Below are 230,686 nucleotides of genomic sequence, written 5' to 3'. Positions count from 1 at the left end.
AAACAAACTATTATCTTTGCAGCGTTCCGTCTTCTATTAAAACGCGCGATTGGCTTATCTATTTAGCAAGCCGCGGTGTGGTAGCTCGGCATACCGAAAACTTCCCATTTTTAAATGGACGCTATATCCGTTTGGCTGTGAAAACGAAAGAAGAAAATGACTATTTACTTAACGTAATCAAACAAGGACTCGATGAAATATGATCATCTTTATTAGCGGAGGGGTTCGAAGCGGCAAATCACGTGCAGCGGAGAATATGGTTCAAACTTTTTGTACAAAGCGCGCTGTTTATATTGCCACAAGCCGGCAAACAGATAGTGAAATGCAAAAACGTATCCAGCTTCATCAAACAGAACGTCAAGCGGCGAACACGCCTTGGGCAACGATCGAGCAGTCTGTAGATTTACAACAAATTCTTCCAAACCTTCGAAGTGATGATACTATACTCTTGGACTGTGTCACAAACTGGCTTGCCAATGAGCTTTTTTTAACCGAAAAAAGGTGGCAAACAAAAGAAGGTAAACAAGAGGTTTTTCGTCAGATGATAGAAGCGCTCGATAAGCTGTTTGCGCAGTCTCAGACGGTCGTGCTAGTATCTAATGAACTGTTTGAAGCGGGCGTGTTAGAGGAGCCGACATATAGCTATATGCATATGTTAGGGAAATTACATCAGTATATTGTAGAAAAAGCAGATGTGGCTATTTGTGTAGAAGCGGGACTTTCCCGTTTTAAAAAAGGAAAGGAATGTGTAAGCAAATGAAAGAATGGATAGCCATACTACGAATCTCTCTTCAGTTTTTTACGATCTTACCACTGGCTAAAACCGTTCAATGGACTGAAAAAAGAACGGCACGCTCACTTTTTGTCCTGCCTTGGATTGGCATATTACTAGGTTTAATGTTTTATAGCTTTTTACAGCTGCTTCACTATTCACCTATCACTGCTATTGTTAGCAGTATTTTAGTTTTGCTTTTGCCGCTTGTTTTAACGGGTGGTCTTCATGTAGACGGGTGGATGGATGTAAGTGATGCGTATTTTTCCCATCAGTCAAAGGAAAAGAAACTGCAGATTTTAAGCGATCCGCACGTTGGGTCTTTTGCTATTCTTTCTCTTATTGTTCTGCTTCTGCTGCGCTTTAGTGCAATCTATGAATTAACGTCTCTTTCTTCTTTATCGGTTTGGGCATGTATAACCGTCTTTACACTTCCAAGAATCGGAGCCGCTTTCTTAGTCATGAGAGATAAGCCCGCTAAAGATACGGGGCTTGCTGCTTATTTTCAAAAAGGAGTCACCAAATGGTCTATTTATGCATTTATCGTCATGAGCCTATTCTTAGTTGCTATTTTCATTGTTTTTATAGACAATAAATTCATTATCTTTTTCTTTGCCGGTTTTTTATGGCTCTGGATACGGTTTTATCGTTCGCAGTTTGGTGGCGTAACAGGAGATGTTATAGGTGCAACCATTGAAGGAGGAGAAACGTTTTTATGGATAATCCTTTGGTTATCACATGTATTCGCCATGGCATGACGCTTGAAAATCAACAAAAAAAATATATAGGGTGGAGTGATCCGCCTTTAAGTATAGAAGGGAAAAATGAATTAAAAGAGCTTTCTCTAGAGCCGGAGCTCGTTATTTCCAGTGACTTAAAAAGAGCGCTAGAAACAAGTTCAATTGTTTTTCCTAAATCTCAGGTGATTAAAAGGGAAAGTTGGCGTGAGCTGCATTTTGGAGATTGGGAAGAGAAGACGTATGAAGATTTAAAAAACATACGGGCATATAGAAATTGGATCGATCACTGGGCAGAACATACGCCTCCGAATGGTGAAAGCTTCTCAGGATTTTCAAACCGAGTTTGGGAAGCTTGGGAAGAAGCGGTCGATTTGGCGGCTAGTCAGCAATTGCGTCACATTGCTATTGTTTCACACGGCGGACCACTGCGTTTACTTGCGTCCCATTTTAAACAGACAGCGTCGCTTTGGGATGTTTCTTTTTCTTATGGAGAAGGTTTTTCAGTAACGTGCACATACAAACAGGCAAAGGAGAGAAGAGCATGCATTTCGTATTCGGCGGTGCATTTACCGGCAAAAGAAAATGGGTGAAGCAGCAGTATGCCAGTGAGTCGATAAAATGGCATTGTTTGTATGAAGACCCCGTTTTACCGGCCATTGAGTTTGAAGAAAGTTACATTGTGCTAGAAGGATTTGAGCACTATGTTAAGGAATTAATACATAGCGAGCTGGAGGCTCCGCATCTTGTTGTTAAAAAGGTCATACAGAAGTGGAGAGACAGCGGTGTATGGGAACAGTTAATAGTGATTGGAACTGAAGTCGGCAAAGGCATTGTTCCTTTAGATCCAATAGAGCGGCAGTGGAGAGATGAATGCGGGTATGCGTATCAGCATTTGGCGGCACATGCCCAGAAAGTAGATCACATTTGGTACGGAATTGCTAATCGATTGAAGGAGGAAATACAATGAACATTTACACAAAAACAGGGGACAAAGGGCAGACAAGCTTAATTGGAGGAAGAGTAAATAAAGATGATATTCGAGTGGAAGCATACGGGACGATTGATGAGCTAAATGGCTTTGTAGGTCAAGCGATTTATCAGCTGGATGAAACAACATTAAAAGATGTAAAAGAAGAGCTAATTACGATTCAGCATGAGCTTTTTGACTGTGGAAGTGATTTAGCATTTGCAAAAGATGATCATCCGTACAAAGTAACGAATGACATGATAGCAGTACTTGAAAAGCGCATTGATGTCTATATGTCAGAAGCGCCGGCCATTGAGCGTTTTATTTTACCTGGAGGCACACCTGCAGCGACAACGCTTCATATTTGTCGGACGATTACACGCCGCGCAGAACGGCTTGTTGTTGGCGTGCAGCGTGAGCATAAAATTAATGTGGCGGTGCTTCAGTATTTAAATCGTTTATCCGATTATTTCTTTGCTGCGGCTCGAATCGCTAACGCGCGAGAAAATGTACAAGACGTAGAGTATATTCGCAGTGCCAAAGTATTTAAACAACCTAAAAAATAATGTATAAAAAACGGTCGAGCTAAAAGCGATCGTTTTTTTTTTTTTTTTTGAGCTATTTCGATAGGCAAAATAAAGCTATAAAAAAGAGGTAAATGCATCTATAATGATAAGAGACAGAGAGATAAAGAAAAGAGGTTGAGAAATGAATCAAGATTCTAAACGAGCAGGTATTGTTTATACAGCCAGCGCTTACGTTATGTGGGGGCTTTTTCCGCTTTACTGGAAGCTTCTTGGCGAGGTGAATGCGAATGAAATACTCGCTCACCGCGTTATATGGTCATTTGTTTTTATGCTTTTACTTTTGCTTGTGACAAAGCAAATGAGTTCTTTAAAGAAGACGCTTGGTTTATTATTTCGTAATACGAAACAAGCGGCCATTTTATTTGTGGCTTCAGTGCTGATCAGCATCAACTGGTTCGTTTACATTTGGGCGGTTAACCATAATCATATTATTGAAACAAGTTTAGGTTACTACATCAATCCGCTCGTTAGTATTTTGCTTGGCATAGTCGTTTTAAAAGAGAAGCTTAATTTTTGGCAAGGTGCTTCGGTTGGATTGGCTGCTATAGGTGTTATCGTTATGACAGTTACATACGGACATATCCCATGGGTATCATTAAGCTTAGCGTTTAGCTTTGGTTTGTACGGTCTTGTAAAAAAGACTATTCAGTTAGAAGCAAAAGTAGGATTAACGATTGAAACAATGATGGTTGCACCTATTGCAGTTATTTATTTTATTTTTCTTTTAGTGAAAGGATCTTCAAGTTTTTCCCTTCAGTCGCTTGATGTGAGTGCTCTTTTAATTGGAGGCGGTGTTGCTACAGCTATGCCACTATTGTATTTCGCTAAAGGGGCCCCGCTTATTCCGCTATCGATGGTCGGTTTTTTGCAGTACATTGCTCCTACCATGACGCTTTTATTAGGGGTATTCGTGTATCACGAACCGTTTTCTAGCGTGGAAATGATTGCCTTTTTGTTCATTTGGGGCGGGTCGGTGATGTTCATTTTATCTAAAACTAAGTTCATGAGCTCTCATCAGCCGAAATTCTTTAAAGGGCGTTCAGCTTAACGGACAAAAAAGCGGATATCTTTAGATATGCGCTTTTTTGTCTGCTGTAAAGAAATAAAAACGGAGACGGAAAAGTCACCGTATGTATACTTTATAGCTTCCGCTTGAAATGAGCGTTCAACTGACCTTGAAGCATTTGGTTTTTTACTTCTTTCATTTTTCTCGCTTCATCTTTTTTAGCCAGTTCTGTGCGTATTTCACTCGTTTGAACTCCTTCTTCTATACGATCGGCAATATCCATTAATCGTTCGACGTCTGAAAACGAATATTTCCGGATACCCGTATTGGTTCGGTCCGGAAAGAGCAGGCTTCTTTTCTCATAGTAGCGAATTTGTCTTTCTGATAAACCGGTTAATTCTTTTACAATCCCAATAGACATGACTTTTTTATCTCGATATGACGCTTCATTCGTAGACAATCTCCCTCACCCCTGAGTACGTAGTAGTATGTTATTATAAAGGAAAAAAATACAAAAAATTATAACATGTAATACATTCTAACATATATATGTTATATTTTTGAATTACTATGTGAGAAAAAGTGACATAAATAATGAAATAGGGAAAAGAGTCCTATAAACTAATGATTAACTCGATCCCAAGTGGTTAACCATACAGGATAAAGCCTTGTGGTTAATCACTTGCTTTCAAAATGATGAATAGAAAATAAATGTGAGAATATACATAAATTCTAAAAGGGAAGGGCGTTTTACATGGCTGTGCAACAATTGAAAAAAGAAGAGATTATTGAGCTGGCAAAAGAAATTATTGAACTCGATTTGAAAAGAGATGAAAAATTTGAAGAATTGACAGAGTTAGCCGGAAATCGTGCATATGAAATTTTGCGCAGAGTACAAAATGCCTGTTTATAAGTAATAAAAAAATCCCGCCTAGAGCGGGATTTTTAATGAGATTGTTGTTCAAGATTAAATAATTCTTGTTTCATCTTAGCGTGATCGAGGTTTTCACCTATAAAGACAAGAGTGGTGGGCAGCTTCATCATTTCTTTCATATATAGAGGCATGCCGTATGAATATTGAAACGAATACGTATCATTCGAATGAGTGAAGCGCATATAGCCTTTAATGCGATAAATGGTATCTGGCATTTGGCGCAGCCAATTTTCAAATAATTCAAGATCCACTTTTTTTGTAAACTCATATACAAATGTTTTCAAATGAAGATGATCTTCAACATGAGCCTTATGGTGCGGCTGTTTTTGAGACAGCTGAGCTTTTTGAATCACATCAAGCTTCACGCGGGAAAATGTCGTTAATAATGTCCTTGCACTAGCGTTAATGGATTGAATCTCAAAAAGCAGGGAAGACTTTTCTGACTCAGACAGCATGTCCGTTTTATTTAATAAAATTACATCCCCATGTTTTACTTGTTCTTGAAGAAGTTTTTGAAGTTGAATGCTTAAGGAACCACGTTCTTTCCATCTTGTCGCATCCAGTGTGGTGATAATACTTTTAATCGTAACTTGATGCGCAAAAAGAGGAGACATACAAGCATCTAATACTTCAATGGGATGGGCAACTCCCGTTGTTTCTATATAGATAGCATCCAATGTGTTCTCCTGTAAAAGTGAATGAAGCTGCGTTTCAAATTGACCTTGAATCGTACAGCACACGCAGCCATTTAGCAATTCTTTTAACGGCGTGTCTTCTTCTACTTCATTTGAGTCAATCGAAACTTGGCCAAGCTCATTCATCACAACAGCAATATTGCGATTACGATCTTTTTCTTGCTGAAGCAGCTGTTTAAGCAACGTTGTTTTTCCGCTGCCTAAAAATCCAGATAAAATGTAGATTTCTGTTTTCATTTCAGTCTCTCCTATGTAAATAACATTATTTAAATCGGAATTTTTCCGATTACGGGTTGGTAAATCGTATATCCAAGAGGGGATAAATGTCTAAACGTAAATTTTTATGCTTTTTTGTATTCATTATAACAACTTTAAAAGCGCTATGGCTATCTTTTGTAGAAAACTCAAAATACAATGAAATAAGAATATTATAAAATTTCAAACTAGCTGTGCTACAATAAAAGAAAAAGAAAAGGGGAGCAAAAGTTATGCGAATATTAGTTTTAGGCGCAGGCGGCGTTGGCGGTTATTTTGGAGGCAGGCTTGTGGAAAAAGGAGAAGATGTTACTTTCCTTGTCAGAGAACGCAGAAAAAAAGAGCTGGAACAAAACGGACTTGTGATTAAAAGTGCACACGGTGACTTCACTTCACCTGTACAAGCTATTATAAAATCTGAGGTAAAAGGACCTTATGATGTTATTTTGTTCACAACGAAGGCTTATCATCTTACACAAGCAATTGAAGATGTCCGTCCTTTTGTAGGGAATCAGACCGTTGTAATACCTTTGTTAAACGGTATGGCTCATGTCGCTCCATTGCAGGAAGCTTTTGGGGAAGAGAAAGTCATTGGAGGGCTGTGCTTTATTGAAACTACTTTAAACCAAGATGGAGAGGTCGTCCAGACGAGTCCTGCTCACAGACTTGTATTTGGTGAATTTAAGCAGAAGGACACAGAACGATTACAACTGATTGAGCAAGCGTTCAGTGGTACAAAAGCTTCGTTTGTGAAAAGTTCATATATTGAACAGGATATGTGGCATAAGTATTTGTTTATTACGGTTATGTCAGGCATGACTACTCTTATGCGCGCACCTGTTGGACCAGTTTTAGCAGCAAAAGGCGGGCGTCAATTTGTGCAAGAACTTTTTAAAGAAGTGGAAAATATTATGATGGCCTACGATGCACCATTAGCCGAAGGAATCATTGAACAGCATATGAATACGATGGACAAAATGACGTATGACATGAAGTCATCGATGCAGCGCGACATGGAAAAAAGCTCTCAAATTGAAGGAGACCACCTTCAAGGATATTTGCTGAAGTTAGCTGAAAAATCGTCTATACACGTACCGCTTCTTCAAACTGTACATACGCATCTAAAAGTATATGAAGAAATGTTAAAAGGTTATCAAAAATAATGACAGCAAAAATTGATTTAGCAGTCATGCAAGTATTGCAAAAGCTGCTAAGTACAGCAGAAATGGGACAATTGCCTTCCGCTCCTGGCATTTATTTTTTCTTCGATGAACCCGGCCGGCTTTTGTATATCGGAACCACGACGGGCTCTCTATCAGAAAGAGTAAGAGCTCACGTTGCAGGAAAAGGTGTTAGCAATACAAAAAAATTCCACAAAGAAATTCATGCGGTTGGATATATTGAAGTTCATGGATTAAAAAAAGAATTAGATATGTTGAGAACGATGCTTGTGAATGGTTATTTTCCAAAATACAATAAACAAGATGTAAAAAGAGAAAATGAATACGACATTTACACCGTTCACGGCAGAGTCCTTAGGGATACAGGAGTTAACAAGAAAAAAGTCTCTAAGCGAAAAACGGTGCTAAAGCCAACGTTAAAAGAGATAGAGATTCGTCAAGAAAACAGCGATATTACATATGCACGAGTCGCAAATATGAATGCTGAAGATCGAGTGAAAAAATTGTGGTCTTGTCAAGAAGCAGGAGCGCAGCTACATCTTCCGGAGTCGAAAGTGTTAGCAATAAGTGACCGGCTCTTAAAAGAACAGTATACATTTCAGCGAGATATGAAAAAGAATATGATGTTTACGATGCGGGATTTAGTTGTTATTCAAGTGTTGTTAAATTTAAATCCGACTCATGATTTGAAAAAGAGAGAAATAAAGGAAGCCATCAGTTTAGTGCGTAAATTTGGCATAGAAGAAGCTCTTCGCATCTCTGAAAAATTACTCAAAACGTAATAAAATCCATGATCATTGTGATCATGGATTTTATCATTTATCATTCGCGCTTAAGCTAATTCGTCAATAACTTTTGGTAGAGCCATAATGGAAATAACGCAAAGTGAACTGACAACTTGATGCATTTCAAAAATGGCAATGATGAATAACATCAGTGATATATATAATTGAAGGCCTTTTAATCCCCACGGCTTGCGATCGAAAAAAAAGTCGCTAAGTACAAATACAAAGAAAATGAGCGAACTGAACAAAATAATCATGGATGTAGACATGGAACGATCATAAGCAATGATAAATAACAAAGCGAGAAGCGACACAACAGATATAACTTTTAATGTTTTAATCATCGTGTTTTTATTCACTTTTTTCACCTTCATTTGTAGGATTGATCTTTCATCCTCATTTTATAGGATAGTCAAAAGTTCTAAAAGTCAAACGAATAAATCATAACAACAATTTAACATCTTTATACTACATTTACATTGAGAGAAAAAAATGGGCGGGTTTTGAGCTTTGTGTACTTCATTGACGCGTGCAAAGAACAAGTGCTATAGTATGTTTGCTCTAAAAGCTAAAGGAGCAAAGTTTTCAAAGGACGTGACTATGTGAACGAAACACTATTAGTAATTGATGGATTTAATTTATTAAGCCGCTGTTATTTTGCTACTTCTTATGGAAGAGATGAAGCAGCGTTGACAAGAAACAGTAAGGGCCAATTTACGAATGCCCTGAGAGTAACGATTCAAAAAATGCATACATTGATTCACCAATATGAGCCAAGCCATATTTTCGTCGCTTGGGATGTTAAACGCGAGGATACAAAACGTAAAGATACATACGCTTTATATAAGCAAACAAGAGCAGAGCTGCCTGATCCGCTGATTCAGCAGTACGAAACGTTAAAGCAATTTTTTGATACAGTAGGCATTTATCAAATGTCATTGTCTTCTTATGAAGCAGATGATTTAATTGGAGCACTTGCAAGCAAGTGGAGTAAGGAAAAGCAAAGTCCAGGGTACATCTATAGCAACGACCGAGACTTGCTTCAGCTCCTAGATCAACATATTTCGCAAATTATTGCTAAGAAGCAGGTTGGCGATCTTGTTTATGGCTTTAAGCACTTTCAAGAAGAATATAATATTGATCCTCGTCAATGGGTGGACGTAAAAGCATTGCTTGGTGACAAATCTGATAATATTCCGGGCGTTCCAGGTGTAGGAGAAAAAGCCGCACTGCCTCTTATTCAACAATATGGCTCTATCCATGAAATTTATGCACAAATTGAACAATTAGATCCAGCTTTTAATCGTTACAAAAAAAAGCTAGCAGAAGGAAAAGAACTAGGTATGCTTAGCCGTGAACTCGCTGAGATTATTATAGACATTCAAGAAATCAGTATGTTGAATTGGGAAGAATTAACATTTATGTATGATTATGAACGATGGAATAAAGAAATTCAAAGTCTAGAACTAAACATTAGGATTCGCTCCTGATTTTTAGTACAATACAATTTATGAACATGAGAAAGGAGTAACAAGCGTGCAACCAATTCATAAAGAAACAGTTCAAAAAAAAATACAAACATTTTTAAATAAAGACGTATATGTACACCTTGAAACGACAAACGGTGCATATGCTTCACACGTAAATGAAAAAGTAATGACAGTTGGGGCTTTTATTCGCAATGGTAAAGTCACTATTTCAAACGGAAAGATAACTGGAGAAGGTCCTTATCGTGTAGGTCTTCAAATTGATTTAGGATGGATTTATGCAGAGGGATTAACAGATTGGGAAATTGATGAAGAAGGCAGACTTCTTTTAGCAGGGCATGACTTTGAAGGTCGTTTAGCAGTTGCCCTTCAATTAAGTGAACATCCGTTTTCATAACAGAAAAGAGAGGAGAATAGAACATGGAAGAAAGATTATTAATTGTATTTCCGCATCCTGACGATGAAGCATATGGAGCAGCAGGAATGATCACGCAAGCTAGACAAAAAGGAACGCCCGTTACATATGCTTGTGTTACGCTAGGTGAAATGGGACGAAACATGGGTAGACCGCTGTTTGCTAACCGTGAAACTCTACCTCAAATCCGAGAAAAAGAACTTTTAGATTTAGCAAACGTTTTAGACATTCAAGACTTGCGTATGCTAGGGCTTCGTGATAAAACGCTAGAATTTCTTGATATTGATGTTTTTGCAGATAAAATTGAAGAAATTATTAACGATGTAAAGCCGACTCACATTTTAACGCATTACCCTGGCTTTGCAGTACACCCTGATCACAATGCCACGGGAGCAGCTACGATCCAAGCGGTAAAACGTATGCCAAAAGAAAAGCGGCCGGTTGTTTGGTGTCATGCGTTTTCAAAAGATCGTATTGAACATATTGGAGAACCAGATGTTATTTTTGATGTAACAGCGATGAAAGATAAAAAAATTGAAGCGTTAAAAGCCCATCGTTCTCAAACAGAAGGAATGATGAACGCAATTGACTTCGATCGCTTATCTGACTATCCGCAAATGGAACGTCTATTAACAAGAGAAGAATTCTGGACATATAACTGGGAGTAACAGATGAAAAAACAGCGAATTTTATTTATTGGAGCAGGACGAATGGCTGAAGCCGTAGCGGCTGGCTTGGTTACGAGCAGCGCTGATAGTATTGAGGCAGTGGTGATGTCAAACAACGGAGATATCGGTCGGTTACAGCGAGTTGAAAAAACGTACGGCGTACAAACGACGCAAAATTGGCGCCAGGAAGTTGACAATTCGGACGTTATTATTTTAGCGATGCCTCCCGAGGCGCATCCTTCCGTTCTCAAGGAACTTTCGACTCATTTAAATCAGCAATTTGTTGTAACGTTAGCTGCAGGAATTGGTCCGAGTTATTTAGAAAACCACCTTCCTCAGGAAACGCCTGTCGCTTGGATTATGCCAAATACAGCTGCTATGATTGGGCAATCGATGTCCCTGTATACACTTGGAACTTCTGCAACAAAAGAGCATAAAGAAGTGCTTCAAATGATTTTAAAAGGAATTGGTGAAGCGCATGAGTGTTCAGAAAAAGAAGTACATGAGCTAACGGCTGTAACTGGCAGTGCACCTGCGTTTTTATATTATTTTGCAGAATCGTTAATTGATGCAACGACTGCTTACGGTGTGGACGAAAAAACAGCCAAAGATTTAGTTATTCAAATGATGTATGGCTCTGTACAAATGCTACATGAAACCAAAGATCCTGCGTCTTTAAGAGAGCAAGTAACAACTCCAGGCGGCGCTACTGCCGAAGGATTAAAAGTGATGAAAGAACAAGACTTTTTCTTAACAATGAAGCAGGCAATTGAAGCAACGAATAAAAAAGCAATGGGTGGAAGCTAAAAAAGCTCACACAATCATATGTTAGATAAAAAATCCGAACTATAGTTCAGCATTCTTTCATTAGAATGTTGAATCAGTTCGGATTTTTTTATGAATAGACTTTCTTAACATAAAAATATGCCTCTTTGGAATCGTTTTTTCTCTATGTGCCGAGCTTTTTTAGTCATCGACAAATCGCTTTTTTGTATCAGAAGTTGGGAGCATGCAGTGCTGCTGTTTGCCAAACCACTTATATCGGTTGCGAGCGATCCAGTTGTATACGATATCTCGAATAGGCGCAGGAATGATAATAAGTGCATATAAAAATTTAACGGGTCCATCTAAGCGCTTGGCGATTTTTAAAGCAGCCGTTGATTTTATATATCTTTGTTTTCCATGGATATATACAATGCTGTCTAATTGCTCAGGAAGTAAGCCGTGAGAGGCGAGCTGCTGCTTTCCGAAATCTGATTGAAGAGAGGCGAAAGAAAACAAAGCTTGTTCATCATGTTTAATAATAAATTGAACACTGCTGTTACATAAATTACATATGCCATCAAAAAGAATCAAATGTTTCATTGGACAATTTCGCTCCTATTCCATAAAAAAAGTATAATTACTTGTTATTTTTGAAAAATAAAGGTACGTTTAAAAGATGTGAAAGTGATCCAAATGCAAAGGTAATTCGATTATATAATAAGGACTCATAAGAGTTAAAGGAGAAGGGTATGAAAGAGCAAAACGACGTTGTCTTATACAATAGAATAAAAGAACAAGACAAAAAAGCCCTTGAACTGCTGTATGACAAGTACGAGCGAATTCTTTATTCGTTTGTATACCGGTTAACAAATAGCTCTGATATTGCTGAAGAAGCTGTTCAAGAAGTATTTATTAAGCTGTGGAGAGGAAAGGGAGTTTACAGCGATGAAAAAGGGAAGTTTTCATCATGGCTGTTTACGATTACAAGAAACACCGCGATTGATATGGTGAGAAAAAGAAAAAACGATCCTATTTTCTCAGAAGAAATTTTTGATTTTATTGAAGATGATCATCCTCAGATTGACGAGCACCTTCAGTGGAAAGAAGAACAGCAGAGAGTACGGCACGCTGTATCAAAATTGTCTGAAGACCAAAAAAAGATTATTCAATCCGTTTATTTTAAGGGATTAACGCAGCAAAAAGTAGCAGAAGAGCAGCAAATCCCATTAGGAACAGTAAAGGGTAGGGTGCGATTAGCGTTGCGGAAATTAAAAACATATTTAGGTACCGATGCAGAAGGGAGAGCTGATTCATGAGTATGTGCGATAAACTAATTGATTACTATAATGATCAGTTGACTTCCCATGAGAAAAAAGAGTTTGAAATGCACTTAAAAAACTGTCAAAGCTGTCAGGATGAACTAAAAGAACTGGAGGAAGTTCTTGGAGATCTAACGTATTTGACACCAGAGCAATCTCCTCCTCCAGAAATGAAACAGCGAATACTTGCAAATGTATTCGAAGAAGATCAAGGTGAGACAAAGAGAGAATCAATAGCTTTAAAAAATGAAAAACAATATGCTGCGTCTAAGAAATCAAATAAAAAATCCGTCATTATTGGATTAGCTGCGGCACTTATTTTATCCCTTGTAGGAAACAGCTACTTTCTGTTGAAAGATGGAGACAAAGGCAAACAAGAACCAAATGTTTCGGTTGCTCCTCAAAATGAACCTCTTACATCTGAGAAAACGATGAAGCTGCAGGCAGAGCCGAATGTTTCTGGTGAAGCAACAGCATCTCTGACGAAAAAAGGTGGAAATTTAAATGTGGTCATTCAAGCGAATAACTTGAAAAATGTAAAAGGGAATGAAGTCTATCAGGTATGGCTCATAAAAGGTGATAAGCCTCACCCGGCAGGTGCTTTTGTAACAGATAAAAATGGAAATGGGACAGTGGTCTATACGATGAGCCAAAAAGAACAGAGTGAAAAGTGGGATGTTATGGCTATTACTTTAGAACCGAACGCGAATAATAAGACGCCAAAAGGAAACGTTGTGTTAAGTTCAGCGCTCTAACAAAAACCCTTCTGCTAGCAGAAGGGTTTTTGTTACGTGCAGTTAATCATCTTCAAACTGTATAGCAATGGTTTGATCATTTTCTATCTTATTCAGTCGAATTTCCAATAAACCATTTTTGTACTTAGCGCGAACTGGTTCGTCCGTGTAGTGAAAAGGAAGTTTGACCGTGCGAGAAAATACGCCTGTATGGCGTTCGTTCAGTTTTAGCTTTTGTTTAGATGCTTCATAAGCATAAGGAACGTTCCCTTCAACGGTTAATATATTTGCGTCCAACTTAATTTGAATGTCGTTAGTGGAATGTAGTCCAGGAACTTCAACGACGATAATGCCTTCTTTATCGGTTTCATATAAATCGACGTTTGGAAATCGCTTTGGCAAGATGTGATTTAAATCGCTCCAAAAGTGATTTCCAAGCATATCTTCTACCTTATGCTGAATTGAACCCCAATCAATCTCTTCATATTTTTTACTCAAAGGAACCCCTCCTTATATTCACGTAAATTCCTTCTATATATATGAAAAAAAGAAAATTCAATGCCTGCTTACAAAGAATGAGAAAAATGCGTAAATAAGTGAAAAAATGTGAGGAAAAAAAGAGATTTTGAATGAAAAAGAAGGATTATGTAGAATAAAAAAAGTATAATTACGTATAGAGCTTTCTATTATTCTAAATGAAAGCAAGTATGTGAAGGGGGAAGTTGAGATGAGAGAAAAGCGTACATCCAGTGGTTTTCTATTAAAACAACGTGCTTTCTTAAAATTATATATGATTACAATGACGGAGCAAGAGCGTCTGTATGGCCTTCGGTTATTAGATGTGTTGAGAGATGAATTTCGACCTTTTGGATTCAAACCTAATCATTCTGAGGTATACAAAGCTCTTCATGACTTGATTGAAGACGGTGTCCTCAAACAGGTGAAGCGTAAAAAAGAAGGAATGAAGCTTCAAGAAGTGGTTTATTATACATTTACAAATGAGGGAGAAGAGAAAGCTAAATTATATAAAAAACAATTAAAAGTAGAGCTGGAGCGGTGTGAAGCTATGATTCAAAAAGCTATTCGTGACAACTTCGGGTCCAAATGAACGTGTCTTTAGTTAGAAAAGACACGTTTTTTCTATAGCTGATTTTGTCGTCTTATGTCGGAATAAAAGTTATAAAATGGGTACAAAGTAGTGTAAAAGATGGATATATAGTTATATTATGGATAAAATACACACTTTTAACATATATGGATGAATTCGATTTTAAAGATTATGCACTATTCATAAATAGTGTACGAATTGATATGATACAAAGTGTATATAAATCTATTTAATACGTTATTTGCCATATTTTAAGAACTTATAAACCGTTATCAGACCATCATTCAAGCATTTTGGTTTTAGCAACTCTGACGAATTTGACTAGATTTGTATCGAGAAGATATTATTTGTTTACTATGAAAGGAATGGATTTTATGAAGTCTACAGGAATTGTAAGAAAAGTAGATGAATTGGGTCGCGTAGTAATTCCTATTGAATTGCGCCGTATTTTAAATATCAACACAGGTGATCCAGTAGAAATATATGTTGATGAAGATATTATTATTTTACAAAAGTATAGCCCGTATGGTGCTTGCTTAGTAACTGGGGAAATTACGCGTGAAAACTTAACCTTTGGTAATGGAAACGTTGTGTTAAGTAAAAAAGGTGCGGAACAGCTTTTACAAGAGTTAGAGCGTACCTTAAATAAATAAGAAGTTTTAGGTCTTAGTATAAGGAAGAATATCCATCCATCTTTAAACCAAAAAAGAACGTTCTTTTGAGAACGTTCTTTTTTGGTTTAAGCCGTTCGAGAAGATTTATCCTCCTCTAGCAGCTGCTTTTTTTGTATTTTTATCAAACGATACGCAAGTCCTGTTGCTCCTGCAGCGAGCCCAGCAATTAGTCCAACCCAATAGCCAAACGCCTGCAAATCGGTGTATTTTGCTAACACAATGCCTAAAGGTAGACCAATTACCCAATAAGATACCAAGGACATTAAAAAGGTTACATTTACATCCTTATATCCTCGCAGCGCACCTTGAATAGGAGCTTGAAGAGCATCAGAAAGCTGAAAGAAAATTGCATAAATCAAAAAGTGAGAAGTTAATGCGAGCACCTCTGCATCTTTTGTATATAAAGATGCTACGGATTCTCGAAGAGTAAATAAAAGACCTGCGCAAACAAAAGCCATGCCAACAGCAATTGTTATACCAATTCTGCTATAGCTTCGTGCATCCTGATTCCGTTTAGCACCCGCTTCAAATCCTACAACGATTGTTAAAGCCATCGAAATACTCAGTGGAATCATATAGAGAAATGAGGCAAAATTAATAGCTGCTTGGTGAGAAGCGATTGTAATGGTATTATATGAGCTCATAAACAGCGTGACAGCTGAAAAAATACTTGTTTCGAAAAATACGGAAAAACCGATAGGTAAACCAATTTTTAATATTTCTTTCCAGGCAGAAAATGAGATACGGTGAAATTTTTTAAATAAACCGAAGCTAGAAAAAGGCTCTTTTTTATGAATAATTAAAATCGATATGACAAGTATACACCAATATGTGATGGCCGTTGCATAACCAGAGCCTACGCCACCCAAGTGAGGGAAGCCCAGCTTACCGAAGATTAATACATAGTTTAAAGCCACATTAATCGGAAGCCCTAAAATGGTGACCAGCATAGACGTACGAGTTTGCCCTAAAGCATCAATAAAGTTTCGTAAAACCGTATAAATAAAAAGCGGAATAATACCAAAAGATAAAGCGATTAAATACTGTTTGGCAATGCGCATCACGTTTGCTTCTAAATTCATTCCTTTTAAGATAGGACTAACAACAAAAAAGCCGATTAAAATGATAACAGCGGCCATTAAAATGGAGACATAAAGCCCTTGAATGACAGAGAACGGAACTTTTTTCTTTTGATTAGCTCCCACCAGCTGTGCAACAATTGGCGTAATAGACATTAAAATTCCGCTTAGCCCTGTAAAAACAGGCACCCATAAGCTCGAACCAATTGCTACCCCTGCCAAGTCATCTGCACTAACTCTTCCTGACATCATCGTATCAAAGAAAGTCATTGAAAACATTCCAAACTGGGTGACCAATATCGGAAATAAAATAAAAACGAACTGCTTAACTTTTTGAGACGTTGAAAACGTTTGTTGCATTAAAAAACCCCCAATTTGAAAACATTTACACCAAAAAGCATTATATCACGCAAAGGCTTGTTTTTGCTAAGAGTTCTGACAATAAATTCAAAGAATGTATCCATAAAGAACACACTTTGAAAGGAAGTAAAAGGTAAAGTAGTATATGATTTTAATTTTGAGACGCGGTGGGATATGATAGAAAGTATAGTAGTTATCATTTAACGTGGAGGGATACGTGTGGATTTACAGTTGCAAAGTAAAAATGTACTCATTACCGGTGGATCAAAAGGGATTGGGAAAGCTATAGCTGCTTTGTTTATTCAAGAAGGAGCAAACGTTGGAATTGCTGCAAGAGGAGAGGAAGCATTACAGCATGCACAGTCAGAATTAGAAAACGTACGTACATATACAGCAGATCTAACAAACGAAGCGGATAGAGTTGCGTTAATTAAGAAATTCATTAACGACTTTGGGAGTATTGATATTTTAATTAATAACGCTGGAGGAAGTAATGGAAGCACGGCAATGGAAACAGATTTATCTCTTTTTCAGGAAGCAATGGAGCTAAACTACTTTTCAGCTGTCCACTTGAGCAAGCTAGCAGCAGCTCGTATGACAAAAGATGCGGCAATCGTTAATGTTACGTCTATTTTTGGGAGAGAAAGTGGAGGGAAAGTTACGTACAATAATGCAAAAGCAGCGCTTATCAGCTTTACAAAGTCATTTGCAGATGAAATGATTTCTAAAGGAATTCGTGTAAACGGTGTTGCTCCGGGAAGCATTTTGCACGAGACGGGTAATTGGAAAAAGAGAATGGAGGAAAATCCGGAAAAGATCAAGCAGTTTGTTGAAAATGAAATACCAGCGGGCCGCTTTGGAGAGCCAGAAGAAGTGGCAAACGCCGTTGTTTTTTTAGCATCTTCTCAAGCTTCATGGATAGTAGGTGCGACGTTAAACGTAGATGGTGGACAGTCAAAAATGAACTTTTAAAAAAAGTGCAGGAATTTCCTGCACTTTTTCATTATCCAATATCTTTTTGCATACGAGGAATCTGAAAATCTTCATTAATTGCGTCCGCTGTAAGCTGACCTGATAATGTCACCATTGGCACGCCGCCTCCAGGGTGTGTAGAGCCTCCTACAAAATAAAGGTTAGAAAGAAGCTGACTTCTTGCCGGAATTTTAAACCCTCCATTTTTCTTACGGTCAGTTGCTACGCCATAAATGGACCCGCCGTTAGCGCCGTAAAGCTCTTGGATATCGTTAGGAGTAAACGTATATTCAAACTCAATGCTGGAACGTAAGTCTTCTAATCCCATTGCCTCAAGCTTTTTTAGTACGACATCACGGTAGCGGTCTTTTAATGCAGCCCAGTCGTCGCCTTCTTTTAAAGGAGGTACATGAGTAAGAACGAACAGGTTTTCTTTTCCTTCAGGAGCTTGCGTAGGATCTGATTTAGATGATACGCCAATGTAAATTGTCGGATCCATCGCTATTTTCCCTTTGTTAAAGATTGTATCAAACTCTTCTTTCTGATCCTTTGAGAAGAAGAAATTATGATGTTGAAGCTGTTTGTACTGTTTGTTAACCCCTAATAAAAGAACAAGGCCAGAAACAGTAGGTTCAAATTTTGCAAGCTGCTGAGTTTGCTTAGCTGCTTGCGCATGATTTTTTAATAAATAGCGGTAAGTTGGAATGGCTTCTAGATTAGATACCACAACATCTGCTGATAGGCTTTCACCGTTTTTTAGTGTAATTCCAGTTGCCTTTGCTCCGCTTGTTGTGATTTCTTTTACCGGCGTATTTAGATGCACAGTGACGCCAAGTTCTTGAAGGAGCTTATCCATCGCTTCAGCAATTTTGTACATTCCGCCTTTTACGTAATAAATACCTAATCCTAGCTGAACGTGAGCAAGCTGTGTTAATACAGCCGGTGCATGATAAGGAGAAGAGCCGATGTACATAATTAAAAAATTAAACAATTGACGCAAATGTTTGTTTGAAAAATATTTGCGTGTAGTAGCATCCATAGATCTCATTGGATCCATTTGAAGCAGTTCTTTTACCGTGTGCATCGTTCGTAAATCGTGCAGTCCAGATAAACTTTTTTTATAAAAACTTTTTAAGTTCGATTCGTACATTTTATTTGCATAAGATAAATAGTCAAAAAAACCTTCAATGTCTTTTGGAGCAAGTTCTTGAAGCTGCTGAAGCATGCGAGGAAGGTCACTGGTCAAATCAATTTGTGTACCATCTTGGAAAAAAGTTCTCCACTGAGGCTCAATTCGTTCTATTGTCAAGTAGTCGTGGATATTGCGGCCTGCACTGTCAAACAGCTGCTCTAGCACCCACGGCATTGTTAAAATAGAAGGTCCCGTATCGAAAGAAAACCCTTTGCCGCTGCGAATATTTAACTTACCGCCAATTCGCTCGCTTTTTTCAACGACTGTTACATCATATCCATCAGCTGACAGACGAATAGCAGCTGACAGACCACCTAAACCTGCGCCTACAACAATTACTTTCTTTTTCATCTTTTTCCTCCTTATAAAACAAAAGCGAGTTGTCAACAATGTGTATAAAATGACTTCACGCAAAATAAAAATAGGTCTACAACTTTTTATTTTATCCAGTTCGCTAATTTTCATACGTGAAGGAAAGGAGAAAGAGATGTCTTTTTTACTGGTTGCTCTTGTCTTGACAGGTACGCTTGTCATCACTATCCCTACATTTAAACGTGTAAAAATAGTAAGAAACGATATGTCATGTTTGTCCATTATTATTCCAGCTAGAAATGAAGAAAAAAACCTTACCTTTTTATTGCAGTCACTCCAGTTACAGAACGCTGACTTTGAAGTGATTGTTGTAGATGACAACTCAACAGATCATACTGAGCGGGTAGCCAAAGCATTTGGCGTGAAAGTAGTGCACCCGGGGACACTTCCAGCTGGATGGTTAGGAAAGTCATGGGCATGCTGGAATGGAGCAAGAGAAGCAAAAGGCTCGTTGCTTTTGTTTTTAGATGCTGATCTTACAGTAGAGAAAGACGGAATTGAAAAAGTATTTTTCTACTATCAACAGCAAGGGGGGGTGCTGTCGGTTCATCCTTATCATCTTGTTAAGAGGCCTTATGAAATGTTTTCTGCTTTATTTCACTATGTTACGTTTGCATCGATTGGCGCTTTTCACCCCTTTAAAAATTGGAAAAGTCCTTCCGTCGGTTTCGGGCAGTGCTTGCTTTGCAGCGCAGCCTCCTACTTTCAAAGCGGAGGCCACGAAGGGATAAAAAAAGAAGTGGTTGAAAATATGGCACTGGTTGAGAAAATGAGCAAACAAGGTGAATTTATTACGTGTATGAGTGGACAAGGAGCTCTTTCCATGCGCATGTATCCAGATGGTATGAAAAGCCTGATAAGAGGGTGGAGTAAGAGCTTTGCTTCAGGTGCGGGGAAAACGGAAGCCATTTATTTATTTCTAGTAAGTTTATGGCTTACTAGCATGATTAATTATGTTCTTTTTTTACCTACTCTATGGAATCAACATGCAGGCTTGGCAATTAGCAGTTATGTTTGCTATGTCAGTCTCTTATTTAATAGCTTAAGAAAAATAGGTTCGTTTACTTTTTTTTCTTTGTGCTTATTTCCTATTCACGTCCTGTTTTTTCTGGGCCTATTCGTATGGTCTTTCATCCAAACAGCGGTGAGAAAGCAAGTTAAATGGAAAGAACGCAGCATATCTATAGAAGAAGAAAAAAAGAAGAAAGTGATAAAATGACAGGTGCTCAGCTCTTAATTAATATCATGGCATGGTTTGTGATTCACATGTTCATCGCCTACAGGTGCACAAAAATTTCTGCCTTTTATTTAAAAAAAGACCTTGCGCTGTTTAAGGTTCACAGCTGGGAAACAGTTGGAATATATAAAAAATTCGGGGTGCACCGATGGAAAACGTGGCTTCCTGATGCAGGAAAGCTATTTAAACGAGGGTTTTATAAAAAGAAATGGGAGAGTAGAACGAAGGAATATGCACAGCTTTTTTTAATGGAAACAAATCGAGCAGAGTTAACTCACTGGATCAGCATACTTCCTTCTATTCTTTTTTTTATATGGAACTCTCCTTCTATAGGTGTTTGGATGGTTATTTATGCGATTATTGCAAACGTACCGTTTATTTTGGTTCAACGATATAATCGAATACGGATTCATCAAGTCGTTTTAAAACTCAAACGAAATTAATTAACATGCCTTTGGCTCCGAGTAGGGGCCTCGGTTTTTATCTTTTTCTCCTTATTTGAAGACAATAATTTCTTGGATAAAAGAAAAAAAGAAGCAAAGGCGATATAAATACTAAAAAACACTAAAAATCCCCATAAGCCTGCTATGGCATCATCAAATTCCATGTTGCCTCGAGTGGTAATTCCTTGCTGAATTTCAATAGCAAAAACTAAGACAAGCATAACGGTAAGAGTATAGATAAAAGAAATAGCTGTAATACTAAATTTCCATTTTGACAATAATTTAAAGATCATATAAACGCTTAAAAACGTGAGCAGTCCAATAATGCCAATAATCCAGAAGTGAAGTTCTTTATCTGAAAGAGAAAATCCTAGTAAATAAAAAATATAAATTAATCCATCGTGCAATACATTAATAATATTTGTAATGAAAACAATACATTCTTTCATTTTTTCTCCTTTATAAAAATGTAAGACGTTTAAACTTCTAGGTATACAAGTATACGTAGCCCGTACTCATTCCAATTTTATATAAAAAATGCACTTTCTAGATCAAATATTAAAGAGATCTGAAATTTCAAATAATATTTATAATTTATATTATAAACAAAAAGGTAAAAAAATAAAAATTTTCGATGCAAACTGACACATTTTTTTCATATTTAAAGAAAGAAATAACTCAGAATATGTGGTTTACTGTAGAAAGAAAAGAAAATAAGAGGCATTGATATAACAAATATTCACAAGTGCTTTTATGCATTCTCTTGTAAAGCAGAAGGAAAACTAAGGCAAGTGTTAAATTTATATGTATAGTGGACAAAATAAAAAATAAATATAAAATAGTGAAACCTAAAGAGAAGCTGTCCGTATTAAATAGTGAGAAGAAAAAAGCGCAGGATATATTTGTGTTTGAAAGCCGATAGAGCTGGGAATAAGAAAGTAGTTATTTTCTCACGTTTGGTGAAAATTATACGTAGCGGTGTTGACAATTTTTTTTAAAGAGTTAAAATGTGAAAGAACAGATTAGCTCTCTTACATTTTTTGTAAGGGAGATTTCTTTTTACATTTACTATAAAAATAAAAGTGAGCTTAAATTTCAATAGAGACAGAGGTGGGAATATGAAACAGCTCATGACAAACGGTAAAAATATTTTTTCGAAACAGCTGCCGTTATTTCTAATTGCAGTTTTGTTGTTTTGGATTAAAACGTATACCGTTTATCGTATCGAATTTAACTTAGGGCTAGATAATTTTATGCAAAAGTTCTTACTTTTCATAAACCCAATTGGTTCGGCAATTTTCTTTTTTGCCATTGCATTACTATTTAAAGGGCGCGGAAAAGTACGAGCACTGCTTGGAATGAATTTTTTACTTTCATTCATCCTGTACGCAAATGTAGTATACTATCGCTTCTTTAATGATTTTATTACTGTTCCTGTATTGACTCAGTCAAACAACTTTGGTCAATTAGGCGGCAGTGCTATGGCTTTAATTAGCCCAACTGATATTTTATACTTCACAGATTTCTTTATTCTTTTAGTTTTAGTATTATGGAAAAAAGTTGACTTACCAGCAACAATTAGTCGACGTACTGTGACAGGTGTATTTTTATCAGGGATTTTATTCTTAAGTGCCAACATCGCACTAGCGGAAATGGATCGTCCTCAACTATTAACAAGAACATTTGACCGCAACTATTTAGTAAAATATTTAGGAACGTATAACTATACGATCTATGACATCATCCAGAGCTCGAAATCTTCAGCACAGCGCGCGCTAGCAGATAGCAGTGATGTGGCTGAGGTAGAGAACTATGCAAAAGCAACGTATGCTGAACCGAACAAAGAATATTTCGGTCAAGCAAAAGGCAAAAACGTTATCTATATTTCATTAGAATCACTTCAGTCATTTATGATTGGTTATAAGTTAAATGGTGAAGAAGTAACGCCATTCTTAAATTCACTATTAAAAGATCAGAACACAATGTATTTCGATAACTTCTTCCATCAAACAGGGCAAGGTAAAACGTCAGATGCTGAATTCATGATGGAGAACTCATTATTCGGCTTACCTCAAGGTTCTGTATTTACAACAAAAGCAAATAACACCTATCAGTCGCTATCTGGTATTCTAGATCAGCAAGGCTATACAACATCTGTGTTCCACGGAAATGGAAAATCGTTCTGGAACCGTGATGAGATGTATAAATCAATGGGTGTAGAAAAATTCTTTGATTCAGCTTATTACAATATGTCAGACGAAGATACGCTGAACTATGGTTTAAAAGATAAACCTTTCTTTAAAGAATCAATGCCGTACCTAAAAGGCTTAAAGCAGCCATTTAGCGCGAAGTTCATTACGTTATCAAACCACTTCCCTTATCCATTAGATAAGGAAGACCAAACGATTGGACCTCATAATACGGGAGATAAGTCAGTTGACCAATACTTCCAAACGGCTCGTTATTTAGATGAATCAATTAAGCAATTCTTTGAGGACTTACAGGCCTCTGGCTTAGCAGACAATACGATGGTTGTGATGTACGGTGACCACTATGGTATTTCTGAAAACCATAAGCGTGCAATGGGCAAAGTAATGGGTAAAAACATCAATGATTTTGAACAAGCTCAACTGCAGCGCGTACCATTATTTATTACTTCACCAGGCCTTAAAGGCGGCGTAAATCATACGTATGGTGGAGATGTAGATGTTCGTCCAACAGTGATGCATTTATTAGGTCTTGATACAAAAGACTATATTGACTTTGGTACAGACTTATTATCAAAAGAACATCAGCAAGTTGTACCTTTCCGTAACGGTGACTTTGTTACACCGAAGGTAACAAAAGTTGATCAGAAAGTGTATGACAACGCAACGGGCAAGCAGCTTTCAGATAAGGAAGCGAAACAGTATGATAAGTATGATGAACTAGTTAAGAAAAAGCTAGAACTATCAGATAAACTTGTTTACGGAGACTTACTCCGCTTTCATACACCAGAAGGGTTCAAACCAATTGAACGTTCGAAGTATGATTACAACAAGCGCGAAGATCAATAAAAAACAGGCAGCTATAAAAGCTGCCTGTTTTTTTGTTTTGTGAAACTTTTAAGGGATTTATCCGTATATAAATTATAACAGTAATCGTTTTAAGAGATGGGAAGACAATGGTATAATATGTATACGTTTAAAAGTTCGGTCACATTTAAGATAGGAGTGAAAGCGATGAAAGTCGTTCGAATCATAAAAAAGATTCTTGCCATTTGGGTAACAGGAGCAGTAGCCGTTCCGGTCAGCTATTTTGGATTCAGTACCACGATGATTCAATCCGTTGGCATTAGTATAGGAGTAATGGTCGTGATGAGCCTGTTTTTTATTATGAGCAGTGCTCGACGTCATTATCAAAATCCATATAGAGAAGAAATTGCATATGTGCGTCATCAAGTAAAAGAGGCAAGAAAGCAATTAAGAACCATTGGAAGCTATCGTTTTAAAATTCGGTCTGTTCATATGTGGACAGAACTTTCTAAACTATACAAAGTAGGCAAAAGCATCATTGAAATGGTAGAAAAAGAGCCCGCACGATATAAAGATGTTCAGCCCTTTTTTACGAACTACTTACAATCAACGGTTACCGTCATTGAAAGGTATATGTTTTTATTATCAAAACCAACGAAAAGCATAGAAGTAAAAGAAAGTCTTCATGAAGCGGAAGACATGCTGCGCGGGTTATCAGGGAAGTATGAGCATTTATTAACAAATGCTCTTTCACAAGATAAGCTGACATTAGATGTAGAGCTTAAAGTGCTAAAGCAAGCATTTGAAGAAGAGCAGCCATATATACCGACAGCTACTAATCGCACAAAGTAATGTAAATGCAAAGGATGGGATTTTATGATGAAAGAATATGATCAAAATAAATCGTTAGATGCGCTGCTTGATGATCCTTTTGCTTCGCCTACCCCGCAGTTACAATCGGATGCTCGCGCTGCAAAAAGAAGCACATACGATGATTTGACACCGGAATATCAGGAAAAAGCACAGAAAATCGCAAATCAAATTGATTATAAAAATCAGCAGGCTATCTTACAGTACGGGGTAGCAGCTCAGTCAGAACTATCTCAGTTTTCTCAATCTGTACTACAGCATGTTCAAACGAAAGATACAGGACCAGTAGGAGACGTTATAGGAGATTTGATGAGTAAGATTCGCCAAGTAAATCCCGATGACTTTTCTTCAAAGAAAAAAGGAGTCATCGGTCGATTGTTTTCAGGAGTCTCTAGGCCTATTCAAAATTTATTAACAAAATATCAAAGCATTAATGTGGAAATTGATAAAATTGCAGATAAGTTAGAGCGCTCAAAACAAATGCTGTATCGAGACATTACAATGTTAGATAGCTTATATGATAAAAATAAACAGTTTTATGAGGCGCTTAACGTTTACATTGCAGCGGCAGAATACAAGTTAGTGGGGCTGCAGAATGAAACGCTGCCCCAGCTGCAGCAAACAGCCTCTCAAAAAAATGACTACTTAATGGCTCAGGAGGTCAATGATTTAAATCAATTTATCAATAGGCTAGAAAAACGAGTGCACGATTTAAAGCTGAGCCGTCAAATTGCCATTCAAAGTGCACCGCAGATTCGATTAATTCAAGAAGTCAATCAGACCCTTGTGGAAAAAATTCAAAGCTCTATTTTAACAGCTATTCCACTTTGGAAAAATCAAGTAGTCATCGCAACCACTTTATTGCGCCAAAAGAAAGCAATGGAAGCCCAAAAACAAGTATCTAAGACAACAAACGACTTGCTTACTAAAAATTCAGAGCTGCTCAAGCAGAATACAATTGAAGTAGCTCGTGAAAACGAGGCGGGGATTGTCGATATCGAAACATTGAAAAAAACGCAGTCCGACTTGATTACTACGTTAGAAGAAGTATTAAAGATACAAGAAGAAGGGCGTACGAAGCGTACCGAGGCAGAATCAGAGCTGTATCAAATGGAAAACGATTTAAAAACTAAACTGTTAGATATGAAATAAAGAAAAAGTCGGTTTACACACTTTGTAAACCGACTTTTTTTCTGTTTTATGCATTTTGAAGTGTTTTCGCCATTTCCAAAAACGGAGTTAAATCCCTTTCGGATTTAGGAGCAAAGATCGTTAATCGGAAAGTAGGGTGTTGATTTTGCTTTCGAACAAGAAAGCCGTATGCATTACTTTTATCATCGGACGCTTTGTACGCAGCTTCTATCTCTAAGCTAGATTGAATGAGGTGCGTGTCAAGGGAAGCCACTTCCGAAAAGCCAGCTCTTAAAATTTCTTTTGTTTCTTTCTTCAGCTCCTCTACACTTTTATTTGAGGGAAACACTTCAATCCGCATCCACAAAGCATCATTTTTTTTATTGTAAATGACATCTTTTCGGGGCTCTTCTTCTGTAAACTCGTATCCTTCTAGTACGTAAAGCGTATAGTTTTGATTACTGCTTCTTTTAAGATAACCTACATCTGTTCTGCTGCTTCCTTTGTAAGGATAGGTGAAGTTTAGCTGTGGCAAGCGTTCTCTTGGAATTTCTTTTTGTGTGTTGATAAGCTCTTCGCGAAAAGCAGTTGAACAGCCACTCATCAAACATATAAAACAAACAAGAAATATCTTTTTTTTCATAGCTGGCTTCCTTATCTATTTTCATTCATGCGTTTTTACTGAGTTAACAATTGAAATTAACTTTTTTTCATCATCGGAATTTTTAGCCGTAACCATCGTGATTTTTAAAGCAGGGTGCCCCTTTGTTTCTCTTAATACATATAGTTTTGCCGTTTCTTTTTTACTCCCAGACATAGATGCAAACACAACGGGTTGAATAAATGGGGATGTAGAAGAAATTTTTAACGATTTTCCAAACTGGTCATCAAACAATTCTTTTGAACGATCTAGATATGGTGTGCTTGTACTTTCTTTCCCGGAAAGGACTTCAATTCGCATCCACGTATAGGGAGTCTTGGTTGAAAAAAGAATATCTTTTCCATCTTCTTCTTTTTGAAGCGTATATTCACCGGGCAATGAAAGAGAATATCCTTGTTCGCTTACGGTGAGCTGCTGATGTTTCTCGTTGCTTTCACTGATTGCTTTAACAGAAGGCAGTATAACCATGGTTCCGCTTATCATTAACAGAAGCGCTAAATAAAATTTTCGCATGTATATATCTCCTATTCAAAACGCTAGACAGCGTGTAATTACTATATAAAAATGTTTTCGCCATGTGAGAACCCGTAGGTTTATTTTTGACTTTTTGGTAAAGCTAAAAACACAATCAATTAGTAATGGAGAGAAGACTATGAAAAACCGTAAATCAACTTCTGCAGCTAATCGCCGTCAACGGCGCGTGTGTTTGGGTGATGAACGATTATTTGCAGTTGGTATTAAAGCGTTTATTGACAATACGCATGAATCACACCTAGACAAAAAAGGAGGTCATTGAGTGAAATGGTGCTTGTCAATTATTATTATTGTTTCCATTAATTTCTACGGTATTCAGGTGGATGCTGCAAAGAAGAGCAGATTTTATTATGAAAGAAAAGGAGATATCGTGTGGGAAGTTCCCATGAAAGATGAGAAGTTAATTGCGCTTACATTTGATGATGGACCAGATCCTAAATATACGCCGACTATTTTAAATTTATTGCAAAAATACGGTGCCAAAGCAACTTTTTTTGTAGTCGGCGATCGAATAACGTCATTTCCCAAGCTTGCTCAAAGAGAAGTTCGTGAAGGTCATGAACTTGCTAATCATACATATAGCCATTTGAAAGTAAGGGGCCAGGAAGTAGAGAGAATTGAACAAGAAATTGAAAAAGCGGATGAACGTATACAAGCTATTACAGGAATAAAACCTTACCTGTTTCGTCCACCTACTGGTTATTATGACGATCGGGTAGTAAAAGCTGCTAAAAATCAGCAGTATACGATTATTCTTTGGTCTTGGCATCAAGATACATTTGATTGGAGAAATCCAGGCGTCGGTAAAATTGTAAGTCAAGTGCTTAACCATGCCAGATCAGGAGATATTGTATTGTTTCATGATATGGGAGGAGATCGAACCCAAACCATTGAAGCATTAAAACAAATTTTACCGAAGTTAAAGGAAGAGGGGTATAAATTTGTAACGGTCTCAGAACTTTTAAAACATCATCCCAATTATAAATCTCTTTATTTGATGCAACAGCAAAAACAGCACTCCGTTCAATAAGCGGGTGCTGTTTTTCTAGTAAAAGCTTTAGCTAATCTTTTAACTGGTTTTTCCTTCTCTTTCGTCCCCATCAGACGTATTTTTTTGGAAAAATGCTTTTACTTTATCTCGTTTTTTCTTCGAAATAAGAATATATAATGTATCACCTGCAAAAATTTGTGTATTTCCTCTAGGTGTAAGTAATTTATCATCTCGAATAACAGCAGTCACTAAAATGTCTTCAGGGAGGTGAAGTTCTTCAAGCGATTTACCTGATATATCTGCATGTTCCACGAGCTTCAACTCAATCATTTCATTTTTGGTTTTGCCCATCGAAACAAGCTCGAGACTGTGAGGAACCGTCTCTTTTTCACCTTGAGAAAGGTTTAGAAATTTGGCTAAAGGAGCGATTGTTGCTCCTTGAAGAAGAGCGGAAGTTAAGACCACAAAGAAAACGACGTTAAAAATGAGCGTGCTGTTCTCCAAACCTGCCATCATAGGATAAGTAGCCAATACAATTGGAACAGCTCCTTTTAAACCGGCCCAAGAAATAAACAGTTTTTCTTTGGATGAGTATTTAGCAAACATCATCGAAAGAAATACGCCGAGTGGACGAGCGACAAACATAAGTAAAAGAGATAACAGTATACCCTGCCAAATGATATCTAGCAGTTGATTAGGAAAGACAAGAAGGCCGAGTAAAATAAACATTAAAATTTGCATCATCCATGCAAAACCTTCGTTAAAGCGGACAATTGTGTGACGATAAGTTAGATCTGCATTTCCTACTACCACTGCCATTACGTATACAGCAAGTAGACCGCTTGCCTCTACAAATGTGGAAATTCCATAGGTTAAGGCGGCCAATGACAATGTGAGCACAGGGTAAAGCCCAGAAGAATCTAAATTAATTCGATTAATAATCCAAACGGATGCTTTTCCAAGTACTAAACCAAGTACCAGCCCGATTCCCATTTGCCAAAAGAAATTAAAGATTAATGAGAGGATAGGAGAGTCTGGATGCTGAATTAATTCAATAATAGAAACGGTTAAGAAAATGGCCATCGGATCGTTGGAACCAGATTCTGCTTCTAGCGTGGAGTTTAGTTTTTGGCGGATGTTCTGTGTCCCTAGTACAGAGAACACGGCTGCAGCATCTGTAGAGCCAACGATTGCCCCAAATAAAAAGCCTTCAAGCCAAGTAACGCCCAAAATATATTTGGCAAGTACACCCGTTAAAACTGTCGTAATGAGGACTCCGAAAGTAGCTAATGAAACGGAAGGGCGAACAACGCGTTTAACATCTTTCCATTTGGTCTGCACGCCTCCATCAAAAAGAATAATGATAAGCGCTAATATTCCGAATCCTTGTGTTAAAAGAGCATTGTCAAAGTAGATGTAGTGGCTAACAACCATTCCTACAATAATAAAGAGTACAAGCGAAGGGACCCCAAGGCGAGTAGAGAACTTTGCAGTAAGTACCCCTATGACAAGGAGAATGGATAATAAGAGAATTGAATGGTCTACCGTAAAATCCAAAAAATACACCTCTTTTGTTTAAAATTTTTATGTAAGCAATAAGTGAGGTTCCTCTATAATAATTGTAGCATAATGGATTTAAAACCTTGAGAAATCTGCTTATCAAAAAAAGAGATGCATAAACATCTCTTTTTTGGTCATGTATGAATAACAGGGATAGATTCTTATTTAACATCTTGCTCGTGATAAAGATGAGGAGCTTTAAATGTTGCTTTCTTTTTAACGGAAGAACCTTGTTGGTCTGGACGGGAACGATCGTAAATAGCTGTTCCAACAATCTCAGCCACATCTTGAAGTTTTTCTTTGCTTATTTTATCAAGGGTATCTTCAGGCGTATGATACCAAGGTTCAGACGGACTGTGAATAAATAGAGCAGCCGGTATTCCTGCCTCTGCAAAAGGAACGTGATCACTGCGGCCGCCAGCTTGGAATGGCGTAGGTGATCCATTTAATCTTGTACTTGAAGCTTGAGCTAATTCTGTGACAAGATTTGGTGTTCCATCAGCTGTATTCATCACCAAATCTCCCGCATCTCGACTTCCTACCATGTCTAAATTAAACATTCCAACAATACGATTTTTCTCATTTTCAGATAGCTCACTAACATAATGCTCGGATCCTAGTAAGCCTACTTCTTCAGCTCCGAATGTAACAAATCGCAGTTCTGTATCGGTAGGAAGAGTTTTAAATACGCGAGCTAATTCAAGCACCATTGCTGTTCCAGAAGCATCGTCATTTGCCCCAGGTGCTCCGGCCACAGAATCATGATGAGCACCTACTACAATAATATCATTTGTTCCTTTTTTCTTAAAAGTAGAAGGTTTAGCAGCGGTTACATTATAAGATGTTCGCTCACTTACGACAGCTCCTTCAATTTTTACTGTACCTGAAGGCTTTTCGCCTTTTTGAATAGAAGTAAGAATCTTTTCACCTTCTTCTTTGGTAACAGCAAGAGACGGAATGTAGTTATCATTAGCGCCGCCAAGCGTTCCGTTTAGCTCACCGTCTGTATTATTAAAAATAATGACGGCTGCAGCCCCTTTTTCAGCAGCATTTAATACTTTTTCACCAAAAGTAATACTGCCTCGCTGAACTAATACAATTTTACCTGTCACATCTTTGTTTGCTAAATTATCTTTTGTACCCAGCCCTCCATCGACAATTTCAGCTGTGACATTTCCATTGGTGCTATAAGTAAAAGTTGTTGGAGAGTAGCCGGTACCGTTTACGCTTAGTGAAAAACTAGCTGCTGGTGTGTAACCGGTAAAGGTAAAAGGTTCCACTTCGCTCTCATAGCCTAGTTTAGACAAACGCTTTTGAACAAATGTAGCAGCTTCGCGTTCAGCTTCAGTTCCTGCCACACGAGGTTTTTTTGAGAGATACGAAATGTCTTGATAAATTTTCTCAGCATTGATTTTTTTTAATACTTTTTGTTCAGAACTTTGATGGTGAGAAGCATTTGCAGAAGTAGAAGCTTGTACACTTGTAAAAGATAAAGTCAAACTTGTGGCTACAGCCAAAGAAATCACGGTTTTTTTCATTAAAATCCCCCTAAATTTATCGATGTAGTTGGTACTATTCGAATTTACAATATTAAGAAAATACAAAAAAGAGTATTATTACCTAAATGTTCCAGGATATTCCGTATCTAAATTCCTATTTTAATAGAGAAAATAATTCAAATAAAATGAAAATGCGGAAACAAATAAAGAGGATAAAAGAAACTGTGTCAAAAGTAATAAGAAAAGGTATTAGATAAGAATAAAAAAATAAGGTAAACTAGTTTAAAAGTAAGAAGAATATTCAGAACTTAATTGATGAAACATAGAGAGTATTCACATAAAAAACAAAGGCTGGTGGGAAATATTGATAAAAAATAGGGAGGGTGTACGAAAAGCAGCGGCGGTAACGGGTCTTCTGCTTTTAGGGGTGTACACCGTCTTTCAAACAATGGCATTTTTTAAAGGAGCATATGCTCTTAGCAGTTTGATAAAAGATAGTTTACTAGTGGGCATAACGGCTGGCACGTTTTATTTACTTCATAAGCGTTCGGTTTATACCCAGGTGTCTGATGAACAGTATCAGCTTGCTACATTAATAAACTCAATGCCAGATTTTATTTGTTTTAAAGATGGAGCTGGCAAATGGGTGGCGGTGAACGATTTTGGAAGAGAACTTTATCATTTAAAGGGTATTGATTACAGGGGTAAAACCGATGCAGAGCTTGGGGAGCTTGTGCCTTTCTTTCAAGCGGCTTTCTTACACTGTATTTCATCGGATGAAGAAGCTTGGAGAAAAAAGGAAAAGGTACGCATGGAAGAAGCATTTGAAATACCAAACGGCGAGGTCAAAACATTTGACGTCATTAAAGTACCTGTGTTTTTTGATGATGGCTCAAGAAAAGCTCTTATTACGATTGGACGAGATATCACTCAGCAAAAGCTTGCAGAAGCACTTCTGATAAAAAAGGAAAAGCTTTCTGTAGTAGGCGAATTAGCTGCTGGAATTGCCCATGAAATTAGAAATCCGCTTACGAGTATTAAAGGGTTTGTTCAGCTCATGAAAGAAACAGACCGATCCGCGGTAGGGTATGCTAATATCATGCTTGATGAGCTGGAACGAATTAATGGTATTGTTAGTGAAATGCTCCTGTTGTCAAAACCTGAAAGTGAACATTTTCGCGTGTTTTCTCTTACAGAAGCGGTTAAGTATGTAATGAGTCTAACTTCCCATGAAGCTTTATTGAAAAATATTGACTTCTTATACGATGAACAAACAAATAACGCTAGTGTATATGGAAATAAAAATCACCTTATCCAAGTATTACTTAATGTTTTTAAAAACGGAATTGAAGCCATGGATAAGCCTGGAAATATTTATATCACAATCAAAACAGCGCAGGATGACCATATTTTTATAGAAGTTAGAGATGAAGGAGTAGGAATTTCTAAAGACCGTCTAGAACATATAGGAGAACCGTTTTTTACTTTAAAAGAAAAAGGAATGGGGCTTGGATTAACAATCAGCTCTAAAATTATTCATGATCATCACGGTACCCTGCAGATTGAGAGTGAACAGAAAAAAGGGACGATTGTTAAAATCCGACTGCCTCTGTATGTCGAAGATACGGCGGTTTTTGCAAGCAAATGAAATGTTGTAAACGAAAAGTAATGAAAACGTCATCCATTTCTTATTGCTAAACGCAGCTGTACATGATGTAATAAAAGAAACGAACATGTCAGGAAGGTAGCAAAATGAGACGTGCAGATCAAAAAATTATATTACCGTATACACCGGAAAATTTAAGAATGCTATTGCTTCAAGTATGTGACGGAGAAAATCCGTTTTCCCATCAAGACCTTGCGTATTGGTGTGATAAATATACTCTCCATTATTATGAGTATGAAGCGGATGAAACGCAGTGGATGAATGATATGCAGCAGACAGATAATAGACAAGATCTAGCTAAATCCTATGCCATTGCTAAAGATATTGGCTGGCAGTGGTACTTTTATATGGCTAGAGGAACGACGCTATCTGATATTCAATATGTCGAGCTTTACGAACTAGAATTACCCAGACATTTGTTTGTAAAATGGCTAAATGAATTATATGAAATGTAATCCTATATATGAATTGTAGTACATCCGGTCTGATGAAAGAAAGGCCATCTCTGGCAACGGAGCAAAAGACCACTGAAGTACATACAAGCGTAAAATAGAAAGCTAAGGAAAATCCTTAGCTTTTTTGTTTTGTCAAAATTATTCAAAAAAACTGTCTTTAGGAAAAAACATAAAACCTAGTTGACTTATTGGTATTGTTGTATTATAAGTAATAGAGACATAAATTATGGAAAAATTACAGGGGGAACATCTATGAATAACTTATTAGTCATTCTAAACATCCTTATTATGCTGGCACTGCTTGCGGGGCTGTTTATGATGCAAAAAAAACATGTATCATTTTCAAAGCGTGTGTTCACGGCGCTTGGCCTAGGGATTATTTTTGGCTTTGCTCTTCAGTGGGTGTATGGTCCGACTCATGAAGTAACGATAGCGACCGCCGATTGGTTTAGCATTGTAGGAAGCGGATATGTGAAGTTTCTTCAAATGATTGTCATGCCGCTTGTATTTGTATCGATTGTAGCGGCATTCACTCGTTTGAAATTGACGAGCAATATTGGAAAGATTAGTAGTTTAATTATTGGGATTTTGCTTGTCACAACAGCGATAGCAGCTGCAATTGGTATTTTTACAACAACGAGCTTTAATTTAGAATCTGTCCAAATCACAAAAGGGGAAGCGGAACTTCAGCGCGGAGAGGACTTGGAAAACAATTTATCTAGTTTAGAAGCAAAAACAATTCCGCAGCAAGTAGTAGAATTATTACCTGCTAATCCGTTTCTTGATTTAACAGGCGCACGATCAACTTCCACGATTGGCGTTGTCATCTTTGCCGCATTTGTTGGAATTGCGTATTTAGGCGTGAAGCGTAAAAAAGCTGAGGAAGCGGCGTTATTTTCAAAAATTATTGATACGCTTTATGCAATTGTCATGCGTGTAGTGACGCTAATTCTTCGTTTAACTCCTTATGGGGTACTTGCAATTATGACCAAAACAGTAGCAACGAGTGATATTGATGCAATTGTTAAACTTGGAAAATTTGTTGTAGCATCATATGTCGCATTGGCAGCTATGTTTATCGTTCACTTAGTTATTCTAACAATCATCGGTGTAAATCCGATCACATATGTTAAGAAAGTATTTCCTGTATTGGCGTTTGCCTTTACTTCTCGTACGAGTGCTGGAGCATTGCCTTTGAATGTTAACACACAAACAAGACAGTTAGGGGTTCCAGAAGGAATTGCGAATTTTGCAGGTTCATTTGGTCTTACAATCGGTCAAAACGGATGCGCTGGAATATATCCAGCTATGTTAGCCGTTATGATTGCACCAACGGTAGGTATTGATCCTTTAACGCCTTCATTTATTTTCACGTTGATTGCCATTGTAGCAATTAGTTCGTTTGGCGTAGCAGGGGTTGGCGGAGGAGCGACATTTGCGGCTTTACTTGTATTATCTTCTATGAATTTGCCCGTAGCGCTAGCAGGCTTATTAATTTCAGTAGAGCCATTGATTGATATGGGGCGTACGGCGCTTAATGTAAGTGGAAGCATGACAGCCGGAGTCGTCACTAGTAAATTAACAAAAGAGCTAGATACAAACGTATACAACGATCAAACCATCTCACCTGAAACAGCAGAAGTGTAAAAGAGATACGTCATCCGTAGTTAACATTGTTAACTATGGATTTTTTTTCTTTATCCACATAAAATAGGAAAAAATACTTATGATAACGCTTTCAAAAAAGGTTATAGTGAAAAATGTGTACGTACTTTATTTTATGGGAGGGTTTTCATTGAAACGTAGTTGGACTAAATATGCAATGGTACTGACGGCTTTACTCTTACTAGTAAGCTCTTTTTTTAGCCCATTTATGCAATCGTTTGCATCTGCAGCGGATACCACAAAACTCACGATTCACTATCAGCCTGCTTCAAACGATACAAAAGAATGGGGATTATGGGTTTTTCCTGAAGGAGGAGAAGGGAAGCCTTACGCATTTACAGGGGAAGATCAATTTGGAAAAGTAGCGGAAGTTGAACTACCCGGTACTTATGACAAAGTAGGTTTTATTGTACGAACAGAATCGTGGGAAAAAGATGGAGGAGACCGCTTCGTTTCAGTGGAGAACGGTGAAGGAGAAGTATGGGTAAAAAGTGGAGATGAACATACATATACGTCTCCTCCTGACGGTGAATACCGAGATTTACCGGAATTTGATAAAGTAAACGTTACCTTAAACTATCATCGGTACGATGGAGATTACAGCGGGTGGAACATTTGGACATGGCCAGGTGATGAAAAAGAAGGCAAGCAAATCGAATTTACGGAAGACACGAATTTTGGGAAGAAAGCAACTTACACAATTAACAGTGGAAGTGGTAATTTATTTGACAAAATTGGTTTTATTGTACGCCATTCTACTAGTGACAGCGATTGGGAAAATAAAGACGGAGGAAACCGCTTTATTACCAAGGTTGGTAAAGATGGGAATGTAGAAGTATGGATTGTTCAAGGGCAAAATCGAATTTATTACGATAGAGCTGGAGTAGATCTCACTCGGAAAATCATGAAGGCGACGATGGATACATTTAATCAAATCACCTTAGAAACAAACGTGCCGTTTGACTCTTCTAAGAGTTTAGGAGACATTGAAATTGACGGAGCTCAAATTGAGAAAGTGACACCTTATAAAGAGGGAGGAGACGCTGTTACTACTAAAATTAAAATCATAACAAAACGGCCTTTGGACGTTACACAAACGTATAGAGTTAAGCAAAAAGGATACGGATCAGCTGATGTAGTCAATGGAAATGTCGTGCGTACGAAAGAATTTGACGAAAAGTATGCATATAGCGGAAACGATTTAGGAAACACATATTCTAAGAAACAAACAAATTTTCGCGTATGGGCTCCAACTGCAAGCGAAGCCAAGCTAGTGACTTATTCGTCATGGAACTCGAAAGCTTTAAAAGAAATTTCTATGACTAAAAGTGAAAAAGGAACGTGGAAAGCGGAGTTAAAAGGAAATCAAGATGAACTAATTTATACGTACAAAGTAAAAATTGGGAACGTCTGGAATGAAGCGGTTGATCCATATGTACGAGCAACAACGGTCAATGGAGATCGCGGAGTCGTCGTAGATTTGGCTAAAACAAATCCGAAAAAGTGGAGTACAAATAAGCCGAAATTTAAAAATCCAGAAGATGCCATTATCTATGAACTGCACGTACGAGATTTATCGTCTCAAAAAGAGAGCGGTATCAAAAACAAAGGAAAATATTTAGGCGTAGCGGAGTGGAATACGAAAGGACCAAATGGAGTAAAAACAGGACTCAGTCATATTAAAGATTTAGGTGTAACGCACGTCCAGTTCCTGCCTATTTACGATTATCGTACGGTGGATGAAACGAAATTAAACGAGCCGCAGTTTAACTGGGGATATGATCCGAAAAATTATAACGTCCCAGAAGGCTCCTATTCAACAAACCCATATAATCCTAAGACTAGAATTATTGAGCTTAAACAAATGATTCAAACGCTTCATGACAAGCAGCTTCGCATGGTAATGGACGTTGTTTATAATCACGTGTATGCAGTGAGTGAGCATAGCTTTGATAAACTAGTTCCAGGCTACTACTTCCGTTATAAAGAAGATGGAACTCTATCCAACGGAACAGGTGTTGGAAACGACACGGCGTCTGAACGGAAAATGGTTCGGAAGTTTATCGTAGATTCTGTTGCGTATTGGGCAAAAGAGTACCACATTGACGGGTTTCGGTTTGATTTAATGGGGATTCACGATACAAAGACAATGAATGAAGTGAGAAAGAAATTAGATGAACTTGATCCTTCCATTATCGTCTTAGGAGAGGGCTGGGATCTAGGAACCGAGCTTGACGCTAAGCTCAAAGCTAACCAGAAAAACGCTCAGGATATGAAGCGCATCGCTCACTTTAATGACGGTATGCGGGATGGTCTTAAAGGCAGCGTATTTTTTGATCGTGAAAACGGATTTGTGAATGGAAAACAGGGTCAAGAAAAGCTCATACAGCAAAGTATAGCAGCTGGAATAGATTATGATCATTCAACTGCCACGTATGAAGACCCGGATCAAGTTGTGACGTATGTAGAAGCCCACGATAACCATACGTTATGGGATAAGCTTCAGCTGACGAACCCTGCTGACACCGAGCAAACGAAAAAGCAAATGCATAAGCTTGCTTCTTCTATTATTTTAACATCTCAAGGAATGAACTTTATACATGCAGGTCAAGAGTTTATGAGAACAAAAGGCGGAGACCATAATAGCTATCAGTCACCCGATTCTGTCAATCAGCTAGATTGGAAGCGCCGAGCAGCTTTCAGCCAAGAAGTAAATTACATGAAGGGACTTATTGCGCTTCGAAAGCAATATTCGTCATTTAGAATGACGAGTGCACAGGCTATTCATCAAAATTTACGCTTTGTTGATGCACCAGCAAACGTAGTAGGTTATACGTTAAATGCTAAAGCTAATAAAGATAAAGCAAACGAAATAATGGTGATTCATAATGCAAATAAACAAGCTCAAACGGTTCATTTGCCTTCTAACAGAACGTGGAGATTACTTGTTGACGGCGAGCAGGCAGGAACAAAAACGCTCCGTACGGTGAAAGGAAATACAATAAACGTTTCGCCTCTTTCGACATTTGTACTAGTAAGATAAGTTTTAGATAGCTAGAATGCATGTAGAAAAATTCAGAATATTGTATGCAAAATTGTTGATTTTACTAGATAACGTGGTAAAATATTCATTGTTAGCGTTTTCAAAATTCGTGGGGAGGTATGTATTTGATGCAAAATCTTGGAGCGAAAAAAGTTGAAATGAGTCCGAAAGTAGTGGAGTTTTTAAAAGGAGTTAAACAGCTATACATTAATGGCGAATGGGTAGACTCTGTTTCAGGAAAAACGTTTGAAACAGTAAATCCAGCAACGGGTGAAAAGTTGGCAGATGTAGCTGAAGCAAATCCAGAGGATATTGATCGCGCCGTCAGAGCGGCTAGAGAAGCCTTTGATCATGGACCTTGGACAAAGATGTCAGCAGCTGAAAGAAGTCGACTTATTTATAAATTAGCTGATTTAATGGAAACACATCAATTGGAACTTGCGCAGCTTGAAACGCTTGATAACGGAAAACCAATTCGTGAAACATCAAATGCAGACATTCCATTAGCCATCGAACATTTCCGCTACTTTGCAGGGTGGTCAACTAAAATGGTTGGACAAACTATTCCTGTGCAAGGAGCGTATTTTAACTATACGAGATATGAACCAGTAGGAGTTGTTGGCCAAATTATTCCGTGGAACTTCCCGCTTTTAATGGCCGCTTGGAAGCTCGGAGCCGCTTTAGCAACTGGATGTACAATTGTGCTCAAGCCAGCCGAGCAAACGCCTCTTTCTGCACTTTACTTAGCTCGACTAGCCGATGAAGCAGGATTCCCAAAAGGCGTGCTAAACATTGTGCCAGGCTACGGGAAAACAGCAGGTGAACCGCTCGTTCATCATGATCTTGTCGATAAAATTGCTTTTACAGGATCTACTGCTGTCGGAAAAGCAATTATGAAGCAAGCTAGTGACTCCTTAAAGCGTGTGACGTTAGAGCTTGGAGGTAAATCACCAAACATTATCCTGCCGGATGCAGACTTAACAAAAGCGGTTCCTGGTGCACTTTCAGGTATTATGTTTAATCAAGGACAAGTATGTTGTGCTGGAAGTCGTCTGTATGTTCAAAAAAGCTTATATGATAATGTCGTAGCTGATTTAGTTTCTCAAACGAAATCTATTAAACAAGGAAATGGATTAGCAGATGAGACAACAATGGGGCCGCTTGTATCTGCGCAGCAGCAAAAACGAGTGAAAACCTATATTGATAAAGGAATAGAAGAAGGAGCGGAAGTACTCGCAGGAGGAAACATTCCATTTGATCAAGGCTATTTCGTAGAACCAACTATCTTTGCAGATGTCGATCATTCAATGACGATTGCTCGTGAAGAAATCTTCGGTCCGGTTGTAGCTGCTATGCCGTTTGACGATCTTGATGATTTGATTGCCAAAGCAAATGATACAGCATATGGTCTAGCAGCGGGCGTCTGGACACAGGATTTAAAGAAAGCACACTATATTGCTCATGGTATTAAAGCAGGTACAGTTTGGGTGAACTGTTACAACGTATTTGATGCAGCAAGCCCGTTTGGAGGCTATAAACAGTCGGGAATTGGTCGTGAAATGGGAAGCTATGCGCTTGATAACTACACCGAAGTGAAAAGCGTATGGATCAATATGGAATAATTAGTAAGAATTTTTGTGAAAATCAATAGCATATCTTTGTGTGAAAAAGAGTAGTCTTTAGTGGACTACTCTTTTATTTGTTTAAGTCCCGCATTTTTAGAAAAGGAGTGATAACATTGCCGGTTATACAGGGCCCCTCGTCGTATAAGCTTACCGGTCACCTGCAAAAGTTTAGAGAGAACCCCCTGGGTTTTTTGGAAAACTTGACTCAGTATGGAGAAATTGCAACATTTAGAGTTGCGCACAAACGCTTTTATGTAACGAGAGACCCTCAACTTATTAAAGATGTAGTCATTACAAACAGCAAGGCGTTTCAAAAAATTAAACTAACGCACATGTTTAAAACGCTGCTAGGCGAAGAAATGTTATGGACAGATGAAGCATTATACATGAGCCCCATTCAACCCTCACAACTAAAACAACATCTAACTTATAATAAGGAAGCAATCGCAAAAATAATTGAAAAGCATACGGAAACGTGGGAAGAAGGGCAGCTTCGAACGATAGTAAAAGACATAAGACAGATAGTCGTAGCTGTACTCCTTCAACTTGTATTTGGCATTTCGATTGAGGATAAAGACAAAATTCACTATGTTCAAGCACTTATGAGAAAAAAAGAAAAGTTAGGCAAAATTTATATTCGTCTACCCTTGCACCAGCCTGACTCAGATGAGCAGCTAGAACAACTCCTTTTTGAACGCGTTCAAATGCGTGTTCAAAACAAAACCGAAGGAAATGACTTACTGCAGTGTGTATTAAATTCTCACGGGGAAGACATCCATGAAAGAGAAATATACGAACAGCTAAATTCTATATTCCTTTCGATGTATGAAATGATTACGCACGTATGCAGCTGGTCTATTCATTTACTGTCTCAAAATATTAGGGAGCACCTTCAGCTGCATAAAGAAATTCAAGCCTATGCTAGCGGTGAATCGCTTTCAACCAAAAATTTGACATATATGCGCAAAATAATTGCTGAAAGCATGAGGCTGTATCCGCCTCTTTGGCTATTTGGGCGTCAAGCACGTGAAGATATACAAATAGATGGTTACAGCATTAAAAAAGGGGAGATTATGTTAATTAGCCCTTATATGATGCATCGCCATGAAGATTATTTTTTAGAGCCAAGTGAATTTTTACCTGACCGTTTTGAAAAAGGAGGATCCATTGATGTCCCAAGCTATATGTATATGCCGCTTGGGATTGAGCATCAAGCGGAAAGAGGCATGGACTATATCACTGAAATAGTAACTATTTTTCTGTCAGAAATGACAAAGCGCTTTTTATTTCAACTGACTAAGCCCGAGCCTATTGCTCCGATGGCGGGCGTTATGCTGAATATGAAAGAAGAACTGGATGTGAATGTTCACAAAGTTCACACGCAGTCTTGAATGAACGGGAATCCTTTCCCTCTTTATATCAGGCTGTCAATTTATTGACACATCCTGCATTGAGATTTATCATAGGATAATATTTGATAGAGATTACTGAAGGATTTTTAGAGGGGACTATGGATAAAACAATTAAACAGTTAGTGTCGCTAGTTGAAACATCATTACTAACGCAAGTTAAGATTCAAAGTGAAAGTGACTATGATCCAGTTGAAGTTACGAACAAAACAAAAGAGTGGGTACTTATTGGTAAAGGAAACTATGCCGGTGTGTTTACGCACGAGAATTATCCTGAATTTGTCGTAAAAGTATACGGAAGAGACGTTTATGGTGTAAAAAAAGAAGCGCAAGTGTATAGAAAGCTGGGCGTTCACCCAGCTTATTCTCAACTTTTTCATGAGGGAAAGACGTACTTGATTTTAAAAAGACTTACAGGTGTTACTTTGTATGATGCTGTACAGCGGGGAATAAAGATTCCCGAACAAGTCATAAAAGATGTGAACAAAGCTTTGGACTATGCAAGAAGCCAGGGGTTAAACCCGTATGATGTGCATGGTAAAAATGTCATGATGAAAGATGGAAGAGGGTATGTGGTGGATATTTCTGACTTTTATAAGGAAGGTATTGATAAAAAATGGACAGACCTTGTAAAAGCTTATTACACCTTTTATCCATTTATTGATAAGTACCATATCCGCTTGCCATACCCGTTGTTAAACGTGATCAGAAAAGCATATCGTCTATATCGTAGAATCAAATCAAAAAGGAGTTTCCGCTAAAGGAAACTCCTTTTTAAGATGAAATACAGCGCAATACATGCTGCTGCTCAAAAGTTGGTTTTAATTTGAATAGAAGGGTTTGTAGTATTTCAGATTGATAGACAAATTTTAGCGTATGTTTAAGGGAAAGAGGGTGTAAGAAAGAACGTATTCTTTTTTCAGCATAACGTATCACCTGTTCTTCATAAAATAAAGTACGTGCGGAGATTTTAGCGTGAATATCTTTTGTTAGTTCAATTGTAAACTGGATAATCATTAAATCAGTGTCTTTACAGTATTTTTCTAGTAGCATAATATCACCTCCATTTTGTCAACTTATTTACATAATCTTAATATAAAATTTACAAATGTCAATAAAACACGGAAAAATAAATGGTAAGACTGCTCTTTTTATATGTTGAATAAACAACAACGTGATAGAGGTGAGTAAAGTTGAATATTAACGTCGGGTTTGCAATTTTAGCTGATATTGATAATAAGATGACGGCTGCTATTTATGTGGAAAATCAAATTGTAGCGATTATAGCTGGACCTTCAGATATTCTGTATGAAAAGTTAAAAAAAGTGTTTTTATAATAGAGAAAAGCTGTAATTGTAAATATGATTCATAAAAAGCTTAAAAATTCTATGAAATAGTCGAAATAAAAGATGAGGATAAAATACACAAAAAGAAAGAACAGGAAGTTAAGGATAGGAGAATTACATATGGATAAAACATCTTTTATTGGACTGATTTTAGGAATAGCCTCTCTTATTGTAGGCATGTTTTTCAAAGGGGTTAATCCATCTGTGTTAGGAAATCCGGCTGCTATTTTAATTATTATTGTCGGAACCGTCGGAGCAGTAGTGATTGCATTTCCTTCAAATGAAATCAAAAGAGTCCCAAAACTGTTTGGTGTCCTGTTTAAAGAACAAAAAATGCTGCAGCCCGTTGATTTAGTATCCATGTTTTCTGAATGGGGACAAGTTGTTCGAAAAGAAGGGTTACTATCACTTGAAGCCCAAATTATTGATGTAGATGACCCTTTCTTAAAAAATGGTTTGAATTTAGCTATTGATGGTCAAAGTGCGGATTATATACGAGACGTGTTGTCTGAAGAAATTGATGCGATGGAAGAAAGACATCAAACGGGTGCAAGTATTTTCGCTTTAGCAGGTACATATGCTCCAACTCTCGGTGTACTTGGAGCTGTTATAGGGTTAATTGCTGCGCTTGGGAACATGGAAGATACAGATACGCTAGGACATGCGATCAGCGCGGCGTTTGTTGCTACGCTTCTTGGTATTTTTACTGGGTATGTACTATGGCATCCGTTTGCAAATAAACTAAAGCGTAAATCGAAACATGAAGTAAAGGTAAAGTATATGATGATCGAAGGAGTGCTTTCACTTCTAGAAGGAGAAACACCGAAAGTAATTGAGCAAAAGCTGGCTTCCTATTTGCCAACAGCGGAACGTAAAAAGCTTCTTCAAGAAAGCGAAGTGGGCACAAATGAGTAGACGCAGAAAACGAAAGCATGAAGAGGACCATGTTGACGAAAGCTGGCTGCTTCCTTACTCAGATTTGCTTACACTTTTACTTGCTTTATTCATTGTATTGTTTGCAATGAGCTCAGTGGATGCGCAAAAATTTAAGAACCTTTCCCGCGCATTTAATGAAGCGTTCGTTGGAGGAACGGGCGTGATGGAATTTCAATCTCTGCAGGAATCTGAAGAAGCGGTTCAGCCTTCAAATACTCCTGCAGCTAAAAGTACGGAAAAAACAAATGAAGTAGAGACAGCTCCTAATCAGTCTCCTGCTTCTTCACAATCGTTAACGAGCGAACAAAAGGAGCAAACCATTCGAGAAGCTGATCAAGAAGAGCTTCAGCAAATTCAATCTAAAATTAATGCGTATATTCAAAAGAAAAACTTAACAAATCAATTACAGACTTCGCTAACCGAGGAAGGTCTCTTAATTTCCATTCGAGACAATGTATTGTTTGATTCGGGAAGAGCACAAGTGCGGAGTGAAGATACAAAAATCGCAAATGATATTTCAGAGCTTTTGGTGATTGATCCTCCTCGTAATATTATTATTAGCGGCCACACCGATAACGTACCTATTCGCAACGCTGGTTTTGAATCCAACTGGGAGTTAAGCGTGATGAGAGCAGTTAACTTTATGAAAGTTATCTTAAAAAACGATAAGCTTAATCCAAGCATGTTCAGTGCAAAAGGATTTGGAGAGTTCAAACCGGTGACATCTAACAATACAGCAGAGGGGCAAGCGAAAAATAGAAGGGTTGAAATATTGATTACTCCTCGTACAATTAAACAGCCGTAAAAGCAGTCCTGCTTTTACGGCTGTTTTTCTATGTGTTATAAAGCTAAGAGTCTTCTCTTTTCAAAGTTTCCTCGTACTAACTTGAGGTCCATTCCATCTAAAATCAAATCAATGAGAGCGCCTTTAAAGACATCTGCTGTTTTTTTCTTATCATTGGACTGCAAATATTGCACGCGATACCACTTGCCTTCAACTTGAAAGTACATAAAACGTCCGTGCGTAAAGTCAATCCAAAACTTGGTAGGTTGTCCATTGAGATTTTTATAAACATATCCCCAGCTTCGTCCTTGGTGAGCGTCCTTCATTTTAGGGCGAGCTGTATTAAATACTTCGTAATATACTTTATGCTTAATATCATAGAGCATCATGTGACAGTCCTCCTATTTATAGACGTGCTAGCAGGTAAAGATATATTTGTATACGACAAGTATACTCAGATGAAAGGAATCGTAGACTATTTTTTTGAGACAAGCAGGAGCAAAGGTAAATGAAAAAGACAGTTTAAATTAGCTCAATCATTCCGCTTTTTTTATACTGTAAATAAATGCGTTAAATAAGGAGGAAAAAATGAGACGAGTAGGCATAGTAGGTGCTGGAATGACGGGCCTTACAGCAGCGGCTGAATTGCAAAAAGAGGGAATAGAGGTCTTTCTTCTTGATAAGGGCAAAAGTGTAGGGGGACGAATGGCTACCCGACGAGTAGGGGATGGAAAAGCAGATCACGGAGCTCAATTTTTTACAGTGAGATCCGATGAATTTCAACAAGACGTAAATAAATGGATAGGTGATAGAAAGGTTAAGAAGTGGTTTGGTGACCATCACCCTCGGTATCAAAGTCCGAATGGCATGAATGCGCTAGCTAAATATTTAGCTGAAAATCTACGCGTATATGTAAATCGAAAAGTTCAAGCCATTGATTTTCAAAACGGAAGGTATCAGTTATATACAGAAGAAAATGAGATTTTTGAAGCGACTGATATCATTCTTACACCTCCGTCTCCTCAGGTTATTGAGATGCTTAATAACAGCAGGTTACAGGTGGACCAATCTATTCTTAAAACACTGAAATTCAGTCCTTGCTTGGTTGCTATCGTGGAGCTTTACACAGAGACGCTGTTTGGTGATCGTGGTCAACTCACGAATCCATCTGGCACAATCCAAAGAATCATTAATCATGAGCAAAAAGGAATATCAAAGACTCCCGTTCTTAGCATATATATGAATAAAGACTGGTCAGAAAAACATGTTGATGAACATGAACGTGAGTTGCTGCCGATGATAAAAAATGAAATAAAAGAATGGATAGGTGCAAATCATATTAAAAGCATCCAGATAAAGAAATGGCGCTATGCAGAGGTTGAACAAGTTCTTCATCAGCCCTTTGCTAAAATTATGCCGTCGCTACTGGTGGCAGGAGATGCTTTTTTAAGAAGGGAAGACGAGACGAATCACTCACGGTTAGAGAGCGCATATTTGTCAGGCAAATCGGCAGCCGCTGAATTAATGGAAAAGAACATCTAGAAAAAGGAGGGACCAAGAAGTGAAAAATAATTGGATAATGAAACAAACGTGGAAAGATTTACTGTTTATTCATTGGCCTGTAGATCCGGCATTTTTGGCTTCTTTATTGCCGAGTCAGTTAGAGCCTGACACCTATAATGGTCAAGCGTGGATTGCGCTTGTGCCTTTTACGATGACAGACATTCGATTCAAAGGAACGCCTGCCGTGCCCATCTTTTCACGGCTATATGAGCTAAATGTGCGTACCTATGTTACATATAAAGGGGAAAAAGGCGTTTATTTTTTTAGTTTAGACGCAAGCAATCCACTAGGAGTATGGATTGCTCGTCAGTTTTTTCACTTGCCTTATTACCACGCTGCTATGACATTCAACAAAACTCAGAACTATATTTCTTTTCAGTCAGTTCGAACGCACAGAGACTCAAAAAAAGAGCGAGTAAAGCTTACATATAGAGGTACTTCTCCGTCCTATCACAGTAAAAAAGGAGAATTAGCTCATTGGCTTACAGAGCGCTATTGCTTATTTACCACTCATCAAGGAAATGTCTACAGAGGAGACCTTTATCATGATCCTTGGGAGCTGCAAAAAGGAGAGTGTGAAATAAGAGATGATTCTATCACTCAGCCTTTTTTGCGTCCCGCGGACTATCATAATTTAACTGTACACTACGCAAAGAAAGTAACTGCTTATTTTTACCCGTTTAAGAAAGTATAGGCATCAAAACAAAATTAAAAAATCTTCATAGCCTTCTTCTTTAAGCTTCTCTTTTGGAATAAAGCGAAGAGCCGCAGAATTTACTTGATAGTATTCGCTGTTTTCTTCTGTTAAAAGTAAACCAAGATAGTTATCTCCTTCTTTGCTTTTTAGCGCTGTTGAATGCTGAGCCGGCACTTTTTTTATGTTTCCGTATAAGATAGGACGCTTAAAAATGGGCCAGCCTGTATGAGAAGGAAGCTGATCTGACGTTTTGAACAGTGCTTCTCCAGTTAGAAGGTCAACGTAAATTCCTTTTTTTTTGTTATTCCAATATAAATTTGTAAAAGGGGGTTCGGTTCCGTTTTCCTGCGTAACAAAATATTGCATAGGCGTTAGGAACTTTTTAAGGTAAGAGCGGTCCTTGGGCCAATGCTGCGTCAGAAAATCAGTTCGCCCCGAGCCTTCTTTGTATAATTTATAGTGAAATGCATTTTTTCGATAATAATCCTGCTGCTGTTCTTCTGCTTCGTAAAAAGAAGAAAAAGGTAAAATAGGTGTGACGATAGGGTTCTTAAAACGTCTGCTTTGGGCGAGCTTTCTTTTAGAATCGAGAGCCACTTCTTTTTGCTTTTCGTTATGATAAAAAATAATGGCTCGATACGATGGTCCGCGGTCTGAAAACTGTCCGGCGGAATCCGTAGGGTCAATTTGCTGCCAATACAGGTTAAGCAGCTCTTCAAACGTAATTTGAGAAGGATCCCATACAATTTGCACGGCCTCTACGTACTCGCTTTCCTGTTTAGCTTCAGAAGCGATTTGTTCATCTCTAGCGTAGCCCGAGCGGATACTAATGATTCCTGTAAGCTGATCAAAAGGAGCGACCATGCACCAAAAGCATCCTCCTGCAAACGTTGCATATTCTTTCATGTTACTTTCCTCTTTTCGTTGAATAAAATAAATGAAAATATATTTATATATTAAAATGTATAAACAAACAGAAAGCGCTTTATAACGAGTCTTGTAAGAAAGCACACTCTTATGGTATTATGACCACTGGATAAAAGAAAGATGGCTTATTGTTTACGCGAGTATCCTTATTTTATGTTCTTAAAAAGATGCAGTTTATTGTTTAAGTACTCATAGAAATACATACGTTGGAGCAGTAAGAGGAACAATTAAAAAATAAGGACGTTTTGCTCTTAAACGATACCACATTCCAGAATCTACATACCAGTTTAGGAGGAGCTAGTTTGAACACAACCCGTTTACCATCTATGTGGGAAATAATGATTGTGCTTGCTTTATTTTTAGCTGTTGTTATTTCGTTTGCAACTGTTTTTGATTTACCTATTCAGCTCGCTTTATTTATTTCATGGTTTATTGTTATGGCGCTAGGAGTACGACTTGGATATACGTATAATCAGCTGCAAGGGGCCATTACAAGAGGAATATCAAACGGCTTAGAAGCTATTTTAATTTTATTAGCCGTCGGTACGTTAATTGGAACATGGATTGCCGGAGGAGTTGTTCCTTCTCTCATTTATTTTGGATTAGAGTTTATTAATCCAACATTCTTTTTACTTGCTACACTTATCATTTGCTCTATTACCTCGATTTCAACAGGAACATCTTGGGGAACGGTTGGTACAGCCGGAATCGCGATGATGGGAATCGGACAAGGCTTAGGTATGCCGCTTCCTTTAGTAGCTGGAGCCGTGATTTCAGGAGCTTATTTTGGAGACAAGCTTTCTCCTCTTTCTGATAGTACCATTTTATCTGCGTCAATGGCCCGAGTGAACGTTATCGATCACGTAAAAGCAATGTTAGTATTGGATATTCCTGCTTATCTCATTACGGCAGTATTATTTACGGTAACAGGGTTTATGTATGGGGGAAAAGATTTTGATGCTGGACGGGTAGAAGAATTAAAATCTTCGCTGTTGGATACATTTCACATCAGCGGGTGGATGCTGATTCCGGCTTTGGCTGTCATTGTCCTTTTAGCATTAAAGAAACCTTCTCTTCCAGCAATTGCGGTTGGTTCATTATTAGGAATTATATGGGCAGTTGTCTTTCAACATATGGATGTGGCGAGCGCATTTAATACGGCTTATGAAGGATTTAAAATTAATACCGACAACACATTTTTAAGTGAGCTATTAAATCGTGGCGGAATTTTAAGCATGGTCGGTTCTATTATTGTCATTATTTTTGGACTAGGATTTGGCGGGTTATTAGATGAGCTCGGCGTCTTAGAAGTCCTGCTATCTAAATTTGAAAAAATTCTTGTCAATTCAGGAAACGTTACGGCTTCTACTATTTTCGTTGGATTATTAGGAAATATATTTGGTTGTGCGATGTATGTTTCATTAATTTTAACACCGAAAATTATGGAGAAAAGTTACGATAAGTTAAGAATACAGCGTCTAGTGCTTGCCCGTAACTCAGAAGTAGGGGGAACCTTAACTTCTGGAATGGTTCCGTGGACGGATAACGGTGTATTTCTAGCTACAACGCTTGGGATCTCTACATTCGCTTATCTGCCGTTTATGTGGCTCAGTTTTGTCTCTATTATTTTGGCGATTGTTTACGGATATACAGGGAAATTCATTTGGTACGTAAAAGAAGAAAAACAGCGTTCTGCTATAGCAAAATAAAAGAGGCTGGGACAAAAGAGTTTTAGTTGAAGAAAAATCCGAACGATGAATTGAGATTCTTAATGAAGAATCAACTTCGTTCGGATTTTTTCATTGGTATGATAAACGTAGGTTTCATGTATTTCGTTTCTTCTAGCTGTTGATCGAATTGATTTAGTTATGTCTCGAGTTCTTTTTGATCAAATCATTTCTGGGTATTCGATTTTCCAGTGAACATTTTGAAGATAAAGCTGAACATCGGCCTTTTTTTTCTGCTGCAGAAGTTTTAGAATATGGCGGTGATGTTCATTCATTACGCGTAAAATGGCGTATAGCTCTTTGGTGTCATCGCTAAAGTACGTTTGTCTGATGAATCCGTCTTGTAAAGACATAAGCTGTTCTTTTAAGGTCACATTATCGCATCGGTTCAAATATACTCGATGAAAATACGTTTGATATTTTTGATAATCCTGATAATTTTCTGATTCAATCGAAACATCGATTTTTTTAATAAGCTCATCCATCTTCGTAAAATCTTCTTCAGTTAAGTGATCAATCGACAAGGCAGCTGCCAGACCATCTAAAGCACCGACGATTTCAAATACTTCTAGTTTTTTTTGTGTATCAATTTCCTTTACAGTAAACCCTCTGCGCGGTCTGTATTCTAATAGGTTGTCTGAAGCTAATTTAATAAGCGCTTCTCTTACAGGCGTTCGGCTGACATTCAGCTGAGAACAAATACTGGCTTCATTTATTTTGTCGTTAGGCAGCAGTGTACCTTCTTGAATTTGACTTGCTATGTAGTTATATACATGATCTTTTAATGAATGATAAATCATAGGCCCCTTGTTCATTGTTTCCCCCTAAAATAAATATCGCATCAGCTGTTCTTTCTCTTCATGTCATGGTGATGAAAGAGTATAAAAATAGCAAGAAAGAACGTACAGGTGTAAAAATAATCATATCATATCACTTCATTTAATCTTAGTTAGAATATAAAAAAATAGAATTATTGAAATATTTTTTACTATTCATTGTTGTAAAAAATCTGAAAAATGATATAATCGTAAAAAGATTTAAGAAGTGTATATTGTATACAATATACAAAATTCGTACATATCGAAGAAATAGAGCCTATTCCTGAAGAGAAGAGACTATAGAGAATATGTAAAAAAACCAAGTTTTTGGATGGGTTTACTATAAAAAAGGAGGTACATAATGGGTGAGAATACAACATCTATGAATCAGTTACAAAGAAAAATGAAAAGCCGTCATTTATTTATGATTTCCCTTGGCGGTGTTATCGGTACGGGGTTGTTTCTTAATTCTGGCTATACAATTAATGCAGCAGGTCCTGGGGGAACGCTCCTTGCTTATTTAATCGGTGGATTAATTATGTATTTAGTCATGATATGTCTAGGGGAACTAAGCGTAGCAATGCCTGTGTCAGGATCATTTCAAGTATACGCTACAAAGTTTATAGGGCCGGGAACTGGTTTTGCGGTGGGCTGGCTCTACTGGCTGACTTGGGTAGTATCTGTCGGTTCGGAGTTTACAGCGTCTGGGCTGCTTATGCAAAGATGGTTTCCTGACGTTTCGGTTTGGATATGGAGCGCGCTGTTTGCTCTTTTATTATTTGGTTTAAATGCAACATCTGTACGTTTTTTCGGCGAAACAGAATTTTGGTTTTCAAGTATTAAAGTATTAACGATTATTGTATTTATTATTTTAGGCGCAGCAGCGATGTTTGGATTCATTCCACTTAGCGGTCATGAAAAAGCGCCGATGCTTTCTCATTTTACAGGAGAGGGCGGTTTATTTCCAAATGGACTTATGCCTGTATTAATTACGATGGTTTCCGTGAGTTTTGCTTTTTCAGGAACAGAATTAATTGGTATTACGGCGGGAGAAACAGAAGATCCAGAAAAGAACATACCTCGAGCCATTAAAAATATCATTTGGCGTACATTCTTCTTCTTTATTGGCGCCATGTTTGTACTATCTGGGTTGATCTCATGGAAACAAGCAGGAGTGTTAGAAAGTCCTTTTGTGACGGTGTTTGATCAAATAGGTATTCCTTATGCAGCAGATATTATGAACTTGGTTATTTTAACAGCTTTACTATCAAACGCTAATGCAGGCTTATATGCATGCTCGAGAATGCTCTGGTCATTATCCGATCAAAAAATGGTTAGCAGCTGGTTAGGGAAAGTAACGTCTAAAGGAGTTCCATTTAATTCGTTGCTTATCAGCATGGGAGTGGCTTGTCTGTCCTTGCTGTCAAGCGTGGTTGCACCAACTACTGTTTACTTAGTATTAGTTTCTATTTCTGGATTTGCGGTGGTAGCTGTATGGATGGCTATTGCAGCTTCTCATTTTATGTTCAGAAGACGCTATATTAAAGAAGGAAATGATGTATCAAAGCTTGTTTACAAAGCTCCTTTATATCCTCTCGTTCCTATCTTAGCATTCGTTTTATGCTTTGCTGCTTGTGTAGGACTTGCTTTTGATAAGAGTCAGCGTATCGCATTATACTGCGGTATCCCGTTTGTCCTTTTTTGTTATCTGTTTTATTATTTAAAAAGTAAAAAAGAAAACGGAAAAGATGACAGTCAGCCTATAGCAAAATAAAAAGCAGAAGACCTAGGTCTTCTGCTTTTTTTTGCAATACAAAAACACCCTATCCATCCGTACTGGTTAAGTGTCCCGCAACAAGCGAAATTGAATTGGATAGGGTGCGTATCTATATAGTAGAGAAAGAGGCGCCATTTGTCAAACTTATTTAGCGGCGCCTTATTTAAAAATAGAAAAAAGAAAAGTTTTCACTGTTTTTTCATTTTCACTATGTATAGTAAGGGATGTAAAGAAAAGATATTCGCAGCAGCACGTCGTACAAATCCATAGAACGTAAAAGAAAGGAGGAAGTCAAATGGCTAAGCGGGATGCGTATTTTGATAACGTGAAATTTATCTTAATTGTACTGGTAGTGTTTGGCCATTTGTTAACTCCCTTCATTAATGATGAACAGTGGTTACGAACACTCTACATATTTATTTATACTTTTCATATGCCAGCGTTTATTTTAATAAGTGGATATTTTGCAAAGGGATACCGAAAGAAAGGATATATGTGGAAGATGGCGAAGAAAGTATTACTTCCTTATATTATCTTTCAACTTATCTATGCGGTATATGATTATAAACTGTATGATGAATCGTCATTTGAAGTTTCAGTATTTCAGCCAGCTTGGTCACTGTGGTTTTTACTAAGTTTGTTTTGTTGGAATGCGATGCTGTTCATTTTTACAAAGATCAAATATCCTTTAGCCGTCGCGGCAGTTTTAGGAATTATGATTGGCTTATGTGAACCGCTAGAAACAACGTTAAGTCTTTCTAGAACATTTGTATTCTTCCCCTTCTTCTTAGCAGGGTTTTATATGAAAAAAGAACATTTTAAAAAGTTGACGTCTGTTTCTTGTAAGAAAATAGCTGGAGGCACATTGCTCATTATTGCTCTGTGGATCCAGTACGTAGCACCGGATTTTGAGAAAGAGTGGCTATTTGGTTCAAAATCTTATGCCTCCTTAGGTGTAAATCAAGTAGAGGGAATGATCATTCGTACACTATTTTATAGCATCAGCTTAGCGATGACGGTTTCCTTTTTAGCTTTGATCCCTACACAGACGATGTCTTTTACATCTCGAGGTGCTCAAACCTTTTATGTGTATTTGCTACATGGATTTCTGATTAAATATATTCGCTTATCTTCTTTTGGAGACTGGATAGAAAGTGTACAAGGATACAGCATTCTTTTGATTGGAGCTTGTGGAGTGGCGTGGCTGTTGTCGAGTAAATACGTATCTACGATTGCAAGGCCTTTAATTGAGCTTAAACCGTTACCAACGCGCAAAAGTTTAAGTTTAGGTAAGTAATGAGAAATGGAAAAGGAGTTTAATGATGTCTAAAAACAAAATAATTATGATTATCGCAGCCGTTGTCATTATTGCTGCAGTAGCTATTGGTGCCGTAGCAATGAATAAATCAAAGGTAGTTGCTACCGTTGGTGATGAAAAAATCACAAAAGATCAGCTGTATGATGCTCTTCTTGCTCAAGGAGGATCAAGCGTCCTTGATTCACTAATCGAACAAAAAGTCATTTCAAAAGAAGCAGCTAAACAAAATATTAAAGTAACCGATAAAGAAATTAATGCTGAATTAGAAAACCTTAAAAGTCAGTACGGTGGAGAAGATGCACTAAATCAAGCATTAGCATCTAGCGGTGTAAAATTGTCAGAGCTGAAAAAAGATTTAAAGACGAATATTGAAGCAAAAAAAATGGTCGAGTCGACTATTAATATTAAAGATAGTGAAATGAAATCGTACTTTAATCAAAATAAAAATTCACTAGCTACAGAAGCACAGGTAAAAGCTAGTCATATCTTAGTAGCAGACGAAAAAACAGCAAAAGAAGTAAAGGAAAAGCTTGATAAAGGAGAAGATTTTGCAAAGCTAGCAAAAGAATATTCAACGGATACAGCTTCTAAATCAGATGGCGGAAACCTTGGATACTTCAAAAAAGGCGATATGGTCGAAGCTTTTGCCAACAAAGCATTTTCAATGAAGGTAAATGAAGTAAGTGATCCTGTTAAAACAGAATACGGTTACCATATTATTAAAGTAACAGGCAAAAAAGAAGCGCAAAAAGCAACATATGAAAACAGCAAAGCAAAAATCAAGCAAACGCTGCTTGATCAAAAATACCAAACAGAGTATCCAACATGGTTACAAAAGCTAAAGAAAAAGTATGATATTACAAACAAACTTGATTCATAAATAATACCTTAACGAAATGAGGGGATGGATATGAAACAAACAGCGTCTTATAGCAAATTAGAAAAAATCGTCGAACAATTGAAGCACAGAGGTGTACGAGCTGAAATATGCCGGCGTGTTGTAAAGGTCACAGAAACTGTTAATGGATCAAATCCTTCATATTCAAATCAAATCGTTAGTCATTCATAAAAGTACAAAAGACGCGAACGGCTGAACAGCAGTTTGCTCTCGTTCTTAATACAGGTAGGGAAAATTAAAATGAAAAGAGATCAGTAGAGGCAGCTTGTTTCTGCTGATTCTTTTTGTATAATAAAGTAAACAAAAGGATGCAGGGAAATGTATCAAACGAAGGAAGGAGTTACGCAGAATGAACGTACTGCTAGCAGAAGATGATTTGCAGCTAGGTGAATTAGTTAGTTATATGCTGAAGAAAAAAGGAGGCTATAACGTCGAATGGGTGACGGAAGGGAATGATGCATATGACTATGCATCTGAAGCACATTATGATGTGTTAATTCTTGACTGGATGATGCCCAATGGAGACGGAATCGATGTATGTAAACGTCTAAGAAAAGAAGGATACGCCGGGGCCATTCTTATGTTAACAGCAAAAGATGCGGTTCAAGATCGTATACAAGGCTTAGATGCGGGAGCGGATGATTACGTTATTAAGCCATTTGAAATTGATGAGCTGCTTGCAAGGCTTCGCGCTTTGGCTCGTCGTAATTATGCACCAATTTTAGAAGAAGAAGTAGAGATTGCCAGCATGATATTAAAAAGAGCAAGTCAAACCGTGCAGTTTGACGAGGAGTTTATTCAATTAAGTCCTCGTGAATTTCAACTGCTAGATTTTTTAGTAAAAAACAAAGGACAAGTTCTTTCTCGAGATATTATTTTAGACCGGGTATGGGGATATGAATCAGATGTTTCCATTAAAACGATTGATGCGACGGTTAAACTTTTGCGGAAAAAACTAGAGAAATTCAACAAACAGGATCTTATTCAAAGCATTCGCGGAGTAGGCTACAAAATTGAAAGCTAAACTCCTTACAAGAGCTAAACAGAAAGTAAAACAAAAAGTAAAGCAAGATTTATTCAGCCAGACGCAAAATCGTTTAACATTCCGATACAGCGCATTGCTAATGCTGTTTCTGCTTTTATTCGTATTTATTGTTTATGCATTGGTGTATGTGGTTGTATCCAATAGTCAGCAGCAAAACTTAAATAGCATGTTAAAACAAGAGTCTCGAATTGTCCAAAGCATCTTAATTAAACAAGCGATAAACAGCTCGAATCAGCAGTCAAAAGAAGAGTACAAAAACATTGTCGTAGCCGGTGAAGATCAGTTTTTTTATTATGTCATCAGTCCTGAAGGGGATCTTATTATGGGAAACGAAGCGAGTGAGCGGCTTCGCTCTAACTTGTTAGATTTAATTGATGGGTGGATCCCTATTGAAAATGAAGTGAGGAAAGAACGAATAAAAGCTCCCCGTCCTAGTTTTGAACACATTGAAGGAGTAAAAGGGCAAAACGGGGAAGGCAGAATAGATATTGATTTGATGATGGCGGGTGAACCTATTTTTTATAAAGGTCAATTTTTAGGGATGCTTTATATTGGAAAAGACGTTTCATTTCTTTATCAGCTGTTAAAGTGGCTCCTTATTATTATGTTAAGCCTTACCGTCCTGTTTGTAGGAGTAGCCATTTATATCAGCCGCTTAATGTCAAAACGTGCCATGGTCCCAATTGAAACAGCTTTCCAAAAGCAAAAAGAGTTTGTGGCGGATGCATCCCATGAGTTAAGAACGCCGCTTAGCGTTATGCTTTCTTCTATCAACGCTTTAGAAATGCAGGAGGAAGTAACAGAAGATCCTTTTTCTAAAAAATTAATCAATAATATGAAAGCTGAAGTGAAGCGCATGACGAGTCTCGTCAGTGATTTGCTTACGCTTGCACGCTCAGACTCTAATAAAGTAGAAAAAGCAATGATGCCCTTTGATATTACAGACGCGGTGCAAAAGGTAATGGAATCCGTTGAAACCCTAGCGGTTTCTAAACATATTGATTTGCAGCTGGATACACCGGAAAAATTAGTGGTAACTGGAGATCAAGAGCGTCTAACTCAGCTGATTTACATTTTGTTAGATAATGCGATTAAATATACGACTCCTCATGGCAGTGTAAACATTCAAGTAGTTCAGCACGGGAGTGAATGTATATTAAAAGTACGTGATACGGGCGTTGGGATCCATCCAGATGAAAAGGATCGAATCTTTGACCGCTTTTATCGTGCTGACAAATCGCGTTCCCGTCAAATGGGAGGTCACGGGCTAGGCCTAGCAATCGCTAAATGGATCGTAGAAACACATAAAGGCAAAATTGATGTAGAAAGTGAACAAGAAAAAGGAAGTACATTTACAGTAAGGTTGCCAATGTCACAAAAAGTAAAAAAGAGTTAAAAGAGACTGTGACAAAATTAGTTGAAGGAAGATCCGAACAAGTTTGATTCTTGATGGAGAATCAAACTCGTTCGGATTTTTTTATGGTTAGAGTGGAGGTAGGTTTCATTTATCCAATTTGTTCGTCCGTTGATTTAGTTATGTCTCCATCTCTTTTCAGTTAGTGAAAGTGACCAAATGAAAAAGAAAAGTTTAGACAAAATGGCGAATGAAAAAATCGGATAATTCAGTTATATTAACTGACGTAATAATCAGTCTGTGTGTCAGGGTTCTTTACAATGATAAAGACTTTTTAAAGGAAACAGTGCATGATAGAACAATAGCAGACTACTTCGTTTAACAAAAAGATGAAGTAAGTAAAGGGGAGTTTGATAATATGTACGATTTAATTATTCGGGATGGTTCGGTCGTATTAGAAGACGAAATAGTAAAAGCGGACATAGGTGTTAAAAAAGGAAAGATTGCAGAAATAGCGCAAGGTGTTAGCATACCAGCAAAAAAATACGTAGATGCTAAAGGCAAATATGTTCTGCCTGGAATGATTGATATTCATGTGCATTTTGATGAACCGAGCCGAGACCATTGGGAAGGGTTTGACTACGGTTCAGCATCTATGGCCGCAGGAGGCTGCACTACATATTTTGATATGCCTTTAAACGGCGTTCCTCCTACCGTAACAGAAGCAGCGCTGTGGGAAAAGAAAAAGCTGGCTGATCAAAAGTCAGTAGTAGATTACGGTCTATGGGGAGGGTTGGTTCCTGGTAATAAAGAAGAATTAGCCAAAATGGCTCATTCGGGTGTAATAGGTTTTAAAGCATTTATGTCAGAAGCAGGTTCTGAATTTGATTTCTCAGATGACCTCACATTATACGAAGGAATGAAAGAGATTGCAAAACTAAATAAAGTGCTTGCCCTGCATGCTGAAAGAAATGACTTAATACAAAAGCTTGAACAGGCTAAACAGAAGCAAAAGCAAACGGCTATTAAAGATTATTTAGAAACGAGACCGGTTGTAGCAGAAGTAAACGCAGTAAAGCAAGCGCTTGAGTACGGTGAAGAAACGGGATGTCCGCTTCACTTTGTACACATTAGCAGCTATGAAGCAGTGCAGCTTATTACGGAAGCAAAGAAGAATGGAATGAACGTTACGCTGGAAACTTGTCCGCATTATTTACTTTTTACAGAGGAAGACTTTGAAGAAATTGGCGTAACGGCTAAGTGTGCACCTCCTCTTCGCAGCAGGAGTCAAAAAGAAAAATTATGGGCATGTATTCAATCAGAAGAAGTAGATATGATTTCTTCGGATCATTCTCCTTGCCCGATTGAGTTAAAAACAGCTCATCAGAATGATTTATTTAAAGTTTGGGGTGGAATATCAGGCGGTCAGTACTCTTTGCAAGCAATGATTAGTGAAGGAGCGATCACTAGAGGGATTTCTCTTTCTCACATTTCAAAGCTTGTATCAACCAATCCAGCTAAACGATTCGGCTTATATCCCAAAAAAGGAAGCATTTTGCTAGGAGCCGATGCGGATTTGGTTATCGTTGATCTGGATCAAACTGAAAAAGTGACAAAAGAAGGAATGGTTTTCAAACATAAGCACAGTATATATGAAGGAACGGTATTTAATAGCGTTATTTTAACTACCATTAATAGAGGAACGATTGTATACACTAAAGAAGAAGGTGTGTTTCCTCTTCACAAAGGACAAATGGTAAATGGTGAATACGTAAAATTGTAGGCACAGTAAAAAAGAGATGAAAAATAAACCTTTTATCTCTTTTTTTACATAAAAAAATGAGGATGACTTATATTAAAAGTATTACATAGGTGAAAAAAGAGTATCTACTATAACAAAAGAGACATTTTTAAAGAAGGTTTTATTATTTTAAAAAAGTATATTTTTGATTGAGGGAAGCATAATTTAAAAAGAATAAAGCTTCTTTTTAAATATAAAGAAAAATTTCCCAAAAAGAAAAATATTATCTGGTTGTATGAAAAGTAGATAATCAGATGCTTTATAATCAAGGGTTTTGTATAAAAAAATTTTCAAAAAGATATTTTAAGAAAGGAAATCTTGATTTAAAGCTTTTTATAGGTGCAATTTTATAATGAAAAACCGTATATTATGCACTCATTGTAAAATTCTGATATTGACAGAATCATTTTATAAGAATAAAATTTTCTTGTTTCTATTTTTTTATATCATCATAATTTTTTGACAGTTTTGTCTATGGTGGTTTACGGTTGAAAGAGAGGTTAAGGAATATGTCGGTAGAGAGAGAAAAAGTGTATGAAACAGTTCCTCAAAAAGGATTCTTCGGACATCCTAAAGGTTTATTTACCTTGTTCTTTACAGAATTCTGGGAGCGTTTTTCATACTATGGAATGCGTGCGCTACTTGTATTGTACATGTACGATACAATTGCAAACGGTGGATTAGGAATGGAACAAGGAACCGCTTTAGCGATCTTTTCTATTTATGGTTCTCTTGTTTATATGTCTGGAATTATTGGCGGTTGGATTGCAGACCGCATTTTAGGTACGTCTAATACGGTGTTTTACGGCGGTATATTTATTATGCTCGGACATCTAGTGCTTGCATTGCCAGCAGGTGTAACAGCGCTGTTTATTTCAATGTTCTTGATTATCATTGGAACAGGTTTATTAAAACCAAACGTTTCAAGCGTTGTGGGCGATATGTATAGCCCGACTGATAACCGTCGAGATGCTGGATTTAGTATCTTCTACATGGGTGTAAATGCAGGGGCATTTATCGCACCGCTAGTTGTTTCAACAGTAGGTGAAAAATATAATTATCACTTAGGTTTTGGAATCGCAGCAGTAGGAATGCTTTTAGGTCTAATTGTATTTATGGCTACACGAGGTAAAACCTTAGGTCGTGCAGGCAGACAAGTTCCAAACCCTTTAAAACCAGAAGAACGCAAAAAAGTTTTTGGTACTATTGCACTTGCTGTAGTTGTACTTGCTATCTTTATTGTACTGACTTCTTTAGCAGGTATTTTAACAGTTGAAGGCGTTATTTTATTTGTAAGTATTTTAGCGATTGTTATTCCTATTATTTACTTTGTGGTTATGTATAAGAGTCCCAAGACAACAGCTGATGAGCGTTCACGCGTATTAGCTTATATCCCTCTTTTTGTTTCTGGAGTAATGTTCTGGGCAATTCAAGAGCAGGGGTCAACAATTTTAGCAACGTATGCAAAAGATCATACACAGCTAACGTATGGCGGCTTTAAAATTCCAGTTGGCTGGTTCCAATCGTTAAATCCGTTATTCATTATTATATTTGCTCCAGTTTTTGCAGCAATTTGGGTGAAATTAGGAAACAGACAGCCTTCTACACCAAAGAAATTTTCATTAGGACTTTTATTTGCAGGGCTTTCTTTCCTTGTCATGGTTATCCCGGCTAGTATTCATGGAAATGAAACGTTAGCGAGCCCGCTATGGCTAGTGTTAAGCTTCTTCTTAGTTGTAGTTGGAGAGCTTTGTTTATCACCAGTAGGATTATCAACTACAACAAAACTAGCACCTGCAGCGTTTTCGGCTCAGACAATGAGTTTATGGTTCTTAACAAGCGCAGCGGCGCAGGCAATCAATGCTCAGCTTGTTCAATACTATGAAAACATTTCGCAAGTTGTTTATTTTGCTGCACTGGGCGGAGTATCGGTCATTTTAGGTGTAATTGTACTAATGATTTCGCCAAAAATTCAGCGTTTAATGAAAGGTGTTCAATAAAAAAAACCGTCCTTAAGGGCGGTTTTTTTTATGATTTATTTGAAAAAATATTCATGAAGGAGGCGTATGTCTGATCGTCCTCACCCTCATAGAACGCAAGATTTAAAAGTCTGTTAAGTTCGTTTGTTGATTTTTCAGTTTCTGCAATAATTTGATGCATATGAGCAATCTTAGACATGGATCCGTTGCCATAAGCATTTTTAATTTGATTTAATGTTAAATGGAGCGATAAGACCTCTCGGCGAAGAGCTTGTCTTAATTCAGAGGAAGCAGGGATAAAAAAGCGTTTATAAAAATAACTGGCTTCTTCAAACACCAATTCTCCATTCTCTAGCTCTTTAGACGCAATTTCTTTAATCTCTTGATCGTCTAATCGACTGGCCGCTTCTTCGATAAGAAATCCAAAAATAATAGCTGTATCTGGTTTTAACATATAATAACCTCCATTATTATAAAAAAGAACTATGTAGTTTATATGTATAGATAGAAAGGAAAGAATATTCATAGTAATTCACTAATCAGCATAGACAAAAAAATAAAAAATATTCTTTTATAGGCAAACTAAAATTATTTCAAAATAAATTTTTTATAATTAAACATTTTTTCCATATTAAAGGATTGTTTTGACTTTCCAAAAGAGATGAATAGAATAAAGAAGGTTCTTAGTACCTATATAAAAAGAAAATTGATAAAAGATATTAAATTCAGAAATTTCTACCTCTTTATAACTAAAAAATTGCTCTACTAAAATAGTTGACAGCAGAAATAGATAGGCATAAAATATACTATTGTCAAATGAATTAGCAATCTATTCATAAAAAGTTAACGGACATTTGAATAATATGAGTAATATCCATATAAGGTATCAATTACTTAAATCTAACCAACTTGTATGCTTGTCATACAAGTCTACAGAAAGGAAGATAGTCGTATGCGCAACGTATTTTTTACAGATAATGAAACAATTGAAACGACTTTACGTGGGAAAGAAATTTTAGGAGCTCCAATGTTAAACAAAGGAGTAGCTTTTACAAAAGAAGAGCGTAAAACGTTAGGATTAGAAGGTTTACTTCCTCCAATGACTTTAAGTTTAGATGAGCAGGCAAAACGTGCATATGAGCAATTTTTAGCTCAGGCAGATAACCTTGGTAAGAATGTGTATTTAAACGATTTACAGAACCGTAATGCTGTATTATTTTATCGTTTATTGCAAGATCACTTAAAAGAAATGCTTCCGGTTGTTTATACACCAACAGTTGGACAAGCAATCCAAGAATACAGCCACGAATATCGCCGTCCGGGTGGCGTATACTTGTCAATCGATAATGTAGAAGGCATTGAAGAAGCTCTTAAAAATATCGATGCAAATAGTGAAGACATTGATTTAATGGTTATTACAGATTCAGAAAGTATTTTAGGAATTGGTGACTGGGGCGTTGGTGGTATTAATATTGCTATCGGTAAATTAGCCGTGTACACAGCTGCAGCAGGAATCGATCCAAGCAGAGTACTTCCAGTTGTTCTTGATGTAGGAACAAACAATGAAAAATTATTAAATGATCCTTTATATATCGGAAACCGCCATGAACGTATCCGCGGTGAGCGCTATGATCATTTCGTAGATCAATTTATTTCAAAATCTCTTGAAATATTCCCTAATGCACTGTTACACTGGGAAGATTTCGGTAATGTAAATGCTCGTAATATTATTAACAAGTACGGAAAAGAAATTCTAACGTTTAATGATGATATTCAAGGCACAGGTGCCGTAACGCTTGCCGCTATTTTCTCAGCAGTTCAAGTGTCTAAAATGCCACTTCGTGACCACCGTGTTTTAATCTTTGGACCAGGTACAGCAGGTATCGGTATTGCAGATCAAGTACGTGATGCAATGGTATTAGACGGGATCACAGAAGATGAAGCATACAAAAACTTCTGGGCAGTCGATTTCCGAGGCCTTTTAACAGATGACATGGACGACTTATTAGGTTTCCAAACGCCTTATGCACGAAAAGCAGAAGAAGTGAAGGACTGGAACCGTGAAGAAGACAAAATTTCTCTTTTAGAAGTTGTCAGACAAGTTAAGCCAACAATCTTAATTGGTACGTCTGGTGTAGCAGGCGCATTCTCAGAAGAAATCGTAAAAGAAATGGCGAAGCATGTAGAACGCCCAGCTATTTTACCAATGTCAAATCCAACTCCGCTTGCGGAAGCTACTCCTGAAAACCTATTAAATTGGACAGAAGGAAAAGCACTTGTAGCGACTGGAAGTCCGTTTGAACCAGTTAACTACGACGGTGTGGAATATGAAATTGGTCAATCTAATAATGCTTTTGTTTTCCCTGGTCTTGGTCTTGGATCAATCGTGGTAAAAGCAGAAGTTATTACAGACAGCATGTTCGCAGCATGTGCACACGCTGTAGCTCAAATGGTAGACAGCAGCAAACCAGGAGCTTCATTACTACCACGCGTAGAAGAATTACGTGAAGTATCATATAACGTTGCTTTAGCGGTTGCTAACGCAGCAATTAAAGATGGCGTTGCAAAAGAAGTTCCAACAGATGTAAAAGCGGCAGTAAAAGCAGCAATGTGGGAACCAACATACAAAGAAATTAAAGCTTTAGAAACAGTAAATGCTTAATTTTTAGATAGAAAAAGCACAGCTTCTGAAAAAAGAAGCTGTGCTTTTTTTAGTTACAAAAATAATTCTTAAGTTACATAACGTATATAGTTTTTTTAAACTTGTGTATGATTCTCTATATTAGAACTACAGGGGGTTATGAGATGAATACAGCACGTAAATTGGAAACGTTTACTCAAGATTCACAGCCTGAAAATAAGGGTTTTTGGAACCGAATCAACAATATTAAAGTAGGAGTTATTCCTCTACCGCTATACGTTTTACTTGCATTAATTGTATATGGCGCGGCCGTTTACAACGAACTTCCTCCAGATATGATTGGCGGATTTGCGATTATTATGGTAATGGGAATGCTGCTTGGTGATTTAGGATTAAAAATTCCGATTTTAAAAGATATTGGCGGACCAGCTATTTTATCACTGCTTGTACCTTCCGTATTAGTTTTTTATAATGTTTTAAATCCCGCGTCTATGGAAGCGGTAACAACTTTGATGAAAACATCAAACTTTTTATACCTTTATATTTCTTGTTTAGTAGCCGGAAGTATTCTGGGCATGAACCGTAAAGTTTTAATTCAAGGCTTTACACGTATGTTCGTACCGCTTGTGTTAGGTACGCTAGCCGCTGTAGCTGCAGGCGTAGCCGTTGGGATGTTATTTGGTTACGGAGCAAAACATACATTTTTCTATATTGTTGTACCAATCATTGGAGGAGGAATTGGTGAAGGTATTTTACCGCTTTCACTTGCTTATTCTCAAATTTTAGGTAGTTCAGCAGAATCTTTTGTGTCGCAAATGATTCCAGCTGCTGTTATTGGAAACATCGTTGCTATTGTATGTGCTGGCTTAATGAAACGTCTAGGAGAGAAAAAGCCTGAATTAACAGGTAATGGAGTTCTTGTGAAGACAAAAGGCGGAGATGGCATCTCAGAAGATACAAATATCAAGAAACCAGTAGATTTTTCGTTAATGGGCGCAGGTCTTTTAATTGCATGTAGTTTCTTTATTTTCGGAGGCTTAGCACATAAGTTTTTAGGAATTCCAGGTCCAGTTTTAATGATCGTAGCGGCAACGCTAGTCAAATGTTTACAAGTAATGCCTGCTAAGATGGAGCAAGGTGCTTACCATATGTACAAATTCATTTCTACGAGCTTGACATGGCCGTTAATGGTAGGCCTAGGAATTTTGTATATTCCTCTTGAAGATGTAGTGAAAATTGTGACACCAGGTTATGTAGTCGTATGTGCAGCAGTTGTTATGGCTATGGTAGCAACCGGTTATTTTGTAGGTAAAATGATGAAAATGCATCCGGTGGATGCAGCAATTGTAACCGGCTGTCACAGCGGTTTAGGAGGTACGGGAGACGTAGCGATTTTATCAGCTTCCAACCGTATGTCACTTATGCCATTTGCTCAAGTAGCAACAAGACTTGGAGGCGCTTCCACTGTTATTTTAGCTACGCTTCTTATGAAACTTTTAGGAGTATAAAATCAAAACAAAAAAGCAGCTCGGTTCGTACGAGCTGCTTTTTTTGTCTTATGAAACACTAACAGGTTTTAAGATGAATTCTTCCACAACTTTTGCCACACCGCCGTTCATGTTTGTATCTGTTACGTGGTTGGCTTTTTCTTTAATATCTTCAGGAGCATTTCCCATTGCTACGCCAAGTCCAGCAAATTCAATCATGGCAAGATCATTATAACTGTCGCCAATAGCAATCACTTCATCGCGTGTAATGCCAAGCTGCTGAATTAATAAATGTAAGCTTGTCCCTTTTGTGACACCTTCTTCTGTGAATTCAAGGAAGTATGGTTTAGAGCGCATTACGCTTAGCTCTCCTTGAAGTTGCTTTTGAAGTTTCTTTTCAACGTGAACCAGCATTTCCGGTTCTGCCAGCATGAGTACTTTTACAACAGGTTCTGTAACGGCATCAGTAAAAGATGAAACAACACGGATCGGCAGACCTGTAATGTCACTTTCAATATCCGTAAACTTATTTTCTACTTCTGTTATAATTTCATCTCCAACGTACGTATGAATTAAAACTCCTTCTTCGCGGCTAATATCGTCGAGACGTGCAACGGTTCTCGGAGATAATGTGCTGCTAAATAGCTCTTCATTTGTTAAGCAATTAATAATTTTCGCCCCGTTAAACGATAAAATAAAGCTTCCGTACTTTTCTAACTCCAGTTCTTTGGCGATGTGAACCATTCCGTAAGTTGGTCGGCCGGAAGCAAGTACAACTTTTACTCCCGATTCTTGCGCCTTCATTAATGCTTCTTTCGTGCGCGGAGAAATAGTGTGATCATCGCATAATAGTGTATCATCCAAATCTAAAACAATCATTTTGTAAGGCATAATTTTAAATTCCCTTCTTCTACTAGACTCATATCTTCATATGGTACTATAAAAAAACGTTTGATTCAATTTAATGATTTTTTGAAAACAAGAAGCATGCGTATACTTTGTTTGAACGCCTCGTAAGTAGATGAAACAAAGAACTTGAGACATAGCTAAAACAGCCCAATCAATAGCTAAAAGCAATTAAACACATGAAAGCTACGTTTACCATGACAACGAAAAAATACGAAGTAATAATCAATCATTTTGATTATTACTTCGTATTTTACTTCGACTAAAATTCTTTTATTTCAGCCTCTTGATTAGTAAGCTGCTAGAGTTTGATTCGTTTTCTGAGCATCTCCTTCACTGAAAGCTTCTTTTAAGAGCGTATAAGACCGCTTTTTTTGTTCAAAATCTTGAAGAGCAGTAAGAATAATAAATTCATCAATAGAAAATGCCTGTTTCAAAGCTTGGAGCTTTTGACGAACGGTTTCTTTTGTACCGTGTATGACGTTTGCTTCTTTTTCTTCAATTCGATAGCTTTCTTTAGACTGCTGACCAAATTCTTCCGCTTTTTCTTTGGAGCCTAATGTAGCGGATTTCCCATTTTGTAAGTATACTTTAAATATTTTTGTGCTGGATGCTAATGCTTTTGCTTCTTCTACGGTATCCGCTACGATGACGGAAAGGGCAACGACAAGCGAGCGTGCATGGGATGAAACGTGCTGATTATAGACGGAAATCGCTTCTTCTAGCACTTTTTGATCACCATTAATGAATTGAGCAAATACATAAGGAAGATTTAGAGATGCCGCTAGCTCTGCGCTTGAAGCACTTGCTCCCAGTAAAAACATATCTGCTGCTTTTTGGGGCCTTGGATAGGCTTTTAAACCGTAAAGAGGGTGATCTTCCGGCAGCGTATCGTTTAGGTATTGTTTAAGTTCTATCAGTTTGTCTGTTAAGGACTTAGTGGGCTGAGAGTTTTGTTGCAAGGCTTGAGTAGAATGAGGTAGTCCTCCTGGTGCTCTGCCGATTCCAAGATCGATGCGATTTGGAGATAATGAGGCTAAAACGTTAAAATTTTCTGCTACTTTATAAGGGCTGTAGTGTTGAAGCATAACACCGCCTGAGCCGATACGGATATGATGTGTTTTGGCGAGCAGGTGAGAAATTAACACTTCGGGTGATGATCCTACAACATGTTCAGAGTCATGATGCTCCGCTACCCAAAAACGGTGGTAGCCAAGTTCTTCTGCTAGCTGAGCTAATTGAATGGTATGCTGAAATGCATCTTCAGCACGCTCACCTTCATAACGCGGGCTTTGATCTAAAATACTTAATTTCACTGAAAACACTCCTTAAAGTTGATAAAAAAGGTAAGAATAATTGGGATTAATTTTAGCAAAGGATTTTCCAGATGAAAAGAGTTTTTTTAAAGAAAAATATTTTTTGAAAAATAAGTTGACTTTGCCATTTTGAGGCTATATAGTTGAATCATCAAATAGAAAAGCCGATAAAACAACTTGGATAAATAAGAATTGAGTGAGTATGTTTCAAAGACACTTCACTTCATTCTCCGGTTTTATCAAAAAAACAGTTAAAGCTGATTGGTCTACCAAAGGCTCCTGAGGAAACTCTAGGAGCCTTTTTGCTGTAAAAAGGAGGGGGAAAAGGTGAGCGATGTATGTATTTTATATAACGGAAGCTCTCATAATTATCAACAAATAGCCTCAGTGAAAGATGAGCTAGAAGCTTGCTTAACCTCAAAAGGAGTGCACGCCGAAGCTATCTCGTATCATGATGTACACGCTTTGAAGCAGGAAGCGCAGAAAGAAGTAAAGGCATTTATTTCGAAAATGAACCAAGCTAAAAGCATTGTCGTTCTGTTATCGGGAGTAAATGAAACATACGTAGAATCTTTTGAACGGCTAACAAAAATATTGCCAGAAGATTTATTGTATAAAAAAATACTTCTGCCAATTCTTATTGGTGAAAATGTGAATTCTTTACTAAAAGCTAAGTATGATTTAAAACTTTTAGCGTCTTTTTTAGGTAGACCTTACTGGCTCAGCAGTCTTTTTCTACTGCATGAATACGTCTCTTTTACAGGTATTAACAATGCGAATGCCAAAAGTCGTTTAAAGGAAGCGGTGGATGAGCTGATTTACAAAGGTAATCTATCCCTTCAAACATTTATAAAATGAGGTGAAGAAAATGAGTGAATTATTTCGATTAGCTACCGTAGAAGATGCTGAAGAACTGTTGGATTTAACGCTTCGAGCATATGAGCCGATTCGAAAGCTAGGAATTAAATTTCCTGCTGCGACGGCAACGATTCAACTTGTAAAAGAAAACATTCAAAACAGCCGCTGCTACGTGCTGGAAAGTGATGGAAAAATAGTAGCTACGATTACAGCAAGAACGTATAAAGAAATAACGAACTGGCCTTTCTTATGGTGGTTTGCGGTAGATCCTTTGCTTAAAAAGAAAGGAGTAGGTTCTAAACTCTTAACGTGGGTTGAAGAAACGGTTATTCGAGATCACATGGGGGCTCCTGCTGTTACATTAGCTACTTCTGATCGACACCCATGGCTGATTCCTATGTATGAAAGAAAAGGGTATGAACGCTTTTTTGAAGTCGATCAAGGAGAAGAAGGAAAAGGCGTATTCTTAAGGAAGATCTTACATCCCGAAAGATATGAGTTAGAAAAACACAAGGAGTTACAACAAGCTAATTAATCATTTAAAAGAAAAGAGGAGAAACCATGTCAGTAAAAATTTTATTATGGAATCGAAAAGGTTGTCATCATTGCGAAGAACTAAAAGCATATTTTCATGAAAAGGGCCATCAATATGAAAGTATCGATGTAGAAGGAAAAGATTATTTGCGAGATTTACTTGAAATTAAATACGGTATTCGTCATGTACCGGTCGTTGAAATTGGAGATAAGGGGCAGTTTAAAGGAGTTATTGAAAAAGATTATGAACAAATAGAAAAGTTGATTGAAGACTATTCACCAATCGTTAAATAGCTGCAACATCCATTTTATTAACTCGTTAAAACAATAAATTATTTTGAGACATAGTGAGGGACCAAACACATGAAAAAACTACAGCTGACAGCTATCTTTTTATCACTTCTTTTATTATTAGCCGCTTGCGGAACACCCAATAAAGAAACAGCAGCTAACGCAAGCAAAGACAAAGTGCAAAAAATTATTGTGGGAACGGGTACGCAATTTCCCAACATTTGCTTTCTTGACAATAAAGGAAATCTAACGGGGTATGACGTAGAGCTTGTTAAAGAAATAGACAAACGTCTTCCAAACTATAAGTTTGAATTCAAAACGATGGATTTTTCTAATTTACTTTTGAGCTTGGAATCCAACAAAATTGATTTAGTCGCCCATCAGATGGAAGTGAATGAAGAAAGAAAACAAAAGTTCCTGTTTAATAAAGAACCTTATAATATCTTTCCGCTACATGTAGTTGTAAATGAAAAAAATACGTCAATTAAATCAATTAAAGATTTGAGCGGTAAAAAGGTAATTGTAGGAGCAACGAGTAACTCTGCTAACTTAATCGATAAGTATAACAAAGAACATGGAAATAAAATTGATATCGTTTATTCAGGTCAAGGATCTGATGATACAAAAACGCAGCTAAAAACAGGACGTGCGGACGCTACAATTAGTACGCCGTTTGCAGTTGACTTTGTCAATAAGCAAGCGGACGCAGAGCAAAAAGTTGTGGGACCTGCTATTTCAAATTCAAAAGTATATTTTATGCTTCGAAAAAATGAAACAGGTTTACAAAAAGATGTTGATAAAGCGCTAAAAGAAATAAAAGAAGACGGAACATTGACAAAATTAAGCAAAAAATGGCTAGGAGAAGATTATACAAAAGCAGCTGGAAATAACTAAATCACTTACTGTGACCCAAGCCTTGAACTTGGGTCCTTTCGCTACCTGTAGAGGGAAACAAAGGAGAGAAAAAGATGGGAAAAGCATTTGATATAGAGCTGATTTTCACCTCTATTCCTCAATTATTATCTTATTTGCATATTACAATTTGGATTTTGGTTGCTTCACTTTTGATTGGCAGTACCTTGGGATTGTTTATTGCCCTGCCTCGTATTTATAAAGTACCGGTGTTAAGTCAATTAGCAGCAGTTTATATTTCTTTTATGAGGGGGACGCCTATTTTAATTCAATTATTTTTAGTTTTTTACGGGGTACCTGCCCTCTTACAATTGATTCATATTGACGTTTCTAGAATGGCTCCGCTCGTATTTGTGATTATCACATATTCACTGAGCACGGCGGCGTCTTTTTCTGAAATGATGCGCGGTGCCATTAATAGTGTAGATAAAGGGCAAACTGAAGCAGCGTATAGTGTAGGAATGACCGGAAAACAAACGTTCACTCGAATTGTGCTGCCGCAAGCTCTCGTTGTAGCATTTCCTAACTTTGGAAACCTTGTGATTGGTTCCTTAAAAGATACGTCTTTAGCCTTTACCATTGGTGTCATGGATATGATGGGAAGAGGAGATACCATTATCGCAGCAACGGCTCATGCAGTTGAAGTATATATTGCACTTGCCATTATTTATTATTTGGTAGCCATTATATTAGAGAAATTTTTTATGAAATCCGAACAGAAGCTGCAAAAACACGATCAGCCTGTTCATGTATAAAACGAGCTTACTAAAAGAGGTGTAAACATGATTATTGACGTACCGTTTATATGGACAGCATTTGTAGAAATTTTGAAGGCATTACCTTTAACACTCCTTATTACCATCGGTCCATTACTAGGCGGATTGCTTATTGGTATTGCTGTTGCGGCTGTGAGAATTAATTCAGTAAAAATAATAACGCCTATTGCCAACGTATACGTATCATTTTTTCGAGGAACGCCTGCCATTCTTCATATTATGGTTATTTACCTAGGGTTCCCGCTATTGATTAATAAACTATCAAGCTACTATGGATGGGGCTTCAATGCAAACAGCATTCCTATTGTCGTATTTGTATTAATCGCTTTGTCTTTTACAGCGGGGGCTTATATGTCAGAGATCATTCGCTCTGGTTTGTTAGCGGTAGAAAAAGGACAAATTGAGGCTGCGTATTCCATTGGAATGAATCGTTTTCAATCGATGAAACGAATTGTTTTCCCTCAGGCGTTTGCTTTATCTTTACCAAATTTATGCAATATCTTCATCGGTTTTTTGCATACGTCTTCTATCGCATTCATCGTCTCACAAAAAGAGTTAAACGGTGCAGCTAATATCGTAGCTTCAAATAATCTTAAGTTTTTAGAAGCCTATATTGCTGCTGCCCTTATTTATTGGATGCTGACGATGTTAATAGAAGGAATAACAGCGCTGCTTGAACGAAAATTAACGGTTTATAATCGAGGAGGGGTTGTATGATTACATTAACAAATATTAAAAAAACATTTGGTCAACATACAGTATTGGACGGTATTGATTTAATTGTTAAAAAAGGGGATGTTGTGACCATTTTAGGGCCGAGTGGCTCTGGAAAGACTACGTTTTTACGCTGCATTAATTTCTTAGAAAAAGCAGATGAAGGAGAAGTTTCGATCGATCAATTTACGGTTCAGTGCCAAAAGCCAAACCGCAAAGATATTTTAACTCTTCGACAAAAAACAACGATGGTTTTTCAGCAATACAATTTGTTTAAACACAAAACCGTTATTGAAAATATTATGGAGGGGCTAGTTATTGTTCAAAAGCTGCCAAAGGAAGAAGCAAAACAACGAAGTTTAGACGTCCTTGAAAAAGTTGGGCTTGCTGAAAAAGCAAATGCGTATCCAAGTCAGTTATCAGGAGGTCAACAGCAGCGAGTGGGTATCGCTAGAGCGCTTGCTTTAAATCCTGAAGTCATTTTATTTGATGAGCCAACGTCTGCTTTGGACCCTGAACTGGTGGGTGAAGTACTGTCTGTTATTCGTAAAATTGCTGAAGAAGGAATTACGATGATTATTGTTACGCACGAAATGAGTTTTGCCCGTGAAGTCTCTAATCACGTGGTGTTTATGGACGGAGGAAAGATTGTCGAACAAGGTCATCCTGAAGAAATATTTTTAAATCCAAAAGAAGATCGAACAAAGCAATTTTTCAAGCGTATTAACCCAACGCATTCGCCTTACTCTTATGTTTATGAAAAAACAATCTAATATTTTAATTTAAAACCCACTTGACTCATAGGAATAATAAGTATATGATAAAATCATCAAATTAAACAAACCGACTAGATCACTAGAGGTTCTTTGCACAATGTCACGCATTGTGCAAAGAACCTTTTATTTTTTACTAGACTTAAGGGAAGAAGGGTGAACGTAGTGAATCGAGGAGCATTAAAAGCTAAAACAAGCAAAAAACTTATTATAAAAGGCCAGGTTGTACCTGGAAGGCAGCAAGGAAGACATTTGGGTTTTCCGACAGCTAATATAGATACTCAGCATGAGGAATTAAAAAATGGCGTGTATGGTGTCCTCGTTCATCTGCGGGGACTTGAACATATAGGAGTTATGAATGTAGGCGTTAAGCCGACATTTGGATCGGAACTATCTAAAACATTTGAGGTTCATATTTTGGATTTTAACGACGTTATTTATGGAGAGACAGTTCAATGCGACGTTATCTTTCGGGTGCGAGGTGAGAAAAAGTTCCCTTCCATTGAGTTTTTAAAACATCAAATTAAAGCCGATACACTACAAGTTAAGCAAAGATTTCAACATATGGGCTATGTATCTAGTGAACATACAGCTTCCAAGCTAGGGCAAGCGAGATATTTAAATCTGCCTGATCTACAGTTTTTTAATTGGTGCCACAGCCAATTCAGAGTCAATAAAGGGATTTACAATACAATTGATCAATGGTTTTATGACGAAGGAATTGAAAATATTCACCCTAGAAGAGTTCACGTTATCGCTTTTTTGCAATTTGCACAGGAAGGAAATGAAAGAAAGACAGAAAAAGAAGGAGTCCTTCGCTTTGGAGCAGGCGGTTTGACCAATCAACTACGAGAATTTATGAATGGATATGAAAAAGGAGAATGGTAATATGACAATAAAAAGACAATTAAAGCTAGGGGCTATTATTCATGGAGTGGGAGGAAACATGGGGGCATGGAGACACCCTGAAATTTTGTCAGATGCCAGCGTTAATTTCGGTTTTTACAAGCAGCAGGCTCAAAAAGCGGAAGAAGGAAAATTTGATTTAGTGTTCATTGCCGATGGGTTATATATTAATGAAAAATCGCTTCCGCATTTTTTGAATCGTTTTGAACCTCTCACTATTCTATCAGCACTTGCTTCTGTCACTTCTCATATTGGTTTAGTTGGCACTCTATCGACTTCGTATAGCGAGCCGTTTACGGTGGCTAGACAATTTGCTTCACTTGATCATATTAGCAGCGGCCGAGCGGGATGGAATGTTGTAACATCTCCATTGGAAGGATCTGCGCTTAACTATGGAAAAGAGCACCCCACTCATGATAAACGCTATAGAATAGCTGAAGAGTTTCTAGAAGTAACGAAGGGATTATGGGATTCTTGGGAAGATGATGCATTTATTCGAAATAAAGAAACCGGACAATTTTTTGAAGAGAAAAAGTTGCATCGCTTGCACCACAAAGGGGAATTTTTTTCTGTAGAAGGTCCGTTAAATATTGGCCGCTCAGCTCAGGGGCAGCCCGTAGTGTTTCAAGCAGGCTCCTCTGAAAGCGGAAAAGATTTAGCAGCGAAAACGGCTGACGCAGTGTTTACGGGACAAGATAATTTAGAAGAAGCGAAAGCTTTTTACCAAGATGTAAAATCAAGAGCCGTAGCGCAAGGACGCAATGAAAACGAACTTTTAATTTTCCCGGGAATAGGTCCTATCATTGGCAGTACAACCGAAGAAGCCGAAAGAAAATATGAAGAACTTGCTCAATTGGTAACAATTGAACATGCGCTCAACTATTTAGGACGTTTTTTCGATCATTTTGATTTTTCACAGTTTCCATTAGATGAGGCGTTTCCTGATTTAGGGGATATCGGAAGTAATAGTTTCCGCAGTACAACTGATAAAATCAAAGAAAACGCTAAAAAACATAAGTGGACACTGCGAGAAGTGGCGCTGCGAATTGCTACACCTAAAACACAATTTATTGGGACGCCAGAGCATATCGCTAATTTGATGCAACAGTGGTTTGAAGAAAAAGGAGCTGACGGCTTTATTATTCATTCAAGCGTTCCGCATGGCTTAGATGACTTTGTTGAACACGTCGTACCGATACTGCAAGAAAGAGGCCTGTATCGTACAGAATACGAAGGGAGTACGTTAAGAAGTAACTTGCAATTGAATGTTCCTAAAAATCGTTACACACAGGTGAAAGTTAACTGAAGTGGATTAAAAGAGACTCGAAGGAGTCTCTTTTTTAATATTTTTAATATTAAAAATATGGTAAAATTATTTTTGTAGGTTATTCGTTTCAGTTCATAAGGCCTAAAGGGTTTTGAATACCCGGAAAGGAGTCAAATGGAAAAAAGACATAAAAGTAAGAAGAAGCGTATGATTATGTGGATATCTTTATCCGTTCTTTTAGTCGGGGGAGGAGCGACAGGATGGATATTGTACCAAAACGGAAAAATTCCTTTTTTATCACAGCAAAGTATAAAGGCAAGTGCCCTTAAAGTGAATCAACAAAAAGTTGATAAGCTGGAAAGCAACGATCAGCAGGCAAAAGATTTTATAGCTGAACATCATGACGTACTAAATGATTTGACGGGGTGGAGTGCCATTGAGCACCCAGACTGGCCTGCCGTACAAGAAGAAGCGGCAGCCATTAAAAATACCATTGGCACGATTGAAGTAAAAGATTCTGTTTTAAAGAAAGACTTTCAGCATATGGAAAAGCTTGCTGGACAGCTAGAGCAGAGGAAAGATCAAGCACTGTTAAAAGAACTTCATCGTTATTTTCATGACTTAGATGTTGTGATCAATGAAGACGATGGATCAAATACATATTTTAATGTTACCAGCTATGGTAAATCAGTTGTAAAGACTTCTAAATGAGCTATAGCAAAAAGCTTTATACATAAAAGTAGTTTTGTATAACAAACGTCTTCGCTTATTCATGCATATGCTACGGATAAGGAGGAGACAGGTTATATGAAAAAAATTTATTTAGATGCAGGTCACGGAGGGGCAGATCTAGGAGCTGTAGCCAGCGGGTTATATGAAAAAGACGTAGTGTTAGCTGTTCAGCAGTACATCATCTCTTTTCTTTCTACTCACTATCAAGGATTTTCTCTTTGCACAACGCGTACAACCGATGTGTTTTTGTCATTAAATGAACGGGTCAACAAAGCCAATGTGTGGGGGGCTGATGTATACTTATCTATTCATATAAGTTCAGGTGGCGAAACGGGATATGAAGATTTTATTTATAGCAAAAATATAAATAACCAAACCATTGTGTTACGAAACGATATTCACGATCAGGTGAAATTTGTTCTCGCTAAATACAATCACTCTAACCGAGGCAGGAAATTAGCTAATTATAGTGTGTTAAGGCGTTCATATATGCCGTCTGTATTAACTGAAATTGGGTTTATTGATACAGAACACGATGCAAAGCTCTTAAAAAATCCTCAATTTCTAAAAGATATGGGGGTGGCATATGCAAAAGGGATTGCGCAGTTTTTAAACTTGGAGCCTAAATCTACAAATTCTGTGGGAGATCCTGACGAAGAAGGGTTTCTAAAGCCTACTTTTTTATATAAACCTTTATGGATAAAAACAACCGAGGATAAGGAGACGTATAAGTATACCAATATGTCAGAGAGAACAGGTTATTTAAAAAAGAATACCCTCTTTCAAGTTTATAGTGAAACGCATGCAGCCTGGATAATTGATGGAGATCATTTTGTTGAAAAAAAAGATACAATCATTGAAGGAGAAACTATCACAACTGCGGAATTAACAAAAGAGAATATGGAAACATTAAAAGTGTTTGTGACGAAAGAAAAGTTAGAAACAGCGGTAACCTTTTCTAAAGAAGGAGCTGCGGTAGCCATCTTTACACTTCACGATAAAAAAATATTGAATGTAAAAGCATTTTTAGATAGAGAAAAATGGTGGTACAAAGCTGAACGGATAAAAACATCGTGAAAAAACCTGCTTGTTTTTTTGAAGCTTTCACCCTAGTAATTTTACTTATTTTTGATAGAATATAAAGAGCTGAATCGTAAAGATGCATAAAGGTGTGATGGAAATGGAAGAGCAACAAGAAGCGATTGATTTAACAAAAGTATATGTATATGAGGAGTTTCCGGATAAAGTTGCAGGCAGATGCGATAACTGTGGACATGTGAAATTTAAAAGCTTAGTAAAAGACTTTATTTTTATCCGTACATGCGCAAAGTGCGGCATGAAAAAAAGTATTTAAATCCCTACTTCTTTATAAAAAACGCTCTTTTCTAAAATGAAAAGAGCGTTTTTTCTCTATTTAACGTATAAATGATCGCTAAGCTGCTCTGAAATAGTTTCTACATCTTCTTGCACATGTTTTTGTTTTTTCATCATTTCTAACAGGATTTGTTCAAGGTTCTGTGAATGATTTTGCTTATCTTTTGGTTTATGTAAATACTTTGCGATTTGATGCATATTATTGCTTAGCCGGCTTAGCTCAGACTCAATTTTTCGCAGGTTAACTAATAGTTCCACACCTGCTTCTTTGCCGATTAAAGGCGGCTTAACTTTTCCGTCCATAATAAATTTTCGAATGAGAGACGTTCGTTTTAAATTATAGTGTTCAATAAGTTCCTCTAATTTTTCTTTTTCTTCTTCATTCAACTTAATTGCTGGAATGCTGTGTCCTCTCATAAGGTATCTCCTTTCAAGAGCAGTTCTTGCTGCGTTCAATCATATGTAAACATTCTCTTGTCTTTAATAATAGCAACCTTTTCCATGGTTAACTATGGTGAAAAGTTACTAAAATGTCGAACGTACAGTCTGTTAAAAAACTGGTAAATTAAGAAATTTGGTTTAGTAATAGTTGAATTATAGAAATAATGTCATTATCTACAATATTGCTGCTTTATTAAAAAGGCAGCCAAAGGGATGAATATACCGCCTTTGTACTCACCATTTTTGAAAGCGCAGCTTTAAAGAAGAGGGATGGTTTTTATCATTTTTTCCTCCTACCACATCTTTCCTCCTAGTAACTCTGTCGAATCTTCTAGACTATTGTCTCAAGGGAATAGAACGAAAGAAGACGAAATGGTTGAGAACGAGGTAAAGTCATATTATGTCTTTATTTACATCATTTACATCATTTACATACTTTACGGGGGAGGAATACGTTTGAAACTAAAAAAACGATTAAAACTAAACAAGATAGGGGCAGCCATGCTTGCGGCTGGGGTTATATGTACAGGTTATACGCCTATTCATATGCTACAAGCGCCTCTAGTCGCTCAGGCTGCAGAGAATCAGTCGGACTCTTTGGAGTTAGCATTTGCACAAGCATCTAAAGAATTTGGTGTGCCAGCTTCGCTTTTAAAAGCAATTTCCTACAACAAGTCGCGCTGGGAAAGTCATAATGGGAAACCTAGCGCAGCCGGGGGATACGGCCTCATGCATTTAACAGACATCCCTTTTTTAGAAGATGGAAAAGGAAACGGAACTGCGTCTTCACAACCAGCATATGACAAACAGCAAACGCTCTCCTTAGCTGCTAAGCTGCTTAAGTCAGATAAAGAAAGATTAAAAAATGACCCTGTGCAAAATATTCGTGGTGGCGCTGCTGTACTAGCTTTTATTGCAAAAGACAAAAATGGAAACGTACCGTCTACTGATCAGAAATGGTACGACGCAGTCGCCGCTTACAGTTCTTCTCAAGATAAAGAAAACGCTCAAGTATTTGCCGATGATGTATATGAAACGCTGGAAAAAGGGGCAGAGCGTACAACATCGGATGGACAGCATCTTAAAATTTCTCCTCAACATATAGATATGTCGATTCCTCGTGCTGAAAATTCCAATACGAATAAAGCGGATTGTCCGGCATCTTTAAAATGTGAATACATTCCTGCTTTTTACGGGAAATTCAGCGAAAGTCCTTCAGATTACGGAAACTATGATATTGCAAATCGTCAAAAATCAGATGTTCGCTATATTGTTATTCACGATACAGAAGTAAGTTATGACGGAACCATTGATTTGTTTGCTAACCCTAACAGAGCAGCTGCAAACTATGTCATACGTTCAAGTGATGGCCACATTGCACAGATGATTGATAACAAAGATGTAGCATGGCATGCAGGAAACTGGTATTTTAATACGCACAGTATTGGAATCGAACATGAAGGGTTCGCCCTTGAAGGATCCACGTGGTTTACAGAAGAAATGTACCGTTCTTCAGCAAGACTCGTCCGCCACCTTGCCAAAGAATATCATATTCCATTAGACCGAGCTCATATTATCGGTCATGACGAGGTACCGGGTTTGTCTCCTAAGGCTCAATCAGGTATGCATTCGGATCCCGGGCCGTTTTGGGATTGGGGGCACTATATGGATTTAGTAGGAAGCCCAGTCGAGCGCCAGCATACAAGCAAACTAGCCGTTACAATTAATCCCGTCTTTGAAAACAATCAGCCAGAGGTATCAGATGCACCAAAGCAGCCGGCCAACTTTGTGTATTTGCATCAAGCTCCTAGCAATGATTCACCGCTACTGAATGAGCCTGCCGCTTCAGGGCCAGGAACGAAACAAACGTTAGACTGGGGAAGCAAAGCTGTAACGGGCCAAACGTACGCAGTCGCTGACACAAAAGGAGAATGGACAGCGATTTGGTACGGAGGACAAAAAGCGTGGTTTTATAATCCACATAATCAAAATACGAGTAAAGGTACGGGCATATTATTAACGCCAAAAGCAGGAAAAGAAAGCATTCAAGTGTACGGAGGAGCTTTCCCGGAAGCTTCAGCCTATCCTTCTGATATCCCGGTTAAAGACATGGTCCCACTTCAGTATACAATCTCTCCGGATCAGGTGTACGTAGGGGTAGAAAAAGTAAAGAGTGACTATTACTATGCACCCACTTTTACAACAAATCCAAACGATCACAAAATGATTGTGGGAAAAGATGAATATTATCAAATTCATTTTAATCACCGCTATGCGTTTGTGAAAGCTTCGGATGTAGAGATTAAAAAACAATAGAATAGAGTTTTAAAAGAAAGGAAGAGACAGGGTGTATAAAGGGTTTGTCTCTTCCTTTTAATAAAATGTTATGAAAAATTCAGAATTTTATTGACAGTATTGCCTTATAGTGATTTAATAAGATTATTCAACTGGTAATTACATCATTATGAGTTGTAAGTGTAAATAAAATTTATTTTTTAATTCATTTGTCTTACAATGGAGAAAAGAAATAAATTTTAGAAGAGGTGCATTGTGATAGACAATACAAATAAAATAGTGGTAGAAAAAAATAGACCTTTGCCTCTATACTTTCAGCTGAAAGAAGTACTTAAAGAAAAAATTGAAAAAGGAATTTATAAGCCGGATGAATTGATTCCTTCTGAACGAGAACTAATTGATACTTATGGGATAAGTAGAACACCTGTAAGGCAGGCTTTAAATGAACTAGTGGCTGAAGGTTTTTTGAGAAGAGAGCACGGTAGAGGAACCTTCGTTGCACCAAAGAAGATTGACCAAATGTTTTTGGAAAGTTTGAGTAGTTTTGGAGATGAAATGGAGCGTAAAGGACTTTCCTTTGAAACAAAAGTGTTAAATAAAGAGATTGTTGAAAAAACGTCCACTCTTCAAGAGATCTTTGGAGATAAATATCAGTTTTTTTACCGAATTGATCGACTAAGGTATATTGAGGAAGATCCATACGTCCTTGTAACGACCTATATTCCAGCATCTCTTGCATCGGGTCTGCTTGATGAAGATTTAGAGGTTCAGTCTTTGTACAAGACGCTTGAATTAAAATATGGATTTCATATCAGTCATGCTAAGCGTGTAATAGAGGCTGTTAATGCTACGAGTGAGGACGCTGGCGCTTTAAATATTCCTCCGATGTCTGCTGTTCAAATTACAAAAACAACGGCTTTTCAAAAAGATTCTCAGCCTTTTGAGTATTCTATAGGGCGTTACCGTGGAGATTTAAACAAGTTTACAGTAGAGGTAAAATACGAAAGAATATAAGAAAGCTGAACGAGTTTTTTAACTTGTTCATTTCTCTGCACTAACTGGTAATTACGTCATTACAAGATGAAAGATTTAGTCTATGAGCTATTGAAGGAGGGATGGGTATGAGTAATGGGTATATTATTGCTCATGATATCGGAACAACGGGAAATAAAGCAACTTTATACAAGGCTGACGGAACGTTGGTTAATAGTACGCTCTATAAATATAAAACCTTCTATCCTAAAGCTGGATGGGCTGAACAAAATCCATCAGACTGGTGGGAAGCCGTTTGTGAAACAACAAAAATTTTGCTTGAGCAAAGTGGAGTGAAACGCGAAGAAATTTCTGCTGTGAGTTTCAGCGGGCAAATGCTCGGCTGCTTGCTTGTAGATCGAGATGGAACTCCTCTTGGTAATTCCATTATATGGGCAGATATGCGGGCGGCCGATCAGGCTCGGCGGTTTGAGAATGAAATAGGTATGAAAAATGTTTATGAAATCACAGGACACCGCATTAGCTCATCATATTCTGGAGCAAAGATTAAATGGGTCAAGGAAAATGAGCCGGAACGCTTTAAAAAAGCATATAAAATCTTACAAGCGAAAGATTACCTTGTGTATAAACTAACAGGTATATTTGCAACCGATTATTCAGATGCATGCGGAACTAACTGTTTTGATTTAGTAAATAAAGTATGGTCTCGTGACATTTTAAATACATGGAGAATTGAGCCGGAGCTTTTTCCAGATTTGTATGCTTCTACTGATGTAGTAGGATCAGTAACAGCTAAGGCATCAGACGAAACAGGCTTACTTCAAGGAACTCCTGTGGTAATAGGGGGAGGTGATGGAGTGTGTGCAGCTGCCGGCGTGGGCGTTATGGATGAAGGAGAAGCTTTTAATTACATTGGCTCTTCTTCATGGATTGCAACGGCATCAAACAAGCCTATTTTTGATCCTGAAATGAAAACGTATACATGGGTTCACCTTGATTCTACTAAATATTCCCCTAATGGAACAATGCAGTGCGGTGGGGGATCTATGCAATGGATCACAGAGTTACTTTATCAAAATTCCAACAAAAGCTATGAACTTATGAATAGTGAAGCCGAGCAATCGCCCCCTACGTCAAAAGGGCTAATTTATTTACCTTACTTAATGGGAGAACGCTCACCCAGATGGAATCCGGATGCTAGGGGAGCTTTTGCTGGTTTGTCCATTACTCACACAAGAGGAGACATTGCTCGTTCCGTCATGGAAGGAGTGGCATATAACTTGAAAATTGTACTTGATACTTTTCAAAAAGAAGGAGCACCAATTGACCGGATGTGGGTATTAGGCGGCGGAGCAAAAAGCACTTTATGGCGTCAAATTCTAGCAGATATTTACGGGCTTGATGTGTATGTGCCTAACTATTTAGATGAAGCAACATCTATGGGGGCAGCGATGGCTGGAGCCGTTGGAGTAGGGATAGTAGATAATTTTAAAGAGGCTAAAAAATGGGTGAAGAGAGTAGGTATTCACCATCCTCAGCCAGATATTCAAGAACAGTATCAAGAGTTTTTTTCGGTATTTAATGAAACGTATGAACAGCTAAAACCAGTTTACCAAAAGTTAAAAGTTTTTAATTAAAAATAGAGGAGATGCATGATAAATGAGTACATTATTTCAACCTTTTGCTACACAATTAGATTTTGAAACAGGTAAATTAAATCCAGAAGGAAAAGTCATTATTCGACATTTATCGGATATGGAAGGCATGTACTTAGACGAGGGAGAATTTGAAAATCAACTTAAGAACAACCCGCTTATTTACGAGGTTTATAACGTAGTAGTTCCAGAGACAATGCCTCACATTCAGCATTGCGTAACTATTTTGCATCCAGGAAAAGTAGGAAAAGAGTATTTTATGACCAAGGGACATTATCACGAAGTATTAGATAGAGCTGAAATTTATTTTTGCCTTAAAGGAAAAGGTGAGCTGCTAATGCAAACAAAAGACGGAGAGTTTTCTATCCTAGAAATGGTGCCGGGAACAGTGGCATATGTGGCACCAGAATGGGCTCATCGCACTGTTAATACGGGGGAAGAACCTTTTGTGTTTTTTGCAGCTTACCCGGGAGATGCAGGCCATGATTACGGAGGTATTGAAACAGAAGGATTTGTAAAGGCGTTAGTTGAACAAAATGACAAGCCAACATATATTGAAAACCCTCGCTATATACAAGCGGTAAAATAACAAAAAAGGAGAAAACCACATGCTTAAAGTATTAATTACCCCTCGGTCATATGGGATGTTTACAGAAGACATTATGAATAAATGGCGCGAAGAGGGGTTTGAGGTGATAAGAGAGGTCGGCCCTATTTCTGAGTCCAGGTTTATAGAGCTCATACAAAATGTACAAGCCTTAATCATAGGAACTGACCATCTTAGCAAAGAAGTTTTAAACCACGCTTCGGAGCTTAAAATTATAGCAAAATATGGAGCAGGTACTGATAATATTCCTAAAGAATATGCAACCCAAAAAGGAATTGTGGTCGTGAATACTCCCGGTGTGAATCATGAAGCTGTTGCAGACTACGCGTTTGGTTTAATGCTGTCTGTAGCCAGACAAATTTCACTATCTTCTCAAAGGCTCAGAAAAGGGCAGTGGACAAAAAACGTAGGTGTTGAACTTTATGGGAAAACGCTAGGGATTCTAGGGTTCGGTGCAATAGGAAAAGCTGTTGCCCGCCGTGCTAAAGGATTTCAAATGAACGTCCTCGTTTATGACGTTTTTCAAGATGAGCTGGCAGCTGCTGAATATGGTGCAACCTACGTCCACATAAATGAATTGTTAACAAAAAGCGATGTTGTATCTGTTCATATGCCTCTTGTGCCTGAAACAACAAACCTTCTAAACTATCAAATGATGAAGAAGATGAAGAAAGAGGCAATTCTCATTAATACCGCAAGAGGCGGAATCATAAATGAAACCGATCTTTTTCATATTTTAAAAGAAGAAAAAATACTAGGAGCGGGAATTGATGTATTTTCCGTTGAGCCGCCTACAGATTCTCCTTTGCTAGAGTTAGATAATGCTGTTTTAACCCCTCATAATGCAGCGGCCAGTAAAGAGGCAATCGAGCGTATGACATTACAGTCAACGCATAGCGTCATTAAATTTTTTCAGCAAGGAATTTCAAAAGGGCAAGGAGGGAACCAGCATGTCACGCAAACGTGAAGTTATGAATGGTATTTGTAAAAGTAGTGTTGTGGCAGTTTTACGAGGTACAGAAGCGGAAGTGTTAACGACAGCTAGAGCTGCAATTGATGGCGGAATACAGGCAATCGAACTAACGATGACGGTTCCAAATGCAATTGACATATTACGTCAATTAAAAAGTGAATGTGCCTCTCAGTCCGTTTACATAGGAATGGGTACCGTCATGGACGTTCATTCGGCGGTTAGTGCCCTTCAAGCAGGAGCAGATTTTGTTGTGACTCCTCACTTGGACATGGACATTATTGCGGTAAGCCATCAATATCAAGCTCTTGTTATGCCCGGAACTTTTACAATGACAGAAATGGTTACTGCGCTTAAAGCAGGGTGCGAAATTCTTAAATTATTCCCAGCAGACTTAGCAGGAACGGCTCATATTAAAAATGTAAAAGGGCCTTTGCCTCAAGCTAATATTATGCCTACTGGAGGCGTCAATGAAACAAATATTGAGCACTGGATTCAAGCAGGAGCAATCGCTGTAGGGGTAGGGTCTAATTTAACAAAAGCAGGTGGGGAATCGCTTGACTCCCAAAAAATTCGTGAATATGCCTCTTTGTTGATACGTAAAGCGCAGCAGGCTAAATTGACGCTTAGCGGTATTAGATAATGAAAAATTCAAGTCGTATACAAACTGTTTTAGGCCTTGTGGATTCAAACGAAATCGTACATGTTCAGCCGCATGAGCACCTTATGCTTGAAAAAGGTCATGCAGCGAGTACTAATTCAGATTTATGCATTGATAATGTCGATGTTACAGTAAGTGAAGTAAAGAAACTGTCTGCGCGCTCTCTTGTAGTGGACGCACAGCCGATCGGCGCGGGGCGCATGGCAATGGACTTGATACGAGTCTCCAAGCGAACAGATGTTCATATTGTTGCTTCAACAGGGTTCCATAAATCCATGTTCTATTGGCGAGATCATTGGATCCATAATGAATCAGCAGAGGTCCTTACAGCGCTTTTTGTTTCTGAAATTCAAAAAGGAATGTATGTAGGTAATGGAATAGAGAGGCCCACTAAAAAAGTTAATGCAAAGGCAGGGCTAATTAAAACAGCCGTCGATAAAAAGGGGTTAACTCCCTATTATCAAATGAAGTTTGAGGCAGCTGCCGAAGCGTCGCTTTTAACAAACGTCCCTATTATGGTTCATATTGAAAAAGAATCCGATCCGTTTGAAATTATTCAATTTTTGACGGATAAACAGGTAGCAGCTAAAAAAATAATTCTTTGTCATCTCGATCGTACTCATCATGACTACGGATTGCATAAAGAAGTAGCGGCAACGGGTGTCTACCTTGAGTACGATACGATTGGACGGTTTAAATATCACAGCGATGATAAAGAAATTGAGTTAATTCACCACATGTTGAATAGCGGCTTTCAAGAATCTCTTTTAATTAGCCTGGATACAACTAGAGCGAGGCTGCAAGCATATGGGGGAGAAATAGGAATTGATTACTTAACTAAAACCTTTATTCCAAAGTTGAAAATAAGTGGGATTTCAGATAAAACCATTAGTACCTTAGTTCTGGATAATCCGCTCGCAGCTTTAAGCGTTTAGAAAAATCAAGGAGGACACTATGTTAAATCTAGTAAATGCAACCAAACCAACCTTTTATTTTATTGGCGTTACAACAGGACAATCCTCTATCATGAAGCTATTTCCTTTATGGGCTAAATCTCTTTGTATCGATGCGGAGATTAAAGGAATTGATATTGATATTCATGCAAGCCGTGAAGTGTACCGTGAAGTGGTAACTTTTTTAAAGAATGATCCTCTGTCGCTGGGGGCATTGGTCACAACACACAAAATTGATCTATATCATGCGGCAAAAGACTTGTTCGATGAGCTTGATCCTTATGCGCTGTTATTTGGAGAGTTATCAAGTATTTCCAAAAGAGACGGAAAGCTGATTGGACATGCTAAGGATCATATCTCTAGCGGATTAGCCATGGAGGGTTTCCTTCCAAAAGGTTATTGGAACAAACATAAGGGGGATGTCCTTATTATGGGAGCTGGCGGAAGTGCCATTGCCATTGCTTCAAACTTGATCCACGATGCAAAACGTAATGGCATGCCATCTGCTATCTATGTGACAAACCGAAGTCAACCGAGGTTAGATTCAATGCAGAAAATTATCTCGGAAATGTCTACGGATGTACCTATTCAGTATCTTACAGTAGACGAGCCATCTAAAAATGATAAAGTGTTATCTAAACTCAAGCCTTATTCTCTAGTTATTAATGCAACGGGGCTTGGAAAAGATCGACCAGGCTCTCCGCTAAGCAACGAGGCGCTATTTCCTCACAATAGTCTTGTGTGGGAACTGAATTATCGAGGGGATTTGTTGTTTATGCACCAAGCGCTGTCGCAAAAAGAGACGCAGTCATTATATGTTGAAGACGGATGGATTTATTTCATACATGGGTGGACTCAGGTAATTTCAGAAGTGTTCCAAATCCAACTAAGCAATGAGCAATTTACTGAAATTGAAAGAATTTCAAGTGAGTTTAATCAATCAAAAGTAAGTGGGAAATAAGGGAGTGAGGAGAAAATGTTTCTCCTCTTCACTTACATAAAACAGAGATAACTAAAAGTGAAAGCGTCAACAAAAAAGACTACAAAAAGGTGAAGGATGTGCCTCTTATGAAGATTATAAGCACAGAAAATTATGAGGAAATGAGTTACATGGCAGCTGTTGAAACGGCTAAATGTATAAAGGAGAATCCAGAGTTAGTATTGGGTCTTTCGACCGGAGGAACGCCTCTAGGTACGTATAAAAATTTAATTCAGTTATACGAGGAAGGAAAAGTAGATTTTTCAAATGTAACAACATTCAATTTAGATGAATACATCGGTTTGGAGCCAGAGCATTTCCAAAGTTACGCGTACTATACATGGGAAAATTTTTTAAAATACGTAAATATCAAAGAAGAGCAGGTGCATATTCCTTTAGGTATATTTGAGAACGAAGATCAAGCAGTGAAAGAATACAATGAGAAATTAATGAAAGCCAACGGAATTGACGTACAGATATTGGGAGTTGGAAGGAATGGTCACATTGGTTTCAACGAGCCTCAAGATTACTTGCATGGGGCTACGCATATTGCTAAGTTAACCAAAGAAACGATACGAGACAACGCTAGGTTTTTTTTAAATATAGAAGATGTCCCTGAAAAAGCAATAGCAATGGGAGTAGGAGACATTTTAAAAGCAAGACACATTATCTTTATCGCCAGTGGTAATGAAAAAGCAGAGGCTGTTTATCAAACGTTACATGGACATATTACAACAAGATGTCCCTCTTCTCTTCTTCAGTTACATCCTAACGTCACAGTTATTGTAGACAAAGAAGCAGCCTCGTTACTTTAGATGTCAAGGAGTATTTTAACAGCATAGGTGAACACGGAAGCAAGTGGATTTGTAAAGAAATGATGAGTGATAATAGGGAGGCTTTACAATGAAACATAAAAATTTAGTTCAAATGCCTAATGGGTATCTTAATCGAACGCCTATCTTTCAATTTATTTTACTTTCTATTCTTTTCCCACTTTGGGGAGCAGCCGCGAGTTTAAATGATATTTTAATTGCTCAGTTTAAAAGTGTATTTACTCTTAGCGACTTTGCAACGGCTTTTGTGCAAAGTGCTTTCTACGGGGGATACTTTTTAATTGCTATTCCAGCTTCGTTAATTATTAAAAAAACAAATTATAAGCTTGCTGTTATTACGGGACTAATCTTCTATATTATAGGTTGTTCACTGTTTTTTCCTGCTTCTCATATGGCTACCTATTCTATGTTTTTATGCGCAATTTTTGCAATCGCCATTGGTTTAGGTTTTCTTGAAACATCAGCTAATACGTATAGCTCCATGATGGGACCTAGGGAATCCGCAGTGCTACGCCTTAATATCAGTCAGACGTTTACACCTATCGGATCTCTTTTAGGAATTGTACTTGGTAAGTATTTAATCTTCCAAGAAGGGGAAAGCCTTGATAATCAGCTTGCTAAAATGAGCTCGGAAGAAGCACATATTTTTGGCCTTAAAATGTTACAGCATACGCTGCAGCCTTATAAATATATGATTTTAGTTCTTATTGCCGTACTGGTACTTTTTCTTATAACGAAATATCCTTCATGTAAAGCTCAAATAGAGAAGCACGAGGTAGGGCAAAAAAGCGAATTAATAAAAACGCTAAAGTATTTAGGGGGGAATTCGTGTTTTCGTAAAGGTATCATAGCCCAATTTCTATACGTAGGGATGCAGGTAGCTGTATGGTCATTTACCATCAGATTGGCCTTAGATCTTAATTCTGAAATTAATGAGCGAAGCGCATCAAATTTCATGATTTATAGTTTTATTGCTTTTTTTGTTGGGAAATTTGTAGCTAATCTATTGATGACACGTTTTTCAGCCAAAAAAGTGTTAGTTATCTATTCAATTATTGGTACGCTTTTACTTGCGTATACGTCGTTTGCATCCAGTACGATGGCTGTATATGCAGCTGTTGCTGTAAGCATGCTTTTTGGTCCATGTTGGGCAACAATCTATAGTGAAACGTTAGAAATAGTAGAAGAAAAACAGCATACGGAAGTCGCGGGAGCTATTCTAGTTATGGCTATTGTAGGAGGAGCTGTTATTCCCGCCGTTCAAGGACTTGTATCAGACTTAACAGGGTCGCTTCAACTCGCTTTTTTAGTTCCGACGGCATGTTTTATCTATGTAGGATACTATTTTTATAGTGGTGTAAACAAACGTGAAAAAGTAAAAAAACTAATGAATGAAGACCAAGTTAATTCAGCTAAATAGAAATTGATTTTATAAACAAGGAATTTTAAGTTTTTCATCGAATACAATGTAAATTGCCTTAAGTTAAAAAGAAAACTGCTTTGGAAGCAGTTTTCTTTTTTTTACTTTAATTATTTATTATTATCTTTTTAAAAAAGGAAGGAATGTCCTGTGATTATAATTAAGCCTTTAAGTCAGTGTTCTTTTTCTGATGCGCTAGAAGCATTTAATAAGGGTTTTGAAGATTATTACATTCCGGTTGAGATGTCACTAGATCAATTCATTTGTAGGTTTGGTGTGGATCGTTTATCTGTCGAGCATTCTTTTGTCGCTTTTTATAATGACACACCAGCTGGAATTATGTTAAATGGAATAAAAAGAGTCAAAGGAAAGAAACATGCTTGGAGTGGAGGTACAAGTGTAGCATTCCTTTACCGAAAAATGGGAATTGGTGAAGCCTTACTAAAAGCTACACTTGAGAAATATCAGCAGCAAGGAGTAGTGGAAGCCAGTCTGGAAGCATTTACAGTCAATAAAAAAGCTATTCACCTTTATGAGAAATATGGATATGAAATTGTAGATACGCTTTTCTTTCTAAAGCATAGAGGTAGTTTTCCCGCTTCTTTACTTAAAAAGAAGAATCAGCTTGCATATTCGTTAAAGCGAAGGCTTGCAAAAGATATTCAAAACCTACCCTTTTATACATACGACGTTCCGTGGAAAAATCAATTTGACTGTATTTGTGATGGAGAATCGTTTATTGCGTTGAATGAAAGAAACGAAGAAGTTGGCTATCTATTATTTCAAAAGAATTTTTCTTCCATAGGCATCGTGAATTCCGTTACTTTTTATCAAGGAAGCGTTAAGGAACATATCTCAAATTCAGAGGACGTTCTGGCCTTTTTATTAGCAACCATTTTTAATATGCATGGACCAATTGCTTACAATACACATAATGTACCTGAAAAAGGAAATAGCTTACTCGTGAAAATGTTAAAATCATTTGGTTTTCAAGATTTATATACAGATGAAGGAATCAAACTTGAGCAGGTGTTTATGAAAAAACAACTTTAAAAAGCGGCAATGGGCCGCTTTTACTGCATTTCCGTAATTGGATGTGCATCATAAAATTCCTCGATTTTTTCTTGCTGCCCTTCGTATTTTGCTTTCCATGCTTGAGTCCCGTCCTTATAATTGCGCAGATCTGTTCCGTAGAAGTCGGTTAACTCTTTTCGAGTAATCGTGATTGTCTGAGGAACAGTCGTGTTAATAGTAAAGTGAACGCTGTCAACATTTTGTACGGCAGAAAGTAAAATGGTTGCGTTATGTAAAAGTGTACGTTTAGTTTTAACAGACGTCCAGCTTTTTTCAAACGCATGCTGATTATCTGTTGCAGCGTAGTTAATTGCTAAGTAGTAAGGTTTTTGCGCATTTTGAAAAGTTATACCTTTTAAATAAACGTGTCCTGGAAGTTTATTTGTTATTTCTTCTATTGAAGTATCACGTTTTAAAGAAGAAGTATGATGAATAGAAGAAGCAGAGACTCTTTCAGCAGACAGATTATTATGAGGTGCATAGGCACACCCTGATAGGCAAGTGAGCACTATACAAAGTGTAAGAGAAGCATCTATTTTTTTCATAATGGTAACTCCTTTTGTTTATATCTACTTGTAAAGACGAAAGACCTACACTTTTTGTTTCATACAAAATATAAGTTTATTCATTAAAAAGACAGATAATCCAAAATAATAGAAGTTAATAACCCTAATGAAGCAATAAAACCAATAATAGGACCACCTTCTTCAAAAGCTTCCGGCAACATCGTAGAAGCAACCATGGCCACAATTCCACCACCGGCAAATGAGGCAATAAAGCCCATCATGTTTGGGGTAGCGTCTTGAAGAAATAGATATCCAATCCAAGAACAAAGAGCTGATATAAAGAAGACCGAAAGCCATAATGAAAAAATTTTCTTTCGCTTATATTGGCTTTTTAGTAGTCCGCTTGTCCCGGAGATTCCTTCCGGTATATTGCTGATAAAAATAGAAACAACAAGCAGCCAGCTAACATGGTGCTGTTCAATCAAACTTGCGCCAATCATCAGTGATTCAGGTATAGCATCCATAATGGTACCAATAAAAATGGCTAGTCCTGAGCTAGCTGGGACAAGGTGGTTTGAACGTTTTCTTTTGTGAGCACCTTTTTTAGCTAAAGACATATCAAGAAGAGTAAAAAGTGCTGCGCCTGTTAAGAAGCCTAAAGAAGAAGCAATAATTCCCGCTTCTTTTACCGAATCTTGAATGAGCTCGTAAGCAGCAGCTCCTAACAAAACGCCCGTGCCAAAAGCCATAATATAAGCAGTCAACTGTTTTTTTAAAGGTACAAAAATAGCTATAATAGCTCCAATTAATACAGCTGAGCCTGAGACACCACCCCACATAAGGGCATCTATCACATGAGATCCCTACTTTCTTGCGTACTTATTTGTAGTGTAACCATCTATGTGATTATTATGAAACAAGATAAAAGAACTAAAAAAATGGAAAAGAATCACTGATTTAGACCTTAAATAAAATAAGTCTTCTGTATAATTGACAAAATTTTCTGATTATGTCCGTTGAAAGTGAAAAAACCTTGTGATAGTCTGATCAAAAGATATAAAGATGGAAAAAAATTCTTTCATCTGTAGAAGGTCAAAAAACTTAATGAGGTCACTTTTAAACGAAAGAAGGAAGACGAGATGAATCCAAAAGCAGTGAAAAGAGAAAATCGTTATGCTAACTTAATTCCTATGCAAGAAATTAAATCCGTTGAACAGCAGCTTTACCCATTTGATATTTATAACAGTCTGCGTCAAGAAGCACCTATTCGTTACGATGAAAGCCGAAACTGCTGGGATGTATTTGATTACGAAACAGTAAAGTATATTTTAAAAAACCCGTCGCTTTTTTCATCCAAACGAGCAATGGAAGAACGCCAAGAAAGTATCTTAATGATGGATCCTCCAAAACACACAAAATTACGAAACTTAGTGAATAAAGCTTTTACACCAAGAGCTATTCAGCACTTGGAGGGTCATATTGAAGAGATTGCAGATTATTTATTAGATGAAGTAAGCAGCAAAAAAAAGTTTGATATAGTAGAAGATTTTGCTGGACCACTGCCGATTATTGTAATAGCTGAGCTGCTAGGAGTACCTATACAAGATCGAGCACTGTTTAAAAAGTACTCCGATGACTTAGTGAGCGGTGCTGAAAATAATTCAGACGAAGCTTTTGCGAAAATGATGCACAAGCGTAATGAAGGGGTGCTTTTTTTACAAGGGTATTTTAAAGAAATTATCGCTGAGCGTCAGAGAAAGAAACAAGAAGATCTGATTTCGCTGCTTTTAGAAGCAGAAATTGACGGCGAACATTTAACAGAAGAGGAAGTACTAGGGTTTTGTATTCTATTGCTAGTAGCAGGCAATGAAACAACAACAAACTTAATTACGAACGGAGTCCGGTATATGACAGAAGACATAGACATACAGAATGAAGTTCGTCAAGACATATCCCTAGTTCCGAATCTCGTGGAAGAAACGCTCCGCTATTATCCTCCTATTCAAGCGATTGGACGCATAGCCGCTGAAGATGTAGAACTTGGAGAGTGTAAAATTAAAAAAGGGCAGCAGGTAATTAGCTGGGCAGCAAGTGCAAATAGAGATTCAGCTAAGTTTGAACGGTCTAACACTTTTGTCGTGCGTCGTAAAACGAATCCTCACGTAAGCTTTGGTTTTGGCATCCATTTTTGCTTAGGAGCACCGTTAGCAAGAATGGAAGGGAAAATTGCCTTTGCTAAATTACTAAAAAAAGGGGAATTTTCCAAAGTTGAGAATCAGTCTTTAAAGCCAATAGATAGCCCTTTTGTTTTTGGGGTAAAAAAATATGAAATTACTTTTGATAACGCCTGAAAAGCGAGCGCAAATGATGCGCTTGCTTTTTAGCGTTCAGTCTTCCATTTTTGGTCCTCTGAAGGAGACGTATAGGTGTCCATTGAAGAGATAAGCTGTTCGGGAGTATCAGAAATATTGATGAGACGAATAGCAGAATCCGTAGAAAATCCTTCATCTACTGCATGCTGAACCATTTGCATAAGCGGGTTGTAGTAGCCGTTTACATTTAATAACCCCACTGGTTTTTTATGTATGCCAATTTGAGCCCAGCAAAGAGCTTCAAACAGCTCTTCAAATGTCCCGAAACCTCCAGGAAGGGCAATATAAGCATCTGCTAACTCGTGCATAGTTGCTTTTCGCTCGTGCATGCTCTCTACTTCGATGAGTTCTGTCAGCGCGGTATGAACAATTTCACCGCTAAACAAACCGCGGGGCATAATACCAATGACTTCGCCCCCATGTTCAAGCATTTCATTTGCGACTTCTCCCATCAGGCCCATTCGTGAGCCTCCGTAAATCAGCCGGTAGTTTTCTTGGGCCATGTAGCGTCCTAGCGAGACGGCGGCCTCTTTATATTCTGTTTTTATTCCTGCGCTTGATCCTGCAAACACACAAATTGATTTCAATTTCTTCACTCCTTTGTTTCTTCTCTATATAAGTCTTTTCTGTTTATGAACAACAAAATCCTTCTTAATAATTTATGAATTTTCACAATGTCATCGCTTGATTATTCTAAAAACTTTGCTTATAATCAAAGCGAAACATCTGTTTGAAAGCGTTATCTATTTCTTTTCTTTTGATGAAAAAGAGAGTACGCATAGATCTACTTGTAAGATAAGTAGATAATATGAACTTATGGGAAATTGGACCGTTTTAAACGCTTCATTAGTAAGTATACGTACTTGCAGGATTAGGACAAGGGGGATATGGGGATATGATGAATAATTTAATACGCACATTAATGGTACAAACACCGACTGTACCCGGAAACTTAGGAAGAGTAGCAACAGCCATTGGAAATGTAGGAGGAGACATTGGCGAGGTTGAAACCGTTAAAGTAGGACATAACTACACGATGAGAAGTATTACGGTTCAAGTAGAAAGTGAAGACCAGCTTGAGGAATTGCTTGAAGCGGTTCGCAGTTTAGAAGGCATTACTTTACATACAGTATCAGATGAAGTTCTTCATGCACATGAAGGCGGTAAAATTCAAATGAAAAGCAAAATGAAAATTGAGTCGATCGCTGACTTAAGAAGAGTATATACACCAGGTGTAGCAAACGTTTGCCGTGCTATTCAAGAACAGCCCGACAAAGCTAAAATTTATACGAGCATTGGAAACACGGTTGCGATTGTAACGGATGGTACCGCTATACTAGGACTAGGGAATATTGGTCCAGTTGCAGGAATGCCTGTTATGGAAGGAAAAGCTGCGTTATTTGATCAGCTTGCCAGTGTAAACGCTATCCCTATTTTGTTGAATGTAAATGAGCCGGAAGAAATCATTCAAACGGTTAAAAATATTTCACCAGGATTTGGCGGTATTTTACTAGAAGATATAGGGTCGCCTCACTGCTTTGAAATTGAAGAACGTTTAAAAGAAGAGCTAGATATTCCAGTTATGCATGATGATCAACACGGAACAGCAGTTGTGACGCTAGCAGCAGCTATCTCAGCTTGTCGCAGCACAGGTGTGAATTTGAAAGAAGCAAAAGTAGGGCAGATTGGTTTAGGAGCTGCTGGTATCGCTACTTGCAGAATGTTCATGGCTTACGGTGTCAAACAGGTGATAGGAGCTGATAAGTCTCCTGAAGCGAATGAGCGCTTGGTCAGCTACGGTGGAAAAGTAGCTGATTCATTAGAAGAGCTTATGGAGAACTGTGATATTGTTATTGCGACAACAGGTGTACCTGGCTTAATACAGAAAGAATGGATTCGAAAAGGGCAAATCATTTTAGCACTTTCTAATCCAAAACCAGAAATTGAACCTGAAGATGCTCTTGAAGCAGGAGCTATTTATGCTACTGACGGAAGGTCAGTGAATAATGTGCTTGGCTTCCCAGGTATTTTCAGAGGAGTATTAAATGCGGGAGTGCGTGATATTACGCATACGATGCTTGTAGCTGCAGCTGAAGCCATTGCAAATTCAACGCGTCCAGGCGATTTAGTTCCTCACCCTCTTAATCTAGCTGTACACGAAGCAGTATCTGAAGCAGTTGAAAGAGCGGCTGTTGCACACGGAGAGAAAGACGGCGTTTATCGATAACAAACAAGGCTGCCTCGAAATAGGCAGCCTTGTTTGTTTTTTATCAAAAAATAATAAGAAAATAGTAAACGATGAAACTTTTTTCCTTTTTTAACGTAATATAGTAATAGTAATAGTAAAAAAGGTAGAGAAAGGAGTTTCTATGGAGTTTGAACATTTAAAGGGCAAATTGCCCCTCGAGGCTAAAAAAGCGATGCGCTGGCAATCCATTTTTACGCATAGCCTGTGGCTTCTGGCAACAGCGGGTTATTTTCTACTCGTTCATTTTTTTGATTGGTGGTCAATTATTGGATGGATATCAGCTGGACTATTAGTCGTGAGCTTTATCATATATACAATTATAGCTCCAAATGTATATATGAATGTATATTCATATGAAGTAACAGATACTCAAATTGATGTGCAAAGAGGGCTCTTCATCTGGTATCATACGAAAATTCCCCTTGTGAAAGTACAGCACGTTGAAACGTTGACAGGGCCGATTTTTCGAAAATTCGACTTGGCATCTGTTAAAATCATCACAGCAGCTGGAAGCGTCGAAATTCCTGCACTCGTACAAAGAGATGCTGAAGCACTGCGAGAGTATATTGCTAGACTAGCAGAGGTAGATGATGAAGATGAGTAAGCGGCTGCATCCGCTATATATTGCAATAGCATTTATTGAACATATAAAAAATAATATCCTGCCTTTTGTGTTTGTATTTATCGTCAATCGGCACCTGTTGTTTACATATTGGTGGGCAACGCTATTAGCGGGAGGCGTAGTCGCTTTATTTGCTTTTTTTACCTGGAGGGAATTTCGTTATGAAGTAACGGAAACGGAAGTGCGTCTGTATAAAGGGATTTTTAAAAAAGAAAAACGATTTATTCAACGAAATCGCATTCAATCGATTCAGTTAGATCAGCCGTTTGTCTTTAGAATTCTTCGCTTAGCCCGGCTTCGTATTGACACGGCCAGCAGCGGTACGGATGCTGAAATTGATTTATCTGGTATTTCACTAAAAGAAGCGCACCATCTTAAAGATACGTTAAAGCTGTCAGGGAGTCAGCCGGAAATAACAGAAAAAAGTCCTGAACGTATGATGAAAGTGTCGGTGAAACAGCTGGCGTTAGCTGCTGCGTTTTCCGGGAATTTTGGCTATATATTTGCTGCTCTTGGTTTTCTCTATCAGTATATTGATACGTATATCAACCGCTGGGTGAAGACAGCTTACGAAGAAGTGATTCATCAATCGATGCTTGGTTTATTTGTATTAGTGGCTGCAATTGTGGTGCTTGCTTATTTGTTGTCTATCGTTTTATATGTGATACGATTTGGCGGTTTCACAGTGGAACGCTACGATCATTATCTACATATTAAATACGGACTATTAAATAAGAAATCCCTTACGATTCCTTTTCATAAAATACAGGCTGTTACGATAGAGGAAGGGTTGGTTCGACGCTTATTTGGATGGTCTTCCGTTTCGTTAAATGTCGTAACCTCTGATTTAAAAGAAAAGGTCTATTTACACCCGTTTATCCAGCAAAAAGAGATTTCAGCGTTAATGAACGTATATGTCCCGCACTACGAATATATAAAGTGTCCAAGAAATACAGCTATTCAATATGCATGGTACCCATTACTATTACCGCTCTTGTTATTTGTAGCGGCAGGGATTGGCATCAGCTTTTGGAAATCAATGTTCGTGTGGGTTATTGCTGTGCTATGCCTTGCATATGTACTTATTCACTGGTTGGGCTATCGCCAAGGCGGCTTAATGATGAACGAGGTATTTGTCGCTATTCGCTCACAGTTTTTAACACGAAAAACAACGATTATTAGAAGGAAGAAAGTGGAGCAAATTGAGGTGTTTGCAGGCACCTTTTTATGGAAAAAAGGATACAGGAAAATAAAAATTTCAACTATGGGTACAAGCGGCAGCTATAAATCGGGATATTTTCCATTTGAAATTTGGCATCCTATCTTTCTGCAAGCTACTTCTTCTAAAAAGGCATGAAGAATATCATTGTTCTTCATGCCTTTTGACGTTATCTATTCATTAACTTTTTTCCTTGCTCGTAATAGCTATTCATCACGTCAGCGGGCACCATACTGCCTCCAGTTGACCATACAAGGTGAGTAGCTTTTGACATATCGTTTTCTAGTGCTTGCGCTTGTATATAGGAAGACCCGCTTTCCATCAGGTGAAGAGGCCCTTGTAAACCAGCCGCTGCTGAAGGTTCTATATACATATTTTCACGATTGGCTAGCTCATAAATAAATCGGAAAAGCTGATCATCTTCTACAGTATAAATTCCGCTAATAAGCGATTTTATCGTTTCGCCTACAAAGCTAGATGGCCTTCCTACAGCTAGTCCATCGGCAGCTGTTATGTTATCAAGTCCAATATCGGTAACGGAAATGCCATCATGCAGCTCGGTCATTAATCCAAGCAGCATGCAAGGAGAGTGAGTAGGTTCAGCAAAAAAGCAGTGAACATGATCACCGTATATTGCTTTTAATCCAAACGTAATACCGCCAGGACCTCCGCCTACTCCGCAAGGTAAATAGACAAATAAAGGATGTTCGGCGTCTACTTGAATTTGCAGCTCGGCTAGCTGCTTTTCCAAGCGTAAGGCAGCGACGGAATAACCAAGAAATAAATCTCTAGACTGCTCATCGTCAATAAAATGACAGGCGGGGTCTGCTTCGGCTTGCTTTCGTCCTTCTTCCACGGCTTTTCCGTAGTCAGACTGATATTCAATAACGGTTACGCCTTTCGAACGAAGCAGATCTTTTTTCCATTTCTTCGCATCGGCTGACATATGGACGGTGACGTTAAAGCCGAGAGCGGCGCTTATAATACCAATGCTTAAACCTAAATTACCGGTAGATCCTACTGCAATAGAATAAGAAGAAAATAACTTTTTACATCGTTCTTCAGCTAGAAGAGCATAGCTGTCTTCTTCAGTAAGCAGCCCTTCTTTGATAGCAAGACTTTCAGCAAATTTTAATACTTCATAAATGCCGCCTCTTGCTTTAATAGAACCTGATATAGGAAGGTCGTGATCGCATTTCATCAATAATTTTCCTTGCAGCTCGTTATTCATTTGTTGATTTAAATAGTCTTTCATGTATGCAATTTCTTGAAGAGGTGATTCAATGATTCCTTTTGATGCTTTTAGCTCCGGAAAAGCGATTTGAAGAAAAGAAGAAAAGCGAGAAAGTCGCTCTTTTGCATCTTTTATATCTTTGGTATGTAAAGAAAGAGACGAAAGTGCTTCTTGAGCAGGTTTTAAATAAGGATTTATCCAAAGTATTTCCTGTTTATTGATTAAAGGTGTTAATAAAGGATATTCACGCATCCATGTAGCAAGGGGTTTTTGGTGAAATAAATGTGTAGTCATAAAGGCTCCTTTCTCAATATGTTATTTCCTTTATATAGTATCAAGAATAGAAGAAGTTGAAAACGAAAATATCAAAAAGCAGAAAGCGCATTTTAACTGCCTCTTGTATACTAATAAAGATAACTTATACAACTGCATAGAAAAAAGGAGAGGAATTTATGGCATTTTCAGGCGATGATAGCAGATGTCCTATCTGCGGAGAGAAAAATAACTGTGCTTCTGTACAAGGCAGAGAAATAGAAAAGTGTTGGTGCATGCAGAAAGTTTTTACTCCTGATCTGTTTAAACAAATTCCTTTAGAAAGCAGAGGGAAAGCGTGTGTATGCGTCAAATGCGTTGCGAGACAGAAGGAAGAAGGTGGGGATTAACGTGAAAAAAGGAATTATTTCATACGGTGAGGCATTTATTGATTTTATCGCCAAAAATGAATCTAACACTGACTTTGACCCTTTTTTAGGAGGCACAACCGTTAATGTAGCAGTTGGAGTTCAGAAGTTAGGAGCAAAAGCATCTTATATCTGCAAGTTAGGGAGTGATGAAACAAGTGATTTTGTAAGAAAGAAGCTTTTAATTGAAGGAGTAAACCAAAGCGGCTGTGTAACTTCGGTGACGAAAAAAGTTTGTGAAGTGTATGTACATAAAAGTAAAGAAGGAGATCGTTACTTTCATTCCTACATAGATTCTACCCCTCATGAGCAAGTGTATAAATATGAGCTGCAGGAAGCTCTATTTGAGAAGGCAGCGATTTTTTATTTTGGATCAGGCACTTTGTTTCATCCGATTTCCCAGGAAACTACAAGAGAAGCTGTGAGGCTCGCAAAAAAATATCGTATGCTTGTAGCGTTTGATCCGAATATTCGAATGAAAAGATGGGAAAGTGAAGCAGCATGTAGAAATATCGTAACATCGTTTTTGTACGAAACAGATATTTTGAAAATTTCTCAAGATGAGCTCCTATTTTTGATGAATTCAACAGATCTGGCAGAAAGCCTAGAGAAACTGAGAGCGTATCATATTCCGTTCGTATGGGTCACTCAAGGAGAAAATGGCGCAGTAGCCGTTACTGCAAATCAAACGCTTCATGTGAGTGTAAAAAAAGTACAGGCGATAGACACAACGGGAGCGGGGGATGCATTTATGGCAGGAATTCTCTGGTGTATTCATGAAAAAGGTTTGCCTGAACGTGAGGAGTCATGTAAGCAGTACACAATGTTTGCCAACGCGTTAGGTGGAGCAGTTTCGGCGAGATACGGAGGAATAATTTCACTGAAAGCAAAAGAAGTATCTAATATAAAAGCAGGTAGCTAATAGCTACCTGCTTTTGAACGTTTATTATTTAAAAAATGACAGTATAATCATAAGGGCAAAAATAATCGTAAGGTGGTTCAATGAGAACACAAACATTAAAGTAGCCCATTTTGTATCTTCTAATTTTTTAAATCCAACAATCCCAAGAAGCATCCACACGAGTGTTAAACCGAACATTGTAAATGCGATAATTTTACTAAACGATAAAAATAAGAACGATGCCGCTAGCAAAATAACTAGGTATACAAGCGTTTGGACTTTGGAACGACGGATACCTTTTACTACAGGAAGCATTGGTACACCTGCGGCTTTATATTCCTCAAGTCTTCTAATCGCAATAGCGTAGAAGTGAGGAGGCTGCCATAAAAACATAAATACAAACAATCCAATTGCTACTGGATGGAATAAGTCTGGTGAAATAGCGGCCCATCCAATGATTGGAGGCATAGCTCCAGAAATACTTCCGACTTCGGTATTATAAATGGTTGTACGTTTTGTAAGCATAGTATAAGGCACTACATAAAAGAAAAATCCTAAAATACCCATAATGGCGGCCATGTTAGAAACTAAAAATAAAATACCTACACCAATAACAAATAAAGCCAGTCCTAACCATAGAGCAAATTTAGGGTTGACCGCTCCTGTTACCGTCGGTCTGTCTTTTGTACGTTTCATGATCGCATCGATATCACGGTCATAGAAGTTATTAACTGCCCCAGCTCCTCCTACGACAAAGGATGTCCCAATTAAAGCCAAAATAATGATAGGAATTTGTGTCACAAAGCTTAAGTCATTAACAGCAATTGCGAGACAAAGCCCAGCAACCATTCCTAGTGAGTTCGATTTAATAATCCCAGTTTTTATAATAGCACTGATTACTTCCCGGGAAAAATACTGATTGATAGGAAGTGATTCCTTTGTGATAACTTCGGTATTTTTCACAGCAATTCTCCTTTTTGAGCTTATTCTTACACGAATAAACCTAATCTTTATTAATCAACTAAACTATTTTAACAAAAAAATATCGTAATTACATCAAGGTTGCTCGTAAAAATTGTTAACATTCCTTGAACTTTTTTAAAAAACAAAGAAAAATGTCGAATTTCCGACTGAAAATAAGTACATCCTTTATTATAAGATAAAAATGGAATGCTTAAAAACGAAAATTTTGACTATCTGGTGAACTTTTAACGAGCAAGAAACTCGAACTTAATCGTACCATATTTATTGGTAATTGCAATCACATAGTATGTGATGAAAGAAAAGATGTGGTACATTAAAGAAAGAACTAATAAGTTTATTTACTATGTCTCATTCACAAGGAGGATATATGATGCCAGATAAATATGCTAGCTTCTCTGAACTTGCCTCTTATGAAGTATACAACCAAGACTACAAAATTCAATTTGAAATCAGACCTTCTAACATTATTATGCTCGCGATACACGGCGGAGGTATCGAAACTGGAACATCCGAACTTGCTGTTGGCCTAGCGGGCAACGAATACTCGTACTATATATTTGAAGGGTTAAAGAAATCAGGAAATGCCGATCTTCATATCACATCCACTCATTTTGATGAACCTCATGCGTTAACGATTATATCAAAAGAAGACTATGCAGTATCTTTTCATGGATACAACGACAAAAGTGAAAAGCATACTAAAATCGGCGGTGCTGACAAAGCGTTAAGGTCCAAAGTACATGAAGCGCTTGTTTCTAAAGGCTTTAGTACAGAAATTTTATCAGATCAAGATCCTGTTTCCGGTACCAGCCCTAGAAATATAACCAATAAAACAGCTAGGCGGATGGGTGTGCAAATTGAGATAAGTAAAGCGCAAAGAGAAGCTTTTTTTTCAACTAACACGAGAAATGAACGTAAAAATTCGAAAACCCAGGAATTTTTTGAGTATATATCAGCTATTAGAAGTGCATTTCCTCTTAGATAAATCAGATACGTTTAGTATTTATTAAACAGGTTAGATTTATTACGGACATGTTTGTGGTATACATATAGTAACTACATAAACTGGAGGAGATAATCATGAAAAAGTTTGACCAAGAAGATACCCTAGAACGACTTAAAGCCTCTTATCGATATTTAAAAAGCATAGACATACCAGAAATCAGCACATTAGATGATCAAAAACGAGCGGAAGCTGTGCAGTTAATCGAAGAGATTGGTCTTAAAATATCAGAAATGCGCGTAAAAGTAGAGTGAGTAAAAAGGGAAAGAAGGACATCTGTCCTTCTTTCTCTTTTTCGACAACTATAAACAGGAGATTGGCCATGAATGAACAATATTATGACGCTTTATTAAATATAAAAACAACGGGAGAACAAAAGGGATTTAATGATTCATTTCATTACCATCGTTATGAACCCACGCCTTATAGTGCATTAGAAGCACTTTTCAGTCAATATGATCTAACAAGCAGCGATAGAATTGTCGACTTCGGGTGTGGGAAAGGAAGGCTGAATTTTTATGTGAACTACCTATGTAATGCCACCGCTGTAGGGATAGAAATGAATGAGCACTTCTATGAGCAGGCCATAGATAATCAGAGGCGCTATTTAAAAAAAGCCAAGGGCCGAAAAAGTCATATTTATTTTCAGTGTTGTTTAGCCCAGGAATATAAGATTCACCCACTAGACAACTGCTTTTATTTTTTTAATCCTTTTTCAGTTCAAATTTTTATCCAAGTAGTGAACAATATTTTGCGTTCGTGGGAAGAGAATAAGCGCGAGATTGATTTAATTTTGTATTATAGTTCAGAGGATTATCTTCATCATCTCGAAAAACACCCTTCTTTCATTTTAAAAGAAGAGGTAATGCTGCCAGAGTTGAATCGTAAAAATCCATATGAACGGTTTTTGATTTATAAAGTAGCTTATTAAGACGACTTATTTACTATTTCATAAAGGTGTATCGTCGCTCGTTCTATTTAACAAATCAGCAGGGGCTAGAAAAAGGCCTGCTGATTTTATTTATAACTTTTTAGAAATTAAAGCATAACACTTTATTATGTAAGCGCTTTCTGTTATAATGAAACTAGGTTGGATAGCATGCGTGGCTATCGGTGTACTCAGCGCAGGCGGGGCTAGTACAGAAAGAGAAGGCTACATACAAGTTAATAAACATTTAGTCGATAGAAATAAGAAGTCTCAAAAACAAATTTATTAATTTGTATGCTAAATCGTAAATTAACAGAAACGGCATTTATGATAAGGTTTTAGAGAAAAGAACCCAGCATATACTGTATAAGCAATTTTTTTACTCTAAAAAAGGGTGAAGAAATTGCTTATTTATTTTTAAATAAGTGCACAGCTGTTCAGATTTGTTTTGAGATATCTAGCGTTAGTGTATAATAGTAAAAAGTACGAAAAGTTGACATTGTTAATTGATTAAAGGGGATTTAAAAATGAGTGAACTAAAAATAGATGATGTAGCGAAGCAAAGCGGTTTAACAAAACGTACGATTCGTTATTATGAACAAATTGGACTGATGCCAGCACCTCCAAGAAGTGAAGGTGGATTTCGTCTGTACACGGAAGAACACGTAGAATTCTTAAAGAAAATTACGAATGCCAAAGAAGTCATGGGTTTTTCACTTCAAGAATTACAGGAATTTCTTGCTTTAAGTGATACTCTTGAAATACAAAAGATGGATTATAGGCAAGTGAAAGGAACAAGTCAACAAAAAGAAAAGTTAGAGCAAGTGTTACATACGGTAGAAGAGCAGCTCAAGCTGATTGAACAGAAAAAGAAAAACATCTTAAAAGTAGAGTCTGACCTTCTGTCACTGAGAGATCGTGCTAAGGCTGCAATTATAAAATTCGAGCAGGAAGAATCATAAAAAGCAGGCGCATTCACCAGAAGAGTGCGTCTGCTTTTATGTGTTTTATAGGGAATTTATTTATGATTGTGAAGAGTTTTCTTCTAGCTGTACCCCTAAAAGAAGTAGAATAGCCTGTATCCCGTCGGCTTTTCCGCTGTGAAAGCTTCTTGTTTCAGCATCCAAAGCTTCATTTACAGATTCCATCATATTTGATTCGTATAAGTCTAAAATCAATTGTTTTCCTTCTGGACTCAAATGCAGCTGCCCGCGTTCCTTCATTTTAAACTTCAACTTCTTCAACTCCCTTTCCCATAATACTATCAGTATACAAAAATAATAACATTTACGTAAACGTTAATTTTTGTATGTGGACAGAAGAACGTATTAAGTATAGGTACTAAGTGAGGGGAGAGATACTGGTTATCCTTTGCTTGTTTTAATGTTTGTCAGCTTATAGCCGCAAGCTGAGCATATATAGATAACGTTTTGATTGGACTGAGCAGTTAAAACGGTAGCGAGCTCTTTTTGAGAATGACAGTTAGGACAAATAACAACAGGGGATTTCATGTGATTTTCTCCTTTTCTTTTTTATAGTCGAATTTTATTTTATGTAAAGTTTAATCAAATATCCTTCGTGCTATCAAAAACGACGGAAGATATGTAAAAAAGCATTCTCGCTCAAAAGAAACGGGAATGCTTAAGGTAAGTTTAAAATCCGTCCTGGCTTGCTGTAAATGGAATGTTAAGTCTTCTTTCTACATTGCGTAAGCGCTGATTTAATCTGTTTATACGGTCAGTATGTCGCTCCACAACTCGATTTAAGCGAGTAATTTCTCTGACTTGCTCCTCATTTTGTCTCTCAAGAGCACGAATTCTTCGTTCAAATCCTCCAAGATTTTGAAGCTGCTGTCTTTCATCGTATTCTTCATGCTGTGGTACGTAAGGGGGATAGTATTGTTGAACTGAGTAATCAACTTGCTGAGGAATATATCCGGGGTTGAAATAATAAGGGTTCATTAGGGCACCGCTCCTTTTAAATAGTAACTTCAAATCAAACACGATATAACGTATGCGAAGATAAGAAAAATGCTATAGGCATATACCTAAAGACATTCTGTATTTTAAAAAAGGAAAGTATTTTTAAGAGGAAAAAGGAGATAGCAAACCCTTTCTTGAATATGCAAAATAGAAAAGCTTCTTTTTTAGACACTTTATTTAAGAAAGAGGGAAAGTGACCGATGGCTCAAGGGAAACAAAAACCAGCACCTAAAATAGAAGAATCAAAAGCTCCGCCTGCAAAGAAACCAAAGCCGAAGAGCCGCAGCACCAAAAAAGCTCCGCCTCCTACATCGCCCTGGGTAAAAGCTGCTTCCATTTTATCTAACATTGATTTCATTCGTTTGTTTCGCGTGCTGTTTCTTGCTTTGGCGGTTGGTTTTATTGTGTATCAATATATTTTACTTACAAAAGGGGTCTTCATCAAAACATACGTAGACCTTTGGCATCATCACAAAATGATCTTGCTAGCTGGAGCTGCATTTATTATCTATACTTCTTTCATCTTTTACCTTGGCTACCGCACCGCTAAAAAGCGCTAGAACGATTCTAAACGGCGAATATCATCCATTCTTTAAGCAAACCTTATATGTATATCAGCATAGAGGGGGGAAGAAACGTGGACAAGCAGCGAGCAAAACAAATTGCTGATTCACCCGTTATGGCTAACGTTACGTATAACGATACGGCCGTTTATATTCAACATGTAAGCGAAGAAAATGATACGGCAAGAATTTATCCGCTAGGTCAGCCGGAAAATGAACAAGATGTTGCGGTGAGTCAATTAGTAGAGAATTAAGGTGGATAAATAGAGCTACTAGTTCAGTTAAATAAAAGGAAGAGAGCAAATACACAGCTCTCTTCCTTTTATTTATTCTTCCCATTTCTTACTGTTGATTTTCTCAATAATCCCGTGCAAATCACCTGGCTTATGAAACTCAATCGGAGACGCGCCTTTTTCAAACAGAATCGATTCCGCTTCAATTAACGCCACGTAGCGTCCGTTCACTTTTGCTAAATGAATATTTTCACCAAAATCAGCTAGCAGCCCTTTAATCTCTGTTTCGCCAAGCTTCATTTTAAGCTCTGCATCAGGGGTATGCTCGACGATATGAGCAGCGGCTTCCATGACTTGATGGGTATCTAAACGTTCTTGAAGCTCACGCTTTTCACTTGTTGCCCACAGTTCCATGTCTGATTCAAACTGTTCAAGCTCTACGCTTTCTGCTTCAAACGTTTCGCTGACGTGTTCACGCACCATATCCATCACTTGTGTTTTCATAATCTCAGGCATCGGCTCGTTGTAATCAATGAATTTCAAAAAGTCTTCAAAATAACGGGCGTGAGACGCTTGGTGGATAACGAGTTCGCTTTCTTCCACCATGCCTTCTTCAGGCATGTATGGGTATTGAATGGATTTCATGTTTTTAGTAGTAATCGCCATTTCTACGTGACGAATAAGGGTTGATTCATCTGAAATTGAAGCCACTTTTGGTTCGAAGTCACATTTTAAAATAAACACAAAAGCATGATCAAAATATTTTCTTGGAACAGCAGATACCACTAAAAATGCTCCTCCTCGAACGGCTGCAGTATCAAGGTATGCATTGATAAACTGTTCGCTGTTTTCTTCAAATTCTTCTTTGGTTGTGGCAAAACGAGTGCGGTGAAATAAATTATAATTAGGGTTTGAGTCGAGAGCGTGTCCCGGTTCAACTATAAAATACCCGAGCTTTGTAGGCACTTGTTCTGCTTTGGGGTGTCGCTCTACTTTGCGCTTTACAATTTTTTTAAATTCACCGTCTAAAAAATCTTTAATGGAACTTTCTTCATATTCTTCCGTATCAAGCGTTTGAAAATGCTTATATTGTTTAGAGGCCTGTTCTTCTTTTCCTTCTACTTGTATTACGTAAAATGATAAAAAATTAATTTTAAAATCCATAGCAGTCACCTTGTTTCTTTTTAGTCAGTTACTTCAGTATAAGAAAGAGTCCGGTAAGCGTCAATGCCTGTTAGCTTTAGGGGAAAAAGATCTATTTATACAATTGATCAGCTGAGGAATAGTGTATAAAGCAAAGAATAGGAGAGGCAGGGGGCCTCTCTTATTTATACTGTTCCAAACGTTCGAAAAAGGTTTTGACAAACTTATAAAAAATTTTATCAGAAGGTGCTAAATCACGATTTCTAGGAATAATCATTCCGACTGTCCGCTGAAGCTGCGGCGTATGAATAGGAAGTTTAGTCGTAAAACGAGGAGTCGTTTCAGACACTGTACTTTCAGGAAGAAGCGTCACGCCAATTCCTGCGGATACAAGACCTTTAATCGCATCTAAATCTTCTCCTTCAGATGAAATATTGGGCATGAATCCTGCTTGTTTGCAAGCGTCAAAGGCCATTTTATGTAAAATGAATCCTTTTGGAAATAGCACAAAATCTTCATTTCTTAAATCCCGCAGCCGAATGTTATCCCGTTCAGCGAGCGGGTGATGAGAGGGAACAAGGGCTAAAAGATTTTCAGTGAATAGAATATGCCCTTCAATACTTTGATCTTCTACAGGTACAGGGCCTAAAAAAGCGATATTAATATCTCTTTTTTTAACCGATTCAATTAAAAATTTGTACGAACCTTGTCTAAGATGAAAAGCAACATTTGGGTGTTCTTCTTTAAAGGCTGATATAATAGTAGGAAGAAGGTGACTAGCAAGGCTTGTTGGAAATCCGATTTTAATCGTTCCTCTTTCGGGATCCAAGTATTCATCAATTTGTTCTTTCGCATAGTCAATAGCTTTCATGGCCGTCTCCGTATGCTCAAGAAAGACTTTTCCTATTGCTGTTAACTTGACATTTCTTCCTTCACGTTTGAATAAACTAACACCTAGCTCAGATTCCAGGTTCGCGATTTGACGGCTGATTGCTGATTGAGCTACATGCAGATATTCTGCGGCCTCAGATACGTGTTCTCTTTTTGCAACTTCCATAAAATAGCGTAATTGACGCAGTTCCATAAGCATCCTCCATCTATATATATCAAAATTAGATTAGTTTTATCTAAATTATATATTGTTTATATTGATTTGAAAACTTACAATGTAAACAGGTGATCTTAAAAAGATAAAGAAAACGAACGGGGGAGAAGAAGATGACATACAATCAAATGCCAAAAGCTCAAGGTCTCTACCGTCCTGAATTTGAGCACGATGCATGTGGAATCGGACTATACGCTCAATTGAAAGGCGTAGCGTCACATGATATCGTTAAAAAAGGACTAAACATGCTTTGCCAGCTTGACCATCGAGGCGGACAGGGAAGTGATCCGCTAACAGGAGATGGAGCTGGATTAATGGTACAAATTCCACACGCGTTCTTTAAAAAGACATGCGTTGAACTGAACTTGCCAGAAAACGGTCGTTATGGAGTTGGAATGATCTTTTTCTCAAATAATGAAGACGAGCGTCGAGAAATTGAAGCTTATATTAATAAATTAATTGAAGAAGAGGGACAAACGTTATTAGGTTGGAGAACTGTGCCTGTAAATGTCGGAAAAATCGGAAAAGTTGCAAAAGAAAGCTGTCCATACGTACGACAAGTATTTATTGGGGCAAATGACAGTATTCAAGATGACTTAGCGTTTGAGCGCAAGCTATATGTTATTCGTAAGCAAGCGGAAAATTGGGCGCAGGCACGTCAAAACCGTTTTTATTTTACAAGTCTTTCAAGCAGAACAATTGTGTACAAAGGGTTGTTAACACCTGAACAAGTGGATGCTTTTTATCTTGACCTACAAGATGAAGACTTTACTTCAGCGTTTGCTTTAGTGCATTCTCGCTTTAGCACAAACACGTTCCCAAGCTGGGAAAGAGCACATCCAAACCGTTATTTAATTCACAACGGTGAAATCAATACGCTTCGCGGTAATCAAAACTGGATGAGAGCGCGTGAACAGCAGTTTGTTTCGGACGCATTTGGTAAGGATTTGCCGAAGGTTCTTCCAATTTTAGATGCTGAAGGAAGCGACTCATCCATGTTAGATAATGCGCTAGAGTTTTTTGTATTGGCCGGCCGCAAGCCAGCCCATGCAGCGATGATGCTTATTCCAGAGCCTTGGTCTGAGAATCCGCACATGTCAAAAGAAAAACGTGCTTTCTATGAGTATCATAGCGCATTAATGGAGCCATGGGATGGTCCGACTGCTATTTCGTTTACGGATGGAAAGCAAATCGGTGCTATTTTAGACCGTAACGGTTTACGTCCAGCTCGCTATTATGTTACAAAAGATGATTACATCATACTTTCATCAGAAGTAGGCGTCATTGATGTTGAAGATGAAAATGTGTTATATAAAGATCGTTTAAGCCCAGGTAAAATGCTTCTAATCGATTTAGAAGAAGGCCGAATTATTTCAGATGAAGAAATTAAATCTGAAATGGCACAGGCTGAGCCTTATCAAGAATGGTTAGATGAACAGCTGGTAACGTTGCCAGAAGTGCAGGGAGAAAAATCTGAATACTTCGATGATTTGGTCATTCGCCAGAAGTCATTTGGCTACACGTATGAAGATATTCATAAATATTTAGTTCCAGTTATTACAGAAGGAAAAGATCCGCTTGGTTCAATGGGTAATGATACTCCATTAGCCGTGTTGTCTGATCGTCCTCAATCGCTGTTCAATTACTTTAAGCAGCTGTTTGCTCAAGTAACGAACCCACCGATTGACGCTATTCGTGAACAGTTGGTTACATCAACAATGACGTTGCTTGGTGCAGAAGGGAATTTACTGCATCCAACCAAAGAAAACATTCATCGAATTCAGCTTGAGACGCCGGTTTTAACAAACGATCAAACTCATCAGCTGAAGTCTGCCATTCATCCAGATTTCAAAAGTGCTGTTATTTCTGCGGTGTTCACAAATGATTTAAAAGCAGATCTTGATCGCGTATTTGCTGAAGCTGAAGCGGCAATTAACGCAGGCGCTAGCATTCTTGTTCTGACAGACCGTGAAGCGGGAGCTCACTCTGTAGCCATTCCAGCTTTATTAGCGGTCAGCGGGCTGCACCAGCACCTAGTGCGAAAAGGAAACCGTACAAAGGCGAGCATTGTAGTGGAAACAGGAGAAGCGCGCGAAGTGCACCATTTTGCAGCACTGATTGGTTACGGAGCAGACGCAATTAATCCATATCTTACTTTTGCAACATATCAAAATGAAATTAACGCAGGTACGTTGAACGTATCGTATGACTATGCTGTTGAGAAATATGTAAAAGCCGTTACTGAAGGTGTTGTAAAAGTAATGTCTAAAATGGGCATTTCAACGGTGCAAAGTTATCGGGGCGCACAAATTTTTGAAGCAGTTGGAATCAGTGCAGAGGTTATCGAGCAATATTTTACAGGTACTGCCTCGCAACTTGGCGGTATCGGTTTAGATGTTATTGCAAAAGAAGCGAAAACGCGTCACGACAATGCTTATGTTGAAACAATTGAGCAAACGTTAGAGTCAGGAAGCGACTTCCAGTGGAGACACACGGGCGAGCATCATGCGTTTAATCCAAAAACAATTCACACGCTGCAGTGGGCTTGCCGTAAGGGAGATTACAGCTTATTTAAAAAATTCTCTGAATCGGCTAATGAAGAACGCATCGGTTTCTTGCGCAACCTATTCTCGTTTAATGGAACGCGTTCATCTATCTCCATTGATGAAGTGGAATCAGTTGATTCGATTGTAAAACGTTTTAAATCAGGTGCTATGTCGTTTGGATCTTTAAGTCAAGAAGCTCATGAAACATTAGCGATTGCGATGAACCGTTTAGGCGCACGCAGTAACAGTGGAGAAGGTGGCGAACACCCTAGCCGCTACACTGTGGATGAAAATGGAGATAATCGCCGCAGTGCGATTAAACAGATTGCTTCTGGCCGTTTTGGAGTGAAAAGTCATTACCTTGTGAATGCGGATGAGCTTCAAATTAAAATGGCACAAGGTGCAAAACCCGGAGAAGGCGGTCAGCTTCCAGGAAACAAAGTATATCCATGGGTAGCAGATGTGCGTGGATCAACGCCAGGAGTAGGCTTAATTTCACCTCCTCCACACCACGATATTTACTCGATTGAAGATTTAGCACAGCTTATTCATGACTTAAAAAATATAAACCGTGATGCACGAATCAGCGTCAAACTCGTTTCAAAAGCAGGAGTAGGAACGATTGCTGCCGGAGTAGCAAAAGGAGTAGCGGACGTTATCGTTATTAGCGGCTACGACGGAGGTACGGGAGCATCTCCAAAAACAAGTATTAAACATACGGGACTACCGTGGGAACTGGGCTTAGCGGAAGCTCATCAAACGCTTATGTTAAACGGTCTTCGCGAAAAGGTAGTGCTTGAAACAGACGGGAAATTAATGACGGGTAAAGATGTAGTCATGGCAGCACTTTTAGGAGCAGAAGAGTTTGGTTTTGCTACGGCGCCTTTAATTGTTTTAGGCTGTATCATGATGCGTGCGTGTCACTTAGATACATGTCCAGTTGGAGTGGCGACGCAAAACCCAGAGCTTCGTAAAAAGTTCCTAGGAGAAGCGGATCACATCGTTAACTATATGAAATTTGTTGCACAAGAAGTACGCGAAATTATGGCTGAACTTGGATTTAAAACAGTAGATGAAATGGTTGGACGTACAGACGTATTAAGCGTTAGCGAACGTGCAAAAAATCACTGGAAGGCGCAGCACTTAGACTTAACAACTCTTTTATATCAAGCTGAAGGTGTACGTACTTTTAAAACACCTCAAAACCATAAAATTGACGAATCTCTTGATATGCAAAAAATCTTGCCAGCGGTACAGCAAGCAATCGAGCATAAGTATCAAGTCGAGTTAGAACTGCCAATTTCTAATATTAACCGTGTAGCTGGAACAATTGTAGGAAGTGAAGTTACAAAACGTTACGGTGAGAAAGGTCTGCCAGAAGATACGATTACTCTTCGATTCACTGGCTCTGCAGGACAAAGTTTTGGTGCATTTGTTCCAAAAGGAATGTCTATGTATCTAACTGGAGATGCAAATGATTATATCGGAAAAGGGTTATCAGGAGGTAAAATCATCGTTGCTCCACCTAAGGAAACAACAGCTGTGTCAGGTGAAAATGTTATCGTCGGGAACGTGGCATTTTACGGTGCAACAAGCGGTGAAGCTTATGTTAGCGGGCTAGCAGGAGAACGTTTTGCGGTTCGTAACAGCGGTGTGAACGTAGTGGTTGAAGGAATTGGGGATCATGGCTGTGAATATATGACTGGCGGACGCGTTGTCGTATTAGGTGATGTAGGTAAAAACTTCGGTGCGGGAATGTCTGGCGGTATTGCTTACGTATTTGCTGATGATCAAGAAGCATTCAAAAACCTTTGTAATAAAGACATGATTGGGTTTGAGAGCTTAAAAGGAGAAGAAGCAGAAGAAGTAAAAGAGATGATTGCAAATCACCTAAAATATACTGACAGTCATAAAGCAGCATTTGTATTAGAAAATTGGGAAGAATCGCTTTCGAAATTTGTAAAAGTGATTCCGAATGATTATAAACGCATGATGAATCGCATTGAAGAGCAAAAAGCAGCTGGGTTAACGGAAGAAGAAGCAGCTATGAGTGCGTTTGAGGAAAATGCAAAACAAGAAAAGAAAGCATCGGCAAAACAACAAGAAGCGGTAGCTCAGTAAGAAAGGGGAGAGTACGATGGGAAAACCAACAGGATTTATGGAAATCAAACGTGAAAAAGGGAAGGAACGTGACCCGTTAAAACGTTTAGGTGATTGGAAAGAGTATGCTGCTCCTTTATCTGATGAAGCGCTAAGCCGTCAAGGAGCACGATGTATGGATTGTGGCACACCTTTTTGCCACATGGGAATGGATATTAATGCTTTTACTTCTGGATGTCCAATCTATAACTTAATTCCAGAGTGGAATGATTTAGTTTATAAAGGACGCTGGAAAGAAGCTTTAGAGCGTTTAATGAAAACCAACAACTTCCCGGAGTTTACAGGACGCGTTTGTCCTGCTCCGTGTGAAGGTTCCTGTACGCTTGCTATTTCAGATCCAGCGGTTTCGATCAAGAATATCGAACGCGCTATTATTGATAAAGGCTTTGAGAATGGGTGGATTATTCCACGTATTCCGGAGAAAAGAACAGGCAAAAAAATTGCTGTTATTGGCTCTGGACCAGCAGGCTTAGCGAGCGCAGATCAGCTGAATCAAGCGGGTCATTCAGTAACGGTATATGAAAGAGCAGATCGTGCCGGTGGTTTATTAACATATGGAATTCCAAATATGAAGCTAGATAAAAAAGTAGTGGAAAGACGTGTTCGCTTATTGACACAAGAAGGTATTGATTTTGTAACGAATACGGAAGTTGGAAAAGACATTACTGCTGAAGAGTTAAAAGAACAATATGATGCTGTCATTTTGTGTACAGGAGCTCAGAAGCAAAGAGATCTAGTATTAGAAGGTCGTGAAGCAAAAGGAGTTCACTTTGCAATGGGCTACTTAACAACTTCAACAAAAAGCCTTTTAGATTCTAACTTCAAAGATGGTCAATTTATTGATGCTGAAGGAAAAGACGTTATTGTTATTGGAGGCGGAGATACGGGAGCTGACTGTGTAGCTACTGCTCTTCGTCAAAAATGCCGCAGCGTTGTTCAGTTTGGTAAACATCCTCAGCTTCCTGCTGAGCGTACGGCAGATAATATGTGGCCTGAATATCCACATGTATTTAATCTTGAATATGCTTATGAAGAAGCACAGGCGAAATTTGGGGACGATCCACGTGAATATTCAATTCAAACGAAAAAAATCGTGGCAGATGAGCAAGGTAATCTAAAAGAACTTCATACGGTTCAAATGGAAAAAGTAAAAGGTGAAAATGGACAGTACATCTTTACCGAAATTCCAGGAACAGAAAAAGTATGGCCAGCTCAGCTTGTCTTTATTGCGATTGGGTTTGAAGGTCCAGAGCATCCGGTTCTATCAGCGTTTGGTGTTGAAACGAAAAATCGTCGCGTAGATGCAGCGTATGGAAATTACAAAACAAATGTTGAAGGTGTTTTTGCTGCTGGTGATGCTCGTCGTGGGCAAAGTTTAATCGTATGGGCTATTCATGAAGGTCGTGAAGTAGCTAAACAAGTTGATAGCCATCTAATGGGAGCAACTGTATTACCATAACAAAAAACCGTCACAATTGTGGCGGTTTTTTGTTTATCTAGGATTTGGCACTTCATTTCCTCTACGTAAATTTTCAAATGAAACGGTTAAAATCGTGTTAGTAATTCGAACTTGTGAAACAGGGGAAACGCTGTATAAGTTAAAAAGTTCAAATATCCAGGGATCACGTTTTTTCAGCTGTCGCGCGGCTTTTTCGACGCGTTCGTTAATAGATCCGCTGTAATTGTTATAGTTATCATCAACAAATCTTACAATGGAACGAAATAAGTATTCTGTTAGTTTGCTATCCATCCCGCCTCGTTGAGCATCTCTGTAGATGGACTGATACTGGCGTTTTAAAATTTTCATCACTCTGTCTACATCGCGTGTAGATCTAACTTCCTCTTCTTCATGCAGGATATAAGAAAATAAGTCTTCATTGTATCTATAAGGTTCTAAATAATTTTCATTCGTAGTAGGAACCACTGGATGGTAGTAGCGCGGCATATAGGGGTAAACCCATTGACTGTACATGAGACATTCACACCTTCCTCGTTCATTTTCCATTAGTTTATGCACTAGCGTGCTAGCTGCTGCATGTTTGTTTTAAATAAAATTTAGGGGTTTGATAATAGGACCACCCTCTAAATTCTTGATAAGTCGATACAAAATAAATGTAAATCGGTGTATTTAGCAAGTCTGGATAATGTTGAAAAAACGCTTGGTCTCCGTAAAATATTGCTTCTAAAGCAAGCGGAAGCTCCCGGCGGAAAATGTGATAACGAAGCTGTGCTTGCTCGCGGCTGAACTCACCTCCGCTAACAAAAACTTCGCCTTGAATAACTGCTTGTCGGTCTGTTACGTGAAGAGCAGCTAGTACTTCATCACGCATATTTTTATCTATCGCCTTGTTGTTATATGAGCATCCGATGCTTAAAAAAAGCTGACCGGTTGTATCAGAATGAGTAAAAGTATATTTTCTTCCAGAAACCGGATAGGAGGAAGTAGCAGGGGGAATGAGAGTCGTAGAGAGTTTTGAAGAATTAAACGAACTCATAGTCATTGACACTCCTTTTTTTGAATAAATTTCAATATTATACGGCGCTATGGGCTCAGATGTGATAAATGTCTACTTTCTTTCTGCAACAAAGGCGTTTTGATGTACTTTTTGAGAAATGAATGGTAATATTTAACTAAAATTATGCGTGTACAGTCCCCGAAGATTGTCTTCAAAAGCAAATGTGAATGGAGGTTATCACTTGAATATCACAACGTTTGACGGTAAGTATGGAAACTGGTTAACGACTAAAAACCCTCTTCAATTTCAAGCAGCGACTGCCTATGGGAACATTGGGCTGGCTCCTATCTATTGGGGAACAAAAGAAGAAAAAAATGGATGGTATTACATGTATCAGCCTGAAGAAATAACGGGCGTTCAAGTAGAAGGTGAAGTTGATGGTGGTAAATTTCTCATTCGAATTCCTGATGACTGGAATGGAAAGTTAGTTATGTCGGGAGTTCCAGCTACCAGAGATGAGAAATCAACGGATTTACTGTTCAGCGACTATGTGTTGGCAAAAGGGTTTGCGTTTGCTGCTTCTGATAAAGGGACACAGGGAGAAGAAGTGAGAGATGATCCATTTGCTAAAGCAAAAAACGCTCTAGTCAAAGAAGAAGACTCCATTAGAAAATGGCATATTCAATACCGAGAAGTGACAAAAATTGCTCAGAGATTTTTGTTTGAAAATTATCGTCACAAACTCCAGAAAGAAGTGACAGAATATTTTGATATAAAAACGTATGCTTTAGGTATTTCTAATGGGGGTTATGTTGTTCGCTATGCTTTAGAAAACGATGGGAAAAATGGAGAGCCTCAGCTTTTTAATGGAGGGGTTGAATGGGAAGGGGTTATGTGGCGAGCTGATCACGATAACTTGATCACTTCCCTAACACCTGTTGTAAATCATGCCGAAGAAGCACTGTATACGGTAGGTGAATCGCAAAAAGAAGCTTTGCACCGGTTGTATCAAGCAGGGTTGCCAAAAGGATCTGAGTTTTTATGGCCATATCATGACCAGTATTATTGGTTTTTAACGCTTAATATATATAGAGATGAGTTTGACAGTCAAGCACCTGGAAGCATTCCGTGGCAAAAATACTTGACGCTTTTTGAAAACGGAGTTAGAGATCGTTCGTTAGATTCTATTTTTAAAAAGTATGATTATCAAGAAAGACCACAAGATGTTAAGCAAAAAGTTCGTGAAATTGAAAATACAGGTGATATTTCCGTTCCGTTGATAAGCATTACAGGGTCGTTAGATGCTCTTATTTTTCCGGATATTCATGCTTATCCTTATGAACAACTGGTAAAAGATTCTGGTAAGCAGCACCTTCATCGTCACTACGTAATTGAAAATGGAAACCATATTGATAGCTTAGTATGGAATCATCAAATTGATCCAGATCGAAAGCTTCAGCCTCTCCTTCCTTATGTGTATCAAGGATTTGAACTGCTATGTGATTGGGTGGAGAATTTTGAAGAACCTCCGAAAAATAAGAAAATAAGTGTGCCTCTCAAGGAAATGCATGTAAAGGATCTAAAAACAGAGGAAGACGTGCTGCCGTTGACTACAAAGAAAAGCATATCAACAAAAAAATAAATCGTCGAAAACCGTGCCGAAGGCGCGGTTTTTAATTTAGAAAAGCAACATTTGAATAAAAACAGCTTCTATGAATACAAAATATTATAGTGCGATAAGAATGGAATATACGTTATTTGTTATTTATTTTTATCTATTTAAAATAAAAATAATAAAAACATTGAACAAAACCGAACTTTTGTGTTAGATTAATAACTATAATTCGTACATTTATTAAATGGCTACAGTTGAAAGGAGCAAAAAACATCATGACAGCGAAAGTAATTAAAGGAAAAGAAGTAGCGCAAGAACTGCGCGCCGCATTAAAAGAAGAGGTAGCTCAATTAAAAACAAAAGGTATCGTTCCTGGTTTAACCGTAATTTTAGTAGGAGAAAACCCTGCTTCCCAATCATATGTAAAAGCAAAAGCAAAGGCTTGTGAAGAAATCGGTGTTGCGTCTGAAATTATCAAACGTGATGTAACGATTACGGAAGAAGAGCTTTTAAACGAAATCCATCACTTGAATGGAAATCCATCTGTTCATGGTATTCTTATTCAACTTCCATTACCAAAACATATTGATGAAAAAGCAGTATTAAATGCTGTATCTCCTAAAAAAGATGTAGATGGCTTCCACCCAGTAAGCGTAGGGAATATGGTCATTGGCGATGAGTGCTATTTACCATGTACACCACACGGTATCGTTGAGTTAATTAAACGTTCAGGTGAAGAAATTTCAGGTAAACATGCGGTAGTAATTGGACGAAGCAATATTGTTGGTAAACCAGTATCCATGCTGTTACTTCAAGAAAGTGCAACGGTAACAATTGCTCACTCTCGCACAAAAGATTTATCTGCTTTAACAAAACAAGCTGATATTCTTGTGTCAGCTGTAGGACAACCTAGACTTATCAAAGCAGATGATATTAAGCCGGGTGCCATTGTAATTGATGTAGGTAACACAATGGAAAATGGTAAACTCGTTGGTGATGTTGATTACGAAGCGGCTTTAGAAGTTGCAGGTTATATCACACCAGTACCAGGCGGCGTTGGTCCGATGACCATCACAATGCTATTAAAAAATACGGTAGACGCTGCTAAAACAATTAACAACGTAAAATAATAGAAAGTTAAAAATCCCGTGCGTATATGCACGGGATTTTTTTGCTTCAGTAATGGAATGAAAGCTAAAAGAATAGAATGTAACATTCTGTATAGAAAGAGGAGGAAGCGATGGTTACGTTACCTGCAACGGTATATTCTCAACAAATAGTGAAGAAAAAGTTAAACGTTTACTATCCAGCTGTTCATTTGACTAATCCAGCTGTTCAGCACAGCATTAACAGTAAGATCTTGCAGCGTACGAATGAATTAATTCGTCAGCAGGGATATGGAGAAAATCCGGATACAGAAGAAACGGGTTATTATGAGTTGAAAACAAACGAGCGAAATGTGCTCAGCTTAACGCTTGTCAATTTTGCTTATTCCGGGGGAGCGCACGGATTGACCGTGGTAGTTCCGTTAACGTTTAATGTGCTGACTGGAAAAACGTATCAACTAAAAGATTTGTTTAAAAAAGACAGTAATTACGTAAGTGTTCTTTCTAAAATAGTAGGAGCGCAAATAAAAGAGCGCGATATTATGGTTCTTGGAGAATATAAAGGAATTAAACCAAATCAGGATTTTTATATCGCCGATAAATCACTTGTACTATTTTATCAGCTGTATGACCTGGCTCCTTACGCATATGGAATTCCTTACTTTCCAATTTCTATCTATGCTATTCAAGATATTATTACAGATGAAAGTCCACTTGGACAAATGTTTGGATAAAGTTATAAAAAATTGCGGTGCGGCCGTACGTATCTTTTTAATTCGGCCGCTAACTGCTGACGAAGCGAACGAACGCCAATCGCTTCAGCAATATCTTTTGCTACAGGAAACACCCCGATTTTAGTGATATGAACACGAAGATAACCCTCGTACAAGCATCCTCGCTCCGCATGCTTGATTTTGGTGCGTACAACAGCTTCTATTTTATCGTTTTCATTTTGCAAAGGGTAAGAATCTGTAATATGAAAACGAAAAGAATATTCCTCCATCACCATCATCCTTTTTTCTATGATATGTACTAGCATACTATACAAATAGTGAATCAGAAAAAATAAATGTGTCAAAAGAACAAAGCGCAAAGTAATCAAGGAAGCAGTTTCTTGCATGTAATGATCATTATTTGTGAACGATAACAGAAAAAGACAAAAAGCTGGAGTTGCGATGATAAAAATAGCATTCAAAGGATTACTTATTATTTTATCTTTATATATTCTGTATGTGGTTATAACGGCGGTGGTTCTCTTTTATGTACCTTTAAAAATAGGAGAGGAAACGACCTCAATTAAACCGGCTAGCTTTTTTGGTCACAGTGAGTCTACGGACCGAGTGAGACTTCTTGAAGATGGTTATGAGGCAGGAAGAGTTCGTATTCAAATGATTCAACAAGCTGAGAAATCGATTGATATTGCTTATTACTCAATAGGAAAAGGAGAGTCAACTGATTTAATTATGGCCGCCCTTTTTAAAGCAGCTGATCGAGGCGTCCATACTCGCGTTCTTTTGGATGGGATAGCTAACGGCTTACGGGGAAACCGAAGGGGCGTGCTCTATGCATTAGCTTCACATCCTAATATTGAAGTGAAGTATTACGAACCGTTTCAATTGTTTAAACCTTGGGCGTGGCAAAATCGTATGCATGACAAAATAATGGTTGTAGACGGACAGCTAGGCATAATAGGGGGACGGAATATAGGGGACAAATATTTGGCTAAAAAGCCTCCTCCAGACTTCGTCTATGATCGTGATGTCTTTATTACAAACAGTAAACATAAACAAGATAGCGTCATCACTCAAATGCAAAATTATATAAATGAATTATGGGCTCATCCCTACACTAAAAAAGCTTTTCATCATCTCACACAGTACCAGGTTGATCAGGGGAAGAGGATGAAAGCTTTGCTGCTGCAGCAATATGATAAAGCTAAGCAAGTAGGAGAAACGTTTGCGACCCCCAAGATTAATTGGAATGCTTCCACCGTTTCTACAAAGCGTGTTTCTTTTATTCATAATCCAATTGAACGCTTTAATAAACGACCTTTTATGTGGAAAACGTTTATTAACCTAGCAGAAGAAGCTAACCGCTCTGTTCTTATTCAAAGTCCTTATGTGGTGCCCACCAATGCGATGAGAAAGTATACAGCCATGAAAAAGAAGCCAGACGTTCAATGGACGCTACTCACAAATTCAGTTACATCTACGCCCAATGTGTTGGCTTTTTCCGGATATATTAGTATGCGTGATACGATTATGAAGACAGGTGTAAAGCTTTACGAATACCAAGGACCTTATTCGATCCATGCAAAGTCTGTGATTTATGATCAAAGACTCAGCGCCGTAGGCTCTTTTAATTTGGATTCCCGTTCTACATTTTTGAATAACGAATCAATGATCATTATCGATAGTCAAGAATTTGCAAAAAAGCTGACGATGGCGATGGAAAACAAAATGGATAAAAGTATCCTTATTGCCAATCACAAGCGCTGGGTTAAACCTCCTGAAATCCAAAAGAAAGAAGAGCCTGTTATGAAGCGTACCTTACTGTATACCCTTGCAAAAGTAACGAGGTTTTTTAAGGAGTTTATTTAAACAACCGGCAGTAGAAAAAAGTACTCAATGAACATTCATTGAGTACTTTTTGTTACATACTTTATAAATAAGCTCATACAACGATCACATCACGTAAATTATCCTCTTTTATTTATTGGGAGAATTAGGTAGTATAAACATAATAAACAAAAAGGAGGAAGGTACGTGGAAACCGCTGTTTTAATTAAACCAGATGCAGCTTATAAAAAGGCTTATATGAGCTTTTATCATGAATGGAAAGCAAGCGGAGAAAAAATGATTCCGTGGGTCATTGCTAAAGATCCTGCTTACTTTGAAAAAATGGTTCAAGAGTTATTAGATGCAGAAAAAGGGATCGGATTAAAAAAAGGATTTGTACTCGATTCCACATACTGGCTAATGCATCACGAAAGAGTAATAGGCGTAGTTAATATCCGCCATGAGCTAAGTGAAATACTTCGAAACAGCGGAGGACATATAGGGTATGGTATCCGGCCAAGTGAAAGACAAAAAGGATATGCCAAGCTGCTACTGAGGTTATCTCTTCAAGAAATTAAAAAGCTGGGAGTTCAACGGGCATTAGTTGTGTGTGATGATTGGAACACTGCTTCTCGTCGAACTATTCTGGCAAACGGTGGTATACAGGACGAGGATTATATAGAAGAGGACGGGGCTATTGTTCAACGCTTTTGGATTCATACGGATAAAATGGCATAAAAAAGAGATGAATTTTTTAATTCACCTCTTTTCTGCTTAGTCATATTGTTTTAAAGCTAACTTCAGCCGCATATAGGTATACATAGCGTATGCCTGTCTTCCTTTTAAACTGTAAGGATTTGCTTTGGAGCAAAGACACTCAAGAAATTGCTCATCACATGAGCGGCATGATCCGTAATCTTCATAGCATAAATCATGGTATTTACAGCAGCAGTCTACATCATTTACAGGACATCCCGGACCACTGCATCCGGGGCCACACCATTTATAGCCGGGGAAGAGGCAGGGCGTGGCTTTCCGTTTATTCGGAACAGACATAATCATACATCCTTTTCAATAGTCTCTTTACATTAAATGCAAAAAAGAGAAAAGAGAAAGGGACAAACACCTTGCAGCAGTAGCCTAATTTTCATGAATTTCTATTTAATCGATAAATGCGTCATTCATCCGCATTAATAGTTTGCCAAATAGCTCCTTTTCTTCACTTGACCATTTTTTTAACATACTATGATAGCGTTCAAGGCGCATTTGCTTATCAGTTTGCAGCATTTGTTTCCCGTGTGTTGTGATGTCAAATAGGCTGACTCGTCCATCCGAAGGATCAGAGGAGCGAGAAATAAGCTTTTTATTTTCTAAAGCAGCAGCCTGTCTAGAAAGAGTTGAAATGTCGAGTTTAAATGCTTCTGCCAGTTCTTTTACACGAGCTGGTCCAAATTCATCTAATTGCCGCAGCAATAAATAAGCTGATCTTTCTAGGTTTCCTATTTTATTTTCGGAATTATCAAGATAGACCGCTCGTCTAATAAAGGTAGTAAGTTCATATTCAATCAATTCAATTGAATTCTTTTCTTGCATTATAATCGCCCCTTACAAAATCATTCATTGACAAAGAAATATATACTTGTATAATACAAATGTATATATAGTTGTATAGTACAAGTAAAAGTAGGTAAAGTAAAGGTGTTTATATAGTTAAATGTTAGACAACATGACAAAATAAAGAGAGGAGGGCAGCTGTTCTTTATTTATAGGACAGTGACCTATAATGAAAGTGATACGAATCATTTTACAAATTGCGATTCTTTATGCTTTTTCTATGATTGGCGAAGCCGTTCACCATATGCTTCATCTACCTATTCCAGGCAGTATTATAGGCTTAATTTTAATGCTCATTTGCTTAACGTGCAAAGTTGTTCCCATCAAAATAATTGAAGACGGAGCAAGTTTCTTGTTATCTTTTTTACCGCTATTATTCATACCAGCTATGGCAGGTGTGATGAATTATCCTTCGCTTCTTTCAAGCAGCGGAGCGGTTTTATTTTTAATTATTGTGCTTAGTACGATTGTTACGATGGCCGCTGCAGGGACTGCTAGCCAACTTTTGGAAAAGAAAGCGAACAAACGAAAGGAGAAACAACAGTGCAAGAATTCTTTATCGCGGTCTTTATAATCGTAGCTACAGTTGCTTTGTATCTAGTCATGGCAAAAGTATACGTGCGGTTCTCCTATCCAATTCTTATTCCTGTTTTAACTACAACCATATTCGTTATTCTTCTTTTGCTTGCTTTTCATGTTTCCTATGATGAGTATATGATTGGAGGCAAATGGATTAATTCACTTCTAGGACCAGCGGTTGTTGCATTAGCGTATCCACTCTATAAACAGCGTGAGATGCTAGTAAAATACAGCGTTCCTATTATTGGAGGGGTATTTGTAGGATTATTCGCAGGCATGATCAGCGGACTTGTGTTTGCTGAAGTATTTGGCGTTGATCGAAGCCTGATTTTATCCATCATTCCTAAGTCTATTACTACTCCGGTAGCGATTCAGATCGCCACAGGGCTAGGGGGCGTTCCATCGATGACCGTGGTATTTGTTATGATCGCAGGTTTTTCTGGAGTAATCCTTGGACCGCTACTTTTAAAATGGATTCGGATTAAGAGTTCTTTAGGAAAAGGAATTGCATTAGGCAGTGCTTCTCATGCGCTAGGAACTTCTAAAGCATTTGAATACGGTGAGCTAACGGTATCGATGAGTTCAGTATCAATGACGTTAAGCGCTGTATTAGGATCCGTTTTTGGGCCAATTGTTGTCTGGCTATTCCAAGTGTAAGGCGAGATAAAAGAAAGTGAATATAAAAAACGAGGCTGAGACAAAAGTATGTTAGTTAAAGTTGAACACGAACAATCTATTGAAAGGTGATGGATAGTTCGTGTTTTTTTATGCTCATCGTAAACGTAGATTTAATGTATGTACTGGCTTCTAACTGTTGATTTCGTTATGCCCCCATCTCGCTTTTTATATAAAAGTATAAATTTTTTTCGAAGCAAATTTTAAGTTGTGCGGCTCTTGCTCTGGTACTATAATGAAAAGAAAGAAAATTCATAAAATAACCGCTTTTTTGTTATTTTTAGGAAGGCTAGTCAATTTTCGGATGGATAAGTAGGCTTAGTCAAGGTTATATACGCAGTAAAAATAGCAGAAAAGAGGAGCTGAACGTATTTTATGAAAGAGGAGCTCGTGTATATAGGAAAAAAGATTCTTGAACATAAATATAGCTTGTCAGAAAAATTAGCCGAACGTTTAGATGCTACACATACGCTAAGTCTAGAGGAATTGAAAGAAAAGAAAATTCTGAAGTGGCGAGTGTCAATTATGGAATACTTTGGGAGAGCTCTATTTGAAGAACAGGAGGCTGTACTTAAACTTGTTAAAGAATGGGCACTTGATACGGGTAAATATGCAGTGGAAAAAAATATTCCTTTAGAAAAAGCACTCGGTATCCTTCCAATCTATCGCAGCGTTATTTGGGATGTATTTACAAGAGAACTAGAGGAGCATCAGTTTGCTGCAATTACCATGCTGCATGTCAGTGAACGAATTGATCCACTTTTAGATACGGTAACATGTGTTTTTGGTCAAATTTATGACGAGCATAATCGATATATGATGAATTTAGCTTATACGTCACTAGAAGAACTTTCAGTTCCGCTCGTACCTGTCACAAAAGGGATTGCTATTATGCCGATTATTGGAGAAATTGATACCCACCGCTCGCAAGTTATTATGGAAACCTGCTTGAAAAAAGGGACAAGCCTTCAATTATCTTATCTTATTTTAGATATTTCAGGTGTCGTGATTATTGATACAATGGTAGCAGACAATCTTTTTAAAATTCATCGATCGCTTAAATTGGTGGGAGTGGAAGCTATTATAACGGGGATACGACCGGAAATTGCCCAAACGGTAGTGAAACTAGGAATTGATTTTAATCAAATTAAAACAGAAGCAAATTTAGAAGCGGCGCTTTTAAAAATTGGGTTTACACGTCCTGAAGAGCATAGCCGCACGCATGTGTCATCGCGGCGCATAAAATGACCGGCCATAAATATGGATTTCAGCATGTAGAAAGTAAGTGCATAGTAAAAAAGCGGATGTTAATCAACATCCGCTTTTTTACTTAATAAATGCGATATGCCATGGCAGCACAAAAGCATAAACGAGGAAGTATACCGCTATTGAATAGATAAAAAACCAGCCGTTTAAATAAAACAAGGGCAAGAATAAATAAGCATAAACTAACAGTAATCGGAAACCACAAACCGTGTGCAGATAAGTCTAAATGCTGAATTGCTTGCTCCAACATTGTTCACCTCAAAAGGAAGAGTTAGTGTTGAAGTTAGCCTGTGTTATGGAAAGTATTTTATACATTTTCTACGCGTTGCGCGTGTATTCTTCTCGCAAGATTGAATATAACTTTAAGTCTTGATGAGCTCCTTTAATAAACATGGCTTTTCGAATTGTTCCTTCATAAGACATACCGATTTTTTTCATCACTTTCTCAGAAGCGGCATTTTCAACAAAGCACCTGGCCTGAATGCGCACTAAATCCATTTCTTCAAATCCAAACGCAATTACTTTTTCAGCTGCTTCCGTAACAAATCCCTTATTCCAATATGCTTCAGAAATCGCATAGCCAATTTCCGCAATGCGATGAGTAGGGTTCCAAGTGACAAAGTCAATGGTGCCAATACATTTTTTCAGGGCTTTGATTTCCATAGCCCAAGGAGAAATGGATTGGTTGCTGTACTGCTTTAAAACGAAGGAAACAAATTCTTTTGTATCTTGAAGCTTTCGGTGCTTTTCCCAATTTACATATCTGCTTACCTTTTCATTTGAGGCATATTCAAACATGTCACGCACATCTTTTTTGGTAACTTTCCGCAAGCGGAGTCTTTCTGTTTCTAGTGTGGGTAAATTTCCGTATATATCTTTTACTTGAATCATAAAGTTGTCTCCTTTCTCAGCAAGAAGTGGATGAAGTGTTGATAAGAATGTTTCATAGAAGCTGCATCCAAGAAAGATCCTTTTCATTTCATGTACTTGATTCTTTAATTGTAAAATATTTCATTGCTGAGCGTAAGAGGTCAAATAGCTTTTTAAAAAATAAAAACATTATTTTCACTGTTCATAATCAGTTCACATAAGCTTGTTAGACTAAAGTCAGAAATTACGAAGGAGTGAAATGAAACACATGAACAGTGAAGTGAAAGAAGAACGGACTTCAAACAAAAAAAGAATAGACTTATTTTTAGTTCCAATTGTTTTAATTGCAGCGTTTTTGAACTTATTTAAAATTTGGACAGATGAATACGCCAACGCTTATTACACGGCAGCTGTCAAAAGTATGCTTCAAAGTTTTCATAATTTCTTTTACGCATCTTTTGATCCAGGAGGCTATGTAACAATTGATAAGCCGCCGGTTGTGTTTTGGATTCAGACAATTAGCGCCAAAGTATTTGGATTTCACGGGTGGAGCGTCATTTTACCGCAAGCATTAGCAGGCATCGGTTCAGTTCTTTTACTATACGTACTCGTAAAACGTACGTTTGGCGTATGGGCTGGGAGGTTTGCTGCTCTTGCGATGGCTCTGACGCCAATTGTACCCGCGGTAAGCCGAACAAATAATATTGATAGTATGCTTGTGTTTACATTATTAGTAGCAACGTGGATGTTGTTTCGTGCTGTGCGTACAGCTAAATTTGGCTGGGTGTTAGCGGCTTTTGCGATGATTGGTGTTGCATTTAACATGAAAATGCTTCAAGCATACATGGTTTTACCAGCATTCTATGTTTTCTATGTAGTGGCAACCAAAATTACGTGGAAAAAGAAAATTGCTTTTTTAACAACAGCAACTGCACTGATGCTTGCTGTTTCTGTCTCATGGGCAGTTGTAGTAGATTCAACTTCGGCTGATAAGCGTCCTTATATGGGAAGCAGTCAAACAAATTCAGTTCTAGAGCTTGCTTTTGGATATAACGGTATCAATCGTTTAACTGGAAATACAAGCGTGACGGGAAGCAGTCATAAACAGCCTGCTCAAGCTCAGCAGCAAACAGCAAGCAGTGAAACAAAACAAACGAGTAATTCAAATGCTGAGTCTTCACAAAGCTCAAATCAAAGCAAGAGCAGCTCTTCTCAAAAGATGCAGGCTCCAGATGGAGGAAATCAAAACGGAATGTTCAACACGGGGAACCCTGGTCCATTCCGACTGTTCCAAAAAGGGTTATCAGATCAAATCAGCTGGTTATTACCATTTGTAATCTTTTCAATCGTGGGTCTATTTGCTGGAGTGAAATTTAAAGGGCCTTACACGGCAAAACAAAAAGAAAGTTTATTTTGGTTAGCTTGGCTGCTGCCGGTAGCTGTTTTCTTTAGTATCGCAGGATTTTTCCATCAGTATTATTTAATTATGCTGGCACCTCCAATCGCAGCATTTGCAGGAGCGGGAGCAGTAGCTTTATGGAGTATGTACAAACAGCATAATGGCTGGAAATCATGGCTGCTGCCGAGTGGTATTTTAACAACAGCAGCGCTTCAAGTATATATCATGTCTCCTTATTTCAGCTCAATCGGCGTAGCGCCAATTGCAGGTGTAGGGGCACTGGGCGTCATTTTAGCTCTTGTTTTAGCTATTCGTAAAGAGCGTAAAAATTCTGTAACGAATTATTTAGGAGTAGCAGCAATGGTTGTCTTGCTTGCAATGCCGGCATACTGGGCGATGACACCAATTATTTATGGTGGAAATAGCATGCTTCCAGCAGCAGGTCCTGATTCTTCAAGCGGTATGGGAGGACCTCCAAGCACAGCTACAAATAGCAAACAGTCTGGCTTTAACGGCATGCAGCCTCCAGGAAGCTCTGGCAGCAATTCATCTTCAAACAATCAAATGCAGCCGCCAAGCGGTTCATCGAACGGCGGTCAAATGCAAATGCCGGGCGGTTCGTCCAATAATGGTCAAATGCAGCCGCCAAGCGGATCGTCAAACAGCGGTCAAATGCCAGGAGGCTCGTCCGAAAATAATGGTCAAATGCAAATGCCAAGTAGCTCTTCAAGCAAATTATCATCTTCAAAACGAAAAAGTGGAGGGATGAACGCAGAAGTAAACACAAAGCTACTAAACTATTTAACAAAAAATAATACAGACGAAAAATATTTATTTGCCACAACGGATTCAACTTCAGCTGCGCCTTACATTATCAAAACGGGCAAGCCAGTCATGGCAATGGGAGGATTTAGCGGTTCAGATCCAATTCTAACGGTGAGTAAATTAAAATCTATGATTAAAAAAGGTGAAGTGAAATATTTCTACCTGTCTGGAATGGGTAAGGGAGGCCAATCTGACGTTATCACGTGGATTAAAGAAAATAGTAAGGAGATCCCTTCTTCCAAATGGCAGTCTACTTCATCAAGTTCTCAGCAAGGACCATCTGGAAACGGAACATTATACGAAATAACGCTTAAATAAGGAGGACATGAACATGAGTTCAATTATTAAATATTCTATTGTTGTTCCTGTCTACAACGAAGAAGAAGTGATTCATGAAACCTATCGCCGTCTAACAGAAGTGATGCGTTCAACGAAAGAAGCTTACGAGCTTCTTTTCGTGAACGACGGCAGTAGAGACCGAACGGCAGAAATTATTAAAGAGTACAGTGAGCAAGACCCAGCGGTTGTTTTATTAGATTTTGCCCGTAACTTTGGTCATCAAATTGCTATTACAGCTGGTATGGATTATGCACGAGGAGAGGCGGTCGTTGTGATTGATGCTGATTTGCAAGACCCGCCCGAATTAATTTTAGAGATGATTGAAAAATGGAAGCAAGGATTTGACGTTGTATACGCTAAGCGTACAAAGCGAAAAGGAGAAACATATTTTAAAAAGCAAACAGCGGCTATGTTTTATCGTTTCTTACGTGCGATGACCGATATTGATATTCCGCTCGATACAGGGGATTTTCGTTTGCTAGATCGTAAAGTGTGCAATCAAATGAATAGCATTCAAGAAAAAAATCGCTTTGTTCGCGGATTAGTAAGCTGGGTTGGCTTTAAGCAAATAGCAGTAGAATATGAGCGAGACGAGCGTTTGGCCGGGGAGTCAAAATATCCTTTGAAAAAGATGCTGAAGCTTTCAATGGATGGCATTACGTCTTTCTCCTATAAACCGCTGAAGCTAGCTAGCTATGCTGGTGTAACGCTATCAGGTGTTGGTTTTATTTATCTTTTAGTGGTGCTGTATTTGAAGTTATTTACAGACAGCACCATCACAGGGTGGTCGTCATTAATTGTCATTCAGCTATTCTTTAGCGGCATCATTTTAATCATTCTTGGTATGATTGGAGAATATATTGGCCGCATCTACGATGAAACAAAAAATCGTCCACTCTATATCGTCCGTGAAAAGTATCAGCTTGAAACACGCAAGGAAGTATCACTTCGTGACTAACAAATGGATACCCTTGATTAAATTTGCGTTAGTAGGAGTTGTAAATACACTGATTGATTTTGCAGTATACGCACTTTTAACAACAATCGGTGTGAACTACATACTAGCGCAGTGGATTTCATACAGTGCGGGCATTTTAAACAGTTATGTCATGAATCGTAAATGGACGTTTGAGAAAAAAGAAAAAAGCAGTAAGCGTGAAGTGATTTCATTCGTGATCGTGAATTTAATCACTTTATCCCTAACATCTTTTCTGTTGACTGTTCTATATAATAAATGGGGTATACCACTGCTAATCAGTAAACTTTTAATTACAACCGTAAGTGTCGGTATCAATTTTATTGGCACCAAATTATTTGTATTCACTACTAAAAAAGAAAGAGGGATTCATATATGACGATAAAAAAAGCAGTTATTCCAGTAGGCGGTTTAGGAACTCGATTTTTGCCAGCGACAAAAGCGCAGCCCAAAGAAATGCTGCCAATTGTCGATAAGCCTGCTGTACAATACATTGTAGAAGAAGCTGTGAAATCAGGTATTGAAAGTATTATTTTTATTACAGGTCGAAATAAAAAATCAATTGAAGACCATTTTGACAAATCAATTGAACTAGAGCAAATGCTTGAAGAAAAGCACAAGTTCGAAATGTTAAAAGAAGTACAAACGATTTCATCAATGGCCAGTATTCACTATATTCGTCAAAAAGAGCCGTTAGGACTTGGTCATGCTATTCTTTGTGCTGAGCAATTTATTGGAGATGAGCCGTTTGCCGTTCTTCTTGGAGACGATATTATGACTTCTGAAGAACCTGCGCTCAAACAGATGCTTCAAGCGTATGAAACGACTAATCAATCAGTTATTGGAGTTCAAAAAGTGGGTGTGGAAGAAGTATCAAAATACGGCATTATTCAGCCGAGAAATAAATCTGGCAGCCTTCATGAAGTGAATGACTTGATTGAAAAACCATCAATAGAACAAGCTCCGTCAACGATTGCCGTTATGGGCCGCTATATTTTAAACCCTTCTATTTTTTCTTATCTAAAAACGATTGAAAGAGGGGTAGGAAATGAATTACAATTAACAGATGCACTGCGCGTGGTATGTGAAAAAGAGCGATTGTTTGCTGTTGAACTTGAAGGGCAGCGCTTTGACATTGGAGATAAGGTAGGCTATATGAAAGCAATGGTAGAAGTGGGGTTAAAGCGTAAAGATTTACGTCAAACGTTTTTATCGTATTTGGAAGGAATTGTAGAAAAAGAACGAGCAAACAACTTCAGCTAATAAGAGTTAATCAGTTTGTTCATATTCAGTTCATATTTGAAGTATAAAATCATTGTATGTTCTTATGTGGCTCTCTGTTTGGTATAAACAGAGAGCTTACTGTGCGTAAAAGCTGGACAAACTTAGGAATAGGGAGAGACATGTATGATTCAAATATTAGTTGCAGATGATGATCAACACATTCGAGAGCTGATATCATTATATTTAGAAAATCAAGGATTTAAAATTATAAAAGCAGCAGATGGTGAAGAAGCGTGGGCGAAAATGGAAGAGTTTCGAATTGATCTAGCGGTCGTTGATATCATGATGCCATTTAAAGACGGATGGGAACTAACAAAGGAAATTAAGGAGTATTTTGATATACCGGTTTTGATGGTAACAGCTAGAGGCGAATCGCATGATAAACTAAAAGGATTTGATATCGGAACAGACGACTATGTCGTGAAGCCTTTTGATCCTCAGGAAATGGTTGCTCGTGTAAAGGCCCTTTTACGCAGGTACCGAGTAGAAGCTAACAATGTAATTTATATGGGGAATATAAAATTGGATCGTACCAAATTAGAGATGAGTGCAGGAGAAACAAGCGAACAGCTACCGTTAAAAGAGTTTGAATTACTGTTCACATTAGTTAGTTCTCCAGGAAAGATTTTTACTCGTGATCAGCTTATTCAATTAATTTGGGGATATGATTATGAAGGTGATGAGCGCACGGTAGACGTTCACATAAAACGTCTGCGAGAGAGGCTTAATCATATGAAAAACGTCGGTATGGAAATCAAAACAATTCGCGGACTAGGCTATAGAGCAGAAGGGTGTTAACGTGAAATCAATTTATGTAAAGCTGGTTCTGTCGTTCATCATTACAATTTTATTGAGCGTTGTGATTACCGTTGTCGTCACGACATTTCTTAGCAAGCAGAAGCTCGAAATGCGATTAGGTCAGGATATGGTGAAGATGGGAGAAGATTTTATCGATTTGTACGGAGCAGAAGACTCCGATAAAGCTGCAAGGTTTTTATCTAATTCATCATTCATTCATTTTTCGTTTATTATTATTGATGATCAGCATAAAGAGAAAGTATTAGGACAGCCGGGACCGCCTATTCCAATTACACCGAAAGAAGTAGATCAAGTATTAGACGGGAAGCGTTATTCTAATTTAAACGAGGAAAAAGGTGATCGTCCACAGCCAAACGTAGTGGGTCTTCCTTTTAAAGAAAATGGACGGTCGTATGCTCTATTTATTCAGTCTCATCCACAGCGGCAATTTTCAGTTATTCAAGATGTTCAAAATATCCAGCTTATTACGATTTTATTAGTAGGTATTGTATTGTTTGCATATGTTTCAACGATTATTATTAAACCGATTAAGCGTCTCAGTACAGCGATGAAAGTTGTCGGACAAGGCGAATACAGTGTGCAAGTCGAACACGCAGCGAATGATGAAATTGGTCTGTTAACTAAAAACTTTAATCAAATGACTAAAGAATTAAACAAAATAGAAACGATGAGGCAAGAGTTTATTGCTAGCGTTTCGCATGAAATTCAATCACCGCTGACCTCTATTCGCGGTTTTTCAGCGGCACTTAAAGATGATATCATCAGTGAAGATAAAAAGATACAATATTTAACGATTATCGAAAAAGAAAGTACAAGACTATCTCAGCTTAGTTCCAATTTGCTAAAGCTTGCTTCTCTTGACTCTGAACATCAAACGCTAATGCTGCAGCAATACCGGTTAGATGAACAAATCAGGCATGTGGTCATGGCTTTAGAACCTCAGTGGATAAAAAAGAACATAGAAATTGACCTTGATTTATCCAATGTTCAAATAGAAGCAGATAAAGATTTGTTAGAGCAAGTTTGGCTAAATTTAGTAACAAATGCTGTTAAATATACGCCTGAAAATAGATTTGTAAAAATATCCATTCATCAAAAAAACGAAGAAATAGACGTGAAAATAAAGGATAATGGAATTGGTATTATCGAAGAAGATCAAAAATATATTTTTGAAAGCTTTTATAAAGTAGATAAGTCCAGAACGTTAAAAGGAAGCGGCCTCGGTCTAGCTATTACAAAAAAAATTGTGCGACTGCATGAGGGCGCAATACGTGTTGAAAGCAAAAAAGAACAAGGAAGCATCTTTACGGTAACTTTGCCTATCCAAAAAAATAGGAATAAAAAAGACTCGTCTGTGTAAGTTCATGCAGATGAGTCTTTTTTTTATTAGGTCAAAGATATAAAAAAAATTAATAATATCTATTTATTTTTTTAATCCCTACTTGACATATAGGTAAAGTGTAAATAATATAGATAGTATAAATCTTTTGAAAAAATTGGGATGCTAAAGAAGCTGATCGGTCAACTGAAGGCTCATACTTGTTCGCTACTGGTGTGGGCCTTTTCTGTACATTGGTTGTGGTCATTAAAATCTCAATCTTCAACTGAACATATGGGGAGGATTACGATGTATTTATCTTCTGCACATTATACAAGTACTTATAGATGTTGTTCGCTTTGTTTATTCAACTGCAACTAAAATATAAATTTATCTATGAATAGGAGAATGATAAAATGGCTTCAATTACACAAGAAAAATTAGATTATATTGTTAAATTACTAACTGAAATCAACTATGGATCTGTACTAATTACTCTTCACGACGGACAAATTACTCAAGTGGACAGCACGGAAAAAAACCGCTTTTTAGCTAAAAGCAAAGTAGCAAGCCACAAATAAGCCTATTTCAATACGTATTTAGAGAAACTGAAGGGCCTGTCTATATAGCGAACGTTTGACGGCGGGGCAAGCAAGTACTGTATTAAATATAGAAAACGTGCGCATTCGAAGAAGAATTGACTTTCTTTTCGGTCGAAGATTTAGAATTTTTAGAATTAAAATTGAGTTATAGGTTGTATGAGTATGACGATGAAAAGTGTAAAGCTGCTAAAGCAGCAGCTTTATACGTTTTAAAATTATGAAGATCTGACAGTTTCATTCCTGTGCTGATCGGATTACCGAAGGCTTCTGACCTGTGTTAGGAGTCTTTTTTTATTCTTAAATTAATATAATAGGAGGAGAAAAGATGGAAAATTTATTACGAGCAGCGGTGCGCCAAAGAAAACAATACCTCATTGAAGAGTTACTGAAAAAAGGGATTTATAAAAAAGAAAATCATCATCTTTTTGAACTCACACTCTCTGACTTAGAAAAAGAGTATCAGGCACGCAGTAAGTAAGGAAAATACGTAAAAAGAACTAAAATAAGTGTAAAAAAGATTCAAAACCTAGTTGACTAATGGGTAAAGTGTGTTTATTATAAAAACAAGAATAAATTGTCTTTTCAGAAAGTATCTTCTTTTTATTCTTACGAATAAATTTAATAAGAATAATTTAAGAGCACATACGCTGATCAGACTAACTGAAGGCTGCTTCTCTTTTTTAAGAGATAGCGGCCTTTTTGTATTTTTTTATAAAAAGGGGAGTAAAACATGAAGAAAAAAGCAGTTCAGTTTTTAATGGTGCTGACAGCACTGCTCGTGGTGCTAGCAGGTTGCGGCAATGGAAAATCTACTGAAACAGCAGGGAAAGATAGTTCTGCGAGTAAAAACGATTCAAAAAAACCAGTAGAACTTTTAAACGTTTCATATGATCCTACACGTGAGCTTTATCAGGAGTTCAATAAGAGCTTTGCGTCTTATTGGAAAGATAAAACAGGGCAAGACGTCACTATTCAGCAATCACACGGTGGCTCTGGTAAGCAAGGCCGAGCAGTTATTGACGGTTTAGAAGCGGATGTAGTAACGCTGGCGCTTGCTTACGATATTGATGAAATCGCTCAAACTCGTCAATTATTAAACAAAGACTGGGAAAAAGAATTGGCTCATAATTCTACACCATACACATCAACGATTGTTTTTTTAGTTCGTAAAGGAAATCCAAAAGGAATTAAAGATTGGGATGATTTAACGAAAAAAGGTACATCTGTTATTACGCCAAATCCAAAAACTTCTGGAGGCGCGCGCTGGAATTATTTAGCTGCATGGGCATATGCGAAGGATAAATATAACGGCGATAACAAAAAGATTGAAGACTTCATGAGTAAGCTTTATGGAAATGTCGAAGTGTTAGACTCAGGCGCACGCGGAGCTACCACTACCTTTGTAGAGCGAGGCATTGGAGACGTGTTAATTGCATGGGAAAACGAAGCTTACTTATCGTTAAATGAGCTAGGAAAAGATAAATTTGAAATTGTAACACCGTCATTAAGCATTTTAGCGGAGCCACCTGTTGCTGTAGTAGATAAAGTAGCTGAAAAGAAAGGCACGACAAAGGTAGCAAAAGCATACTTAAAATACCTATATACAGAAAAAGGTCAGGAAATCGCAGCGGAAAACTACTATCGTCCTCGAAATAAAAAAGTATTAGAGAAACACAAAGATCAATTCCCTTCGCTTAACCTAGTCACTATTAAAGATTTTGGCGGCTGGAAAAAAGCTCAAGAAACGCATTTTAATGATGGGGGAACATTCGATCAGATTTATCAGCCAAAGTAATATGATTCATTAAAAAAGTAGAACGAGGAAGATACGAATGGTGATTCGTATCTTCTGTGTACATGTATCTTGAAAGCAGAGAGAGGTGTAAGACGTGAGCGTGTTACAACGACAGAAAAAAAAGAAAAGCATCTTACCTGGATTTGGGCTTTCTTTAGGTTTTACGATGTTTTATGCAAGTATCCTTGTGCTTTTTCCGTTAGCTATGATTTTTTTAAATACGGCATCTATGGGATGGAGCGACTTTATTAAAACTGTTACAGAACCTAGAGTAGTAGCGTCGTATAAATTAAGTTTTGGAGCAGCATTTGCAGCCGGCATCATTAATGTTATTTTTGGAACCATTATTGCGTGGGTATTAGTGAGGTATCATTTTCCTGGAAAGAGGTTTATTGACGGACTTGTGGATTTGCCGTTTGCCTTGCCAACGGCTGTTGCTGGCATTGCCTTGACCACTCTTTACGTTCCGAAAGGATGGATTGGTCAATTATTTACGTTTAAAATCGCATTTACGCCTATCGGAATTATTATCGCTCTTACGTTTATCGGTCTGCCGTTTGTCGTCCGAATGGTGCAGCCGGTATTGCAAAACTTTAATGCAGAGATTGAAGAAGCATCTGCTAGTTTAGGAGCCAGCCGAATGCAAACGTTCAGAAAAGTTATTTTTCCGGAGCTGGTGCCGGCTGTTTTAACAGGTTTTTCTCTTTCATTCGCAAGAGCGCTTGGAGAATATGGATCCGTTGTTTTTATTGCTGGAAATATGCCGATGAAAACTGAAATTACGCCGCTTATTATTATGACAAAACTCGAGCAGTACGATTATGCGGGAGCTACTGCTATTGCATCAGTCATGCTCGTTGTATCATTTTTTCTGTTATTACTTATTAATATTATTCAATGGTGGACAAATCGTAAATTTATACATAGTTAAGGAGGGATGACATTGGCAGGACATGTTCCAATGCAGCACGCAAAAACGACTGTTGAAATCACTCATTCTAGTTTAAAAGAGCCCAAAGTCGTCCGGTGGCTGCTTACATTTATTGCACTGGCTTTTTTAGCTCTATTCTTAGTGCTTCCGCTTATCACGATTTTTATAACAGCCTTTCAAAAAGGGTGGGAAACATATCTCGCTGCGATTACAAATCCAGATGCCCTGGCTGCTATTAAACTAACGTTAATCGTCGTGCTGATTACCGTTCCGTTAAATGCCGTTTTTGGCGTGGTAGCTGCATGGTTAATTACGAAGTTTGATTTTAAAGGAAAGAATATTTTAATTACGCTTATTGATTTACCATTTGCCGTTTCGCCTGTTATTGCTGGATTGATTTTTATTTTATTATTTGGTGCACAAGGGTTGTTCGGAGAATGGCTGTTTAATCACGACATCAAAATTGTCTTTGCTATTCCCGGTATTATATTAGCTACCCTTTTTGTAACGCTTCCGTTTGTTGCCAAAGAATTGATTCCACTCATGCAAGCTCAAGGGTCAGCCGAAGAAGAGGCATCGTTAACGTTAGGAGCCAGCGGTTTCAAAACTTTTTTTCTAGTGACATTACCTAATATTAAATGGGGCTTATTATATGGAATCATTTTATGTAATGCGAGGGCGATTGGAGAGTTTGGAGCTGTTTCCGTTGTGTCGGGGCACATTCGAGGAATGACAAATACGGTGCCTCTTCATATTGAAATTCTCTACAATGAATATCAATTTGCAGCAGCGTTTGCGGTAGCATCTTTAATGTCAGTTTTAGCTATATTTACATTAATTATAAAAAACATTATTGAGTGGAAAGCCAAACATATTTAAAAAGGAAGGAGCTTATGAGATGAGTATCCATATTAAGCACGTATCAAAGAACTTTGGTGATTTTAAAGCGCTGGATTCTATTAACATTGATATTCAAACGGGTGAATTAGTAGCTTTACTTGGTCCGTCCGGTTCTGGAAAAACATCTTTGCTTCGCATCATTGCCGGTCTTGAACATCTTGACCAAGGAGCTATTTTATTTGATGGAAAGGAAATTACGCACGTAAATCCAAAAGAGCGGAATGTAGGGTTTGTTTTTCAACACTATGCTTTGTTCAGGCATATGACTGTGTTTGATAACATTGCGTATGGTTTAAAAGTACGACCTAAAAAAACAAGACCTTCTAAAATGGACATTAACAAGAAAGTAACCGAGCTGCTGCAGCTTGTGAAACTAGAGCCGCTTGCAAATCGCTATCCTTCTCAATTATCGGGAGGACAGCGCCAGCGAGTAGCGCTTGCTCGAGCGTTAGCAGTGGAACCGAAAGTACTGCTATTAGATGAACCTTTTGGCGCTTTGGATGCGAAAGTTCGTAAAGATTTACGCAGATGGCTGCGTAAATTGCATAATGACTTTCATATTACGAGTATATTCGTTACGCATGATCAAGAAGAAGCTTTAGATGTAGCTGATCGTATTGTTGTAATGAACAACGGGAAAATTGAGCAGATTGGAAGTCCTGAGGAAGTATATGATCATCCTAACAGTCCATTTGTGTACGATTTTTTAGGAAACGTCAATTTATTTAAGGGTCGCATTCATAAAGGCAGGCTAAAACAAGGAAGCTTTGAAATGGATGTTCCAGAATTTAGCGGAAGAAATGAAGAAGCAGCTGTTGGATATGTGCGACCTCATGATATTCACCTTGAAAAAGTAAAAACAAGCGCAGATGCCGTTTCTGCAACCGTTAGCCATATTCATGTGATAGGACCTATCGTGCAAATTGAATTAAAAAGAGAAGATGCAGAAAAATTTTTAGAAGCTGAATTAAGCAAAGAGCATTATAAAACACTCAGCCTTCAAGTAGGAGAGCAGGTGTATGTAAAGCCTAAGCAGCTAAAAGTATTTATTCCAGAAGATTATTCTATTTAATAAAAAGCGTGAAGGGTATACCTTTGCGCTTTTTATCTATTAATAAATTAGTACCAGATATTAAAAGTAGATGTTATAATTAAGTATCAACTGATTTGAGGTGGAGAAATGATGCAATCAAAAGCTAGAATCACAGGAATGGGGATATATACACCAAAACAAAAATTAACGAACGACCATTTAAAAGAAATGGTTGATACAAGTGACGAATGGATTGTACAGCGCACGGGAATGAAAGAACGGCGAATTGCTGGTGAAGGCGAATACACGTCTACGCTTGGCATTCGAGCAGTTGAAAATTTGCTCAACCGATATGATGTAGAAATAGAAGATGTAGATGCAATTATTGTTTCGACAACAACGCCGGATCATTTTTTTCCTAGCGTAGCATGTCAGGTTCAAGATTACTTTCATATTAATCAAGCTGCTGCATTTGACTTAAGTGCCGCATGCGCCGGTTTTACATATGGACTTCACGTGGCGAACGGCTTAGTAACGTCCGGATTGCATAAAAAGATTTTAGTTATTGGTGCCGAAGTCATGTCGAAAATTACAGATTATACGGACCGGGCCACCTGCGTGCTGTTCGGTGACGGAGCGGGAGCGATGCTTGTAGAGTACGACGAGTGTAATCCAAGTTTCTTAGGATGTCACTACGGAACGGATGGGAGCGGAGGTATAAATTTATACCGTTCTAATTTATCTGATACTCTTTCAGGAAAAGAAATTAACTCCAGTGGAAATTTAGTTCAAAATGGGCGTGAAGTATACCGCTTTGCTGTCCGAACGATTCCAAAAGGAGTAGAAGCATTATTAAAGAATACTTCTATTTCTCTTTCTGATGTAAATTGGTTTATTCCGCACAGTGCAAACCTTCGGATGATTGAAGCTATTTGTGCTAAAACAGGTGTTTCAATGGATAAAACGTTAACGAGTGTACAATACTGCGGAAATACATCTTCAGCTTCTATTCCACTTGCCTTGAACGAAGGAATAATGACAGGAAAAGTACGGGATAATGACCTTCTTATTCTCTATGGGTTTGGAGGAGGATTAACGCATTGCGGTTTGTTAATTAAATGGACGTGTAAAGAAAAAAGCTAAAAGGCGTCGCCTTTTAGCTTTTTAGGCTTTTATCGTTAACAATAATTCGATAAAATGGAAAAAGAAGTAAAGGGGGTGTGCGCATGAATCACGTTTTATACATTGAAGACAATGAAGAAATTGGATTAATGATTCAAAATGAGCTTAAAAAGCAAAACTATGAAGTTACTTGGTTACAATCAGGAGATATCGCCAGTCAGTTTATTAAACAAACGGATATTGTCATTCTAGATGTAATGCTGCCTGGGTTAGATGGATTTACAGTGGGAAAAAAGCTTAAAAAACTAGCACCTGATGTCCCGATTTTAATGCTTTCAGCTCGTACAGCCCTAGAAGATAAGATCATGGGGCTAGAGTTTGCCGATGACTATGTCACAAAGCCGTTTCATCCAGAAGAGCTGCTTGCAAGGCTCGAAGTATTGTTAAGGAGATTTTCAAGAAAGAAAGAAGAGCTTATTGTAAAACATTTGCATATTTCGATGATAGACTATCGCGTGATGAACAGAGAGACAAGTGAAGAAATTAGTTTAACAGGTAAGCAATTTCATATTTTTACTTATTTCCTTCAGCATTTAAATCAAATTTTAACAAAAGAACAAATTTATGAAGGAGTATGGAAAGAGCGTTATATAGAAGGAGATAAAACATTAATGGTACATATTCGCTATTTACGAGAAAAATTGGAGAAAAATGCAGCTAAGCCTGAAATTATTGAAACAATACGAGGGATTGGGTACAGGGTAAAGCAATGAACGTTACACAGTCTCTTATCACGAAGTATATCTTAATTATGCTGTCAGCTGTACTAATTATACCGGTATCATTTTTTGCAGGCTCATGGCTGATCACCGTCCCTTTTATGCACATTCAAGGATTATTAAATGAAGAGTATAAAGGAAAAAGCTACTACGAACAAATGTGGAATGAAGAAGCCCGAAAGCTAGAAGGAGCAAATGAGAAAACAATTAATCAAAAGCTAAAATTATTAAAAGAAAAATACCCTGAAGCTTCAATGTTCTGGGTAAACGAAGATGGACAAACACAGCTTCCGCTTCCTTATCATGCAGCCCTTCCGAAGCAATGGTCATCGTCTTATACGGCTGAATTTATAAAAAAACGATACGGAAACAATCCGTATACGGTTATTACCTTTATTGGAACAGATAAAAAGCAAGGTTTTATGGTCATTGAAGTGCCAGAAAAAGCCGTTGAGCCTCCTATTCAAAGGCTAGACCCAGCCTACTATAATATTTATTTAGGATTTGTTTTTATTATTGTGCTTTCTTTTATTGTACTTTCTCTGTTCTTTTTTCTTCGAATTCGAAAAAGGCTGCGAATGTTACAAGCTGCTATGAACAACAAAGGCGAGCGAGGAATTCCTTTACCTGTTGTATCTGAGTCCACGGATGAAATTGGTCAGCTAGAACAATCCTTTAATCAAATGGTTAAACAGCTTCATGAAAGCCGGTATCGAGAGAAGCAAGAAGAACAGCTGCGGCAAGACTTAATTATGAGTCTATCGCATGACTTACGAACACCGCTCACGACTGTTCGAACGCATATTTATCAGCTGAAAAACGAAGAAATGGCCTTGAACATTCAACAATCTCTTGAGGTAATTGATACAAAAGTAGAATTTGTTAGTGATTTAATAGATAATTTATTTTCCTATACGCTGCTGTTAAATGGAAAATATCCATATCGGGAAGAGGAAGTTGATATGGCTCGATTTCTTAGAAAAAGCATTGCGCAATGGTATCCATTATTTGAAGAAGAGAATATGGAAGTAGATATTCAACTGCCTTCTCAGTCCATATATTGGCGCGGAGATGTTCAGTGGTTAGAAAGAATAATAGATAATTTATGTCAAAATGTCATTCGTCATGCCAGAGAAGGTAACTTTATTAGCTTTCGTCTTGTTCAAGAGCATGATTTATCTTCTCTCACCATTTCTGATAAAGGGTCAGGCTTTAAAAAGAATAGCCATACGAAGCAAAACGGTGTAGGTCTAGCGATTGTGGATGCGATGATTAAAGAAATGGAGTTAACGTGGTCAATTCATTCTACAAAACATGGAACGGATATTCAAATTGTGTACAAAGCGAGTGATTAATTCACTCGCTTTTTTAAACGAATTTTAACCTTTCTTTTCCGTCCTCTTAACTTTGGCTGTTTATAGTAAAGGAGAGGTGATAAAAGTGGAAATTGTTAAAACGACTCAGCTGATAAAAGTATTTAAAGGAGCAGAAGCTGTAGATGAAGTGAATTTATCCATTAAAGAAGGAGAAATCTACGGGTTTTTAGGGCCTAATGGAGCAGGGAAGACGACAACGATCCGAATGTTGCTCGGGCTAATGAAGCCAACGAGCGGGGAAATTGAGCTGTTTGGAGAAAGAATAAAAAATCACAGGCAGCATATTCAAGCCTTAAAAAAGATAGGTTCACTTGTAGAGAGCCCTTCCTATTATGCGCATTTAACTGCAAGAGAAAATTTAGAGGTACTTCGTAAAATACTAGGTGTATCTAAAAACAGAGTGGATGAAGTACTAAATATTGTAAAATTAACAAAAGAAGCAAATCGCCTAGTCAAAGGCTTTTCTCTTGGAATGAAACAGCGGCTTGGTATTGCTTCTGCACTCCTTGGAAATCCTCGTTTATTAATCTTAGACGAACCAACCAACGGACTGGATCCTGCAGGAATTCAAGAAATTCGTTCATTAATTAAAGAAATGCCAGGGGAAAACGGAGTTACCGTATTGATTTCAAGTCATTTACTCTATGAAATCGACCATTTAGCGACTCAAGTAGGTATTATTACAAAAGGAAAGATGCTATTTAATGGCTCGATTGAATCGCTTCGCAAAAAAGCTAAGCATCAAGTGGCATTTACAACAGGAGAGATAGAAAAGGCTAAAACAATACTATTAGCAAACGGGTTTGTACCTACTATCGATAAACATAGTCTTCTTTTAGATTATATTGATCATGAGCAAGTGGCACATCTTGTTTATCAGCTTGTGCAAGAAAATGTCTCAATCTACCGAGTTGAAGAAAAATCGAAATCATTAGAAGATATCTTTTTAAAGCTGACAAGCGAGGAGAATAGATATGTTCACAAAAATACTGCAGGCTGAGTGTATAAAGTTAAAAAGAAAATGGCTCTGGTTTTTACTATTTTTAGGTCCAGCGGGTGTAATTGGCTTAACTCTAGTTGATTATAGCGTTCGATATGAATATTTAATTCAGCAAAATCCGAATGTGTGGGAAGGTCTTTTACATGAACTAAACATCACGCTTCCAATAGCTTTTTTACTGGGAGGAACGATTCTTGCTTCAAATGTAGCACATATTGAATATCATAGAAGCTCATGGAAGCAGCTGCTGAGCTTACCTGTGAGCAGACTGAGTGTTTATACAGCAAAATTTGTAGTAGTTATGTTTATGCTACTTATCGCTTCTGCTGTTCTATTAATCGGTATAATTGGGTTAGGCTGGTGGTTAGGATTTGGTTTTCCGTCTTCTTGGAAAAATCTTTTCGTGTATACCTTTTATCCGTTTTTTTCTGCCATTCCATTTGTAGCTATTCAAATATGGTTATCTATGCTTTTTAAAAATCAAGGCCGCTCTCTTGCACTAGGTATTGTGATGAGTGTGACGATGAGTGGTATGAGAGAATTGCCGAGCTGGTTTTTCTGGCAATGGCCAATGCTAGCGTTTTCTGACTATCGGAATATGTACATAATAGCAGGTGTAATTATCGGTATTTTCCTATATGCTGCAGGCGCCTTGCACTTTATCAAAAAGGATGTGGCCTAAATGTTTTTGCAATTATGTAGGATAGAATCGTTTAAATTGTTTAAAACAAAAGCCTGGACGTACCTTTTTGTGAGTCCTATTCTAATCGCTATTATCCTTTTTGTAGGTGATCAGGCAATGCCAAGCGGGAGAATGAAATGGGCAATGGCAGATGCCTTGATTGCCAATGTTCACGGATTGCTGTTTTATCCGTTAATTGGCGGATTAGTAACATCCTTCATCTGTCGGTATGAACACGAAGCGGGAGGATGGAAGCAATTATTATATCTTCCTGTGACAAGGACATCGGTATACGGAGCAAAATTGATTACAGCAGCAGCTTTCATGGGGATTCTTCAAGTGCTTGTATTGGTTGTTTTATTAGGAGTTAGCATGTTAAAAGACTATCCGAGCGCTGTGCCATTAAAGATGATAGCTGGAAATATGCTAGGCGGATGGGTTGCGGTGTTGCCCATTCTTGCGTTTATGCTAGCTGTGTCAATGGCATGTTCTAGCTTTGGAGCATCTTTGACAGTCAACGTCATCTTAACACTACCGAATTTATTAGTTGCTAATTCTGAACGATTTGGCCCCTGGTACCCATGGACTCAGCCAATGTATGGAATGTTAGGTGTAACTGGAAAAGCATCATGGGGGTTGATGCTGACTACACAGAATTTCTTAGTGGTTGTTATAAGCAGCTTTCTGCTTTTTGGAGTAGCAGGTTTACTGTATTTTCAGCGCAAACATATATAATAGAAAAAACCCGCTTTTTTACAGCGGGTTTTTAGCTGGCTTTTGGAATAGTAAAACCTACTCCAAAGACGTCTCGCACATCGTGGACAACCACAAAAGCCTGTTCATCGACTTTATGAATAATGCGCTTTAACTCTAATAGTTCTTGTTTGTTCACAACTACGTACAATACGTCTTTTGCTTCTTTTGTATAGCTTCCATGAGCAGAAAAGACAGTGACGCCTCGCTGCATCTTTTTGTTAACTTGTTCGGCTACTTCAGCTGAACGGTGTGAAATAATAGTGATTGCTTTGCGGGGGTTGAGTCCTTCAATAATATAATCAAGCACCTTTGTTCCGATATAAAGAGAAATAACCGTGTACATCGTCTTTTCTCCACCGATGACAAAATAGGCGCTTGCTACAACTAATAAATCAATTGCTAGCATCGTTTTGCTAATATTCCAGTCTAGATATTGATTAGCTAAGCGGGCGATAACTGCCGAGCCTCCGGAAGTTCCGCCACCTCTAAACACAAGCCCGAGTCCTACACCGGCTAAAATACCAGCAAAAATAGCCCCCAGTAGCGTATCGTCAAGAGGATTTCCCAGTCCTTCAGTTATATGTAGGAATAGAGATGTGAAAATAATACATATAATTGTGTAAGCAATCACACGTTTGTGAAGCAATTTGTATCCGATCAGTACCAGCAAACCGTTTAATATAAAGTTTGTGATACCAGGAGACCAGCCTAGTATATAATAGGTAATCATTGTTACACCGGTTACGCCGCCTTCTGCTAATTCATTTGGAATAGCAAAATAATTAATGGCCAGTGCGAAAATGAGGCTTCCTAGAATAATGAGGATAATTTCTTTTATTTTATTGATCATGAACGTTACCTCCAATCATCAAAAACTCCGAAAACACAGTCATGACAATGTATTATACCAACTCTAGAGGCTGAATTAAAGATGGGATATTATTATTTTTTAAAAAATCAATTTCTGCTATCAACATAAAATCTTTTGACAGTTTTTATGGAGTATGAAAAAATGAATTGTTTGCTTTTATTTTGATTAAAAAGTTTTGCAATGAGAATGTTCGTTCGGTAAAATAGAAGCAAGAGTCAAGGGGGAGAATGAACGTGTATCAAGATGAATTAAAACAGTATGCGAAGTTAGTAATGCCTGAGCATTTAGAGAAAATGAAGAAAATGTACAGTCCCGAGGCGCATAAGCAGTCTTTAGGGTTGAAAAAAGAAAAGATTGAGCATATTGAAAATGTCATTATGAACAGTTACTCGGAGCATCATCCAGTAACCCTTCACGTCTATGAAGCAGGACATATTCAAAGATATGAACGAGTGACAATCGATAAAGTTTCTCTGCAGTCGAATACGCTGATGGTGACAGGGCCTTGTTATACATATTCGATTCGAGCGGATGCAGTAATTGAAGCAGATGTATGGAAAGATGAAAGCTACTCTAGCTAAGAGTAGCTTTTTTGTTGAATTTGTATCTTTTTTTTAACGCTTGCATACAATACATAAAAGCATATTCTGCGAGTAGTCACTTTTAGCTACTAGGAAATTTTGATTAAAGAAGGGATATTGTATGCAAAATGAAAAAACTCAAGTAAGAGAAATTGAATTAACGCAGTTCATTAAGAAAAGACTCGTTCGGTTTATCTCAAGTTTGGCTATTTCTTCTGCCCTTGCTTCTATATTATATATGCTTCTGTTTTTATTTAAATGATGGGTCACTTTGAGTTGTCCAAAAAGGTGGACAACTTTTTTGATGTATAGGCTCTCATTAAAACAGGACAAGCTAAACATAATTCAGTCAAGAGAAATTAAATCGGTCAAGAAATAGTCAAAAACAGTCAAAGCTAATTAGTTGCAAGAAAACCTTTACATATAATGAGAAAAGTAGACAAATTATTGAATTACCAGCTTATTTCCTTTTGTATAAACTATTATCAAAACAAATGCAAATCTAATTGTTCGTTCAAAAAACTTTATTTTGTAATTAAAAAAATGAATGTTTTTGATTTTTTATGATTGATTTTGAATGTAAACCGTGATAAAGTAAGTACATGAAATAAATGAAAACGCTTTTTTGAAAAAGGAGCTAGAACATGTTAACGCCGGAGAGACATCAACTAATCTTAAAACTTTTAAAAGAGAAAGAACTTGTAAAAGTGCAAGAGTTTATCGAAGTTACAGGCGCTTCGGAATCCACAATTAGAAGAGACTTAAGTCAACTAGAAGAAGAGCAAATGCTCAAACGTGTTCACGGTGGCGCTTCGCTTATTCGCAGTAAACGAATCGAACTGAGCGTTATCGAAAAATCTGCTAAAAATATTCAAGATAAACGAAACATTGCAGAGTATGCGGCTTCCATTATAAATGAAGGTGACTGTATTTTTTTAGATGCAGGAACTACAACGTATGAAATGATTCCTTTTTTGAAGCAAAAAGATGTAGTTGTCGTGACAAATGGTTTAATGCATTTAAACCCGATGCTAGAACAAGGTATCACCCTCTATTTAATTGGAGGATCTGTTAAACATAAAACGGGCGCTTTAATCGGCAATGGAGCTCTTTTAAGTCTTGAGCAGTATCGTTTTGATAAGTGCTTTATGGGAGCGAATGGGATTCATCATCAATATGGATATACAACTCCTGATCCAGAAGAAGCATTGATTAAGCAAACGGCAATGAAGCTTTCTAGAGAATCTTATATTTTATCAGATTCTACTAAGTTTTTTGAAACAAGTTTTGCGAAAATAGCCGATTTACATGAAGCAAAAATTATAACAAATGACGTACCTAGTGATGTACTTATACAGTATGCAAACAAAACAGACATAAAGGTTGTGAAATCATGATTTATACATGTACGTTGAACCCATCCGTTGATTACGTAGTACATGTTTCAGCATTCGAAGAAGGCGGACTTAACCGCACAACGAATGAAGCCAAGTTTCCAGGAGGGAAAGGCATTAACGTCTCTCGCGTTTTAAAGCGATTAGATGTTGATAATAAAGCTCTCGGTTTTGTAGCCGGCTTTACAGGAACCTATATCGAAGACTACTTAAAAGCGGAGAATATTGAAACAGCTTTTACAAGAGTTGATGGAGATACCCGCATTAACGTAAAGTTAAAAACGGAAAAAGAAACAGAAATTAACGGTCAGGGACCTGCTATTACAGACGAAGCGCTTCAGTCTTTATTGACTCAAGTAAAGCAAATGACTGAAGGCGATATCTTCGTATTGGCAGGAAGTATACCGAAAACGCTTCCAAGTTCTGTGTATGAAACGTTAACGGAACTAGCAGCAGCGAACGGAGTAAAAGTAGTAGTAGATGCAAGTGGAAAAACCTTGCTAGACGTCGTGTCTCACAAGCCGTTTTTTATCAAACCAAATCATCATGAACTTGCAGAATTGTTTGATGTAGAAGTAAACAGTGCAGAAGATGCGCTAGTATACGGTAAAAAACTTGTGGAACAAGGAGCGCAAAACGTCGTTGTATCCATGGCAGGCGATGGAGCACTTCTTATTAACGAAAGCGGTGTCTACAGTGCCACAGTCCCTAAAGGAACAGTGAAGAATTCTGTTGGAGCTGGCGATTCACTTGTAGCTGGATTTATTGCTTCTTATGTAAAGCAAGGGGATTTATTAGAAGCCTTTCAAACAGGAGTTGCTTCAGGAAGTGCCACAGCATTCTCACTTGAATTATGTACAGCAGAAGATGTAAAGACGCTTCGTGAACAAGTGTCAATCACAAAGGTAGAGTAGGGGGAACCGAGAATGAGAATTACAGAACTATTAAAAAAAGATACAATCATTCTTGATTTAAAAAGCACGTCAAAAGCTGATGTTATTGATGAGTTAGTTGGAAAATTAGACGAAGCTGGTCGCTTAAGCGACCGAGCTGGCTATAAAGAGGCAATTTTAAATCGTGAATCTCAAAGTACAACGGGAATTGGGGAAGGCATTGCCATTCCGCATGCAAAAACAAGCTCCGTAAAAACACCGGCCATTGCATTTGGACGCTCAACAGAAGGTATTGATTATGAATCATTAGACGGACAGCCTGCACATTTATTCTTCATGATTGCAGCGAGTGAAGGCGCGAATAATGCTCACTTAGAAACATTATCTCGTTTGTCTACGTTATTAATGGACGAATCGTTCCGAAAAACGTTGCTAACAGCATCATCAATTGATGAAGTCATTAAAGCAATTGATGATAAAGAAACTGAAAATGAAGCGCCGGAAGAAGAAGTGGATACAGCTTCAGATCAATTAGTGCTTGCTGTAACGGCTTGTCCAACGGGAATTGCCCACACGTATATGGCAGCGGATAGCCTAAAAGCAAAAGCGAAAGACATGAACGTGACGCTCAAAGTTGAAACAAATGGTTCCAGCGGTGTTAAAAACGCGTTGACGAAGGAAGAAATTGAAAACGCTACCGCTATTATTGTTGCAGCGGACAAGCAAGTAGAAATGGAACGTTTTGCAGGTAAAAAAGTTATTCAAGTTCCAGTAGCTGAAGGAATTCGTAAGCCCGAAGAATTAATTAACCGCGCGTTAAAGGGAGACGCTCCTGTATACAGCGGCGGCGGTGGCAGCAAAGAAGGCGGAGAAAGTAAAGGATCAGAGCGTACAGGGTTTTACAAACACCTAATGAGCGGTGTATCAGCAATGCTTCCGTTTGTTGTAGGGGGCGGGATCTTAATCGCCATTTCATTTATGTTTGGTATTCACTCAGCAGAACCGAAAGATCCAACGTACAATGCGTTTGCAGCGGCGCTAAAAACAATTGGCGGAGATAATGCATTCTTTTTACTAGTACCGGTACTAGCAGGGTTCATTGCAATGAGTATTGCTGATCGTCCTGGTTTAGCTCCTGGTATGGTTGCAGGTCTTTTAGCAGCTTCTGGCGGAGGCGGTTTCTTAGGTGGTTTAATCGCTGGTTTCTTAGCGGGTTATGTAGTAGTGGGATTAAAGAAATTGTTCAGCGTCCTGCCGCAAGCTCTTGATGGAATTAAGCCAGTTCTTCTTTATCCGCTATTTGGGATTTTTATCTCAGGATTGATTATGCTTTATGTTGTAAATGAGCCAGTTAGTGCAATTAACAAAGGGTTAACGCACTGGTTAAGTGGATTTGGCACGGGTAACTTAGTATTATTAGGTATTATCTTAGGCGGTATGATGGCTATTGATATGGGTGGTCCTATTAATAAGGCAGCCTTTACATTTGGTATCGCAATGATTGATGCTGGAAACTATGCTCCACACGCAGCGATTATGGCAGGCGGTATGGTTCCGCCACTAGGTATGGCTATTGCGACAACTTTGTTCAAAAACAAATTTACTCGCCAAGAGCGTGAAACAGGTAAAACGTGTTATGTAATGGGTCTTTCATTTATCACAGAAGGTGCGATTCCATTCGCAGCAGCTGACCCAGGCCGTGTTATTCCCGCATCGGTTATCGGTGCTGCAGTAGCAGGTGCTTTAACAATGATGTTCCACATCGGTTTACCAGCACCACACGGCGGTGTATTCGTTATCGGAATTGTACAAGGAAATCCTCTTTTATATGCACTAGCAATTTTAATTGGTGCCATTGTGACAGCGGTCCTTGTAGGTGTATTAAAAAAACCAAAAGCGGAATAACAAATAAAGACTGATTTTACATCATGTAAAATCAGTCTTTTGTGTTTTTGTGGTAGACATTTGTTCTTTATGAGAGTACAATTACGGTAGTATTCCTTTAATTTTTAGAAAAGTTAGATAGATAAGCTTTTCTACTTGATAAAATATGGTACAATAATCGAATATTAAAAACAAAGTAAGGAAGTGTCTCAAACATGAAGGTTGCGAAGTTTGGCGGGAGTTCAGTTGCAAGCGCAGAGAAATTTAAACAGGTTGCGCATATTGTAACGTCTGATAAAGAGAGAAAGCTGGTAGTTGTATCAGCTCCGGGCAAGCGATACGGAGAAGATACAAAAATGACAGATTTGTTAATCGCACTTTCTGCCAAAATACAGCTTGGAGAAGATTACGTCGATGAGTTTGGGCAAGTAATCGATCGCTATCGTGAAATCGTGGTTGACTTGTCTATGCCAGAAACGATTATTACTGATATTATTGCGAATTTACAATCACTTATTGATTTACATAAAAACGATCCGTTTCGCTTATTAGATTGTCTCAAAGCAAGTGGAGAAGATAATAACGCAAAGGTAATGGCTGCTTATTTAAACCATTTAGGGTTTGAAGCTCATTATGTAAATCCAAAAGAAGCAGGTATTTTTGTTTCTGATGAACCAGGAAGAGCAAGAGTGCTTCCGCTGTCTTATGAAAAACTGCCGCAGCTAAGAGAGCGTTCGGGCATTTTGGTGATTCCAGGATTTTTTGGCTACTCTGAAGAAGGGAACATGGTTACGTTCTCGCGCGGTGGGTCAGATATTACAGGTTCAATTGTAGCAGCAGGAGTAAAAGCTGACTTGTATGAAAACTTTACTGACGTAGATGCTATTTACAGCGTAGATCCAAGACTTGTGGAAAAGCCTCATGAAATGAAAGAAGTCACATACAGAGAAATGCGTGAACTATCCTATGCAGGTTTTTCTGTCTTCCATGATGAAGCGCTAGAGCCGGTTTATAAACTAGGCATTCCTGTATGTGTTAAGAATACAAATAATCCTGAAGCAAAAGGTACATTCATTGTAGCTGAGCGCCCTCACGGCGATACGCCAGTAGTTGGAATCGCTGGTGACAAAGGTTTTTGCAATATTCATGTGAGCAAATACTTATTAAACCGTGAAATTGGTTTTGGCAGAAGATTGCTTGAAATTTTAGAAGATGAAGGTATTTCATACGAACATACTCCTTCAGGAATTGATAATATCTCTGTCATCATGCGCGAGCATCAGCTTACGCCAGATGTGGAAAAACGCGTATTTGCTCGAATTGAAAAAGAACTTGAAGTAGATGAAATCTTTATTGAACGTGATCTTGCTATGGTTATGGTAGTAGGAGAGGGAATGAATAGTACAGTAGGAATTGCTGCGAAAGCTACAGAAGCTTTTGCTCGTGCTGAAGTGAATCTTGAAATGATTAACCAAGGTTCTTCTGAGGTAAGCATGATGTTTGGTGTGAAAGCAGACGCTTTAGACCGTGCTGTTCAAGCTCTTTATAATACGTATTTTAACAGCATGTACAGTATTTCTTATTCTAATGTAAAATAAACAAGACGAAAAACCCCGCTTTCTTTTTAGAGAGCGGGGTTTTCTAGTGAAGGCGTATATAAATTGAATTTGTGGACATAAAGGGAAGGAAGAGTGAAGTCAAAGGAGGAAATACAATGAAGAAAAGACCCTTTTTCATATTCTTTTCCCTTATAGGTATGAGCGTACTTTCAGCATGCCACAATGATGATGCGGCACCCGCAAGAGAAGCTCAAAATAAACAAGGCGTGACAAATGGCGGAACGCCGATGAGCTATGATAATCAAAGTGAAAACACATCTTTTAACTTTTCAAAATTTGATTTAGAAGTAGACTACAAGGGGCTTAATAATGATTATGAAGCCGACTATGAAAATGAAAACGATGAGATAGAAGCCAAAGTGGATGATAATATTAACGATGAGCACTTGAACGGAGACAAAGCGTTTAATAAATTATCTTCAACATTTAAAAAGTTAAATTTTGATCAGCGCACCCCCGATGAAGATGTAAAAAAGGAAGTAATCGATGCGTTTGGCCTAAAAAAAGATTTTCAGTCGTTTGAATTAGAAGTTCGTTTTTCAAACGGAACGGAAAAAGAATACAACTTTAAACAAAAGTAAGACGTTAAAACAAAGTATTTTAGTTGAAGGAAAATCCGAACGATGAATTGAGGTTCTTCATTAAGAATCCAACTCGTTCGGATTTTTTCTTTGGTAAGGTGAACGTATGTCTCAATCTTATTTTTGATGTCTAAAAAAAGGAAAATAGTGAAAGGATGGTGATAAATAAGCAAAAGGAGGAATCACGGATGCAAAAGTTGATAATGAACGGATGCGTAGTCTTTGTTCTGTTATTGTTAGGAGCATGCAGCATGGTAAAAGAGCAAAATAACGCTCATGAAAACCACCTGAAAACCGAGGAAGCGAAAGAAACGAGCGAGGTATCGGTAGGACCTGTTAAAGTAGATTTAACGAATACGTCAGGCAAAAAAGTAGGAGAGGCTACGCTGACAGAAGCAAAGAACGGTGTGCAAATTAAATTAACTGCTCAAGGTCTTTCACCCGGGAGACATGGATTTCATATTCATGAAATAGGAAAATGTGAGGTGCCGGATTTCAAAACAGCAGGGGCCCATTTTAATCCTTTTAAACGTGAACACGGCTTTAAAAATACAAAAGGCCCGCATGCGGGTGACTTGCCCAACTTAGAAGTTGCGCCAAATGGAAAAGTAGATACCGAAATTTTTGCTTCTCTTGTGACGTTGCAAGAAGGAAAGCCGAATTCTCTTATAGATATGGATGGGTCGGCATTAGTGATACATGATAAAGTAGACGATTACACAACAGATCCTTCAGGAAACTCAGGAGATCGAATTGTTTGTGGAGTGATTACGAAATAAGCCAAAAAGCTGTGAGATCATTCACAGCTTTTTTATTGCCGTAACGAGCCGCTTCTAAATTGCGGTGAGCTTCTTTTTTTTGCACAATAGAAGAAAGAGTTAAAGAAGGTGAAAACATGCATAAGCAAGTTGTTGTAATAGGTGGAGGAATAGGTGGGTTAACAGCGGGAGCGCTTTTAGCTAAACATGGCCATGAAGTGACGGTTTTAGAAGCTTCTCGAGAGTGGGGAGGCTGTGCCGGGAAATTTCAGCGCCATCTCTATACATTTCCTGTCGGAGCGACGCTTGGAATGGGGTTTGAGCGCGGAGGGATCCATGAGCGAATCAGCACGTACCTGGGCCTAGAAATTGAAAAGATTTCTCTTGAGAAAATCATGAAAGTTCATCTTCCACATCGTACACTAATTTATTATCAAGACCGGTATCAGCATATTTCGTATCTTCAAAAACAATTTCCTCATAAAGCGAAGAATATTAGGAGCTTCTATGAAAGTATTTTTAGAGTTGCAAAAGAAATTCGCAAGCTCATGCGGCCGCTGCCGGTTCTTCCTCCTCTCACAATCGGTGAGTGGAGTAGGCTGGTAAGTTCGTTAAATCTTGGGTCTGTGAAGTTATTACCTTATTTTCATCAATCGTTTAGTCATTTACTAAAAAAACACAGGTTGCTAGACGAAACGGACTTTATTCATTTTATTGATGGTCAATTAATAGACAGCATGCAGACAACGAGTGAGAACTGTTCAATGCTTATCGGATGTCTAGCGTTGGATATTTATCACGAAGGAGCTTTCTATGTGAACGGTGGCTTATACAAAGTCGCAGAAGCCCTGCAAAAATCTATTAAAGCCAACGGAGGAAAAACGACTCTAGGAAGGAAAGTAGTAAAGATAGAGCGTGATAACGACGAGTGGATCGTGCATGATCATAGAGGTAACCGCTACCGCGCTTCAGACGTTGTATGCAACGCGCCAATTCAAAGCTTAAAGTCTTTACTGCATGATGAAGATTACCAACATATCCATAAGAGGGCCAAAGAAAAAAGCGAGCTTCCGCAGTGGGGAACGTTTTCGATGTATGTTGCGATTGATGAAAGAGATCTTCCGCAGAAGGTAGAGTTGTTTCAGCAGGTGCTTCAATCCGAACAAGGCGAGATGACGGAAGGAAATCATTTATTTATTTCCGTGTCTCATCCTGACGATCGTTTTCGTGCGCCTCAAGGCAAGCGTACAATTACAGCATCTACTCACATTGAGCTTAGCAAGTGGAGTAACAAGGAAACCTATGATGTTCAAAAACAAGTTCTTGAGAAAAAAATGATAGCAGGAATTAAAACTATCATTCCTAACATTGAAGAAGCAGAGCATCAAATTTCAGGAGCTCCTAAAGCATGGGAAAGGTTCACTTCTCGCCCAAACGGCGGAGTGGGAGGCTTTCCGCAAACGTTAGATCATGCCTTGTTCAACAGCATTTCGCATCGATCTGGCTTACAAGGGCTGTGGTTATGCGGAGATACAGTGTTTCCGGGAGCGGGGACTATAGGCGTATCGATAAGCGGCTATCATGCTTTTCAAAGTATAACGTCTCATCAGCATAGGTTACCTTAACGTTTCGTACAGACAAACTACTAGTGCTTATACCATCAAAAAACACCGGCCCTATTACCATAGGGCCGGTGTTTTCAGGAGAGAAACAGCTTCCACCACTTCCGTTTTCGCTTCATATCAGCAGCGGCGGTTTGTCTAAAGGTTTGGACAAAATCACTAAACATTTCTTCGCGTTCAGCTACGCTTTGACGATGAAGCTTACGCTCTTTCTCCATTTCTTTCAAATAATAGACTCGTTCTTCATTCATCGAATCAATTAAATCACGAAGCTCTTCTGTCGTATTAGTTGAAGAATTGTTTAGTTTTTCAACCATAAATTTTACTTGATTCATTGCAACGGTAGAATTGCTTGAGAATCGGTCTAATAAATACTGCATTTCTTTAGAGGATTCATCCGCATTCTCCATGACATCTTTCATGAACAGGCGCATATCCTCTGTTTTTTCTTCCGCAATTGTTGAATAATCTTCAATCAAAGAAGTGACTTCATCAAACGATTTTTCGTTAGAACGGATAATTTTTTTAGACATATTTTCTACATCTCTTGCGCTGCGTTCTGAAGACTCAGAGATATATGCCCCGACCGACTCCACCATTTCTACAGTTTGAGTAGCACTTTTTTCAAGCTCTTTTTTTACTTCTCCGACAATTTCTTCCCGAACTTCATTTCGCATTCCTTCTCGCATTTCTTTTAACAAATCAGCTTTAAACGTATCAAGTACTTCAAACACATCTTCATAGCGGCGAACAGCTTCTACTAGTTCCCCTTGAAGCAGCTCTTTTTCATTCACGACAAGGTCGTTTGGTTTTGGTTCTTCAATAGAAGCAGAAATAGCCTGCTTTTCTTCTTCAGTAGCTAATCGTGCTTCAGGTATAGGAGGGGTCTTCTCTTGCTTATTCTCTGAAATGTTTTCCTGCTTTTCAGCAGCTTTTTTCTTTTCTTGCTTCATTTGTTTATTGGAGTGTTCTTGAAAATCAATGACGTTTTCTTTTTTAGCAGTTTTCAACTTTGCTGGTTCTTCTTCTTTTGAAACCGCTGCCTCTGATTCCATCACTAAATGCTCCTGCTCTTCTTGTTCCTTTATCAGCAGCTGAACATATTCTTTGACTTCATCTAACGTACATTGTTCATCAAACAGCTGTTTAATATCATTAAATAATTCAATTTGTTCCTCTGTATAGACACGGGCCCCATCTACTCGTTCAATTGTTAAATAGCTGCCCAATAATTTTTCCCATTGTTTTAACGTTTTCTTTTCTACCTCTAATTGATCACTTACTTTTTTAATTGTATACGTCTCCATCATTTTTCATTTCCTCCCTTATCTATTTTCATCCAACTATGTAATGGATTATTTGTTGTATGTTGTATTCACCATATCTTCACTTGTTTTCCTGCTAGGTGACAAAGGTTGTCAAAACTAGACGACATTAGCCTTCTATGTAAAGAAAACGCATATTTTGTAAAAAAATGTACAGAAATGCGCAAATGGCAAAAATGGAAAACATAAAAGAAAAGGAGAGTATAGAAAACAGTTGACGGGAAAAAATGAATCCTATAAGATAAGTTTAAATGTTTAAGTTCTTGAACGTATAAACATAAGGAGTGAACACTATGTCACAGCATTATGCGCTCATCACCGGTGCGTCCGGAGGAATAGGTAAAGAGTTAGCTTATCAATTCGCAAAGGATGGCCATTCTTTAATTTTAGTTGCCAGAAGTGCTGATAAACTAACAGCGATTAGAGAGAATTTAAAATCTACTTATAATATTGACGTAATAACGGTTGTAAAGGATTTATCAAGAGAAGAAGAGATACAGTCACTGTATGAAGAACTTAAAAATAAAGAAATGCACGTTGATTATTTAGTGAACAATGCAGGTTTTGGACTATACGGTAAATTTATTGAAACAGCTTTAGATGAAGAGTTAAACATGATTGACTTAAATATCCGAGCATTAACTCATTTAACAAAATTATTTTTACCCGATATGGTCAAAAGAAATCACGGGAAAATTTTAAACATTGCGTCCGTTGCTGCATTTATGCCGGGTCCGCTTATGACAGTGTATTACGCAACGAAAGCGTACGTATTATCTTTCACAGAGGCCCTTGAAAATGAATTAAGAGGTACCAATGTAACGGTAAGTGCTCTATGCCCGGGTCCAACTAAAACGGGTTTTAGCGACCGGGCTCAGCTGAGCAATTCCAAGCTTTTTCAAAGCGGTGCAATGGATGTAGAAGCAGTTGCTAAAGCGGGCTATAAAAAATTTATGAAAGGGCAGACGGTTATCGTACCAGGAGTACAGTTTCGTCTCGCCACCTTCATCCCGCGCTTTGTACCAAGAAAGTGGCTTTCATCCGTTGTCCGCAGAACACAAGAAATTAAATAAAGGAGAATATTTATGAGTGAAAAAGCAGTGGAGTTATTTCGTGCCAGCATTCCTATTTTTCAGGCTCTAAGTGATTCAGCAAGACAAGATATTATTTTGCTGCTCGCGGAAAAAGAGCCTTTAACCGTTAATGAAATTGCAAACGAGTCTACTTTATCACGACCGGCAATTTCTCATCATTTGAAAATTTTACGTGATCAAAAGCTTGTGCAAATTGAGCAAAAAGGAACGCAGAGATATTATTCATTGGCTTTAAACGAGGCAGTTGAGCTATTAAAAAGCTTGCTTGCTACAGTTGAAGCTGAATGTTTATAGGGAGATGAAATAGATGAACCACGAGCAATTCTATATCACAGATGAAACGGTCATTGAACATATTGTCTCTACACAAAAGCAGTATTTCTATGAACAAAAGACAAAGAGCATCAGCAGCCGCATTCAAGCGCTGAATAAGCTCAGAGACGCAGTCAAACAAAACGAGCAGAGAATTATGGATGCTTTAAAACAAGACTTGAATAAATCTGAAGTAGAGGCGTACACGTCGGAAATTGGGATTTTACTAGAGGAAATTCGGTTTACGCTTAAGCATTTAGCAAAATGGATGAAGCCTAAAAAAGTAAAAACCGCTTTAACACACGTGGGCTCTAAAGGGAAAATTGTTCCTGAACCGTATGGAGTCGCGTTAATTATTGCTCCGTGGAACTATCCGTTTCAATTAGCGCTGTCTCCTTTAGTAGGAGCGATTGCCGCTGGAAACACGGCGATTATAAAGCCTTCTGAATTAACGCCTAGCGTATCTCGGGTTATACAAGAATTACTAGCTGAGGCTTTTGATCCCGCATTTGTGACGGTGATTGAAGGCGCTGTAGACACGACGAGCATGCTTTTAAAACAGCCCCTCGATTATATTTTCTTTACGGGAAGTGTAAATGTAGGGAAAATTATTATGCAAGAAGCAGGGAAGCAGCTTATTCCCGTCACGCTGGAGCTAGGAGGAAAAAGTCCGTGCATTGTACATGAAGATGCAAACCTAGATCTTGCAGCGAAGCGAATTATGTTTGGCAAAGGAATGAATGCAGGCCAAACGTGCGTTGCTCCCGATTATTTGCTCGTGCATAAAAAGGTAAAAGCGCAGCTAGTGGAGAAACTTCGCGAAGCGATTTATCAATTTTACGGTAGTAATCCGCTTGAAAGTGAGCGCTACGGCCGTATTGTCAGTGAGCGCCATTTTATTCGGCTAGTTGAGTTTTTAAAAGACGGAAACGCTATAGTTGGAGGCGGGTATAATAAAAGTACGCTCACAATAGAACCTACGGTGTTAAGTGAAGTAAGCTGGACATCAGACGTTATGCAAGAAGAAATTTTTGGGCCTATTCTTCCTATGATTGAATACGAAACGCTAGACGAAGTTATTCATAAAGTTCAAGAAAAAGCTAAGCCGTTAGCTCTTTACTTGTTTACGGAAAGTGCAAATGTACAAAATGTCATAACGGAGCGTCTTTCATTTGGAGGAGGCTGTATAAATGATACGCTTATGCATATCGCTACGCCATATTTACCCTTTGGCGGAGTTGGAGAAAGCGGTACGGGCCAATATCATGGAAAAGACAGCTTTCAGACATTTTCTCATTTTAAAAGCATGCTGTCTCAAACAACCAAGTTTGATTTGTCATTCCGCTATCCTTCAGAGAAGCAAAACTTGAAAATGATTAAAAAATTATTGAAATAAAAAGCCTCCTGATAGGAGGCTTTTTCGTTATTTTGAAAGTGAAAGCTGAGAAAGCGGCCATTTTTCTTGTGTATACGCCATTTCCCAAAATAAATACTCCAGCTCACAGCTTTTGATAAAGTGATCTTTCATACGATTACGTTCTTCTTCAGTCGCTTGTTCGGCGAGTTCATCAAGCTTGTTACAAAACCATTGTGTTGTGCCATTCATTTCTTCATTATTATAAAACTGAATCCATTCATAAAAAGGATGAGAAGGAGATGGATTTACTTGTTCCGTAATGCGCTGGCCAATTTCAACGTACGTCCACGGACATGGAAGAAGCACGGCAATGATTTCCGCTAAGCTGCCTGTATGCGCAACGCTTGTCATATGGTTAATGTAGTGGCTGGCCGTTGGTGAAAGAGCCTCAGTGTGGAGGTCTTCATAGCGTACGCCTGCTACGTCACAAAAATTATTATGAGGGTGTACTTCACTATGTAATACCGTAGAAATGCCGGCATTAAAGGCTTCCATTTCGGTACGCGTGCGGCATTTTGTTAAAGCAGCGCCGTAAATGCGGACAAATGCTGTTAAGTATTCGTAGTCTTGAGAAACGTAGTGAATAAGCGCCTCTTTTGGCACGTCTCCTTCAGCAATTCCTTTAATAAAAGGGTGGTTAAAAATGGCTTCGTAAATATAGTTTGCTTCTTGTCTTAATTGAGATGAAAATGACATCAAAATCCTCCTTTAATATGAGGAAGTCACAAACAAGCACATAAAGGAAATAAAAAACACTCCGTTTATAAACGGAGTGGCAAAGGACAGTACAAAACTGAACATTGCCACTTTCCTACGCTGGTATGAGCCAGATCAGGTTCAAAGGGATCAAGAAAACTTGTCTCAGCCAGTCGGCACCCCTAGTGGACTTCCTATTAGTCTATGTTTAACTTACCATATATTCTGAAAAATAGAAAGCGTTATGGAAAATTGTTCCCTAACGGTTTTTATCTCTTAAAGAGGTAGCTTCTTGAAGCTATTTTTAATCATTTTTGTTTAAAAATGCATATTTTTAGGGGAGAAGAGGTATTAATGAAGGGAAGAGCCGTTTTCGTCTCCGAAACATTCCCATATAAATAGAAGAAAGGAGAGAACAAAATGGCAAAATTTCGTTTGTATGCTGTATTAAATACAGTAGGCTTGGCTATTACACTTCTTGTGAATTATTTAGCAAATGCGATTCCAATAGGAGGCAAAACAACGGCAGAGGCTTCTGCGCAAGTTCCTACGTTGTTTACACCAGCCGGTTATGCCTTTGCTATCTGGGGCGTTATTTATTTGTTATTAACCATTTGGGTTATACGCCAATTTTTTGCAAGAGAAGATCAAAAAGAAATATATGCACGTATAGGCATTTGGTTTTTTCTAAACTGTTTGTTAAATAGTGCGTGGATCTTTATTTTCCAAAACGATTACTATAAGTTATCCCTTTTAGTTATGCTCTTTATTTTAGGCACATTAATGATTGTATATTCCATTATTCAGCATTCTCGGATGACGACATGGTTTATGCGTCTGCCGATTTCGCTTTATCTTGGATGGATTTCTGTTGCGACTATTGTTAATGTATTTGTCGTATTTCAAGCAAATGGAATACAGCACTTGCTTGGCCTAAATGAATTAGCATGGACGATTATTATGCTGCTGGTAGGGGCTGCGCTGGGCATTATGTTTACATTAAAAAACCGAGACGCTGTTTATCCGCTTGTTTTTATTTGGGCTTATATTGCCATTGCGGTGAAACAAAGTGGAAATCAGCCAATTGTCATTACTGTTATCATCTCGATTGTTTTATTAGCAATTGCTATTATTGTGGGACTGATTAAACGCTATAGACGTTTTTAAAAAGAAGCTCTAGCTTTTGTAAGCTAGAGCTTTTTATGATGCTCTTTTGATTGTAAAAAAGCAGCTGTAAAAGCAATTAAGCTAATTAAAATACCAAAAGGAACAACAATTGGTACGAATGATAAAATAAATGTCATAAGCGTAACCTCCATGTTGCATCGGTGCATAATGAAAAATTCAACTTTTTAAATTGAAGTTCCGCTATTATAGTATGCTAGGCTTTATGTTTGGAGCCTATATGTTTAGAAATAAACGAAAAAGGCAACATACGTTACATATAGTTTATATAGGAGGAGTTAAAATGGAAACATATTTAGTGGCTTACACAGATAAAGACGATATGGAATATAAACAAGTGACGTGCGAGAGTTATGAAGATGCAGAGCGTACGGTTCTTCGTTTAGAGAGAGAAGGGCATATGCATATTGAAGAAATATCAAATCAAGAAGCCTACCGTGGAGACGAATCATCGTACAGAGAATAATTTTTGAATAGAAACATCAAACTCAAAATGAAGAGGCAGCTGCTTCTTCATTTTTTCTATTCTATATAGATATCGTTTTATAGAAAAAAGTAAAACGGGAATGATTTTCTTCTGCATTTATGGTACAGTACTAATCAGGTGAGTTTTGAGTTTAGAAGAGGAGAGAGTAACATTATATGAGTAAAGGAAATCAGTGGTCTTCACGCCTCGGTTTTATTTTAGCATCTGCTGGGGCAGCAATTGGTCTAGGAGCGATATGGAAATTTCCATACGTAACCGGAACCAGTGGCGGTGGAGCATTTTTTGCGTTGTTTATTTTATTTACAATTTTTATTGGATTGCCGCTTCTGTTGGCAGAATTTATCATTGGAAGACATACGGGAAAAGAAGCGATTAGTGCTTATAAAGCAATTGCTCCAAAGTCCGCTTGGGTATGGATTGGCAGGCTGGGAGTACTCAGCTGTGTCGTTTTGCTTTCCTTTTACAGCGTCGTTGGCGGCTGGGTGATTTTATATACGATTATGAGCGTAACCGGTATGCTAAGCGGAAAAGAGTACGGTCCGTTGTTCAATGCCGTCATTAGCCAACCTTATGTGGTATTAGGTGCACAGGCGCTGTTTTTGTTAATTACAGTGTTTGTTATTTCAAAAGGCGTACAAAAAGGCATAGAGCGTGCTAATAAATACATGATGCCGCTGTTATTTATCTGTTTTATTATCATTGTGGTTCGCTCTTTAACATTAGACGGAGCTATGGACGGAGTAAAGTTCTTTTTAAAACCGGATTTTTCAGCCATTACAGGGTCATCTGTTCTCTATGCGCTCGGTCAGTCGTTTTTCTCGCTTTGCGTAGGATTATCCTGCATGGTGACATATAGCTCTTATTTAGGGAAAAAAGTAAGCTTGACGCGTTCAGCTGGCACCATTGCTATTTTGAACTTGTTTGTTTCGCTGCTTGCAGGCTTGGCTATTTTTCCAGCTGTTTTTTCATTCGGATTAAAGCCAACCGAAGGACCTGGACTTTTGTTTGTGGTCTTGCCAACAGTATTTGAGAAAATGCCGTTTGGCACCGTCTTTTTAGCACTGTTTTTAATTTTATTTCTATTTGCTACGCTTACGTCTGCTTTTTCACTGCTGGAAATTATCGTAGCTGCTTTAACCAAAGACGATCAGACAAAACGAACTCGCTACGCTTCTTTAGCAGGGATTCTTGTGTTTGTAGTAGGTATCCCATCAGCGCTTTCGTTTGGTGTACTAAAACATGTCTCACTTTTTGGCAGAAGTATATTTGACGTAGCTGACTTTTTTGTGAGCAATTTAATGCTGCCTCTTGGAAGTTTAGCCATTGCAATTTTTGTGACATTTAAAATGAAAAAAGAAGCCGTGTATGAAGAGTTTATTTCAGGAAGTACAAAAGGCGCTAAATTATTCAACGCATGGTTCTTTCTAGTTAAATATGTATTACCTATTATTATTATAGCTGTTCTGTTAAGCTTACTTGTTGCATATTAAAAAAGCACTCATCTGAGTGCTTTTTTGTTTATTTTGCAAAAACGTGATTTCCGATTGTAATCGTAACCTGTTTTTGACGAAGCCATTGATCGCTTGTTTTATCTGGGTTAAAGAAGAATAACGAACCTTTTCCTTGACCTCTAAACGCTAGTGCTTCATTTACAGCTTTTTTTGCTTCAGCATCCGCTGCTTTATTAATTTCACCGTTTTGTACAGGTGTAAACTGTGTACCTTGATAAATGACATCATGAATAGAGTTTGGGAAAGAATCGCTATCCACGCGGTTTAAAACGACTGTTGCTACAGCCACTTTGCCAGCGTAAGGTTCACCTTTTGCTTCAGCTTGTACAAGGCGAGCTAACAATTCTTTATCGCTTTCGCTAATAGAGTTAGGGATTGTTAATGTTTCATTTGCATTAATAGAGTCGGTAGATTTGTGATTCGCTTCTTTTAACTGTTTAACCGTAACGCCGTATTCAGCGCCAATCTTGTAAAGAGTCTCTCCGGCTTTTACGCGATGGGTTGTTTCAGCGGCATTTGCCCCGTGACTCATGCCGAACATAGGAACTGCTAGTGCTCCAATAATTGCTAGTTTCTTAAACATAAAGTAAGTACCTCCTGAAATCCTTTTGAACGCCCCTTTTATCACGGATCGGTGCGTGCTGTGCACCGAACTTTATATGTACGTTTCAAAGATTAACAGGTGTCAATACATCTTGTCACTGCTTAAAACATACCAATCTAGGAAGATATTATAATAGTTAACAGATAATTTGAAAAATACGTTGACTGATAATAAAGGAGTGAATTATAATGAACGAGTAAATAGTTAACCGTTTAACTGGAGAGATTTTATGGGAGAAAAGATAACGATTCGTGATGTAGCAAAGCATGCAGGGGTGTCTGCAGCTTCAGTATCTTACGTCTTAAACGGAATTAACAAAGTATCCGATGAAACAAAAGAGCGAATTTTAACAGCGGTAAAAGAATTAAACTACGAACCAAATTTAACCGCCGTTAGTCTTTCGAAACAAAAGTCAAATATGATTGGCGTGATGTTCCCGCTTACAGATGATTCACTTTCTACTATATTTAAAGATAACCATTATTACAGTGAAATGATTAGTGGAATTGAATATGTAATCCGTAAGCATGGTTACGATCTAGTCATATCTGGAGTGAGTAGCCCAGCTGATTGCTTAAAATGGATTCGAACGAGAAATATTGATGGTCTTCTGTTTTTAGGAGCCTTCCCGCATCGATTATATGAAAAAATGAAAGCGTTATCGAATCCGATTGTGTTAGTAGATACATATGAAAAGTGCGAACGTGATTATCATCATATTTCGGTAGACGATGAGTATGGAGGATATCTCGCTACAACACATTTAGTGAGTTTGGGGCATAAAGAAATTGCCTTTGTTGCTCATCACCTCGTCAATAGTCCAGTGGATAAAAAGAGGTATATAGGCTACGAGAAAGCATTAAAAGAAGCGGGCATTACACCATCAAAGACGTTTGTTTTTGAAGTGAACGAAAGCTCATTTGATAACGGTTACAATTTAGGAAACAAGCTGTTGCAAGATCATAAGGATATTCGGGCGGTTTTTGCATCTTCTGATACGCTGGCGCTTGGAATTATGAAAGCACTGCAAGAAAAGGGGAAAAGAATTCCGCAGGACTATTCAATCGTAGGGTTTGACGACATCACGTTTAGCAGCTATGCATCTCCAAGTCTAACAACCATTCGTCAAGATGTATTTAACAAAGGAGTCGTCGCCGCGACGTCTGTTATTCAAGCAATCGAACGCCGTTTCAGCACGCTGCAGCATGTAAAATTATCGGTTGAACTTGTTATTCGAGATTCGACTGCTAAGCGCGAGTGAACCACAGTAAGTTAACCGGTTAACCAAAGTTTAGCATTGATAAAAAAAGGGGATATAAGTTAGCATTCACAAAAAAAGGGGATATGAAAATGATTAATGTTACAGTATGGAACGAAAATCGTCATGAACAGAAAAATCCGGTTGTAAGAGAAATTTACTCTGAAGGCATTCACGGTGCCATCGCTTCTTTCTTAGAAGAAGGAGGATTTCGTACGCACACAGCAACATTAGACGAAGTAGAACACGGGTTGACTGAAGAAGTATTAAATCAAACGGATGTTTTAGTATGGTGGGGTCACTTAGCGCATGACGAAGTAAAAGATGACATCGTTGAGAAAGTAAAGCAGCGCGTGCTAGACGGTATGGGGCTTATTGTCTTACACTCGGGTCACTTTTCCAAGATCTTTAAAACGTTAATGGGCACAAGCTGCGACTTAAAATGGCGTGAAGCAGATGAAAAAGAGCGCTTGTGGGTAGTAGAACCGAGCCATCCGATTGTGGAAGGTATTGGTGAATTTATCGAGCTTGAGCGTGAAGAAATGTACGGAGAGCACTTTGATATTCCAGCACCCGATGAACTGATTTTCACGAGCTGGTTTGAAGGCGGAGAAATTTTCAGAAGCGGCTGCACGTACAAACGCGGAAACGGAAAAGTATTTTATTTCAGACCTGGACATGAAACATATCCAACATACCATAACAAAGACATTCAGCGTGTCATTATGAATGCTATTAAATGGGCGAAGCCAGCAGAGAGAAAACGTCCTGTTTACGGCAATGCGCAACCGCTTGAATCAATCGCTGTTAAAAACTAATGAATAATGCTTAAGCAAAGGGGATAGGAAAGATGGCAAAAGTAAAAATTGGCGTTATTGGGTGCGGAAGCATTGCGCAACACCGTCACTTACCAGAATATAAGATGAATGAACAAGTAGAATTAGTAGCCGTTTGCGATATAAACACAGAACGTGCAAACAGCGTAGCACAGCAGTACGGTGTAAAAGCGTACACAAACTATGAAGAACTTTTAGCAAGCGGTACAGTGGAAGCAGTGAGCGTATGTACGCCCAATTATCTTCATGCGCCTATTTCGGTTGCAGCGTTAAACAGCGGAGTTCATGTTCTGTGTGAAAAGCCGATGGCAACATCAGAAGAAGAAGCGAAAGCGATGATTGAAGCAGCAAAAACAAACGGTAAAAAACTAATGATCGGACATAATCAGCGCTTTGTAGCTTCTCATCAAAAAGCTCGTGAACTTATTGAAAAAGGGGAAATCGGTAAAATTTATAGTTTCCGTACGGCTTTTGGCCACGGTGGTCCTGAAGGCTGGAGCGTGGACGGAAAAGAAAGCTGGTTCTTCAAAAAAGACGAAGCGTTTATTGGTGCTATGGGGGATTTAGGCGTTCATAAAACCGATATGCTCCGCTACATATTAAATGAAGAAATTGTAGAAGTCGGTGCATTCGTGGAAAGCAATGCAAAAGACTTTGCAAATGTAGACGACAATGCTGTGTGCGTATTAAAAACGGAAAGCGGGATTATCGGGACGCTTGCGGCAAGCTGGGCTTACAATGGAAAAGAAGATAACTCCACGATTGTTTACGGCGAGAAAGGGATTCTTCGTTTAGAGGACGATCCGACGTATTCATTAGTTGCACAATATGCAACGGGTGAAGTGGTGAACTATGAATTAGGAAAAATCCAGTCGAACGATGAAGGCGGACAAAGTAATTCTCACGTCATTGAACAATTTGTAGATGCAGTTGCAGAAGATAAAGAATCTCCGGTTCCTGGTGAAGAAGGATTAAAATCACTTGCTGTTATTTTAGCAGCTTTAAAATCAAGTCAAACGAAACAAATTACGCGCGTGTAAGAGGTGAAAAACGTGAGAATTGGCATAATCGGAGCAGGAGGGATTGCTGTAAGCAGGCATATCCCAGCATTCAAACAACTGGGTGATGAATGTGTGATTTGGGGGCTTAGCGATATTAATAGTGAAAGAGCCACAGAGGTAGCCAATGAACATAATATCCCTCACGTATTTGTTGATTACAAAGATATGTTTAAAGAAGTGGATGCTGTATGTATTTGTACACCGAATAAATTTCACGCCGAGTTTGCAGTAGAAGCGCTAAAAGCAGGCGTTCACGTTCTATGTGAAAAGCCGATGGCGATGTCTAAAGAGCAAGGTGAAGAAATGCTTGCTGCTGCTAGAGAATCAGGTAAGCAGTTAGCGATTGCGTATCACTACCGATTCATGAAAGAAGCGCAGGCTGCGAAAAAAATGATGACAGAGGTAGGGCGTCCATTAGTTGCACGTGTCAGAGCAATGCGTCGCCGTAAGGTTCCCGGTTGGGGAGTATTTACGAACAAAGATCTTCAAGGAGGAGGCAGCTTAATTGATTACGGCTGCCATTTGCTTGATTTAACGCTTTGGCTAATGGGAAACCCAAAGCATACTGAAGTACTGGGAAGTACATATAATGACCTGAGTAAAACGCCTAACCAATTAAATCAATGGGGAGCATTTGATCATGAAACATTCGGTGTGGATGATCATGTAACGGCCTATATTAAATTTGAAAATGGAGCTTCGCTTCTTTTAGAAACTTCTTGGGCTGCTAATATCGAAGATGATGAAGAGCACGTAAGCATATCAGGGGTAGAGGGCGGTTTAAGCGTGTTTCCGTTTGAACTATACACGTCCAAAAACGGTATGCTCATGAACAGTACGTCACCTTGGATAGATGGAGAAGATGATTACAGCTTAAGTCAGGCTAAAAATTTCGTTGAAGCGTGTAAAGGAAATGCTGAATTAGTAGTAAAGCCACAAGAAGCGCTTCAAGTCTCAGCTATTATTGATGAAATATATCGCACAGGGGGAAATTAAAATGAAACTTGGAGTATTCACGGTCTTATTTGCGGATCTTTCTTTTGAAGAGATGTTAGATAAAGTAAAATCAGCAGGTCTTCATACTGTTGAAATCGGAACGGGAGGCTATCCGGGAAACAGCCATTGTCCGCTAGATGAGCTGCTTGAAGATGAAGAAAAAAGAGAAGCATATATGAAGCAGATAAAAGACCGCGGACTTACAATCAGCGCATTTAGCTGCCACGGCAATCCTATTTCACCTGAGGCAAGTTTTGCAAAAGAATCTGACGAAACGCTTCGCAAGACCATCCAACTAGCATCATTAGTAGATGTTCCAGTGGTTAACTGCTTTTCTGGAACAGCAGGAGATCACGAAGAAGCGAAGTACCCAAACTGGCCTGTTACTCCTTGGCCTAACGAGTATGGAGACGTATTGAATTGGCAGTGGGAAAATAAGCTTGTTCCTTATTGGAAAGAAATTGGAGAACTAGCGGATGAGCATAACGTAAAAATTGGTTTAGAACTTCACGGTGGATTTTTAGTTCATACTCCGTATACGCTCCTAAAGCTTCGCGAAAAAACAAGTCCAGCGATTGGCGCTAACCTTGATCCAAGTCATTTATGGTGGCAAGGAATTGATCCGGTAGGAGCTATTAAAATTTTAGCAAAAGAAAATGCGATTCATCATTTCCATGCAAAGGATACGTACTTGGACCAGGATAATATTAACATGTATGGACTGACGGATATGCAGCCATACGGAGAAGTCCAAACGCGTGCATGGACGTTTAGATCCGTAGGATGCGGACATGATGTAAAAGAGTGGTCTGATATGATGAGTGCCCTTCGCACATACGGATACGATTATGTAGTCAGCATTGAGCATGAAGATCCAATCATGTCGATTGAAGAAGGATTTAAACGCGCGGTTACAAACTTACAAAGTGTATTAATTGAAGAAACTCCCTCACAAATGTGGTGGGCGTAAGCAAAAAGAAGCATCTCTAAAAAGAGGTGCTTCTTTTATTTTCGTTGATAAATTATTTGCCTTTTGTTCACCTGAATTTCGATACAAACGGGTGATTGGTAACCCAAAAGCGCCAAGGGTAATCCTTCGCTTCACCAGAATTATCAATGCCAACGCGAGGTCCGGCGGAAATCGCTGAAGGAGTGAAGCCACGAGCAATATAAAGAGGAGGGGTGGTTAAATCATGACCGTACAAATCCATTGAAACCCCTAGTGCTTTTGTTAGTTTCCCAGGACCGTTTGTCCAATTTATTTCATTTTCCATCCCTCGACGTCTAGTTTTCATCAAATCTTTTCCGCTAAATGGCTCAATAGCTCGAATGAGGACGCCTTCTGGACAATCGATGTCGCTGCTTACAACATTGAGTAAACAATGTGTATGCATTGTATGCGTATAGGCATGACCAGGAGGACCGAACATTACCTCTGTTCTTTTTGTGCGCCGGTTATTAAAGCTATGAGCTGCTCGGTCGAAAGGCCCTTTATAAGCCTCTGTTTCCACAATAAAACCAGATGCAGCTCCTTCTGCCGTTTCGTGAACAAGAAGACATCCTAACAGCGACTGGGCTAGTTCAAGCGTAGGCTGTTGATAAAACGAAAGAGGAAGTGGTTCAATCGCTAAAAGAGAACGCGTCATTTGCTGTAGTCCATCCTTTCAAAGCAAAGTCATTCACGCTGTTATTGCGCATCTTTTATTATGATGTTTTCTTTTTTATTTTGCAAAGGGAGGGACTGATTCATACAGTAGTCTTTCTTACCCACGTTCAAGTATTTATCATGATTCAACTTACTCTATGAAATTATTTTAAAGAAGGGTTTCGTTTTGCACGTGTAGGGGGAATATTTTACTACAATACTTTGCTTTTGTTGCTGGTATGATATACACAGTTCATCCATATTTTACATGCTTTTAGTTTTTAAAAATAGTGATCCGTCTTTTCTTTATTTTCGTTCTACACATGAAAGCAAAATAAAAAGATTGAATTGTAGAAAGCTCTTTATAAATGGAGATAAAGAAAAAATATCCTTCAAAGAGTATTTAAGGGATTTTAGAACATATTAAAAATAAAATTTATACACTGTGAGGAATAGCTATGAACATCCACTTTGATACATTAACGAATTTATCAATTAAACATATTTTTGGGCCTGCATCTCAAACAATCACCCATCTCACATATCATTCAAAACAAGTTCACGACGGATCCGTATTTTTTAGTATAAAAGGTGAAAATGAAGATGGACATCAATATATTAAAGAAGCTATAGCTAGAGGAGCCGTAGCAGTCTTTGGGACAAGCATCGAGGAGCTTCGTCTTTTGAGCACTCAGTATTCTCACTGTACGTTTTTAGCTGTTGACGACGTTCGCAAAGTAATGGCGTCTTTTTCTAAAATGTATTTTGATTATACGGATGAAAAAATTGAGACAATTGGCGTTACAGGTACAAATGGCAAAACAACCGTAGCAGCTTACGTAAGGTCGCTTTTAACTCTTTTAAAATTGCCAACAGGATCGATTGGAACGACCGGCATTTGGTCATCAAAGCAGAAGTTAGTTTATAAAAAGAGTACGCCTACAACACCTGAGTCGGTAGACTTGCATAAAATTTTTTATGATTTGTATACAAGAGGTGATGAAGCGGCAGTGATGGAAGTATCTTCGATTGCGATTGATCAGCAGCGAGTAGAAAATATTTATTTTGATGTAGCCATTCATACAAACTTATCGGAAGAACATTTAGAGTATCATAAAACGTTTGAGCACTATAAAAAATGTAAGATGAAATTATTTCAACAGGCCAAACATGCCGTTATTAATATAGATGATCAGGACATGGGCAAAGACTTAAGCAGGGTATTTGAAGGACCTAAAGTCACGTATAGTTTATTAAATAACAAGGAGGCAACTCTGCAAGCAACAAACATCACCGTCAAAGAAGGAGGCTCTTTCTTTGATTTACTTTATAAAGGACAGTCATACAAAGTAGCAGTGCCTGTATATGGTGATTACAACATTGCTAACGTGCTAGCGGCCATTGGTACAGCTGTTCACTTTGAATACCACATTGAAGATATTATTAGCGTACTTCCTCAATTGGAAAGTCCAGAAGGGCGATTTCAGGTGATAGAAGGTCCTAATAACCAAAAAGTGATTTTAGACTATGCCCATACGCCCGTTGCCCTTACGCGTTTGGTAGAAGAAGTAAAAAAGATGGAGTATAACCAGCTGATTGTCATGATTGCAGGGATCGGCATTCGAGATTTTAATAAAATGCCTAAAATGGCGCGTACCATTGAAGGAAAAGCTGATGAAATTATCGTAACGGTTGATCACCCAGGTTATCATGATCCCAACGTAATTGTAGATCAAGTGATGACAGGTTTTTCGAATCCGAGCGCAAGCAATATTCACCGCGCCCCTACTCGAACAGAAGGAGTATTAAAGTCGCTTTCTTTGGGAAAGGCGAATGATATTATTTTACTTACAAGCGGCTGTATTAACGGCGCTCAGCTTGTAAAAGGAAACGAAATTCCGCATTCAGATGAAGACATTATTGCCTCTTATTATGCATCGTTAAGCAATATTTCCTGATATTCTTCTTCATTTATTGAACGAACGTGGAGAAATTGAAACATCATACGAAAGAAGGTCTCTTACTGTTTTTAGAGACCTTCTTTTTGCATCAAAACTATAGGCTGTTTTCGCGCTGTGTTTTTGGTTCTTCAATTTTTAAATCATGTTCTTTAGCCAGCTTTTTAATAGCTGCATTGTAATCGCGTATACCTTTTCGTGCTTCATCAAGCATAGCGTTTGCCTCAGCAATAAGGTTGCGGTCCTGCTTTTCCAAAGCACTGACAATTTTAATAAAAGCATTATACTGGGTATTGGCAGCCTTTATATAGCCTTCATGAACCTTTCGAAGATCGTCGGTTTCTACATCGATGTTTTCCAGTTCGTCAACAAATTTACGATAGGTAGGAATGACTTCACTCGTCATCGTATCGTACATAACAGCGTCACTTGTGTAGTTAGCGCCTGTAACGGAATCGTATGCGTCAATCGCCTCTTTTTCAAGCTGAGCGGCTTTCTTTAAATCTTGATTGTTATAATCGATTAAATCATCTTGAACAGGATCACTAAAGCAGGCGGATAATAAAAACAAAAGAGGGACAAGACAAAATAAAACTTTCTTCAACGAATTTCACCTCCGTTTAACAATGTATGAAACATCTGCTTGGCAAAGTCTGTTTTAATAACTGGAGAAAAAGAAGGGAGTGTATAAAAGGATTTTTAAAGGTCGACAGTGAATGTATTCATAAGTCGGTTTGTAGTTGACCACCCTTTAGTAGCAGGAAGGAAGAGAAGATGATTAAAATAAAAAGAGACCACTTAACGAACAATGAAGTTATTGAACTAGTAAGTTCTCACCTCCAAGGAATGAACTTACATTCCCCCCCTGAAAGTATTCATGCTCTAGATATTGAAAGTTTAAAACAACGTCATATTACGTTTTGGAGCGTGTGGGAAGGAAGTCAGCTAGCAGGGTGCGGAGCTGTAAAAGAGTTAGATGAGCACCACGGAGAAATTAAATCGATGCGAACAGCTACCGCTCATTTGCGGAAAGGAATTGCTAGAGAGCTGCTGCAGTACATAATAAATGAAGCGCAAAAACGAGGGTATCGACGCTTAAGCTTAGAAACAGGATCCGCACCCGCTTTTGAACCGGCTAGAAAGCTATACGCCAGTTTTGGATTTTACGAGTGCGAACCGTTTTCTACCTACAAAGAAGATCCATACAGTGTGTTTATGACAAAGAAATTGAATGAGTAAAAGACAGGAAAGAAGGCGCAGATGATTTGTTTATTTGTATGCAAACTGTGCGGGCAAGCAGCGGTCATCTATCCTGTTAGCAAGTAAGCTTTTTAGGCAAAGCCTTTTTAGGAGGCTTTGTTTTGGTCATGATTCATATAAAAAGGTATAAACTAGGTTTTCTCACTAGACAAAAAGGTTTTTCCTATGTAGTATAGGTGTCAGATAATACAAAACGAATGTTCAGTATAAATAATAAATGTACGGGGCGGTGGAAATAGCTTGAATAAAAAAAAGCTTCAAAGTGAACAAACCAAAAGAAAAGTAGCAGATGCCGCTAAAGCATTGTTTTCTCAAAAAGGCTATAAAGCTACATCTATTGAGGAAATTGTAGAAGCTACGGGAAGCAGTAAAGGGAATATTTATTATCACTTTAAAAGTAAAGAAGGGCTTTTTCTTTATTTAATAGACGAATGGGATCTTGAGTGGGAACGAAACTGGAAAGAAAGAGAGTCTCTTTACAAAACAACAAGAGATAAGCTTTTTGGAATAGCGGAGCAAATCATTTTAGATGATTTGAATCATCCTCTTACGAAAGCTGCCGATGAGTTTTTTAACAACGAGGAAAAGGGCAGCGACATCGAAGAGCGAATTGATGAGATGGTGAAACGACACGTGGAGTTTAACCGGGAACTTTTGCAACAGGGCATCGATGAAGGCGAGTTTTCTCATAAAAATGCAGAGCAACTTGCAGTAATTTTAGAAGGGTTGTTTGTTGGAATGAGCCGCATGTCTCGAAAAACGAGTACGGAAAATGCCCTGCAGCTTTACCATTCAGCAATCGATGTATTTTTAAACGGAATTATAGCAAGGTCTTCTTAAATAAGCGGGGATGCTTATTGCGGCAATGAGTAATCCCTCATTATTTTGTATTTTTATAGACCGAACGTTCAGTATTTTTGTAATCAGGAGGTTTATATGTCATTATTGTTAAGAAATCGAGCGGCGATTTTGCTGCTCATGCTAAATATTTTTATTATCTTTACGGGAATCGGTCTCGTTATTCCAATTATGCCAACCTATATGACGGAGCTTCATATCAACGGCAGCGTGATGGGGCTTTTAGTAGCGGTGTTTTCACTAACTCAATTTCTGTTTTCGCCTTTAGCGGGGCGATTATCAGATTCGTTAGGGAGAAAGAAAATTATTGTAGCGGGAATGATTGTTTTTGCCCTGTCTGAATGGTTCTTTGGTTCAGTGAGTACACCTCTTTTATTATTTGTATCCAGAATGCTAGGCGGGGTCGGGGCTGCGCTTATTATGCCTGCTGTTATGGCCTATACAGCGGACGTGACGTCTGCTAAAGAACGCGCTAAAGGAATGGGCTATGTGACGGCAGCGATTACAACAGGATTTATTATCGGGCCCGGTATTGGAGGCTTTTTAGCTGAATACGGCATGCGCGTGCCATTTTACATGGCCGCAGTAGCAGGAGGCTTGGCTGCAGTGATTACGCTTTTTGTTTTGCCGGAGTCTCGTCCTGTACAAGGTCATGCTGTTTCAAACAATGAGAATCCAAAAGAAGATCGGCTGCTACTGCAGCTTATGAATTCCTACAAAGAACCTTATTTTTTAAGTTTAATTATCGTTTTTGTGACATCGTTTGGATTATCCAATTATGAAACGATCTTTTCACTATTTGTTGATCATAAATTTAGCTTTACGCCAAAAGATATTGCGTTTGTTATTACGTTTGGCTCTATTGCAGGGGCTGTTGTGCAGGTTACGATTTTTGGCTGGATTTTAAATAAATTCGGTGAAAAAAGAGTGATTTCGTTTTGCTTGATGATGACGGGACTTTTTATTTTACTTACACTATTTGTGCACACGTACTGGCTTATTATTGTTGTGACATTTATCGTCTTTTTAGCAACAGATATTTTACGTCCGGCAATCAGCACGCAAATGTCGATGATGGCACAAGACGACCAAGGGTATGTAGCCGGACTAAATTCTGCTTATACAAGTCTTGGTAATATTATTGGACCCGTTGTAGCAGGCTTTCTTTTTGATATAAACATTAATTACCCGTACGTATCAGCTGCACTTGTACTTCTGCTTTGTTTTCTTTTATCTTTAAGAGCAGGGAAGGACCGAAAAACAGCTGTGAGAAATCAAGCGATTCAAGAGAAATGATAGAATTTTTAGGGGATAGAAGACCTCCAGTAGTTTACTGGAGGTCTTTTAATGATGCTTTTAGTAAAGCTGTAAGATTTACAACACCACTCAGCCTATAACGAAGATTTATTTTATGGGCAAAACAGTGAAATGGTTGCAAATAAAAAAAGTTAATAGTAAACTTTAAACGTAGTAATAAATAGTATGGGAGCTTGCGCGGGGCAGGCTGAGAGTACAGGGGCGCCTGTTGACCATTTGAACCTGTTGGATAATGCCAGCGCAGGGAATGTGAGTACATACCAAAGCACTTTGCGCATGCAAGGTGCTTTTTTGTCTTTTTTTTGCAGTGTTAAAACTAAATGAAAAGAGTGAGAGAACATGGATATTAGTAAAATTTCAGCTCAATTAGAAAAAGTAAGAGATACAAGTCCGCTTGTTCATAATATTACGAATGTTGTGGTAACCAATTTTACAGCAAATGGACTGCTTGCCATAGGAGCGTCACCTGTTATGGCTTATGCGAAGGAAGAAGTGGCTGATATGGCTCGAATCGCCGGAGCGCTTGTCTTAAATATGGGTACACTGACGGCTCAAGAAGTAGAAGCGATGAGAATAGCAGGAAAATCAGCAAATGAAAATGGCGTGCCGGTTATTTTCGATCCTGTAGGAGCCGGAGCGACACCGTTTCGTACAGAAGTGGCACGTCAGCTTGTAGAAGAATTAAATATTGCCGTTATTCGCGGTAACGCTGCTGAAGTTGCGAATGTAGTAGGCGAGTCATGGCTCATTAAAGGCGTTGATTCATTAGAAGGGCAAGGAGACGTCATTGAACTTGCTGAGAAAGCAGCGAACAAATTAGATACAGTGATTGTTATTACGGGGAAACAAGATGTGATCACCGATGGAAACACAACGTATACAGTAGACAACGGTCACCCGTTATTTACGAAGGTGACGGGTACTGGATGTCTGCTGACATCAATTATAGGAGCTTTCGCGGCTGTAGAAAAAGAATATGTCGAGGCAAGCGTTGCTGCTTTAAGTTTTTACGGAGTGGCAGGTGAAATCGCCGCAGCGAAAAAAGGTGAAGAAGGGCCGGGGAGCTTTCAAATTGAGCTGTTAAATCAGCTTCATCTTTTATCTGGACAGGATATTGAATCATATGCAAGAGTACATCAACGTTAAAAGGAGCGGGAAAATGACAAACGAAGAAATTAAAAAGCTGCTGAAAGTTTATTTTATAATGGGCAGCAATAACTGTAAAAAAGATCCGAAAGAAGTATTAAAAGAAGCAATTGAAGGCGGCGTTACCGTGTTTCAATTTCGTGAAAAAGGCGAGGGTGCCTTAACAGGAGAAGCGAAATATCAGCTGGCGAAAGAACTTCAGCAAATTTGTCAGCAGCACAGCGTTCCTTTTGTTGTGAATGATGATCTTGACTTAGCGATCCGCTTACAAGCAGATGGCGTTCATATTGGACAAGAAGATGAAAAAGCTCATATTGTTCGAGAAAAAATAGGAAAAGGAATTGTGGGCGTCTCTGTTCATAATGTACAAGAGCTGCAGCAAGCGATAAAAGACGGGGCGGATTATGTAGGAATGGGACCTGTTTTTCCTACTTCTACAAAAAAAGACGCAAAAGCAGTGCAAGGTACAAAATTAATTGAAGAAGTGCGAAACCAGAATATTGACTTTCCAATTGTAGGAATCGGTGGCATCACGCCTGAAAATGCCAAACAAGTAGTAGAAGCAGGTGCAGATGGTGTTTCTATTATTACCGCGATTAGCTTAGCAGCGTCTCCAAAAGAAAAAGCAGCTCAATTGAAAGAAGCGGTAGGAAAATAAAAAAAGCGCACAGTGTGCGCTTTTTTATTATAGCTGAACGGTTTGAGGAGTTTCTTCGCCTTCATTCATAAAGCGAATTTCGTTTGGTGTAATTTCCAGAACAACATACTCAGGGTCATTTGGACCGTCAAACCATTCTTTCATGTGATCGTTCCATATACGTCCTTTTAATTGATCACCGGTACGAAGAACAGCTGTCCCGGATAATTCTAAGTATTGATCGCCATATCCTTCGCCGCTGTAGCCCAATAGTACGTGCACGTTTGGATTGGCTTCGATTTCTTCTGCCTTATGTGTATTGATATTTGTTGGTGTGTAAAGAGCGATACCATCTTCATCGCTGAAAAATGTCATATAGCGAGAGTGGGGTTTGTTGTTTACAACTGTGGCTAATGTTCCTACACGATTTCCTTCTAATACTTCATTTACTTTTTTAGCAATTTTTTGTTCATTCATTTTATCCATCTCCTTTATTACTTTTTATGTTCCTCAATCGAAGATAAATAAAACATATATGTCTAAAAAAAATATAAGTTAACAATAAAATAATTATGTAAACTAATAAATAAAAAAAGCTAGCTACAGCTAACTAAAAAATAAGCCCGCACTGCCGTAACCCTAAGTGTCTTAAATACCCAGATCTACTAGGTGGGTGCCCTCATAGCCGGGTTTAGCGTCCCAAGAAGGGCGTGCTATCTGCAGCTAAATTTTGAGCTCCCTTTTAACACTCAAAGGTTTAAGACAACATGAGTATACGCACAGCGCAGGTATGTATAACAAATGTAAATAAAATGCCGATATATAAATGTTTTCTAATTAATCAACTTTCATCGTACAAGAAATGATTATAACGGAATAATGAATGGAACGCAAGACTTTTATTTAAAGTTTTTCTTCTCTAACATCTTGGCGGTTATGCCGTAACAAAATAAAAAAAGAGCCCGCAACTGGAATGAAACATAAGAGAAGGTAAGGCCGGGATGCTATCTTTTCTTTTGTCATAACGGAATAAGAAAGCCACGTTAAAACAAAAAAATCAGCGGTCATCACGCTAACAAGCTGTGACTGCATAAAAGCATCTTCATAAGCTCTTATTGAACCTATGGATAGTCCGTATACGTAACCAGCAATCGTGAGTGCTAAGCATAGTCCAATCCATAGACGAGAAGAAATGATGGCAATGAAACGTGAAGGAATACGCGAACGTGTTCGAACTTTTTGCCCTTTCCAATGATAATAGAACAAAAGAGAAAAAGCTCCAAGCGCAAATGATAGGAGAGAAAATGGCCATCCAGGCAGTTTGTACGTATCTTTTTTACAAATCATTACCATGAACAATACTGGGAAAAGTCCTAAAAAAGAGAATACCATAACTACGAGCGGATCTACCTGTTGAAAATTTCCTGTGACAAGGTTTTTAAACAGCATATCATCAGCGGCGCTTGCTCCCGGAGCTAGCAGAAAGGCGTATAGTACAAGCATAGTCCATACAATGATGTACATATTCTCAACTCCTTTTAATTGTTTTAGTATAAAAAAACCATTTCAGCATATTTCCCCGTTTTGTGATGAAGGGAAACGCTTGAAACTCTTCTTTAATTAGGTGTAATATTACACTAAAGACATGTGCGTGTATAGAAAGAAAGGGCTGTAAAAATGGATAAACAAGAAGTGATTAAATCCGTATCGGATAAAATACGATTAATTCGTTTAGAAAGAAACTATTCACAAGACAGAATGGCTGAAGTTATTGGTATTTCAAAAAAAACATTGGTTCAAATTGAAAAAGGGCGCACGGAAGCAGGGTGGACGACCACTGTTGCAGTATGCGGTTTGTTTCGTGACAGTGAAATCCTTCAATCGGTTTTAGGAGACGTCCCCTTAGAAGTAGTAGAAATCATTGCTCATAACGGCGTATCTTCTCCAAAAGATAAAACGCTCGGAGGAAGAGTATGGTGGAAAGAGATTCAAAAAGAAGGTTCTTTTCGTCTGCAGCAAAATATGATTAGTCAGCACTATCGTATTTTAGATGACCAAGACTATCGATGGTTTAGTTCATTTGATAAAAGCGAAGCTGTAGAAAGGTTTGAAGAATTAACGAAGAAATAAAAACAAGCACTTGTTTTCAAGTGCTTGTTACTGATTCATTAACGTGCCGGATGAAGGGCGGTTGAACCAATTCCATAGCTCTACATCCCCAAGTGACGCGTAGGTGATAGACGGATCATTTTTTAATTTCAGCAGCTTTTTGGTAGGTCCTGTAATCACAACGCCGTACACACCGACTCCATGTTTCTTTACATAAGAATATCGCTGCTTTAGCAACAAATCGGAATGGTCTAGCTGACGAACTTTTTGGACTGTTTCTTCATTATCGGCTAATAGTTTCATCATATTTAAAACGTTCGACTTGCTAGTAGAGTGCGTTTGATTTCCTTTGTGCTCGTAAGGCAAGTCTAAAAACTCTGGAAAACCAAATGTTGATGTTAAGTCAATTAAGGGCTCATCTTTTGTGCTTGTTTTTTGTTCGTTCCCTGTATTAAGCGCGTACCAAGAGGTAGAAAAATCACGGCTGTCGATGGCATTCATTTTTTGCTGAACTTCTTTTAGCGAATACGTGTTATCAAAAGAAATAGCCACTTCGCTTACCGTTCCTTTTGGTAGGTTTTCTAATGCATTCCATGTTTCATTCGTCCATTCCTTATACTCTTTTGCATGCAGCTTTAGTTTTTTTGGATCAGGATAGACAAAGGAAAGGTTAAGGTCGTATTTACCGCCGGAAAATTCTTTTTCTACACCGCTCGTTTTATCAAACAGCTGATGAAATGTAAACGTCCCAATGGCCTGCTCTTCACGTCCAATTTGCTTATAAGCTTCCATTTGCGACTGCATTCGGAAAAAGGACTGTGTATCAGAAGTGGTTTCACGTATATGAACGTTCGGAAAAGCAGATTCGATAGCTGCTTGATTGACGCTGTTTATGTATTCGGTTTTTGATTGATGATAATATACAATGGATAAAAAGCTGCCAATCATCCATAGCAGAACGACAGAGCTAATGACAGTTGTCACATTTGAAAGGCGCTGCTTCCATTTAGCCATATAAATGGACTTTTTCACTTTTTTATTATCCAACATTGTATCGTCATTTAGTGAAGTAGTTGATGTAGTTGGCGATAACGGTTCATCTTCAGTTAGCAAGTGCTCTAAATGAGCTGAGCATGCTTCACAATTTTCCGTATGTTGTTCAAGTGTTTCTGCTTCTTTGTCTGTCAAAGTGCCGTTTTTATATTTTTCCCATTGATGCTTCATATCTTGACAGCTCATCCGTCCTCTTCCTTTCTTTTTTTCAATTGTTGACGACCACGATACAAGTCCATTTTCACTTTTGACAGAGTAAAGCCAGTCATTTCTGCAATCTCTTCATATGTGAAGCCATGATAATCTCGTAACAGTACAATATTCTGCTTAGCCGGAGGCAAAGCAGATACATCAGAAAGCCAGCCGTCGATTTCACTTTGAATCATCACTTGTTCTTCAGCACTTGGCTGAGGAGTAAAGTGCCATTCTTCTATTTCGACAGTAGGGCGTTTTTTTTCTTTTCGATACCAGTCAATAAAGGCGTGATAAGCAATTTTGAACAGCCAAGGCTTTACTTCCTCGCCTTTATACGTTTCTAAGTGTAGAAGTGCCCGGTAAAAGGTCTCCTGCATTAAATCTTCCGCTGATTCTTTTCTGCGAGTAAGAGAGAGAAGATAGCGCAGCAAATCATGCATGTGCTGTTTATAAATGTGTTCAAAGTTATGCTGTTGTGCCATTTTCTCCCCCTTTCATTTAATCAACGCAATTTGTGGATAAAAGTTTCGGTTTTTTTATCAAAAATCGTATGTAATAGATAAAAGATGCTTAAAATACGATATATAGCTTATCATACTAAAAAGAAAATCATATGAAATTCGACATAATTCCGTGTAATTTGTCATTTTTTTAAAAAACTAAAGGGTAATTGGTGTTCGAAGGAAACAGAAAATGTTATGATAGAACAAGGATGTGCTCTTACAAAAAACAGCAACATACATAATAAAAAATACAGCGTTTGTTTGCAGAATGAAATTGGACAAACACATGGTGTTTAACCATGGATGTTTGTGGGAAAATAAACTAAGTATTTTCAACAAAAAGTAAATTAAATTGTGTTTTCACTTATAAAAAACACGGTAAATTGGAAAAGGTGGGGTCATGATGGACGTAGAAAATACACAAGGTACAGAAGAACAAGCACCTAAAGTCAAGGCAGCTAAAGTTGGCGATACGATTCAGCCTAAAAAAGGCGACTATAAAGGATTTAAAGGAATTGTTATGGTAGTGCGAGACAATTCGGTTATCGTAGATTTTGGAAAAGATGCTGAAACGGGCGAATCCATGAAAACAGTCGTTAATCATAAAAACTATAAAATCGTAAAAAAGTAGGTGAATAACCTACTTTTTTTTACTGAATATATGTTTAAAGACGGCGATTTTTCTACCGGAAACTTTAGAGAAACGCATAGGTAAAGCAATTCTTTGAGAAGAAGAATGTTTTTTAGTAAACTATAGAAAGTATGTAGAAAGAAAGGATTTTTTGTTATGTCAATTCAATTATCACAATTATCATTACCAAAAGAGGTTCTTTCGCTTTTAGCGAATCGTAAATATGAAAATCTGTCTCATGCTGATCAGCTATTAATCGGAAAAGGCGGCTATACAGCAGAAGAAGCAGATATTTTAGAAGATGCCATTATTGCCTTATCACTAGGGAAAAACGTACTTTTAAAAGGGCCAACAGGTTCAGGTAAAACAAAGCTTGCTGAAACGCTGTCGCATTTATTTTCTCAGCCGATGCATAGCGTTAACTGCTCGGTTGATTTAGATGCAGAAGCGCTGCTTGGCTTTAAAACAATTTCTGAACAAGAAGGGAAAACAGGTATCGAGTTTGTAGAAGGACCTGTTATTCAGGCAATGAAAAAAGGCCATTTATTATATATTGATGAAATTAACATGGCGAAACCTGAAACGCTTCCTATTTTAAACGGGGTACTTGACTACCGGAAAATGATTACAAACCCATTCACTGGAGATGTAGTGCGCGGTCAGCAAACATTCGGCGTAGTAGCGGCTATTAACGAAGGGTATGTTGGGACTGTTCCATTAAACGAAGCGTTAAAAAATCGTTTTGTTGTTATTGAAGTGCCATATATTCAAGGGAGCAGCTTAAACCAAGTTCTAATGTCTCAGTCTCAGTTAAAAGACGAAAAATTAATTGATAAATTTGTCACGCTCTCTGCAGATTTAATTACTCAAGTTCAAAGCGGCCATGTATCAGAAGAAGCTGCGTCTATTCGTGCGCTTATTGATACGTGTGATTTAGCTCTTTATATGCCGCCTCTTCGCGCGATTAAACGCGGTATTATTGAAAAGCTAGAAGATGAAAGGGAAAAAGCCGCCATTCAAAATATTGCTGAAACATTATTTGAGTAAGGAGTGGCGCTATGCGATTTATTAAATTTAACGACAAAAATGTAGATTCCTTTCTCTATATGGAGCTGGCAGATTTAACGAAAACATTAACAAAAAATGATGAAATTGAAGTAGAGTATCGCGTTTCATCTTATTATGATCCTGTACACGGCATTATTTATCTCAGTCACTTTTGGGATAACCGTCCAGAAGAAGACAAAGTGTACGGCTTAAAAAGTGATGTATTTTTAAGAAGTATTGGAAGCTATAAGCATTCAAACTTCAAAGAAATTAATGCATATTTAAAGAAAATAAATAAAACGTCGGTACCTAGCTTAGCTAAGCAGCTGTTTATGCTGTTTGAAGATATTCGTTTAGAAGAAGTATGCAAACGCGAACGTCCTGGAACGAAAAAAGCCTTCGCCGTCAGAAGGCAGCTCTATAGAAAATATTTTGCCACACAAATGAGCGCAAATTTAACAAAAAGCGTGTACACGGATGCACTTTTTAACGGCATTTACTTGCTATTAACGGCTGAAAATCCGTTTGAAGAAATTCCTTCAATGAGTGAATCGATTAACTTAGCGATGCCTTTTATTCGCAGACAGCTAACAAATGTATATGAAGCGAAAACAACAAAAGACGTATCGCGCATCTGCCTTGAACTCGTAGATGTTTTTGATGATATTATCGAAAAAGATATGCTTAATACTTATTTCTTCTTGGCTGAACTTCAGTATGATCAGTTAGAAGAAGGGTTAACATTTGAAGATTTAAAACGCAAAGATTCATTAGTGAACGATGATATTTTAGAGCATGAAAAAGACGGAGATGAAGACATTCACGAAGAGAAAATGGAAATGTGGCATCGAGAGACAAGTGAAGCGACGCAAAGTTTTCTGCAGTTTGATATGGATCAAGGTTCAAAAACAGATATGTTAGGCGATGGGGTTCGTGAAGGCGACGATGGAGATCAAGCAATGGGCATGGTGCAAGGATCTTCTCAAAAAACATCCCGGAACGATTACTCTCAAATCGAAGCCATGGAGCAAACGCATCCGGAAAAAGACGGGGAAGCGGATTATGAGTATGGGAAAGAAAATAAGCATGCCTATGCTGTTTTTGTAGATTCTAAACTTCCAAGCGACGATCACGTTGTTCAGTATGATGAGAATAAAAAAATCATTGCATCGTATCAAAAAAAATTAAAGCAAATGATTGAAAAAACGCTTGAACATAAAAAAACGCTACCTAGAAGCGAGCTGCACTTTGGCCGATTAAATAAAAAACTTCTAAAACTATGGACGGATGATAATCCTCGTTTGTTTTATAAAAAAGATGAAGATTCTGCCCAAATTGATGCTGTGTTTTCTCTTCTAGTTGACTGTTCGGCATCGATGTACGACAAAATGGATGAAACGAAGCTCGGGATTACGCTATTTCATGAAGCGTTAAAGTCTGTTATGGTGCCTCATCAAATTGTTGGATTTTGGGAAGATACAAATGATGCTACTGAAACAAGCCAGCCTAACTACCTGCAGACGGTGATGGACTTTCAAGCATCATTAAAGCGTAAAAGCGGTCCTGAAATTATGCAGCTTGAGCCTGAAGAAGACAACCGTGATGGATTTGCCATTCGCCATATGACACGTCGCTTGCTTCAGCGTTCTGAGCAGCAAAAGTTTTTACTTGTGTTTTCAGACGGTGAACCAGCCGCTATGGGATATGAACAAAATGGTATTGTAGATACGCACGAAGCGGTATTAGAAGCACGCAAGCACGGAATTGAAGTCATCAACGTCTTTTTATCCAACGGGGAAATTGATGAAGGACAGAAGAAAACCATTCAAAATATGTATGGCAAATATAGTATTCTAGTACCAAACATCGAAGAACTTCCCGATGTGCTATTTCCTTTACTCAAGAAATTACTTCATAAAAGTATTTAAAAAAAGTCGAAGCATATTGCTTCGACTTTTTTTGCTATTGACCGTTAATGCGGAGGGAGGTAAGTTAAATATATATAAAAAAGAGAGAAGGAATGGTAAGTGGAAGGAGTTCAAACTTCATCTAAAAGAGCGTGGGGGCTGCTGCTTGTAATCATTGGTGCTACGATGTGGGGAGTGTCTGGCACGGTAGCTCAATATTTATTTCAGCATAAGAGTTTTAACGCAGAGTGGCTGGTCGTCGTTCGTATGTTAATATCTGGATTTCTGCTTTTGGCAATAGCCTCTAAGCAGCGCAATATTTTTGCAATTTGGAAAACAAAAGAAGAGAGGACTTCGCTGCTTTTGTTTGGTGTAATCGGTATGCTCGGCGTGCAGTATACATATTTTGCAGCTATTGAAGCAGGAAACGCTGCTACAGCTACAGTGCTTCAATATACGTCGCCAATATTTATTATTGGCTATTTAGCCGTGCAAGCAAGAAAGTGGCCGGTGAAAGTAGAAATGATTTCTGTTGCGCTCGTCATAACGGGGACATTTTTTCTTGCAACAAGCGGAAATTTTAACGATCTGTCTATTACAGGATGGGGGTTGTTTTGGGGGATCGGGGCAGCTGTGACGTCTGCTTTTTATACGCTTCAGCCTAAACGTCTTCTTGCAAAATGGAGCTCAGTTGAAGTAGTAGGCTGGGGAATGGTAATAGGCGGCGTAAGTTTTTCATTTATTCATCCGCCGTGGCATATAGCCGGTGAGTGGTCGCTATTGTCGCTGTGTGCGGTGCTATTTGTGATTATCTTTGGAACGCTCATTGCCTTTTATTGCTACTTGGAAAGTTTAAAGCACATTAGCGCTTCAGAAGCCATTGTTCTTGCGTCAGCAGAGCCTTTGTCAGCAGCGGCGCTCTCTGTTCTATGGCTTCATGTGACTTTTGGGTGGACGGAGTGGCTAGGTACAATTCTTATTATCGCTACGGTATTTTTGCTTTCTCAGCGAAAGCCAGAGGTGACATCATAAGTAAAAAGGACTTTCATTTGAAAGTCCTTTTTATTTTTATAGAGGTTTTAGCGTAAACGTGTTTGTATACGAGCGGTTGGCGTATAGTGTGTAATCAGGATGTGTTTTAGCTCCCCAGCTGTCGTCTCCGCCAACGCCCATTTGCTTGTAGTTAACCCGCACGGTTATGGAATCGCTTAACGGCAATTTGTGAAAATGATCGTAAGCCTCCAGTTCAAAAGGTGAGTAAGGTAAAGCATTCAGCTCGACTGTTGGCAAACCTTTTAGTAAAAAGCCGCGTCCTTGATCGTTTGTAATAGTTGCCCATCTAACGTCCGTTTTGTTTCCGCATTCTTGAGGGCGTAAATACGGTGTAACTTGCTCTTTTACACTGCCTTTATGAAGGCCAAGCTTAGCGCCAGTTTTACGATCCCAATAATTTTCATGAGGGCCTCTGCCGTACCATGTTAAAGAATCAAAAGCCGCATCCATCGTAAACAGCATCCCAATTTCAGGAATTTCAGGCATTGCCTCAGAAGGTGCTAAAGATTGTTCAATCTTCATTTCACCATCGTTATATAGCGTATACGTTACATAGCAAGAAGCAAGAGAGATGTCTAAAGCTAGCTCAACCGAAATGATAACAAAGTCAATTTGCGGTTGAACACTTACTTTTTTCACGTGCTGCTCTAAACTTACTTGACGCCATGTTTGAGATCTTTCATGCAATTTATTGCCGAGGTCATTATCGGTGACTGCCCGCCAAAAGTTCGGACGGAAACCCGATGCAAGCAGCTCGGTATGCTCATAGTTGTAAGAGATAAACTGCCCTTTTTGCTTGTCAAAAATAGCCGTGAAGTTAGTTCCTGTAACCGTCAGCGTTTGTTCGTTTTGGTCAACTGATAAAGCAGGATAAACAGCTTTTACTGAAGGTACAGCGGTTTTGGCAGGCAGTACAAACTGTTCGTACGCCACTTCATATCCAGCTGAAGCCCAGGCTGTATCTTTGGATAATCTGATAGAAAGAGTTAAAACAAATTCATCAGTTTCGTTTTCTTGCTCGTAAAGAGGATAAGAAAGCGTCAGTTCGTCTGTACTATCAGGAGCTACATTTAAAAGAGACGCATGCTTTTCAACGAGTTCACCGTTTTTTTCAACAGTCCAAACAAAATCATAGGCGTTCAAGTTTGTAAACAGGTGTTTGTTTTGAACGGCAAATTTTCCTTTAGAAGCGTCTACTGCTGTCCACTTTACAGGCTGATAGCATTTTTTTACTTCTGCAATTTTCGGGCTAGCTGTCCCATCAGCAAAGATTAAGCCGTTTCCGCAGAAGTTGCCGTCGTTAGGCGTATCACCAAAATCTCCGCCGTAAGCTAAGTAAGAAGTACCGTCTACTGCTGTTGTTTGAAGAGCTTGATCTTTCCAGTCCCATATAAAACCGCCTTGCAAGATTGGATATTGATCGAACAGCTCCCAGTATTTGTATAGATTTCCGCAAGAATTACCCATCGCATGACTGTATTCACACAGAATATAAGGTTTTTTCGGATTCATTAAAGCATAGCGCTCTACATCTGCTGGCTTAATGTACATCGTGCTTTCTATATCAGAAGCATCATAGTCGCGGTGATGGAAGATTCCTTCATAATGAACAAGTCTCGTGGAATCTTTCTCTTTAAAAAAAGTATACATATGCTGAAAGTTTTCTCCGCCAAATGATTCATTGCCAAGCGACCAAATAATGATAGAAGAGTGGTTTTTGTCACGTTCGTACATCGAACGACAGCGATCTAGTACGTTTTCTTTCCATTCTGGCTTGCTTCCTGGAACGGCTTTTTGTTCGCCTTCTTGTAAATAAGTCCACGTTCCGTGCGTTTCTAAATTGGTTTCATCAATCACGTACAGTCCGTATTCATCACACAGCTCATACCATACTGAATCGTTAGGGTAATGGGATGTACGCACCGCGTTAATATTATGCTGTTTCATCAGCAAAATATCGTGAATCATGTCTTCGCGTGTGATGCCTGCACGGCCTTTTACTGAATCAAATTCGTGGCGATTTACTCCTCGAAGTACAATACGCTTGCCGTTGATTGTCATAAGGCCATTCTTTAGTTCAAACGTACGAAAGCCGACTTTACAGCTTTCCGTTTCGATAATAGAACCAGCAGCATTCTTTAAGCTGAGTACAAGGTTATACAAATTAGGACTTTCTGCGCTCCATTTTGCAGGGCTTTTAATGTGTGTACGTAAGGACGCTGTATATTGATCGCTCACACTTACATTTGTTTGCAGCGGAGCTTGTAGTACTTCATGGCCATTCGCGTCATACAGCATGACTTCAAATGTTAGATCTTGAGTATCGTGCTGAAAGTAATTTAAAATATCAGCTGAAACGCTAAGTTCACCATCTTCGTAGTTGTTATCAAGCGACGAACGAACGCTAAAGTCATAGATGTGAACCGGTGGAGTAGAGTACAGATACACATCTCGGAAGATGCCGCTCATTCGCCAAAAATCTTGGTCTTCAAGCCAGCTTGCGTCACTCCAGCGGTATACTTCTACTGCTATCGTATTTTCACCATCTTGAAGATAAGAAGTTATATCAAATTCAGCTGGAGTAAAGCTGTCTTCGCTGTATCCAACAAACTCACCGTTAACCCAGACGTAAAAAGCAGATTCGACGCCTTGGAAGCTGACGTACACCGGCTGATTTTCCCATTCTGATTTAGGTGTAAAAGTACGGACGTACTGACCGACAGGGTTATATTTAGTCGGTGCAAAAGGAGGTTCGAGGTTTTCGTTTTCAACCCAAGGGTATGTCACGTTTGTATATTGAGGATAGTCATATCCTTGCAGCTGCCAGTGTGAAGGAACTGAAATAGAGTCCCATTTCTTATATGAAAATTCAGGAGCGAAAAAGTTTTTGACGCGGCCATCCGCATTTTCAGCAAAATGAAAGTACCAGCTTCCATTTAAGCTTTGGTAGTAAACAGAAGATTTTCTATCATTTTTTAAGGCCTCTTCGACCGTTTGATAAGGCATTAGTAAAGCGTGTGCTTTCGAACGGTTCAATTGAAAAATTTCAGGGTTGTTATTCCATTCAGGGTATCCGTTTGCAGGTGCTGTATAATTAAATTTTTTGCCGGTTTTTAACATGTCGATCCCTCATTTCTAGATTACTAGGTTATTAGTTTATATGAAAATGATAACGTTTTCTGAAAACCTTATCAATCTAATTATTTTCATGATAATATAACTATATTCACATAAAAAGGAGGAAGTAATGTGGACCGTATGTACTTTCCGGCTCTTTCAGATGAAGATATGAAACTGCCATTCTATGCTACAAGCGCTGGAAGCTGGAGACATCAAACGCATATTAAACGTCAGGGAGAGTTTCCTGATTATCAATGGATTCAATGTATAAAAGGAAGAGGCGAGCTTCGTGTAAATGACGAGGTTTATATTATAAAAGAAAATGAAGGGATGTTTCTGACGCCGCATGTTCCGCACGAATACTACCCCATTACGAGCGAATGGCAAGTATGCTGGGTTTCTTTTAATGGAAGTGTAATTGATGATATCATGCTTTCTCTTCAATTTATTAATTCCGGAAAAATCGTCCTTACACATGCTGAAAGCCTTTATAGGATGCTGCAAGAGATAATGAATTTGTTAGAAGAAAATCATACCTCTAGCACCATGAAGTGCTCTGAACTACTATATAGCGTCATTTTGAAACTTCGCCAAGACAGCGTATATATAGAAAGCAAAAGTCGCCTGCAGCAAATTACTCAGCTAAACCCAGTCCTTCGCTATATTGAGGAATATTATCATCAGCCGTTAACGCTAGAAGTACTGGCGAAGCAGCTCAACGTAACAGAGCAGTATACGTGTTTGCTTTTTCAACAATCTCTTGGTATCCGGCCGTTTGAATACGTAACGCGCGTCCGAATTCAAAAAGCAAAGAAACTGCTGCTTAAAAACAACCAAATCTCTGTACAAGATATAGCAAGACAAGTAGGGTATGAACATCCAAGCTATTTTATCAAGCGCTTCAAAGAACAAGAAAACGTGACTCCAACTGTTTTTCGGAAAATGTATTTTTCATAAGTTACATACATTGGGTTTTATCTAGGTTATAAGAAATGATGTGGATGCTAGTTATTTCGTATGAGTTTTAAAAAAAGAATTTAAATGTAGTTTTAAGTAAAAACGGGGAGGAAAAGTAGAGAGAAGAAACAAAAAGGAGGGATAAACGTGTTTGGGTTAAATGATCTTCCAAAGTTTGTGTGGTCATTCTGTATTGTATTGCCACTTGTATCATTTGTTCATCAGCTGGGGCATTCCGTCATGGCAATTATTTTCGGAGGGAAGGTCGATTTTACTATTGGGCGGGGGAAAACGATTCTTAAAATGGGGAAGTTTAAAATTAAGTCAGTCTATTTTCTAGACTCGTTTTGTAAATATGAAAATCTTAAGAACGACAGTCGCTTTTCCCATGCAGTGGTGTATGCGGGCGGTGTACTGTTTAATTTACTTACTATTTTTATAATAAATGGATTAATTATGGCTAATATTCTGCCTGAAGATATATTTTGCTATCAATTTGTTTATTTTTCAGTCTATTATGTTATTTTTTCACTGCTGCCAATTCAATATACAGAAACATCTGCAAGTGATGGACGTGCTATATATAACGTATTACGGTACGGGAAAACGTGTGATCCAGATTAAAGGGCTGTGTGTAGCAGCCTTTTTTGGTGCCTTTTTTCTGTTTCATTTAAATAAAAAAGGAAAACTTTACGAAAAGAAAATAGTAGCGGATAATAAAGATAGTAGATGTTGGAATGGAAGAAAGGAGAGGATTTATACGATTATTGAGACAGAGCGAATGACGCTGCGAGCTATGGCTGAAAGCGATGCAGGCAATTTAATGAAAATATTTGAAGATGCTGAAGCAATGAAGTATTATTCTTCTACTAAAAATGAACAAGACACATATCGCTGGATTCAATGGATGAAGCAGCATTATCAAACATATGGCATTAGCATGTGGATCGCTGAGGATAAACAGAATCGAGAGTTTCTAGGGCAGTGCGGCATGGTTCTTCAAAAAGTAGACGGCAAGGTAGACCCGGAGCTTGGCTATTTATTTTTACGCAGCCGCTGGGGAAAAGGCTATGCGAGTGAAGCAGCAAAAGCTTGTTTAGATTATGGCCTTCATACGCTGAAATTTCAGAAGATTATATCATTGATAGATCCTCACAATTATCCATCGATTAAAGTGGCTGAAAGAATTGGCATGAAAAAAGAAAAGCAAGTTAACAAATGGGATAAATCATTATTCTTTTATAGTATATATAATGAAAAATGAGAGTAAAGGAGTGTTAGCATGATTAACATTAACAACGTTTCGGTAAAACGAGCAGAAAAAGAAATTTTAAAAAGCGTGTCGTGGTCAGTGGAAAAAGGGGAACATTGGTGTTTGCTTGGGTTAAATGGTTCCGGAAAAACGACGCTTTTAAATATCATCAACGGATATATCTGGCCTACAAAAGGGGAAGTAGAAGTTCTTTCAAGGAAATTTGTGGAAACAAATCTGTCTGAGCTCAGAAAAGAAATTGGATGGGTAAGCTCTTCGCTTCAACAGCGGTTTCGAGATGACGATACGGTTGTAGAAATGATTTTAAGCGGAAAATTTGCATCTATTGGGTTATATGAACAAGTGGAGCAAAAAGATATGAACCAAGCCATAGAATTAATGAAGCTGCTAAATTGCGAAGATTTACAAAATCAGGCCTACGGAACACTTTCTCAAGGAGAGCGCCAGCGAGTGCTAATTGCTCGAGCTCTTATGGCTTCACCAAAGCTTTTAATACTTGATGAGCCATGTACAGGTCTAGATATAATGGCCCGAGAACAGCTTCTTCAGCTGATTGCAAAAATGGCAGAGCAGCCAAATGCTCCTACGCTTATTTATGTTACTCACCATGTAGAAGAAATTTTGCCTTGCTTTACCCATACGCTTTGTATGCGCCAAGGAGAAGTGTTTTCTTCTGGAAAAACGAAAGACCAGCTCACTGAGCCGCATCTTTCTAAATTTTTTAATCACTCCGTAGAGATTCAGCAGCAGAAGGAACGCACTTGGCTGTCATTAAAAGAACCGGTAAAAAGCTGAGCTAGCGTCGAGAAACCTTCTTACATACCACGGGAAAAAGAGCGCTGCTTGCAATGGAAACAAGCTCATTGTGGAGATAATGTTTACATGCTACATAAATAGTGGTGCTGCAAATAATATCAATGAGTAAAAAAGCAGCAATGTCATGTTTATCAATGGTTACAAATACAAAGGAAGAGGAATCATAAGCTGTCATCGTTGGCTCCTTTGGTTATATCGTTATGTTACTTTATTCACAAAAGGCTTGGGCTATACGAACTTTTAAAAAAGTACGATGATGACAGCTGATTCTCTCCTCTAAAGCTGATAATACTCTTGTTCGAGTATACTCATGATAATATCTGTCTGAAATGCTTCTTCAATAAAAGCACCTTCACGCTCTATTCCTTCTTTTACAAAACCGCATTTTTCATAACAAGCAATGGCTCTATGGTTGTATTCGAGCACTCGTAAATCGACTCTGTGCAAGTGAAGGTGTTCAAATGCGTAGGCCAGCACCAATTTTGTAACTTCAGTGCCGAGCCCTTGATTCCAAACGGAAGAATCGAATAAACCAATAGCATACCGTGCGCGCTGGTCGTACTCGTTAACGGTCAGCCGGGCTTCTCCAACAAACTGCTGCTCATATTCAACACACCAATTCAGCTTTTGAGACTTTATGTACTCGACGTGCCGCTTGGCATCTTGTAATGTAAGAGGTTTTAAGTTTCGGGTATCGCCTCCGTACATACGAATAAGCTCTTTTGTTTGCTTGCACGCTAGATAGTCATGTACATCGCTGTCTTTTGGTTTTCTTAGTATCACGTTTTTTCCTTTTAAAAGTGGTGAAACATTATTCATTTGATGCATCCTTTCTTTCCCAACATTAAAAAGGTATTCCACTTGTCTCCTAAAAAAACCTGCTTTTATGTACAAAAAGAGGCTGGAATAAAAGGATTTTAGACAAAGTGAAAAACGAACCATTGATCAAGATGTTTGATTCGTGGTTCGTTTTTTTTGTTAGGGTAAACATAGGTTTCATGTGTGTAAGTCTTTCTAGCAGTTGATTGGAGGGCAAGGCGAAGACTCCCGCGGAAAGCGAAGCCTTGCACGGAAATCAACTGCCGTGTCACAAGCGATCCATAGGAGCTCATGTATCCTATATGTTCGTCTTTAGATTGGATTCATTTCGTCATGTCTCAACCCCTTTATGAAGAATGTTTTTTTGCGTAGTGGGCAAGTGCAAGAAGAGGAAAAATATCATTGTAGCTGTGGTACTGAATATAAAATTGTCCAGGAAGACCAATTCCCGTGGGATAATGAATTTGCTGCTCTGTAAGATTTGGATTCAGTAAAAATTTAATTCCTTTTTCAACTGCTCGATCTTTTAATGGACATATTGTCATTAAAGCATCGAGAGCCCAAGCCGTTTGAGAAGGAGTGCTAAAGGGTAAAGGCACATATTTTTTTAAAGAAGCGCTATAGCATGATTCTCCGAATCCGCCGTCTTCTTGTTGAATGCTTTTGAGCCAATTGATGGCTTTGATGATACGCGGATCAGAAGCAGAAATTCCTACAGCACGGAGTCCAGTAATAGCGGCCCACGTTCCGTAAATGTAGCAAACACCCCACCGACCGTACCAGCTTCCGTTATCCAATTGATGATCAAACAGCCATTTTACTGCAGCTTTAATCGAAGGGTGGGATTTATTCATACCGGCAAAGTTTCCGAGGCACTCAAGCACTCGACCGGTTAAATCGGCAGTAGCCGGATCCGTTGCTGCGTCTTTTGCGTTTTCAAGCGGCAGATAAGTAAATAAAACAGAATCGGTATTTTTTTCAAATGCAGCAAAACCCCCGTCTTTGTTTTGCATGGACAACAGCCAGTTAATGCCCCTTTGCCAAGACTCCAAATAATCTGTATCGGTTTGCGCTCTTCTAGAAAGAGCTCTAATAGCAGCAGACGTATCGTCTAAGTCAGGGTTATTCGTATTGATATCGGAAAATCCCCAGCCTCCAGGCGCTGTATTTGGGTTATGAAACTGCCAGTCTCCAAGCTTTGTATGCTGTCTTTTCTTTAAGTAACGAGTTGTGCCTTTAATCATGGGATCTTGCTGCGGTACACCTGCTTCTTGTAGAGCGTAAGAGAGCAGAGCGGTATCCCAAACGGTTGACGTGGAGTTTTCTACGTGCACGTGGCCGCCGCATCTACTAAGTAGTGAACAAATACCGTCAATTGCTTTGTGAACTACAAATGAATCTTTTTTATAGCCAAGAGCCAAAAGACCGTAAATCATAAAAAAAGTAGAGGTGGCGTAGCTGTAGAGTGTACCATCTTTTTCGATTCTTTCCAGCATGTAACGCTCGGCTGCTTGATAACCAAGCTTGTGGATGTAAGAAGGTAAAGAAGCCAGCTGTTTTAAATGGTCGACTAAAAAAATAGAAGCGCGTGATTCTTGAGCCGTTTCATCCGATTCCTGTTTCTGTTCTCTTACATCTAAATGAGAAAGAGAAGGTGTGTGCCTAGAAGTAAGTGAAAATTTTTTGTTTCCAGCTACCATCATCGGGACGAAGTGAATTCTGGCATAGGTGCTTAGTTCATAAAAGTTAAGCGGTACATAGGTAGGCACGAGCAAAAGAGAAAGCGGGAGGTAAAATAGCTTTGGCCACTCGTATAAGCCGTTAACACAAAGCATCCATCTTGTGAGAAAATGAGCGCGAGAAATGCCTCCTGAATCTATAATATATCTTTCTGCTTTTCGCAAAATCCGGTCGTTTTTTTGGTAATAGCCTGAATATAAAAGAGCTGTATAAGCTTGAATAGTGGCGGATAAGTTATGTTCTTCATCATCAAACAATGTCCAAAGACCATCTTCATTTTGAAGGGAAACGATCCGTTCGGTTAATTGTTTAATCAACACTTCTTTATCTAAATCAAAGGTGCGAAGAAGCATAATTAAAAACGCATCAGGCATAACGCCTGTTTCAAAACAGTAGCGAAATGACCCGTCATTTTTTTGTGTTGGGCGCAGATAGGCGATTCTTCGCTGAATCTCTAGCTGAACTTCCTTTAGCAATATGATCACCTCTTATGATAATGCTTTTCAATCTTTCGACCTGTTTCTTTATAACTGTATTCAAAGGAAGAGAGTTCTATGAGAAGAGAAAGTTGCAAAGAATAGAGCGCTTGCTGCACAATAAAGGTACTGGAAAATTGGAGTGATAGAAGTGAAAGAAATACAGGTAGACGTTATTCAAGGGCGAGGCTCTTACCGAGAGCTTGGTAAAATGCAAGGGGAATTACATAAAGGGACAAAGCTGTTTAAAAATCATCAAAAAAGAAGAAAAAGTTCATTACGAAGCTATCAAACGATAGCAAAAGAAGCTCGTCATTATTACGATTTATTTGCTCCCGGACTGTGGGATGAGCTAGTGGGCTTAGCAGAAGGCTTAGATTGGCCTCTTGAAGACGTTATACATGAGTACAGCGGGTATCAGCAAGAGTGGAAGAAAACGGGATGTTCTGCTCTTATGCAGCACGGCGTGTATGTGCGAAACTACGATTATCATCCTAAAACGTACGAAGGTCGATTTTTGCTTTTTCAGCCAAATGAAGGATATGCAAGCGTCGGTTTTGGGACGAGAATGATTGGGCGAATGGATGGAATGAACGAAAAAGGATTAGCAATTGGCTATCATTTTGTTAATCGCCGCCGTCAAACGAACGGATTTATTTGCTGTACGCTCGCTCGGTTTATTTTAGAAACATGCGAAACGACAGAAGAGGCTATTGCTATTTTAGAAAGGGCACCGCACCGTCATGCGTTTAATTATTCCATTTATGACCGCAGCGGACAGGGAGCAGTAGTCGAAGTATCTGGACGAGGCGTTCATGTACAAAGAGGAACGATGATGGGGTGTACGAACCATTTTAATCAGCTGGTCGAAGAAAATCGTCATCATTTGGTAGAGTCAAGGGAAAGGCTCGATCATATTCGAGATCATATTGAAAAAAAGCTATCGCCTCTTGAAGCTTTCTCTTTATTTAATGAAGATGAATACGGTATTTTTAAAGAAGATTACCGGAATTCTGCTGGAACGCTTCATACAGTGGCATATGTACCGGAGACATTGCAAGTCATTGTGGGAATTGGACGAAAAGCAAAACCTCTTATTTTCTCGTTTGAGGATTGGGTGAAAGGAGAACAATTAACTATAACGAAAATAAAAGGAACGGTAAATACAGACGAACCATTTCCGTTTCAGTAAGGAGCAGCATAATGAGAATTGTAACGAATCAAGAGATGTATCAAGTAGATGATTATATGACGAATACAATTGGGATGAGTGAAGAGTCCCTTATGGAAAATGCCGGACAGGCTGCTGCAAACGCGCTGAGTGAGCGAATCGAAAAACATGAAAAAATAGGGTTGCTTATAGGAACGGGAAACAACGGAGGAGACGGCTTTGTTATTGCCCGTGCTTTGAAGTCAAAAGGCTATGAAGTTGACGTCTGGGTAGTTCCTGCACGGGAGAAAATAAAAGGCGCAGCTAAAAAAGCCATGATCATCTATGAAAATGCTGGATTCGCGTGGCAATCGGCGGGAGACAACTTCTCTGTGAAAAAGTATACGGTCCTTATTGATTGTTTATTAGGTATAGGCGTAAAAGGCAGCATCAAATCTCCTTATGATAACATTATAAAAAAAATAAACGACTCTAAGGCTTACATATACAGCATCGATGTCCCAAGTGGAGTAATGGAACAGAAGCAAGATACGGTACGTGCAGATGCTACGATTACGATTCAGCAGCCAAAGATCACGGCATTTACATACCCGAGCAAAGAAAGCTATGGTGAATTGATTGTAGTAGATATCGGTATCCCACCGCTAGCAATTGAAAAAAGCTCATCTCTTAAAGAGGTATGGTCAACTCAGCATATTAAGAAATCTTTTCCCATTCGGAATGCTTCGTCCAATAAAGGTACACATGGAAAAGGAATCGTAATAGGAGGTTCACTTCAAACACCCGGAGCGCCGATGCTAACGTCAGAAGCAGCACTCACAAGCGGAGCAGGGCTTTTAACGCTTGCGCTTCCGAATGATATTCATGCGATTGCAGCTGCTCACATGTTAGAAGTGATGTATAAGCCATGCCCAAGCAAAGATGGCTTTTTTGCAGGCGAGATTCCTTTAGAAGAAGCAAAGTACGATGCAATTGCAGTTGGACCAGGGCTTGGGAGAACGGAAGAAACGAAGAAAGTTGTCGAACAAGTACTTCAACAGCCCGTTTCTGTTGTAATCGACGCAGATGCTCTTTATCATCTGCCGGATTTGATGAAAGAAGTAAAAGAAAGAGAACACGCAACGATTTTAACACCTCATCCCGGAGAAATGGCTAGACTCGTGGATACAACAATCGCAGAAGTAGAAGCAAATCGATTTTCGATATCTAGCCAATACGCAGTGGAAAATGGTGTGTATCTTGTATTAAAAGGCCCAAACACGATCGTTACAACGCCGGATGGAAAACAATACGTAAATACCACTGGAAACGCAGGACTCGCAAAAGGTGGAACGGGTGACACGTTAACCGGAATCATCCTCGCTTTTATTATGCAGCATGATTCTCTTCAAGAAGCAATCAGCAATGCGGTATATGTTCATGGAAAAGCAGCGGATGTGCTGCTCGATCAGGGGCATACAATGATAGATATGTTAGCAAGTGACGTTATTTCTGCACTTCCGGCAGTCTTCGGGCAGCTGAATAAGAAGTGATCTCTTCTGGATTATTAAAATTTGTTGACAAAATCCTTCAAAAAGTTGTCAAAACTCTGTGTAAATGATAACGTTATTTTACGTAAGATTTTACATAGAAAGAAAGTGATGTTGTGTACTACTCAATGAGACCAAGAGGCATTCATTTAGCTGTGCCTACACTTTTCTTCCTTGTTACAGTCGTGTTATTTGCGATGATGCAGTTTGGTTTTTATTTGGATTCCAGCATTCTTCGTAAAATTTGGGTCATCATTATGGCTTTATTGCCCATTGCTGGACTAATCACGGCTATTAAAGGTAGAAGAGGAAGCGCAAAGCCGTGGTTAATTATAGGGAACGTGATTCTTATTTTAACCGTTACAATAATGAGCGTACAGGCTATTATTTATTAAACAAAAAAACGTGTTCGCCAAACAGGCGGACACGTTTTTATTAAGAAAGAGAAACGATTTGCTTTGTTACATAGGCAGCTTCTCCTGCGATTACCACACCATACGTATTCTCTTTTTTTGTAATTTCTACATGAACGAAGCCATCTCTATCTATTTCCTGCCCTTGTTCAATCACAAATTGCCAGCGGTCGATTTTTTGCTGATCCACATATCTCGCATAATAGGCGCCCATCACGCCAGAAGCTGTTCCCGTTACAGCATCTTCTACCGTACCTGAAAATGGTGAAGAGAAATGTCTTCCGTGCATATGAGCTTCTGGATGAATCGTTTCAAAACAAAAGGGATGAATAGATGCTTTTGGCATATCAGTTAAAATAAGAGGGAAATCTTCTTGATTAGGCTTCATCTTTTTACAGGCATCTAAACTTTTTAAAGGTACAATAAGCGTCCAGTTTCCTGTACTTCCATATACAATAGGAAGTCTTTGATCAAGGTCATCAATATGAAGATTAAGAGCTTTTGCCAGCTTTTCTGTTGAACCTAAAAACGGATGAAACTGCGGAGAAGCTTGAGTCATGGTGATAACAGGTTGTCCGTTTCTGCTCTGTACAGTCATAGGCAAAATTCCAGCATTTGTTTCCACTGTGAATGTAGTCTTTTGAAGTTTGTTTTTACTATGTAAAGCATAAAGAGAAGCGACAGTCGCATGGCCGCACAAATCTGCTTCTTGTCCGGGCGTAAAGTATCGAATTCGTAAATCAGCGCGGGAAGACTTCATGATAAAAGCCGTTTCGTTAAACTGTGCTTGATAAGCAACCTCCTGCATTTCTTCAGTTGAAAAATCATCTCCGTTAAACACAATTCCCGCAGGATTTCCTTTATTAGGGCGGGTGCTAAACGCGTCGTATTGATACACAATCGCTTCTTTCATAAAAATCCCCTCCATTTTTATATCATTATATGAAAGCTATAACCATCGTTATTTAGAATAAAAAAACAGCAGTTTTTACCTGCTGCTTTTCATTTTGCAAAACTATTCTTGCATCGCGGCATTTATTCCTTCTTTTCTAACTTCTAGCATATGAGTAGCTTTTTTATCAATACCTTTAGCTGTATCGGAAGAAATGACGCCTACGCTGCTTAAGTCATAGGCAAGACTTGTAACAAGCAGCTGCTCTCTTTGTGCGAGTGTGCCGTATGTAAGTGCAGCGGTTTTAGCTTGAATGCCACTCATATTTAATTCATCAGTAGAAGAAGCTGCTTCTTTTTTTGCGGCTATTGCTTCTTGATAAAGGGAATCATATCCTCCAAACCCTACTTGGGCAATTAGAAAGTTATAAATGTCATCGGCCGATTTTTTCGAAGGCTGAGAAAAAGCTCTTTGAAATTTATTGCGCGGTAAAAAGTTTAGTGCCGCCTGTCTTCCGTCTTCATAAATTTTTTCTTGTATTTCTTTAGTAGCTTTTTCGTCATTTTTTTTCTGTGCTGCATCTAGCTGTTTGCGATATTTTTGAATAATGACTCCGTCCTGCTGATTGTTTCCCTCTTTGAAAGTAGCTGCGGCTTGTGGAACATCTGACGTTGCTAGCGTCTCAGCGGCGTTCTCTGAAGAAGAAAAGAACGTATTTTTGACAAAAATAAGTGCAAAGATCAGCAAAATAAACCATAAAAACCTAAATTTCTTAAACAAAACGTTCACCTCTGTATAATATTTCTAATTATGTAAAACAACATCGATCAGTATACAACAATTTTAGTGTCTTTTTACACATTTACCCAAAAATAAGAAAATAGTAAGAGGTGGTTTTATTAATCTAATAGATATATAGGTTCATTGTTATAGTTCGAAAGAAACCATTGATCTATTTGTACTGATTTACATAGTCGAATATATTTTTGCTAATAAGGCTTAAAGTGACAAGAATAAAAAGCGTTCGGACGTACGTCACGCCTTTTGATAAAGCGACGTTTGATCCAACGAAAGAACCCACGATCATCGCAAACCCCATAATTAATCCGTAAGAAAATACAACAGAATCAAAATACAAAAATACAAGCAAAGCACCTAAATTACTGCCGAAATTTAAAAATTTTGCGCTACCTGCTGACTGCAGGAAATCAAATCCCATAAATAAAAAAGCAAATAAAATAAATGAACCTGTGCCTGCTCCTAAAAATCCATCGTAAAAGCCAATGATAAAAATAAGTGCAGTAAAGAAAATAAGTTTCTTAATAGACAGCGGCTTATACGTGGACGTGGTGCCCCAGTTTTTTTTGAAGATTGTATAAATAGCAACTAAAACAAGGAGAATCAAAATAACAGGTTTCAAAAAAGCAGAGGATAGAAAATGAACGGTGATTGAACCTCCCAAAGAGCCAATAAATACAAAAGGAAACCATTTACCCACAACGCGAAAATCGACTTTTCCGGATTTGACAAATCGAATGGTACTCGTTAATACGCCCATCGTTCCAGCTAATTTATTTGTAGCTAAGGCAGCAGCGGGCGGCAGGCCTAAAAATAAAAGAGCGGGTGTAGAAATTAAACCGCCTCCGCCCACTACGGAGTCAATGAATGCAGCTAAAAAACCAAAGAGTAAAAGCAAAAGAACAATCTGTAAACTTAATTCTTCCATAAAGCACCTTCCTCATGTCATAATATATATATAGTGACTACTTAAATAGTAACTATATAAAAAGCAGTTGTAAATATGTAAATGATGAAAATTTCAAATAACTTAAAAAACAGGGAGGTTTCCTTTATGGAAAATATTATTCAGCAGCTGCAGTCGCTTGGATTTAATCAGTATGAATCAAAAGTATACGTGACGCTTGTCAAAAAAGGATCTTCCACTGCTTATAGCATTAGTAAACATTCAGGTGTGCCAAGAGCGCGTGTATACGATATTTTACAAACACTAGAGGAAAAAGGCATGGTGTTAAAAGAAGAGAGTAATGATGGCACCCAGTACACGTCGCTGCCCGTCGATGCTTTTTTGCATTCGCTGCAGAAAAAATGGAACGAAACGTATGAAGGCGTTAGCGAAACGCTTAAACGTCTTGAAGCTGCAGAGTCTATAGAAGAAAGCCGGGTTATGACGATGAGAGGAGAAACAGCCATTCTTGCTTTTTGTGAGTCGCTATTGTTAAAAGCAAAAAATAAAATTGTCATCTCGCTTTGGCCTGATATTTATAATGAGTTGAAGCCTCTTTTATTACAGCTAAGGGAGAGTGTCACACTAAAAGGAATTGTGTTTGAACAAGATGAAGCGATGGAGGAATTTGACCGGCACCGCCATACAAGCTATACCGAAAATATTGGGAATCAAAACTGGTTTATTATATCTGTTGACAGCAGTGAAATGATTTATGGTCATAAAGAAATGGCTTACTATACCAATAACGGAGTTAACATTAATTTACTTGAAAACTATATTTGGCATGATATCCTCGTTAACAGACTTGTAGAAAAAAGTGATCGAGAAATGGACAGGTGGATCGAAAGGGAAAGAGAAAGCTTTTTTGCGTAGAAAAGAGACTTAGACATAACGAAATCACTTCCATCGAAAGACGAACAAACGGGATAAATGATCCAGTATGAATGGCTTGTTACATCGCAGTGAATTTCCGTGCAAGGCTTCGCTTTCCGCGGGCGGCCGATGAGCCTCCTCGTCGCTTACGCGCCTGTGGGGTCTCATCTGTTCCGCTTTTCCCGAAGGAGTCTTCGCCTTGCCCTCCAATTAACTGCTGGAAGCAGCCACCATGCATGAAAGCTACGTTCACTTTACCAACAGAAAAATCCGAACAAAGTTGATGCTCCATTAAGAGTCTCAAGTCCTCGTTCGGATCTTCCTTCAATCAAAATATTTTTGTTACAGCCTCTTTATATTAAAAAGTTTGGGCAAGTTTTTTTGCTTCAGCTATTCCTTTTTCTTTAATTTCTTGGGCTTTATCTGGCATTGCATTATGCCCTTCCACAAAAATGCCGTCTAACGAAGGGACTCCGAAGAAATTCATCATAATTCCAATATAGCGATGCCCCATTTCCATATCAGCTGCAGGACCTTCAGAATAAATGCCTCCGCGTGCTTGAATATGAAGCGCTTTTTTATCCGTTAATAGTCCAACCGGACCTTCGGCCGTGTATTTAAATGACTTACCTGCTACGGCTACAGAGTCTAAATAGGCTTTCATAACCGGCGGAAACGAAAAGTTCCACATAGGCGTTACAAAAACATATTTGTCCGCTGTTACAAACTCTTCGCTCAATTCTGCAAGGCGATTGACCTTTTCCTGTTCATGAGAAGAGAGTTCCGAGCCAGACTGAAGTTTGCCCCAGCCGCTAAATACATCCGCATCAATATGAGGGATATTTTCTTTATAAAGGTCAATATGTACAACTTCGTCACTTGAATTGTGCTCTTTGTAAGCATCGATAAATGCTTTTCCAGTTGCCATACTGAATGATTGAGACTCATCGTGAGGATGAGCTGTAATATAAAGTACTTTTGCCATGTCTTATCATCTCTTTCTTGTTTGAAATAATGTACTGTCTTATCGTTATCACTCCAATAAAAAACTATACGCGCTTTGTCAGGCAAGCTAAAAAAGAACGCAAGAAAGGGATGTCTATATAGAAAATAATGGTATAATAAGTGTTTGAATATTTACATAACAAGTATGTCTAACAGAAGTAAATAAGAGGTGTCGAGATGAAAGGAAAATGGATAATCGTTACGGGTGCAGGTGCTGGAATTGGCAAAGAAATTGTAAAAGAGTGTGTGTCGAAGGGCTATTCAGTTATTGCTTGTGATATTAACGATGGAGCTTTGAGACAGATGGCTGAAGATACAAAGGGCCAGGGCCATATTGAAACGTATGCAGTAGATGTTAAAAAAGGAAAGGATGTAAAAGATCTTTTTTATCAAATAAAAGATAAAAATTTGTATGGGTTAGTTAATAATGCAGGCGTGTATTTAGGGAAAAATTTATTGGATTATGAAGAAAACGAAATAGATTTTGTGATGGATATTAATATTAAAGGATATGTTTATTTCTCCAAGTACTTTGGCGAATTGTTAATGAAAAAGGAAACAGAAGGAGCAATTATTAATATATCGTCCGTGTCAGGAATGGAAGGAAGCTCTGATGCTATATATGGAATGTCTAAAGCAGCAATATTAGGATTAACCAAGAGCTGTGCGATGAATTTTTCTCCTTATATCCGGGTGAATGCGATAGCACCTACAATGGTAAATACCGATATGATGAAAAATATTCCAGAGTGGCGCAAAAATGAATACATCGCTCATCAGCTGGTTCCAAGCTTTATTACGCCTCAAGACGTGGCAGATACCGTTCTTTTTTTACTGAGTCCTCAAGCAAAACATTATACAGGAGCTACCTTTGATTTAAATAGCGGATGTTATTTACGATAAATTATCTTTTAAACGAGTAATTGAGGCTGGACAAAAATATTTTAGTTAAGAATAAATTCGAATGATCAATCGGTATTATTGACTGACCATTCGGATTTTTTACTGTTATTATAAACGTTGGTTTCACCGCTTCTAGCTGTTGATTGGAGGGCAAGGTGAAGACTCCTGCGGGAAAAGCGGAACAGATGAGACCCCACAGGCGCGTAAGCGACGAGGAGGCTCATCGGCCGCCCGCGGAAAGCGAAGTCTTGCACGGAAATCAACAGCGGTGTCAAGAGCAATCCATATGAGTTTATTAATCCAATTTGCTCGTCTTTAGATTGGGTTAATTCCGTTATGTCCCATCCTCCTTTTTGTTTTCTTAAGAATTCTTAAGAAATTTACTTAACGTTTCTTTAGATTTTTTTTCTATTCTAGAAAGAAAGAGTAGAAAGAAGGAATAGAAAATGAATTTAGCTTTTATGTATCAATATTTTCACCAGCCGCGAACGGTAGGAGCGCTTTTGCCAAGCTCTACGCACTTAGCGAAAAAAATGGTGAAAGGGATTGATTTTGAACATGCAGCCTGTATAGTAGAGTACGGGCCAGGAACCGGAGTTTTTACCCGTGAATTAATAAGAAGACGAAGCGCTTGTACAACTTTACTTCTTATCGAATACAATCGGCATTTTTACGAAAAAGTAAAGGAACAAGTAAGAGATGAAAAAAATGTGTATGTGATACACGGCTCGGCTGAACATGTTCAAAAGTACTTGATACAGTATGATATTTCAAAAGTAGATTACGTACTATCAGGTCTTCCTTTTGCTTCTTTAGCAGCTGAGGTGTCAGATTGTATTTTGCGAAACACGCAAAGCGTATTAGCTGATGAAGGGAAATTTGTTACGTTTCAGTATACGAATTTAAAAAAAGAGTTGATCCGCACGTTTTTCCCCCACATTAAAGTTGAAAAAGAGTGGAGAAACGTGCCTCCCGCATACATTTTTTCATGCGAAAAGAATGAGGTATAAGGAGTTTGTAAATGAAAGACAGAATTTTAATTATAGATGACGATGAGCAAATTCGTAATTTAATTGCTATTTACTTAGAAAATGAAGGATTTGAAACGCTGAAAGTTTCTAATGCTGTATCTGGATTAGCGCTTTTAGAGGAACAAGAAGTAGATTTAATTATATTAGATATCATGATGCCGCAGATGAATGGAATCGACGCAGCTTTTAAAATACGTGAAGAAAAAAACATGCCCATTATTATGCTTTCGGCGAAGTCAGAAGATATGGACAAAATTTCTGGTCTAACAGCAGGCGCAGATGATTACTTAACAAAACCATTTAACCCACTCGAACTCATCGCACGAGTCAAATCACAAATTAGACGCTATAAAAAATACAATGAACGCGCTGAGCGTGACGTTATTCAAATTGGCGATTTGGAAATTAACCGCAGCACCCGCCTTGTATTTGTGCGCGGCCAAGAGATTCGTTTAACGCCAAAAGAGTTTGATATTTTAGAGCTGCTGGCACGCAACAAAGGAACAGTGATGAGCATGGGGAAAATATATGAAGCCGTGTGGCAAGAAGACGCGTTTAAATCGGATAATACTGTAATGGTCCATATCACAAAAATTCGTGAAAAAATTGAGGATAATCCGAAAAAGCCCATTTATATTAAAACCATATGGGGCGTAGGATACAGGATATGAGAAGAATAAGTGTAAAGCTTCTTTTTGCTATCATTATAAGTTTTTTGGCTACCAATTTAATTTTTATTTTAATTGCTAGGCTTGTTTTGAGCAGGTATATACAAGAAGAGAAAATGAATGTCCCTGCATATAATGTATTAGCGTTTGGACTTTTCTTTATCGCCGTTGTGGTCTTTGTTTTTGTTTTTTTAGCACTTATTCGTTCCCATATTCGTTATCTGAAAGAAATCTCTAAACAAGTTCAAAAAATCTCAAATGGAGATTTAGGCGCAACCATCCATGTACGAGGAAAAGATGAGCTGGCTGAATTAAGTCAAAACATTAACAAGATGTCTGCGCAGCTTCGTACAAAGTTTGATCGTGAACGAGAGCTGGAGCAATTGAAAAATGAGCTAATATCAAGTGTGTCTCACGATTTGCGTACGCCTTTAACTTCCATTGTGGGGTACCTCGATTTAATCAAAAAAAGAGAAAGTATGGATGATCAAACATTAGATAGCTACTTATATATTGTGGATTCAAAAGCAAATTATTTAACGGATTTAATAGACGAGTTGTTTGACTATACAAAATTAACGAGTCCGGATTTTCAGCTTCAGCGAAATGAGGTTGATATGAAACGTTTGCTTCAGCAGGTAATAGGAGAGTACGAGCCGATGTTAAAAAGAGAGGGCATTGACGTTCAGACTAACTTTGCTTGTGAATGGCATGCATTTATTGATGTAGAAAAAATGGTGAGAGTCTTTCAAAACTTGCTCGAAAATGCCAAGAAGTACAGCCAAAAGCCTTCCGTATTAGAGGTGAATCAGGAAATTGATGAGGATTCGTTGGTAATTTCCTTTAGTAACAGCATTAACATCAGTGAAAAACTTGAGGTGGAAAAGTTATTTGATCGATTTTATCGAGGTGATGAATCAAGAACGAACGTAAATGGTTCAGGTTTAGGGCTGGCTATTGCAAAACAAATTATTCAGCTGCATCAAGGAGAGATACGAGCAGAGCGTCAGCATAATAAGCTCACTTTTTCGATAAAGCTGCCGCCTAACACAAGAAAGCCTTAAGAATCACTTGTAAAGATTCTTAAGGCTTTTTGCGACTATTTTAATGCCGTATTCAAATTCTGCAAGCGTCGCATAAGAAAAGGATATTCTGATATGCTGTGACGTTTCATGGTCATACAATGCGCCTGGATTTAAAAGAACTCCTTCGTCGAGACAGTGCTTAAATAATTTCCGCATCGAAACAGGCTTATGCAGCGTCAGCCAAAAATAAAAACCTCCGCTCGGAGTATTCCACGCAGCAAGACTTTTTAAATACTTCTCTAAAATAGCCTGAGTTTGCTGAGATTTTTCTTTTAATTTATAGCGTATGCTAGCCACATGCTGGTCATAAATCCCGGTTTTTAGAGCTTCAGCAGCTGCCCATTGAGATAAGGAACTGGCTCCGTAGTCAACTTGCATTTTAAGGTCGGCCAATCGCTCAATTACATGTTCAGGCCCTACAATCCATCCAATTCGAAATCCCGGACTAAATGTTTTAGAGAACGTTCCTAAATAAAGAACCACTCCATTTTTATCTCGAGCTTTTAATGAAAGCGGAGGCGGTGAATGGAACCAAAGCTCTCCGTAAGCATCATCTTCAATAATTGGCAAATGCATTCTTTCACACTGGCGAAGCAGCTCTTGGCGCCTTTGTTCACTCATCGTTACATTGGTGGGGTTATGAAAGTTCGGTATTGTATATAAAGCTGTGCCTTTTTCTTTTTCGTGCTGGTCTTTTAATGAAGTTAAATGCATTCCTTCTTCGTCTAATGAAACGCCCGTTAGTTTCATTTGTGCGGACTGAAATAACGGTAGAGAATAAAGGTAAGAAGGCTTTTCAGCTAATATATTGGCACCTGGAGGCAGCAGGCCGATTGAAATTAACTGAAGGGCTTGAAGTGAACCGGATACAATTAAAATAGATGAAGGAGACGTTTCAATGCCGCGTTTTTTTACATGCTTCACTAACTCTTGTCGGAGTTCATCATTTCCTCTTGGGTGCTCGTAGCCCAAGTGTAAGCTTCTATGGTTAATTCCGCTAAATAGTTCCGCAAGATGATGGGAAGGAAGCAGGTCAGGTGCTAACTCTCCAGTTCCTAAACGAATAATGCCCGGTTGAAATTCAGCTTCGTTAATATGGCGGATAGTCGGAGAATTTGGTTGGTATATTCCTGCTTCTACATACGAATTCCAGTTCATCTGAGAACCTGATGCTAGTAAGCTCCACGTATTGTTGATGACCTTGGTGCCGCCTCCTTTGTTTCCGCTGAGCAGTCCTTCAGCAATTAAGTTTTCGGTTGCCGTCACCACCGTGCTTCTATTTACAGAAAAGCTAGTAGCTAAATGGCGCTGAGAAGGAATTTTCGTTCCAATAGGCCATTCTCCATTTATGATTTTCTCTTTCATATACTCTTGAATTTGTTTGTGCATTGGCTTTTTATCAGCCGGATTTGGAGTCCAGTTCATGTGAGACCACCTTTTTATAATTTGGTTGGTATTATAAATCAAAATTTGGATGGAGACAACAAGGGATGTCAATTGTAGGATAAAAGAGAAAGGAGAGAACAACATGTTTACAGTGGTTATACATGCTTTATTGTTAGCATTTGGTTTGATTTTACCTTTAGGAGTACAAAATGTGTTTGTTTTTAACCAAGGAGCAAATCAACGAACGATCAAACAGGCGCTTCCTGTAGTGGTAACGGCTTCTGTTTGTGATACGATTTTAATTCTAGTAGCAGTGCTGGGAGTTTCAGCAGTAGCCGCTACCTTTTCATTTTTTCAAGCGCTTATTTTTGGGATAGGTTTTCTTTTTTTAGCGTATATGGGCTTTGTGACGTGGAAGAGCGAACCTTCAAAAACGTCAGTAAAGGAAGGGATGACGGTGAAAGCCCAAATTTTATTTGCTGCTTCTGTATCTCTGCTAAATCCTCACGCGCTGATGGATATTATGGGTGTAATCGGAACAAATTCTCTACTGTACAGCGGAAAAGAAAAATGGATTTTTACGCTCGTTACGATATCCGTTTCGTGGATATGGTTTTTATCCTTAGCTTTTGCAGGAAAAGCAGTAGGGGAAATGGATTCAAATGGGAAAATAATGATTTGGGTCAATAAGGCTTCTGCATGTATGATTTGGGGAGTAGCTCTTTACATGGCAAAAAGTATGTTTTTTCAGTAAAATAGGTGCTAAAAGAAAAGTTATATAATAGAAAGCGAGGGGTAAAGATGATTCAAGGAATTAATCATATATGCTTTTCTGTGTCAAATTTAGAACGGTCCATCATATTTTATCAAAAAGTGTTAGGGGCGGAACTTTTAGTAAAAGGAAAGTCCACCGCTTACTTTAGTCTAAATGGAATGTGGCTCGCGTTAAACGAAGAAAAAGATATTCCTAGATCAGAAATTCATTATTCGTATACTCATTTAGCATTTTCTATTTCCATTGAAAGTTTTGACCAAGCAAAAGAGCTGTTAAAACAGCATAATGTAAATATCTTACCTGGAAGAAATCGTGACGAGAGAGACAAAAAATCTATTTATTTTACGGATCCTGACGGTCATAAATTTGAATTTCATACTGGTACGCTCCAAGACCGTTTAGCGTATTACCAAGAAGAAAAGCCTCATATGACATTTTATTCGCCAAAAGAGTAATACTAAAATAGTTATATAAGGTTACAGTTTTATTACATTCGCATTCCTCGCTCAGTTATCATTAAATAAACGATGCTGTTGTGATATAATGGAAAAAAAGTGAGGAGGAGGAAGAATGTATACCGCAAAACAGGTGAAGTTTGGTTCGCATATTGTGATAGGCGTACTTTTCGGCATCCTAGCTGCAATGTTAATCGGCACTTTTTATCAAAATGTACCAGGTGTATTACCGTACGGGATGATTAGTGGACTTGCAGTAGGACTCATAGCAGATACATATTATACAATTAAAACAAAAATAAAGGTTATTTAATATAGTGTAGTACTATTCTCAGGAGAAATAAAAGATTCCTTTTGAAAATAGTACTATTTTTATGAAGAAAATGGTTAATTTATATTTTAAAAAACAAGTAAACCCGCTAAAAAGATTACAAATTTATTATTTTAAATCAGAAATAGGGGGTGAAATATCAAATTAACTCTAAGTATAGAATTATATGTTAAAGTAAATAACCGTTTTCTAAACAGTGAAACGGTTTTTACTTTTTTTCTAATTAGTTTCGTTGCGCGTCAGATAAAAGGTCTAATAATTAAGCAATTGTTCGTAAAACTGAGGATAAGAGATTTTTTAAAGCTGCTACTAACAGATAAACTACTGTTGCTTTTAATGGTCTATCTATAGAAAACTTGATAATTTTTCTAAAATCGTTCTTTTGGAGTACATAATATATGCTATCATTGTTTGGTGAAAAAACTACATACCAAAAAAAGGAGAAAAAATGAAGAATTTAAGAAAAATCGGCCTAGGACTTGTAGCATCTTTGCTATCTATTAGTTTAGTAGCTTGTGGATCAACGAAAGAAGAACAAAAACAAGGATCTGCTAAGCAAGAGCAGAAACAAATGGGGAAAGAGCAGAAAAAACTCGAACAAAAACTCTCTAAATTAGAGAGTGAGTATGAAGAATATACAAAAGAAAAAGGATATATGGAATCTGATGATTATCTTGTTTTTGAAGCAGACTTTAACATACTAGCAAAGTCAATTGAAAGCAAGAATATTCTTCAGGGCGATGATGGTGAACTAGACAAACATGTAAAAGACTTAAAAACTGAGATAGACCATTTAAGTAATGATCAAGCAATAAAAGCTCAGAAGCGTTATGGTTCGGCAGTAGATGTGTACGAGGCTGCAATTGGTACTCATATGCATATTGTGTTAACTAAAGCGGATATTACTCAGCACTTTAATGCGGTGAACACTATTGAGTTAGACAAAGATTTTAATGCAGATAGCTACGATTATGAAAAAATTGATGCAGACGCAACTGAGGCTATTAAGTCTATACAAGGAATGCCTATGAAAAGAATAAAGCTTATTAAGGAAGAGTTGGAGAAATATAAAGCTAGCTTTAGTACTGAAGAATATAATCAATTAAATTCCGCAGTCACTAGCGTGACTTCGTCATTAAATAAGCAAGTTGAAATGCTAGAAGTTCTACAAAAAGAAAGTGGTAAGGATAAATCAACTTTAGAAGAAAACACAAAAGCTGCTGAAGTACAATTTTTAGATGCTAAAGAAAAAGTGTCTGCATTTGAATCTAAATATGATATCCAAATGTAAAATATATGCTTTAAATATAATTGTTTATTAAAATAAAAAGCCGTTTCTTAACCAAAGAAACGGCTTTTTATTATTTCTCTCTATTGATCTTTGGTGTACGTAAGAAGAGAGAGAGTAATAACGCAACTAGAGTCAATAGCGTCGCAAATAAGAATACATCGTTACTACCATATCTATAGTCGAAGTTGTTATTGCTTTAGCGAGGTGTTCCGTAGTTTGTTGCGTCATAATTGTAACAAGTATAGCAGTACCAATTGAACCTGCAACTTGACGAATTGTATTATTTAAAGCTGTACCGTGAGAAATTAAATGTTGAGGTAATTGGTTGATGCATTCAGTCACAATCGGCATCATAATTAATGCACCTGGCAATAATAGTAAATCTGATTGAAGCGGCGTAAAGCCTCGAATGCTTTATAGATAGATTGGCAGCGGTTTTGAAATTATTTAGGATGAAACATAAAAAATTATAATAAGATTTGTTGAAAATCAACTTGGGAATTATTGATGTAATTTTCTGAAACTTTTATTAGTGCTATAACGTATAGTAAGTATAGGGAATGTTAATTTAAATTCCTTTTTGCGGAAAAACGTTTAACATAAAGTCGAATCATCTGTTAGTTCTGTTTTGTTTAAAAGAATGTGGAGGGGATAGTTATTAAAAAACTTGCCATTTTACTTGTTGGAGGGTTTTTATCCTGCGGAGGATATATGCTGTATTACGCGACGCTAGGTGAATTAAAGAAGAAAAAGGGGGTATTAAAATGACAATGTGGCTATGGGCAGGCGGATGTATAGTGTTTTTGTTAGCAATGGGTTACATTGCAGATCGTGTAGCAATAAGGAGAAACATTGAATTTAGTCCGGAGGATGGAATTAAAAATGCTACAGATGCAGAACAAATATATGTGGAGAGCTATTTGAATGAAACAAAAAATACGAATAATAATATACCGCTTTAATAGAAATTATAAATAAAAGGTTTATCCGCTGCTACTTGCATTAGGGATAAGCCTTTTTGTTTTATACTTAGTTCCAAACTTCGTCTAAAGTATCTCTAAATAATTGATCTAATTCATATGTAGGGTCATCTAATTCTACAGATAAAGTTCTGACGTATTTGTCTAAACGGTCAATTTCTATGTTTAAAAATTCATTAATAACATTGATGCGTGGTTCTAAATCTAGCTCATCACCACTAATTTTACGCTTTAACAGCTTACTAACCTCTTCTTTTAATTCTCCTTCTGGTAACAGTTTCTCTAAGAGAATAGGGAATTCTAGTGGAGGAAATTCATTATATTGTTCAACCCACTTAGCAGCTAACACGGGTCTTAAAACGTAAAAATATTTTTTGATTTTTACTTCGTCACCTTGTAAATACTCTCTAAAGTTATTTCTAGCCATATTTAAATAGTGGTATATACAAGAAGTAGGAGTAAAGATGTTAGAATGTAGTTTTTTCATTTTATCAAATGTTGAATACGCCTTGTAATATACAATGTTTGATTGCATCCATTCTAGTAAAGGTGGGTTTGATTTTCTAAAAAGTTTTAATGTCTTGGTTAAGTCCCAGCCGCTAACATCTAATAGGTCATTAATAGGTAGCTCTATTACATCTCGCTTTTTACCTACACCGATTGGGTCAATGCTTAAGTATTTATTTTTCTTATGAATATAAATAAATCTAACATCATAATCGCTATCTTTAGATGGAAAGTCCCACGCTCTACTTCCAGATTCACAAGCGTATAATACCTTTACGTCGTAATCTTCTTCAATTTTCTTTAAAGCTGCAACAATTGTTTCTCTCATAACCCAACCTCATTTTCTTTTAATGCTTTCTATATACAAAAGCTATTACTATTTCTCCTATTATATTTCATAATGTATGGAAAATGGTAAATAAATAAAAAAAGCTTCCTTTAAGCCTAAGCCTCTAAAAATCTACGAAAATATAGAGAGTGAAAACTATATCACTCAAAAAGCACTATATCCAATCCCTTTCTGCGGTAACAGGTTAGAAGTGTATATAGTTCTGCACGGTGATGGTATAAATGAGACTGAATTTCAAGCAGCCACTCAAAACGTGTATACGTGCATCCCCAATAGGACGTTTGCAGTGAAAAAAGCTTTCGTTCGTCAAAAGAAGAGTAGGCCGCTTTTAGCTGGTTAAAACCATCTATTAAAGCTGTTTTGAGTTCAAGCTTTGTATAAGCTGGATGCTGCAGATAAAAGTCGTTCATTTTATCTGCAGAGTAGCCTGAGGAAATAGAATAGTCTGCACTACAAATGAGACATAAATGCTGCAGCAGCTCTTGAATAGACCGCTTGTGAGGGAGGGGACGATAAGCAAGCTCTTCTTCTGTAACCTCATCAATGATCGCGGTGAGAGACTGGACGTTGACGTGTATTTGATTAAACACCATCTCACAGTACGAATTCATGTATTCACATCCTTTTTATTCAACTAAATACCGCATTTTTTGATCGAGCCAGTACTCTGATTTTTCATTGTTATCGAGCTTGATATAGCAATCGACAATTTCATCATAAATGAATTCCTTTTCTTCTACTAAATCAATAAATTTAATAAGTAAAAATACGGCTTTTGAAACTTTTCCATTTTCACAAAGCCATTCTTTCATCCATATTAATAGATCAAGAAGAATAATCTCTATTTTCACTCGGATATCAAGGAACCAATCGTCATAAATCGTTGTTAAATAATGAGGAACTAATTGATGCAGTCGTTGTTCAGCTTCCTTGAATTTCAGCGCCGGGTCAGACTGTTCGGTTATCCACTGAAGGTCAGTTAGTAAATCTAATCCATCGCTTGACACATCTGCATTTAAAGAAATGAGCTGCCTGTTAACAAGTAAAACCGGCTCTGAATTTTCTGCGTTCAATAATTTTTTTAAATGAGACAAGTAGACGCGTAAATTTTTTTTGGCGTTGCTTAAAGGCATTTCGGGCCACAGCGCTTCGCATAGCTGTTCTCTGCTGATAGAATGGTGAAAAATAAGATATAGTAAAATTTCTTGAGCAAAGCGCTTATTCCAGCCTTCTGTAATAGGCTGACCATTTACATAGACGGAAAAAGAGTATAAGAAATCTACTTTAAGAGAGGGTGTATGGGCATGAAAATCTTTTTGTATGTCTATAGCCGTATCACTTTCCCAGTTTTTAAGTATTTTCATAGAATCATTCTTTAAAGAAGGCAGCTGGCCTGTATTACTTTTAATAAAATCTATGACAATTTCTCTGAATAAAGCTGTTTTTTCTTTTACTAGAAATAGAGAATGTGCGTTAGGTATGGTCATATGACTGTAGTTTTTTAAAAACATCGTTTTTGAAATCAGATACTGAGATGAAAACAGCAAATCATGTTGGCCAGATACAGTGAGTACAGGAAGTGAAATGCTGCTTAGCTCTTGAAATAGACTGGCTGTAATAGAAAGTTTAACAAAGCGGAAATATACATTGGGATCCATTTGTTTAAGTCTTTCAATAACCTCTTGCATGTTTGTATATTCCAGACTTTCCAGTTTGCCTAATTCAAGGATTTTATTTACCGGTATTTGATTTTTGCTTTCTTCGTTGTAACATCTCTTAATCTTTTGAATGGTGCTATCTGAATAAAAAGGAAGAGACAGTAGTATCAGTCCTTCAACAAGAAATTCATAGCGGGCGGTAAATTTAACAGCGATTTGTCCTCCAAATCCCACGCCAACTAAGTAACATTTCTTTATATGCAACGTATGTAATAAGTGGAAAAGATCTTCAATATGAGTCTCAAACGATATTTCCCCTGTAGCGGAGGCGCTGTTTCCTGTCTCTCTCAAATCGTACTGAATAACACAATAATGTTGGGTTAATTCTGCAGTAATAGAATCAAAAAGCGTATGATCAGTGATAACAGAATGAATCATCACAATGGTGTCTGTCTGGTCAGTGAATACAGGCGAATGAACTTCATAGTAAATTTTTTCTGTCGCCGTATGCAGAAAAGGCATAAAAACAATCCTCCTAGTGTCTAACTGTAGCGTTTGTGTAACGGTAAAATCATTATGATAGGAATAGACAAAAAATTCAAAAAAATTGGTGCTTTTAGTAATAAAAAATGTCTAATGTTCTGGTAATATCCATTATACTGTAAAAAAACAGGGAAAAATAGGTATTTTTATTTAATCACATTTTTAGAAAGCGTTATCAAATTTACGATGAAGGGGACTGGAATGATGAGCGCGAATGATAAAAGTACTATTGATTTAGAGTGGGTTCATTTAATGCTAAAAGCCCAAGATCAAGGAATCAGCATACAAGACGTTAAGGAATTTATCTCTAATCCAAACCAATTTAATAAAAAAGAATATAATAAATGAGAAACTTTTGTGAAAGAATAAAAAAGCTGGTATAAGAAAGGTAATTCAATACAGCTCCCTTTTTTGGTATTTGAGCGTAGGTAATGAATGATTATTTTTTTCTGAAAAGTACAATGAGTGAAAAAATCTACTATATAATTACAATAGCTTTAACGGATTGATTGTGCAAAACAGGTAAGTAATATCTTATTTCGAATGCATCATAAGGTTATTTCAATCCGTTTAAGCAGTTTTTCATAGCTCGACGATAATTTAATTTGTTATAGGATTTAGCATGGAACTGTGGTACAATTATCCTTATAAGCATTTATTAAGGGTGATAAATATGACAATTGGTCAACGTATCCGAGAACTTCGAAAGAAACAAGGAATATCATTAACTGAGCTTGCTAACCGTGCTGGAGTAGCTAAGTCTTACATCTCCTCTGTGGAAAGAGATATTCAATTAAACCCCTCTATTCAATTTTTAAATAAGATTTCAACTTCTTTACATGTTAGTGTAGATAAGTTAATTCATGATTCTTCCGAGAGTGATAGCTCAATCTCAATAGACAGTGAATGGTTAGATTTAGCAAAAGAAGCGGCTGAATCTGGTATCAGCAAAGAGCAGTTCAAACAGTTTCTTGAATTCCAAAAGTGGCAGCGTTCAAATCAGTAAGTCTAAGAGCATTTGATTTAAAGGGCAGTAGAAACTGATTAATTGCAACTGCCCCTAAAGGTTCTGCTATGATCAGTAAAGAAAGTTATTATTAAGTAAATTTAAATTAATTCCTTCGTTTAGCTCAACGAGGTAAGAGGCAACTTCTTTTAATTTCATCTCTTTTCCTTCCTTCTTATTCTAACCGTATTGTTACAAATTTCTCTTTTTATTTTGATAACAGTAAACACCTCCTAAAGTATAGCTTCTACAAATGAATACACTCTTTTAATAATTCTCACCTCAAAAAAAAGAATCTAATTCCTGTGTGAATTAAATCCCTCGTCTCTTCCTTTTTCCTTTTAGCTAGGTTTATTATAAGCAATAAACCTTCTTACTTCTTCAATAGAGATACCCATTTTATAAGCGGTATGCATAAGCTCAACCCATTCTTTATCTAGCGTCTCTTTCTTTTTATTTACTTCCACAACGTTAGTACGATTCAGCATTATTCTACCTCCAGCTTTTCTCTATCAGGTAACCCGGCTATCCTAGTCTTTTATATTTTATTCTATGACTTTAGACCCGCAGCTTTGCGTCCTGACCTTTCGAACAGTTTGCTCTTTTCTGAATCATTTGTATTACGAACATTTTACTACAAGAAAATACCTGAATGTGTCATAATTTGTCGGTTTTATAATAAGTAGAATAAAAGGATATACATACATGGAAAAAGTTAGTTTGTTATAATTTTTCACAATTGAATACGCTTCATATTTTTAAAAAGAATCAACAATTTTGTCTGTATAGGCAAGTGTACAATCGGTTTTTTTTTTTAGGCATAGCATGTACAAAGGAGTACTTAAAATGAATTTTATATACTTGTTTAAGTACTCCATAATTAATTGAAGTAACTTTTAAAAGTTCCAATGATGTTTTTAGCAATATCTTTATGAATGAAAGAATTAGTGTGTATTTAGTAATTTAGGTAAGAGAAAGTAAAAAATAATTAATTATTTACAAAAGTTATCAAGTGGAGGGTAGTTTTGATGTCATTAAAAATTGTAATTAGACGAGGATTAAAAGTTCATCTTTCGACATTAGCCGAAGGTGAGTTTGGCTTGTGTAACGATACAAGTGAATTATATATTGGTACGCCTAACGGTAATAAACTTTTAAAAAATGTAGAAGGTATAGAAAGTATTGATCAGCTAATAACAAATATTAGAGTTTATATACTTCAAGAAATAAATGAATTAGCGGAGAAATTTAGATTATATGAAGAAAAAACAGAAAATTTATATATTTCAGATTTTGAAATAATGATTATAGATAGCACAACTGAAGAGAAAATTATGGTCGACAGTAAATTAGTGCAATCATATAAAAAAGGCCTTCAAGAGGATATTTCAGAGGTTAGTGCTCACTCTCTTGTCTATAACGACACATCGAGTAATGCTTTTAAAACTCAAGAGGTACTAGCAGGGTGTGTAACATTGGCCGATTTTCCTTTGCAGTCTGTTAAACGACTAATGCCTTATGATGTAACTAATTTGATAGTCGCAGATACGAATCGTACTAATTTGACACTTTCGTGGACTGCAAGTCAATCAGCAGACGTCAAAAATTATAACATCTATGTAGGAACATCTTTAATTGGAACCACAACAGCTACAACTTTCATGGCAACAAATCTAACTCCTTCAACAAATTATAGTATTACTGTAAAGTCTCAAAATGGTGGGGAGATTGAAGGGTATGGAACTACAATTAATACTAGAACATTGGGAAACCTTTCATACACAAAATTAGCTAATACTGACTATGTAGAAGTCCCTTCTATAAGCTTTACATCTATAGAACTGACTGTAAAATTTTTAACTTTAAAAAATGCTTGGACAAATGTAATTGTTGAAAGTTTAAAATCGAATCCCACTTACAATTTGTACTCTCAGTTTAATGGAACACAATATGCGCGGTTAGGTTTTGGTGATATGTATGTAGATGGTGTTTTAAAACCAGACAGAAATTATGCAACTATACCAGAGAACACAAAAGTAGTCATTCGATTAGACACATTAGGAGAAACACTTATAACAGACAAATGGAATATATTTGCTTCTAGATCGGGGACATCTGTGATAAGAGGCAATATTTACAGAGTTAAGTTTTACAAAACAGATGATCAAGGTAAACGGGTTCTTGTGTCAGATTACGATTTTTCTTCTCAAGTAACTGGTAGTAAACTTAATGATCTTATGGATAATAACGAACCCATGACATTACATGGAGGGGCATTTAGTGCTAACCAATAAAAGGAGGTGCTGTGGATGGATGGTAAAATTAAGAAGCTGATAGACAGTGAAGGGGTAGATGCTTTTCCTGTTACAATAGCTGATGCAGTTTTTGTGGATGAATCTACCAGTCTCGCGGAAAAACTAAAAGCAATTAGTGCAGGTTCATCATCAACCTATGTGATAGATATTAAAAGGTTTGGAATCACGAAAGGTATTCCTTCAAAACCATATAAAAATACAGACTATGAAAAAGCATATGCAAACGTATTAGGAATAAATCGAGCGATTAAATATGCAAGTATTAATGGGTTTACTGCTGTAGTTCTTCCTAAAGAGAGTTATGCTATTTGCTATCCTCAAACCATTTTTATGGCAAGTAATATGACCTTAAACCTCAACGGTTCGACTTTGAAAGTGATTTACGATTCTGATAATAAATCACCGTACGATACAAGAACAGGAACAGATTACTATAATTTTGCTGGAGTATCTTTTACGTTTAGTAGAGTAAATCATGCACATATTATAAATGGTAAAATTATAGGCGATGTATATGATAGGAGCTTCGTTAACCCAAATGAGAAGGCGGTTGAAGGTAGTTATGGAGTGTCGTTTACTGACGGTTCCAGCTACTGTTCTGTTAGTCATTGCGATATTAGCGGATACATGGGAGACAATATAAATCTTACTTCACAAGGTATAATCAGAAGCGTTCCTACAGGAGCAGTATTGGGAGATATAGATAGTAAAGGAATTATTATACCAGCAACTACTACAGTTGTGACAAACCTTATTACAATACCTTCCTCACCAGATGGTCTTACATTTAAAGTTTTTTCTATTGCTGGGCAAGGGTATTCTAGACAAACAAGTCTGAATAAAAAGGAATTTGATGTTTTCTACTACGGAGCAGACGATACCTATATAGGTGTTTTAAGAAATATGAGAGTTCAGTTTCCGGTGTCTATACCTCCTAATGCTGCAAAGTATAAGTTGAAATTTTATAATGAAACAGACCCTGCTAAAAATTTTAATATTTTCGTCGATTACGGCGGAGTGCCTAGTCATAACGTTATTGAATATAATGAAATTTACAATGGGCACCGAGGCGGTATAACAATGGGAGGCAGTTATTGTGTTGTAAGAAGTAATCGCATAAGAAACAATGGTAAATTCAGTAATGTTTTTTTAGATGGCGCTCCTGCATTTAATGATACGACTAGATACGCTATAAACCAAGAAGATTCTTACGGAGATAACAGTATTATTAAAAATAATTTAATAACAGGTGGCTATCATGGCATTCTTACACGAGGCTACTCAGTATTTGTAGAGGGAAATGTTATTACCAATATGGATGGTTATGGAGTTGTTGTATACGATCAGCAATATACTAGCCTTACTGAAAACTACATTCGCAGAGCTGGAATTCTTCTGTTTGGAGCTTCTGGTCATCAAAATGCTGCTGTAAATATAACTGGAAACTATATACAAGGTTCGTTTGATGTAAGTAATCCTACTTATGATGTAATTTGTGAGGGCAACTATTTTGTAGATACTATTGGGAGTTTAGGGGGTGCTAAATATGAAAATAATATTGTTAGATTAGTAAATGTCACAGGTGCCGTAATTCCTACTGGAACTAGAATTAAGAATAATCTTTTTTTTGCTAATCCTAAAGATGTTGTTAAGCCAGACATTGTAATTAACACTATTGGACCATTCAAAAATAATGAATTTTATGGACTTACAATAAAGTTTAATAGAACTGATACAATGGCGCTCAATTTAAATGAGTGTACATTTACTAACTGTGATATTACTAATCAATATAACTATAACTCTATTATTCTACAAAATTGCGATTTAAAAGACACAGTATTGAAACCTATTAACATAAATGGGTCTAGTAATAATAATTTCTATACTTTAACTAATTGTAATATTGAATCGACACAATTAATCAACTTTTTTTATCTGTTATCAAATGTAACTAGCGGTGGTTCTGTTATGACTCTAGAAAACTGTAATTTATTAATAAATAATAGTGATTTTAAAGCCATATTTGATAACAAATATCCTACTAACTCTATTTCTGCAATAGTAAAAAATAATTATATAGAGTATAAAGGCGTAACAACTCTTATTGCTTCTTATTATGATAGCAGCGCAGAGGTAAATAGTTCTATCATTGCTAATAATACACTCAAGAATATTTCATTTTCACCTCTAATAGGCGATAAATATATTAATTATGATTCTGAAGTTTCTAATATTATAGAGCCTAATAGCGGATATTTTAATGTAGGTAACATGATTATAAATGCTGCGCCTGCTCCTGGAAAGAATATAGGGTGGATATGCGTAAAGGCTGGTATAGCAACTGATATAATGTGGAGTCCGTCAATGTCATATACTATTGGAGCTAAAATTTATTCAGGAACTAAAATATATGAGGCACAAAATACGGGGGTTTCAGCAAGTACTTTTCCTGAATTTCCTTTCAATCTTAATACTACAATCATTGATACAAAGGGTATACCCACATGGTCTGCTAAGACAGTTAAAGTAGGGGATAAGGTAATGCCTAACACACCTAACGGCTTCTATTACGAGAGTGTAACTGCTGGGACTACGGGTGATAAGGAGCCTATATGGGTAGCAACTGCTAATGCAATTTCTGATGGAACAGTCGTTTGGAAAGCGTTGAAGATTATTACATGGAAGAATATTGGGGATAAGGCTGTCTTTAATTTATACGGTATAATTAATTAAGATTAACCAACCAGATTTATTCAATACGGATGTTAGATGAAGTTAAGGGGTCAAGTATTTAATTCTATTATGTTCTTATAGATAAAACTCACAAATATTTGTATATCTTTAGGTTCCTTGTTCCCTTGACTCTCTTTAATGCATACATAATAAATAACCGTACATTTTAGCAACTAAAAGGATATTAAGATGTTCTTTATAAAAAACAAATAAGCAGTATGAATTTTCTTTTTTTGTGGATAAAACAAATTTAATAGAGTGTTATATATTCTTGGAAGAAAAGCAGATTAGTATTGACTTGTTCTTTATAAAGAATTAAAATGAAATAGAACTTTAACTTACTTATCAAAATGTATTAGTACATATACAACTAAGAAGTGTAAAGTTTAATAATGTTTTTGTTCGTTATAAAGAATATTTGATATTGAGAACACTAAAAAATAATTCAAGTAAAGGTGGTTCTAATGAGCACAATGGAACAAAGGAATTTTCTCCACCAACAAAAGAGTAAAGACATTAATTTAAAAGAATACTATGAAGTCATCAAAAAACGTATTTGGCTTATCATTATCATCACTATCTTTACTACACTGGCTGGCTTTTTTTACAGTCATCAAAATAATACTACAGTATATTATCAAGCTTCCACCAGAGTGATTGTAGATGTAGATACACAAAAAATGAGTACGCTTCTAGTAATGGTTAAAGATCCTATAGTGATGGGAAAAGTAACAAAACAGTTAAATTTGAATCAGCCTGTAGAAGCCACAGCAGGTCAAGTGCAGGCGGCGAGCCTTGATGGATCACAAATCATTAGTCTTTCCGCAACAAGTACGGATCCAATAACTGCTGTTAAAATTGCCAATACAACAGCTGAAGTATTCAAAGAAGAAGTAGGGAATATTCTAAATATTAAAGGAGTCCAATTATTATCTCCAGCAAAGAATTCTTCTCCTATTGATGGAAATCAAAACCGCACCATCATGCTTGCTTTGATTGCAGGGATTGTAATAGGACTTGGGCTTACTTTTTTACTAGATTCTTTAGATGGAAGAGTAAAAAAAGACAGTGAAGTGGAACAATTATTAGGTGTACCGGTAATAGGAACGATTTCAAACATGAACAAACAAAAATTTAAATCATCTGCTAAAACAGGAACAGACGTAGAATTAAGGAGTGAGACCGTTGGCAGCAAATAAAAATTCTCAAGTAAAAATGTTGAAAACACCAATCCTTTTTACCCACTTTCATCCTAATTCCATTATTTCTGATCAATTTCGTGCGATTAAAGCAAACCTTCACTTTTTAACAAAGGAAAAAACGTGCAAGCTTATTCTTATTACTTCTCCTGAAAAGGGAGAAGGGAAATCAACTACGGCAGCTAACCTAGCTGTTTCCATGGCTCAGAAAGAAGGAAAAATTATATTAATTGATGCAAATTTAAGAAATCCAGCAATTCAAGATATTTTTAACGTTCCAAATAATAGAGGGTTAATAGATATACTAAAAACTGAAGAATCTTTTGAAGAAGTTGTACATCAAACGAGGATAGAGAATTTAGACGTCTTAACGAGTGGTTCTTCTTTGTCTCATTTTGTAGAATTATTAGGTACTAACACGATGCAAAATTTACTGACTAAATTGTCTGCTTGTTATGATACTATACTAATCGATTCTTCCTCTCTATTAACATCTCCTGAAACACGAGTATTATCAACATACTGTGACGGAGTAATATTAATTTTGAAGAGAGAGAAAACAAAGGTAGAGAAGATAGAGGAAACAAAAAGAGTGTTGGATATTGCAGAAGCTAAATTAGTAGGTGTGGTTATGCATGAAAAATAAAGATATAATTTTTTTGGACAATAGTTCTCAATTAAGAACATAATTGTTCTTTAAAAAGTTATTTGATGAAATAGTTTGGCGATGCCTACTTGCCATTATCAACGCAGGCACTCGATCATGCTGTGGGTTGAAAGAAACCTTAGACGCAAGTCGTCGAAAGTATGGTGTGAGGATGGGTTAGATGCCTATTTTAGTGTTAATAAAGCTTTTATGTATACGGTTTTACAAAAACCGTATACATAAAAGCTTTATTATTTTTATAGTGAAGGAGATGTAAGGTGAAATGGGGAGTTTTGATAATCATCCAAAATCTATTAAAAAAGCTGTTAGGTATATTAAACAAGATGCATCTAAAGAGCAGCTGATGGAAATTAGAAAGTTGTTGAATAATACGATTCGAAAAAGGATAACGGCTCTTGAATTAGACAACCAAAAAATCATCAGCTAAAGAAAGGAGAACGTGTATGACTTATCGCCAAAGGTTGTCTTTATTTATTGTAGTTGATTCTTGTATTGTGATGTTAGCTATTTTTATGAGCCGCTTTCTTGTAGATGCAAGTATTTACGTAATTACTTTTCCTGTTGTTGTAAGTTCACTTACGTTTTTGTTGAGTCATCATTTTTTCTCGATTAGGTTTAAACTTTATAAAAAATCTTGGGAATATGCAAGTATTGGAGAACTAGTCATCATTTTTAAAGTTGTCTCTTATTCTATTCTCTGTGCTGCCATCATTCAGCAACTGGTTTTTAAAGAAACATTTTTTAGACTGTTAGCCGTGACATGGCTGCTTCATATGTTATTAATGGGGGGATCACGATTTGTATGGAGAATGTATCGGGATTCTATTATAAACAAATCAAGCAATAAACAAAGGACGTTAATCATTGGCGCTGGATCTGCAGGTACTATGGTAGCCAGGCAGCTTTTGAAGAAAAATGGAAGCAATCTTCTTCCTATTGGTTTTATCGATGACAACATAAAAAAGCATCACCTTGATATCTTAGGTCTTCCTGTCCTAGGTGGAGCAGAGAAAATAGAAGAAACTGTTGAAAAATTTGCCATTGAAAATATTATTATTTCCATTCCTTCCCTTAGTAAAAAGGAATTAAATATCATCTTCCAGGAATGTGCTAAGACAAAAGCGAGAACTCAAACACTGCCTATGCTTGAGCATCTTGTTACAGGGGAAATTTCAGTAAATCAGTTTCGAGATGTGCAAGTAGAGGATCTTTTAGGAAGAGACCCTGTTGAAATGGATGTTGAAAGTATCTCTGGTTATGTTACGAATAAAGTAGTTTTGGTGACGGGTGCCGGCGGATCAATTGGCTCTGAAATTTCTAGACAAATCTCAAAGTTTAGTCCCAAAAAGCTTATTCTACTTGGTCACGGTGAAAACAGTATTTATTCAATTGAAATGGAACTAAAAAATATATTTAAAGAGACAAGTATTGAATTTACAACAGAGATTGCTGATCTACAAGATGCTAAGAGAATGATGTCGGTAATGAATATACATAGTCCAGACGTTGTATATCACGCTGCAGCTCATAAGCACGTGCCGCTAATGGAGCGTAATCCAGAAGCAGCTGTTAAAAATAACGTAATTGGAACGATGAATGTGGCAAAGGCAGCGAGCTGGCACGGCGTAGGAACTTTTGTCATGATTTCTAGTGATAAAGCAGTGAATCCGACAAGTGTGATGGGGGCAACGAAAAGACTGGCAGAAATGATTATTCAAGGAATGGATGCACATAGCGCTACAAAATTTGTTGCAGTCCGATTTGGGAATGTATTGGGAAGTCGAGGAAGTGTCATTCCGTTATTTAAAAAACAAATTGAAAAAGGAGGACCGGTAACCGTAACTCACCCGGATATGGTTCGCTACTTTATGACAATTCCAGAAGCATCAAGACTTGTTATTCAAGCTGGAGCGTTAGCTGGCGGAGGAGAAATTTTTGTTTTAGATATGGGAGAACCCGTAAAAATAGTAGATCTTGCTAAAAACTTAATAAAGCTATCTGGAAATTCCATCGATGAAATTGGCTTAGAATTTACAGGTATGAGGCCAGGTGAAAAGCTTTTTGAAGAATTGTTGAAAGAAGATGAAATTCATGAACAGCAAGTATATCCAAAAATCTATGTGGGCAAAACGGCAAAACTATATGTAGAAGAAATTAATGAGATCATTGCAACATATGAAACGATGGATAAAGAATCTTTAAGGGAAACGTTATTAAATTTGGCAAATAATAATCTAACTTCGGCTTCTAAACAGATTGTTTCTGTTTCAAGCTGAAGAGGTTGAAACATTATGCAGATAGGTGATATGAGTGACTAAAAAAGTATTGTTTTGTGCAACTGTAGATTTTCATTTTAAAGCGTTTCATCTGCCTTATATGGAATGGTTTAAGGAACAAGGATGGGAGGTTCACGTAGCAGCAAGCGGAAATATGGAGCTTCCTTATGTTGATAAAAAATATAACCTTTCCATTCAAAGATCACCCTTGCACCGAGACAACTTGAAAGCTTACAAAGAATTAAAAACGGTGATTAATCATAATAAATACAACCTTATTCATTGTCATACTCCAATGGGGGGAGCGCTAGCGCGTTTAGCGGCACGACAAGCAAGAAAAAAAGGAGCGGCCGTTATTTACACTGCTCACGGTTTTCACTTTTGCAAAGGGGCATCTTTTGTGAATTGGCTTCTTTATTATCCGATAGAGAAAATACTCGCTCGTTATACAGACTGCTTAATTACAATCAATCAAGAAGATTACCAATTGGCAACGAAGCGTTTTAAAACGAAACATATTGAACATGTTCACGGAGTGGGAATCAACACAGACAATTTTAAGCCTGCAAACGAAAAAGAAAAAATTCAGCTTAAAAAGTCATTTGGGTATCAGCCAAATGACTTTTTACTATTTTACGCAGCGGAGTTTAATAAAAATAAAAACCAGCAGCTTCTTATTCAGTCGCTAGCACTTATAAAAGATAAAATTCCGCAGGCAAAACTTCTTTTAGCAGGTAAAGGACCGTTGCTTGAAAAATGCCGAGAGCTAGCAGCAGACTTAGAAATTTCTCATATGGTTGACTTTTTAGGTTATCGAAACGATCTTCATCAAATTGTTCCAATGTGTGACGTGGCAGTGGCATCAAGCTTTCGTGAAGGACTACCTGTGAATATTATGGAAGCTATGGCTTGTGAACTACCGATAGTAGCTCTCGATAATAGAGGTCATAGAGAGCTTATTCAGAACAATAAAAATGGTTGGATTATTGACGATAGTGATCACACTACTGTATTTGCAGATAAAATAGAGATGCTTGCTAGAATTAAAACCTTAAAGTGCAAACTTGGCAAAAATGGAAGGGATATTATTTTGAAGAAATATAGTATTAATAAAGTGCTAATAGAAAAAAAGAAGATATATAGATCTTATATGCAAGAAACGGAGGATATTAAGTGGAAGGTCCATTAAGGGTATTACATGTTGTAGTCAATATGAATCGAGGCGGCGCTGAAACACTAATTATGAATCTATATCGGAATATGGATCGCTCTAAAGTTCAATTTGACTTTTTGACATGTAAAGAAGGAGTTTTTGACTCAGAAATAATGGAAATGGGAGGGCAAATTCATAGAATCCCTTATATAACAGAAGTAGGCCACGTTGCTTACTTGAAACAGCTGAATCAATTTTTTGAAGAAAATGCCGGCTATACGATTGTTCATTCTCACATGGATAAAATGAGTGGGTTAGTTCTTCGTGCAGCAGAAAAAGCAAACATTTCAGTAAGGATTGCCCATAGTCATAATACTCAAAGTGAAGGAGGATTGGCATCGAAAGTTTATAAATGGTATGTAGGTACCAATATTAAAAGCTCTGCTACTCACCTGTTTGCTTGTTCAAAAGCTGCTGCCCAGTGGTTATTTAAAGAGCAATCTAATGAAACATTCATTCTTAAAAATGGAATTGAATGTAATAAATTTAAATTTTCATCAAATGTTCGAAACCAAATTCGTGAAGAATTGAAACTTGATAAAAATTCATTGATTATTGGCCACGTAGGAAGATTCAACCATCAAAAAAATCATTTGTTTTTACTAGAGGTATTTTCTCAACTAACGAAAACTATTCCAGATGCTAAGCTTTTGCTAGCAGGTGGCGGTATATTACAGTCTAATATTGAAGAAAAAATAAAGGAGTTGCATTTGGAAGAAAAAGTAAAGATTTTAGGGGTAAGAGAAGACATTCATTTACTGCTTCAAGCTTTTGATGCATTTGTTTTCCCATCTTTCCATGAAGGGCTTCCGGTAACTTTGATAGAGGCTCAAGGAGCAGGGCTGCCTTGCATTATTTCTGACGTAATAACAAAAGAAGTAGATATGGGGGTTGGGCTAGTTCAATATCTGCCTTTAAATGATAAAAATGAGTGGGTTAAAACTATGTTAAAGGTAACGAGTAGCAGTTCATCCAGGAAAGTATCAGAGGAACGTTTAAGTCAGAAAGGATACAACATACGTAAAACAGCGGAATTTATTCAAAAATCGTATATGGAGATGGGAGGAACGGTTAGTTGAAAACATTAACAGTTTTTACTCCAACCTATAATCGAGCATACTGCATTCATCAATGTTACGAGAGCTTAAAAAGACAAACTTGCAACGATTTTATATGGCTAATCATTGATGACGGCTCAACAGATAATACAAAAGAGATTGTTGATGGCTGGATTAATGAAAATATCATTAAAATAAAATACCATTGGCAAAATAACCAAGGAATGCATGGTGCACATAACACGGCTTATGAACTTATTGATACAGAGCTAAACGTTTGCATTGATTCTGATGACTATATGCCAGATGATGCAGTGGGAAAAATTATAAATATGTGGAAGAAGTATGGAAGTAATGAAATTGGTGGAATCATCGGTCTTGATGCTAACCATAACAATGACATTATTGGTACACGATTGCCAGAACATATTACATGTTCCACATTGTTCGATTTATATAACAAGTACAGTGTAACAGGGGATAAAAAGCTGGTTTATCGAACGTCATTAACAAAAAAGTATCCATATCCGTTATTTGAAAATGAAAGGTATGTTGGGTTAGCTTATAAATATCATATGATTGATAAACAATACAAAATGTTACTAATGAACGAAATAATATGTTGTGTAGAATACCTAGAAGACGGATCGTCGCGAAACATGTTAAAACAGTATCGTAAAAATCCAAGAGGTTTTGCTTTTTATCGTAAAGAAATGATGAAACTTCCCTTCGCCAGTCGTTCGTTTAAGTTCAGACAAGCAATCCACTATGTATCAAGTAGTTTGATAGGTAAAAACAGGAGTTTTTTACAAGATACACCTAGTAAAGGTTTAACCTTATTGGCAATGCCTCTAGGAATAGCTTTATATTTTTACATTATAACAAAAACAAGGATTGTTTAAAGTTAAAATACTATGATGATCCCTGTTTTTGATTTGAAAGGATTTATCGTATGACTTTTCTTTGGATTAATCTTTTTTTAGCATTTATTTTTGCATTTTTTGCTAGATATTTTGCAACTACTTCCATTAGCCATGATTTTACGATTTTAATAAGGCCTAATAAAATTTTGATGTTTGGGGCAGCATCTACGTTGATAGCTGTTGCAGGTCTTAGATCCAATATAGGTGATACATTTAACTATATAAACATCTATACTTCCAATGATTTTACGTGGGAGTATATTCTAAACAACAAAGATATTGGCTTTGGAATTCTTCAAAGGCAATTAAAAAAAGTATCAGAAGATCCTCAGATACTGATATTTACTACTGCTTTGATTACAAACATATTTATTATTTTGGTTTTGTATAAGTATTCAAGGATGTTTGAGTTGAGTCTGTATGTATATATAACTGGTGGATTGTTTTTAGTTACAATGAACGGGATTAGACAAACTTTAGCCGCAGCAATTATATTTACAGCAACAAAATTTTTGATAGAAGGAAGTTGGAAAAGGTATTTCTTAGTTGTTATTTTTGCATCTTTTTTTCATCAAAGTGCCCTTATATTAATTCCAATTTACTTTATTGTTAGAAGTAAAGCCTGGTCCAAGGCTACGGTTGTTCTCATAGCTTTAGCCATTATAATTGTTTTAGGGTTTAATCAATTTTCAACACTTTTGTTTTCGGCTATTCAAGATACGCAGTACAGTGATTATCAAAATGTTAACGAAGGTGGAGCTAATATTCTGAGAGTAGCAGTGAACGCTGGGCCTTTACTCATTGCTTTTTTAGGACGAGATAAATTAAGAAGAATATTTCCTAACAGCGATCCTATTATCAATATGGCTTTAATTGGCTGCGTGTTTATGTTAATTTCTACTCAAAATTGGATTTTCGCAAGGTTTTGGATTTATTTTAATTTATATCAATTAATTGTGATTTCATGGATTGTAAAGCTATTTCGAGAAAAAGATGAAAAACTTATCTACTATGCCATCTTGGTTCTTTACTTTATCTATTACTATTACGAAAATGTAATTAGCTTAGGAATATTTTATAAAAGTGATTATTTGAATTTAATTCCCTAAAAATTGGAGGAATGAATGAATGGCGGTTCTTGTTACAGGAGGAGCAGGTTATATTGGAAGTCATACGTGCGTAGAGCTGTTAAATGCAGGTCATGAAGTCGTGGTTGTAGATAACTTTTTCAACAGCAAACTTGAATCATTAAAACGTGTATCTGACATAACGGGAAAAACATTTAAAACGTATAACGTGGATTTACTCAATCAAAAAGGGCTTGAAAGAGTATTTTCTGAAAATAAGATTGAATCAGTTATTCACTTTGCAGGGCTTAAAGCTGTAGGTGAATCTGTATCTTTTCCTCTTTGGTACTATCATAATAACCTTACGGGTACGTTTGTACTGTGTGAACTGATGAAAAAATACGGAGTGAAAAAACTAGTATTTAGTTCTTCAGCAACCGTTTATGGATCAACGGATCAAGTTCCTATATCCGAAGACGTTCCATTAGGAGCTGTAAATCCATACGGAAAAACGAAGCAGATAATAGAAGAGATATTAGGAGATTTATATATTTCCGATGAGGCATGGAGTATTACTCTTTTACGATATTTTAATCCCATTGGGGCTCATGAAAGCGGGTTGATTGGAGAAGATCCAAATGGTATTCCAAACAACTTAATGCCATATATTTCGCAAGTAGCAGTTGGTAAATTACAGAGCCTTAATATATTTGGGAGTGATTATTCAACAAAAGATGGAACAGGAGTTAGAGACTACATTCATGTTGTTGACCTAGCCAAAGGGCACTTAAAAGCTTTAGAGAAAGTACAGTCATCAAAAGGTGTGAATGTTTACAACCTTGGGACAGGAAAAGGCTATAGTGTATTAGAAATGGTTAAAGCATTTGAAGCGGCTTCTGGGAAAAAAGTTTCTTATACCTTTACGGATCGACGATCAGGAGATGCAGCCATTTGTTTTGCAGATGTTTCAAAAGCAAAAAATGAGCTTGGCTGGGTTGCCGCTAAAGGAATTAATGAAATGTGCCAAGATACCTGGAGGTGGCAGAAAAATAATCCAGATGGATATGTTGAAGATCATGACAAATTAATCGAACATAATTTTCCGGTGCTTGCTTCTGCAGCGGGTTTTTTAGTGTCTAATTAATGAGAAATCTCGATGAATATATCTAATATCCTTACTGAAAAAAAGCTGCAGGAAATTCTAATCCGTTTTTATGAAAAAGGCAATCAATCTCATGATATTAAACCAACCGATATTGTAAATGAGATTAAACAAACGATTTTAACTGTTAATTCTTCTGATTAGCTAAATAAGCAAAGTAAGAAATAAAAAGAAATAGAGGGTATGCATGATGAAACGAATAATGGATTTAGTCATTTCATTGACTCTATTAATATTATTGTCTCCTGTTATTTTGTCCACTGCCATATTGGTTAGAGTAAAGATGGGTGCGCCTGTTTTGTTTAAACAGCAGCGTCCTGGGAAAGATAGTAACCCATTTTACCTTTATAAATTTCGTACAATGGCTAATTTAAAAGACAAGCAAGGAAACCTGCTATCTGATCAAGCCCGTTTAACAACAGCCGGACAGTTTCTGAGAAAGTATAGCTTAGACGAACTTCCACAGCTTATTAATGTAGTAAAAGGAGATATGAGTTTAGTCGGACCAAGACCATTATTGATGGAGTATTTGCCTCTTTATACAGAAGAACAAATGCTTAGACATAATGTAAAACCAGGAATTACCGGGTGGGCTCAAGTAAACGGCAGAAATGCAATTACATGGGAAGAAAAATTCCACATGGATACTTGGTATGTAAGGAACCAAACCATATTTCTTGATTTTAAAGTCTTAATTCTAACGGTTCTTAAAGTTGCGAAAAAAGAAGGTGTTACTCAGCAAGGGCATGTAACGATAGAAAAATTCAAAGGAACGAAAGACGTGATATAACTTGAAAGTTATCGTAATAGGTAATGGCGGACATAGTAAGGTCATTCAAGAAATGATCTCTTCTTTACGAAATTACGAAATTATCGTTATTTTAGATGATAAATATAAAGAAAAAAAAGAAAGAAATGGAATTACGTATGCGCCTTTTTCGTCTCTAAATAAGCTACTTGATACAGATGTAAAAGTTGTGATTGCAATCGGCAGCAATACAGTAAGAAAAAAGCTAGTGGAAACATTAAATTTACGAACAGACCAGTATTTATCGGTTATCCATCCAACGGCAGTTGTAAGTTCAACAGCTATGATTGGAAATGGAACTGTTGTAATGCCGAATGCGGTGATTAATGCAGATGCGGAAATTGGAGAGCATTCCATTATTAACACCGGAGCCATTGTTGAACATGAAAATAAACTTGCAAATTATGTCCACATCTCGCCTAACGCTACCTTAACAGGAAATGTTTCGCTAGGTGAAGGTGTACATATAGGAGCATCCGCTACTGTTATTCCAGGAATAGAAATTGGTGAGTGGTCGGTGATTGGAGCCGGTTCAACTGTCATCCATCATATTTCTTCTAGTTGCAAAGCCGTAGGATCTCCAGCCAAAGTTATTTATAGCGATTAAACAAAATAAGTAGAAAAGGTGATGACTTTTAATGACTAACTCCAAAATATATCTTTCTCCTCCTCATATGAGCGGAGATGAGAAAAGATATATAGATGAAGCATTCGAAACTAATTGGATTGCGCCGCTAGGGCCAAATGTAGATGCTTTTGAGAAAGAACTTGCTTCTTATGTAGGGGTCAGTGAAGCGGTTGCAGTAAGTTCAGGAACTGCAGCGATTCATTTGGCTCTTTCTTTATTGGAAGTGACAAAAGGAGATATCGTATTTTGTTCGACTCTTACTTTTGTAGCAAGTGCAAATCCCATTATTTATCAAGGAGCGGAGCCTGTATTCATTGATTCAGAGCCAGAGACATGGAATATGTCACCAGAGGCATTAAAAAAAGCGTTACAGGATGCTTTTATACAAGGAAAGCTTCCCAAAGCAGTGATTGTCGTAAATTTATATGGTCAAAGCGCAAAAATGGATCAAATTCTTTCACTGTGTAATCAATATAACGTTCCTGTCATTGAAGACGCGGCTGAATCACTAGGGTCTACTTATAAAGGAAAAGCAAGCGGTAGTTTTGGTAAGTTCGGCGTATACTCTTTTAACGGAAATAAAATTATTACGACATCTGGCGGAGGAATGCTTGTTTCTAATGATATAGACGAGTTACAAAAAGCGCGCTTTTTAGCAACGCAAGCACGTGACTCTGCTCCTCACTATCAGCATAGTCAGCTTGGGTATAATTATCGGATGAGTAATATTCTCGCAGGAGTCGGAAGGGCACAGTTACAAGTGTTAGAGAAAAGAGTAGAAACACGAAGAAAAATTTTCGAGCGTTATTATCAAGAATTATCTAGTTTATCAGGTATTGCATTCATGCCCGAGCTATCAAATACGAAAACAAATCGTTGGCTTACTGTTTTAACTGTTAATGAAAAAGAAGCAGGAACATCTGCAGCAGAGCTGGTACAAGCGTTCACGGAACAAAATATTGAAGCGCGCCCGGTATGGAAGCCCCTCCATACGCAGCCTCTTTTTAAAGGAGCACGTTACTATCACCATGATGCAAATAAAGACGTAGCCCAACAGCTATTTAAAACCGGAATCTGTCTTCCATCAGGTTCAAGTATGACGGAAGATGAACAAAACAAAGTCATTGAATGCCTAAAAAAAGGATTAAAAGTCTTAAATAAAGAAAGAATCGTCCAATATTAGAAAATATGAGGTAAGGATGAATGATTGGAGACAAAATCCATAAAATCCGCAAAAAAAAGGGACTTACATTATCTGAACTGGCTGAAAGAGCTAATATGTCCAAGTCGTATTTAAGTAATATCGAGCGTAATTTAAATGATAATCCTTCTATCCAAGTAGTTGAAAGAATTGCGGCCGTGTTAAATGTAGATTTACATACACTTATCGAAATTAAGCATGAACCCTCACATTTTTTAGAAAGTGAATGGATTCATTTCGTAAACGAATTAAAAAAACTGGGGATTAGAAAAGAACAGCTTCCAGAGTATAAAGCTATTATTGAATTTATAAAATGGCAGAATGAGAAGGTGGAAAATAGAAATGATTAGTAAATAAACCTTAACCGGTTAATTATAAACCAAAAGGAAGAGATCAATGAGTAATTCCAAACCAATAAGAGTTCTTCAAGTTGTAGGAGCAATGAATAGAGCAGGGACAGAAACTATGCTAATGAATATCTATAGAAATATTGATCAAAAGAAAGTCCAGTTTGATTTTATTTCGTATAGCCAACAAGATGCCCACTATGACGAAGAGATAAAAGCTTTAGGTGGTAGAATAATAAAACTATCGAAAACTCAATCCATAAAAGAAATATATAAAGCAATAAAAAAACATGGCCCTTACGATGTTGTTCATGCTCATACTTTGTTTCATTGTGGAATTGCCACTGTGGCTGCTTTTTTAGCTGGTGTTAAAGTAAGAATCTCTCATGCTCACACAACTTTAGACAATAGTGATCATTTTATAAAAAAAATTTATATTCAGTTAATGAAATCTATGATTAATACGTTCTCAACGAATTTGTTAGCTTGTAGTGCCGGAGCAGGAAGCTATTTATTTGGAGAAAGAAGCTTGACTAAGAAAAGTTATTCCTATTTTCCGAACGTAATTGATTACTCGCATTTCTTAAAATATTCTCAACCAGAAGTTAATAGATTTAAAAATAAAGAGGACCTAAAAAATAAAGTGGTCATTGGACACATTGGAAGATTTATGGAAGCGAAGAACCATATATTTTTATTGCAAATTATGAAAAGAATCCTTAAAAAGAATCCTGACACTGAAATGCTATTAGTTGGAGATGGGGTTTTAAAACAACAAATTGAAGAACAGGCTAAAAAAGAAGGAATACATAACAGCATTAAATTTATGGGAATAAGAAAGGACATACCAACTATGTTTCATAGTATGGATGTCTTTGTTTTTCCCTCTTTATATGAAGGCCTAGGACTAGTGCTGTTAGAAGCTCAGGCAAGTGGATTACCATGTGTGGTATCAGAAGCTATTCAGCCAGAAGCTGATTTGAATATAGGGTTAGTGTCAAAACTTTCACTAGCGGATGGGCCTGATGTGTGGGCTGACAAAATAATAGGACAAGTAAATAAAAAGGAAAAAGATACAGATGTAATTATTAATGCTTTCGAAAAAAATAGATATTCGTTAAACTACGGGATTTCCCACCTAATAAATATTTACAAATCATAATAAATAATGGAGGAATATATGAAAAAGGTATTAATTGCCTCCTTTGACATGGAAGTTGGGGGAGTGGAAAGAAGTCTTATCAGTATGCTAAATAACTTCGACTATCAACATCATTGTATTGATTTGATGCTATACAGTCATACTGGAGATTTTATGAACTTGCTTCCAAATCAACCACACTTATTAGAAGAATCTGTAGCCTATAAAACCTTTCGAATGTCGATAGGACAAACTTTAAAATCTGGAAAAATGTTACTCGGACTAGTAAGGCTAATGGCCAAGTATAAAGCGAATTTAAGCCGGTCTTCCGAAAATGGATACAAACAAATGCAGTATATGTGGAAATATTCATTGCCTTTTCTCCCTAAGTATACAGAACAATATGATCTTGCTATCAGCTATTTATGGCCTCATTACTTTGTCGCAGAGAAAGTAGAAGCAAAGACGAAAATTGCGTGGATACACACCGATTTTTCTACAGTGGATACAGATGAAAAAGTAGACATTCA

241 protein-coding genes, 1 other RNA gene, 1 pseudogene and 3 riboswitches (2 of these 246 only partly in view) are annotated in these 230,686 nt (G+C 37.8%); of the genes and pseudogenes, 181 read left to right on the top strand and 62 right to left on the bottom strand.

Annotated features, from left to right (window positions below):
- From cobD to rarD, 7 genes are all read left to right on the top strand, one after another.
- Positions 1-203 carry the 3' end of a threonine-phosphate decarboxylase CobD gene (cobD, locus tag SCI76_RS04475; protein ID WP_028413641.1) on the top strand. It extends 877 nt beyond the left edge of the window, so the window shows 203 of its 1,080 coding nt (coding positions 878-1,080); its start codon lies off the left edge, out of view; it ends in the stop codon at positions 201-203.
- The gene (locus tag SCI76_RS04470) at positions 200-760 is read left to right on the top strand and encodes a bifunctional adenosylcobinamide kinase/adenosylcobinamide-phosphate guanylyltransferase (protein ID WP_028413640.1); all 561 of its coding nucleotides are present in this window, start codon (positions 200-202) and stop codon (positions 758-760) included. Before cobD ends, SCI76_RS04470 begins: the two co-directional genes overlap by 4 nt.
- Complete coding sequence (cobS, locus tag SCI76_RS04465; RefSeq protein ID WP_028413639.1) at positions 757-1,530, top strand: adenosylcobinamide-GDP ribazoletransferase; 774 nt, start codon at positions 757-759, stop codon at positions 1,528-1,530. The genes SCI76_RS04470 and cobS overlap by 4 nt, the downstream gene beginning before the upstream one ends.
- Positions 1,488-2,102 carry a histidine phosphatase family protein gene (locus tag SCI76_RS04460; protein ID WP_048021295.1) on the top strand — a complete coding sequence of 205 codons (615 nt, stop codon included), beginning with the start codon at positions 1,488-1,490 and terminating at the stop codon, positions 2,100-2,102. Before cobS ends, SCI76_RS04460 begins: the two co-directional genes overlap by 43 nt.
- Complete coding sequence (locus SCI76_RS04455; protein ID WP_033578770.1) at positions 2,054-2,479, top strand: bifunctional adenosylcobinamide kinase/adenosylcobinamide-phosphate guanylyltransferase; 426 nt, start codon at positions 2,054-2,056, stop codon at positions 2,477-2,479. Before SCI76_RS04460 ends, SCI76_RS04455 begins: the two co-directional genes overlap by 49 nt.
- Positions 2,476-3,045, top strand: coding sequence for a cob(I)yrinic acid a,c-diamide adenosyltransferase (locus tag SCI76_RS04450; RefSeq protein WP_048021293.1), 570 nt, complete (start codon positions 2,476-2,478; stop codon positions 3,043-3,045). The genes SCI76_RS04455 and SCI76_RS04450 overlap by 4 nt, the downstream gene beginning before the upstream one ends.
- Before the next feature lie 142 nt (positions 3,046-3,187).
- A complete protein-coding gene (gene rarD, locus SCI76_RS04445) occupies positions 3,188-4,114 on the top strand; it encodes an EamA family transporter RarD (protein ID WP_048021292.1) in 927 nt (308 codons plus the stop codon).
- 91 nt (positions 4,115-4,205) lie between these two features.
- Here the strand turns inward: rarD and SCI76_RS04440 are convergent, their stop codons facing one another.
- On the bottom strand, positions 4,206-4,532 hold the full coding sequence (locus SCI76_RS04440) for a MerR family transcriptional regulator (protein ID WP_013082852.1): 327 nt from the start codon (positions 4,530-4,532) through the stop codon (positions 4,206-4,208).
- Between the two features lie 294 nt (positions 4,533-4,826).
- On the opposite strand from SCI76_RS04440, the gene SCI76_RS04435 reads away from it, so the two are divergent.
- Positions 4,827-4,985, top strand: a complete 159-nt coding sequence (locus SCI76_RS04435; protein ID WP_013056708.1) for a hypothetical protein — start codon at positions 4,827-4,829, stop codon at positions 4,983-4,985.
- A 32-nt stretch (positions 4,986-5,017) separates the two neighbouring features.
- Here the strand turns inward: SCI76_RS04435 and SCI76_RS04430 are convergent, their stop codons facing one another.
- Positions 5,018-5,938 (bottom strand): GTP-binding protein, encoded by a 921-nt coding sequence (locus SCI76_RS04430; RefSeq protein WP_014460454.1) that lies wholly within the window; start codon positions 5,936-5,938, stop codon positions 5,018-5,020.
- Between the two features lie 251 nt (positions 5,939-6,189).
- Between SCI76_RS04430 and panE the strand changes: the two genes are divergently transcribed.
- Both panE and SCI76_RS04420 read left to right on the top strand, forming a co-directional pair.
- Positions 6,190-7,119: a 2-dehydropantoate 2-reductase gene (gene panE, locus SCI76_RS04425; protein WP_048021290.1), complete on the top strand. Its 930-nt coding sequence runs from the start codon at positions 6,190-6,192 to the stop codon at positions 7,117-7,119.
- Positions 7,119-7,919: a GIY-YIG nuclease family protein gene (locus SCI76_RS04420; RefSeq protein WP_028413633.1), complete on the top strand. Its 801-nt coding sequence runs from the start codon at positions 7,119-7,121 to the stop codon at positions 7,917-7,919. Before panE ends, SCI76_RS04420 begins: the two co-directional genes overlap by 1 nt.
- Positions 7,920-7,969: 50 nt before the next feature.
- On the opposite strand, the gene SCI76_RS04415 is transcribed toward SCI76_RS04420, so the two are convergent.
- Positions 7,970-8,281: a hypothetical protein gene (locus tag SCI76_RS04415; protein WP_016763842.1), complete on the bottom strand. Its 312-nt coding sequence runs from the start codon at positions 8,279-8,281 to the stop codon at positions 7,970-7,972.
- A 243-nt stretch (positions 8,282-8,524) separates the two neighbouring features.
- Between SCI76_RS04415 and SCI76_RS04410 the strand changes: the two genes are divergently transcribed.
- Genes SCI76_RS04410 through proC form a run of 4 tightly spaced genes read left to right on the top strand, consistent with a single transcriptional unit; the run spans position 8,525 to position 11,299 of the window.
- The gene (locus tag SCI76_RS04410) at positions 8,525-9,412 is read left to right on the top strand and encodes a 5'-3' exonuclease (protein ID WP_048021288.1); all 888 of its coding nucleotides are present in this window, start codon (positions 8,525-8,527) and stop codon (positions 9,410-9,412) included.
- Positions 9,413-9,458: 46 nt separating this feature from the next.
- Positions 9,459-9,806 carry a YojF family protein gene (locus SCI76_RS04405; RefSeq protein ID WP_013056714.1) on the top strand — a complete coding sequence of 116 codons (348 nt, stop codon included), beginning with the start codon at positions 9,459-9,461 and terminating at the stop codon, positions 9,804-9,806.
- A gap of 23 nt (positions 9,807-9,829) precedes the next feature.
- Positions 9,830-10,492 (top strand): bacillithiol biosynthesis deacetylase BshB2, encoded by a 663-nt coding sequence (gene bshB2 / locus SCI76_RS04400; protein ID WP_048021287.1) that lies wholly within the window; start codon positions 9,830-9,832, stop codon positions 10,490-10,492.
- Positions 10,493-10,495: 3 nt separating this feature from the next.
- Positions 10,496-11,299 carry a pyrroline-5-carboxylate reductase gene (gene proC, locus SCI76_RS04395; protein ID WP_028413631.1) on the top strand — a complete coding sequence of 268 codons (804 nt, stop codon included), beginning with the start codon at positions 10,496-10,498 and terminating at the stop codon, positions 11,297-11,299.
- 159 nt (positions 11,300-11,458) lie between these two features.
- Here the strand turns inward: proC and SCI76_RS04390 are convergent, their stop codons facing one another.
- A complete protein-coding gene (locus SCI76_RS04390; protein ID WP_028413630.1) occupies positions 11,459-11,857 on the bottom strand; it encodes a thiol-disulfide oxidoreductase DCC family protein in 399 nt (132 codons plus the stop codon).
- A 149-nt stretch (positions 11,858-12,006) separates the two neighbouring features.
- Here SCI76_RS04390 and SCI76_RS04385 point away from each other — a divergent pair, with 149 nt between their 5' ends.
- Both SCI76_RS04385 and SCI76_RS04380 read left to right on the top strand, forming a co-directional pair.
- Positions 12,007-12,573 carry an RNA polymerase sigma factor gene (locus SCI76_RS04385; RefSeq protein WP_028413629.1) on the top strand — a complete coding sequence of 189 codons (567 nt, stop codon included), beginning with the start codon at positions 12,007-12,009 and terminating at the stop codon, positions 12,571-12,573.
- The gene (locus tag SCI76_RS04380) at positions 12,570-13,331 is read left to right on the top strand and encodes an anti-sigma factor (RefSeq protein WP_028413628.1); all 762 of its coding nucleotides are present in this window, start codon (positions 12,570-12,572) and stop codon (positions 13,329-13,331) included. The genes SCI76_RS04385 and SCI76_RS04380 overlap by 4 nt, the downstream gene beginning before the upstream one ends.
- Positions 13,332-13,373: 42 nt before the next feature.
- On the opposite strand, the gene SCI76_RS04375 is transcribed toward SCI76_RS04380, so the two are convergent.
- The gene (locus SCI76_RS04375) at positions 13,374-13,808 is read right to left on the bottom strand and encodes an Hsp20/alpha crystallin family protein (protein ID WP_013082862.1); all 435 of its coding nucleotides are present in this window, start codon (positions 13,806-13,808) and stop codon (positions 13,374-13,376) included.
- 229 nt (positions 13,809-14,037) lie between these two features.
- Between SCI76_RS04375 and SCI76_RS04370 the strand changes: the two genes are divergently transcribed.
- Both SCI76_RS04370 and SCI76_RS04365 read left to right on the top strand, forming a co-directional pair.
- Positions 14,038-14,418, top strand: coding sequence for a helix-turn-helix transcriptional regulator (locus SCI76_RS04370; RefSeq protein WP_013056721.1), 381 nt, complete (start codon positions 14,038-14,040; stop codon positions 14,416-14,418).
- A gap of 374 nt (positions 14,419-14,792) precedes the next feature.
- The gene (locus SCI76_RS04365; protein ID WP_025752053.1) at positions 14,793-15,071 is read left to right on the top strand and encodes an AbrB/MazE/SpoVT family DNA-binding domain-containing protein; all 279 of its coding nucleotides are present in this window, start codon (positions 14,793-14,795) and stop codon (positions 15,069-15,071) included.
- Positions 15,072-15,157: 86 nt separating this feature from the next.
- Here SCI76_RS04365 and SCI76_RS04360 read toward each other — a convergent pair whose 3' ends face one another.
- Positions 15,158-16,531 carry an MATE family efflux transporter gene (locus SCI76_RS04360; protein ID WP_028413627.1) on the bottom strand — a complete coding sequence of 458 codons (1,374 nt, stop codon included), beginning with the start codon at positions 16,529-16,531 and terminating at the stop codon, positions 15,158-15,160.
- A gap of 219 nt (positions 16,532-16,750) precedes the next feature.
- Between SCI76_RS04360 and SCI76_RS04355 the strand changes: the two genes are divergently transcribed.
- Complete coding sequence (locus SCI76_RS04355; protein WP_033578776.1) at positions 16,751-17,503, top strand: SDR family NAD(P)-dependent oxidoreductase; 753 nt, start codon at positions 16,751-16,753, stop codon at positions 17,501-17,503.
- A gap of 31 nt (positions 17,504-17,534) precedes the next feature.
- On the opposite strand, the gene SCI76_RS04350 is transcribed toward SCI76_RS04355, so the two are convergent.
- Positions 17,535-19,046, bottom strand: coding sequence for a phytoene desaturase family protein (locus tag SCI76_RS04350; RefSeq protein WP_328179525.1), 1,512 nt, complete (start codon positions 19,044-19,046; stop codon positions 17,535-17,537).
- 136 nt (positions 19,047-19,182) lie between these two features.
- On the opposite strand from SCI76_RS04350, the gene SCI76_RS04345 reads away from it, so the two are divergent.
- Positions 19,183-20,286, top strand: a complete 1,104-nt coding sequence (locus SCI76_RS04345) for a glycosyltransferase family 2 protein (RefSeq protein WP_048021281.1) — start codon at positions 19,183-19,185, stop codon at positions 20,284-20,286.
- Entirely contained in the window at positions 20,229-20,747 is a 519-nt protein-coding gene (locus SCI76_RS04340) for a glycosyl-4,4'-diaponeurosporenoate acyltransferase (RefSeq protein WP_228307693.1), read from the top strand. Before SCI76_RS04345 ends, SCI76_RS04340 begins: the two co-directional genes overlap by 58 nt.
- Here SCI76_RS04340 and SCI76_RS04335 read toward each other — a convergent pair.
- Entirely contained in the window at positions 20,744-21,196 is a 453-nt protein-coding gene (locus tag SCI76_RS04335) for a hypothetical protein (protein WP_013056728.1), read from the bottom strand. The two genes, SCI76_RS04340 and SCI76_RS04335, sit on opposite strands and share 4 nt — an antisense overlap.
- Before the next feature lie 669 nt (positions 21,197-21,865).
- Between SCI76_RS04335 and SCI76_RS04330 the strand changes: the two genes are divergently transcribed.
- The 3 genes from SCI76_RS04330 (at position 21,866) to SCI76_RS04320 (ending at position 25,783) form a co-directional block, all read left to right on the top strand.
- Positions 21,866-23,803, top strand: a complete 1,938-nt coding sequence (locus SCI76_RS04330; protein ID WP_013056729.1) for an LTA synthase family protein — start codon at positions 21,866-21,868, stop codon at positions 23,801-23,803.
- 165 nt (positions 23,804-23,968) lie between these two features.
- A complete protein-coding gene (locus SCI76_RS04325; RefSeq protein WP_028413622.1) occupies positions 23,969-24,613 on the top strand; it encodes a 5-bromo-4-chloroindolyl phosphate hydrolysis family protein in 645 nt (214 codons plus the stop codon).
- 24 nt (positions 24,614-24,637) lie between these two features.
- Positions 24,638-25,783: a toxic anion resistance protein gene (locus SCI76_RS04320; RefSeq protein WP_048021279.1), complete on the top strand. Its 1,146-nt coding sequence runs from the start codon at positions 24,638-24,640 to the stop codon at positions 25,781-25,783.
- Between the two features lie 46 nt (positions 25,784-25,829).
- Here the strand turns inward: SCI76_RS04320 and SCI76_RS04315 are convergent, their stop codons facing one another.
- Both SCI76_RS04315 and SCI76_RS04310 read right to left on the bottom strand, forming a co-directional pair.
- Positions 25,830-26,405: a hypothetical protein gene (locus SCI76_RS04315; RefSeq protein ID WP_048021277.1), complete on the bottom strand. Its 576-nt coding sequence runs from the start codon at positions 26,403-26,405 to the stop codon at positions 25,830-25,832.
- Between the two features lie 21 nt (positions 26,406-26,426).
- Entirely contained in the window at positions 26,427-26,936 is a 510-nt protein-coding gene (locus tag SCI76_RS04310; protein WP_033578782.1) for a hypothetical protein, read from the bottom strand.
- 139 nt (positions 26,937-27,075) lie between these two features.
- Between SCI76_RS04310 and SCI76_RS04305 the strand changes: the two genes are divergently transcribed.
- Positions 27,076-27,219 carry a hypothetical protein gene (locus tag SCI76_RS04305; protein WP_328179527.1) on the top strand — a complete coding sequence of 48 codons (144 nt, stop codon included), beginning with the start codon at positions 27,076-27,078 and terminating at the stop codon, positions 27,217-27,219.
- The gene (locus SCI76_RS04300) at positions 27,220-27,987 is read left to right on the top strand and encodes a polysaccharide deacetylase family protein (RefSeq protein WP_048021275.1); all 768 of its coding nucleotides are present in this window, start codon (positions 27,220-27,222) and stop codon (positions 27,985-27,987) included.
- 39 nt (positions 27,988-28,026) lie between these two features.
- Here SCI76_RS04300 and SCI76_RS04295 read toward each other — a convergent pair whose 3' ends face one another.
- Together SCI76_RS04295 and SCI76_RS04290 are read right to left on the bottom strand one after the other, a co-directional pair.
- On the bottom strand, positions 28,027-29,505 hold the full coding sequence (locus tag SCI76_RS04295; RefSeq protein WP_033578784.1) for a potassium/proton antiporter: 1,479 nt from the start codon (positions 29,503-29,505) through the stop codon (positions 28,027-28,029).
- A 164-nt stretch (positions 29,506-29,669) separates the two neighbouring features.
- Positions 29,670-31,046, bottom strand: a complete 1,377-nt coding sequence (locus SCI76_RS04290) for a M28 family peptidase (protein WP_407545068.1) — start codon at positions 31,044-31,046, stop codon at positions 29,670-29,672.
- A gap of 325 nt (positions 31,047-31,371) precedes the next feature.
- Here SCI76_RS04290 and SCI76_RS04285 point away from each other — a divergent pair, with 325 nt between their 5' ends.
- The 7 genes from SCI76_RS04285 (at position 31,372) to SCI76_RS04255 (ending at position 41,631) form a co-directional block, all read left to right on the top strand.
- Complete coding sequence (locus SCI76_RS04285; RefSeq protein ID WP_328174809.1) at positions 31,372-32,655, top strand: ATP-binding protein; 1,284 nt, start codon at positions 31,372-31,374, stop codon at positions 32,653-32,655.
- 104 nt (positions 32,656-32,759) lie between these two features.
- The gene (locus SCI76_RS04280) at positions 32,760-33,128 is read left to right on the top strand and encodes a hypothetical protein (RefSeq protein ID WP_243494564.1); all 369 of its coding nucleotides are present in this window, start codon (positions 32,760-32,762) and stop codon (positions 33,126-33,128) included.
- 252 nt (positions 33,129-33,380) lie between these two features.
- A complete protein-coding gene (locus SCI76_RS04275) occupies positions 33,381-34,775 on the top strand; it encodes an L-cystine transporter (RefSeq protein WP_034269283.1) in 1,395 nt (464 codons plus the stop codon).
- 79 nt (positions 34,776-34,854) lie between these two features.
- Positions 34,855-37,836 (top strand): type I pullulanase, encoded by a 2,982-nt coding sequence (gene pulA / locus SCI76_RS04270; RefSeq protein ID WP_328174810.1) that lies wholly within the window; start codon positions 34,855-34,857, stop codon positions 37,834-37,836.
- 128 nt (positions 37,837-37,964) lie between these two features.
- Positions 37,965-39,458, top strand: a complete 1,494-nt coding sequence (locus tag SCI76_RS04265; protein ID WP_013082880.1) for an aldehyde dehydrogenase family protein — start codon at positions 37,965-37,967, stop codon at positions 39,456-39,458.
- 107 nt (positions 39,459-39,565) lie between these two features.
- Complete coding sequence (locus SCI76_RS04260) at positions 39,566-40,852, top strand: cytochrome P450 (RefSeq protein WP_080968672.1); 1,287 nt, start codon at positions 39,566-39,568, stop codon at positions 40,850-40,852.
- Positions 40,853-40,971: 119 nt separating this feature from the next.
- A complete protein-coding gene (locus tag SCI76_RS04255; protein WP_028413611.1) occupies positions 40,972-41,631 on the top strand; it encodes a serine/threonine protein kinase in 660 nt (219 codons plus the stop codon).
- 13 nt (positions 41,632-41,644) lie between these two features.
- On the opposite strand, the gene SCI76_RS04250 is transcribed toward SCI76_RS04255, so the two are convergent.
- Positions 41,645-41,923 carry a hypothetical protein gene (locus SCI76_RS04250; RefSeq protein WP_407545067.1) on the bottom strand — a complete coding sequence of 93 codons (279 nt, stop codon included), beginning with the start codon at positions 41,921-41,923 and terminating at the stop codon, positions 41,645-41,647.
- Positions 41,924-42,063: 140 nt separating this feature from the next.
- On the opposite strand from SCI76_RS04250, the gene SCI76_RS04245 reads away from it, so the two are divergent.
- The 3 genes from SCI76_RS04245 (at position 42,064) to motB (ending at position 43,957) form a co-directional block, all read left to right on the top strand.
- Positions 42,064-42,207, top strand: coding sequence for a hypothetical protein (locus SCI76_RS04245; RefSeq protein WP_014460421.1), 144 nt, complete (start codon positions 42,064-42,066; stop codon positions 42,205-42,207).
- Positions 42,208-42,336: 129 nt separating this feature from the next.
- Entirely contained in the window at positions 42,337-43,131 is a 795-nt protein-coding gene (gene motA / locus SCI76_RS04240; RefSeq protein ID WP_033578789.1) for a flagellar motor stator protein MotA, read from the top strand.
- Positions 43,124-43,957, top strand: a complete 834-nt coding sequence (gene motB, locus SCI76_RS04235) for a flagellar motor protein MotB (protein ID WP_025752068.1) — start codon at positions 43,124-43,126, stop codon at positions 43,955-43,957. Before motA ends, motB begins: the two co-directional genes overlap by 8 nt.
- A 35-nt stretch (positions 43,958-43,992) precedes the next feature.
- On the opposite strand, the gene SCI76_RS04230 is transcribed toward motB, so the two are convergent.
- Complete coding sequence (locus SCI76_RS04230) at positions 43,993-44,325, bottom strand: hypothetical protein (protein ID WP_033578790.1); 333 nt, start codon at positions 44,323-44,325, stop codon at positions 43,993-43,995.
- 199 nt (positions 44,326-44,524) lie between these two features.
- Here SCI76_RS04230 and SCI76_RS04225 point away from each other — a divergent pair, with 199 nt between their 5' ends.
- Both SCI76_RS04225 and SCI76_RS04220 read left to right on the top strand, forming a co-directional pair.
- On the top strand, positions 44,525-45,478 hold the full coding sequence (locus SCI76_RS04225) for an NAD(P)/FAD-dependent oxidoreductase (RefSeq protein WP_407545066.1): 954 nt from the start codon (positions 44,525-44,527) through the stop codon (positions 45,476-45,478).
- Between the two features lie 19 nt (positions 45,479-45,497).
- Complete coding sequence (locus tag SCI76_RS04220; RefSeq protein ID WP_063247280.1) at positions 45,498-46,193, top strand: YqjF family protein; 696 nt, start codon at positions 45,498-45,500, stop codon at positions 46,191-46,193.
- 3 nt (positions 46,194-46,196) lie between these two features.
- On the opposite strand, the gene msrA is transcribed toward SCI76_RS04220, so the two are convergent.
- Complete coding sequence (gene msrA, locus SCI76_RS04215) at positions 46,197-47,102, bottom strand: peptide-methionine (S)-S-oxide reductase MsrA (RefSeq protein ID WP_407545065.1); 906 nt, start codon at positions 47,100-47,102, stop codon at positions 46,197-46,199.
- 323 nt (positions 47,103-47,425) lie between these two features.
- Between msrA and nhaC the strand changes: the two genes are divergently transcribed.
- Positions 47,426-48,832 carry a Na+/H+ antiporter NhaC gene (nhaC, locus tag SCI76_RS04210; RefSeq protein WP_028413606.1) on the top strand — a complete coding sequence of 469 codons (1,407 nt, stop codon included), beginning with the start codon at positions 47,426-47,428 and terminating at the stop codon, positions 48,830-48,832.
- Positions 48,833-49,011: 179 nt separating this feature from the next.
- On the opposite strand, the gene SCI76_RS04205 is transcribed toward nhaC, so the two are convergent.
- Positions 49,012-49,665 carry a GntR family transcriptional regulator gene (locus SCI76_RS04205; RefSeq protein WP_048021259.1) on the bottom strand — a complete coding sequence of 218 codons (654 nt, stop codon included), beginning with the start codon at positions 49,663-49,665 and terminating at the stop codon, positions 49,012-49,014.
- 364 nt (positions 49,666-50,029) lie between these two features.
- On the opposite strand from SCI76_RS04205, the gene SCI76_RS04200 reads away from it, so the two are divergent.
- The 8 genes from SCI76_RS04200 to SCI76_RS04165 all read left to right on the top strand — a co-directional run bounded on the left by SCI76_RS04200 (position 50,030) and on the right by SCI76_RS04165 (position 59,861).
- A complete protein-coding gene (locus SCI76_RS04200; RefSeq protein WP_034269273.1) occupies positions 50,030-51,442 on the top strand; it encodes an amino acid permease in 1,413 nt (470 codons plus the stop codon).
- A gap of 298 nt (positions 51,443-51,740) precedes the next feature.
- Positions 51,741-52,742 (top strand): acyltransferase family protein, encoded by a 1,002-nt coding sequence (locus tag SCI76_RS04195; protein WP_033578795.1) that lies wholly within the window; start codon positions 51,741-51,743, stop codon positions 52,740-52,742.
- 25 nt (positions 52,743-52,767) lie between these two features.
- Positions 52,768-53,643, top strand: coding sequence for a peptidylprolyl isomerase (locus SCI76_RS04190; RefSeq protein WP_407545064.1), 876 nt, complete (start codon positions 52,768-52,770; stop codon positions 53,641-53,643).
- Between the two features lie 30 nt (positions 53,644-53,673).
- Entirely contained in the window at positions 53,674-53,832 is a 159-nt protein-coding gene (locus SCI76_RS04185; protein WP_155017217.1) for a hypothetical protein, read from the top strand.
- A 178-nt stretch (positions 53,833-54,010) separates the two neighbouring features.
- Positions 54,011-54,685 (top strand): response regulator transcription factor, encoded by a 675-nt coding sequence (locus SCI76_RS04180; RefSeq protein ID WP_028413601.1) that lies wholly within the window; start codon positions 54,011-54,013, stop codon positions 54,683-54,685.
- Positions 54,675-56,102 (top strand): cell wall metabolism sensor histidine kinase WalK, encoded by a 1,428-nt coding sequence (locus SCI76_RS04175; RefSeq protein WP_063247283.1) that lies wholly within the window; start codon positions 54,675-54,677, stop codon positions 56,100-56,102. Before SCI76_RS04180 ends, SCI76_RS04175 begins: the two co-directional genes overlap by 11 nt.
- 376 nt (positions 56,103-56,478) lie before the next feature.
- Complete coding sequence (locus SCI76_RS04170) at positions 56,479-57,843, top strand: allantoinase (protein ID WP_063247284.1); 1,365 nt, start codon at positions 56,479-56,481, stop codon at positions 57,841-57,843.
- Positions 57,844-58,370: 527 nt separating this feature from the next.
- Positions 58,371-59,861: a peptide MFS transporter gene (locus SCI76_RS04165; protein WP_048021250.1), complete on the top strand. Its 1,491-nt coding sequence runs from the start codon at positions 58,371-58,373 to the stop codon at positions 59,859-59,861.
- 28 nt (positions 59,862-59,889) lie between these two features.
- On the opposite strand, the gene SCI76_RS04160 is transcribed toward SCI76_RS04165, so the two are convergent.
- A complete protein-coding gene (locus SCI76_RS04160) occupies positions 59,890-60,294 on the bottom strand; it encodes a hypothetical protein (RefSeq protein WP_048021248.1) in 405 nt (134 codons plus the stop codon).
- 498 nt (positions 60,295-60,792) lie between these two features.
- Here SCI76_RS04160 and SCI76_RS04155 point away from each other — a divergent pair, with 498 nt between their 5' ends.
- Positions 60,793-62,502 (top strand): NAD-dependent malic enzyme, encoded by a 1,710-nt coding sequence (locus SCI76_RS04155; protein ID WP_034269256.1) that lies wholly within the window; start codon positions 60,793-60,795, stop codon positions 62,500-62,502.
- A 143-nt stretch (positions 62,503-62,645) separates the two neighbouring features.
- The gene (locus tag SCI76_RS04150) at positions 62,646-63,989 is read left to right on the top strand and encodes a 2-hydroxycarboxylate transporter family protein (protein WP_028413595.1); all 1,344 of its coding nucleotides are present in this window, start codon (positions 62,646-62,648) and stop codon (positions 63,987-63,989) included.
- Positions 63,990-64,037: 48 nt separating this feature from the next.
- Here SCI76_RS04150 and SCI76_RS04145 read toward each other — a convergent pair whose 3' ends face one another.
- Complete coding sequence (locus SCI76_RS04145) at positions 64,038-64,859, bottom strand: Cof-type HAD-IIB family hydrolase (protein WP_407545063.1); 822 nt, start codon at positions 64,857-64,859, stop codon at positions 64,038-64,040.
- A 305-nt stretch (positions 64,860-65,164) separates the two neighbouring features.
- Positions 65,165-66,190: an LLM class flavin-dependent oxidoreductase gene (locus tag SCI76_RS04140; RefSeq protein WP_255900613.1), complete on the bottom strand. Its 1,026-nt coding sequence runs from the start codon at positions 66,188-66,190 to the stop codon at positions 65,165-65,167.
- 327 nt (positions 66,191-66,517) lie between these two features.
- Here SCI76_RS04140 and SCI76_RS04135 point away from each other — a divergent pair, with 327 nt between their 5' ends.
- The 12 genes from SCI76_RS04135 to SCI76_RS04080 all read left to right on the top strand — a co-directional run bounded on the left by SCI76_RS04135 (position 66,518) and on the right by SCI76_RS04080 (position 75,307).
- Positions 66,518-67,048, top strand: coding sequence for a hypothetical protein (locus SCI76_RS04135; RefSeq protein ID WP_028413593.1), 531 nt, complete (start codon positions 66,518-66,520; stop codon positions 67,046-67,048).
- 10 nt (positions 67,049-67,058) lie between these two features.
- Entirely contained in the window at positions 67,059-67,583 is a 525-nt protein-coding gene (locus SCI76_RS04130; RefSeq protein ID WP_255900615.1) for a GNAT family N-acetyltransferase, read from the top strand.
- Between the two features lie 26 nt (positions 67,584-67,609).
- Complete coding sequence (locus SCI76_RS04125) at positions 67,610-67,876, top strand: glutaredoxin family protein (protein WP_028413591.1); 267 nt, start codon at positions 67,610-67,612, stop codon at positions 67,874-67,876.
- A gap of 69 nt (positions 67,877-67,945) precedes the next feature.
- A complete protein-coding gene (locus tag SCI76_RS04120; protein WP_033578803.1) occupies positions 67,946-68,767 on the top strand; it encodes an amino acid ABC transporter substrate-binding protein in 822 nt (273 codons plus the stop codon).
- 74 nt (positions 68,768-68,841) lie between these two features.
- Positions 68,842-69,540: an amino acid ABC transporter permease gene (locus SCI76_RS04115; RefSeq protein ID WP_033578804.1), complete on the top strand. Its 699-nt coding sequence runs from the start codon at positions 68,842-68,844 to the stop codon at positions 69,538-69,540.
- A 27-nt stretch (positions 69,541-69,567) separates the two neighbouring features.
- The gene (locus tag SCI76_RS04110; RefSeq protein WP_014460395.1) at positions 69,568-70,278 is read left to right on the top strand and encodes an amino acid ABC transporter permease; all 711 of its coding nucleotides are present in this window, start codon (positions 69,568-69,570) and stop codon (positions 70,276-70,278) included.
- On the top strand, positions 70,275-71,048 hold the full coding sequence (locus tag SCI76_RS04105) for an amino acid ABC transporter ATP-binding protein (protein WP_034265635.1): 774 nt from the start codon (positions 70,275-70,277) through the stop codon (positions 71,046-71,048). The genes SCI76_RS04110 and SCI76_RS04105 overlap by 4 nt, the downstream gene beginning before the upstream one ends.
- A gap of 165 nt (positions 71,049-71,213) precedes the next feature.
- Positions 71,214-71,936, top strand: coding sequence for a riboflavin kinase (locus SCI76_RS04100; protein ID WP_047751101.1), 723 nt, complete (start codon positions 71,214-71,216; stop codon positions 71,934-71,936).
- Position 71,937: 1 nt separating this feature from the next.
- Entirely contained in the window at positions 71,938-73,260 is a 1,323-nt protein-coding gene (locus SCI76_RS04095; protein ID WP_033578807.1) for an LLM class flavin-dependent oxidoreductase, read from the top strand.
- A 135-nt stretch (positions 73,261-73,395) separates the two neighbouring features.
- Complete coding sequence (locus SCI76_RS04090) at positions 73,396-73,932, top strand: hypothetical protein (RefSeq protein WP_407545062.1); 537 nt, start codon at positions 73,396-73,398, stop codon at positions 73,930-73,932.
- Positions 73,933-74,028: 96 nt separating this feature from the next.
- Positions 74,029-75,030, top strand: a complete 1,002-nt coding sequence (locus SCI76_RS04085) for an N-acetylmuramoyl-L-alanine amidase (protein ID WP_255900627.1) — start codon at positions 74,029-74,031, stop codon at positions 75,028-75,030.
- Between the two features lie 97 nt (positions 75,031-75,127).
- Positions 75,128-75,307, top strand: coding sequence for a hypothetical protein (locus tag SCI76_RS04080; protein ID WP_025752091.1), 180 nt, complete (start codon positions 75,128-75,130; stop codon positions 75,305-75,307).
- A 56-nt stretch (positions 75,308-75,363) separates the two neighbouring features.
- On the opposite strand, the gene SCI76_RS04075 is transcribed toward SCI76_RS04080, so the two are convergent.
- The gene (locus tag SCI76_RS04075) at positions 75,364-75,744 is read right to left on the bottom strand and encodes a plasmid mobilization protein (RefSeq protein ID WP_028413582.1); all 381 of its coding nucleotides are present in this window, start codon (positions 75,742-75,744) and stop codon (positions 75,364-75,366) included.
- Between the two features lie 480 nt (positions 75,745-76,224).
- On the opposite strand from SCI76_RS04075, the gene SCI76_RS04070 reads away from it, so the two are divergent.
- From SCI76_RS04070 to SCI76_RS04020, 11 genes are all read left to right on the top strand, one after another.
- The gene (locus SCI76_RS04070; RefSeq protein WP_328179534.1) at positions 76,225-78,084 is read left to right on the top strand and encodes an N-acetylmuramoyl-L-alanine amidase; all 1,860 of its coding nucleotides are present in this window, start codon (positions 76,225-76,227) and stop codon (positions 78,082-78,084) included.
- Positions 78,085-78,318: 234 nt separating this feature from the next.
- On the top strand, positions 78,319-79,077 hold the full coding sequence (locus SCI76_RS04065; RefSeq protein WP_049164277.1) for a GntR family transcriptional regulator: 759 nt from the start codon (positions 78,319-78,321) through the stop codon (positions 79,075-79,077).
- A gap of 107 nt (positions 79,078-79,184) precedes the next feature.
- Positions 79,185-80,693: a xylulokinase gene (xylB, locus tag SCI76_RS04060; protein WP_063247292.1), complete on the top strand. Its 1,509-nt coding sequence runs from the start codon at positions 79,185-79,187 to the stop codon at positions 80,691-80,693.
- Between the two features lie 22 nt (positions 80,694-80,715).
- A complete protein-coding gene (locus SCI76_RS04055) occupies positions 80,716-81,300 on the top strand; it encodes a glucose-6-phosphate isomerase family protein (RefSeq protein WP_328179535.1) in 585 nt (194 codons plus the stop codon).
- Between the two features lie 19 nt (positions 81,301-81,319).
- Positions 81,320-82,285 carry a phosphoglycerate dehydrogenase gene (locus SCI76_RS04050; protein WP_328179536.1) on the top strand — a complete coding sequence of 322 codons (966 nt, stop codon included), beginning with the start codon at positions 81,320-81,322 and terminating at the stop codon, positions 82,283-82,285.
- Positions 82,269-82,931, top strand: a complete 663-nt coding sequence (locus SCI76_RS04045) for a bifunctional 4-hydroxy-2-oxoglutarate aldolase/2-dehydro-3-deoxy-phosphogluconate aldolase (protein ID WP_063247294.1) — start codon at positions 82,269-82,271, stop codon at positions 82,929-82,931. Before SCI76_RS04050 ends, SCI76_RS04045 begins: the two co-directional genes overlap by 17 nt.
- Positions 82,931-83,884: a phosphotriesterase gene (locus tag SCI76_RS04040; RefSeq protein WP_048021221.1), complete on the top strand. Its 954-nt coding sequence runs from the start codon at positions 82,931-82,933 to the stop codon at positions 83,882-83,884. Before SCI76_RS04045 ends, SCI76_RS04040 begins: the two co-directional genes overlap by 1 nt.
- Before the next feature lie 19 nt (positions 83,885-83,903).
- A complete protein-coding gene (locus SCI76_RS04035) occupies positions 83,904-84,863 on the top strand; it encodes a shikimate dehydrogenase (protein WP_033578816.1) in 960 nt (319 codons plus the stop codon).
- Between the two features lie 107 nt (positions 84,864-84,970).
- A complete protein-coding gene (nagB, locus tag SCI76_RS04030; RefSeq protein WP_407545061.1) occupies positions 84,971-85,696 on the top strand; it encodes a glucosamine-6-phosphate deaminase in 726 nt (241 codons plus the stop codon).
- Between the two features lie 88 nt (positions 85,697-85,784).
- The gene (fucP, locus tag SCI76_RS04025; RefSeq protein WP_063247295.1) at positions 85,785-87,134 is read left to right on the top strand and encodes an L-fucose:H+ symporter permease; all 1,350 of its coding nucleotides are present in this window, start codon (positions 85,785-85,787) and stop codon (positions 87,132-87,134) included.
- Positions 87,135-87,284: 150 nt separating this feature from the next.
- On the top strand, positions 87,285-88,187 hold the full coding sequence (locus SCI76_RS04020; RefSeq protein ID WP_407545060.1) for a GNAT family N-acetyltransferase: 903 nt from the start codon (positions 87,285-87,287) through the stop codon (positions 88,185-88,187).
- A gap of 20 nt (positions 88,188-88,207) precedes the next feature.
- Here SCI76_RS04020 and SCI76_RS04015 read toward each other — a convergent pair whose 3' ends face one another.
- Positions 88,208-88,753, bottom strand: coding sequence for a DUF4825 domain-containing protein (locus SCI76_RS04015; protein WP_028413579.1), 546 nt, complete (start codon positions 88,751-88,753; stop codon positions 88,208-88,210).
- 83 nt (positions 88,754-88,836) lie between these two features.
- On the bottom strand, positions 88,837-89,568 hold the full coding sequence (locus SCI76_RS04010; RefSeq protein WP_221833441.1) for a ZIP family metal transporter: 732 nt from the start codon (positions 89,566-89,568) through the stop codon (positions 88,837-88,839).
- A 285-nt stretch (positions 89,569-89,853) separates the two neighbouring features.
- Between SCI76_RS04010 and SCI76_RS04005 the strand changes: the two genes are divergently transcribed.
- Entirely contained in the window at positions 89,854-91,065 is a 1,212-nt protein-coding gene (locus SCI76_RS04005) for a cytochrome P450 (protein WP_407545059.1), read from the top strand.
- A 29-nt stretch (positions 91,066-91,094) separates the two neighbouring features.
- Here the strand turns inward: SCI76_RS04005 and SCI76_RS04000 are convergent, their stop codons facing one another.
- Positions 91,095-91,673 carry a TIGR00730 family Rossman fold protein gene (locus SCI76_RS04000; RefSeq protein ID WP_028413576.1) on the bottom strand — a complete coding sequence of 193 codons (579 nt, stop codon included), beginning with the start codon at positions 91,671-91,673 and terminating at the stop codon, positions 91,095-91,097.
- 308 nt (positions 91,674-91,981) lie between these two features.
- Between SCI76_RS04000 and SCI76_RS03995 the strand changes: the two genes are divergently transcribed.
- The 3 genes from SCI76_RS03995 (at position 91,982) to SCI76_RS03985 (ending at position 95,313) form a co-directional block, all read left to right on the top strand.
- On the top strand, positions 91,982-93,313 hold the full coding sequence (locus SCI76_RS03995; protein ID WP_034265658.1) for an NAD-dependent malic enzyme: 1,332 nt from the start codon (positions 91,982-91,984) through the stop codon (positions 93,311-93,313).
- A 142-nt stretch (positions 93,314-93,455) separates the two neighbouring features.
- Positions 93,456-93,938 (top strand): PH domain-containing protein, encoded by a 483-nt coding sequence (locus tag SCI76_RS03990; RefSeq protein WP_013056785.1) that lies wholly within the window; start codon positions 93,456-93,458, stop codon positions 93,936-93,938.
- On the top strand, positions 93,931-95,313 hold the full coding sequence (locus tag SCI76_RS03985; protein WP_257042552.1) for a PH domain-containing protein: 1,383 nt from the start codon (positions 93,931-93,933) through the stop codon (positions 95,311-95,313). The genes SCI76_RS03990 and SCI76_RS03985 overlap by 8 nt, the downstream gene beginning before the upstream one ends.
- Positions 95,314-95,344: 31 nt before the next feature.
- Here SCI76_RS03985 and SCI76_RS03980 read toward each other — a convergent pair whose 3' ends face one another.
- Complete coding sequence (locus SCI76_RS03980) at positions 95,345-96,703, bottom strand: D-serine ammonia-lyase (protein WP_328179539.1); 1,359 nt, start codon at positions 96,701-96,703, stop codon at positions 95,345-95,347.
- A 158-nt stretch (positions 96,704-96,861) separates the two neighbouring features.
- Here SCI76_RS03980 and SCI76_RS03975 point away from each other — a divergent pair, with 158 nt between their 5' ends.
- Together SCI76_RS03975 and SCI76_RS03970 are read left to right on the top strand one after the other, a co-directional pair.
- Entirely contained in the window at positions 96,862-97,071 is a 210-nt protein-coding gene (locus tag SCI76_RS03975; protein ID WP_033578825.1) for a cysteine-rich CWC family protein, read from the top strand.
- A gap of 1 nt (position 97,072) precedes the next feature.
- Positions 97,073-98,011, top strand: coding sequence for a carbohydrate kinase family protein (locus SCI76_RS03970; protein WP_063247300.1), 939 nt, complete (start codon positions 97,073-97,075; stop codon positions 98,009-98,011).
- Between the two features lie 24 nt (positions 98,012-98,035).
- Here SCI76_RS03970 and cyoE read toward each other — a convergent pair whose 3' ends face one another.
- Positions 98,036-98,953 (bottom strand): heme o synthase, encoded by a 918-nt coding sequence (gene cyoE, locus SCI76_RS03965; protein ID WP_013056789.1) that lies wholly within the window; start codon positions 98,951-98,953, stop codon positions 98,036-98,038.
- 391 nt (positions 98,954-99,344) lie between these two features.
- Between cyoE and SCI76_RS03960 the strand changes: the two genes are divergently transcribed.
- From SCI76_RS03960 to SCI76_RS03945, 4 genes are all read left to right on the top strand, one after another.
- Positions 99,345-99,959, top strand: a complete 615-nt coding sequence (locus SCI76_RS03960) for a poly-gamma-glutamate hydrolase family protein (RefSeq protein WP_228123050.1) — start codon at positions 99,345-99,347, stop codon at positions 99,957-99,959.
- 95 nt (positions 99,960-100,054) lie between these two features.
- Positions 100,055-100,231: a hypothetical protein gene (locus SCI76_RS03955; protein ID WP_165573411.1), complete on the top strand. Its 177-nt coding sequence runs from the start codon at positions 100,055-100,057 to the stop codon at positions 100,229-100,231.
- A gap of 68 nt (positions 100,232-100,299) precedes the next feature.
- Entirely contained in the window at positions 100,300-100,908 is a 609-nt protein-coding gene (locus SCI76_RS03950) for a methyltransferase (RefSeq protein WP_407545058.1), read from the top strand.
- A 524-nt stretch (positions 100,909-101,432) separates the two neighbouring features.
- On the top strand, positions 101,433-101,867 hold the full coding sequence (locus SCI76_RS03945; protein ID WP_116072632.1) for a MerR family transcriptional regulator: 435 nt from the start codon (positions 101,433-101,435) through the stop codon (positions 101,865-101,867).
- Positions 101,868-101,927: 60 nt separating this feature from the next.
- Here SCI76_RS03945 and SCI76_RS03940 read toward each other — a convergent pair whose 3' ends face one another.
- The 3 genes from SCI76_RS03940 to SCI76_RS03930 form a co-directional block, all read right to left on the bottom strand.
- Positions 101,928-102,140, bottom strand: coding sequence for a hypothetical protein (locus tag SCI76_RS03940; RefSeq protein WP_028413567.1), 213 nt, complete (start codon positions 102,138-102,140; stop codon positions 101,928-101,930).
- 129 nt (positions 102,141-102,269) lie between these two features.
- Positions 102,270-102,416 (bottom strand): hypothetical protein, encoded by a 147-nt coding sequence (locus SCI76_RS03935; protein ID WP_098626789.1) that lies wholly within the window; start codon positions 102,414-102,416, stop codon positions 102,270-102,272.
- Positions 102,417-102,557: 141 nt separating this feature from the next.
- Complete coding sequence (locus SCI76_RS03930) at positions 102,558-102,866, bottom strand: flagellar hook-associated protein FlgK (RefSeq protein ID WP_013056797.1); 309 nt, start codon at positions 102,864-102,866, stop codon at positions 102,558-102,560.
- 221 nt (positions 102,867-103,087) lie between these two features.
- Between SCI76_RS03930 and SCI76_RS03925 the strand changes: the two genes are divergently transcribed.
- Together SCI76_RS03925 and SCI76_RS03920 are read left to right on the top strand one after the other, a co-directional pair.
- Entirely contained in the window at positions 103,088-103,447 is a 360-nt protein-coding gene (locus tag SCI76_RS03925) for a hypothetical protein (protein ID WP_048021201.1), read from the top strand.
- A gap of 77 nt (positions 103,448-103,524) precedes the next feature.
- Positions 103,525-103,704 carry a small acid-soluble spore protein H gene (locus tag SCI76_RS03920; protein WP_048021199.1) on the top strand — a complete coding sequence of 60 codons (180 nt, stop codon included), beginning with the start codon at positions 103,525-103,527 and terminating at the stop codon, positions 103,702-103,704.
- Positions 103,705-103,776: 72 nt separating this feature from the next.
- On the opposite strand, the gene SCI76_RS03915 is transcribed toward SCI76_RS03920, so the two are convergent.
- Both SCI76_RS03915 and SCI76_RS03910 read right to left on the bottom strand, forming a co-directional pair.
- A complete protein-coding gene (locus tag SCI76_RS03915) occupies positions 103,777-104,847 on the bottom strand; it encodes a DUF3900 domain-containing protein (RefSeq protein ID WP_033578829.1) in 1,071 nt (356 codons plus the stop codon).
- 160 nt (positions 104,848-105,007) lie between these two features.
- Positions 105,008-105,910: a LysR family transcriptional regulator gene (locus tag SCI76_RS03910; RefSeq protein ID WP_013056801.1), complete on the bottom strand. Its 903-nt coding sequence runs from the start codon at positions 105,908-105,910 to the stop codon at positions 105,008-105,010.
- A gap of 134 nt (positions 105,911-106,044) precedes the next feature.
- Between SCI76_RS03910 and gltB the strand changes: the two genes are divergently transcribed.
- Entirely contained in the window at positions 106,045-110,598 is a 4,554-nt protein-coding gene (gltB, locus tag SCI76_RS03905; RefSeq protein WP_048021197.1) for a glutamate synthase large subunit, read from the top strand.
- A gap of 16 nt (positions 110,599-110,614) precedes the next feature.
- Positions 110,615-112,096 carry a glutamate synthase small subunit gene (gltD, locus tag SCI76_RS03900; protein WP_407545057.1) on the top strand — a complete coding sequence of 494 codons (1,482 nt, stop codon included), beginning with the start codon at positions 110,615-110,617 and terminating at the stop codon, positions 112,094-112,096.
- A gap of 33 nt (positions 112,097-112,129) precedes the next feature.
- Here gltD and SCI76_RS03895 read toward each other — a convergent pair whose 3' ends face one another.
- A complete protein-coding gene (locus SCI76_RS03895; protein WP_047751087.1) occupies positions 112,130-112,609 on the bottom strand; it encodes a hypothetical protein in 480 nt (159 codons plus the stop codon).
- 52 nt (positions 112,610-112,661) lie between these two features.
- A complete protein-coding gene (locus SCI76_RS03890) occupies positions 112,662-113,132 on the bottom strand; it encodes a staygreen family protein (RefSeq protein WP_407545056.1) in 471 nt (156 codons plus the stop codon).
- A 202-nt stretch (positions 113,133-113,334) separates the two neighbouring features.
- Between SCI76_RS03890 and SCI76_RS03885 the strand changes: the two genes are divergently transcribed.
- From SCI76_RS03885 to SCI76_RS03875, 3 genes are all read left to right on the top strand, one after another.
- Positions 113,335-114,735 (top strand): tannase/feruloyl esterase family alpha/beta hydrolase, encoded by a 1,401-nt coding sequence (locus tag SCI76_RS03885; RefSeq protein ID WP_034265692.1) that lies wholly within the window; start codon positions 113,335-113,337, stop codon positions 114,733-114,735.
- Between the two features lie 248 nt (positions 114,736-114,983).
- Entirely contained in the window at positions 114,984-115,838 is an 855-nt protein-coding gene (gene folD / locus SCI76_RS03880; RefSeq protein WP_028408722.1) for a bifunctional methylenetetrahydrofolate dehydrogenase/methenyltetrahydrofolate cyclohydrolase FolD, read from the top strand.
- Positions 115,839-115,948: 110 nt separating this feature from the next.
- Positions 115,949-116,548 carry a DUF3298 and DUF4163 domain-containing protein gene (locus tag SCI76_RS03875; protein WP_048021191.1) on the top strand — a complete coding sequence of 200 codons (600 nt, stop codon included), beginning with the start codon at positions 115,949-115,951 and terminating at the stop codon, positions 116,546-116,548.
- A gap of 2 nt (positions 116,549-116,550) precedes the next feature.
- Here SCI76_RS03875 and SCI76_RS03870 read toward each other — a convergent pair whose 3' ends face one another.
- Positions 116,551-116,817: a hypothetical protein gene (locus SCI76_RS03870; protein WP_028413557.1), complete on the bottom strand. Its 267-nt coding sequence runs from the start codon at positions 116,815-116,817 to the stop codon at positions 116,551-116,553.
- A gap of 172 nt (positions 116,818-116,989) precedes the next feature.
- Here SCI76_RS03870 and SCI76_RS03865 point away from each other — a divergent pair, with 172 nt between their 5' ends.
- Together SCI76_RS03865 and SCI76_RS03860 are read left to right on the top strand one after the other, a co-directional pair.
- Positions 116,990-118,414 (top strand): phospholipase D-like domain-containing protein, encoded by a 1,425-nt coding sequence (locus SCI76_RS03865; RefSeq protein WP_407545055.1) that lies wholly within the window; start codon positions 116,990-116,992, stop codon positions 118,412-118,414.
- A 216-nt stretch (positions 118,415-118,630) separates the two neighbouring features.
- A complete protein-coding gene (locus SCI76_RS03860) occupies positions 118,631-119,110 on the top strand; it encodes a GNAT family N-acetyltransferase (RefSeq protein WP_407545240.1) in 480 nt (159 codons plus the stop codon).
- 36 nt (positions 119,111-119,146) lie between these two features.
- On the opposite strand, the gene SCI76_RS03855 is transcribed toward SCI76_RS03860, so the two are convergent.
- Positions 119,147-119,428 carry a hypothetical protein gene (locus tag SCI76_RS03855; RefSeq protein WP_080754416.1) on the bottom strand — a complete coding sequence of 94 codons (282 nt, stop codon included), beginning with the start codon at positions 119,426-119,428 and terminating at the stop codon, positions 119,147-119,149.
- A 105-nt stretch (positions 119,429-119,533) separates the two neighbouring features.
- Positions 119,534-119,965, bottom strand: a complete 432-nt coding sequence (locus SCI76_RS03850) for a MarR family winged helix-turn-helix transcriptional regulator (protein WP_048021189.1) — start codon at positions 119,963-119,965, stop codon at positions 119,534-119,536.
- Between the two features lie 190 nt (positions 119,966-120,155).
- On the opposite strand from SCI76_RS03850, the gene SCI76_RS03845 reads away from it, so the two are divergent.
- The 3 genes from SCI76_RS03845 (at position 120,156) to SCI76_RS03835 (ending at position 122,488) form a co-directional block, all read left to right on the top strand.
- A complete protein-coding gene (locus tag SCI76_RS03845; RefSeq protein ID WP_033578834.1) occupies positions 120,156-120,560 on the top strand; it encodes a CidA/LrgA family holin-like protein in 405 nt (134 codons plus the stop codon).
- Positions 120,561-120,589: 29 nt separating this feature from the next.
- Positions 120,590-121,222, top strand: a complete 633-nt coding sequence (locus SCI76_RS03840) for an LrgB family protein (protein ID WP_240962161.1) — start codon at positions 120,590-120,592, stop codon at positions 121,220-121,222.
- A 393-nt stretch (positions 121,223-121,615) separates the two neighbouring features.
- Entirely contained in the window at positions 121,616-122,488 is an 873-nt protein-coding gene (locus tag SCI76_RS03835) for an STAS domain-containing protein (protein ID WP_033578835.1), read from the top strand.
- A gap of 336 nt (positions 122,489-122,824) precedes the next feature.
- On the opposite strand, the gene SCI76_RS03830 is transcribed toward SCI76_RS03835, so the two are convergent.
- Positions 122,825-123,397, bottom strand: a complete 573-nt coding sequence (locus tag SCI76_RS03830) for a GNAT family N-acetyltransferase (protein ID WP_014460341.1) — start codon at positions 123,395-123,397, stop codon at positions 122,825-122,827.
- A gap of 238 nt (positions 123,398-123,635) precedes the next feature.
- On the opposite strand from SCI76_RS03830, the gene SCI76_RS03825 reads away from it, so the two are divergent.
- The 18 genes from SCI76_RS03825 (at position 123,636) to SCI76_RS03740 (ending at position 141,291) form a co-directional block, all read left to right on the top strand.
- A complete protein-coding gene (locus SCI76_RS03825; protein WP_407545054.1) occupies positions 123,636-125,918 on the top strand; it encodes a glycosyltransferase family 39 protein in 2,283 nt (760 codons plus the stop codon).
- Between the two features lie 13 nt (positions 125,919-125,931).
- Positions 125,932-126,897, top strand: coding sequence for a glycosyltransferase family 2 protein (locus SCI76_RS03820; RefSeq protein ID WP_033578836.1), 966 nt, complete (start codon positions 125,932-125,934; stop codon positions 126,895-126,897).
- The gene (locus SCI76_RS03815; RefSeq protein ID WP_033578837.1) at positions 126,890-127,294 is read left to right on the top strand and encodes a GtrA family protein; all 405 of its coding nucleotides are present in this window, start codon (positions 126,890-126,892) and stop codon (positions 127,292-127,294) included. The genes SCI76_RS03820 and SCI76_RS03815 overlap by 8 nt, the downstream gene beginning before the upstream one ends.
- Positions 127,291-128,178: a UTP--glucose-1-phosphate uridylyltransferase GalU gene (gene galU, locus SCI76_RS03810; protein WP_243494572.1), complete on the top strand. Its 888-nt coding sequence runs from the start codon at positions 127,291-127,293 to the stop codon at positions 128,176-128,178. Before SCI76_RS03815 ends, galU begins: the two co-directional genes overlap by 4 nt.
- 144 nt (positions 128,179-128,322) lie before the next feature.
- Positions 128,323-128,997: a response regulator transcription factor gene (locus SCI76_RS03805; RefSeq protein WP_013056822.1), complete on the top strand. Its 675-nt coding sequence runs from the start codon at positions 128,323-128,325 to the stop codon at positions 128,995-128,997.
- 1 nt (position 128,998) lies between these two features.
- Positions 128,999-130,378 carry a cell wall metabolism sensor histidine kinase WalK gene (locus tag SCI76_RS03800; RefSeq protein ID WP_243494573.1) on the top strand — a complete coding sequence of 460 codons (1,380 nt, stop codon included), beginning with the start codon at positions 128,999-129,001 and terminating at the stop codon, positions 130,376-130,378.
- A 374-nt stretch (positions 130,379-130,752) separates the two neighbouring features.
- Positions 130,753-130,917 carry a YezD family protein gene (locus tag SCI76_RS03795; protein WP_013056824.1) on the top strand — a complete coding sequence of 55 codons (165 nt, stop codon included), beginning with the start codon at positions 130,753-130,755 and terminating at the stop codon, positions 130,915-130,917.
- 346 nt (positions 130,918-131,263) lie between these two features.
- Positions 131,264-131,416, top strand: a complete 153-nt coding sequence (locus SCI76_RS03790; protein ID WP_013056825.1) for a Fur-regulated basic protein FbpA — start codon at positions 131,264-131,266, stop codon at positions 131,414-131,416.
- A 252-nt stretch (positions 131,417-131,668) separates the two neighbouring features.
- The gene (locus SCI76_RS03785) at positions 131,669-132,733 is read left to right on the top strand and encodes a sulfate ABC transporter substrate-binding protein (protein ID WP_028413544.1); all 1,065 of its coding nucleotides are present in this window, start codon (positions 131,669-131,671) and stop codon (positions 132,731-132,733) included.
- A gap of 94 nt (positions 132,734-132,827) precedes the next feature.
- Complete coding sequence (gene cysT, locus SCI76_RS03780) at positions 132,828-133,664, top strand: sulfate ABC transporter permease subunit CysT (protein WP_033578840.1); 837 nt, start codon at positions 132,828-132,830, stop codon at positions 133,662-133,664.
- A 12-nt stretch (positions 133,665-133,676) separates the two neighbouring features.
- Complete coding sequence (gene cysW, locus SCI76_RS03775; protein ID WP_243494574.1) at positions 133,677-134,543, top strand: sulfate ABC transporter permease subunit CysW; 867 nt, start codon at positions 133,677-133,679, stop codon at positions 134,541-134,543.
- A gap of 19 nt (positions 134,544-134,562) precedes the next feature.
- Positions 134,563-135,636, top strand: coding sequence for a sulfate/molybdate ABC transporter ATP-binding protein (locus SCI76_RS03770; protein ID WP_243494575.1), 1,074 nt, complete (start codon positions 134,563-134,565; stop codon positions 135,634-135,636).
- A gap of 108 nt (positions 135,637-135,744) precedes the next feature.
- The gene (locus SCI76_RS03765; protein ID WP_243494576.1) at positions 135,745-136,740 is read left to right on the top strand and encodes a ketoacyl-ACP synthase III; all 996 of its coding nucleotides are present in this window, start codon (positions 135,745-135,747) and stop codon (positions 136,738-136,740) included.
- 83 nt (positions 136,741-136,823) lie between these two features.
- A complete protein-coding gene (locus tag SCI76_RS03760; protein ID WP_028413539.1) occupies positions 136,824-137,492 on the top strand; it encodes a response regulator transcription factor in 669 nt (222 codons plus the stop codon).
- Positions 137,489-138,853, top strand: a complete 1,365-nt coding sequence (locus tag SCI76_RS03755; RefSeq protein WP_407545053.1) for an ATP-binding protein — start codon at positions 137,489-137,491, stop codon at positions 138,851-138,853. Before SCI76_RS03760 ends, SCI76_RS03755 begins: the two co-directional genes overlap by 4 nt.
- Positions 138,854-138,938: 85 nt before the next feature.
- The gene (locus SCI76_RS03750; RefSeq protein WP_048021169.1) at positions 138,939-139,874 is read left to right on the top strand and encodes an ABC transporter ATP-binding protein; all 936 of its coding nucleotides are present in this window, start codon (positions 138,939-138,941) and stop codon (positions 139,872-139,874) included.
- A complete protein-coding gene (locus tag SCI76_RS03745; RefSeq protein ID WP_047751072.1) occupies positions 139,849-140,556 on the top strand; it encodes an ABC transporter permease in 708 nt (235 codons plus the stop codon). The genes SCI76_RS03750 and SCI76_RS03745 overlap by 26 nt, the downstream gene beginning before the upstream one ends.
- Positions 140,557-141,291, top strand: coding sequence for an ABC transporter permease (locus SCI76_RS03740; RefSeq protein ID WP_168760685.1), 735 nt, complete (start codon positions 140,557-140,559; stop codon positions 141,289-141,291). It begins immediately after the preceding gene.
- Between the two features lie 31 nt (positions 141,292-141,322).
- On the opposite strand, the gene SCI76_RS03735 is transcribed toward SCI76_RS03740, so the two are convergent.
- A complete protein-coding gene (locus SCI76_RS03735) occupies positions 141,323-142,162 on the bottom strand; it encodes a YitT family protein (RefSeq protein WP_168760686.1) in 840 nt (279 codons plus the stop codon).
- Between the two features lie 248 nt (positions 142,163-142,410).
- Here SCI76_RS03735 and SCI76_RS03730 point away from each other — a divergent pair, with 248 nt between their 5' ends.
- The 9 genes from SCI76_RS03730 to SCI76_RS03690 all read left to right on the top strand — a co-directional run bounded on the left by SCI76_RS03730 (position 142,411) and on the right by SCI76_RS03690 (position 151,518).
- On the top strand, positions 142,411-142,764 hold the full coding sequence (locus SCI76_RS03730) for a YolD-like family protein (RefSeq protein ID WP_033578844.1): 354 nt from the start codon (positions 142,411-142,413) through the stop codon (positions 142,762-142,764).
- A 121-nt stretch (positions 142,765-142,885) separates the two neighbouring features.
- Positions 142,886-143,026: a hypothetical protein gene (locus SCI76_RS03725; protein ID WP_013056833.1), complete on the top strand. Its 141-nt coding sequence runs from the start codon at positions 142,886-142,888 to the stop codon at positions 143,024-143,026.
- 382 nt (positions 143,027-143,408) lie between these two features.
- Positions 143,409-144,161 (top strand): DeoR/GlpR family DNA-binding transcription regulator, encoded by a 753-nt coding sequence (locus SCI76_RS03720; RefSeq protein WP_028413532.1) that lies wholly within the window; start codon positions 143,409-143,411, stop codon positions 144,159-144,161.
- Positions 144,158-145,072, top strand: a complete 915-nt coding sequence (gene pfkB, locus SCI76_RS03715; protein WP_028413531.1) for a 1-phosphofructokinase — start codon at positions 144,158-144,160, stop codon at positions 145,070-145,072. Before SCI76_RS03720 ends, pfkB begins: the two co-directional genes overlap by 4 nt.
- 12 nt (positions 145,073-145,084) lie before the next feature.
- The gene (locus SCI76_RS03710) at positions 145,085-146,956 is read left to right on the top strand and encodes a PTS fructose transporter subunit IIABC (protein ID WP_028413530.1); all 1,872 of its coding nucleotides are present in this window, start codon (positions 145,085-145,087) and stop codon (positions 146,954-146,956) included.
- Positions 146,957-147,150: 194 nt separating this feature from the next.
- Positions 147,151-148,533, top strand: coding sequence for an aspartate kinase (locus SCI76_RS03705; RefSeq protein WP_028413529.1), 1,383 nt, complete (start codon positions 147,151-147,153; stop codon positions 148,531-148,533).
- A 116-nt stretch (positions 148,534-148,649) separates the two neighbouring features.
- Positions 148,650-149,135 carry a YusW family protein gene (locus tag SCI76_RS03700; RefSeq protein ID WP_028413528.1) on the top strand — a complete coding sequence of 162 codons (486 nt, stop codon included), beginning with the start codon at positions 148,650-148,652 and terminating at the stop codon, positions 149,133-149,135.
- 188 nt (positions 149,136-149,323) lie between these two features.
- Positions 149,324-149,914: a superoxide dismutase family protein gene (locus tag SCI76_RS03695; protein ID WP_028413527.1), complete on the top strand. Its 591-nt coding sequence runs from the start codon at positions 149,324-149,326 to the stop codon at positions 149,912-149,914.
- Between the two features lie 116 nt (positions 149,915-150,030).
- Positions 150,031-151,518: an NAD(P)/FAD-dependent oxidoreductase gene (locus tag SCI76_RS03690; protein ID WP_221833416.1), complete on the top strand. Its 1,488-nt coding sequence runs from the start codon at positions 150,031-150,033 to the stop codon at positions 151,516-151,518.
- Between the two features lie 74 nt (positions 151,519-151,592).
- Here the strand turns inward: SCI76_RS03690 and SCI76_RS03685 are convergent, their stop codons facing one another.
- Entirely contained in the window at positions 151,593-152,825 is a 1,233-nt protein-coding gene (locus tag SCI76_RS03685; protein WP_328174832.1) for a helix-turn-helix domain-containing protein, read from the bottom strand.
- Positions 152,826-153,133: 308 nt separating this feature from the next.
- Here SCI76_RS03685 and SCI76_RS03680 point away from each other — a divergent pair, with 308 nt between their 5' ends.
- Genes SCI76_RS03680 through SCI76_RS03670 form a run of 3 tightly spaced genes read left to right on the top strand, consistent with a single transcriptional unit; the run spans position 153,134 to position 155,642 of the window.
- On the top strand, positions 153,134-153,913 hold the full coding sequence (locus SCI76_RS03680) for an SDR family oxidoreductase (protein WP_028413524.1): 780 nt from the start codon (positions 153,134-153,136) through the stop codon (positions 153,911-153,913).
- A gap of 12 nt (positions 153,914-153,925) precedes the next feature.
- Positions 153,926-154,228, top strand: a complete 303-nt coding sequence (locus SCI76_RS03675; protein ID WP_033578848.1) for a helix-turn-helix transcriptional regulator — start codon at positions 153,926-153,928, stop codon at positions 154,226-154,228.
- A 13-nt stretch (positions 154,229-154,241) separates the two neighbouring features.
- Positions 154,242-155,642 (top strand): aldehyde dehydrogenase, encoded by a 1,401-nt coding sequence (locus SCI76_RS03670; RefSeq protein WP_221833412.1) that lies wholly within the window; start codon positions 154,242-154,244, stop codon positions 155,640-155,642.
- Between the two features lie 27 nt (positions 155,643-155,669).
- Here the strand turns inward: SCI76_RS03670 and tenA are convergent, their stop codons facing one another.
- Positions 155,670-156,359 (bottom strand): thiaminase II, encoded by a 690-nt coding sequence (gene tenA / locus SCI76_RS03665; RefSeq protein WP_048021155.1) that lies wholly within the window; start codon positions 156,357-156,359, stop codon positions 155,670-155,672.
- A gap of 95 nt (positions 156,360-156,454) precedes the next feature.
- A riboswitch (TPP riboswitch) is annotated at positions 156,455-156,553 on the bottom strand.
- A 226-nt stretch (positions 156,554-156,779) separates the two neighbouring features.
- On the opposite strand from tenA, the gene SCI76_RS03660 reads away from it, so the two are divergent.
- From SCI76_RS03660 to SCI76_RS03650, 3 genes are all read left to right on the top strand, one after another.
- Complete coding sequence (locus SCI76_RS03660; protein ID WP_028413520.1) at positions 156,780-157,526, top strand: TspO/MBR family protein; 747 nt, start codon at positions 156,780-156,782, stop codon at positions 157,524-157,526.
- A 301-nt stretch (positions 157,527-157,827) separates the two neighbouring features.
- Positions 157,828-158,010 carry a hypothetical protein gene (locus SCI76_RS03655; protein WP_013056847.1) on the top strand — a complete coding sequence of 61 codons (183 nt, stop codon included), beginning with the start codon at positions 157,828-157,830 and terminating at the stop codon, positions 158,008-158,010.
- A gap of 176 nt (positions 158,011-158,186) precedes the next feature.
- Positions 158,187-159,521 carry a sodium-dependent transporter gene (locus tag SCI76_RS03650; RefSeq protein ID WP_028413519.1) on the top strand — a complete coding sequence of 445 codons (1,335 nt, stop codon included), beginning with the start codon at positions 158,187-158,189 and terminating at the stop codon, positions 159,519-159,521.
- A 28-nt stretch (positions 159,522-159,549) separates the two neighbouring features.
- Here SCI76_RS03650 and SCI76_RS03645 read toward each other — a convergent pair whose 3' ends face one another.
- Positions 159,550-160,125: a cell wall hydrolase gene (locus tag SCI76_RS03645; RefSeq protein WP_028408694.1), complete on the bottom strand. Its 576-nt coding sequence runs from the start codon at positions 160,123-160,125 to the stop codon at positions 159,550-159,552.
- A gap of 250 nt (positions 160,126-160,375) precedes the next feature.
- On the opposite strand from SCI76_RS03645, the gene SCI76_RS03640 reads away from it, so the two are divergent.
- From SCI76_RS03640 to SCI76_RS03620, 5 genes are all read left to right on the top strand, one after another.
- Complete coding sequence (locus SCI76_RS03640; RefSeq protein ID WP_048021153.1) at positions 160,376-161,407, top strand: LacI family DNA-binding transcriptional regulator; 1,032 nt, start codon at positions 160,376-160,378, stop codon at positions 161,405-161,407.
- 89 nt (positions 161,408-161,496) lie between these two features.
- Positions 161,497-162,222, top strand: coding sequence for a ThuA domain-containing protein (locus SCI76_RS03635; protein ID WP_028413517.1), 726 nt, complete (start codon positions 161,497-161,499; stop codon positions 162,220-162,222).
- 32 nt (positions 162,223-162,254) lie between these two features.
- The gene (locus SCI76_RS03630) at positions 162,255-163,280 is read left to right on the top strand and encodes a Gfo/Idh/MocA family protein (RefSeq protein WP_033578851.1); all 1,026 of its coding nucleotides are present in this window, start codon (positions 162,255-162,257) and stop codon (positions 163,278-163,280) included.
- Between the two features lie 12 nt (positions 163,281-163,292).
- A complete protein-coding gene (locus SCI76_RS03625) occupies positions 163,293-164,297 on the top strand; it encodes a Gfo/Idh/MocA family protein (protein ID WP_033578852.1) in 1,005 nt (334 codons plus the stop codon).
- A 1-nt stretch (position 164,298) separates the two neighbouring features.
- Positions 164,299-165,267: a sugar phosphate isomerase/epimerase gene (locus tag SCI76_RS03620; protein ID WP_328179542.1), complete on the top strand. Its 969-nt coding sequence runs from the start codon at positions 164,299-164,301 to the stop codon at positions 165,265-165,267.
- A 67-nt stretch (positions 165,268-165,334) separates the two neighbouring features.
- Here the strand turns inward: SCI76_RS03620 and SCI76_RS03615 are convergent, their stop codons facing one another.
- A complete protein-coding gene (locus SCI76_RS03615) occupies positions 165,335-165,943 on the bottom strand; it encodes a DNA-3-methyladenine glycosylase (protein WP_028413513.1) in 609 nt (202 codons plus the stop codon).
- Positions 165,944-166,400: 457 nt separating this feature from the next.
- Here SCI76_RS03615 and SCI76_RS03610 point away from each other — a divergent pair, with 457 nt between their 5' ends.
- Entirely contained in the window at positions 166,401-167,900 is a 1,500-nt protein-coding gene (locus SCI76_RS03610; RefSeq protein ID WP_048021149.1) for a UDP-N-acetylmuramoyl-L-alanyl-D-glutamate--2,6-diaminopimelate ligase, read from the top strand.
- A gap of 97 nt (positions 167,901-167,997) precedes the next feature.
- On the opposite strand, the gene SCI76_RS03605 is transcribed toward SCI76_RS03610, so the two are convergent.
- Entirely contained in the window at positions 167,998-168,504 is a 507-nt protein-coding gene (locus tag SCI76_RS03605) for a hypothetical protein (protein ID WP_328179543.1), read from the bottom strand.
- Between the two features lie 173 nt (positions 168,505-168,677).
- On the opposite strand from SCI76_RS03605, the gene SCI76_RS03600 reads away from it, so the two are divergent.
- The 5 genes from SCI76_RS03600 to thiE all read left to right on the top strand — a co-directional run bounded on the left by SCI76_RS03600 (position 168,678) and on the right by thiE (position 173,139).
- Positions 168,678-169,139, top strand: a complete 462-nt coding sequence (locus SCI76_RS03600; RefSeq protein ID WP_223546665.1) for a GNAT family N-acetyltransferase — start codon at positions 168,678-168,680, stop codon at positions 169,137-169,139.
- A 261-nt stretch (positions 169,140-169,400) separates the two neighbouring features.
- Positions 169,401-170,000 carry a TetR/AcrR family transcriptional regulator gene (locus tag SCI76_RS03595; RefSeq protein ID WP_028413510.1) on the top strand — a complete coding sequence of 200 codons (600 nt, stop codon included), beginning with the start codon at positions 169,401-169,403 and terminating at the stop codon, positions 169,998-170,000.
- 96 nt (positions 170,001-170,096) lie between these two features.
- Positions 170,097-171,314: an MFS transporter gene (locus tag SCI76_RS03590; protein ID WP_028413509.1), complete on the top strand. Its 1,218-nt coding sequence runs from the start codon at positions 170,097-170,099 to the stop codon at positions 171,312-171,314.
- 176 nt (positions 171,315-171,490) lie between these two features.
- Positions 171,491-171,599: riboswitch (TPP riboswitch) on the top strand.
- A 75-nt stretch (positions 171,600-171,674) separates the two neighbouring features.
- A complete protein-coding gene (gene thiM, locus SCI76_RS03585; protein WP_048021146.1) occupies positions 171,675-172,481 on the top strand; it encodes a hydroxyethylthiazole kinase in 807 nt (268 codons plus the stop codon).
- Positions 172,482-172,494: 13 nt separating this feature from the next.
- A complete protein-coding gene (gene thiE / locus SCI76_RS03580; RefSeq protein ID WP_047751064.1) occupies positions 172,495-173,139 on the top strand; it encodes a thiamine phosphate synthase in 645 nt (214 codons plus the stop codon).
- A gap of 27 nt (positions 173,140-173,166) precedes the next feature.
- On the opposite strand, the gene SCI76_RS03575 is transcribed toward thiE, so the two are convergent.
- From SCI76_RS03575 to SCI76_RS03565, 3 genes are all read right to left on the bottom strand, one after another.
- Complete coding sequence (locus SCI76_RS03575) at positions 173,167-173,595, bottom strand: pyridoxamine 5'-phosphate oxidase family protein (protein WP_013082985.1); 429 nt, start codon at positions 173,593-173,595, stop codon at positions 173,167-173,169.
- Positions 173,596-173,734: 139 nt separating this feature from the next.
- Positions 173,735-173,912, bottom strand: a non-coding RNA gene (gene ssrS, locus SCI76_RS03570) — 6S RNA.
- Between the two features lie 109 nt (positions 173,913-174,021).
- Positions 174,022-174,642: a hypothetical protein gene (locus SCI76_RS03565; protein ID WP_063248085.1), complete on the bottom strand. Its 621-nt coding sequence runs from the start codon at positions 174,640-174,642 to the stop codon at positions 174,022-174,024.
- Between the two features lie 153 nt (positions 174,643-174,795).
- Here SCI76_RS03565 and SCI76_RS03560 point away from each other — a divergent pair, with 153 nt between their 5' ends.
- On the top strand, positions 174,796-175,248 hold the full coding sequence (locus tag SCI76_RS03560; RefSeq protein ID WP_033578859.1) for a helix-turn-helix transcriptional regulator: 453 nt from the start codon (positions 174,796-174,798) through the stop codon (positions 175,246-175,248).
- A 27-nt stretch (positions 175,249-175,275) separates the two neighbouring features.
- On the opposite strand, the gene SCI76_RS03555 is transcribed toward SCI76_RS03560, so the two are convergent.
- On the bottom strand, positions 175,276-176,466 hold the full coding sequence (locus SCI76_RS03555) for an anti-sigma factor (protein ID WP_257042488.1): 1,191 nt from the start codon (positions 176,464-176,466) through the stop codon (positions 175,276-175,278).
- The gene (locus tag SCI76_RS03550) at positions 176,463-176,957 is read right to left on the bottom strand and encodes an RNA polymerase sigma factor (protein WP_013056868.1); all 495 of its coding nucleotides are present in this window, start codon (positions 176,955-176,957) and stop codon (positions 176,463-176,465) included. Before SCI76_RS03550 ends, SCI76_RS03555 begins: the two co-directional genes overlap by 4 nt.
- Positions 176,958-177,378: 421 nt before the next feature.
- On the opposite strand from SCI76_RS03550, the gene SCI76_RS03545 reads away from it, so the two are divergent.
- From SCI76_RS03545 to SCI76_RS03530, 4 genes are all read left to right on the top strand, one after another.
- The gene (locus tag SCI76_RS03545; protein ID WP_013056869.1) at positions 177,379-177,609 is read left to right on the top strand and encodes a YkvS family protein; all 231 of its coding nucleotides are present in this window, start codon (positions 177,379-177,381) and stop codon (positions 177,607-177,609) included.
- A gap of 156 nt (positions 177,610-177,765) precedes the next feature.
- On the top strand, positions 177,766-178,656 hold the full coding sequence (locus tag SCI76_RS03540) for a MoxR family ATPase (protein WP_328179544.1): 891 nt from the start codon (positions 177,766-177,768) through the stop codon (positions 178,654-178,656).
- A gap of 11 nt (positions 178,657-178,667) precedes the next feature.
- Positions 178,668-180,584 (top strand): nitric oxide reductase activation protein NorD, encoded by a 1,917-nt coding sequence (locus SCI76_RS03535; protein ID WP_028413502.1) that lies wholly within the window; start codon positions 178,668-178,670, stop codon positions 180,582-180,584.
- 99 nt (positions 180,585-180,683) lie between these two features.
- Positions 180,684-181,595 (top strand): EamA family transporter, encoded by a 912-nt coding sequence (locus SCI76_RS03530; protein ID WP_328179545.1) that lies wholly within the window; start codon positions 180,684-180,686, stop codon positions 181,593-181,595.
- Positions 181,596-181,631: 36 nt separating this feature from the next.
- Here SCI76_RS03530 and SCI76_RS03525 read toward each other — a convergent pair whose 3' ends face one another.
- Positions 181,632-184,736, bottom strand: a complete 3,105-nt coding sequence (locus SCI76_RS03525; protein WP_328179546.1) for a glycoside hydrolase family 2 TIM barrel-domain containing protein — start codon at positions 184,734-184,736, stop codon at positions 181,632-181,634.
- A 138-nt stretch (positions 184,737-184,874) separates the two neighbouring features.
- Here SCI76_RS03525 and SCI76_RS03520 point away from each other — a divergent pair, with 138 nt between their 5' ends.
- From SCI76_RS03520 to SCI76_RS03505, 4 genes are all read left to right on the top strand, one after another.
- On the top strand, positions 184,875-185,693 hold the full coding sequence (locus SCI76_RS03520) for an AraC family transcriptional regulator (protein WP_231099247.1): 819 nt from the start codon (positions 184,875-184,877) through the stop codon (positions 185,691-185,693).
- 147 nt (positions 185,694-185,840) lie between these two features.
- A complete protein-coding gene (locus SCI76_RS03515; protein WP_168760692.1) occupies positions 185,841-186,317 on the top strand; it encodes a site-2 protease family protein in 477 nt (158 codons plus the stop codon).
- 157 nt (positions 186,318-186,474) lie between these two features.
- Entirely contained in the window at positions 186,475-186,957 is a 483-nt protein-coding gene (locus SCI76_RS03510) for a GNAT family N-acetyltransferase (RefSeq protein ID WP_047751057.1), read from the top strand.
- An 18-nt stretch (positions 186,958-186,975) separates the two neighbouring features.
- Positions 186,976-187,761: an ABC transporter ATP-binding protein gene (locus tag SCI76_RS03505; RefSeq protein ID WP_328179547.1), complete on the top strand. Its 786-nt coding sequence runs from the start codon at positions 186,976-186,978 to the stop codon at positions 187,759-187,761.
- A gap of 1 nt (position 187,762) precedes the next feature.
- Here the strand turns inward: SCI76_RS03505 and SCI76_RS03500 are convergent, their stop codons facing one another.
- The 3 genes from SCI76_RS03500 to SCI76_RS03490 form a co-directional block, all read right to left on the bottom strand.
- Complete coding sequence (locus tag SCI76_RS03500) at positions 187,763-187,957, bottom strand: hypothetical protein (RefSeq protein ID WP_209151604.1); 195 nt, start codon at positions 187,955-187,957, stop codon at positions 187,763-187,765.
- A 101-nt stretch (positions 187,958-188,058) separates the two neighbouring features.
- Positions 188,059-188,601 (bottom strand): GNAT family protein, encoded by a 543-nt coding sequence (locus SCI76_RS03495; RefSeq protein WP_328179548.1) that lies wholly within the window; start codon positions 188,599-188,601, stop codon positions 188,059-188,061.
- A 347-nt stretch (positions 188,602-188,948) separates the two neighbouring features.
- Complete coding sequence (locus tag SCI76_RS03490) at positions 188,949-190,826, bottom strand: prenyltransferase/squalene oxidase repeat-containing protein (RefSeq protein WP_328179549.1); 1,878 nt, start codon at positions 190,824-190,826, stop codon at positions 188,949-188,951.
- Positions 190,827-190,968: 142 nt separating this feature from the next.
- On the opposite strand from SCI76_RS03490, the gene SCI76_RS03485 reads away from it, so the two are divergent.
- The 3 genes from SCI76_RS03485 (at position 190,969) to SCI76_RS03475 (ending at position 193,912) form a co-directional block, all read left to right on the top strand.
- Complete coding sequence (locus tag SCI76_RS03485) at positions 190,969-192,009, top strand: C45 family peptidase (protein ID WP_328179550.1); 1,041 nt, start codon at positions 190,969-190,971, stop codon at positions 192,007-192,009.
- An 11-nt stretch (positions 192,010-192,020) separates the two neighbouring features.
- A complete protein-coding gene (locus SCI76_RS03480) occupies positions 192,021-193,520 on the top strand; it encodes an NAD(P)H-hydrate dehydratase (protein WP_407545052.1) in 1,500 nt (499 codons plus the stop codon).
- Between the two features lie 113 nt (positions 193,521-193,633).
- Complete coding sequence (locus tag SCI76_RS03475; protein WP_230683458.1) at positions 193,634-193,912, top strand: hypothetical protein; 279 nt, start codon at positions 193,634-193,636, stop codon at positions 193,910-193,912.
- A gap of 40 nt (positions 193,913-193,952) precedes the next feature.
- Here the strand turns inward: SCI76_RS03475 and SCI76_RS03470 are convergent, their stop codons facing one another.
- The 3 genes from SCI76_RS03470 to SCI76_RS03460 form a co-directional block, all read right to left on the bottom strand.
- Entirely contained in the window at positions 193,953-194,843 is an 891-nt protein-coding gene (locus SCI76_RS03470) for a PhzF family phenazine biosynthesis isomerase (protein WP_328174840.1), read from the bottom strand.
- Between the two features lie 102 nt (positions 194,844-194,945).
- Positions 194,946-195,611, bottom strand: coding sequence for a hypothetical protein (locus SCI76_RS03465; RefSeq protein WP_223260154.1), 666 nt, complete (start codon positions 195,609-195,611; stop codon positions 194,946-194,948).
- Between the two features lie 163 nt (positions 195,612-195,774).
- Complete coding sequence (locus SCI76_RS03460; protein ID WP_013056888.1) at positions 195,775-196,548, bottom strand: TSUP family transporter; 774 nt, start codon at positions 196,546-196,548, stop codon at positions 195,775-195,777.
- A gap of 126 nt (positions 196,549-196,674) precedes the next feature.
- Here SCI76_RS03460 and SCI76_RS03455 point away from each other — a divergent pair, with 126 nt between their 5' ends.
- Positions 196,675-197,442: a TrmB family transcriptional regulator gene (locus tag SCI76_RS03455; protein WP_048021129.1), complete on the top strand. Its 768-nt coding sequence runs from the start codon at positions 196,675-196,677 to the stop codon at positions 197,440-197,442.
- A 79-nt stretch (positions 197,443-197,521) separates the two neighbouring features.
- On the opposite strand, the gene SCI76_RS03450 is transcribed toward SCI76_RS03455, so the two are convergent.
- A complete protein-coding gene (locus SCI76_RS03450; RefSeq protein ID WP_048021127.1) occupies positions 197,522-197,734 on the bottom strand; it encodes a hypothetical protein in 213 nt (70 codons plus the stop codon).
- Between the two features lie 66 nt (positions 197,735-197,800).
- A complete protein-coding gene (locus SCI76_RS03445) occupies positions 197,801-198,427 on the bottom strand; it encodes an FMN-dependent NADH-azoreductase (RefSeq protein ID WP_048021125.1) in 627 nt (208 codons plus the stop codon).
- Positions 198,428-198,624: 197 nt separating this feature from the next.
- Between SCI76_RS03445 and SCI76_RS03440 the strand changes: the two genes are divergently transcribed.
- The 5 genes from SCI76_RS03440 (at position 198,625) to SCI76_RS03420 (ending at position 202,113) form a co-directional block, all read left to right on the top strand.
- A complete protein-coding gene (locus tag SCI76_RS03440) occupies positions 198,625-199,350 on the top strand; it encodes an SDR family NAD(P)-dependent oxidoreductase (RefSeq protein WP_048021123.1) in 726 nt (241 codons plus the stop codon).
- Positions 199,351-199,489: 139 nt separating this feature from the next.
- The gene (locus SCI76_RS03435; protein ID WP_080963388.1) at positions 199,490-199,669 is read left to right on the top strand and encodes a hypothetical protein; all 180 of its coding nucleotides are present in this window, start codon (positions 199,490-199,492) and stop codon (positions 199,667-199,669) included.
- 127 nt (positions 199,670-199,796) lie between these two features.
- Positions 199,797-200,360 (top strand): rRNA adenine N-6-methyltransferase family protein, encoded by a 564-nt coding sequence (locus tag SCI76_RS03430; protein ID WP_168760698.1) that lies wholly within the window; start codon positions 199,797-199,799, stop codon positions 200,358-200,360.
- 11 nt (positions 200,361-200,371) lie between these two features.
- On the top strand, positions 200,372-201,052 hold the full coding sequence (locus SCI76_RS03425) for a response regulator transcription factor (RefSeq protein WP_034265788.1): 681 nt from the start codon (positions 200,372-200,374) through the stop codon (positions 201,050-201,052).
- Positions 201,049-202,113, top strand: coding sequence for a HAMP domain-containing sensor histidine kinase (locus tag SCI76_RS03420; protein ID WP_240962064.1), 1,065 nt, complete (start codon positions 201,049-201,051; stop codon positions 202,111-202,113). The genes SCI76_RS03425 and SCI76_RS03420 overlap by 4 nt, the downstream gene beginning before the upstream one ends.
- Before the next feature lie 3 nt (positions 202,114-202,116).
- On the opposite strand, the gene SCI76_RS03415 is transcribed toward SCI76_RS03420, so the two are convergent.
- Positions 202,117-203,559, bottom strand: coding sequence for a PLP-dependent aminotransferase family protein (locus SCI76_RS03415; RefSeq protein WP_168760699.1), 1,443 nt, complete (start codon positions 203,557-203,559; stop codon positions 202,117-202,119).
- 103 nt (positions 203,560-203,662) lie between these two features.
- Here SCI76_RS03415 and SCI76_RS03410 point away from each other — a divergent pair, with 103 nt between their 5' ends.
- The 4 genes from SCI76_RS03410 to SCI76_RS03395 all read left to right on the top strand — a co-directional run bounded on the left by SCI76_RS03410 (position 203,663) and on the right by SCI76_RS03395 (position 206,372).
- On the top strand, positions 203,663-204,274 hold the full coding sequence (locus SCI76_RS03410) for a LysE/ArgO family amino acid transporter (protein WP_034265797.1): 612 nt from the start codon (positions 203,663-203,665) through the stop codon (positions 204,272-204,274).
- A 47-nt stretch (positions 204,275-204,321) separates the two neighbouring features.
- The gene (fosB, locus tag SCI76_RS03405; protein WP_063248070.1) at positions 204,322-204,750 is read left to right on the top strand and encodes a metallothiol transferase FosB; all 429 of its coding nucleotides are present in this window, start codon (positions 204,322-204,324) and stop codon (positions 204,748-204,750) included.
- Between the two features lie 115 nt (positions 204,751-204,865).
- Positions 204,866-205,063 carry a hypothetical protein gene (locus SCI76_RS03400; RefSeq protein WP_016763981.1) on the top strand — a complete coding sequence of 66 codons (198 nt, stop codon included), beginning with the start codon at positions 204,866-204,868 and terminating at the stop codon, positions 205,061-205,063.
- A gap of 466 nt (positions 205,064-205,529) precedes the next feature.
- On the top strand, positions 205,530-206,372 hold the full coding sequence (locus SCI76_RS03395; RefSeq protein ID WP_168760700.1) for a DUF342 domain-containing protein: 843 nt from the start codon (positions 205,530-205,532) through the stop codon (positions 206,370-206,372).
- Between the two features lie 198 nt (positions 206,373-206,570).
- On the opposite strand, the pseudogene SCI76_RS03390 reads toward SCI76_RS03395, so the two are convergent.
- Positions 206,571-206,804: pseudogene (locus SCI76_RS03390) on the bottom strand (hypothetical protein); the annotation flags it as partial.
- 332 nt (positions 206,805-207,136) lie between these two features.
- Between SCI76_RS03390 and SCI76_RS03385 the strand changes: the two are divergent.
- Positions 207,137-207,334, top strand: a complete 198-nt coding sequence (locus SCI76_RS03385) for a hypothetical protein (protein WP_045290429.1) — start codon at positions 207,137-207,139, stop codon at positions 207,332-207,334.
- A gap of 67 nt (positions 207,335-207,401) precedes the next feature.
- On the opposite strand, the gene SCI76_RS03380 is transcribed toward SCI76_RS03385, so the two are convergent.
- The 3 genes from SCI76_RS03380 to SCI76_RS03370 all read right to left on the bottom strand — a co-directional run bounded on the left by SCI76_RS03380 (position 207,402) and on the right by SCI76_RS03370 (position 210,388).
- Positions 207,402-208,187, bottom strand: coding sequence for a nucleotidyltransferase domain-containing protein (locus tag SCI76_RS03380; protein ID WP_028413480.1), 786 nt, complete (start codon positions 208,185-208,187; stop codon positions 207,402-207,404).
- A gap of 161 nt (positions 208,188-208,348) precedes the next feature.
- Positions 208,349-208,819, bottom strand: coding sequence for a DinB family protein (locus tag SCI76_RS03375; RefSeq protein WP_168760701.1), 471 nt, complete (start codon positions 208,817-208,819; stop codon positions 208,349-208,351).
- A gap of 15 nt (positions 208,820-208,834) precedes the next feature.
- Positions 208,835-210,388, bottom strand: a complete 1,554-nt coding sequence (locus tag SCI76_RS03370) for an alpha/beta fold hydrolase (RefSeq protein ID WP_328174847.1) — start codon at positions 210,386-210,388, stop codon at positions 208,835-208,837.
- Between the two features lie 222 nt (positions 210,389-210,610).
- Between SCI76_RS03370 and SCI76_RS03365 the strand changes: the two genes are divergently transcribed.
- Positions 210,611-210,757 carry an anti-repressor SinI family protein gene (locus SCI76_RS03365; RefSeq protein ID WP_228307706.1) on the top strand — a complete coding sequence of 49 codons (147 nt, stop codon included), beginning with the start codon at positions 210,611-210,613 and terminating at the stop codon, positions 210,755-210,757.
- Positions 210,758-211,082: 325 nt separating this feature from the next.
- Entirely contained in the window at positions 211,083-211,415 is a 333-nt protein-coding gene (locus SCI76_RS03360) for a helix-turn-helix domain-containing protein (protein WP_098626821.1), read from the top strand.
- 341 nt (positions 211,416-211,756) lie between these two features.
- Here the strand turns inward: SCI76_RS03360 and SCI76_RS03355 are convergent, their stop codons facing one another.
- Positions 211,757-211,903, bottom strand: a complete 147-nt coding sequence (locus SCI76_RS03355) for an anti-repressor SinI family protein (RefSeq protein WP_328174848.1) — start codon at positions 211,901-211,903, stop codon at positions 211,757-211,759.
- Between the two features lie 24 nt (positions 211,904-211,927).
- Positions 211,928-212,026: riboswitch (cyclic di-GMP riboswitch) on the bottom strand.
- A 417-nt stretch (positions 212,027-212,443) separates the two neighbouring features.
- Between SCI76_RS03355 and SCI76_RS03350 the strand changes: the two genes are divergently transcribed.
- The 18 genes from SCI76_RS03350 to SCI76_RS03265 all read left to right on the top strand — a co-directional run.
- Positions 212,444-213,709: a fibronectin type III domain-containing protein gene (locus tag SCI76_RS03350; protein WP_328174849.1), complete on the top strand. Its 1,266-nt coding sequence runs from the start codon at positions 212,444-212,446 to the stop codon at positions 213,707-213,709.
- Between the two features lie 15 nt (positions 213,710-213,724).
- Positions 213,725-216,466, top strand: coding sequence for a right-handed parallel beta-helix repeat-containing protein (locus SCI76_RS03345; protein ID WP_328174850.1), 2,742 nt, complete (start codon positions 213,725-213,727; stop codon positions 216,464-216,466).
- A gap of 464 nt (positions 216,467-216,930) precedes the next feature.
- Positions 216,931-217,665: a YveK family protein gene (locus tag SCI76_RS03340; protein ID WP_098626824.1), complete on the top strand. Its 735-nt coding sequence runs from the start codon at positions 216,931-216,933 to the stop codon at positions 217,663-217,665.
- Positions 217,652-218,311 (top strand): CpsD/CapB family tyrosine-protein kinase, encoded by a 660-nt coding sequence (locus SCI76_RS03335; RefSeq protein WP_255287233.1) that lies wholly within the window; start codon positions 217,652-217,654, stop codon positions 218,309-218,311. Before SCI76_RS03340 ends, SCI76_RS03335 begins: the two co-directional genes overlap by 14 nt.
- Before the next feature lie 283 nt (positions 218,312-218,594).
- Entirely contained in the window at positions 218,595-218,759 is a 165-nt protein-coding gene (locus SCI76_RS03330) for a hypothetical protein (protein ID WP_176544763.1), read from the top strand.
- Positions 218,760-218,775: 16 nt separating this feature from the next.
- On the top strand, positions 218,776-220,608 hold the full coding sequence (locus SCI76_RS03325; protein ID WP_328174851.1) for a nucleoside-diphosphate sugar epimerase/dehydratase: 1,833 nt from the start codon (positions 218,776-218,778) through the stop codon (positions 220,606-220,608).
- Positions 220,609-220,642: 34 nt separating this feature from the next.
- A complete protein-coding gene (locus SCI76_RS03320; RefSeq protein WP_328174852.1) occupies positions 220,643-221,797 on the top strand; it encodes a glycosyltransferase family 4 protein in 1,155 nt (384 codons plus the stop codon).
- A gap of 23 nt (positions 221,798-221,820) precedes the next feature.
- Positions 221,821-222,900 (top strand): glycosyltransferase family 1 protein, encoded by a 1,080-nt coding sequence (locus SCI76_RS03315; RefSeq protein ID WP_394555220.1) that lies wholly within the window; start codon positions 221,821-221,823, stop codon positions 222,898-222,900.
- The gene (locus tag SCI76_RS03310) at positions 222,897-223,781 is read left to right on the top strand and encodes a glycosyltransferase family 2 protein (RefSeq protein ID WP_328174853.1); all 885 of its coding nucleotides are present in this window, start codon (positions 222,897-222,899) and stop codon (positions 223,779-223,781) included. The genes SCI76_RS03315 and SCI76_RS03310 overlap by 4 nt, the downstream gene beginning before the upstream one ends.
- Before the next feature lie 50 nt (positions 223,782-223,831).
- Entirely contained in the window at positions 223,832-224,911 is a 1,080-nt protein-coding gene (locus SCI76_RS03305; protein ID WP_328174854.1) for an EpsG family protein, read from the top strand.
- Positions 224,912-224,930: 19 nt separating this feature from the next.
- Positions 224,931-226,013 (top strand): UDP-glucose 4-epimerase GalE, encoded by a 1,083-nt coding sequence (gene galE / locus SCI76_RS03300; RefSeq protein WP_407545051.1) that lies wholly within the window; start codon positions 224,931-224,933, stop codon positions 226,011-226,013.
- Positions 226,014-226,025: 12 nt separating this feature from the next.
- Positions 226,026-226,175 (top strand): hypothetical protein, encoded by a 150-nt coding sequence (locus tag SCI76_RS03295; protein ID WP_168760706.1) that lies wholly within the window; start codon positions 226,026-226,028, stop codon positions 226,173-226,175.
- A gap of 46 nt (positions 226,176-226,221) precedes the next feature.
- Positions 226,222-226,821, top strand: coding sequence for a sugar transferase (locus SCI76_RS03290; RefSeq protein WP_115655154.1), 600 nt, complete (start codon positions 226,222-226,224; stop codon positions 226,819-226,821).
- Position 226,822: 1 nt separating this feature from the next.
- On the top strand, positions 226,823-227,446 hold the full coding sequence (locus tag SCI76_RS03285) for an acetyltransferase (RefSeq protein ID WP_115653784.1): 624 nt from the start codon (positions 226,823-226,825) through the stop codon (positions 227,444-227,446).
- A gap of 31 nt (positions 227,447-227,477) precedes the next feature.
- Positions 227,478-228,650, top strand: coding sequence for a DegT/DnrJ/EryC1/StrS aminotransferase family protein (locus SCI76_RS03280; protein WP_168760708.1), 1,173 nt, complete (start codon positions 227,478-227,480; stop codon positions 228,648-228,650).
- Positions 228,651-228,670: 20 nt separating this feature from the next.
- Positions 228,671-229,018 carry a helix-turn-helix transcriptional regulator gene (locus SCI76_RS03275; protein ID WP_328174855.1) on the top strand — a complete coding sequence of 116 codons (348 nt, stop codon included), beginning with the start codon at positions 228,671-228,673 and terminating at the stop codon, positions 229,016-229,018.
- Positions 229,019-229,064: 46 nt separating this feature from the next.
- Positions 229,065-230,177, top strand: coding sequence for a glycosyltransferase family 1 protein (locus SCI76_RS03270; protein WP_328180124.1), 1,113 nt, complete (start codon positions 229,065-229,067; stop codon positions 230,175-230,177).
- 18 nt (positions 230,178-230,195) lie between these two features.
- Positions 230,196-230,686, top strand: partial view of a glycosyltransferase gene (locus SCI76_RS03265; RefSeq protein ID WP_098626836.1) — the 5' portion only. It continues 691 nt past the right edge of the window; only the first 491 of its 1,182 coding nucleotides appear in the window; its start codon is at positions 230,196-230,198; its stop codon lies beyond the right edge, outside the window.

It is taken from the genome of Priestia sp. HNGD-A6 (assembly GCF_045784335.1).
GTDB lineage: Bacteria > Bacillota > Bacilli > Bacillales > Bacillaceae_H > Priestia > Priestia zanthoxyli.
This window is presented reverse-complemented; position numbering and strand designations above follow the sequence as displayed.

Bases quoted from the DNA above. Each gene is read 5' to 3' on its own strand.
- SCI76_RS03735 (WP_168760686.1), bottom strand. From the start codon at position 142,162: ATGATCAATAAAATAAAAGAAATTATCCTCATTATTCTAGGAAGCCTC.
- SCI76_RS04365 (WP_025752053.1), top strand. From the start codon at position 14,793: ATGAAGTCTACAGGAATTGTAAGAAAAGTAGATGAATTGGGTCGCGTA.
- SCI76_RS04015 (WP_028413579.1), bottom strand. From the start codon at position 88,753: ATGAAAAAAATAGATGCTTCTCTTACACTTTGTATAGTGCTCACTTGC.
- SCI76_RS03725 (WP_013056833.1), top strand. From the start codon at position 142,886: ATGCAAAATGAAAAAACTCAAGTAAGAGAAATTGAATTAACGCAGTTC.
- SCI76_RS04200 (WP_034269273.1), top strand. From the start codon at position 50,030: ATGGGTGAGAATACAACATCTATGAATCAGTTACAAAGAAAAATGAAA.
- SCI76_RS04185 (WP_155017217.1), top strand. From the start codon at position 53,674: ATGAAACAAACAGCGTCTTATAGCAAATTAGAAAAAATCGTCGAACAA.
- SCI76_RS03870 (WP_028413557.1), bottom strand. From the start codon at position 116,817: ATGGAGGAATATTCTTTTCGTTTTCATATTACAGATTCTTACCCTTTG.
- SCI76_RS04105 (WP_034265635.1), top strand. From the start codon at position 70,275: ATGATTACATTAACAAATATTAAAAAAACATTTGGTCAACATACAGTA.
- SCI76_RS03980 (WP_328179539.1), bottom strand. From the start codon at position 96,703: ATGACTACACATTTATTTCACCAAAAACCCCTTGCTACATGGATGCGT.
- SCI76_RS03540 (WP_328179544.1), top strand. From the start codon at position 177,766: ATGTCAATTCAATTATCACAATTATCATTACCAAAAGAGGTTCTTTCG.
- proC (WP_028413631.1), top strand. From the start codon at position 10,496: ATGAAAAAACAGCGAATTTTATTTATTGGAGCAGGACGAATGGCTGAA.
- SCI76_RS03315 (WP_394555220.1), top strand. From the start codon at position 221,821: ATGAATCGAGGCGGCGCTGAAACACTAATTATGAATCTATATCGGAAT.
- thiM (WP_048021146.1), top strand. From the start codon at position 171,675: ATGGATATTAGTAAAATTTCAGCTCAATTAGAAAAAGTAAGAGATACA.
- SCI76_RS03360 (WP_098626821.1), top strand. From the start codon at position 211,083: ATGACAATTGGTCAACGTATCCGAGAACTTCGAAAGAAACAAGGAATA.
- motA (WP_033578789.1), top strand. From the start codon at position 42,337: ATGGATAAAACATCTTTTATTGGACTGATTTTAGGAATAGCCTCTCTT.
- tenA (WP_048021155.1), bottom strand. From the start codon at position 156,359: ATGTCATTTTCATCTCAATTAAGACAAGAAGCAAACTATATTTACGAA.
- SCI76_RS03975 (WP_033578825.1), top strand. From the start codon at position 96,862: ATGGCATTTTCAGGCGATGATAGCAGATGTCCTATCTGCGGAGAGAAA.
- SCI76_RS03690 (WP_221833416.1), top strand. From the start codon at position 150,031: ATGCATAAGCAAGTTGTTGTAATAGGTGGAGGAATAGGTGGGTTAACA.
- nagB (WP_407545061.1), top strand. From the start codon at position 84,971: ATGAAGATTATAAGCACAGAAAATTATGAGGAAATGAGTTACATGGCA.
- SCI76_RS03615 (WP_028413513.1), bottom strand. From the start codon at position 165,943: ATGACGCGTTCTCTTTTAGCGATTGAACCACTTCCTCTTTCGTTTTAT.
- SCI76_RS03575 (WP_013082985.1), bottom strand. From the start codon at position 173,595: ATGAATGAACAAAAAATTGCTAAAAAAGTAAATGAAGTATTAGAAGGA.
- SCI76_RS04305 (WP_328179527.1), top strand. From the start codon at position 27,076: ATGAAAAACCGTAAATCAACTTCTGCAGCTAATCGCCGTCAACGGCGC.
- SCI76_RS03790 (WP_013056825.1), top strand. From the start codon at position 131,264: ATGGAAAATTTATTACGAGCAGCGGTGCGCCAAAGAAAACAATACCTC.
- SCI76_RS03385 (WP_045290429.1), top strand. From the start codon at position 207,137: ATGACAATGTGGCTATGGGCAGGCGGATGTATAGTGTTTTTGTTAGCA.
- SCI76_RS03930 (WP_013056797.1), bottom strand. From the start codon at position 102,866: ATGAACCCTTATTATTTCAACCCCGGATATATTCCTCAGCAAGTTGAT.
- SCI76_RS03430 (WP_168760698.1), top strand. From the start codon at position 199,797: ATGAATTTAGCTTTTATGTATCAATATTTTCACCAGCCGCGAACGGTA.
- SCI76_RS03655 (WP_013056847.1), top strand. From the start codon at position 157,828: ATGGAAACATATTTAGTGGCTTACACAGATAAAGACGATATGGAATAT.
- SCI76_RS03470 (WP_328174840.1), bottom strand. From the start codon at position 194,843: ATGAAAGAAGCGATTGTGTATCAATACGACGCGTTTAGCACCCGCCCT.
- SCI76_RS03675 (WP_033578848.1), top strand. From the start codon at position 153,926: ATGAGTGAAAAAGCAGTGGAGTTATTTCGTGCCAGCATTCCTATTTTT.
- SCI76_RS04320 (WP_048021279.1), top strand. From the start codon at position 24,638: ATGATGAAAGAATATGATCAAAATAAATCGTTAGATGCGCTGCTTGAT.
- xylB (WP_063247292.1), top strand. From the start codon at position 79,185: ATGAGTAATGGGTATATTATTGCTCATGATATCGGAACAACGGGAAAT.
- SCI76_RS04255 (WP_028413611.1), top strand. From the start codon at position 40,972: ATGGATAAAACAATTAAACAGTTAGTGTCGCTAGTTGAAACATCATTA.
- SCI76_RS03520 (WP_231099247.1), top strand. From the start codon at position 184,875: ATGTACTTTCCGGCTCTTTCAGATGAAGATATGAAACTGCCATTCTAT.
- SCI76_RS03510 (WP_047751057.1), top strand. From the start codon at position 186,475: ATGACGCTGCGAGCTATGGCTGAAAGCGATGCAGGCAATTTAATGAAA.
- SCI76_RS03350 (WP_328174849.1), top strand. From the start codon at position 212,444: ATGTCATTAAAAATTGTAATTAGACGAGGATTAAAAGTTCATCTTTCG.
- SCI76_RS03875 (WP_048021191.1), top strand. From the start codon at position 115,949: ATGGTTACGTTACCTGCAACGGTATATTCTCAACAAATAGTGAAGAAA.
- SCI76_RS04470 (WP_028413640.1), top strand. From the start codon at position 200: ATGATCATCTTTATTAGCGGAGGGGTTCGAAGCGGCAAATCACGTGCA.
- SCI76_RS03955 (WP_165573411.1), top strand. From the start codon at position 100,055: ATGAAAAAGTTTGACCAAGAAGATACCCTAGAACGACTTAAAGCCTCT.
- SCI76_RS03960 (WP_228123050.1), top strand. From the start codon at position 99,345: ATGCCAGATAAATATGCTAGCTTCTCTGAACTTGCCTCTTATGAAGTA.
- SCI76_RS04005 (WP_407545059.1), top strand. From the start codon at position 89,854: ATGAATCCAAAAGCAGTGAAAAGAGAAAATCGTTATGCTAACTTAATT.
- SCI76_RS03695 (WP_028413527.1), top strand. From the start codon at position 149,324: ATGCAAAAGTTGATAATGAACGGATGCGTAGTCTTTGTTCTGTTATTG.
- SCI76_RS04045 (WP_063247294.1), top strand. From the start codon at position 82,269: ATGTCACGCAAACGTGAAGTTATGAATGGTATTTGTAAAAGTAGTGTT.
- SCI76_RS03985 (WP_257042552.1), top strand. From the start codon at position 93,931: ATGAGTAAGCGGCTGCATCCGCTATATATTGCAATAGCATTTATTGAA.
- SCI76_RS04265 (WP_013082880.1), top strand. From the start codon at position 37,965: ATGCAAAATCTTGGAGCGAAAAAAGTTGAAATGAGTCCGAAAGTAGTG.
- SCI76_RS03330 (WP_176544763.1), top strand. From the start codon at position 218,595: ATGGGGAGTTTTGATAATCATCCAAAATCTATTAAAAAAGCTGTTAGG.
- SCI76_RS04380 (WP_028413628.1), top strand. From the start codon at position 12,570: ATGAGTATGTGCGATAAACTAATTGATTACTATAATGATCAGTTGACT.
- SCI76_RS04360 (WP_028413627.1), bottom strand. From the start codon at position 16,531: ATGCAACAAACGTTTTCAACGTCTCAAAAAGTTAAGCAGTTCGTTTTT.
- SCI76_RS03865 (WP_407545055.1), top strand. From the start codon at position 116,990: ATGATAAAAATAGCATTCAAAGGATTACTTATTATTTTATCTTTATAT.
- SCI76_RS03275 (WP_328174855.1), top strand. From the start codon at position 228,671: ATGATTGGAGACAAAATCCATAAAATCCGCAAAAAAAAGGGACTTACA.
- SCI76_RS03270 (WP_328180124.1), top strand. From the start codon at position 229,065: ATGAGTAATTCCAAACCAATAAGAGTTCTTCAAGTTGTAGGAGCAATG.
- SCI76_RS04095 (WP_033578807.1), top strand. From the start codon at position 71,938: ATGACAATAAAAAGACAATTAAAGCTAGGGGCTATTATTCATGGAGTG.
- SCI76_RS04230 (WP_033578790.1), bottom strand. From the start codon at position 44,325: ATGATGCTCTATGATATTAAGCATAAAGTATATTACGAAGTATTTAAT.
- SCI76_RS03805 (WP_013056822.1), top strand. From the start codon at position 128,323: ATGATTCAAATATTAGTTGCAGATGATGATCAACACATTCGAGAGCTG.
- SCI76_RS03355 (WP_328174848.1), bottom strand. From the start codon at position 211,903: ATGCTGAATCGTACTAACGTTGTGGAAGTAAATAAAAAGAAAGAGACG.
- folD (WP_028408722.1), top strand. From the start codon at position 114,984: ATGACAGCGAAAGTAATTAAAGGAAAAGAAGTAGCGCAAGAACTGCGC.
- SCI76_RS03860 (WP_407545240.1), top strand. From the start codon at position 118,631: ATGAGCTTTTATCATGAATGGAAAGCAAGCGGAGAAAAAATGATTCCG.
- pfkB (WP_028413531.1), top strand. From the start codon at position 144,158: ATGATTTATACATGTACGTTGAACCCATCCGTTGATTACGTAGTACAT.
- SCI76_RS03730 (WP_033578844.1), top strand. From the start codon at position 142,411: ATGAACGTGTATCAAGATGAATTAAAACAGTATGCGAAGTTAGTAATG.
- SCI76_RS03630 (WP_033578851.1), top strand. From the start codon at position 162,255: ATGGCAAAAGTAAAAATTGGCGTTATTGGGTGCGGAAGCATTGCGCAA.
- SCI76_RS03400 (WP_016763981.1), top strand. From the start codon at position 204,866: ATGTATACCGCAAAACAGGTGAAGTTTGGTTCGCATATTGTGATAGGC.
- SCI76_RS03500 (WP_209151604.1), bottom strand. From the start codon at position 187,957: ATGACAGCTTATGATTCCTCTTCCTTTGTATTTGTAACCATTGATAAA.
- SCI76_RS03545 (WP_013056869.1), top strand. From the start codon at position 177,379: ATGATGGACGTAGAAAATACACAAGGTACAGAAGAACAAGCACCTAAA.
- SCI76_RS03925 (WP_048021201.1), top strand. From the start codon at position 103,088: ATGGCTCAAGGGAAACAAAAACCAGCACCTAAAATAGAAGAATCAAAA.
- SCI76_RS04370 (WP_013056721.1), top strand. From the start codon at position 14,038: ATGAGAGAAAAGCGTACATCCAGTGGTTTTCTATTAAAACAACGTGCT.
- SCI76_RS03425 (WP_034265788.1), top strand. From the start codon at position 200,372: ATGAAAGACAGAATTTTAATTATAGATGACGATGAGCAAATTCGTAAT.
- SCI76_RS04145 (WP_407545063.1), bottom strand. From the start codon at position 64,859: ATGCCTTACAAAATGATTGTTTTAGATTTGGATGATACACTATTATGC.
- SCI76_RS03795 (WP_013056824.1), top strand. From the start codon at position 130,753: ATGGCTTCAATTACACAAGAAAAATTAGATTATATTGTTAAATTACTA.
- SCI76_RS03380 (WP_028413480.1), bottom strand. From the start codon at position 208,187: ATGAGAGAAACAATTGTTGCAGCTTTAAAGAAAATTGAAGAAGATTAC.
- SCI76_RS03765 (WP_243494576.1), top strand. From the start codon at position 135,745: ATGATGCAATCAAAAGCTAGAATCACAGGAATGGGGATATATACACCA.
- SCI76_RS04120 (WP_033578803.1), top strand. From the start codon at position 67,946: ATGAAAAAACTACAGCTGACAGCTATCTTTTTATCACTTCTTTTATTA.
- SCI76_RS03700 (WP_028413528.1), top strand. From the start codon at position 148,650: ATGAAGAAAAGACCCTTTTTCATATTCTTTTCCCTTATAGGTATGAGC.
- SCI76_RS03460 (WP_013056888.1), bottom strand. From the start codon at position 196,548: ATGGAAGAATTAAGTTTACAGATTGTTCTTTTGCTTTTACTCTTTGGT.
- SCI76_RS04345 (WP_048021281.1), top strand. From the start codon at position 19,183: ATGTCTTTTTTACTGGTTGCTCTTGTCTTGACAGGTACGCTTGTCATC.
- SCI76_RS03365 (WP_228307706.1), top strand. From the start codon at position 210,611: ATGATGAGCGCGAATGATAAAAGTACTATTGATTTAGAGTGGGTTCAT.
- msrA (WP_407545065.1), bottom strand. From the start codon at position 47,102: ATGAAAGAATATGCAACGTTTGCAGGAGGATGCTTTTGGTGCATGGTC.
- SCI76_RS04430 (WP_014460454.1), bottom strand. From the start codon at position 5,938: ATGAAAACAGAAATCTACATTTTATCTGGATTTTTAGGCAGCGGAAAA.
- SCI76_RS04325 (WP_028413622.1), top strand. From the start codon at position 23,969: ATGAAAGTCGTTCGAATCATAAAAAAGATTCTTGCCATTTGGGTAACA.
- SCI76_RS04460 (WP_048021295.1), top strand. From the start codon at position 1,488: ATGGATAATCCTTTGGTTATCACATGTATTCGCCATGGCATGACGCTT.
- SCI76_RS03560 (WP_033578859.1), top strand. From the start codon at position 174,796: ATGGATAAACAAGAAGTGATTAAATCCGTATCGGATAAAATACGATTA.
- SCI76_RS04310 (WP_033578782.1), bottom strand. From the start codon at position 26,936: ATGCGAAAATTTTATTTAGCGCTTCTGTTAATGATAAGCGGAACCATG.
- SCI76_RS04075 (WP_028413582.1), bottom strand. From the start codon at position 75,744: ATGAGAGGACACAGCATTCCAGCAATTAAGTTGAATGAAGAAGAAAAA.
- SCI76_RS03855 (WP_080754416.1), bottom strand. From the start codon at position 119,428: ATGTCTGTTCCGAATAAACGGAAAGCCACGCCCTGCCTCTTCCCCGGC.
- SCI76_RS04125 (WP_028413591.1), top strand. From the start codon at position 67,610: ATGTCAGTAAAAATTTTATTATGGAATCGAAAAGGTTGTCATCATTGC.
- SCI76_RS04450 (WP_048021293.1), top strand. From the start codon at position 2,476: ATGAACATTTACACAAAAACAGGGGACAAAGGGCAGACAAGCTTAATT.
- SCI76_RS04390 (WP_028413630.1), bottom strand. From the start codon at position 11,857: ATGAAACATTTGATTCTTTTTGATGGCATATGTAATTTATGTAACAGC.
- SCI76_RS04275 (WP_034269283.1), top strand. From the start codon at position 33,381: ATGAATAACTTATTAGTCATTCTAAACATCCTTATTATGCTGGCACTG.
- SCI76_RS04250 (WP_407545067.1), bottom strand. From the start codon at position 41,923: ATGCTACTAGAAAAATACTGTAAAGACACTGATTTAATGATTATCCAG.
- SCI76_RS04170 (WP_063247284.1), top strand. From the start codon at position 56,479: ATGTACGATTTAATTATTCGGGATGGTTCGGTCGTATTAGAAGACGAA.
- gltD (WP_407545057.1), top strand. From the start codon at position 110,615: ATGGGAAAACCAACAGGATTTATGGAAATCAAACGTGAAAAAGGGAAG.
- SCI76_RS03525 (WP_328179546.1), bottom strand. From the start codon at position 184,736: ATGTTAAAAACCGGCAAAAAATTTAATTATACAGCACCTGCAAACGGA.
- SCI76_RS03895 (WP_047751087.1), bottom strand. From the start codon at position 112,609: ATGTACAGTCAATGGGTTTACCCCTATATGCCGCGCTACTACCATCCA.
- SCI76_RS03340 (WP_098626824.1), top strand. From the start codon at position 216,931: ATGAGCACAATGGAACAAAGGAATTTTCTCCACCAACAAAAGAGTAAA.
- SCI76_RS03820 (WP_033578836.1), top strand. From the start codon at position 125,932: ATGAGTTCAATTATTAAATATTCTATTGTTGTTCCTGTCTACAACGAA.
- SCI76_RS04160 (WP_048021248.1), bottom strand. From the start codon at position 60,294: ATGTTAAAACCAGATACAGCTATTATTTTTGGATTTCTTATCGAAGAA.
- SCI76_RS03420 (WP_240962064.1), top strand. From the start codon at position 201,049: ATGAGAAGAATAAGTGTAAAGCTTCTTTTTGCTATCATTATAAGTTTT.
- SCI76_RS04225 (WP_407545066.1), top strand. From the start codon at position 44,525: ATGAGACGAGTAGGCATAGTAGGTGCTGGAATGACGGGCCTTACAGCA.
- SCI76_RS03495 (WP_328179548.1), bottom strand. From the start codon at position 188,601: ATGAATAATGTTTCACCACTTTTAAAAGGAAAAAACGTGATACTAAGA.
- SCI76_RS03445 (WP_048021125.1), bottom strand. From the start codon at position 198,427: ATGGCAAAAGTACTTTATATTACAGCTCATCCTCACGATGAGTCTCAA.
- SCI76_RS04455 (WP_033578770.1), top strand. From the start codon at position 2,054: ATGCATTTCGTATTCGGCGGTGCATTTACCGGCAAAAGAAAATGGGTG.
- SCI76_RS03295 (WP_168760706.1), top strand. From the start codon at position 226,026: ATGAATATATCTAATATCCTTACTGAAAAAAAGCTGCAGGAAATTCTA.
- SCI76_RS03935 (WP_098626789.1), bottom strand. From the start codon at position 102,416: ATGAAATCCCCTGTTGTTATTTGTCCTAACTGTCATTCTCAAAAAGAG.
- SCI76_RS04180 (WP_028413601.1), top strand. From the start codon at position 54,011: ATGAACGTACTGCTAGCAGAAGATGATTTGCAGCTAGGTGAATTAGTT.
- SCI76_RS03325 (WP_328174851.1), top strand. From the start codon at position 218,776: ATGACTTATCGCCAAAGGTTGTCTTTATTTATTGTAGTTGATTCTTGT.
- fucP (WP_063247295.1), top strand. From the start codon at position 85,785: ATGAAACATAAAAATTTAGTTCAAATGCCTAATGGGTATCTTAATCGA.
- SCI76_RS04340 (WP_228307693.1), top strand. From the start codon at position 20,229: ATGGAAAGAACGCAGCATATCTATAGAAGAAGAAAAAAAGAAGAAAGT.
- SCI76_RS04290 (WP_407545068.1), bottom strand. From the start codon at position 31,046: ATGAAAAAAACCGTGATTTCTTTGGCTGTAGCCACAAGTTTGACTTTA.
- SCI76_RS04130 (WP_255900615.1), top strand. From the start codon at position 67,059: ATGAGTGAATTATTTCGATTAGCTACCGTAGAAGATGCTGAAGAACTG.
- SCI76_RS03410 (WP_034265797.1), top strand. From the start codon at position 203,663: ATGTTTACAGTGGTTATACATGCTTTATTGTTAGCATTTGGTTTGATT.
- SCI76_RS03280 (WP_168760708.1), top strand. From the start codon at position 227,478: ATGACTAACTCCAAAATATATCTTTCTCCTCCTCATATGAGCGGAGAT.
- SCI76_RS04315 (WP_048021277.1), bottom strand. From the start codon at position 26,405: ATGAAAAAAAAGATATTTCTTGTTTGTTTTATATGTTTGATGAGTGGC.
- SCI76_RS04085 (WP_255900627.1), top strand. From the start codon at position 74,029: ATGAAAAAAATTTATTTAGATGCAGGTCACGGAGGGGCAGATCTAGGA.
- bshB2 (WP_048021287.1), top strand. From the start codon at position 9,830: ATGGAAGAAAGATTATTAATTGTATTTCCGCATCCTGACGATGAAGCA.
- SCI76_RS04335 (WP_013056728.1), bottom strand. From the start codon at position 21,196: ATGAAAGAATGTATTGTTTTCATTACAAATATTATTAATGTATTGCAC.
- rarD (WP_048021292.1), top strand. From the start codon at position 3,188: ATGAATCAAGATTCTAAACGAGCAGGTATTGTTTATACAGCCAGCGCT.
- SCI76_RS04330 (WP_013056729.1), top strand. From the start codon at position 21,866: ATGAAACAGCTCATGACAAACGGTAAAAATATTTTTTCGAAACAGCTG.
- SCI76_RS03375 (WP_168760701.1), bottom strand. From the start codon at position 208,819: ATGAATTCGTACTGTGAGATGGTGTTTAATCAAATACACGTCAACGTC.
- SCI76_RS03755 (WP_407545053.1), top strand. From the start codon at position 137,489: ATGAACGTTACACAGTCTCTTATCACGAAGTATATCTTAATTATGCTG.
- SCI76_RS03635 (WP_028413517.1), top strand. From the start codon at position 161,497: ATGATTAATGTTACAGTATGGAACGAAAATCGTCATGAACAGAAAAAT.
- SCI76_RS03990 (WP_013056785.1), top strand. From the start codon at position 93,456: ATGGAGTTTGAACATTTAAAGGGCAAATTGCCCCTCGAGGCTAAAAAA.
- SCI76_RS03840 (WP_240962161.1), top strand. From the start codon at position 120,590: ATGGCAAAAGTATACGTGCGGTTCTCCTATCCAATTCTTATTCCTGTT.
- SCI76_RS03950 (WP_407545058.1), top strand. From the start codon at position 100,300: ATGAATGAACAATATTATGACGCTTTATTAAATATAAAAACAACGGGA.
- SCI76_RS03670 (WP_221833412.1), top strand. From the start codon at position 154,242: ATGAACCACGAGCAATTCTATATCACAGATGAAACGGTCATTGAACAT.
- SCI76_RS03845 (WP_033578834.1), top strand. From the start codon at position 120,156: ATGAAAGTGATACGAATCATTTTACAAATTGCGATTCTTTATGCTTTT.
- SCI76_RS03535 (WP_028413502.1), top strand. From the start codon at position 178,668: ATGCGATTTATTAAATTTAACGACAAAAATGTAGATTCCTTTCTCTAT.
- SCI76_RS04280 (WP_243494564.1), top strand. From the start codon at position 32,760: ATGAGACGTGCAGATCAAAAAATTATATTACCGTATACACCGGAAAAT.
- SCI76_RS04080 (WP_025752091.1), top strand. From the start codon at position 75,128: ATGGAAATGGAAGAGCAACAAGAAGCGATTGATTTAACAAAAGTATAT.
- SCI76_RS03890 (WP_407545056.1), bottom strand. From the start codon at position 113,132: ATGAGTTCGTTTAATTCTTCAAAACTCTCTACGACTCTCATTCCCCCT.
- galE (WP_407545051.1), top strand. From the start codon at position 224,931: ATGGCGGTTCTTGTTACAGGAGGAGCAGGTTATATTGGAAGTCATACG.
- SCI76_RS03555 (WP_257042488.1), bottom strand. From the start codon at position 176,466: ATGAGCTGTCAAGATATGAAGCATCAATGGGAAAAATATAAAAACGGC.
- SCI76_RS04115 (WP_033578804.1), top strand. From the start codon at position 68,842: ATGGGAAAAGCATTTGATATAGAGCTGATTTTCACCTCTATTCCTCAA.
- SCI76_RS03720 (WP_028413532.1), top strand. From the start codon at position 143,409: ATGTTAACGCCGGAGAGACATCAACTAATCTTAAAACTTTTAAAAGAG.
- SCI76_RS04055 (WP_328179535.1), top strand. From the start codon at position 80,716: ATGAGTACATTATTTCAACCTTTTGCTACACAATTAGATTTTGAAACA.
- SCI76_RS03660 (WP_028413520.1), top strand. From the start codon at position 156,780: ATGGCAAAATTTCGTTTGTATGCTGTATTAAATACAGTAGGCTTGGCT.
- SCI76_RS03345 (WP_328174850.1), top strand. From the start codon at position 213,725: ATGGATGGTAAAATTAAGAAGCTGATAGACAGTGAAGGGGTAGATGCT.
- SCI76_RS03710 (WP_028413530.1), top strand. From the start codon at position 145,085: ATGAGAATTACAGAACTATTAAAAAAAGATACAATCATTCTTGATTTA.
- SCI76_RS03745 (WP_047751072.1), top strand. From the start codon at position 139,849: ATGTTCACAAAAATACTGCAGGCTGAGTGTATAAAGTTAAAAAGAAAA.
- SCI76_RS03910 (WP_013056801.1), bottom strand. From the start codon at position 105,910: ATGGAACTGCGTCAATTACGCTATTTTATGGAAGTTGCAAAAAGAGAA.
- cobS (WP_028413639.1), top strand. From the start codon at position 757: ATGAAAGAATGGATAGCCATACTACGAATCTCTCTTCAGTTTTTTACG.
- SCI76_RS03995 (WP_034265658.1), top strand. From the start codon at position 91,982: ATGATGAATAATTTAATACGCACATTAATGGTACAAACACCGACTGTA.
- SCI76_RS03290 (WP_115655154.1), top strand. From the start codon at position 226,222: ATGAAACGAATAATGGATTTAGTCATTTCATTGACTCTATTAATATTA.
- SCI76_RS03685 (WP_328174832.1), bottom strand. From the start codon at position 152,825: ATGATGGAGACGTATACAATTAAAAAAGTAAGTGATCAATTAGAGGTA.
- SCI76_RS04435 (WP_013056708.1), top strand. From the start codon at position 4,827: ATGGCTGTGCAACAATTGAAAAAAGAAGAGATTATTGAGCTGGCAAAA.
- SCI76_RS03450 (WP_048021127.1), bottom strand. From the start codon at position 197,734: ATGGAGCATCAACTTTGTTCGGATTTTTCTGTTGGTAAAGTGAACGTA.
- SCI76_RS03505 (WP_328179547.1), top strand. From the start codon at position 186,976: ATGATTAACATTAACAACGTTTCGGTAAAACGAGCAGAAAAAGAAATT.
- SCI76_RS04155 (WP_034269256.1), top strand. From the start codon at position 60,793: ATGCGCAACGTATTTTTTACAGATAATGAAACAATTGAAACGACTTTA.
- SCI76_RS04420 (WP_028413633.1), top strand. From the start codon at position 7,119: ATGACAGCAAAAATTGATTTAGCAGTCATGCAAGTATTGCAAAAGCTG.
- SCI76_RS04385 (WP_028413629.1), top strand. From the start codon at position 12,007: ATGAAAGAGCAAAACGACGTTGTCTTATACAATAGAATAAAAGAACAA.
- SCI76_RS03830 (WP_014460341.1), bottom strand. From the start codon at position 123,397: ATGATTCAAGTAAAAGATATATACGGAAATTTACCCACACTAGAAACA.
- SCI76_RS03480 (WP_407545052.1), top strand. From the start codon at position 192,021: ATGAGAATTGTAACGAATCAAGAGATGTATCAAGTAGATGATTATATG.
- fosB (WP_063248070.1), top strand. From the start codon at position 204,322: ATGATTCAAGGAATTAATCATATATGCTTTTCTGTGTCAAATTTAGAA.
- SCI76_RS03370 (WP_328174847.1), bottom strand. From the start codon at position 210,388: ATGCCTTTTCTGCATACGGCGACAGAAAAAATTTACTATGAAGTTCAT.
- SCI76_RS03705 (WP_028413529.1), top strand. From the start codon at position 147,151: ATGAAGGTTGCGAAGTTTGGCGGGAGTTCAGTTGCAAGCGCAGAGAAA.
- SCI76_RS04035 (WP_033578816.1), top strand. From the start codon at position 83,904: ATGTTAAATCTAGTAAATGCAACCAAACCAACCTTTTATTTTATTGGC.
- SCI76_RS04350 (WP_328179525.1), bottom strand. From the start codon at position 19,046: ATGAAAAAGAAAGTAATTGTTGTAGGCGCAGGTTTAGGTGGTCTGTCA.
- SCI76_RS03945 (WP_116072632.1), top strand. From the start codon at position 101,433: ATGAGTGAACTAAAAATAGATGATGTAGCGAAGCAAAGCGGTTTAACA.
- SCI76_RS03915 (WP_033578829.1), bottom strand. From the start codon at position 104,847: ATGGATTTTAAAATTAATTTTTTATCATTTTACGTAATACAAGTAGAA.
- SCI76_RS03770 (WP_243494575.1), top strand. From the start codon at position 134,563: ATGAGTATCCATATTAAGCACGTATCAAAGAACTTTGGTGATTTTAAA.
- SCI76_RS03440 (WP_048021123.1), top strand. From the start codon at position 198,625: ATGAAAGGAAAATGGATAATCGTTACGGGTGCAGGTGCTGGAATTGGC.
- SCI76_RS04195 (WP_033578795.1), top strand. From the start codon at position 51,741: ATGGCTAAGCGGGATGCGTATTTTGATAACGTGAAATTTATCTTAATT.
- SCI76_RS04165 (WP_048021250.1), top strand. From the start codon at position 58,371: ATGTCGGTAGAGAGAGAAAAAGTGTATGAAACAGTTCCTCAAAAAGGA.
- SCI76_RS03610 (WP_048021149.1), top strand. From the start codon at position 166,401: ATGAACATCCACTTTGATACATTAACGAATTTATCAATTAAACATATT.
- SCI76_RS03760 (WP_028413539.1), top strand. From the start codon at position 136,824: ATGAATCACGTTTTATACATTGAAGACAATGAAGAAATTGGATTAATG.
- SCI76_RS03680 (WP_028413524.1), top strand. From the start codon at position 153,134: ATGTCACAGCATTATGCGCTCATCACCGGTGCGTCCGGAGGAATAGGT.
- SCI76_RS04110 (WP_014460395.1), top strand. From the start codon at position 69,568: ATGATTATTGACGTACCGTTTATATGGACAGCATTTGTAGAAATTTTG.
- SCI76_RS03620 (WP_328179542.1), top strand. From the start codon at position 164,299: ATGAAACTTGGAGTATTCACGGTCTTATTTGCGGATCTTTCTTTTGAA.
- gltB (WP_048021197.1), top strand. From the start codon at position 106,045: ATGACATACAATCAAATGCCAAAAGCTCAAGGTCTCTACCGTCCTGAA.
- SCI76_RS03550 (WP_013056868.1), bottom strand. From the start codon at position 176,957: ATGGCACAACAGCATAACTTTGAACACATTTATAAACAGCACATGCAT.
- SCI76_RS04205 (WP_048021259.1), bottom strand. From the start codon at position 49,665: ATGAACAAGGGGCCTATGATTTATCATTCATTAAAAGATCATGTATAT.
- SCI76_RS03640 (WP_048021153.1), top strand. From the start codon at position 160,376: ATGGGAGAAAAGATAACGATTCGTGATGTAGCAAAGCATGCAGGGGTG.
- SCI76_RS03455 (WP_048021129.1), top strand. From the start codon at position 196,675: ATGGAAAATATTATTCAGCAGCTGCAGTCGCTTGGATTTAATCAGTAT.
- SCI76_RS03590 (WP_028413509.1), top strand. From the start codon at position 170,097: ATGTCATTATTGTTAAGAAATCGAGCGGCGATTTTGCTGCTCATGCTA.
- SCI76_RS03415 (WP_168760699.1), bottom strand. From the start codon at position 203,559: ATGAACTGGACTCCAAATCCGGCTGATAAAAAGCCAATGCACAAACAA.
- SCI76_RS03305 (WP_328174854.1), top strand. From the start codon at position 223,832: ATGACTTTTCTTTGGATTAATCTTTTTTTAGCATTTATTTTTGCATTT.
- SCI76_RS03850 (WP_048021189.1), bottom strand. From the start codon at position 119,965: ATGCAAGAAAAGAATTCAATTGAATTGATTGAATATGAACTTACTACC.
- thiE (WP_047751064.1), top strand. From the start codon at position 172,495: ATGACAAACGAAGAAATTAAAAAGCTGCTGAAAGTTTATTTTATAATG.
- SCI76_RS03825 (WP_407545054.1), top strand. From the start codon at position 123,636: ATGAAACACATGAACAGTGAAGTGAAAGAAGAACGGACTTCAAACAAA.
- SCI76_RS03645 (WP_028408694.1), bottom strand. From the start codon at position 160,125: ATGTTTAAGAAACTAGCAATTATTGGAGCACTAGCAGTTCCTATGTTC.
- pulA (WP_328174810.1), top strand. From the start codon at position 34,855: ATGATAACGCTTTCAAAAAAGGTTATAGTGAAAAATGTGTACGTACTT.
- galU (WP_243494572.1), top strand. From the start codon at position 127,291: ATGACGATAAAAAAAGCAGTTATTCCAGTAGGCGGTTTAGGAACTCGA.
- SCI76_RS04040 (WP_048021221.1), top strand. From the start codon at position 82,931: ATGAAAAATTCAAGTCGTATACAAACTGTTTTAGGCCTTGTGGATTCA.
- SCI76_RS03740 (WP_168760685.1), top strand. From the start codon at position 140,557: ATGTTTTTGCAATTATGTAGGATAGAATCGTTTAAATTGTTTAAAACA.
- SCI76_RS03565 (WP_063248085.1), bottom strand. From the start codon at position 174,642: ATGTACATCATTGTATGGACTATGCTTGTACTATACGCCTTTCTGCTA.
- SCI76_RS04090 (WP_407545062.1), top strand. From the start codon at position 73,396: ATGGAAAAAAGACATAAAAGTAAGAAGAAGCGTATGATTATGTGGATA.
- motB (WP_025752068.1), top strand. From the start codon at position 43,124: ATGAGTAGACGCAGAAAACGAAAGCATGAAGAGGACCATGTTGACGAA.
- SCI76_RS03650 (WP_028413519.1), top strand. From the start codon at position 158,187: ATGAGTAAAGGAAATCAGTGGTCTTCACGCCTCGGTTTTATTTTAGCA.
- SCI76_RS03835 (WP_033578835.1), top strand. From the start codon at position 121,616: ATGAAAGAGGAGCTCGTGTATATAGGAAAAAAGATTCTTGAACATAAA.
- SCI76_RS03395 (WP_168760700.1), top strand. From the start codon at position 205,530: ATGAAGAATTTAAGAAAAATCGGCCTAGGACTTGTAGCATCTTTGCTA.
- SCI76_RS04150 (WP_028413595.1), top strand. From the start codon at position 62,646: ATGAATACAGCACGTAAATTGGAAACGTTTACTCAAGATTCACAGCCT.
- SCI76_RS04190 (WP_407545064.1), top strand. From the start codon at position 52,768: ATGTCTAAAAACAAAATAATTATGATTATCGCAGCCGTTGTCATTATT.
- SCI76_RS04050 (WP_328179536.1), top strand. From the start codon at position 81,320: ATGCTTAAAGTATTAATTACCCCTCGGTCATATGGGATGTTTACAGAA.
- SCI76_RS03785 (WP_028413544.1), top strand. From the start codon at position 131,669: ATGAAGAAAAAAGCAGTTCAGTTTTTAATGGTGCTGACAGCACTGCTC.
- panE (WP_048021290.1), top strand. From the start codon at position 6,190: ATGCGAATATTAGTTTTAGGCGCAGGCGGCGTTGGCGGTTATTTTGGA.